At 67.1% G+C, this 230,686-nt stretch carries 151 protein-coding genes, 4 tRNA genes and 2 pseudogenes (1 of these 157 running past the window's edge); 96 read left to right on the top strand and 61 right to left on the bottom strand.

Going from position 1 to position 230,686, the window contains the following annotated elements; translation table 11 throughout:
• The first annotated feature begins 154 nt into the window (after positions 1-154).
• Positions 155-535 (top strand): phage holin family protein, encoded by a 381-nt coding sequence (locus ACIA75_RS01060; protein ID WP_397098549.1) that lies wholly within the window; start codon positions 155-157, stop codon positions 533-535.
• Between the two features lie 4 nt (positions 536-539).
• Here the strand turns inward: ACIA75_RS01060 and ACIA75_RS01055 are convergent, their stop codons facing one another.
• Positions 540-1,412: a 1,4-dihydroxy-2-naphthoate polyprenyltransferase gene (locus ACIA75_RS01055; RefSeq protein ID WP_397098547.1), complete on the bottom strand. Its 873-nt coding sequence runs from the start codon at positions 1,410-1,412 to the stop codon at positions 540-542.
• 205 nt (positions 1,413-1,617) lie between these two features.
• On the opposite strand from ACIA75_RS01055, the gene ACIA75_RS01050 reads away from it, so the two are divergent.
• Positions 1,618-1,902, top strand: coding sequence for a hypothetical protein (locus ACIA75_RS01050; protein WP_397098545.1), 285 nt, complete (start codon positions 1,618-1,620; stop codon positions 1,900-1,902).
• A gap of 8 nt (positions 1,903-1,910) precedes the next feature.
• Here the strand turns inward: ACIA75_RS01050 and menE are convergent, their stop codons facing one another.
• The 3 genes from menE to ACIA75_RS01035 form a co-directional block, all read right to left on the bottom strand.
• Positions 1,911-3,074 (bottom strand): o-succinylbenzoate--CoA ligase, encoded by a 1,164-nt coding sequence (gene menE, locus ACIA75_RS01045; RefSeq protein ID WP_397098543.1) that lies wholly within the window; start codon positions 3,072-3,074, stop codon positions 1,911-1,913.
• Between the two features lie 294 nt (positions 3,075-3,368).
• Positions 3,369-3,752, bottom strand: coding sequence for a VOC family protein (locus ACIA75_RS01040; RefSeq protein WP_397098541.1), 384 nt, complete (start codon positions 3,750-3,752; stop codon positions 3,369-3,371).
• Between the two features lie 39 nt (positions 3,753-3,791).
• Positions 3,792-4,685 carry a 1,4-dihydroxy-2-naphthoyl-CoA synthase gene (locus tag ACIA75_RS01035; RefSeq protein ID WP_397098539.1) on the bottom strand — a complete coding sequence of 298 codons (894 nt, stop codon included), beginning with the start codon at positions 4,683-4,685 and terminating at the stop codon, positions 3,792-3,794.
• A gap of 106 nt (positions 4,686-4,791) precedes the next feature.
• On the opposite strand from ACIA75_RS01035, the gene ACIA75_RS01030 reads away from it, so the two are divergent.
• The 5 genes from ACIA75_RS01030 to ACIA75_RS01010 all read left to right on the top strand — a co-directional run bounded on the left by ACIA75_RS01030 (position 4,792) and on the right by ACIA75_RS01010 (position 9,534).
• Positions 4,792-5,523 carry a PaaI family thioesterase gene (locus tag ACIA75_RS01030; protein WP_397098537.1) on the top strand — a complete coding sequence of 244 codons (732 nt, stop codon included), beginning with the start codon at positions 4,792-4,794 and terminating at the stop codon, positions 5,521-5,523.
• Between the two features lie 308 nt (positions 5,524-5,831).
• A complete protein-coding gene (locus tag ACIA75_RS01025) occupies positions 5,832-6,278 on the top strand; it encodes a DUF6918 family protein (RefSeq protein ID WP_397098535.1) in 447 nt (148 codons plus the stop codon).
• Between the two features lie 204 nt (positions 6,279-6,482).
• The gene (gene menD, locus ACIA75_RS01020) at positions 6,483-8,114 is read left to right on the top strand and encodes a 2-succinyl-5-enolpyruvyl-6-hydroxy-3-cyclohexene-1-carboxylic-acid synthase (protein WP_397098533.1); all 1,632 of its coding nucleotides are present in this window, start codon (positions 6,483-6,485) and stop codon (positions 8,112-8,114) included.
• 86 nt (positions 8,115-8,200) lie between these two features.
• Positions 8,201-8,785, top strand: coding sequence for a TIGR03086 family metal-binding protein (locus ACIA75_RS01015; protein ID WP_397098531.1), 585 nt, complete (start codon positions 8,201-8,203; stop codon positions 8,783-8,785).
• Between the two features lie 68 nt (positions 8,786-8,853).
• Complete coding sequence (locus tag ACIA75_RS01010; protein ID WP_397098529.1) at positions 8,854-9,534, top strand: GAP family protein; 681 nt, start codon at positions 8,854-8,856, stop codon at positions 9,532-9,534.
• A 31-nt stretch (positions 9,535-9,565) separates the two neighbouring features.
• On the opposite strand, the gene ACIA75_RS01005 is transcribed toward ACIA75_RS01010, so the two are convergent.
• Positions 9,566-10,186 carry a TetR/AcrR family transcriptional regulator gene (locus ACIA75_RS01005; protein ID WP_397098527.1) on the bottom strand — a complete coding sequence of 207 codons (621 nt, stop codon included), beginning with the start codon at positions 10,184-10,186 and terminating at the stop codon, positions 9,566-9,568.
• A gap of 81 nt (positions 10,187-10,267) precedes the next feature.
• Here ACIA75_RS01005 and ACIA75_RS01000 point away from each other — a divergent pair, with 81 nt between their 5' ends.
• Positions 10,268-11,311 (top strand): aldo/keto reductase, encoded by a 1,044-nt coding sequence (locus ACIA75_RS01000; RefSeq protein WP_397098525.1) that lies wholly within the window; start codon positions 10,268-10,270, stop codon positions 11,309-11,311.
• Here the strand turns inward: ACIA75_RS01000 and ACIA75_RS00995 are convergent.
• The 4 genes from ACIA75_RS00995 to ACIA75_RS00980 form a co-directional block, all read right to left on the bottom strand.
• Positions 11,305-15,558 (bottom strand): molybdopterin-dependent oxidoreductase, encoded by a 4,254-nt coding sequence (locus ACIA75_RS00995; RefSeq protein WP_397098523.1) that lies wholly within the window; start codon positions 15,556-15,558, stop codon positions 11,305-11,307. The two genes, ACIA75_RS01000 and ACIA75_RS00995, sit on opposite strands and share 7 nt — an antisense overlap.
• A 112-nt stretch (positions 15,559-15,670) precedes the next feature.
• Positions 15,671-16,378: a demethylmenaquinone methyltransferase gene (locus ACIA75_RS00990; RefSeq protein ID WP_397098521.1), complete on the bottom strand. Its 708-nt coding sequence runs from the start codon at positions 16,376-16,378 to the stop codon at positions 15,671-15,673.
• 42 nt (positions 16,379-16,420) lie between these two features.
• Positions 16,421-17,563 (bottom strand): glycosyltransferase family 4 protein, encoded by a 1,143-nt coding sequence (locus ACIA75_RS00985; RefSeq protein WP_397098519.1) that lies wholly within the window; start codon positions 17,561-17,563, stop codon positions 16,421-16,423.
• A gap of 4 nt (positions 17,564-17,567) precedes the next feature.
• Positions 17,568-18,089, bottom strand: a complete 522-nt coding sequence (locus ACIA75_RS00980; RefSeq protein WP_397100821.1) for a DUF3592 domain-containing protein — start codon at positions 18,087-18,089, stop codon at positions 17,568-17,570.
• A 300-nt stretch (positions 18,090-18,389) separates the two neighbouring features.
• Between ACIA75_RS00980 and ACIA75_RS00975 the strand changes: the two genes are divergently transcribed.
• Positions 18,390-18,896, top strand: coding sequence for a DUF2505 domain-containing protein (locus ACIA75_RS00975; protein ID WP_397098517.1), 507 nt, complete (start codon positions 18,390-18,392; stop codon positions 18,894-18,896).
• Between the two features lie 310 nt (positions 18,897-19,206).
• On the opposite strand, the gene ACIA75_RS00970 is transcribed toward ACIA75_RS00975, so the two are convergent.
• From ACIA75_RS00970 to ACIA75_RS00960, 3 genes are read right to left on the bottom strand one after another with little or no spacing between them, the layout of a single operon-like run.
• On the bottom strand, positions 19,207-19,659 hold the full coding sequence (locus tag ACIA75_RS00970; RefSeq protein WP_397100819.1) for a VOC family protein: 453 nt from the start codon (positions 19,657-19,659) through the stop codon (positions 19,207-19,209).
• Positions 19,660-19,677: 18 nt separating this feature from the next.
• Positions 19,678-20,130, bottom strand: a complete 453-nt coding sequence (locus ACIA75_RS00965; RefSeq protein WP_397098515.1) for a helix-turn-helix transcriptional regulator — start codon at positions 20,128-20,130, stop codon at positions 19,678-19,680.
• 6 nt (positions 20,131-20,136) lie between these two features.
• A complete protein-coding gene (locus tag ACIA75_RS00960) occupies positions 20,137-21,408 on the bottom strand; it encodes a geranylgeranyl reductase family protein (RefSeq protein ID WP_397098513.1) in 1,272 nt (423 codons plus the stop codon).
• Positions 21,409-21,616: 208 nt separating this feature from the next.
• Here ACIA75_RS00960 and ACIA75_RS00955 point away from each other — a divergent pair, with 208 nt between their 5' ends.
• Both ACIA75_RS00955 and htpX read left to right on the top strand, forming a co-directional pair.
• Positions 21,617-22,639, top strand: a complete 1,023-nt coding sequence (locus ACIA75_RS00955; RefSeq protein WP_397098511.1) for a polyprenyl synthetase family protein — start codon at positions 21,617-21,619, stop codon at positions 22,637-22,639.
• Between the two features lie 124 nt (positions 22,640-22,763).
• A complete protein-coding gene (gene htpX, locus ACIA75_RS00950) occupies positions 22,764-23,642 on the top strand; it encodes a zinc metalloprotease HtpX (protein WP_397098509.1) in 879 nt (292 codons plus the stop codon).
• Here htpX and ACIA75_RS00945 read toward each other — a convergent pair.
• The gene (locus tag ACIA75_RS00945) at positions 23,633-24,124 is read right to left on the bottom strand and encodes a YajQ family cyclic di-GMP-binding protein (protein ID WP_397098507.1); all 492 of its coding nucleotides are present in this window, start codon (positions 24,122-24,124) and stop codon (positions 23,633-23,635) included. The two genes, htpX and ACIA75_RS00945, sit on opposite strands and share 10 nt — an antisense overlap.
• Before the next feature lie 307 nt (positions 24,125-24,431).
• On the opposite strand from ACIA75_RS00945, the gene ACIA75_RS00940 reads away from it, so the two are divergent.
• From ACIA75_RS00940 to ACIA75_RS00870, 15 genes are all read left to right on the top strand, one after another.
• Positions 24,432-24,514, top strand: a tRNA-Tyr gene (locus tag ACIA75_RS00940).
• A 187-nt stretch (positions 24,515-24,701) separates the two neighbouring features.
• A tRNA-Thr gene (locus ACIA75_RS00935) sits at positions 24,702-24,774 on the top strand.
• A 69-nt stretch (positions 24,775-24,843) separates the two neighbouring features.
• A tRNA-Met gene (locus ACIA75_RS00930) sits at positions 24,844-24,916 on the top strand.
• A gap of 44 nt (positions 24,917-24,960) precedes the next feature.
• Positions 24,961-25,131 (top strand): 50S ribosomal protein L33, encoded by a 171-nt coding sequence (gene rpmG / locus ACIA75_RS00925; RefSeq protein ID WP_011211653.1) that lies wholly within the window; start codon positions 24,961-24,963, stop codon positions 25,129-25,131.
• Between the two features lie 429 nt (positions 25,132-25,560).
• A complete protein-coding gene (locus ACIA75_RS00920; RefSeq protein WP_397100818.1) occupies positions 25,561-26,583 on the top strand; it encodes a fused (3R)-hydroxyacyl-ACP dehydratase subunits HadA/HadB in 1,023 nt (340 codons plus the stop codon).
• A 279-nt stretch (positions 26,584-26,862) separates the two neighbouring features.
• Positions 26,863-26,935 (top strand) — tRNA-Trp (locus tag ACIA75_RS00915).
• 31 nt (positions 26,936-26,966) lie between these two features.
• On the top strand, positions 26,967-27,359 hold the full coding sequence (gene secE / locus ACIA75_RS00910; RefSeq protein ID WP_397098505.1) for a preprotein translocase subunit SecE: 393 nt from the start codon (positions 26,967-26,969) through the stop codon (positions 27,357-27,359).
• Between the two features lie 119 nt (positions 27,360-27,478).
• Positions 27,479-28,255: a transcription termination/antitermination protein NusG gene (gene nusG, locus ACIA75_RS00905; protein ID WP_397098503.1), complete on the top strand. Its 777-nt coding sequence runs from the start codon at positions 27,479-27,481 to the stop codon at positions 28,253-28,255.
• An 86-nt stretch (positions 28,256-28,341) separates the two neighbouring features.
• Positions 28,342-28,776: a 50S ribosomal protein L11 gene (gene rplK / locus ACIA75_RS00900; RefSeq protein ID WP_328388715.1), complete on the top strand. Its 435-nt coding sequence runs from the start codon at positions 28,342-28,344 to the stop codon at positions 28,774-28,776.
• Positions 28,777-28,858: 82 nt separating this feature from the next.
• Complete coding sequence (gene rplA, locus ACIA75_RS00895; RefSeq protein WP_397098501.1) at positions 28,859-29,578, top strand: 50S ribosomal protein L1; 720 nt, start codon at positions 28,859-28,861, stop codon at positions 29,576-29,578.
• A 411-nt stretch (positions 29,579-29,989) separates the two neighbouring features.
• Positions 29,990-30,529, top strand: coding sequence for a 50S ribosomal protein L10 (gene rplJ / locus ACIA75_RS00890; protein WP_397098499.1), 540 nt, complete (start codon positions 29,990-29,992; stop codon positions 30,527-30,529).
• 75 nt (positions 30,530-30,604) lie between these two features.
• Positions 30,605-30,985, top strand: a complete 381-nt coding sequence (gene rplL, locus ACIA75_RS00885) for a 50S ribosomal protein L7/L12 (RefSeq protein WP_397098496.1) — start codon at positions 30,605-30,607, stop codon at positions 30,983-30,985.
• A gap of 309 nt (positions 30,986-31,294) precedes the next feature.
• A complete protein-coding gene (locus ACIA75_RS00880; RefSeq protein ID WP_397098494.1) occupies positions 31,295-32,383 on the top strand; it encodes an ABC transporter ATP-binding protein in 1,089 nt (362 codons plus the stop codon).
• A gap of 545 nt (positions 32,384-32,928) precedes the next feature.
• Entirely contained in the window at positions 32,929-36,453 is a 3,525-nt protein-coding gene (locus tag ACIA75_RS00875; RefSeq protein ID WP_397098492.1) for a DNA-directed RNA polymerase subunit beta, read from the top strand.
• A 109-nt stretch (positions 36,454-36,562) separates the two neighbouring features.
• Positions 36,563-40,516 (top strand): DNA-directed RNA polymerase subunit beta', encoded by a 3,954-nt coding sequence (locus ACIA75_RS00870; protein ID WP_397098490.1) that lies wholly within the window; start codon positions 36,563-36,565, stop codon positions 40,514-40,516.
• A 192-nt stretch (positions 40,517-40,708) separates the two neighbouring features.
• Here ACIA75_RS00870 and ACIA75_RS00865 read toward each other — a convergent pair whose 3' ends face one another.
• On the bottom strand, positions 40,709-41,293 hold the full coding sequence (locus ACIA75_RS00865; RefSeq protein WP_397098488.1) for a TetR/AcrR family transcriptional regulator C-terminal domain-containing protein: 585 nt from the start codon (positions 41,291-41,293) through the stop codon (positions 40,709-40,711).
• Positions 41,294-41,325: 32 nt separating this feature from the next.
• Here ACIA75_RS00865 and ACIA75_RS00860 point away from each other — a divergent pair, with 32 nt between their 5' ends.
• Positions 41,326-41,754, top strand: coding sequence for a hypothetical protein (locus ACIA75_RS00860; RefSeq protein WP_397098486.1), 429 nt, complete (start codon positions 41,326-41,328; stop codon positions 41,752-41,754).
• Positions 41,755-41,814: 60 nt separating this feature from the next.
• Here ACIA75_RS00860 and ACIA75_RS00855 read toward each other — a convergent pair whose 3' ends face one another.
• On the bottom strand, positions 41,815-42,687 hold the full coding sequence (locus tag ACIA75_RS00855; protein ID WP_397098484.1) for a formate/nitrite transporter family protein: 873 nt from the start codon (positions 42,685-42,687) through the stop codon (positions 41,815-41,817).
• 251 nt (positions 42,688-42,938) lie between these two features.
• On the opposite strand from ACIA75_RS00855, the gene cynS reads away from it, so the two are divergent.
• The 3 genes and pseudogenes from cynS to ACIA75_RS00840 all read left to right on the top strand — a co-directional run bounded on the left by cynS (position 42,939) and on the right by ACIA75_RS00840 (position 44,256).
• Complete coding sequence (gene cynS, locus ACIA75_RS00850) at positions 42,939-43,388, top strand: cyanase (RefSeq protein ID WP_397098482.1); 450 nt, start codon at positions 42,939-42,941, stop codon at positions 43,386-43,388.
• Between the two features lie 66 nt (positions 43,389-43,454).
• Positions 43,455-43,787, top strand: coding sequence for an ArsR/SmtB family transcription factor (locus ACIA75_RS00845; RefSeq protein WP_397098480.1), 333 nt, complete (start codon positions 43,455-43,457; stop codon positions 43,785-43,787).
• Positions 43,784-44,256 (top strand): annotated as a pseudogene (locus ACIA75_RS00840) (SRPBCC family protein). The gene ACIA75_RS00845 and the pseudogene ACIA75_RS00840 overlap by 4 nt, the downstream one beginning before the upstream one ends.
• A gap of 145 nt (positions 44,257-44,401) precedes the next feature.
• On the opposite strand, the gene ACIA75_RS00835 reads toward ACIA75_RS00840, so the two are convergent.
• Positions 44,402-45,412: an aldo/keto reductase gene (locus ACIA75_RS00835; protein WP_397098478.1), complete on the bottom strand. Its 1,011-nt coding sequence runs from the start codon at positions 45,410-45,412 to the stop codon at positions 44,402-44,404.
• Between the two features lie 101 nt (positions 45,413-45,513).
• Here ACIA75_RS00835 and ACIA75_RS00830 point away from each other — a divergent pair, with 101 nt between their 5' ends.
• A complete protein-coding gene (locus ACIA75_RS00830; RefSeq protein WP_397098476.1) occupies positions 45,514-46,419 on the top strand; it encodes a helix-turn-helix transcriptional regulator in 906 nt (301 codons plus the stop codon).
• Between the two features lie 249 nt (positions 46,420-46,668).
• Here ACIA75_RS00830 and ACIA75_RS00825 read toward each other — a convergent pair whose 3' ends face one another.
• The 4 genes from ACIA75_RS00825 to ACIA75_RS00810 all read right to left on the bottom strand — a co-directional run bounded on the left by ACIA75_RS00825 (position 46,669) and on the right by ACIA75_RS00810 (position 49,542).
• A complete protein-coding gene (locus tag ACIA75_RS00825; RefSeq protein WP_397098474.1) occupies positions 46,669-47,685 on the bottom strand; it encodes an aldo/keto reductase in 1,017 nt (338 codons plus the stop codon).
• A 13-nt stretch (positions 47,686-47,698) separates the two neighbouring features.
• On the bottom strand, positions 47,699-48,130 hold the full coding sequence (locus ACIA75_RS00820) for a MerR family transcriptional regulator (protein ID WP_397098472.1): 432 nt from the start codon (positions 48,128-48,130) through the stop codon (positions 47,699-47,701).
• A 130-nt stretch (positions 48,131-48,260) separates the two neighbouring features.
• Entirely contained in the window at positions 48,261-49,241 is a 981-nt protein-coding gene (locus ACIA75_RS00815; RefSeq protein ID WP_397098470.1) for a pirin family protein, read from the bottom strand.
• Positions 49,234-49,542, bottom strand: coding sequence for a GNAT family N-acetyltransferase (locus tag ACIA75_RS00810; protein ID WP_397098468.1), 309 nt, complete (start codon positions 49,540-49,542; stop codon positions 49,234-49,236). Before ACIA75_RS00810 ends, ACIA75_RS00815 begins: the two co-directional genes overlap by 8 nt.
• A 357-nt stretch (positions 49,543-49,899) precedes the next feature.
• On the opposite strand from ACIA75_RS00810, the gene ACIA75_RS00805 reads away from it, so the two are divergent.
• Positions 49,900-50,100, top strand: a complete 201-nt coding sequence (locus ACIA75_RS00805) for a hypothetical protein (protein ID WP_397098467.1) — start codon at positions 49,900-49,902, stop codon at positions 50,098-50,100.
• A gap of 131 nt (positions 50,101-50,231) precedes the next feature.
• Here the strand turns inward: ACIA75_RS00805 and ACIA75_RS00800 are convergent, their stop codons facing one another.
• On the bottom strand, positions 50,232-50,723 hold the full coding sequence (locus ACIA75_RS00800) for a SixA phosphatase family protein (protein ID WP_397098464.1): 492 nt from the start codon (positions 50,721-50,723) through the stop codon (positions 50,232-50,234).
• 175 nt (positions 50,724-50,898) lie between these two features.
• Here ACIA75_RS00800 and ACIA75_RS00795 point away from each other — a divergent pair, with 175 nt between their 5' ends.
• Positions 50,899-52,572, top strand: coding sequence for a 4Fe-4S binding protein (locus tag ACIA75_RS00795; RefSeq protein ID WP_397098462.1), 1,674 nt, complete (start codon positions 50,899-50,901; stop codon positions 52,570-52,572).
• 95 nt (positions 52,573-52,667) lie between these two features.
• On the opposite strand, the gene ACIA75_RS00790 is transcribed toward ACIA75_RS00795, so the two are convergent.
• Complete coding sequence (locus tag ACIA75_RS00790) at positions 52,668-53,438, bottom strand: acyl-[acyl-carrier-protein] thioesterase (protein WP_397098460.1); 771 nt, start codon at positions 53,436-53,438, stop codon at positions 52,668-52,670.
• 224 nt (positions 53,439-53,662) lie between these two features.
• Between ACIA75_RS00790 and ACIA75_RS00785 the strand changes: the two genes are divergently transcribed.
• The 10 genes from ACIA75_RS00785 to ACIA75_RS00740 all read left to right on the top strand — a co-directional run bounded on the left by ACIA75_RS00785 (position 53,663) and on the right by ACIA75_RS00740 (position 62,422).
• Positions 53,663-54,637, top strand: a complete 975-nt coding sequence (locus tag ACIA75_RS00785; RefSeq protein WP_397098458.1) for an NADPH:quinone oxidoreductase family protein — start codon at positions 53,663-53,665, stop codon at positions 54,635-54,637.
• 78 nt (positions 54,638-54,715) lie between these two features.
• Positions 54,716-55,246, top strand: a complete 531-nt coding sequence (locus ACIA75_RS00780) for a DUF3558 domain-containing protein (RefSeq protein WP_397098456.1) — start codon at positions 54,716-54,718, stop codon at positions 55,244-55,246.
• 4 nt (positions 55,247-55,250) lie between these two features.
• Positions 55,251-55,814, top strand: a complete 564-nt coding sequence (locus ACIA75_RS00775) for a DUF3558 domain-containing protein (protein WP_397098454.1) — start codon at positions 55,251-55,253, stop codon at positions 55,812-55,814.
• Positions 55,815-56,423: 609 nt separating this feature from the next.
• Complete coding sequence (gene rpsL / locus ACIA75_RS00770) at positions 56,424-56,798, top strand: 30S ribosomal protein S12 (RefSeq protein WP_014353064.1); 375 nt, start codon at positions 56,424-56,426, stop codon at positions 56,796-56,798.
• A gap of 1 nt (position 56,799) precedes the next feature.
• Positions 56,800-57,270: a 30S ribosomal protein S7 gene (gene rpsG / locus ACIA75_RS00765; protein WP_030525248.1), complete on the top strand. Its 471-nt coding sequence runs from the start codon at positions 56,800-56,802 to the stop codon at positions 57,268-57,270.
• Positions 57,271-57,395: 125 nt separating this feature from the next.
• Positions 57,396-59,498: an elongation factor G gene (fusA, locus tag ACIA75_RS00760; protein WP_397098451.1), complete on the top strand. Its 2,103-nt coding sequence runs from the start codon at positions 57,396-57,398 to the stop codon at positions 59,496-59,498.
• Positions 59,499-59,634: 136 nt separating this feature from the next.
• On the top strand, positions 59,635-60,825 hold the full coding sequence (tuf, locus tag ACIA75_RS00755) for an elongation factor Tu (RefSeq protein WP_397098449.1): 1,191 nt from the start codon (positions 59,635-59,637) through the stop codon (positions 60,823-60,825).
• A gap of 162 nt (positions 60,826-60,987) precedes the next feature.
• Positions 60,988-61,485 carry an LppP/LprE family lipoprotein gene (locus ACIA75_RS00750; protein ID WP_397098447.1) on the top strand — a complete coding sequence of 166 codons (498 nt, stop codon included), beginning with the start codon at positions 60,988-60,990 and terminating at the stop codon, positions 61,483-61,485.
• Positions 61,486-61,516: 31 nt separating this feature from the next.
• Positions 61,517-61,924: a PIN domain-containing protein gene (locus ACIA75_RS00745; protein ID WP_397098445.1), complete on the top strand. Its 408-nt coding sequence runs from the start codon at positions 61,517-61,519 to the stop codon at positions 61,922-61,924.
• 315 nt (positions 61,925-62,239) lie between these two features.
• Positions 62,240-62,422 (top strand): hypothetical protein, encoded by a 183-nt coding sequence (locus tag ACIA75_RS00740; RefSeq protein ID WP_397098443.1) that lies wholly within the window; start codon positions 62,240-62,242, stop codon positions 62,420-62,422.
• Between the two features lie 113 nt (positions 62,423-62,535).
• Here the strand turns inward: ACIA75_RS00740 and ACIA75_RS00735 are convergent, their stop codons facing one another.
• Positions 62,536-62,691, bottom strand: coding sequence for a hypothetical protein (locus ACIA75_RS00735; protein ID WP_397098441.1), 156 nt, complete (start codon positions 62,689-62,691; stop codon positions 62,536-62,538).
• 156 nt (positions 62,692-62,847) lie between these two features.
• Between ACIA75_RS00735 and ACIA75_RS00730 the strand changes: the two genes are divergently transcribed.
• Positions 62,848-63,426: a TetR/AcrR family transcriptional regulator gene (locus tag ACIA75_RS00730; RefSeq protein ID WP_397098439.1), complete on the top strand. Its 579-nt coding sequence runs from the start codon at positions 62,848-62,850 to the stop codon at positions 63,424-63,426.
• Positions 63,427-63,593: 167 nt separating this feature from the next.
• On the opposite strand, the gene ACIA75_RS00725 is transcribed toward ACIA75_RS00730, so the two are convergent.
• Both ACIA75_RS00725 and ACIA75_RS00720 read right to left on the bottom strand, forming a co-directional pair.
• Positions 63,594-65,705: a hypothetical protein gene (locus ACIA75_RS00725; protein ID WP_397098437.1), complete on the bottom strand. Its 2,112-nt coding sequence runs from the start codon at positions 65,703-65,705 to the stop codon at positions 63,594-63,596.
• Positions 65,706-66,111: 406 nt separating this feature from the next.
• Positions 66,112-66,468 carry an SPW repeat protein gene (locus ACIA75_RS00720; RefSeq protein ID WP_397098436.1) on the bottom strand — a complete coding sequence of 119 codons (357 nt, stop codon included), beginning with the start codon at positions 66,466-66,468 and terminating at the stop codon, positions 66,112-66,114.
• Between the two features lie 220 nt (positions 66,469-66,688).
• Here ACIA75_RS00720 and ACIA75_RS00715 point away from each other — a divergent pair, with 220 nt between their 5' ends.
• Together ACIA75_RS00715 and ACIA75_RS00710 are read left to right on the top strand one after the other, a co-directional pair.
• A complete protein-coding gene (locus ACIA75_RS00715; protein WP_397098435.1) occupies positions 66,689-67,888 on the top strand; it encodes an NAD(P)/FAD-dependent oxidoreductase in 1,200 nt (399 codons plus the stop codon).
• Positions 67,889-67,898: 10 nt separating this feature from the next.
• Positions 67,899-68,657 (top strand): glutamate racemase, encoded by a 759-nt coding sequence (locus ACIA75_RS00710; RefSeq protein ID WP_397098433.1) that lies wholly within the window; start codon positions 67,899-67,901, stop codon positions 68,655-68,657.
• Positions 68,658-68,989: 332 nt separating this feature from the next.
• Here ACIA75_RS00710 and ACIA75_RS00705 read toward each other — a convergent pair whose 3' ends face one another.
• A complete protein-coding gene (locus tag ACIA75_RS00705) occupies positions 68,990-70,045 on the bottom strand; it encodes a 2Fe-2S iron-sulfur cluster-binding protein (protein WP_397098431.1) in 1,056 nt (351 codons plus the stop codon).
• A 67-nt stretch (positions 70,046-70,112) separates the two neighbouring features.
• Positions 70,113-70,748, bottom strand: coding sequence for a mycofactocin system transcriptional regulator MftR2 (gene mftR2 / locus ACIA75_RS00700; protein WP_397098429.1), 636 nt, complete (start codon positions 70,746-70,748; stop codon positions 70,113-70,115).
• Between the two features lie 343 nt (positions 70,749-71,091).
• Between mftR2 and mftA the strand changes: the two genes are divergently transcribed.
• The 4 genes from mftA to mftG all read left to right on the top strand — a co-directional run bounded on the left by mftA (position 71,092) and on the right by mftG (position 75,780).
• Positions 71,092-71,190 carry a mycofactocin precursor MftA gene (gene mftA / locus ACIA75_RS00695; RefSeq protein WP_397100815.1) on the top strand — a complete coding sequence of 33 codons (99 nt, stop codon included), beginning with the start codon at positions 71,092-71,094 and terminating at the stop codon, positions 71,188-71,190.
• A gap of 11 nt (positions 71,191-71,201) precedes the next feature.
• The gene (gene mftC / locus ACIA75_RS00690) at positions 71,202-72,707 is read left to right on the top strand and encodes a mycofactocin radical SAM maturase (protein WP_397100813.1); all 1,506 of its coding nucleotides are present in this window, start codon (positions 71,202-71,204) and stop codon (positions 72,705-72,707) included.
• A 194-nt stretch (positions 72,708-72,901) separates the two neighbouring features.
• Positions 72,902-74,302 (top strand): mycofactocin biosynthesis glycosyltransferase MftF, encoded by a 1,401-nt coding sequence (mftF, locus tag ACIA75_RS00685; protein ID WP_397098427.1) that lies wholly within the window; start codon positions 72,902-72,904, stop codon positions 74,300-74,302.
• A gap of 14 nt (positions 74,303-74,316) precedes the next feature.
• Complete coding sequence (gene mftG / locus ACIA75_RS00680) at positions 74,317-75,780, top strand: mycofactocin system GMC family oxidoreductase MftG (RefSeq protein ID WP_397098425.1); 1,464 nt, start codon at positions 74,317-74,319, stop codon at positions 75,778-75,780.
• A 599-nt stretch (positions 75,781-76,379) separates the two neighbouring features.
• On the opposite strand, the gene ACIA75_RS00675 is transcribed toward mftG, so the two are convergent.
• From ACIA75_RS00675 to ACIA75_RS00665, 3 genes are read right to left on the bottom strand one after another with little or no spacing between them, the layout of a single operon-like run.
• Positions 76,380-77,222, bottom strand: coding sequence for a carbohydrate ABC transporter permease (locus ACIA75_RS00675; protein WP_397098423.1), 843 nt, complete (start codon positions 77,220-77,222; stop codon positions 76,380-76,382).
• On the bottom strand, positions 77,222-78,172 hold the full coding sequence (locus ACIA75_RS00670; protein ID WP_397098421.1) for a carbohydrate ABC transporter permease: 951 nt from the start codon (positions 78,170-78,172) through the stop codon (positions 77,222-77,224). Before ACIA75_RS00670 ends, ACIA75_RS00675 begins: the two co-directional genes overlap by 1 nt.
• Complete coding sequence (locus tag ACIA75_RS00665; protein ID WP_397098419.1) at positions 78,169-79,491, bottom strand: ABC transporter substrate-binding protein; 1,323 nt, start codon at positions 79,489-79,491, stop codon at positions 78,169-78,171. Before ACIA75_RS00665 ends, ACIA75_RS00670 begins: the two co-directional genes overlap by 4 nt.
• A 258-nt stretch (positions 79,492-79,749) precedes the next feature.
• On the opposite strand from ACIA75_RS00665, the gene ACIA75_RS00660 reads away from it, so the two are divergent.
• Both ACIA75_RS00660 and ACIA75_RS00655 read left to right on the top strand, forming a co-directional pair.
• Positions 79,750-80,193 (top strand): MarR family winged helix-turn-helix transcriptional regulator, encoded by a 444-nt coding sequence (locus tag ACIA75_RS00660; RefSeq protein ID WP_397098417.1) that lies wholly within the window; start codon positions 79,750-79,752, stop codon positions 80,191-80,193.
• A gap of 8 nt (positions 80,194-80,201) precedes the next feature.
• On the top strand, positions 80,202-80,627 hold the full coding sequence (locus tag ACIA75_RS00655) for an organic hydroperoxide resistance protein (protein WP_397098415.1): 426 nt from the start codon (positions 80,202-80,204) through the stop codon (positions 80,625-80,627).
• Positions 80,628-80,738: 111 nt separating this feature from the next.
• On the opposite strand, the gene ACIA75_RS00650 is transcribed toward ACIA75_RS00655, so the two are convergent.
• Positions 80,739-82,181, bottom strand: a complete 1,443-nt coding sequence (locus ACIA75_RS00650) for an ATP-binding protein (protein WP_397098413.1) — start codon at positions 82,179-82,181, stop codon at positions 80,739-80,741.
• A 164-nt stretch (positions 82,182-82,345) separates the two neighbouring features.
• Positions 82,346-83,278, bottom strand: coding sequence for an oxygenase MpaB family protein (locus ACIA75_RS00645; protein WP_397098411.1), 933 nt, complete (start codon positions 83,276-83,278; stop codon positions 82,346-82,348).
• 274 nt (positions 83,279-83,552) lie between these two features.
• Here ACIA75_RS00645 and ACIA75_RS00640 point away from each other — a divergent pair, with 274 nt between their 5' ends.
• From ACIA75_RS00640 to ACIA75_RS00590, 11 genes are read left to right on the top strand one after another with little or no spacing between them, the layout of a single operon-like run.
• Positions 83,553-83,777 carry a hypothetical protein gene (locus tag ACIA75_RS00640; protein WP_397098409.1) on the top strand — a complete coding sequence of 75 codons (225 nt, stop codon included), beginning with the start codon at positions 83,553-83,555 and terminating at the stop codon, positions 83,775-83,777.
• The gene (locus ACIA75_RS00635; protein ID WP_397098407.1) at positions 83,777-83,992 is read left to right on the top strand and encodes a hypothetical protein; all 216 of its coding nucleotides are present in this window, start codon (positions 83,777-83,779) and stop codon (positions 83,990-83,992) included. Before ACIA75_RS00640 ends, ACIA75_RS00635 begins: the two co-directional genes overlap by 1 nt.
• Entirely contained in the window at positions 83,989-84,846 is an 858-nt protein-coding gene (locus ACIA75_RS00630; RefSeq protein WP_397098405.1) for an MlaE family ABC transporter permease, read from the top strand. Before ACIA75_RS00635 ends, ACIA75_RS00630 begins: the two co-directional genes overlap by 4 nt.
• A gap of 1 nt (position 84,847) precedes the next feature.
• Positions 84,848-85,711: an ABC transporter permease gene (locus ACIA75_RS00625; RefSeq protein WP_397098403.1), complete on the top strand. Its 864-nt coding sequence runs from the start codon at positions 84,848-84,850 to the stop codon at positions 85,709-85,711.
• A gap of 7 nt (positions 85,712-85,718) precedes the next feature.
• Entirely contained in the window at positions 85,719-87,185 is a 1,467-nt protein-coding gene (locus tag ACIA75_RS00620) for an MCE family protein (RefSeq protein ID WP_397098401.1), read from the top strand.
• On the top strand, positions 87,185-88,207 hold the full coding sequence (locus tag ACIA75_RS00615; RefSeq protein ID WP_397098399.1) for an MCE family protein: 1,023 nt from the start codon (positions 87,185-87,187) through the stop codon (positions 88,205-88,207). Before ACIA75_RS00620 ends, ACIA75_RS00615 begins: the two co-directional genes overlap by 1 nt.
• Positions 88,207-89,217, top strand: coding sequence for an MCE family protein (locus ACIA75_RS00610; protein WP_397098397.1), 1,011 nt, complete (start codon positions 88,207-88,209; stop codon positions 89,215-89,217). The genes ACIA75_RS00615 and ACIA75_RS00610 overlap by 1 nt, the downstream gene beginning before the upstream one ends.
• Positions 89,214-90,314, top strand: coding sequence for an MCE family protein (locus ACIA75_RS00605; protein WP_397098395.1), 1,101 nt, complete (start codon positions 89,214-89,216; stop codon positions 90,312-90,314). The genes ACIA75_RS00610 and ACIA75_RS00605 overlap by 4 nt, the downstream gene beginning before the upstream one ends.
• 14 nt (positions 90,315-90,328) lie before the next feature.
• Entirely contained in the window at positions 90,329-91,438 is a 1,110-nt protein-coding gene (locus tag ACIA75_RS00600) for an MCE family protein (RefSeq protein ID WP_397098393.1), read from the top strand.
• On the top strand, positions 91,435-92,616 hold the full coding sequence (locus ACIA75_RS00595) for an MCE family protein (protein WP_397098391.1): 1,182 nt from the start codon (positions 91,435-91,437) through the stop codon (positions 92,614-92,616). Before ACIA75_RS00600 ends, ACIA75_RS00595 begins: the two co-directional genes overlap by 4 nt.
• A 12-nt stretch (positions 92,617-92,628) precedes the next feature.
• Positions 92,629-93,501 (top strand): hypothetical protein, encoded by an 873-nt coding sequence (locus tag ACIA75_RS00590; RefSeq protein WP_397098389.1) that lies wholly within the window; start codon positions 92,629-92,631, stop codon positions 93,499-93,501.
• 20 nt (positions 93,502-93,521) lie between these two features.
• Here ACIA75_RS00590 and ACIA75_RS00585 read toward each other — a convergent pair whose 3' ends face one another.
• Positions 93,522-94,829, bottom strand: coding sequence for a TetR/AcrR family transcriptional regulator (locus tag ACIA75_RS00585; protein ID WP_397098387.1), 1,308 nt, complete (start codon positions 94,827-94,829; stop codon positions 93,522-93,524).
• Between the two features lie 199 nt (positions 94,830-95,028).
• On the opposite strand from ACIA75_RS00585, the gene ACIA75_RS00580 reads away from it, so the two are divergent.
• From ACIA75_RS00580 to ACIA75_RS00565, 4 genes are all read left to right on the top strand, one after another.
• On the top strand, positions 95,029-96,216 hold the full coding sequence (locus tag ACIA75_RS00580; protein WP_397098385.1) for a Rieske 2Fe-2S domain-containing protein: 1,188 nt from the start codon (positions 95,029-95,031) through the stop codon (positions 96,214-96,216).
• Between the two features lie 61 nt (positions 96,217-96,277).
• A complete protein-coding gene (locus ACIA75_RS00575; protein WP_397098383.1) occupies positions 96,278-97,456 on the top strand; it encodes an acyl-CoA dehydrogenase family protein in 1,179 nt (392 codons plus the stop codon).
• Between the two features lie 38 nt (positions 97,457-97,494).
• Entirely contained in the window at positions 97,495-98,400 is a 906-nt protein-coding gene (gene bphC, locus ACIA75_RS00570) for a biphenyl-2,3-diol 1,2-dioxygenase (RefSeq protein ID WP_397098381.1), read from the top strand.
• Positions 98,401-98,583: 183 nt separating this feature from the next.
• A complete protein-coding gene (locus tag ACIA75_RS00565) occupies positions 98,584-99,420 on the top strand; it encodes an IclR family transcriptional regulator (RefSeq protein ID WP_397098379.1) in 837 nt (278 codons plus the stop codon).
• A 42-nt stretch (positions 99,421-99,462) separates the two neighbouring features.
• Here ACIA75_RS00565 and ACIA75_RS00560 read toward each other — a convergent pair whose 3' ends face one another.
• Positions 99,463-100,254, bottom strand: coding sequence for an SDR family NAD(P)-dependent oxidoreductase (locus ACIA75_RS00560; protein WP_397098376.1), 792 nt, complete (start codon positions 100,252-100,254; stop codon positions 99,463-99,465).
• A gap of 24 nt (positions 100,255-100,278) precedes the next feature.
• A complete protein-coding gene (locus ACIA75_RS00555; RefSeq protein WP_397100811.1) occupies positions 100,279-100,896 on the bottom strand; it encodes a PadR family transcriptional regulator in 618 nt (205 codons plus the stop codon).
• Positions 100,897-101,146: 250 nt separating this feature from the next.
• Here ACIA75_RS00555 and ACIA75_RS00550 point away from each other — a divergent pair, with 250 nt between their 5' ends.
• From ACIA75_RS00550 to ACIA75_RS00535, 4 genes are all read left to right on the top strand, one after another.
• The gene (locus tag ACIA75_RS00550) at positions 101,147-102,679 is read left to right on the top strand and encodes an FAD-binding protein (protein ID WP_397098374.1); all 1,533 of its coding nucleotides are present in this window, start codon (positions 101,147-101,149) and stop codon (positions 102,677-102,679) included.
• Between the two features lie 28 nt (positions 102,680-102,707).
• A complete protein-coding gene (locus ACIA75_RS00545; protein ID WP_397098372.1) occupies positions 102,708-103,079 on the top strand; it encodes a nuclear transport factor 2 family protein in 372 nt (123 codons plus the stop codon).
• Positions 103,080-103,120: 41 nt separating this feature from the next.
• The gene (locus ACIA75_RS00540) at positions 103,121-103,378 is read left to right on the top strand and encodes a hypothetical protein (protein WP_397098370.1); all 258 of its coding nucleotides are present in this window, start codon (positions 103,121-103,123) and stop codon (positions 103,376-103,378) included.
• 99 nt (positions 103,379-103,477) lie between these two features.
• Positions 103,478-104,341: an alpha/beta fold hydrolase gene (locus ACIA75_RS00535; protein WP_397098368.1), complete on the top strand. Its 864-nt coding sequence runs from the start codon at positions 103,478-103,480 to the stop codon at positions 104,339-104,341.
• Between the two features lie 36 nt (positions 104,342-104,377).
• Here the strand turns inward: ACIA75_RS00535 and ACIA75_RS00530 are convergent, their stop codons facing one another.
• The 14 genes from ACIA75_RS00530 to ACIA75_RS00465 all read right to left on the bottom strand — a co-directional run bounded on the left by ACIA75_RS00530 (position 104,378) and on the right by ACIA75_RS00465 (position 118,978).
• Positions 104,378-105,205 carry a mycofactocin-coupled SDR family oxidoreductase gene (locus tag ACIA75_RS00530; RefSeq protein ID WP_397098365.1) on the bottom strand — a complete coding sequence of 276 codons (828 nt, stop codon included), beginning with the start codon at positions 105,203-105,205 and terminating at the stop codon, positions 104,378-104,380.
• 1 nt (position 105,206) lies between these two features.
• Entirely contained in the window at positions 105,207-106,004 is a 798-nt protein-coding gene (locus tag ACIA75_RS00525) for a mycofactocin-coupled SDR family oxidoreductase (RefSeq protein ID WP_397098362.1), read from the bottom strand.
• 153 nt (positions 106,005-106,157) lie between these two features.
• Positions 106,158-106,535, bottom strand: a complete 378-nt coding sequence (locus tag ACIA75_RS00520) for a VOC family protein (RefSeq protein WP_397098360.1) — start codon at positions 106,533-106,535, stop codon at positions 106,158-106,160.
• A 39-nt stretch (positions 106,536-106,574) separates the two neighbouring features.
• Positions 106,575-106,835: a Txe/YoeB family addiction module toxin gene (locus tag ACIA75_RS00515; RefSeq protein WP_397098358.1), complete on the bottom strand. Its 261-nt coding sequence runs from the start codon at positions 106,833-106,835 to the stop codon at positions 106,575-106,577.
• Complete coding sequence (locus ACIA75_RS00510; protein ID WP_397098355.1) at positions 106,832-107,116, bottom strand: type II toxin-antitoxin system Phd/YefM family antitoxin; 285 nt, start codon at positions 107,114-107,116, stop codon at positions 106,832-106,834. The genes ACIA75_RS00515 and ACIA75_RS00510 overlap by 4 nt, the downstream gene beginning before the upstream one ends.
• Positions 107,117-107,338: 222 nt before the next feature.
• Positions 107,339-108,220, bottom strand: a complete 882-nt coding sequence (locus tag ACIA75_RS00505; RefSeq protein ID WP_397098353.1) for an alpha/beta fold hydrolase — start codon at positions 108,218-108,220, stop codon at positions 107,339-107,341.
• Between the two features lie 201 nt (positions 108,221-108,421).
• Positions 108,422-108,997 (bottom strand): histidine phosphatase family protein, encoded by a 576-nt coding sequence (locus tag ACIA75_RS00500; protein ID WP_397098351.1) that lies wholly within the window; start codon positions 108,995-108,997, stop codon positions 108,422-108,424.
• A gap of 255 nt (positions 108,998-109,252) precedes the next feature.
• The gene (locus ACIA75_RS00495) at positions 109,253-110,293 is read right to left on the bottom strand and encodes an NAD(P)-dependent alcohol dehydrogenase (protein ID WP_397098349.1); all 1,041 of its coding nucleotides are present in this window, start codon (positions 110,291-110,293) and stop codon (positions 109,253-109,255) included.
• A 259-nt stretch (positions 110,294-110,552) separates the two neighbouring features.
• The gene (locus tag ACIA75_RS00490; protein WP_397098347.1) at positions 110,553-112,496 is read right to left on the bottom strand and encodes an acetoacetate--CoA ligase; all 1,944 of its coding nucleotides are present in this window, start codon (positions 112,494-112,496) and stop codon (positions 110,553-110,555) included.
• 59 nt (positions 112,497-112,555) lie between these two features.
• A complete protein-coding gene (locus ACIA75_RS00485; protein WP_397098345.1) occupies positions 112,556-113,386 on the bottom strand; it encodes an HpcH/HpaI aldolase/citrate lyase family protein in 831 nt (276 codons plus the stop codon).
• Between the two features lie 64 nt (positions 113,387-113,450).
• Complete coding sequence (locus ACIA75_RS00480) at positions 113,451-113,981, bottom strand: MaoC family dehydratase (protein WP_397098343.1); 531 nt, start codon at positions 113,979-113,981, stop codon at positions 113,451-113,453.
• Positions 113,978-115,138, bottom strand: a complete 1,161-nt coding sequence (locus ACIA75_RS00475; protein WP_397098341.1) for an acyl-CoA dehydrogenase family protein — start codon at positions 115,136-115,138, stop codon at positions 113,978-113,980. The genes ACIA75_RS00480 and ACIA75_RS00475 overlap by 4 nt, the downstream gene beginning before the upstream one ends.
• A 34-nt stretch (positions 115,139-115,172) precedes the next feature.
• A complete protein-coding gene (locus ACIA75_RS00470) occupies positions 115,173-117,353 on the bottom strand; it encodes a biotin carboxylase N-terminal domain-containing protein (RefSeq protein WP_397100808.1) in 2,181 nt (726 codons plus the stop codon).
• A 5-nt stretch (positions 117,354-117,358) separates the two neighbouring features.
• Positions 117,359-118,978: a carboxyl transferase domain-containing protein gene (locus tag ACIA75_RS00465; protein ID WP_397098339.1), complete on the bottom strand. Its 1,620-nt coding sequence runs from the start codon at positions 118,976-118,978 to the stop codon at positions 117,359-117,361.
• Between the two features lie 94 nt (positions 118,979-119,072).
• Between ACIA75_RS00465 and ACIA75_RS00460 the strand changes: the two genes are divergently transcribed.
• From ACIA75_RS00460 to ACIA75_RS00435, 6 genes are all read left to right on the top strand, one after another.
• The gene (locus ACIA75_RS00460; RefSeq protein WP_397098337.1) at positions 119,073-119,681 is read left to right on the top strand and encodes a TetR/AcrR family transcriptional regulator; all 609 of its coding nucleotides are present in this window, start codon (positions 119,073-119,075) and stop codon (positions 119,679-119,681) included.
• Positions 119,682-119,857: 176 nt separating this feature from the next.
• Complete coding sequence (locus ACIA75_RS00455; protein ID WP_397098335.1) at positions 119,858-120,811, top strand: DUF5996 family protein; 954 nt, start codon at positions 119,858-119,860, stop codon at positions 120,809-120,811.
• Between the two features lie 13 nt (positions 120,812-120,824).
• Positions 120,825-121,286, top strand: a complete 462-nt coding sequence (locus ACIA75_RS00450) for a VOC family protein (protein WP_397098333.1) — start codon at positions 120,825-120,827, stop codon at positions 121,284-121,286.
• Positions 121,287-121,806: 520 nt separating this feature from the next.
• Positions 121,807-122,136, top strand: a complete 330-nt coding sequence (locus ACIA75_RS00445) for an ArsR/SmtB family transcription factor (RefSeq protein WP_397098331.1) — start codon at positions 121,807-121,809, stop codon at positions 122,134-122,136.
• On the top strand, positions 122,136-122,978 hold the full coding sequence (locus ACIA75_RS00440) for a cation transporter (RefSeq protein ID WP_397098328.1): 843 nt from the start codon (positions 122,136-122,138) through the stop codon (positions 122,976-122,978). The genes ACIA75_RS00445 and ACIA75_RS00440 overlap by 1 nt, the downstream gene beginning before the upstream one ends.
• A 65-nt stretch (positions 122,979-123,043) precedes the next feature.
• Complete coding sequence (locus ACIA75_RS00435) at positions 123,044-123,592, top strand: DUF402 domain-containing protein (protein WP_397098326.1); 549 nt, start codon at positions 123,044-123,046, stop codon at positions 123,590-123,592.
• Positions 123,593-123,685: 93 nt separating this feature from the next.
• Here the strand turns inward: ACIA75_RS00435 and ACIA75_RS00430 are convergent, their stop codons facing one another.
• Complete coding sequence (locus ACIA75_RS00430; RefSeq protein ID WP_397098324.1) at positions 123,686-124,267, bottom strand: TetR/AcrR family transcriptional regulator; 582 nt, start codon at positions 124,265-124,267, stop codon at positions 123,686-123,688.
• A 108-nt stretch (positions 124,268-124,375) separates the two neighbouring features.
• Here ACIA75_RS00430 and ACIA75_RS00425 point away from each other — a divergent pair, with 108 nt between their 5' ends.
• Positions 124,376-125,296, top strand: coding sequence for a TIGR03564 family F420-dependent LLM class oxidoreductase (locus ACIA75_RS00425; protein ID WP_397098322.1), 921 nt, complete (start codon positions 124,376-124,378; stop codon positions 125,294-125,296).
• 60 nt (positions 125,297-125,356) lie between these two features.
• Here the strand turns inward: ACIA75_RS00425 and ACIA75_RS00420 are convergent, their stop codons facing one another.
• Both ACIA75_RS00420 and ACIA75_RS00415 read right to left on the bottom strand, forming a co-directional pair.
• A complete protein-coding gene (locus tag ACIA75_RS00420; protein ID WP_397098320.1) occupies positions 125,357-126,007 on the bottom strand; it encodes a GNAT family N-acetyltransferase in 651 nt (216 codons plus the stop codon).
• Positions 126,008-126,131: 124 nt separating this feature from the next.
• On the bottom strand, positions 126,132-126,605 hold the full coding sequence (locus ACIA75_RS00415) for a YbaB/EbfC family nucleoid-associated protein (RefSeq protein WP_397098318.1): 474 nt from the start codon (positions 126,603-126,605) through the stop codon (positions 126,132-126,134).
• 251 nt (positions 126,606-126,856) lie between these two features.
• On the opposite strand from ACIA75_RS00415, the gene ACIA75_RS00410 reads away from it, so the two are divergent.
• Genes ACIA75_RS00410 through ACIA75_RS00395 form a run of 4 tightly spaced genes read left to right on the top strand, consistent with a single transcriptional unit; the run spans position 126,857 to position 132,132 of the window.
• Complete coding sequence (locus ACIA75_RS00410; RefSeq protein WP_397098316.1) at positions 126,857-127,951, top strand: hypothetical protein; 1,095 nt, start codon at positions 126,857-126,859, stop codon at positions 127,949-127,951.
• A 17-nt stretch (positions 127,952-127,968) separates the two neighbouring features.
• Positions 127,969-128,439, top strand: coding sequence for a YbaB/EbfC family nucleoid-associated protein (locus tag ACIA75_RS00405; protein WP_397098314.1), 471 nt, complete (start codon positions 127,969-127,971; stop codon positions 128,437-128,439).
• Positions 128,440-128,468: 29 nt separating this feature from the next.
• Positions 128,469-131,819 (top strand): hypothetical protein, encoded by a 3,351-nt coding sequence (locus ACIA75_RS00400; protein WP_397098312.1) that lies wholly within the window; start codon positions 128,469-128,471, stop codon positions 131,817-131,819.
• A gap of 34 nt (positions 131,820-131,853) precedes the next feature.
• Complete coding sequence (locus ACIA75_RS00395) at positions 131,854-132,132, top strand: hypothetical protein (protein ID WP_397098310.1); 279 nt, start codon at positions 131,854-131,856, stop codon at positions 132,130-132,132.
• A 162-nt stretch (positions 132,133-132,294) separates the two neighbouring features.
• On the opposite strand, the gene ACIA75_RS00390 is transcribed toward ACIA75_RS00395, so the two are convergent.
• Positions 132,295-132,786, bottom strand: a complete 492-nt coding sequence (locus ACIA75_RS00390; RefSeq protein WP_397098308.1) for a 2'-5' RNA ligase family protein — start codon at positions 132,784-132,786, stop codon at positions 132,295-132,297.
• Positions 132,787-133,201: 415 nt separating this feature from the next.
• On the opposite strand from ACIA75_RS00390, the gene ACIA75_RS00385 reads away from it, so the two are divergent.
• On the top strand, positions 133,202-134,491 hold the full coding sequence (locus ACIA75_RS00385) for a hypothetical protein (protein ID WP_397098306.1): 1,290 nt from the start codon (positions 133,202-133,204) through the stop codon (positions 134,489-134,491).
• On the opposite strand, the gene ACIA75_RS00380 is transcribed toward ACIA75_RS00385, so the two are convergent.
• Positions 134,488-135,390, bottom strand: a complete 903-nt coding sequence (locus ACIA75_RS00380) for a phosphotransferase enzyme family protein (protein WP_397098304.1) — start codon at positions 135,388-135,390, stop codon at positions 134,488-134,490. The genes ACIA75_RS00385 and ACIA75_RS00380 overlap by 4 nt on opposite strands.
• Before the next feature lie 247 nt (positions 135,391-135,637).
• On the opposite strand from ACIA75_RS00380, the gene ACIA75_RS00375 reads away from it, so the two are divergent.
• The 5 genes from ACIA75_RS00375 to ACIA75_RS00355 all read left to right on the top strand — a co-directional run bounded on the left by ACIA75_RS00375 (position 135,638) and on the right by ACIA75_RS00355 (position 137,916).
• Positions 135,638-135,838, top strand: a complete 201-nt coding sequence (locus tag ACIA75_RS00375) for a hypothetical protein (RefSeq protein WP_397098302.1) — start codon at positions 135,638-135,640, stop codon at positions 135,836-135,838.
• Between the two features lie 20 nt (positions 135,839-135,858).
• A complete protein-coding gene (locus ACIA75_RS00370) occupies positions 135,859-136,128 on the top strand; it encodes a hypothetical protein (protein WP_397098300.1) in 270 nt (89 codons plus the stop codon).
• Positions 136,129-136,288: 160 nt separating this feature from the next.
• Positions 136,289-136,558 (top strand): hypothetical protein, encoded by a 270-nt coding sequence (locus ACIA75_RS00365; RefSeq protein WP_397098297.1) that lies wholly within the window; start codon positions 136,289-136,291, stop codon positions 136,556-136,558.
• Entirely contained in the window at positions 136,555-136,947 is a 393-nt protein-coding gene (locus ACIA75_RS00360; RefSeq protein WP_397098295.1) for a type II toxin-antitoxin system VapC family toxin, read from the top strand. The genes ACIA75_RS00365 and ACIA75_RS00360 overlap by 4 nt, the downstream gene beginning before the upstream one ends.
• Before the next feature lie 162 nt (positions 136,948-137,109).
• Positions 137,110-137,916 (top strand): SAM-dependent methyltransferase, encoded by an 807-nt coding sequence (locus ACIA75_RS00355; RefSeq protein WP_397098293.1) that lies wholly within the window; start codon positions 137,110-137,112, stop codon positions 137,914-137,916.
• Positions 137,917-138,065: 149 nt separating this feature from the next.
• Here ACIA75_RS00355 and ACIA75_RS00350 read toward each other — a convergent pair.
• From ACIA75_RS00350 to ACIA75_RS00340, 3 genes and pseudogenes are all read right to left on the bottom strand, one after another.
• Positions 138,066-138,954, bottom strand: a pseudogene (locus ACIA75_RS00350) (D-arabinono-1,4-lactone oxidase).
• Positions 138,955-139,104: 150 nt separating this feature from the next.
• Positions 139,105-139,500, bottom strand: a complete 396-nt coding sequence (locus tag ACIA75_RS00345; RefSeq protein ID WP_397098291.1) for a MerR family transcriptional regulator — start codon at positions 139,498-139,500, stop codon at positions 139,105-139,107.
• 505 nt (positions 139,501-140,005) lie between these two features.
• The gene (locus tag ACIA75_RS00340; RefSeq protein ID WP_397098289.1) at positions 140,006-140,926 is read right to left on the bottom strand and encodes an ATP-grasp domain-containing protein; all 921 of its coding nucleotides are present in this window, start codon (positions 140,924-140,926) and stop codon (positions 140,006-140,008) included.
• Between the two features lie 299 nt (positions 140,927-141,225).
• On the opposite strand from ACIA75_RS00340, the gene ACIA75_RS00335 reads away from it, so the two are divergent.
• Entirely contained in the window at positions 141,226-141,630 is a 405-nt protein-coding gene (locus ACIA75_RS00335; RefSeq protein ID WP_397098287.1) for a hypothetical protein, read from the top strand.
• A 98-nt stretch (positions 141,631-141,728) separates the two neighbouring features.
• Here the strand turns inward: ACIA75_RS00335 and ACIA75_RS00330 are convergent, their stop codons facing one another.
• Both ACIA75_RS00330 and ACIA75_RS00325 read right to left on the bottom strand, forming a co-directional pair.
• Complete coding sequence (locus ACIA75_RS00330; RefSeq protein WP_397098285.1) at positions 141,729-143,108, bottom strand: MFS transporter; 1,380 nt, start codon at positions 143,106-143,108, stop codon at positions 141,729-141,731.
• 223 nt (positions 143,109-143,331) lie between these two features.
• Positions 143,332-143,679 (bottom strand): DoxX family protein, encoded by a 348-nt coding sequence (locus ACIA75_RS00325; protein ID WP_397098283.1) that lies wholly within the window; start codon positions 143,677-143,679, stop codon positions 143,332-143,334.
• A 152-nt stretch (positions 143,680-143,831) separates the two neighbouring features.
• On the opposite strand from ACIA75_RS00325, the gene ACIA75_RS00320 reads away from it, so the two are divergent.
• The 5 genes from ACIA75_RS00320 (at position 143,832) to ACIA75_RS00300 (ending at position 227,060) form a co-directional block, all read left to right on the top strand.
• Positions 143,832-144,257 (top strand): PPOX class F420-dependent oxidoreductase, encoded by a 426-nt coding sequence (locus ACIA75_RS00320; protein WP_397098281.1) that lies wholly within the window; start codon positions 143,832-143,834, stop codon positions 144,255-144,257.
• A 194-nt stretch (positions 144,258-144,451) separates the two neighbouring features.
• On the top strand, positions 144,452-145,210 hold the full coding sequence (gene cobM, locus ACIA75_RS00315) for a precorrin-4 C(11)-methyltransferase (protein ID WP_397098279.1): 759 nt from the start codon (positions 144,452-144,454) through the stop codon (positions 145,208-145,210).
• Positions 145,211-145,570: 360 nt separating this feature from the next.
• Positions 145,571-208,864, top strand: coding sequence for a non-ribosomal peptide synthase/polyketide synthase (locus tag ACIA75_RS00310; RefSeq protein ID WP_397098277.1), 63,294 nt, complete (start codon positions 145,571-145,573; stop codon positions 208,862-208,864).
• 318 nt (positions 208,865-209,182) lie between these two features.
• A complete protein-coding gene (locus ACIA75_RS00305; RefSeq protein ID WP_397098274.1) occupies positions 209,183-226,240 on the top strand; it encodes an amino acid adenylation domain-containing protein in 17,058 nt (5,685 codons plus the stop codon).
• A 244-nt stretch (positions 226,241-226,484) separates the two neighbouring features.
• Positions 226,485-227,060 (top strand): Uma2 family endonuclease, encoded by a 576-nt coding sequence (locus ACIA75_RS00300; RefSeq protein WP_397098272.1) that lies wholly within the window; start codon positions 226,485-226,487, stop codon positions 227,058-227,060.
• Between the two features lie 40 nt (positions 227,061-227,100).
• Here ACIA75_RS00300 and ACIA75_RS00295 read toward each other — a convergent pair whose 3' ends face one another.
• Entirely contained in the window at positions 227,101-228,192 is a 1,092-nt protein-coding gene (locus ACIA75_RS00295) for an endonuclease/exonuclease/phosphatase family protein (protein WP_397098270.1), read from the bottom strand.
• Between ACIA75_RS00295 and ACIA75_RS00290 the strand changes: the two genes are divergently transcribed.
• Positions 228,186-228,722, top strand: a complete 537-nt coding sequence (locus ACIA75_RS00290) for a potassium channel family protein (protein ID WP_397098268.1) — start codon at positions 228,186-228,188, stop codon at positions 228,720-228,722. The two genes, ACIA75_RS00295 and ACIA75_RS00290, sit on opposite strands and share 7 nt — an antisense overlap.
• Positions 228,723-228,731: 9 nt before the next feature.
• The gene (locus ACIA75_RS00285; protein WP_397098266.1) at positions 228,732-229,598 is read left to right on the top strand and encodes an Fpg/Nei family DNA glycosylase; all 867 of its coding nucleotides are present in this window, start codon (positions 228,732-228,734) and stop codon (positions 229,596-229,598) included.
• Positions 229,599-229,606: 8 nt separating this feature from the next.
• On the opposite strand, the gene ACIA75_RS00280 is transcribed toward ACIA75_RS00285, so the two are convergent.
• Positions 229,607-230,686, bottom strand: partial view of a carboxylesterase/lipase family protein gene (locus ACIA75_RS00280; protein ID WP_397098264.1) — the 3' portion only. Its footprint extends 663 nt past the window's final position; the window shows 1,080 of its 1,743 coding nt (coding positions 664-1,743); the start codon falls outside the window, past its right edge — the gene reads right to left on this strand; its stop codon occupies positions 229,607-229,609.

Below are 230,686 nucleotides of genomic sequence, written 5' to 3'. Positions count from 1 at the left end.
GGCCCTTGGAGGTTTTGGCCCGGCCCTGCCGTCCGTCCTCGAAGCGCATGCGGCGCAGCCGCGAGTCTCGAGGGCGGACGGTAGGGCCCAAGGGGGCCAAAACCCCGCGCGCCGAAGGCGCGCAATAAACAGAGCGCTGTGTTTAGCATGGGGGATGCAGCTTGTGCTCCGGTTGATCGGCACGGCCTTCGCCATCTGGCTGGCCGCGCTATGGGTCGGCAAAATCGAGATCATATCCCCGCCCGATCAGGGCAACGGCGCGAAAATCATTGTCCTGCTCGCGGTGGCGGTGGTGTTCACGGTGGTGAACGCCTTCGTCAAACCGTTCGTGAAATTGCTGTCACTGCCCTTGGTGATCCTGACCCTCGGTCTGTTCCTGCTGGTGATCAACGCGTTGATGCTGTGGCTCACGGCATGGATCACCGAGGCCACCGATTACGGCCTGCGGATCGACGGGTTCTGGGCGGCGCTGCTGGGTGCCATCATCATCACGGTGGTGAACTGGGCCATCGGGATTCTGCTGCCGGACGACTGAGGGGTTACGCGCCGAACCCGAGCGCTACCGCGGTGAGCGCGGACCAAGCCAGCATGGCCAGGCCCGAATCGCGGAGCGCCGGGATCAACTCCAGTCCGCCCCGGTCCGCCCGGACCGGGGCGTTCGCGCGCACGGCCAGCGGTACGGCCAGCAGGCCCGCCAGCGCCCACGGGGTGCGGGCGACAAGGATCAGGGTCATCACGAACGGGGCGGCCAGGAGCGCCAGATGCAGGGTGCGGGTGCGGGTATCGCCGAGTTTGACGGCCAGGGTCGTTTTGCCGGATTCGGTGTCGGTCGGGATATCGCGCAGGTTGTTCGCTACCAAAACCGCGCTGGAGAACGAGCCGACCCCGACGGCCAGCGCGAGGCCCGCCCAATCGATCCGCCCGGCCTGGACGAACTGGGTGCCGAGTACCGCCACCAGACCGAAGAACACGAATACCGCGATCTCGCCGAACCCGCGGTAACCGTACGGTTTGCTCCCGCCGGTGTAGAACCAGGCGCCGGCGAGGCAGACCGCGCCGACCAGGATCAGCCACCAGGCCGACAGCGCCGCGAGTATCAGGCCCAGTACCGCGCCGAGGGCGAGGCTCGCCACCGCCGCGCCGCGCACCGCGGCGGGCGCGGCCAGACCGGAACCGACCAGCCGCAGCGGGCCGACGCGTTCGTCGTCGGTACCGCGGATACCGTCGGAATAGTCGTTGGCGTAGTTGACGCCGATGATGAGCGATATCGAAACACCCAACGCCAGCAGCGCTTTCCACCAGACCGCGCCGTCGATGGCGGCCGCGGCACCGGTACCGGCGAGGACGGGGGCGATCGCGTTCGGCAGAGTGCGGGGCCGGGCGCCCTCGATCCATTGTGCTGCGGTAGCCATCCCCGCAGCCTAATGGGCGCGACCGGACGAAGCCCGTTCGCGCAGCGCGCTCGCCCGGAGCGCCCCGGTCCGTATGACCGTTACTTGCCTGATCCGTCTACTTGCCTGATCCGTCCAGCAAGGGCATTCTCGACATCAGTTGGACTGATCTTCCACTCGGCGGGTAGTCGCCCGGCGAGGCCGATACGGAGGAGAGGAGCCCACAATGGCCCAGAACAAGCTTTCCAGGACGGTGGAACCCGGCACCTTCGACGCGGTGTCCGAGGCCGACCGCGCTGAACAGGAAGCACCGGCCTACCCCGACGACGCCCCGTACACCGATATCGATCCGCGTTCGGTCCCGGAGGATATGCCGGTTCCGGAGGGCGCCGTGTCGTCCCCGAGCACGCGGGATGTGTGGCACGCCGACCCGGCCGATATCGCCGAACAGTCCATCCCGGTGCCGCTGGAGGACGACTACGACGGCGCCTACGGCGACGAAGAGCCCTGAGCCCGAGATCAGGAAGCCGAGCCGGCGAGCAGGTGCTTGCGTAGTTCCGCGCGGTCGGGTTTACCCGGCCCCAGCAGCGGGATCTCGTCGACGAGGGTGAGTTCGCGGGGCGCGGCGACGGCGTCCAGTTCGGCCAGCACATGGTCACGGAGTTCGTCCAGCGTCGGGGTCGCGCCCGCTGCGGGGACCACGGCGACGGCGACCCGCTGCCCGAGGCGTTCGTCCGGCAGTCCGAGCACGACGCACTCGGATACCGCGGGATGGGTCGCGAGCACCGCCTCCACTACCTGCGGGATCACCAGCAGGCCGCCGGTGCTGATCGCCTCGTCGAGCCGGCCCTGCACGCGCAGTACGCCATCGGTGAACTCACCCGCGTCGTCGGTGCGGAACCAGCCCGGTTCGGCGAAGGCGGGGTGGTCGGGCATATTCCGGTACCCGGCCGCCAGCATGGCGCCGCCGAGCAGGATCCGGCCGCTGTCGATCCGCACCCGGGCGCCGCTCAGCGGGACCCCGTCGTAGACGCAGCCGCCGCAGGTTTCGCTCATCCCGTAGGTCCGTACGACGTTGATGCCGGCGTCGCGGGCCCGCTCGTAGAGCGGCAGCGGCGTCGCGGCACCACCGATCAGCACCGCATCCAGTTCGGCCAGCGCGGCGGACGCGGCGGGCGCTTCGAGTACTTTGACCAGCTGGGTCGGCACCAGCGAGGTGTACCGGCGGTCCCCGCGCATGCCCGCGATCGCGCCGGTGAGCGCCTCGGGCAGGAAACCGCCGGAGACATCGACCACCGTCGGTTCGGTCCCCGCGAGCAACGAGCGCAACAGCACCTGCAGACCGGCTATGTGATGTGTCGGCAGCGCGAGAAGCCAGCTGCCCGGCCCGCCCAGTCGTTCGTGCGTGGCATCGCCGCTGGCGCGTAACGCGGCGGCGGTGAGCATGGCGCCCTTGGGCACGCCGGTGGTACCGGAGGTGGTGACGACCAGCGCGATATCGTCGGAGATCGGGTCACCGGGAGCGAGCGCGTCGCCCAGGCGGCGGGCTTCGCGGCGATCGCTGGTCGGGACCGGCAGCCAGGCCGCCGAACCGCTCCCGTCGAGAACCTGCCGCAGATGCGGCAGGACGTCGCTGACTCCGCTGCCGGTGGGTATGGGCAGGGTACGCAGGGTTTTCGTCACGGCCGCGCCTTGTCCCCGGCGGACCGGAACACCAGGGTGCGCTCGCTGTACTCGCTCACGGCAGCGATGGTGTCACGGCCGCGGGACCCGGTACAGCAGGGGTCGGCGCTGCCGGGACGGGATGCCGGAGCCGGATGGTCGGATGGGGCTGGGCCAGACATGGAACTGCGATTCACTCGTCGGACGGTACGAAGGGGTCGCACCGGGCGTCGGTGATCGGGCGGCCATCCGATCGTATCGTCGCCCGGCGGACCCGGCGTTGGCAACCCGGGAGAAACCGGTACCGGATCCCGGTCAGCGGTTATCGCGCCGTAGCGGATGGTCGTCCGGCACTTCTACCAGCACGATCGGCACACCGTCTGGATCTTTCAACCACATTTCGATCAGACCCCACGGTTCGGTCACGGGTGCGCGGTCGATCGCCACGCCGTTGAGCGCCAGCTCGACGGCGACAGCGCCGACATCACGCACCTGCAACCAGAGGGCGCCCGCGAATCCCGCCGGATCGGCCTCCGAACTGCCGTGTCCGGCCACCTCGATCAGCGACTGCCCGGCGAAGAACACAGTTCCGCCCGGGTACTCCCGGAAAACGGCCAAACCCAGGGAGTCCCGGTAGAACGCCAGGGTGGTCGCGTAGTCGCGGGGGCGCAGGATTATCCGGCTGCTGAGGATGTCCATCACCCGCGAGTTTAGGCGGTGGTGAGCGGTGCCGGAAACTCAGAAGTACCAGGGGTAAGGGGACCAGTCGGGGGCTCGCTTCTCGAGGAAGGAGTCGCGGCCTTCGATGGCTTCGTCGGTCATGTAGGCCATGCGGGTGGCTTCGCCGGCGAAGAGTTGCTGGCCCACCAGGCCGTCGTCGGCGAGGTTGAAGGCGTATTTGAGCATGCGCTGGGCCTGGGGGGATTTGCCGTTGATCGCCGCCGACCATTCCAGGGCGACATTCTCGAGTTCCGCGTGGTCGACGACCTCGTTCACCGCGCCCATGGCGTGCATTTGCTCGGCGGTGTAGGTGCGGCCGAGGAAGAAGATCTCGCGGGCGAATTTCTGGCCGACCAGTTTGGCCAGGTAGGCGCTGCCGTAGCCGCCGTCGAAACTGCCGACGTCGGCGTCGGTTTGTTTGAACCGGGCGTGTTCGCGGCTGGCCAGGGTCAGGTCGCAGACCACGTGCAGGCTGTGGCCGCCACCGGCCGCCCAGCCGTTGACCAGGGCTATCACGACTTTGGGCATGAACCGGATGAGCCGCTGGACCTCCAGGATGTGCAGCCGGCCGGCACGGGCCTTGTCGACAGTGTCGGCGGTATCCCCGCTGGCGTACTGGTACCCGCTGCGGCCGCGGATCCGCTGGTCGCCGCCCGAGCAGAAGGCCCAGCCGCCGTCCTTGGGGCTGGGTCCGTTTCCGGTGAGCAGGACCGCGCCGACGTCGCCGGTGGTACGGGCATGGTCGAGGACCGCATAGAGTTCGTCGACCGTATGCGGCCGGAAGGCGTTGCGCACGTCCGGACGGTCGAAGGCGATCCGGACCGTGCCCTGCTCGATATGCCGGTGGTAGGTGATATCGGTCAGGTTTTCGAACCCGGCCACGTCGCGCCACAGCGTCGGATTGAAGGTCATGGGGGTGATTACATCAGGCGCGCCGGAGGCCGTGGTGCTCCGTTGACTTCACCACATCTCGGCCGAATTCTTTGGACGCCGTAAAATTCGGAGCTACCGTGCCTATATGAGCGAGCAGACCCAACCGACGATCGATGACAGCCTCGTCGACGAGGATCGCCTCGCGCAGCAGCTGCCGGCGCCCGCTGCCGAGAGGGCGGTTTCGCGGACCTCGGCCGCGCAGGCGGCGGACGACTACGAGCGGCACGGCGGGTGGCCGAAGATCACCCCGGCGCAGGTCGGACCCGAATTCGGCGAGTTCGTGGCGGCCATGCGCACGCTGCAGGACCTGGCGGTGTCGGCGGATGCCCCGGATGAGGTCTTCCGGGAGGCCCGCGACCGGGCGAACGCCCTGATCGATCTACTCGAACCGTTCCGGGCCCCGGAAGCGCAGGGACCGGCCGGCCGCGCCGTCGAACTGCCCGGGCGTGGCAGTCTGCTCCTGCTGCCCTGGCGCCTGGTTTCGGCCGGCCCCGACGGCATCGTGATGAAGGGTGTATTCCGCCGGTACCACCTCGGCGGGAATTCCGCCGCGCACGGCGGTGTACTGCCCCTGCTGTTCGACGACCTCTTCGGGATGACCGTGCACTATGCCGGCCGCCCGATCAGCCGGACTGCCTTCCTTCATGTGAACTACCGGAAGGTCACACCGCTGGACACCCCGCTGACCGTGCGCGGCCGGGTCGAGCGGGTCGAGGGCCGGAAGACGTTCATCAGCGCCGAACTGGTCGACGAGGAAGGGACCGTTCTCGCCGACAGCGAAGGCCTGATGGTCCAGCTCCTGCCCTGGCAGCCGTAATTTTGGCGCGCCTCCGGCGCGCGGGGTTCCGGCCCCCTTGGGCCCTGCGTTCAGCCCTCGAGACTCGCGCCTGCGGCGCATGCGCTTCGAGGGCTGAACGCAGGGCCGGGCCGAAACCTTTAAGGGCCTCGTAAGACTCGGCACCGCCGCTGGGCACGTCAGGTTCGATCGGGGTTATCGGACCCTCGACGGTATCGCTGGACTCGGTGCATTCCTGGATCGGTGTGCGGGCCGAAATGCGTTCGTGTGGATGGTGCGTATAGTTGCGTTGCCCGTCCATACGAGTACTGATCCGGAGGATCCTTAAATTGGTTGCAGCACTGTCTGAATCACTGCTTGACGAGGCGACTCGCCCGGCCTTCCTCGCCGACGCCGTCCAGGTCCTGGATGCCGAGGTCTCCGATAAAGGTGGTGCCTCCGGTCTGGCCGTGAAGGGTGGGTACGCGGCGGTGAAGAAGATCAGCCCGTCCATCGTGCCCGATGCCCTGGAATCGCTGGCGCCCAAACTGCTCGAGCAGTTGGAACCGTACTGGGGCGAATACCAGGCCGGTGCCAATGGAAGCTTCGGCGAACTGCTCGCTTCGAAGGGTGACGAGGTGGCCGAGTCGCTGCTGACCGTCACCGATGCGCGGGCCGCGGCCTCCAGCCGTCCTGCCCTGCAGAAGGTGTACAACTCGATGCGTTCCTCGGCCAAGAAGAACGTCATCGAGGCGCTGCCCCGGGTCGGCGATCTGGTGCAGAAGTACGCCGGATAACGGTTTTTCGGCACGGATTCCGTCGCGCCGAGGCGCGGCACGTGGGGGGCCTCGACGACGAGGTCCCCAACGGGGGAGTTCTACGGGCCCGGATATCGGGTCGCGGGGGTTGCGCCGCCGGTCGGGTGATATCCGCGCGACCTGCACTCATGGTGTGAGCAGGGTGACGCAGACGCGGCGGCCGGGGTCTGACAGGCTGGAGGCGTGAATCCGTCAACAGCGCAAGCGCGGGTGGTCGTCGACGAACTCGCCCGCGGTGGGGTTCGGGACGTGGTGTTGTGTCCCGGTTCGCGCAATGCCCCGCTGGCTTTCGCCCTGCAGGCCGCCGACGCGGCCGGTCAGCTCCGGCTGCATATGCGCATCGACGAGCGGACGGCTGGATTCCTGGCGGTCGGCCTGGCCATCGCCTCGGGCGCGCCGGTGCCGGTGGTGATGACCTCGGGCACGGCGGTCGCCAATCTGGGGCCCGCGGTTCTGGAAGCGAACTACGCGCGGGTGCCACTGATCGTGCTGAGCGCCAACCGCCCCTACGAGATGCTCGGTACCGGCGCGAACCAGACCGTCGAACAGCTCGGACTGTTCGGTAGCCAGGTCCGGGCCACCATCAGCCTCGGTCTCGCCGAAGCCGAACCGGCCGCCGAATATCCCCGGCAGAACAGTGTGTGGCGTTCCGCGGTGTGCCGGGTACTGGCCGCCGCGCGCGGGACCCGCTCGGGCAACGCCGGCCCGGTACATTTCGATATCCCGCTGCGTGAACCGCTGGTGCCCGAGGCGGGCGGTGCGGAGTTCACCCCGGCCGGTCGCGGCGTGGACCTGCCCTGGACGGCGACCCAGTACGCCACGCTCGATGTTCCGCTCGATATCGACCTCACCCCGGATACCGTGGTGATCTCCGGACACGGCGCCGGCCTGCGTCCCGAACTGGCGGCTCTGCCGACCGTTGCCGAACCCACGGCGCCGGTGCACGGCCCGCCGCTGCATCCACTGGCATTGTCACTGCTGAAACCGCGGCAGGCGATCATCACCGGTCGTCCCACCCTGCACCGGCAGGTGTCGAAGGTGCTGGCCGATCCCGAGGTTACGGTGTACGCCCTGACCACCGGGCCCCGCTGGCCCGATGTGTCGGGCAATGTGGTCGGTACCGGGACCCGGGCGGTCACCAGCGGTGCGCCCACCGCGCAGTGGCTGGCACGCTGCCGCGAACTGGATCTGCGGGCGCGCACCGTGGTCCGCGAAGAACTGACCCGCCATCCCAAACCCACCGGCCTGCATGTGGCCGCGGTGATCATGGACGCGTTGCGCGAGGGCGACCAGTTGCTGCTGGGGGCGTCGAATCCGGTCCGTGATGCCGCGCTCGTCTCGGCGCCGAAACCGGGTGTGCGGGTCCTGTCCAACCGAGGTGTGGCGGGTATCGACGGCACCGTGTCGTCCGCGGTCGGCGCCGCGCTGCACCACCCCGGGCGCACCATCGCGCTGATCGGTGACCTCACCTTCCTGCACGACGCGTCCGGTCTGCTGATCGGCCGCGGTGAACCCCGTCCCGAAGACCTCACCATCGTGGTCGCCAACGACGACGGTGGCGGTATCTTCGAACTCCTCGAACAGGGCGACCCGCAGTACGCGGGTGTTTTCGAGCGTGTTTTCGGTACTCCGCACGGGATGGATCTCTCCGCGTTGTGCGCGGCGTACCGGATTCCGCACCGGCAGGTCGGGTCGGCTGAACTGGCTGCCGAACTCGCGGGGCCGGCCGGCGGGTTCCGGGTGCTCGAGGTGCTCACCGATCGCACGGGTCTGCGCGAGCTCCATGCCGCGGTGCGCACCAAGATCAACGCGTAGGGTTGCCGTCCCGTAGGTCCACGGCGCGATGAATTCGCACCGGTCGTCTCGTCTCGACTACAGCAGCCCTGGATCGAGGAGACCTCATGCACCCCGAATTCGACCTGTCGCCCGCCGCGGATGCGATGGCCGATATCGTCGCCGCGATCGACGACACGCAACTCGATGCGCCCACTCCCGCCCGTATCCCCGTGCGTGCCCTGCTCGACCATGTGAGCGGTTTGGCGGAGGCGTTCCGCGCGGCCGCCGGCAAGGAGTCGCTGGGGGCGACCGCCGCCCCCGAGTTCGGCTCCGGCGCAACGCTCGACTCCGAGTGGCGTGTCACGGTCCCGGCCCGGCTCCGGGCGTTGTCGCGGGCCTGGCGGGAGCCCGAAGCCTGGACGGGGGATACCGAAGCCGGTGGCGTCGCGATGCCGGCCGGAGTGACGGCCCGGGTTGCCCTGGACGAGCTGGTCATTCACGCGTGGGACCTGGCGCGGGCGACCGGGCAGGAACTGAAAGTGAACGATTCGGATCTGGCCGTGCTCCTGGACTTTCTGAAGGACACCCCGCCGGAGGGCACGCCCGGCCTCTTCGGGCCGAGCGTGCCGATGGGGCCGGCGGCCCCGGCGTTGCACCGGGTACTCGGGTTCACCGGCCGCGATCCGTTCTGGATTCCCTCCGCGCGGTGAACCGGCCGGTGTAGGACTCCGGCGGCGGGTGGGCTGTGCCCGGCGGCACCGATTAGGCTGGCGGCGTCATGGTCGCCCTCCTGTTCGCTCTCGCCGGGTTCGCGTTCATCGATTCGCTCGACCTGCTGCTGGTGGGGGTCACCGCGGCGATCGTGGTGGACAGCAGGCTCGGCCGGAAGTCGCCGGTTCCCGGTGGGGTGAGTTTCATCGCCGGGGTTTTCGCGGTTACCACGGCATTCGGACTGCTGGCCGTGCTGGGGATCGACTTTCTCACCGATCTCGTCGATTTCGAATTGACCCCTACCATCCATGCCTGGGGCGCATTGGGTTTCGGTCTCGCGCTTCTCGTCGTCGCTTGCCTGCCTCCCGGCGCGCAGGCCGAACCACCGCCGTGGACCGCGACCTTCCGGCGCCGCCCGTGGTTGCTCGGCGTCCTCGGGATAGCCATCGGGCTGGCCCAGGCGCCGACCGCGATCCCGTATCTGGCAGGCCTGGCGATGATTTCGGCGCAGAATCCGCTACCGACGCTGTGGCCGCTGATCATCGTCGCGTACTGCGCACTCGCGCTGGTGCCCCCGCTGGTTGTTCTCGCCCTGGCCACCCGCCGCTCGCGGGCGGCTCAGCGGTTCTATCGAAAGGTACTGCGCGCGGTCACCAGGTACGGCCCGGTGTCGGTGCGTATCGTCTTCGTACTGCTGGGGATCGGCCTGCTCGCCGATGGCGCACTCCACTCCGAGCATCTCTGGTGAAGGCCCGGCCCGCTGGTGGCCGGGGACGCTGTCACGTTGCGGTGCGGACGAAAATACCGGCCGCGGCGGCGCTCGCGGCGGCCTCGGCCGCGACCCGGACGGCCCGGTCGTCTATCGGGTCGCCGCTGGCCAGCAGGCGGTAGTACAGCGGCCCCGATACGGCGGTGAGCACAACGCGGGGGTCCGTGCCGGGTGGTGCCTCGCCCCGGGTGACGGCGTCGGTGATGCAGGGCGACCATTCGGTGAGCCGGACATCGTAGAACCGGTGCAGTGCTTCGGCGGCGGCGTCGTCGCAGGTGGCCGCGGCTATCACGGCACGGAATAGCCGGCCTTGCCGGGGATCGGCGAGGGTCTTCGCCACCAAGCGGGCGTTGGCCTCGAGGTCGCCGCGCAGCGAACCGGTGTCCGCGCGCGGCAGCGACTGTTCGGCCATGTCGAGGAGCAGATCGGTGATCAGGCCGGTCGGGGTGCGCCAGCGGCGATAGACGGTTGTTTTGCCGACTTCGGCCCGGGCGGCGACCTCCGCGAGGTCGAGCCGGGCGAATCCGTGTTCGGCGAGTAGATCGCCCGCGACCCGGAGCACTGCCGCGCGTACGCGGGCGGTGCGGCCGCCGGGGCGGACGGATCCGGGGACCGTCTCTTCAGCAGTCATAACGGGACTCCAGTTTCATTTGTGTCCGATGAGGTGTATGTTCGAGTCACTAACGAAACTCTAGACCCTTTAGGAGTCGAGATGGAATACCGTCGACTGGGAGCCTCCGGCTTGCTCGTACCCGCGCTGAGCTTCGGTGCCGGCACCTTCGGTGGCCGCGGGGAACTCTTCGGCGCGTGGGGCGATACCGATGTCGATCAGGCCCGCCGGCTGGTGGATATCAGCCTGGACGCCGGCGTCACGATGTTCGACACCGCCGATGTCTATTCCGACGGCGCCTCCGAAGAAGTGCTCGGCGCCGCCATCCGCGGCCGGCGCGACCGGCTCCTGCTGTCCACCAAGGCGAGCCTGCCCACCGGACCCCGCCCGTTCGATGCGGGGTCGGGCCGGTCCCGGCTGATCGGGGCCGTGGAAGCCTCCCTGAGCCGGCTCGGTGTCGAGCACATCGATCTGTTCCAGTTACACGCGTTCGACGCCCGGACCCCGGTCGACGAGGTACTCCATGCGCTCGACGACCTGGTCCGGGCCGGCAAGATCCGGTATCTCGGCGCCTCCAATTTCGCCGGCTGGCAGCTGATGAAATCGCTGGCCGCCGCCGACCGGCACGGTCTGACGCGCTATATCGCCCACCAGGTGTACTACTCACTGGCCGGGCGCGACTACGAATGGGAACTGATGCCGCTGGGGCTCGCCGAAGGCGTGGGCGCGGTGGTCTGGAGCCCGCTGGGCTGGGGCCGGCTGACCGGCAAGATCCGGCGCGGGCAACCGCTGCCCGCCGGGAGCCGGTTGCACCGGACCGCCGAGGCGGGTCCCCCGGTGGACCAGGAACATCTCTACAACGTCGTGGACGCGCTGGACGAAATCGCCGCCGAGACGGGCCGGACCGTGCCCCAGATAGCGCTGAACTGGCTGCTCTCGCGCCCGACCGTGAGCACCGTCATCGTCGGTGCCCGCAACGAGGAGCAGCTGCGCCAGAATCTCGGTGCCGTCGGCTGGGAGCTCAGCGCCGGCCAGATCGCCCGGCTGGACGCCGCGAGCGCGCTCACGCCGCCCTATCCCTACTACCCGTACTACCGGCTGCCCGATTTCACCCGGCTGAACCCGCCTGCCGTGGCGGTTCAGTAGACGTCGCGGACATAGCGTTTCTCGGCCACCAGCTGCTTCTTGAAGGCCAGTGCGCCGTCCTCGTCGAGTTTGCCGTGGATCCGGGCGATGCGCAGCAGGGCGTCGTCCACATCCTTGGCCATCCGGGCGGCATCACCACAGACGTAGAAATGTGCGCCGTCGCGCAGCCACGACCACAGCTCCGCGCCGTGTTCGATCATGCGGTGCTGCACGTAGACCCGCTCCCGCTGATCACGGGAGAAGGCCAGGTCCAGCCGGGAGAGATGCCCGGACCGGAACATATCCTCGAGTTCGGTGCGGTAGTAGAAGTTCTGCGCCGCGTGCTGGTCGCCGAAGAACAGCCAGTTCCGCCCGGTGGCGCCCAGCGCGCGGCGCTCGTGCAGGAAACCACGGAACGGTGCGATACCGGTTCCGGGGCCGACCATGATCATCGGCACCGCCGGATCCAGCGGCGGCCGGAAATGCGGCGCGCGCTGCAGGAAGATCGGGATCGGTGCGGCGGTCGCGCGATCGGCGAGGAATGTGGAGCACACACCACCGCGCCGGGCCGCCGAACCCGCGGCCCGCGGATCGCCGTACCGGACGATCCCCACGGTCAGCTCGACCTGGTCGGGAGTGACCAGCGGACTGGAAGAGATCGAGTACTGGCGCGGTTGCAGCTTTTTCAGGACATCGAGCCATTCCACCAGGTCGGCCCGGACGGGGAAATCACGCAGCACGTCCACCAGTTGGCGGTCCCAGAGGTATCCGGCCAGTTCATTGCGATTGTCGCGGCGCAGCAGTTTCGCCAGCCGGTTGCTCGGATTGTGTTCGGCCACGAATTCCAGCAGATCCCGGGAGACCTTGGCAATGTCGTAGTGCGTCCGCAGGGCTTGTTCCAAGGGCAGTTCGGTGCCGCCCGCGGTGACCGTCCGGCCGGCGTCCAATCCGGTCGCGCCGAGAAATTCGGTGACCAGCGACGGACAGTTCGCCGGCCACACCCCGAGCGAATCGCCCACCTCGTAGCGGGCGGCCAGCCCCTCGAGGTCGAAGGCGATACGCCGGACTTCCTTGGCGGCGTCCGGTGTCGTCAGCACCTCGTTGCGGGCCAGCGGAGCCGGAACCGGCGCGGACCGGGTGAACGGCGCCGGCGCTGTACGGTGCGCCTGCGCGGGCGCGCTGCGCTCCAGAACGCTCGTCGCCGTGCCGCCACCGGACGGCAATCCGATACCCGCGCCCGGGACGTCACCGCGGCGACCCGCGCCCGGATCACCGGTACGACCCGGGGCGGCCCCCTCACCAAAGCTTGTCCCCGACTCACCGCCGGAGTCACCGGTGAGGACCGCGATCACCGTGTCCAGCCAGTCCGAACCGGGTTCGGCGAAATCGGGCTCGCAGTCCAGCCGCGGCAGCAGCCGGGTGGCGCCGCGTTCGGCGAACGTCCTGTCCAACCGCCGGCCGTGCCCGCAGAAATCGTCGTAGGACGAGTCCCCCATCGCGAACACCGCGAAGCGCACCGCGGTGAGCCGGATAGCGCTCTCGTCGAGCCGGGACCAGAAATCGGCGCCGTTGTCCGGTGGTCCGCCGTCCCCGAACGTACTGCTGATCACCAGAACATCGCCGGTCAGTGCCGCGAGCTCACAAGAATCCATATCGACGAGCCGGGGCCGGAAACCGGATTCGGTCAGCCGCTGGGCCACGGTGGCGGCGAACTCCTCGGCATTGCCGGTCTGCGACGCCCACAGCACCGTCACCACCGGATCCGGCTCCGCCGCAGCGGTGTCGGCCGGTGCCGCCGAAGCCGCGGGCTCGATGCGCGAATACATGCCCGCCAGCAAGCCGTCCACCCACAGCCGGCTCTGCGTCGACAGGGGCGCCGATGCGGGGAGCACCGGTTGTCCGGCCACCGGCAGAGTCTGCAGGGCCGCGAGGTAGCCGCCCAGGTAGATCCGTTCGGTTTCGCTCAGGGTGGGGGTGGCGGCCGCGTCCAATCCGAGGGTCGCGGCCAGCGGATGGACCCCGGCCGCGGTGTCCACGGATTCCGGCCGGGCGCCGGACGATTCCGGGGTCTGCGTGCGGACCACCGGGGCCACCCGCCGCAGCGCTACCGCGCAGGCCTTGAACTCCGGTTGCAGGGAATCGGCGTCGACCGCGTCATTCGTGACGGCGTTGATCGTCAGGTATTCGCCCTGTTCGTCGTTCCAATGGAACGGGGCGAAACAACCGCCGGGGCGCACCCGGTCGCTGATCCGGACGGGCAGCACCGCGCGACCCCGGCGCGAGGCGATCTCGACCTGATCGCCCGGGGCCAGCCCGAGGTCGCGCGCGTCATCGGGATGTACCTCGGCGAACGGTTCGCGGTTCAGCTTGTTGAGCTTGTCGATCCGCCCGGTCTTCGTCATCGAATGCCACTGATGCTGCAGGCGGCCGGTATTGAGCAGGAATGGGTAGTCGTCGTCCGGCATTTCGGCCGGCAGCATATGCGGACGCGGCCAGAACACCGCCCGGCGGCTCGGGGTGGGGAACGCCAGACGCGGCCGGCGGCCGTCGTCATCGACGAACAGGGTCTGGCTCACCCCGTCGTTCAGATAGCGAATCGGGTTGCGGCGCCGATCGGTATCGGGGCACGGCCACTGCGCGGGGCCCTCCCGCAGCATGTCGTAGCTCATCCCGCGCAGGTCGTAGCCGGTGGCCGGATTGGCGAACTGCCGAAGTTCGTCGAACACCTCGGCGCTGGAAGCGAAATCGAATCCGGGAAACCCCATGGCGGTAGCTACCTGGGCGATCAGCTGCCAATCCGGGCAGGCTGCACCGGCCGGCTCGACCGAACTACGCAGCAGCGTGACATTGCGTTCGGAGTTCACCATCGTCGCGTCCGCCTCGGCCCACAGGGTGGCCGGCAGCAGGAGATCCGCGTACGTGTTGGTGGCGGTCTCGGTGTAGGTGTCCTGGGCGATCACCAGTTCGGCGGCCTCCAGGCCCGCGATCACCGTTTTCCGGTTCGCCACCGTGGCAACTGGATTGGTGCAGATGATCCACGCTGCCTTGATCGTGCCGGCCGCCATCTCGCGGAACATCTCCACCGTGCCGGTGCCGGCCTCGGTGCGCAGCGTCCCCGGCGGGAGATCCCACGCGGTTTCCACGAATGTCCGGTCGGCGGGGGAGAGCACACTGCGCTGGCCGGGCAACCCGGGGCCCATGTACCCTATCTCCCGGCCGCCCATGGCATTCGGCTGCCCTGTCAGGGAGAACGGCCCGCTCCCCGGGCGGCAGATGGCTCCGGTGGCCAGGTGCAGATTGCACAGGGCGTTCGTGTTCCAGGTGCCGTGGGTGGACTGGTTCAGGCCCATCGTCCACAGGCTCATCCATTCACCCGCCGCGCCGATCCACTGCGCGGCCGTGCGGATATCCTCCTCGGCCAGGCCGGTGATGGCGGCGACCCGATCCGGGGTGTAGTCGGCGAGGAATTCCGGCATCGAGGCCCAGCCCTCGGTGTGCTCGGCGATGAACTCGTCGTCGATATCGCCGGCCTCGACCAGCAGCTGCAGCAGTCCGTTGAGCAGCGCGAGGTCGGTGCCCGGCGCGATCTGCAGGAAAAGGTCCGCGCGGGCGGCGGTATCGGTGCGCCGGGGATCGACCACGATCAGCTTCGCGCCGGATTTGAGCCGGTCGGCCATCCGCAGGAAGAGGATCGGATGGCAGTCGGCCATATTCGCGCCGATAACGAAGAACAGGTCCGCGTGGTCGATATCGTCATACGAACCGGGTGGCCCGTCGGCCCCCAACGACTGCTTGTAACCGGTGCCGGCGCTGGCCATGCACAGCCGGGAGTTGGCCTCCATATGCACCGTCCGCAGGTGTCCCTTGGCGAGTTTGGTCGCCAGGTACTGGGCCTCCAGCGACATCTGCCCGGACACATACAGCGCGATCGCGTCGGGGCCGTGTTCGTCGAGGATGGCGCGCAACCGGCCGGCGGCTTCGCGTACGGCCTCGTCCACCCCGACCGGCTGCGGTTCGACCCCGCGCTCGGGCCGGCGGTAGGCGGTGGTCATCCGGCCGGGCGCCCGGGTCAGCTCGAGATGGGTGGCGCCCTTGGTACACAGCCGCCCGGCGTTGGCCGGATGCAATTTGTCGCCGGCGACCTTGGCGATCACGGGCACGCCGGAGGCATCCGCCCTGGTCGTGACCTCGATCCCGCAGCCCACACCGCAGTAGGAGCACGCCGTCCTGGTCGCACCCGGCTGCGAGCTGTTGCATGCCTCGGACATGTCTCCGATGGTGCCCGCGACCGGTTTCCTCGGGTTTGCCCGATGTTATCGGCGCATCACATTCCACTTCACCGGCGAAAATCACAGCTGTGAGGAAAGTGAACCCGGGCGGTCAGCTACCGAGTTTGTATCCCCGATGCAGGGCGACCACCCCGCCGGTCAGGTTCCGCCATTTCACCCCGGACCATCCCGCGTCCGCGACCCGGCGGCTGAGCCGGCGCTGGTTCGGCCAGTCCCGGATGGATTCGGCCAGGTAGACGTAGGCGTCGGGATTGCTGCTGACCACCCGGGCGATCATCGGCAGCGCCTTCATCAGGAACGTCATGTAGACGGTTTTGAAGACCGGGATGACCGGGGTGGAGAATTCGCAGATCACCAGCCGTCCGCCGGGCTTGGTGACGCGCAGCATTTCCCGCAACGCGAGGTCGGTATCGGCGATATTGCGCAGCGCGAACGAGATCGTCACTGCGTCGAAGGAGTTGTCGGCGAAGGGTAGCGCCGTGGCGTCGCCGGCGACCATGGGCAGCCCGCGGAAACGTCCCGCCGCCAGCATGCCCTGCGAGAAATCGGTGGCCACGCACCAGGCGCCCGTTTTGCCCAGTTCCACGGTGGATACGCCGGTTCCGGCGCCCAGGTCGAGTATCTGCTCGCCCGGCCGGGGGGCGAGGGCCTTGCGGGTCAGCCACCGCCAGTAGCGGTCCTGCCCGCCGGTGAGCACGGTATTGGTGAGATCGTATCGTCGCGCCACCCCGTCGAACATCGAAGCGACCTCGTGCGGTTGCTTGTCCAGCGAGGCCCGAACCGATTGCGTATTCGCCACAGCCCGACCCTACTCGGCGCCCCGGGGGCGTGAGCGAGCCGTTCAGGCCGAACGCGACAACCGGTATTCGGTGCCGATCACCTCGGCGTAGTGCCCCATGAGTTCGGTGCACAGGGCCGGCCAGGTGCGGTGCAGCACCGATTTCCGGGCGGCCGCGGCGAATCGGGCGCGCAGCTCGGGATCGCGCAGGGCAGCAACGGTGCTGGGCAGTAGTTCGGTGAACTCCTCGACCGGCAGCAGGTAGCCGTTGCGGCAGGGGGAGACGAGATCGCGCGGTCCGCCGGCGTCGGGCCCGATCACCGGAACACCGCTGGCCAGCGCCTCCTGCACACCTTGGCAGAAAGTTTCGTGTTCGCCGGGATGCACCATCACATCCAAGCTGGCGTAGGCCTGCGCGAGTTCGTCACCACCGAGTTCACCGGTGAAGATCGCGCCCGGCAGCAGTCCGGCGAGTTTCTGCCGTTCCGGCCCGTCGCCGACGATCACCAGTTGAACGGCCGGGTCATCGGCCAGGACCGCGAGCCGGTCCACGTGTTTCTCCGGCGCGAGCCGGCCCACGAACCCGACCACCAGCCGGTCGGTGCCGCCGAGCCACTGCTGCCGCAACCGCGGCCGCCGGGCCGCCGGTGTGAACCGCACCGCGTCGACCCCGCGGGCCCACCGGTGGACCCGCGGTATCCCGTGCCGGGCCAGATTCTCCGCCGCCGCGCTCGACGGCGCGAGGGTGCGGGCCGCTCCTTCGTGGATCCGCCGGGTCCAGCCCCAGGCCGCGCGACTGGCCAGGCCCAGGCCGTAGCTCTTGGCGAACCCGGCCACATCGGTCTGGTACACCGCGACCGTGGGCAGGTCCAGCCGCAGCGCGGCGGCCAGGCCACCGGCGCCCAGCAGGAAAGGGGAGGCCAGGTGCACCACATCGGCGTCGAAATCGCCGAGGATCCCGACCATCCCCGGCTGCGGCAGGCCGACGGGCAGTGAGCTGATCTTCGGCACCATCACCGCGGGAACCCGGTGCACCGGGAATCTGCCGTGGTGCCGGGGCGCGGGCGGCCGGCCGCGCAGCGTATCGGGCGCGATGACGAGTGCCTCGTGTCCGTGCTGGTCCAGGTGATCCAGCACCCGCAGGACCGAGTTCACGACGCCGTTCATATTCGGGAGAAACGACTCCGCAACGATGGCTACGCGCACCCGCTCAGTCTGCGGGGCCGGGGTCTCCCGGTACGCGTCGCCGATATGACACCGGATCGAAGATCCGGCGAACACTCATCGAACCGGTTTCCGCACGCAACAGCAGCCACAGGACCGGCAGCGTCAGCGCCCAGACGGTCGCCAGCACGGACAGCGCCGGTGGGATCGCGACCCGCACATCCCGGCCGGCCACCCGGACGAGGTCGGGATCGGCGCGGTTGTATTCGACGTTGATCCGTTCCCCGGCTGTCAGGTTGGTCGGATAGAGCACGCCGACCTTGGGATTGTGGGTCACCCCGTCCGGAGTGACATACATCACCGCGGATCGCAACCGGCCGGCGGACAGCACCTCACCCGTTGTTTCGCCCTTGTCCGATTCGATCAGGTAATCGTTGCGCCAGGCCGCGAGAACCAGCAGCACCACCAGCACGCTCACCGAAACGGCGGCGATGAGGACACCGACACGGATCCGCCGCAGGCGTTCGGCCCGCGCCGGGGGGGCCGGGGGTTCGGCGGGTTCGGTCACGGGCGGTTCGTCCAGTTCCTGTACCGGATCGGGCGGCTCGGCCACTTCTGCCTGGTCGGGCACGCTACCTCCTCCGGATTTCGAGACGCCGCCGCGGCGGGGCGCCGAGGGCGGACATATGCCGGGCGCCGTCACTTCGACGGACGCCCCCGGACCGCTCGCCGCGGAGGCGGCCGGCACGCGGCATCGCATCAGCCTAATAGGCGCTGTCGGACGCGCCCATTCGTAACCCACCGGGCGGCCGCGGATGGCTGCTCGCGAAGGCAGCGGCCGGTTCGGGGTCGACTACTGTGGGCGCTCATGGCCCGTAAATTCGGCTTCACGCTGTCCTATCCGATCCCGGTGGCCGAACTCCACGCTGCGCTCACCGGGGAAGAACTATGGCGCGATCGCTTCGCCGGTGCGCAGACAGCCACCCTCGACCTGTCCCATCCGGGCGGTCCGGGCACCATCCGGCTCGCGATGAGCGAGAAGATCCGGCCGGACAAGATCCCCGGCATCGTCCGCAAGGTACTCAAAAGCGATCTCGTCGTCACCCGCGTGGACAACTGGCAATCACTGACCGGCGATACCGCCGAGGGAACTTTCGAGGGCACCTCGTCGGCCATCTCCTCGGAAATGACCGGAACCTTTCACCTCCGGCCCGCCGGCGACGGTTCGGAACTGGTGGTGTCGGGTTCGGTCAAAGTCAAGGTCCCGCTGGTCGGCGGTGCCATCGAACCCCTGGCCGAGCAGTTGCAGCGGCGCGTCGTGGAAAGCGAACGCAAATTCGTCCTGAAATGGTTCGAAGAACGAGCCAGCGCCTGACACCTTCCCCGGGGCCGTGGATATCCGCGCCCCGGGGACCCTACCGGCCTCCAGGCATACCCGCCGAGGTCGAGCTGTTCGGGAAGCCTGAACGCCGACGCCTCCGAACCCGAGCGGGAACCTGGAGTTTCCCGGTCAGCTCCGAACCTGACGAGCCCAGCGGCGGTGCCGAGTTCAGCGAGGCCCTTGGAGGTTTTGGCCCGGCCCTGCGGTCAGTCCTCGAAGCGCATGCGGCGTAGCCGCGAGTCTCGAGGGCTGACCGCAGGGCCGGGCCAAAACCCCGCGCGCGCCAGCGCGCCGAAAACACAGCTCAGAGTTCTTCGCAGGGCGCGTCCATCGCGGCGGAGGGGTCGAATTCCGTCGGCTCGACCATCACGAGCCAGTTCCCGGAATTGTCCCGGAACACCGCCTCCACGCCGTAGGGCCGTTCCGACGGCGGCTGGACGAAATCCACACCCTTGGCGGTGAGTTCCCGGTAGGCCTTGCGGCAGTCCGTGGTGGTGAGTCCCAGGGATCCGTGGGTGCCGCTGGCCAGTGAGCGGCGGATGGCGTCGGCGAGGTTCTCGTCCAGGGGCGGGCCGGGCACCATCAGGGTCACCGCCAGTTCCGGATGGTCCGGGTGGGCGACGGTGACCCAGCGGAAACCGTTGTCGCCCATCTGCACATCGGCCGTCTCCACGAAACCGAGGGTGTCGACGTACCATTTCTTCGCCTCGGTCTGATCGGTTACATATACCGTGACCAGCGAAATGTTGGTGATGATCGGAGTCATGCTGCGAGATTAGGCGTGCGGCGGGCCGTCCGGCTTCTCCGAAATTGCGGTATCTGGCCGGCGGTCGGACAACCCGTGCATGAACACATAACACCCGGGGATACGCGGCGCGCCGTCGGCGAATTTCGCCTGATACTCCGACGGCGCCACGCCCACCAGTTCGGTGAATTTCCGGGAGAACGAGCCCAGGCTGGTGTAGCCGACCAGCAGGCAGACCTCGGTCACCGTCGTATTGGTGGCCCGCAGCAGGTCCTGCGCCCGCTCGATCCGCCGCTCGGCCAGATATACCGCGGGTGTCCGGCCGTAGGTCGCCGCGAAACAGCGCAGGAAATGGTATTTAGAAACCCCTGCGGCCGCGGCCATACCGTCCAGGTCCAGCGGTTGCGCGTACTCACGGTCGATGAAATCGCGCGCCCGGCGCAGATGCGGGAGCAGATCCTGCGGCACCGGCCGGCCCGTCATCGGGTGCTATCCGAACGGGGCGAGCTCGTCGAAACGCATCGAGGCGCGCCCGGCGGTGCGCCAGGCGCGGGCCGTCAGATCCACATCCTCGTCGGTGACCAGATTCCCCATCACCCGGACGGCGGTGCGCTGCAACAACTTCGAGCGCATAACCGGCGGGCCGCCCATCGGCACCATCCGCGGATGGGTGGCCAGTCCGGCGATCCGCCGGGCCACCGAATAGGTGCGGCCATATTTCGCGCGCAGCAGATCCGGCCACAACCGTGTGAGATCGGGTTCGTCCAGCAGCCCGGCGAGCATATGCCCGCCTTCCAGCCCGTAGTCGATACCCTCGCCGTTCAGCGGATTGACACAGCCCGCGGCATCGCCGACCAGCGCCCAGTTGCGGCCCGCGATACCCGAGACGGCGCCGCCCATCGGCAGCAGCGCCGAGGACACCGCGCGCAGCGTCCCGGTGAACTCCCATTCGTCGCGGCGCAGGGTGGTGTAGTGCTCCAGCAGCGGTTTCAACGAGATATGCGAGGGCCGCCGCTCGGTCGCCAGTGATCCGACGCCGATATTCACCTCACCGTTGGCGAGCGGGAAAACCCAGCCGTAACCGGGCACCAGCTCACCTTCGGCGTTGCGCAGTTCCAGATGCGAGGTGATCCATTGGTCGTCACTGCGACCGGAGGCGATATAGGCGCGCGCGGCCACCCCGTAGGCGTACTTCCGGTGCCAGGTGCGGCCCAGGAGCTTGCCGACGGGAGAACGGACGCCGTCGGCCACGATCAGCGTTTCGCAACGGATTTCGGAGACCGATTCGCCCGCCCGCACCGTTACCCCGGTGACGCGTTCACCGTCGCGGACGACCTCGGCAACTTTGACGCCGTCGAACATTCGCGCACCGGATTTCACGGCGGTCTCGCGCAGTTTGTCGTCCAATTCGGTGCGCGGTATCGCACTGCCGTAGGTGGGGAACGATCCGGCCGGCCAGGGCAGCAGGGCCTCCCGGCCGAACCCGGTCATCCGCAAACCGTGGTTGACGGTATGCGCACGGACCCATTCGCCCAGGCCCAGATGTTCCAGTTCGGCGGTGGCGCGGGGCGTCAAACCGTCACCACAGGTCTTGTCCCGCGGAAACACGGCGGAGTCGAGCAGCAGCACATCGCGGCCCGCCCGCGCGGCCCAGGCCGCGGCCGCCGAACCCGCCGGGCCCGCACCTACTACCAGCACCTGCGCATGTGCGGGCAGCGCGCCCCGGTCGCTGTCGGCTGGTGTGGCTTCGGGTGCACCCATGCGGTCAATAGTTACAGGCCGTTGTTCGTGATGTCGATGGCGGTACGGTGCACAGCATGAGCGAGTCAGGCCCGGAGGTGGTAGCGCAGCGTGACCACGCAGGGCCCTCGCTCATGCTCATTCAATACAGTGATGGTGTTCATGGGCGTTCGGGCATGGACACGCTAGGTTCATCACCGTGGGGTCGGACGCGTCCTTGGGAGAAGGTATGAGCACATCTGCTGTGAGCGAAGCCGGCACGGTGGTGGCGGGGGTGGACCTCGGAGACGCCGCCCTCGCCGCGACAGTGCGCAACGGCCTCGATCGAGTGGAGGAGTTACTGGTCGAGGAACTGTCGGCGGGTGCCTCCTTCCTGCAGGAAGCAGCGCTGCATCTGGCCAAGGCCGGTGGTAAACGGTTCCGTCCGCTGTTCACCGTCCTGACCGGTCAGCTCGGCCCGCGGCCCGACGACCCGGATCTGCTCACCGCCGGCACCGTTGTCGAGCTGGTCCACCTGGCGACTCTCTACCACGACGACGTCATGGACGAGGCCACCATGCGGCGCGGCGCACCGAGCGTGAACTCGCGCTGGGGCAACAGTGTGGCGATTCTGGCCGGCGATTATCTGTTCGCCCATGCCTCCCGTCTCACCTCCACGCTCGGGCCCGACGCGGTGCGTATCATCGCCGAAACGTTCGCCGAACTGGTCACCGGCCAGATGCGCGAGACGATGGGGGCTCGCCAAGAGGGCGACCCGGTCGCGCACTACTTGAAGGTGGTCTGGGAAAAGACCGGTTCACTGATCGCGGCCGCGGGCCGTTTCGGCGGCACGTTCTCCGGTGCCGGTCCGGAGCATGTGGAGCGGCTCGCCCGCCTCGGCGATGTGGTGGGCACTGCCTTCCAGATCTCCGACGACATCATCGATATCTCCTCGGTCTCGGCGCAGTCCGGCAAAACGCCGGGTACCGACCTCCGCGAAGGGGTCCACACGCTGCCGGTCCTCTACGCCCTCCGCGACGAAGGTCCGGACGGCGACCGTCTGCGCACGCTCCTGGACCATCCGCTCGCCACGGATGCGGAAGTCGCCGAAGCGCTCGAACTGCTCGGCCGGTCCCCGGGCATGACGCAGGCCAAGGAGAAACTACGCGAGTACGCCGATATCGCCCACGCGGAGCTGAAAGCTCTCCCCGCGGGTCCGGCGAACGACGCCCTGGTACGCCTGGTCCAGTACACGATCGAACGCGTGGGCTGAACTTCAGGCGCCGCCGGCGGCGGCATGGATCCAGGAACTCCTGTGTGGGTCCCGGTCGTTGTTCCGGTATAGCGGTTCTGGCCGAAATCCGCGCGTCTGGGCGCGCCACGAACACAGGAGTGCTATGCACGGGCACGGGTTTGCGAATGGGTTGAAAACGTTCGGGCTCATGGTCGGTCTTTCCGCGCTCATCGTGTTGGCGGGCGCCGCTTTCCGGAATACCACCATTCTGGTGATCGCGGTGCTACTGGCTGTGGCGATGAACGGTTATGCGTATTTCAACAGCGATAAACTCGCGCTGAAGGCGATGCGGGCGCAGCCGGTCAGCGAGATCGAGGCACCCGTTATCTATCGCATCGTGCGCGAATTGGCGACAACCGCTCGGCAACCTGTACCGCGGCTCTACATAAGTCCTACGAATGCGCCGAACGCGTTCGCCACCGGGCGTAGTCCGCGCCATGCGGCAGTGTGCTGTACCAGCGGCATTCTCCAGATTCTGGACGAACGGGAACTGCGGGCCGTGCTCGGGCACGAACTATCGCACGTCTACAACCGGGATATTCTGATCTCCTCGATTGCCGGCGCCATGGCCGCGGTGATATCCGGGCTCGCGAACTTCGCGTATTTCGCAGCCGCTTTCGGCGGTAACCGGGGCGGTTCCGGTCCGAATCTCATCGGGGTCCTGCTGGTGTCGCTGCTGGGGCCCATTGCCGCGGGGTTGATCAAACTGGCCGTTTCGCGATCGCGGGAATATCAGGCCGACGAGTCGGGTGCCGAATTGACCGGTGATCCGCTCGCGCTGGCGTCCGCCTTGCGGAAGCTGGAGCGCGGGGTGCAGGCGGCGCCGCTGCCGCCCGAACCCCGGCTCACCGCGCAATCGCATTTGATGATCGCCAATCCGTTCCGTCCGGGCGATCGGATGGCCCGGATGTTCTCGACACATCCGCCGATGGCCGAGCGGATCGCGCGACTGGAACAAATGGCCGGGCGGGATCAGCGATAGTTCACGAACTGCAGCGCGATATCGAAATCCTCGCCTTTGAGCAGAGATATGACGGCCTGCAAATCGTCTCGTTTTTTGCTGCTCACACGCAGTTCGTCGCCCTGGATCTGGGCTTTGACCCCCTTGGGGCCTTCGTCGCGGATCTTCTTGGAGATCTTCTTGGCATGTTCGGAGTCGATCCCCTGCACCAGTGTGCCGGTGATCTTGTAAGTCTTACCCGAGGCGACCGGGTCACCGGCGTCGAATGCTTTGAGGGAGATATCCCGGCGGATCAGTTTCTCCTTGAAAACGTCGAGCGCGGCCTTGACCCGCTCCTCGGATTCGGCGGTGAGCACCACTTTGTCCTCGCCGGACCATTCGATGCCGGCGCCCGTTCCCCGGAAGTCGTAGCGCGTGCCCAGTTCCTTCTCGGCCTGGTGCAGCGCGTTGTCGACTTCCTGCCGTTCGACCTTGCTGACGATATCGAATGATGAATCGGCCACACTGCGCTCCTGTTCGCTGTTCGGTAACCCTGAGTGCCTACGCAAGCTACCCCGTTTGCGGCGTAGCGCTGAGCCGCCATGTCGATGCCGCCCGGCCGAGCCGGTACATGGGCGACATGGGCGCGCCCGGGTGGATGGACGGATCTCGGTCTACCGAGCCGATATGACGCGGCCGCCGGCCGGGCCGGCAGGGTTGACACCAGCTGTTCGTGCGATCTGGCCAGCCGGTTTGCATTCCGGGTGCGGGTTCGTTGTATCCTGCTCACCGCACTCGGAAAGCGGCCGGAAGGTCGGGAGTGCGGTACGAGGCAGGTTGCCCGAGCGGCCAATGGGAGCAGACTGTAAATCTGTCGGTGAAAGCCTACGTAGGTTCGAATCCTACACCTGCCACTACGAACCCCCGCCGGTGAAAGCCGACGGGGGTTCTGCCGTATCGGGAGCATTCCGCCTGGGTAATGCGAGCCGGAAAACCAGCTCTGACCACCCGGTTTGGTGCTCTCGGCGAAGGGTGTGTACTCTCGTTCAAGTCTTCGAGGCAACGGGTGCGGGTTATCCGGTTCCGCTGCGGAGAAGTCGTGCCCCCTTAGCTCAGTCGGCAGAGCGTTTCCATGGTAAGGAAAAGGTCAACGGTTCGATTCCGTTAGGGGGCTCGCCGGATTGCCGGTGGTGTCCGACTCGGCACTCCAAGCCGCGACGTCGCCGTTGCAGATGGTACGTAAGGCGGTGTAGCTCAGTCGGTAGAGCAAACGACTCATAATCGTTGTGTCGCCGGTTCAAGTCCGGCCATCGCTACCCATACTGATTGACCCTCTGGTTGACCGGAAAGAAGGCATATCGTGGCCGCGAAGTCCACCGATGTCCGGCCAAAGATCACCTTGGCCTGCGAGCAGTGCAAGCATCGCAACTACATCACCAAGAAGAACCGGCGCAACGACCCGGATCGGCTGGAACTGAAGAAGTTCTGCCCGAACTGCGGCACGCACCGGGCGCATCGCGAATCTCGCTGATCACCGCGTGCGGTCGCCACTTCCTCGGTCGTGGTGGCCCGCGGTAGAGCAGTCGGCTGATGCCTGGTCCACGCTCAGGGTGGACCAGGCGGCCATCCGTCGGCTCCGTGCCGCCGGGGGCGGTGCCGATCCGGCTCGCTACGGTTATGGTTCTCTTATGGGCGGCTCGGCCGCTCATTCGCGGTCGGCGATAGGCCGCGGTATTGATCGGGCGGTTGCGCGGTCTCCCTCTCGGCTACGCCGGTTACCACTTTCTGGGCTGACGCTCAGCCGCCATACAGCATGGGTGAGTCAGGCCCGGAGGCGGCAGCGAAGCGTCACCACGCAGGGCTCTCGCGCATGCTCAATCGACGCAGACTCCGTGCTGCGGGGTCAGATAGGTACAGTCCTCCCGTGACAACGAACACCGGAACAGACGAAGTGGTCGAGATGGAAGCGGAGTTCGATCCCGCCGCCCACGCGGCCGCCATGGTCGGTCACCACTATCGTGTGGACGATTACTACGAGGTCGGCCGCGAGAAGGTGCGTGAGTACGCCCGCGCCGTCCAGGACAGCCACCCGGTGCACTGGGACGAAGATATCGCGCTGGAATTCGGCTACGACGGTCTGGTCGCCCCGCTGACGTTCATCTCCCTCATCGGCATCCTGGCGCAGCGCAAACTCTTCGAAACGGTCGTCACCGGTTATGATCTGAGCCAGATCATGCAGACCGACCAGATCCTGGAATTCCACCGGCCGATCGTGGTCGGCGACCGGTTGACCTGTGATGTCTTTCTGCATTCGTTCCGGCAGGCCTTCGGTGGCGACATCATCGTCACCAAGAACATCGTCACCGATCAGCACGACGAGCTGGTTCTCACCACCTACACGACGCTGGTCGGCCGCAGCGGCGGCGATATCGATCCCAATCTCAACGAGGCCGTCCGCAAGGTTCTTATGCACGGCATGGACTCCTCCCTCCCCGATCACACGCCACGGTCGCATCCCGCGCCGCCGGCTCCGGCCGCGAGCAAGGTCCCGGCGACCCGTTTCGCGCGCTCGTTCGACGACGTCTCCGTGGGGGACGAACTGCCCACGCGGGTCGTCCGCCTCACTCGCGGTGATCTGGTGAACTACGCCGGTGTCTCCGGTGACGCCAACCCCATCCACTGGAGCGACGAAGTCGTGAAACTCGTGGATCTGGACACCTGCGTCGCGCACGGCATGCTCTCGATGGGCCTGGGTGGCGGGTTCGTGACGTCGTGGCTGGGCGATCCGGGCGCGGTGCAGGAGTACAACGTCCGATTCACCAGTCCGGTGTTCGTGAGCGCTACCGAACCGGCCGAGGTCGAATTCAGCGGCAAGATCAAGTCTGTCGATCCGGAGACCAGGACCGCGGTGATCGCGATTGTCGCGAAGTCCGGTGGTCGCAAGATCTTCGGCCGGGCGACAGCGACCGTCCGGTTGTCCTGACCTGGACGAGTGGCCCTGATTGGCTTCTGTCGCCGACCGTGCCGTACACTCGGGATTCTGGGGTCACCAGCCGATGCGCGCTGCTCTGCAAGGCTGGTTCCAGGCGGGGTTCTCGAGTATCGGCCACACCGGCTGAGTAGGCTCGAGTCGAGCCGGAAGGTTCGGTCCCGCCGACGGGGCCGGCGTCTGCCGGAGCGGCGCGCGTGTTGTGTGACACCAGCGCCGACAATTGAATATCGCAGTGTGGCTGGATGGCACGAGAGTGCTGGGTCCAGCCGAAGGGGCGTAGCTCAAATGGCAGAGCAGCGGTCTCCAAAACCGCAGGTTGCAGGTTCAAGTCCTGTCGCCCCTGCCCTCGATGCCGGCGATGAGAGAGGATCGATGTGACCGACGAGCGGGACACTCGCCGCGGCGGAAACAGCGCCGACGACGGTGATGACACCGCCGCCGCACAGCGGCCGAGCGGAAAGCGCTCCGCTCGGCGGAGCCGGTCCGGCGCGTCGGATACCGGTTCGATCGCGACCATCGATCGGCCGGCACGTAAGGCCGAGCCGAAGTCCGGCGGAGCCGAGCGGGGCCGGTCACGGAATCCGTTCAAACGTTTGTTCAAGTTCCTGCGTGAGGTGATCGCGGAACTGCGGAAGGTTATCTGGCCCAACCGGAAGCAGATGGTCACCTATACGACCGTTGTGCTGGTGTTCGTGATCTTCATGGTCGCGTTCATCAGCGGGTTGGATCTGGCGTTCATCAAGGGTGTCGACTGGTTGTTCGGTTAGCCAGGCGATATCGGCGCCGGTAACCCGATCCGCGCCGTGGGCCGGACGCCAGATGCGTGCGCCGCGCCCGAACCCGGCACGCAGAGGATGCACGTGACGACACAGGAAGCGAGTGCCCAGTGAGCACCCCGGAGAACGACACCACCGACGAGTTCCCGGTCGACGATCAGGCGGCCGAGGAGGCTGCTGTATCTGTCGAGGAGCCGGCGTCCGATGCCGAGCCCGAGGCTGCCGACGAGGCCGCGCCCGCATCCGTCGAAGCGGAAGAAGCCGATCCGGTCGAGCAGATGAAGGCCGTCCTGCGGCGCGCTCCCGGCGACTGGTATGTCATCCACTCCTACGCCGGTTACGAGAACAAGGTGAAGACCAATCTCGAGACCCGTGTGCAGAACCTGGATCTGGAGGAGTACATCTTCCAGGTGGAGGTGCCCACCGAAGAGGTCACCGAGATCAAGAACGGCCAGCGCAAGAGCGTCAACCGCAAGGTGCTGCCGGGCTACATCCTGGTGCGGATGGATCTGAACGACGAGTCCTGGGGCGCGGTGCGTAACACCCCCGGTGTCACCGGGTTCGTCGGCGCGACCTCGCGCCCCTCCCCGCTGACCATCAATGAAGTGGTGAAATTCCTGGTCCCGGCTTCGCAGCAGAAGAAGGCGGCCGCACCGGCCGCCGCCAGCGCGACCCCGGAGACCGGCGGCGAGACCCCGGCCAAGCCCACCATCGAGGTCGATTTCGAGATCGGCGAATCGGTGACGGTGATGGACGGCCCGTTCGCGACGCTGCCCGCGACCATCTCCGAGGTCAATGCCGAGCAGCAGAAGCTGAAGGTGCTGGTCTCGATCTTCGGTCGGGAAACGCCGGTCGAGCTGGAATTCACCAAGGTCGCCAAGATCTAGCGGCGGCGCCTGTGCCTCCCGGGGCCGCCGTGTCCCGGGCCGGACCTTGCAGAGCGCAAGGAACACCACACAACTAGGAAAGAAAGATGCCCCCCAAGAAGAAGAAGCTCGCCGGGATCATCAAGCTTCAGATCCAGGCCGGCGCGGCGAATCCGGCTCCGCCGGTCGGCCCGGCGCTCGGTCAGCACGGCGTCAACATCATGGAGTTCTGCAAGGCGTACAACGCCGCGACCGAGTCGCAGCGCGGGAACGTCGTGCCGGTCGAGATCTCGGTGTACGAGGATCGGTCCTTCGACTTCAAGCTGAAGACACCGCCCGCTGCCCGGCTGCTGCTGAAGGCTGCCGGTGTGCAGAAGGGTTCGCCCGAGCCGCATCGCAACAAGGTCGCCACGGTGACCATGGATCAGGTGCGCGAGATCGCGAAGACCAAGCAGGAAGATCTGAACGCCAACGATATCGATCAGGCGGCCAAGATCATTGCCGGGACCGCGCGCTCGATGGGAATCACCGTCGAAGGCTGAGGGCCCGGTTTGATCCCGCTTTCGGTGGGAGGGCCGGCCAGGCCCGATAACCACGGCTGAACCGAGACAAGGACAGAGAATTATGGCAAAACGAAGCAAGGCGTATCTCGCCGCGGCCGAGAAGGTCGATCGCACCAAGCTCTACTCCCCGCTGGCCGCCGCGCGGCTCGCCAAGGAGACCTCCACCACCAAGACCGATGCGACCGTCGAGGTTGCCGTCCGGCTCGGCGTGGATCCCCGTAAGGCCGACCAGATGGTCCGCGGCACGGTGAACCTGCCGCACGGCACCGGTAAAACCGCCCGCGTCATCGTGTTCGCGGCCGGTGAGAAGGCCGCCGAGGCCGAGGCCGCCGGTGCGGATGCCGTCGGCGCCGAGGATCTGATCGAGCGGATCCAGGGCGGCTGGCTGGACTTCGACGCCGCGATCGCCACCCCCGACCAGATGGCCAAGGTCGGCCGGATCGCGCGTGTCCTGGGCCCGCGCGGACTGATGCCGAACCCGAAGACCGGCACGGTCACCACCGATGTCACCAAGGCGGTCAACGACATCAAGGGCGGCAAGATCAACTTCCGGGTCGACAAGCAGGCCAACCTGCACTTCGTCATCGGTAAGGCGTCGTTCGACGACAGCAAGCTGGTGGAGAACTACGGCGCCGCGCTGGACGAGATCCTGCGCGCCAAGCCGTCGACCGCCAAGGGGCGTTACGTCAAGAAGGTGACGGTTTCGACGAACACCGGACCGGGCATCCCGGTGGACCCGAACCGCACCCGCAACCTCCTCGAAGAGGACGCGACCGCGTAAGGCGCTCGGCAGATACATCGCTGGCGGTGGGAACGGATTCCGTTCCCACCGCCAGCGTTGTTTTCGAAACCGCGCCGTCACGGCAGGTCGGCAGTCGGTCGGATAGGCCGTTTTGCCAGGACAGGGGTCCAGCAGCTATCCTTCTCTAGGTTGTCGACTGGTTCGACACCACCCAATCTGTTCTACCGAAGACCGTAGGTCGCCGATTCCGGATGGAATCGGTCGAAGGTCCGGCGAGAGTGCCGGCGGCCCGCGCAGGGAGAGCCGAGGCTGGAAGCGAACGCGGGTAGCCCCTGCGGTCGAGATCTTCTTTCGCGCCCCGGAACGCTCTGCGTTCGGGGCGCTTGTTCTTTCGCCGGCCCCTGAATCGGTAGGGCAACACCCGAACCGACATCAGAGAGGAGGCGAAGTATGGCGAAACCCGAAAAGGTTGCCGCGGTCGCAGAGATCACCGAGCAGTTCAAGGGCTCGACGGCCGCAGTCGTCACGGAATACCGTGGCCTGTCCGTTAGTGCTCTCACCGAACTGCGTCGTGCGCTCGGTGCCGGCGCCACGTACTCCGTCGCCAAGAACACCCTGGTGAAGCGCGCTGCGGCCGAGGCCGGCGTGGAGGGCCTGGACGACCTGTTCGTCGGACCCACCGCGATCGCGTTCATCTCCGGTGAGCCGGTCGACGCCGCCAAGGCGCTGAAGGCCTTCGCCAAGGACAACAAGGCGCTCGTCATCAAGGGCGGCTACATGGACGGTGCTCCGCTGTCCGTGTCCGAGGTCGAGCGGATCGCCGATCTGGAGTCCCGCGAGGTCCTGCTGGCCAAGCTGGCCGGCGCGATGAAGGGCAATCTGGCCAAAGCCGCCGGTCTGTTCAACGCTCCCGCTTCGCAGGTGGCCCGCCTGGCCGCCGCGCTGCAGGAGAAGAAGCAGGCCGAAGGCGGCGAAGCCGCCGCGGAGTAAGACCCGCGTCCCCATTCGCGGAACGGTCGACTCCGGCTCGCCCGCACAGACATTCACTATCGAAAGGAAACAACAATGGCCAACGTTGACGAGCTGCTCGAAACCTTCGGCAGCATGACCCTGCTCGAGCTGTCGGACTTCGTCAAGAAGTTCGAGGAGAAGTTCGAGGTCACCGCCGCTGCTCCGGTCGCTGTCGCCGCCGCGGGTGCCGCCCCGGCCGCCGCTGAGGCCGCCGAAGAGCAGGACGAGTTCGACGTCATCCTCGAGGGTGCCGGCGACAAGAAGATCCAGGTCATCAAGGTGGTCCGCGAGATCGTCTCCGGCCTGGGCCTGAAGGAAGCCAAGGACCTCGTCGAGGGTGCGCCGAAGCCGATCCTGGAGAAGGTGGCCAAGGATGCCGCCGAGGCCGCCAAGGAGAAGCTGGAAGGCGCCGGCGCGAAGGTTTCGGTCAAGTAATTCCGACTGTGCCTATCGAGCGTGACCGAGGGCCCTGCGTGGTGACGCTGCGCTGCCGCATCCGGGCCTGACTCGCTCACGCTGTAGCAAGAAAAACGGGCGGCTCCCCGCGGAGCCGCCCGTTTCTTGTTCGCAGGTTAACCGCGATTCCGCCGTGTGGACGCCTCCGCCGGTGGTTACTCTTCGGTCAGGTCGGGTGTGTTATAGGCGTCGCATGAGATACAGTGACCGGACCTACTGTGACGTGACGCACCGCTACCGGGTCTGCGGTGCCGAGTGGGTGGCTCGCTGAGAAATGTGGAGGTTGGCGTGGGCGTCGAGGTCAGGACCGAGAGTGTAACCAAGTCGTTCGGTTCACAGCGGATTTGGCAGGACGTTTCTATTACCCTGCCTGCCGGTGAGGTCAGCGCGCTGCTGGGCCCGTCGGGTACCGGTAAGTCCGTATTCCTGAAGTCGTTGATCGGCCTGCTGCGGCCGGAACGCGGTTCTATTTTCATCGGTGGTACCGATATCACCACCTGCTCGAACAAGGAACTCTACGAGATCCGCAAACTGTTCGGGGTGCTCTTCCAGGACGGTGCGCTGTTCGGATCGATGAATCTCTTCGACAATGTGGCTTTCCCGCTGCGCGAGCACACCAAGAAACCCGAATCCGAGATCCGCAAGATCGTGATGGAGAAGCTGGAACTGACCGGTCTTCTCGGCGCCGAGGGCAAACTGCCCGGCGAGATCTCCGGCGGTATGCGCAAACGAGCCGGTCTGGCTCGTGCGCTGGTGCTCGATCCGCAGATCATCCTGGTCGACGAGCCCGACTCGGGCCTGGATCCGGTGCGTACTTCGTACCTCAGCCAGTTGCTCATCGACATCAACGCGCAGATCGATGCCACGATTCTGATCGTCACGCACAACATCAACCTGGCGCGTACGGTGCCCGACAACATCGGCATGCTCTTCCGCCGCCAGCTGGTCATGTTCGGTCCTCGTGAGGTCCTGCTCACCAGTGAGGAGCCGGTGGTCAAGCAGTTCCTCAACGGCCGCATGATCGGCCCCATCGGTATGTCCGAGGAGAAGGACGAAGCCCAGATGGCGCGCGAGCAGGCGATGGTCGATGCCGGCCATCATCACGGTGGTGCCGAAGAGGTGGAAGGCATCATCCCGCAGATGAAGGCGCAGCCGGGTATGCCGGTCCGGCAGGCCGTACAGCGGCGCAAGAACCGGGTCCGCGAGATCATGCACACCCTGCCGCACGCGGCGCAGGCGGCCATCCGCGAATCGCTCGATCAGAACGACGAGACGATGGTCATGTCCTACAACTCCGGGCAGCAACTCGGTGCGGGTGATCAGGGCAACGATTTCCCCGGCTCCGACTACGACACCATGCAGTACCCCAAGGTGTAACAAGATCTCGCTGGCGAGAAGCAGCGCGTCGGGTTTCCACCCGGCGCGCTGTTCGCTTTCTGCCGCCGCCGAGGTCGCTCCGACCGGGCGGATACGGGGCGAATCGGTGGTTACCGCTGATCTTGGTAGTGGGCGAGTAATCCGGCAGACCTCCAGGTCGGCACGGGCACTTGACGAGTTTCGCCGGACCAGTCACGCTATTGGAGGCAGCTCGAGTTGCCTCGGTAGTGCACGACCACCCGACGCCGAATCGGTTACCGGCGGCAGGGCCGTGGCCCGGAACGTAGCCAGCGATACGGGCCCGGCGCGTCAGCCGCGCGGCGGTTCGCCGGGGTGGTACTTTGACACCTCCGTATAGGTAGGTGTAGGTTTGGACGTTGCGCTGGCTGCCTCCTGTCCATACCTTGATCGCACTACGAAAGTCCCACCCTTCCGGTGTTGCTTCCGTTGTTTGCTGTTCGAGTCTCGTTCGGGTTGTGACCAGCGAGAATCCCAAAATGTAGCAGACAAGCGACGGTCGCGGACCACCACGCGACGCGCGTGAGGTGCTGGAAGGACGCATCTTGGCAGTCTCCACCCAGACAAGCGCCAATACGAAGCTGGGAGTTTCAGGGGGTATCCCCGGGGCTCCGTTGCGGGTGTCTTTCGCGAAGCTCCGGGAGCCGCTGGAGGTGCCCGGACTTCTCGATCTACAAACGGAATCTTTCGCCTGGCTGGTCGGCACGCCGGAATGGCGTGAGCGGGCGGCCGCTCGCGGCGACGGCGGGCTGGTCGGCGGGCTCGAGGAGGTCCTCGAAGAGCTTTCGCCGATCGAGGACTTCTCCGGTTCGATGTCCCTGTCCTTCTCCGATCCGCGCTTCGAAGAGGTCAAGGCCTCCATCGACGAGTGCAAAGACAAGGACATGACCTACGCGGCGCCGTTGTTCGTCACCGCGGAGTTCATCAACAACAACACCGGTGAGATCAAGAGCCAGACGGTTTTCATGGGAGATTTCCCGATGATGACCGATAAGGGCACCTTCATCATCAACGGCACCGAACGTGTCGTGGTGTCCCAGCTGGTGCGCTCGCCGGGCGTCTACTTCGACCAGTCGGTCGACAAGAGCACCGAAAAGGATCTGCACAGCGTCCGGGTGATCCCGAGCCGCGGCGCCTGGCTGGAGTTCGACGTCGACAAGCGCGACACCGTCGGTGTGCGGATCGACCGTAAGCGCCGTCAGCCCGTCACGGTTCTGCTCAAGGCCCTCGGCTGGACGAACGAGGAGATCGCGGAGCGGTTCGGCTTCTCCGAGATCATGATGTCCACCCTGGAGAAGGACAACACCGCCGGCCAGGACGAGGCGCTGCTCGATATCTACCGCAAACTGCGGCCGGGTGAACCGCCCACCAAGGAGTCCGCGCAGACCCTGCTGGAGAACCTGTTCTTCAAGGAGAAGCGTTACGACCTGGCCCGCGTCGGCCGGTACAAGGTCAACAAGAAGCTGGGCGTCAACGCCGGTGTCCCGGTCAAGGGCTCGGTGCTGACCAAGGACGATATCGTCGCGATCATCGAGTACCTGGTTCGCCTGCACCAGGGCGACCGGGTGATGACCGTCCCCGGTGGCGTCGAGGTTCCCGTCGGGGTCGACGATATCGATCACTTCGGCAACCGGCGTATCCGCACGGTCGGCGAGCTGATCCAGAACCAGATCCGCGTCGGCCTGTCCCGGATGGAACGTGTCGTGCGCGAGCGCATGACCACCCAGGACGTCGAGGCCATCACGCCGCAGACCCTGATCAACATCCGTCCCGTCGTGGCGGCGATCAAGGAATTCTTCGGCACCTCGCAGCTGTCGCAGTTCATGGACCAGAACAACCCGCTGTCGGGCCTGACCCACAAGCGTCGCCTGAACGCGCTGGGCCCGGGTGGTCTGTCCCGTGAGCGAGCCGGCCTCGAAGTCCGTGACGTCCACCCGTCGCACTACGGCCGCATGTGCCCCATCGAGACCCCGGAAGGCCCGAACATCGGCCTGATCGGCTCGCTGGCGGTGTACGCGCGGGTCAATCCGTTCGGTTTCATCGAAACGCCGTACCGGAAGGTCATCGACGGCCGGGTCACCGACGAGATCGTGTACCTGACCGCCGACGAGGAGGACCGGCACACCCGTGCCCAGGCCAACTCGGTGGTTCTCGCGGACGGTAGCTTCGCCGAGGATCGCATCCTCGCCCGTAAGGGCAATGAGGAGATGGAGTACGTCGGTCCGGGCGAGGTCGACTACATGGACGTCTCGCCGCGCCAGATGGTGTCGGTGGCGACCGCCATGATCCCGTTCCTCGAACACGACGACGCCAACCGTGCCCTCATGGGTGCGAACATGCAGCGTCAGGCCGTGCCGCTGATCCGTTCCGAATCGCCGCTGGTCGGCACCGGTATGGAACTGCGGGCCGCGGTCGACGCCGGCGATGTGGTCGTGAACGAGAAGCCCGGTGTGGTGGAGGAGGTCTCGGCCGACTACATCACCGTCATGCACGACGACGGCACCCGCCGCAGCTACCGGATGCGCAAGTTCGCCCGCTCCAACCAGGGCACCTGCGCCAACCAGCGGCCGATCGTGGACGAGGGTCAGCGGGTCGAATACGGCCAGGTGCTGGCCGACGGGCCGTGCACCGAGAACGGTGAGATGGCGCTCGGCAAGAACCTGCTCGTGGCGATCATGCCGTGGGAGGGCCACAACTACGAGGACGCGATCATCCTGTCGCAGCGCCTCGTCGAGGACGACGTCCTGACCTCGATCCATATCGAAGAGCACGAGATCGACGCCCGTGACACCAAGCTGGGCGCCGAGGAGATCACCCGGGACATCCCGAACGTCTCCGACGAGGTGCTGGCCGATCTGGACGAGCGGGGCATCGTGCGTATCGGCGCCGAGGTCCGCGACGGCGACATCCTGGTCGGCAAGGTGACGCCCAAGGGCGAGACCGAGCTGACCCCGGAAGAGCGGCTGCTGCGCGCGATCTTCGGTGAGAAGGCGCGCGAAGTGCGCGATACCTCGCTGAAGGTTCCGCACGGTGAGTCCGGCAAGGTCATCGGTATCCGGGTGTTCTCCCGCGAGGACGACGACGATCTGCCTCCGGGTGTGAACGAGCTGGTCCGGGTGTACGTGGCGCAGAAGCGCAAGATCCAGGACGGCGACAAGCTGGCCGGCCGGCACGGCAACAAGGGTGTTATCGGCAAGATCCTGCCGACCGAAGATATGCCGTTCATGCCGGACGGCACCCCGGTCGACATCATCCTGAACACCCACGGTGTGCCGCGTCGTATGAACATCGGCCAGATCCTGGAAACCCACCTCGGCTGGATCGGCAAGGCGGGCTGGCAGGTCGACGTCGCCACCGACGGCACCCGTCCGGAATGGGCGCAGGCGCTGCCGGAGGAGATGCTGGGCGCACCGCAGGACTCCAATATCGCGACCCCCGTCTTCGACGGTGCCCGCGAAGAGGAGCTCACCGGTCTGCTCGCGTCGACGCTGCCCAACCGCGACGGTGAGCGGATGGTCAACGACGACGGCAAGGCGACACTGTTCGACGGACGTTCCGGCGAACCGTTCCCCTACCCGGTGGCGGTCGGCTACATGTACATCCTGAAGCTGCACCACCTGGTCGACGACAAGATCCACGCCCGGTCGACCGGTCCGTACTCGATGATCACCCAGCAGCCGCTCGGTGGTAAGGCGCAGTTCGGCGGTCAGCGTTTCGGCGAAATGGAATGCTGGGCGATGCAGGCCTACGGCGCCGCCTACACCCTGCAGGAACTGCTGACCATCAAGTCCGACGACGTCGTGGGCCGCGTGAAGGTCTACGAGGCGATCGTCAAGGGCGAGAACATTCCGGAGCCGGGCATTCCGGAATCGTTCAAGGTTCTGCTCAAGGAACTTCAGTCGCTGTGCCTCAATGTCGAGGTGCTGTCGTCCGACGGCGCCGCGATCGAGATGCGCGACGGCGACGACGAGGATCTGGAGCGGGCGGCGGCCAACCTGGGCATCAACCTGTCCCGGAACGAAGCGGCCACCGTCGACGATTTGGCGAACTAGGGCGATGGCCGGGTGCCGTGACGGATTACGGCTCGGCGCCCGGCCACCGCGTTCGAACCATTAGAGAACTTTTGCTCGTATTCGACCCGAACAGGGGAAAGGAAGTTACGTGCTAGACGTCAACTTCTTCGATGAACTCCGGATCGGCCTGGCCACCGCCGAAGACATCCGCAACTGGTCTTTCGGCGAGGTGAAGAAGCCGGAGACCATCAACTACCGCACGCTCAAGCCGGAGAAGGACGGCTTGTTCTGCGAGAAGATCTTCGGTCCCACCCGGGACTGGGAGTGCTACTGCGGTAAGTACAAGCGCGTCCGCTTCAAGGGCATCATCTGTGAACGCTGCGGCGTCGAGGTGACCCGGGCGAAGGTGCGCCGTGAGCGGATGGGCCATATCGAGCTGGCCGCTCCGGTCACCCACATCTGGTATTTCAAGGGTGTGCCGAGCCGGCTCGGCTACCTGCTCGACCTGGCGCCGAAGGATCTGGAAAAGATCATCTACTTCGCCGCCTACGTCATCACCGCTGTCGACGACGAGATGCGGCACAACGAGCTGTCGACGCTCGAAGCGGAGATGGAGGTCGAGAAGAAGACCGTCACCGACCAGCGCGATGCCGACCTCGAAGCCCGGGCGCAGAAGCTCGAGGCCGATCTGGCCGAGCTGGAGGCCGAGGGCGCGAAGTCCGATGTACGCCGCAAGGTCAAGGACGGCGGCGAGCGCGAGATGAAGCAGCTCCGCGACCGCGCCCAGCGTGAGCTGGACCGGCTCGAGGAGATTTGGAACACCTTCACGAAGCTGGCTCCCAAGCAGCTGATCGTGGACGAGGTGCTCTACCGCGAGCTCATCGACCGCTACGGCGAGTACTTCACCGGCGCGATGGGCGCGGAGTCCATCCAGAAGCTGATGGAGAACTTCGATATCGAGGCCGAGGCCGAGAATCTGCGGGAGACCATCCGCAGCGGTAAGGGTCAGAAGAAGCTGCGCGCGCTCAAGCGGCTCAAGGTCGTCGCGGCGTTCCAGACCAACGGCAACTCGCCGATGGGCATGGTGCTCGACGCCGTTCCGGTGATTCCGCCGGAACTGCGGCCGATGGTCCAGCTCGACGGTGGCCGCTTCGCCACCTCCGACCTGAACGACCTGTACCGCCGCGTGATCAACCGCAACAACCGCCTCAAGCGACTGATCGACCTCGGCGCGCCCGAGATCATCGTCAACAACGAGAAGCGGATGCTGCAGGAATCCGTGGACGCGCTGTTCGACAACGGCCGTCGCGGCCGGCCGGTCACCGGTCCGGGTAACCGTCCGCTCAAGTCGCTGTCCGATCTGCTCAAGGGCAAGCAGGGCCGCTTCCGGCAGAACCTGCTCGGTAAGCGCGTCGACTACTCCGGTCGTTCGGTCATCGTCGTCGGCCCGCAGCTGAAACTGCATCAGTGTGGTCTGCCGAAGCTGATGGCGCTGGAGCTGTTCAAGCCGTTCGTGATGAAGCGGCTGGTCGACCTGAACCACGCGCAGAACATCAAATCCGCGAAGCGGATGGTGGAGCGGCAGCGGCCGCAGGTGTGGGACGTCCTCGAAGAGGTCATCGCCGAGCACCCCGTGCTGCTGAACCGTGCGCCGACGCTGCACCGCCTCGGTATCCAGGCCTTCGAGCCGCAGCTGGTCGAGGGTAAGGCCATCCAGCTGCACCCGCTGGTCTGTGAGGCGTTCAACGCCGACTTCGACGGTGACCAGATGGCCGTGCACCTGCCGCTGTCGGCGGAGGCGCAGGCCGAGGCCCGCATCCTGATGCTGTCCTCGAACAACATCCTGTCCCCGGCGTCGGGCCGGCCGCTGGCCATGCCGCGTCTGGACATGGTGACGGGTCTGTACTACCTGACCCGGGCCGAGGAAAACGCCAAGGGCGAGTACCAGCCGGCCACCGCGGACGGTCCGGAGCAGGGCGTGTACTCCTCGCCGGCCGAGGCCCAGATGGCGGTCGACCGCGGGGAACTCACCGTGCGCTCGAATATCAAGGTGCGGCTGACCGATCAGCGGCCGCCGAAGGATGTCGAAGCGGAGCTCTTCCCGGACGGCTGGCGGCGCGGCGATGCCTGGACCACCCAGACCACGCTGGGCCGGGTGCTGTTCAACGAGTTGCTGCCCGGTGACTACGCCTTCATCAACGAGCCGATGCCGAAGAAGCGGCAGGCGACGATCATCAACGATCTCGCCGAGCGGTATCCGATGATCGTGGTCGCGCAGACCGTCGACAAGCTCAAGGATTCCGGTTTCTACTGGGCCACCCGTTCGGGTGTCACCGTCTCCATGTCGGACGTGCTCGTTCCGCCGGAGAAGGCCGAGATCATGGAGCGCTACGAGGCGCAGTCCGATCAGATCGAGAAGAAGTACCAGCGTGGTGCTCTCGATCACCAGGAGCGCAACAACGCCCTGGTCAAGATCTGGCAGGAAGCGACCGAGGAAGTCGGTAAGGCGCTGCGCGCGCACTACCCGGCCGATAACCCGATCATCACGATCGTCGATTCGGGCGCCACGGGTAACTTCACCCAGACCCGTACCCTCGCCGGTATGAAGGGCCTGGTGACGAACCCGAAGGGTGAGTTCATCCCGCGGCCGATCAAGTCCTCGTTCCGTGAGGGCCTGACGGTTCTGGAGTACTTCATCAACACCCACGGCGCGCGTAAGGGTCTGGCCGACACCGCGCTGCGTACCGCCGACTCGGGTTACCTGACCCGTCGTCTGGTGGACGTCTCGCAGGACGTGATCGTGCGCGAGACCGACTGTGCCACCGAACGCGGCATCGTCGTGCATATCGCGGAGAAGCAGCCGGATGGCACGATGATCCGCGATGCGCATGTGGAGACCTCCGCCTACGCCCGGACGCTCGCGTCCGACGCGCTGGACACCGCCGGCAACGTGGTGGTGGGCAAGGGCGCCGATCTCGGCGACCCGGCCATCGAAGCGCTGCTGGAAGCCGGTATCACCGAGGTCCGGGTCCGCTCCGTGCTGACCTGTGGCACCGGTACCGGGGTCTGCGCGGTCTGCTACGGCCGTTCGATGGCGACCGGCAAGCTGGTCGATATCGGCGAGGCCGTCGGTATCGTCGCCGCCCAGTCCATCGGTGAGCCCGGTACTCAGCTGACCATGCGTACCTTCCACCAGGGTGGTGTCGCGGGTGATGACATCACCGGCGGTCTGCCGCGTGTGCAGGAGCTGTTCGAGGCGCGGGTGCCCAAGGGCAAGGCGCCCATCGCCGAGGTGTCGGGCCGGATCCGGCTGGAGGACGACGACCGCTTCTACAAGATCACCATCATTCCCGATGACGGTGGCGACGAAGTGGTCTACGACAAGCTGTCCAAGCGTCAGCGTCTGCGTGTCTTCAAGCACGACGACGGTTCCGAGCGTCTGCTCGCCGACGGCGACCACGTCGAGGTCGGCCAGCAGCTGCTGGAAGGCGCGGCGGATCCGCACGAGGTGCTGCGCGTGATGGGCCCCCGGCAGGTGCAGATCCACCTGGTCCACGAGGTCCAGGAGGTCTACCGCTCGCAGGGTGTGTCGATCCACGACAAGCACATCGAGGTCATCGTTCGCCAGATGCTGCGCCGGGTGACGATCATCGACTCGGGCGCCACCGAGTTCCTGCCCGGATCGCTCACCGAGCGTTCCGAGTTCGAGGCGTCCAACCGTCGTGTCGTCGCCGAGGGCAACGAGCCCGCGGCCGGCCGTCCGGTGCTGATGGGTATCACCAAGGCGTCGCTGGCCACCGATTCGTGGCTGTCGGCGGCGTCCTTCCAGGAGACCACCCGAGTCCTGACGGATGCGGCCATCAACTGCCGCTCCGACAGGCTCATCGGCCTCAAGGAGAACGTGATCATCGGTAAGCTGATCCCGGCCGGTACCGGTATCAACCGGTACCGCAACATCCAGGTTCAGCCGACCGAAGAGGCTCGTGCCGCGGCGTACGCGGTGCCGTCCTACGACGACACCTACTACAGCCCGGAGGGCTTCGGTGCTTCCACCGGTGCCGCGGTCCCGCTGGACGACTACGGTTTCAGCGACTACCGGTAGTCATCTCTTTCGGTAACAGCATTCGGCCCCGCACCGTTGAGGTGCGGGGCCGAAGTGCGTTTACGTCGATCGGCGAAGAGCCGTGGACGGGGATAACTGGTTCCATACCGCGCGCTTGGACTCAGTTATGGGATTGGACGGCTGACGGGTTGTGGACGCGTCGATGCCGTAGTGGTGTGAGCTCGAAAGCCGCTACGCCGTTTCGCCGACCGGCAGGTGAAGCTGCAGGCCGTCGAGGAGGGTCGCGAGACCGAATTCGAAGCTGCTGTCCGGTCCTTCGTTGTACGCCGTGCCTGCCGCTGTGTCGATGCGGGTCCGCAGGTGTGGGTACTTCCGGGCTATCTCGGCTGCGGCGGTGAGGGTTTCGTTCAGTTCAGCTTGGGGGTCGCCGCCCTTCTTGGAGAGGCGCCGCCTCAGCGAGATGTTCGCCGCCGCGCCCACGGCATTACCCAGGACGAACATGAAGACCGTGGCCGCGGCGCGGTCGGCTTGGTCGGCGGTGAAGCCGGCGTTGTCGTAGATGGTGAGGACGTGGTCGTCGTGGCGTGATTTGTTCTCGCCGTACAGGAGATACGACGCTTGCGCCTGGACGAGCCATGGGTGGCGGCTCATCATCGTGTACATGCCGGTGGCCATTGTTTCGGCTGCCGTGCGCCAGTCGAGGCTGTCGAGGTCGGGTAGTTCTATCTCGGCCCAGACCGCGTCGGTGGCGAGGCGGAGGAGATTGTCCTTGTTCTGGACGTGCCAGTACATCGCGGTGGTAGCGTTCGTCAGCATGCCGCTGGTGCGGAACCTACGGTGCGGCGGCCATGGCGAGCGCGCAGAACGAACTGGCGCGCCAGGGCGTGCGCACGACCGCGCTGAGCGAGAACGGAATGCGGTTCGACGCGAGTGGGCACGAATGGGCCGCGCCCGCCGGTATCGCTACCGTGCTGCTGGCCGTTGCCGGAGTGAATCTGGCGGGCGCCGGGTGGGCGGCGACACTGGACCTGATCGTGTTCGCCCTGGTGCTGATCGGCAACGGCGTCATCGTCTACAGCAATGCCACAGCCGCGAAATCGGTGCGCGTGGCATTTCACCGCAAGAGCGATCCGGAGTTGATGCGGGTGGATGTGCCGGCCCTGCTGAAAGCGGCCGAAGCCGGGTTCCCCGGGTGGACCTGGACCCTGCAGAAATTCCGCAATGTGGTGGTGTTCGGGGCCGCGGCGCTCGGAATTGTGGTCGTGCTCTTCGGGTGATCGGTCCGGTCCGTACCATGATCGGCCCGCTCCGTATCCGGAGCGGGCCGATCGGTGTTCTCAGGATCGCGCGGCAGTCTCGGCCGGTGCGTCTTCCGATTCTGTGTCGGACTCCGCGGTCACCGGCCGGGGCCGGGGGCTTCCGGTGCGGGCATGCGTCGCGTAGAGCGTCAGGCCGACGAAAGCCAGGCCGCCCACGAGATTTCCGATGACTGTCGGGATCTCGTTCCAGATCAGGTAATCACCGATGGAGAAATCGCCGCCCAGGAGCAGGCCGGATGGAAACAGGAACATATTCACGATGGAATGTTCGAAACCCATGTAGAAGAACAACATGATCGGCATCCACATGGCGATCACCTTGCCGGATACCGCGGTCGACATCATCGCCGCGACCACTCCGGTGGATACCATCCAATTGCAGAGCACGCCGCGAATGAAAAGGGTGAGCATTCCGGCGGCACCGTGGTCGGCATAGCCCACAGTGCGGGAGACACCGATTTCGCCGAGTTTCTGACCCACCTCGTTGGGATCCATCGAGAAACCCATGGTCACAATGATCGCCATCATGACCGCGACGGTGAACGCCCCCGCGAAATTGCCGACGAAAACGAGGGTCCAGTTACGCAGGACCGCACGCCAATTCACGCCCGGCCGCTTATCGAGCCAGGCCAGTGGGACAAGGGTGAAGACCCCGGTCAGCAGATCGAAGCCCAGCAGGTACAGCAGGCAGAATCCGACCGGGAACAGCACCGCGCCGAGTAGTGCCTCACCTGTCTGCACCGTGATCGTGACGGCGAACGCGGCGGCGAGCGCCAGAATGGCGCCCGCCATATAGGCGCGGATCACCGTATCGCGGGTGGACATGAATGCTTTCGCTTCGCCGGCGTCGATCATTTTGCCGACGAAAGCCGTCGGCTCGAGGTACGACATGACACGTCCTTCGCTCGTAGTGCTCGTAGGCGCAGTGTGCGGTGCCGAGATTTCCCGGTCGTATCGAGCGGGGCGCGCCGGTGTTACCGGGCGCTCACCGGAACGGCCGGTGCCGCATGCTGTTCGGTATCCGTGTTTCTCCATGACCCCGGCTCGGATGTTTCGGCGACGTGAACAGTGCGATACCGGTTCGTCCGGCCGCACTTCACGGTGGGACGCTTTCGATATTTCCGACGATGGCAGGAGTTTGTATGGAACCGATCATGAGCAAAAGCGCGGCCGCCGATCTCGTTGTCGCGGCGCGTATCCGGCGCGGGTTTTCCTGGGCCGATATCGCCGAGGCGCTCGGCGCTCCGCTGGTGTGGACCACTGCCGCGTTGCTCGGGCAGCACCCGATGACGGCGGAACAGGCGCGGCGGGTATGCGATCTACTCGGGCTGGACGAGGCGGTGGCGGAGAGCCTGAGTCTGCAGCCCGCCCGCGGTGCCGATCCGTCGCTCATGAGTGATCCGACGATCTATCGATTCGTGGAAGCGATCTCCGTGTACGGCCCCGCACTCAAAGAGTTGATCCACGAGGAGTTCGGGGACGGAATCATGAGCGCTATCAACTTCAAGGTCGATTTCGCGCGGCGGCCGGATCCGGACGGCGACCGGGTGGTCATCACCTTCGACGGGAAGTTCCTCGACTACCGCTGGTGACGGCTGCGCGAAATTTTCGCGGTGTCCTGTTGACATCGTGAACCGCTGACCCATCTACTGAACTAGATGGTTCAGTATGAGTTCTTGGACGCCTCCTTCGGGGCGCTCGCGGACCCCACCCGACGGGGCATCCTCGAGCGGCTCGGCCGTGGCCCCGCCACCGTCAGTGAACTGGCCGACGACTTCTCGATGACCCTCACCGGTATCAAGAAGCACATCCAGCTGCTCGAGGACGCCGGAATGGTGATCACCGAGAAGCGGGGCCGGGTGCGGTACTGCCGGATCGGCGCCGATGTTTTCGAACGGGAGGTGGCCTGGATGCAGGGCTACCGGCGGATGCTGGAAGCACGCATGGACCGTCTCGGCGAATTCCTGCAACGAACGGAGCACGAGAAATGAGCACTACCACCGAAGAAGTCGTCGTCACCCCCGCCGCGGACCGCGAAATCCGCGTGGAGCGTGTCTTCAACGCCGCCCGCGAACGGGTGTGGGACGCCTACACCCGCTCGAACAGCTCACCCAATGGTGGGGGCGGGGCAACCGGGTCGATGTCGAGCGCTGGGAGTTCCGGGTGGGCGGGCACTGGCGATTCGTCGAACGCTCCGACGGCGACAGTCACGGTTTCGAGGGCCGGATTCGCGAAATCGTGCCCCAGGAGCGGATTGTGCAGTCCTTCGAATGGGACGGAATGCCCGCCCACGTCGCCATCGACGCGGCCACCTTCGAGGACCTCGGCGACGGGCGCACCCGGGTGGTCACCGTCAGTCAGTTCCACACCCCGGAAGAGCGCGACGGCATGCTGCAGTCCGGGATGGCCGAAGGGCTGAACGCCAGCTACCGGGCGCTGGACGCCCTCCTGGCGAAGTAACCGGCGGACGGTCCGCCTCTCGGCTCACGTCGGAGCCGAGAGGCGCACTGTGCGTGGATCCCGAGCCAACCGGTAGCGCACGTGGCGCCCCGCAACCGCCGCTACCGGCCCTTTTTCACTCACCATATGAAGACTGCGAACTCGTTCACCGTTCGCTGTCCAACGTGGCCATCATCGGCTCCGGGTAGCGGCTGCCGTTCACCGCGGCGGCCGGTACGGCCGCGCCGATCGCCTCCTGTTCGGCCGGGGTGAGCGACACCGCCGCGGCGGCGATCGACTCGGCCCAGCGTTGCGCACTGCGGGTGCCGATGAGCGGGACGATATCCTCGCCGCGGCTCAGCACCCAGGCGATCGCGAGTTGCGCGGTGGTGATGCCCTTCTCCGTGGCCAGCCCGGCCAGGGTGTCGACAAGTTTCAGATTGGCGGCAAGATTCTCGCCTTGGAAACGGGGAATGCCCGCACGAGAATCGGCAAGCACCGCACCGTCGCGCCCGCGCAGCGAATCACTGAGCAGTCCGCGGCTGAGCACACCGTAGGCGGTGATTCCGATACCGAGTTCGCGGCAGGTGGGCAGGATTTCCGCTTCGATTCCGCGGGAGAACAGCGAGTACTCGATCTGCAGGTCGGTGATCGGATGCACCGCGGCCGCCCGGCGCAGAGTTTCGGCGCCCACCTCGGACAGCCCGATATGACGGACGTAGCCCGCCTCGATCATTTCGGCGATGGCGCCGACAGTGTCCTCGATCGGCACCGTGGGGTCGAGGCGCGCCGGGCGATAGATATCGATGTAGTCCACCCCGAGCCGCCGCAGGCTGTAGCTCAGGAAGTTCTTCACCGCAGCCGGCCTGGTGTCCATGCCCTGCCAGCTGATATCCGGGCCGAGCATGCCACCGAACTTCACGCTGAGGGTGACCTCGTCGCGCGGCCGGACGGCGATCGCCCGCCCGACCAGCATCTCGTTGTGGCCACTGCCGTAGAAGTCGCCGGTGTCGATGAGCCCGGCGCCGGAATCCAGCGCGGAATGAATTGTGGCCACCGATTCCGTTTCGTCGGCGGGCCCGTATGCGCCCGACAGGCTCATTGCGCCGAACCCGATACCTCCGACCGTGGGCCCGGTGCGGCCCAGCCGCGAGGCCTGCATCTGTGTATTCGTCATGGACTCCACTGTGGTGAGGTGTTCGCGACGTTGGCAGAGACGCTTTATCGGGGGAGCGGCGATCCCTGGCTGCCGGCGCCGCGGTGCGCGACAGTGGAGGTATGGAACGCAGCGACCTCGCCGACTTTCTTCGCCGGCGCCGCGAACAGCTGACCCCCGCGGAGGTCGGGCTGCCGCCCGGTTCGCGTCGCCGGACCCCGGGGCTGCGGCGGGACGAGGTGGCGCAGCTCGCCGGAATCTCGACCGACTACTACACCCGGTTGGAGCAGGCCCGGGGCCCGCGGCCGTCCACCCAGGTTCTTGCCGCGCTCACCCGGGCATTGCGGTACACCGGCGACGAACGCGACCACGTGTACTTCCTGTGCGACCAGGCACCGCCGGGCGGTAGCGGACCGGACAGGCACGTGGGCCCGGGGATGATGCACGTCCTCGCGAAGCTCGACGACACCCCGGCGGCCGTGGTCACCGATCTCGGCGAAACCCTGGTGCAGAACCGGATGCACATCCTGCTGATCGGCGATCAGACCGCACTGTCGGGCCGGAACCGTTTTTTTGCCTGGCGGTGGTTCACCGATCCGACGGCCCGTGATTTCTGCCCGCCGGACGATGCGGACCGGATAACCCGCCGCCAGGTGGCCGATCTGCGCGCCACCGCGGCACGCCGGGCGAAGGACCCCGATGTGCTCGATTTCGTCGGTGCGCTGCGTGCTGCCAGCGCCGAATTCGATCGGCTCTGGAACGAACACGCTGTGCAGGTCCGGTTTTCCGATGTGAAGAGCATTGTGCATCCGGAAGTCGGCGTGATCGCTTTCGACTGCGAAACCCTGCTCACCACCAGCGCCACCCAGCGGCTGTTGATCTACCGTCCCCGGCCGGGCACCGACGCCGCGGAGAAACTGGACCTGCTCCGAGTCATCGGCACCCAGCGCTTGGGCGGAGCGGAGCCGATAACCCGTCTCCGCCCCGCCCCGGCGCCCGGTCAGCGGCGTGCCGTGCTGCCCGACTAGCTGTCGGCCACAGCGCCCGTTCATGGTCGTCCGTGCTGCCCGACTGGCATCCGCCGAGGTACCCGGTCAGCGACATACCGCGGTGGCCGGTCGGTGGCCTGCCCGGTTCAATGCCCCGCTGCGGTGCAGACTCCTCGCCCGCGGCGGTGCTGGATTGCGCGGCCCGCGGCGGTGCTGGATTGCGCGGCCCGCCGCGGTGCCCCGCGCGGCGGTTGCGGCCGGGCCCGAACCAGCCGCCTCCTTCGTGCCCTATTCGCGGCCGGCGGAGGTGAAGGACATATCCGCGTAGCGCGGGCCCGCCACCTGTTCGGCGATCGGTTCCAGCCGGGCCAGCTCGTCGGCGCTCAGCGCGACGGTCGCCGCGGCGACATTCTCGGCGAGCCGGGTGCGGCGGCGGGTGCCCGGAATCGGAACGACCGGCAGGCCGTGCTCCTGCGCCCGGGAGTGCACCCAGGCCAGTGCGACCTGTGCGGGAGTCAGCCCCCGGTCTTCGGCGATCGCATGGAGGGGCGCCAGCAGGGCGGCGTTGTGTTCCGCGTTGTCGCCGGTGAAGCGCGGCATATGGCGCCGGAAGTCGGTATCGGTCAGTTCGCCGGCACCGGCGAACGAGCCGGTGAGAAAACCCCGGCCGAGTGGGGAGTAGGGAACGAAGGTGGTACCGAGTTCGGCCGCCGCGGGCACCGCGGTGCGTTCGACGTCGCGAGAGAACAGTGACCACTCCGATTGCACCGCGGCGATCGGATGGACCGCGTGCGCGGCACGCAATTCGTCACCGGTGACCTCGGAGAGCCCGAGCGCGCGCACCTTGCCCTGCTGGACGAGTTCGGCCATCACCCCGACGGACTCCTCGATCGGCACCGCGGGATCGCGCCGGTGCATGTAGTACAGGTCGATGGTGTCGATGCCCAAGCGGCGCAGGCTGCCGTCCACGGCGCCCCGGATATAGCCCGGTGAGTTATCGATTCCGCGATAGTGCGGATCGTCGGGTTTGCGGACGATGGCAAATTTGGTGGCCAGGACGAGGTGCTCGCGATTGGCGCGGACGAAATCGGCGAGGAACTCCTCGTTGTCGCCGGAGCCGTAGATATCGGCGGTATCGAACAGTGTGACGCCGAGTTCGAGCGCGCGCTCCAGGGTCGCGCGGGATTCGGCGCGGTCGGTGGGGCCGTAGAACTCGCTCATACCCATGCAGCCCAGGCCCTGGATACCGACTCGGATTCCGGTGGAGCCCAGGGGGCCGGTCGGCAGTGTTGCGGGGGTGGTCATTCGCGATATCCCTTCACGATGCGGCGTTATCGGGTGTCAGGGCGGCGGTCTGTTCTTCGTAGATCGAGATTTTGTAGTCCAGTACCGCCACGGTCTGCTGGAGTTCGGCGATGCGGTCGAGAACCTCGGTGCGGGTCGCCCGGAACATCGCGAGCCGTTCCGGGATGGTGCTCTCACCGGCCCGGACCAGCTCCGCGTAGCGGATCATGTCGGCCACCGACATGCCGGTCGTGCGCAACCGGGTGATCAGGGTCAGCCAGTCCAGGTCCCGGTCGCTGAACCGGCGTTTGCCGGTGTGGTCGCGACCGATATGGGAGAGCAGGCCGATGCGCTCGTACCAGCGCAGCGTGTCCTGGCTCAGCCCGCAGTGCCGGGCGGCCGCGCTGATCGTATGCCGGGGGACATCCCGTCCGGGCTCGTCCCGATTCGGTGCGGATAGGCTCACGGGTCTACCTTCCTGCCGAATTGTATTGCGCCACAAAATATTCTGCGTGGCGCACCGAAGTTCTCTCGTCGAACACCGATAACGCTAGCCACCTGGAGTGGACTCCAGGCAAACGGCGATCAGGAAATATTCATCCGTGCGGTCGCCGGCTGCGCGGCTTCAGCCGGCCACCGGGCAACGGCGGCGCCGGAATCCGCTGCTCCGGCGGATGGCCCTCGATATCACCGAAACGGTCGGTATCGCGCTGTTCCCAGGCTGCGCGGGCGGCGGCGATCTCGGCGTGATCCCGGGCCACGAAGTTCCACCACATCACCAGTTCTTCCGCCAGCGGCTCCCCGCCGATGAGTGCGAACCGGGCGCCGGTCGCGGTATTCAGGTCCACCGCGGTGCGACCGGTGCCCAGATACAGCAGCGGGCCGGGGCTCAGTTCGACTCCGGCCACGGTTACCGCGCCGGCGACCACCAGGACCGCGTACTCGAACTCGGGGTTCACCGGCAGTGTCGTCGTGGTGGCGGGGTCGACGACGATATCCGCGCCCACCAGGGGTGTGTAGATCATCGCCGGTGAGGTGACGCCGGCCAGCGTTCCCATCAGCACCGTGGCGCGTAGGCCCGGTGCGCGGTGGACCGGCAGCTCCCGGTGCTGTTCGAAATGCGGGGCGATGTCCCGGTGATCGTCGGGTAGCGCGACCCACAGCTGGAGTCCGCGACCGGCGGGGGCGTCGGGCACGGTGTATTCCGAATGCGCGATACCGCGACCGGAGGTCATCAGATTGAGCTGCCCCGGTTCGATCCGCACATCCGAGTGGACCGAATCCCGATGCCTGATCATGCCTTCGAAGGGCCAGGTGACGGTCTGCAGGCCGATATGCGGATGGGGATCGATATCGGGTGGAGCGCCGGTCACCGTCACAGTCGGTGCGCCGAAGTAGTCGAGGAAGCACCAGGCCCCCACGGTCGGCAGATCCCGCTGGGGCAGGGTGCGTTCGACATAGGTTCCGCGCACCCCGCCCAGCGGGACCTCACGCGCGGGATACAGCTCGGTTACCGGACCTGCTCCGGTAACCGGTTCACACAGTGTTTCGGCCGGAAAAGGGTCGAGATCACTCACCGTCGACGCTCACCACATGCGCGGAATACTCGGGATGCCGCTCCAGGTAGCTCCGGATGAACGGGCATTCGGGCCGGATCTTGTGCTCCCGTTCGATGGTGTCGCGGATCGCGAAGCCGGCCAGTTTGCTGCCCAGGCCCTTACCCTCGAAAGCCGAGTCGACTTCGGTGTGGGTGAATACCGTTTCGGAGCCGCGTTCGGTGTACTCGGCGAATCCGGCCAGATCGCCGCCGTAGAACACCTCGTAGCGGTTCTTCTCCGCATTGCGGGCGACTGTGCTCTGTTCGGTTGCTTCAGCCATCTCCAGCACTTCCTCTCGGTCGGGTACCTGTGCCGGCTGCGCCGGCCCGCCGAGCGCCAGCGTACTCAGCCTGCCCGGCCCGGCCGCCGTCCACCGAACGGCAGCCGGCCAGGAGTGCTGTCCGTATCTCGCGTGCCCCACCGCACGAGCGAGTCAGGCCCGGAGGCGGTAGCGAAGCGTGACCACGTAGGGGCCTCGCTCGTGCGCAATGGGCAGGGCACGAGCGAGTCAGGCCCGGAGGCGGTAGGGCGATACCTTCGCGTGCGCTACGGCCTACGCGTCAGGATGGTGACCGATCGCCGCCCTTGCTCGCGCGCATTCACACCGCGGCCGGTTCCGGGCACGTAACCTGGGACCATGGCGAAGGAAATCGACCGGGTCCGGGCGCGTTCGGCGTGGGCCACGGTCAAAGAGAGCCCGGTGATCACCGCGATCGCGGTGGCGCCGATCGTCGTGGTGTTCGGGCTGGTCTGGTGGCTGATCGGCGGCTGGGCGGCGTTCCTACTGCTGGTGCTGCTCGGCGCCGGAGCCGTTTTCGGCGGCAAACTGCTGCGCTGAATTGCTGCCGATCCGCTGCGCTGGGTCACCGCGAATCGCTGCGCTGAGCGGCTGCGGAACCGGTGGCCGGGCGGCTCCCGCTTGCGGCATCGTTGTGCGGAACCTGCTGTCTCGGGTGGGCCGGGTTTTGCTCAGCGGGGGATGTGGAAGGTGACCAGCTCGCCGGTGCCGGGACGCACCTCGTCCCAAGCGTGCGCGAAGCGCAGTACCGCCAGCGCCGAGGTCGGGAATTTGCGGCTGAGTCGTAGTGCGTCCTCGGTGTCGTGCTCGGCTGCCAGGTCCCAGGCCGTCCACGGCATGCCCGGAGCGTGCCCGATCACCAGCATTGTCGGCAACGCCGGATCGGCCGCCTGGATCAGTTCGATCAGATCGTCGGACTCCGCCCCGTAGATACCGGCGTCGAACTCGACCGGGGCAGTGATACCGGTGGCGGTGAGTGTCTCCCGGGTGCGGGTCGCGGTGGAACAGCGGACCGCGTCGACGGGTGGCTGGGTGGCGCGCAGCCAGTCCCCGGCCAGGGCGGCTTCCCGCAGGCCACGCGGCGCGAGTGGGCGTTCGTGGTCCCCTACTCCCGGCGGATACGCCGACTTCCCGTGCCGCATCAAGATCAGAGTTCGGATCATGGGACCACCGTAAGCACCCTCCGTGCGGAGACGCATAACACACTCGAGGCAAACTGAAAGCGGAGTCACAATGGAGGTGGGCCGGCGATCCCGGTCCACGCGCCATCGTCTCGCCCTGCTGACCGCGACCCGGAAGGCACCAGCCCGCACATAAGTCTCGAGGATCTGCACAAATATGGCCTACGTAATCACGCAGCGTTGTTGTAACGATGCCAGCTGCGTTTCCGAGTGCCCGGTCGACTGCATCCGCCCGACTCCGGACCAGCCGGAATTCGCCACGACCGAAATGCTCTACATCGACCCCGACACGTGCATCGACTGCGGCGCGTGTGTCGACGCGTGCCCGGTGGAGGCCATCTTCTCCGAGGACGATCTGTCCGCGTCGCTGGCCCGCTTCCGGGATATCAACGCCGCCTGGTTCGAGCGGCATCCCCTGGAATCCAACCTGGACCCCATCTCCACCCCGGTGCGACCGCCCAAGGAACTGGGTACGCTCCGCGTCGCCATCATCGGTGCCGGCCCGGCGGCCGCCTACGCGGCCGATGAGTTGCTGCGCCGATGCGACGTCCAGGTGGAGATGTTCGACCGGCTGCCCACGCCGTGGGGTCTGGTCCGCGCGGGTGTGGCTCCCGACCATCCCGGCACCAAAACGGTGGCGGGTATGTTCGAATCGGCCTTCCGCCGCGACACCTTGCAGTACTACCTCAACGTCGAGGTCGGTAAGCACATCAGCCACGAGGAACTGCTGGCCCACCATCACGCGGTTCTCTACGCGGTGGGTGCGTCCTCGGATCGGCGGATGGGGGTTCCCGGGGAGGATCTGCCCGGTAGCCACTCCGCGACCGAGTTCGTGGCCTGGTACAACGGTCATCCCGACTACGCCGACCGCACCTTCGACCTGTCGGGGGAGCGGGCGATCATCGTCGGTAACGGCAATGTCGCCCTCGATGTGGCCCGGGTACTGACCGTGCATCCGGACGAACTGGCGAAAACCGATATCGCCGATCATGCCTTGGCCGCGCTGCGCGACAGCAAGATCCGGGAAGTGGTCGTGCTGGGCCGGCGCGGACCGCTGCAGGCCGCTTACACGTCGCCGGAGTTCCTGGCGCTGGCGCATCTGTCCGGGGTCGACGTGATCATCGACCCGGCTGAATTGGAACTCGATCCGACCTCGCAGGCGCTGCTGGATGATCCGGATGTCGAACCGTCGCTGAAGTTGAAGTACACCCTGGCCGAGGAATTCGCCGCGAAACCGCCCACCGAGGGCAATAAGCGGATCGTCTTCAAGTATCTGGCCTCGCCCACCGAGGTGACCGGAACGGACAAGGTCGAGGGGCTGGAGGTCGCCCACAACGAGCTGGTCGATATCGACGGTGTCCTCAATGCCCGGGCCACCGACCGCACCGGAACCTACGAAGCGTCGCTGGTGTTGCGCTCGATCGGGTATCGCGGTGAGCCGGTGCCGGACCTGCCGTTCGACGAGAAGCGCGCGGTGGTGCCGAACGAGCACGGGCGGGTGACCGGCCCCGACGGCGCACCACTGAACGGTGTGTACGTCAGCGGCTGGATCAAGCGGGGGCCGCGTGGCGTGATCGGCTCGAACCGGGTCGATTCCGAGGAAACGGTCGAAGCGCTGATCGCGGACTTCATGTCGGGCAAGCTCGTCGCGCCCACCGGCGACCGGGACGCCCTTCGTGCCCTGGTGCAGGAACGCCAGCCGGATCTGGTGGACCGGATCGGCTGGAAGGCAATCGATCAGGCAGAACGGGGCGCCGGAAAGGAATCGGGGCGTCCACGGGTCAAGTTCACCACCCGCCCCGATTTGCTGCAGGCAGCCAAGGGAGAGTGAATCGTCCGCGCCTCGGCGGTCGTACGCGACGATCGCCGAGGCGCCCGGCCATTGCGCCGAGTCCAGCGAGGCCGCGCGCCGGAGGCGCGCCGAAATTACAGCGGCGAAATCCGGACCACGGTCGTGGTGATCCCGTCCACGACGAACCAGAGTCGCAGGGTCGGTCGGCTGTGTGTACGGTCGCCCGGTTCGTACCGGCTGCGGACACTGATGTGCTGGCGGGCCAGTACCGGCGCCACGTATTCGATCACGGCGCGATGCGGTCCGCTCACCAGCTTCGGATAGTCCACCAGGTACTGCTCCACGGCCTGCCAGTAGCAGGCGTTGTTCACATGGTTGAACTGGTCGATATCGGTCGCTCGCACGGGAAACAGCAGATCGGTATCGGATTCCGGCGGGGTCGGGTCGGTGAGCCACGGCCGCCACCGCAGCCGTTGCTCGCTCGTGGTCTGGGCGAGGTACGCCAGACCCGCGTCACTGATCCGGGCCGGCATATTGTTCGACTCGTTGATGTTGATCCAGAAACCCTCGGTCTCGATCAGCCCGCCACGGTCGCTGGTGATCCGGACCCGCATATTCGCCCAGCGGGTGGACATACTCGAACACCACCGCCGCAGCTGCACGTGGTCGGGCCACAGCACCGGCCGGATCACATCGACTACGGTGCGGCGGATGATCCAGCTGGGGTCGCTCTGCTCCAGAATGGTCTGCTGCAGATGTTCCCAGGCGATGTCCTGGAGGTAGCGGGCGATACCGTCGAGACGCACGCGGTTGTACGGATCCACGTCGCCGGCCCGCACCGGCCACGCCGAAACGAACCCCATGCCCTCCTGGGGTAGCGGGGCGAGTGGCTGATCGAGTGACACTTGTGCTCCTCGCGCGGCGGGTCGGGCCGCGGTACAACTTCTGAGTTTCCTGTGAGAAGACTTTACGGTGACCCGCGGAACCAGGGACGGGTGGTGCTGGGATACGCGCGCCGGGTATGGACTTACGCCGGGTGTGCCCGATAGTTTGATGTGGACGGGTGGATTGATACATATAAACCGTTTCGTCTCTATACGTGACGGTGAGCGAACAGAGAGGTCGGCATATGCGCGCAGCTCAGGTCAGCAAACTCGAGGGGCCGGAAGCGATCGAGATCGTCGACATCCCGGAACCGGCGCCGCTGCCCGGTGGCGTCGTCATCGACGTGCACGCGGCCGGTGTCGCCTTCCCGGACGTTCTGATGACCCGCGGCCTCTACCAGATGAAGCCCGCGATGCCGTTCGTCGTGGGCGGCGAGGTTGCGGGAGTGGTCCGGGAAGCGCCCGAAGGGGCGCATGTGAAACCGGGTGACCGGGTCTGCGCCCTGACCATGCTGGGTAATGCCATGGCCGAAGTGGCCACGGTCCCCGCCGAGATGGTTTTCACGCTGCCGGACAACATTTCCTTCGAAGAAGGCGCCGGCATCCTGTTCAACGACCTCACCGTGCATTTCTGCCTGCGCAATCGCGGCCGGCTCACAGCGGGCGAATCGGTGCTCGTGCACGGCGCCGCGGGCGGGATCGGCACCTCGACCCTGCGGATGGCGGCCGCGCTCGGTGCCGGGCGGGTGATCGCGGTGGTGAGCACCGAGGAAAAGGCCGAGGTCGCGCATGCCCACGGCGCCACCGATGTGGTGCTCACCGATGGCTGGGCGGCCCGGGTCAAGGAACTCACCGACGGCCGCGGCGTGGATATCGTGCTCGACCCGGTGGGCGGCGACCGCTTCACCGACAGCATCCGCTCGCTGGCGCGGGGCGGCCGCCTGCTGGTGGTGGGCTTCACCGGCGGTGATATCCCCACGGTCAAAGTGAATCGGCTGCTGTTGAAGAACGTCGAGGTGGTCGGTGCCGGCTGGGGCGAGTGGGTGCTGTCGCATCCCGGCTATCTGGCGGAGCAGTGGGCCGAGGTGGAGCCCTTGTTCGCGGCCGGGAAGATCGCGCCGCCGCAGCCGGTGCTGTTCCCGCTGGAGCAGGCCGCGCAGGCCGTGGCGTCGCTGGAAAACCGTGCGGCGACAGGCAAGGTCGTGGTCGCCCTCCGCTGAGCGGAGTCGCCGGTGGTTCGATCCGCCGGCGACCTGCGCCGCCTTCGGGCACGCTGTTTCGTCGGTATTGTTCACGTCATGCGGATCAGGTCGGCGATAGTCCTCGGGTTAACCGCGGCATTTGCTCTGACGGGGTGTGGTTCCGACGCAGGCTCCGAAGAAGCCGAAGGCCCCCGGGGGCCCGCCCCGAAGGTGGCCGCACTCGGTCCGTTCGTGGGGGAATGCGGGCATGTGACCGATGACGAGGTGCGGGATGTCGGAGGGCTGGGCCAGATCACGGGGTCGTTCAAGAACGCGGTCGGCTGCAATTGGCAATCCGGTGGGCTCAGTGGTGCGTCGATAACGTTCGCGTCGTACCGGGGCAGTCCGCTGGAGCGGGAGAAGGCCTGGGTCACCACCCACGGCCGGCCGCCCGAACCGATCACCGTGGGCGGGCGTACCGGTTTCGCGGCGCTGGATCCCCGCGGCCGCATCTGCGATCTGGCGGTGCAACTCGACGACGACTTCTTCGAATGGTCGACCTCGTTCGGCAGCTACAGCGATATCGGCGGGAATCCCTGCGATCGCAGCCGGGCACTCGCCGAACTGACCATCGAGCGGCTGGAGTGAGGCGATGACCTTCCGTGAACGAGTGACCGGTGGCCGCCGGATCCGCACGGTGGCCGCGTCGGCGGCGGTGCTGCTGACGGCCGCGTTCGGCGCCGGCTGCGGTAGTACGGTCGAGGGGACGCCGGTACCGGTCGGGGGCGGCGAGACGGTGGACACCGCGCAGATCGACAAACTGCTGCGCGAATGTGATGTGGTCACCGATCAGCAGATCATCGACGCGCTCGGCGGTAACACCTACATCAGCGATTCCTTCTTCGGCGCGGTATGTATGTGGGATATCGGCGGCGGTTCCGGGATGCTCACGCTGAACTGGTACGAGAACGGATCGCTGCGCAACGAACAGGCGACCAACGACAAACTCGGCTACACCAGCACGAAGACCACGGTGCAGGGCACGATCGCGCTGGAGATCCGCCGGCCCGGCGACCCGAATTCGTGCGGTATGACCGCCAGTGCCGCCGACTCCGGCGTGATCGGCTGGTGGGTGAATTCGTCCCCGGGCGGCGGCGCTGACCCGTGCGCGGCAGCGAAGAAACTCCTGGAACTCACTCTCAATATCGCGCGCTGATCGAATCCCTGCACTCCACCACCGAACCCACCCCTCAGCAATAGCCCCGCAGGACCCGGATGCCGGCACCACCACGGGCCCGCATGCTGCAGTCCCACGTTTCTGTACATGCGGTGGGTCGCATGCGGTGGTTCGGGGCCCGTCTCGGATCTGGACTGACGGAGCGGGGGAGCGAAGCGGAGGAGCGGAGGAGGGAAGATTCGAGACACGAGGGGGCCCCGAACCCGCGCCGCCGGAGGCGGCGCCGAAAACACAGCAACCTTCGCGGACGGCGCCACCTCGCACCTTCGCGGTCCGGTTCGCCTCACCGGATGACCGAGTCCGAGGCCGCGCGCAGCGAACACACCCATATCACACCCCACCCCTGTTTTGACCCCTCTTGCTACGTCCGAGTACAGTGGACGGCTGTGCCCGGAAGGATGCGGGCAAGTTCGAGCGCAGACGTAGGCCAGCGAGAGCGGCTGACGATTCCAGCGTGCCTGTAAATCGGGCCCTGAACTGCGCGCGACACGCCCGACCTCGGGACGCGAGAAACGTGGTTGGACGTGCGGGTGAAAGCTCGATGAACAGACCTGACACCGCCAGAACCGATTAAAGGAAAGCCGGTCTATGCCAACCATCAACCAGCTGGTCCGTAAGGGTCGTCGCGACAAGGTCGCCAAGACCAAGACCGCGGCCCTCAAGGGGAGCCCGCAGCGGCGTGGCGTGTGCACCCGCGTGTACACCACCACCCCGAAGAAGCCGAACTCCGCGCTCCGCAAGGTCGCGCGTGTTCGCCTGACCAGCGCGGTCGAGGTCACGGCCTACATCCCCGGCGAAGGTCACAACCTGCAGGAGCACTCGATGGTGCTCGTCCGCGGCGGTCGTGTGAAGGACCTCCCCGGTGTGCGTTACAAGATCATTCGCGGCTCTCTCGACACGCAGGGCGTGAAGAACCGCAAGCAGGCCCGCAGCCGTTACGGCGCCAAGAAGGAGAAGAGCTGATATGCCGCGCAAGGGCCCCGCACCCAAGCGTCCGCTGATCAACGACCCGGTCTACGGGTCGCCGCTGGTGACGCAGCTGGTCAACAAGATCCTGCTCGACGGCAAGAAGTCCACCGCCGAGCGCATCGTCTACGGTGCGCTCGAGCAGGCGCGTGAGAAGACGGGCACCGATCCGGTGGTCACTCTCAAGCGTGCGCTGGACAACGTCAAGCCGGCGCTCGAAGTGAAGCCCCGTCGCGTCGGTGGCGCCACCTACCAGGTGCCGGTCGAGGTTCGTCCGGGTCGCTCCAACACCCTCGCGCTGCGCTGGCTGGTCAACTACTCGCGGGCGCGCCGTGAGAAGACCATGATCGAGCGCCTGGCCAACGAACTGCTCGACGCCAGCAACGGCCTCGGTGCTTCGGTCAAGCGTCGCGAGGACACCCACAAGATGGCCGAGTCCAACCGGGCCTTCGCGCACTACCGCTGGTGATGTCTGTCCGGCCCATCGCTCCAGGGTCGGGAGGCTTACGGAAGCACCGCTTCCGCATTGACAGATATGACGGCCACACGGTCGTCGGCGAAAATCCCAACTAGCTACGAGCGGGGAAGATTTCCGTGGCACAGGACGTGCTCACCGACCTGAACAAGGTCCGCAACATCGGCATCATGGCCCACATCGATGCGGGCAAGACCACTACGACCGAACGCATCCTCTTCTACACCGGTGTGAACTACAAGATCGGCGAAACCCATGACGGGGCGTCGACCACCGACTGGATGGAGCAGGAGCAGGAGCGTGGCATCACCATCACCTCCGCGGCGGTGACCTGCTTCTGGAACCAGAATCAGATCAACATCATCGACACCCCGGGTCACGTCGACTTCACCGTCGAGGTGGAGCGCAGCCTGCGTGTGCTCGATGGCGCCGTCGCCGTCTTCGACGGCAAAGAGGGCGTGGAGCCGCAGTCCGAGCAGGTGTGGCGGCAGGCGGACAAGTACGACGTGCCCCGGATCTGCTTCGTCAACAAGATGGACAAGCTCGGTGCGGATTTCTACTTCACCGTGCAGACCATCAAGGACCGTCTGGGTGCCAAGCCGCTGGTCATCCAGCTGCCCATCGGCGCCGAGGACACCTTCGAGGGCATCGTCGACCTGGTCGAGATGAAGGCCAAGGTCTGGACCGGCGAGACCAAGCTGGGCGAGAAGTACGAAGTCCAGGACATCCCGGCCGATCTGGTCGAGAAGGCCGAGCAGTACCGCCAGGAGCTGCTCGAGACCGTCGCCGAGTCCGACGAAGCGCTGCTGGACAAGTTCTTCGGTGGCGAGGAGCTCTCGATCGACGAGGTCAAGGGCGCTATCCGCAAGATGACGGTCAACTCGGAGCTCTACCCGGTGCTGTGCGGTTCCGCGTTCAAGAACAAGGGCGTGCAGCCCATGCTCGACGCGGTCGTCGACTACCTGCCTTCGCCGCTGGACGTCGAGTCGGTGCAGGGGCATGCGCCCAGCAGCGAGGAAGAGGTCCTCACCCGTAAGCCGAGCGCCGAAGAGCCGTTCGCGGCGCTGGCGTTCAAGATCGCGGTGCACCCGTTCTTCGGCAAACTGACCTACGTCCGCGTGTACTCGGGCAAGGTCGATTCCGGCGCCCAGGTCATCAACGCGACCAAGGGCAAGAAGGAGCGTCTGGGCAAGCTGTTCCAGATGCACTCCAACAAGGAGAACCCGGTACCTCAGGTCAGCGCCGGCCATATCTACGCGGTCATCGGCCTGAAGGACACCACCACCGGTGACACCCTGTGCGATCCGAACAACCAGATCGTGCTGGAGTCCATGACCTTCCCGGACCCGGTCATCGAGGTCTCCATCGAGCCCAAGACCAAGTCCGACCAGGAGAAGCTGGGCACCGCGATCCAGAAGCTCGCCGAGGAGGATCCGACCTTCACGGTGAAGCTGGATCAGGAGACCGGCCAGACCGTCATCGGCGGTATGGGCGAGCTGCACCTGGACATCCTGGTCGACCGGATGAAGCGCGAATTCAAGGTCGAGGCGAACGTCGGCAAGCCGCAGGTGGCCTACCGCGAGACCATCACCAAGAAGGTCGAGAAGCTCGAATTCACCCATAAGAAGCAGACGGGTGGTTCGGGTCAGTTCGCGAAGGTGATCATCGCGCTGGAGCCGTTCATCGGCGAGGACGGTGCCACCTACGAATTCGAGAACAAGGTCTCCGGTGGCCGGGTGCCGAGGGAATACATCCCCTCGGTCGACGCGGGCGCACAGGACGCCATGCAGTACGGTGTGCTCGCCGGTTACCCGCTGGTCAACCTGAAGGTAATCCTGCTCGACGGTGCGTATCACGACGTCGACTCCTCGGAGATGGCGTTCAAGATCGCCGGCTCGCAGGCCCTCAAGGAAGCGGCCCGTAAGGCCGGTCCGGTGATCCTCGAACCGCTGATGGCGGTCGAGGTCACCACGCCCGAGGAATACATGGGCGATGTGATCGGCGACCTGAACTCCCGCCGTGGCCAGATCCAGGCCATGGAGGAACGCAGTGGTGCCCGTGTCGTCAAGGCGCTGGTTCCGCTCTCGGAGATGTTCGGCTACATCGGTGACCTGCGGTCGAAGACCCAGGGCCGGGCGAACTACTCCATGGTGTTCGATTCGTACGCGGAGGTTCCGGCCAACGTGTCGAAGGAGATCATCGCCAAGGCGACCGGCGAGTAAGTACCCCTCCGGGGCAGGTAGCTCGCCTGCCCCGGATCTCCCGGGAGTTTGTTCACCCGTTAGTTCCCCGCGTACGTGGGGATGACCCCCGCACTGCTGCAACTGCAAGCACCAACAAGTCCAGGAGGACCACACAGTGGCGAAGGCGAAGTTCGAGCGGACAAAGCCGCACGTCAACATCGGCACCATCGGTCACGTCGACCACGGCAAGACCACGCTGACCGCAGCGATCACCAAGGTGCTGGCGGAGAAGTACCCGGATCTGAACGAGAGCTTTGCCTTCGATCAGATCGATAAGGCGCCGGAGGAGAAGGCTCGTGGTATCACGATCAACATCTCCCACGTCGAATACCAGACCGAGAAGCGCCACTACGCGCACGTCGACGCCCCCGGTCACGCCGACTACATCAAGAACATGATCACCGGTGCGGCGCAGATGGACGGCGCCATCCTGGTGGTGGCCGCCACCGACGGCCCGATGCCGCAGACCCGTGAGCACGTGCTGCTCGCCCGCCAGGTCGGTGTGCCCTACATCCTGGTCGCGCTGAACAAGTCGGACATGGTCGACGACGAGGAAATCCTCGAGCTCGTCGAGATGGAGGTCCGCGAGCTGCTGGCTTCGCAGGAGTTCGACGAGGATGCCCCCGTCGTGCGTGTTTCCGGCCTGAAGGCGCTGGAGGGCGACGAGAAGTGGAGCGAGTCGATCGTCGAGCTGATGAACGCGGTCGACGAGTCGATCCCGGATCCGGTGCGTGAGACCGATCTGCCGTTCCTGATGCCGATCGAGGACGTCTTCACCATCACCGGTCGTGGCACCGTGGTCACCGGTCGTGTCGAGCGCGGCACGATCAGCCTGAACGCGGAGGTCGAGATCGTCGGCATCCGTCCGGAGAAGACCAAGACCACCATCACCGGTATCGAGATGTTCCGCAAGATGCTGGACAGCGCTGAGGCCGGTGACAATGCCGGTCTGCTGATCCGTGGTATCAAGCGTGAGGATGTGGAGCGCGGCCAGGTCGTGGTCAAGCCGGGCACCACCACCCCGCATACCGAGTTCGAGGGACAGGCCTACATCCTGTCGAAGGATGAGGGTGGCCGCCACACCCCGTTCTTCAACAACTACCGTCCGCAGTTCTACTTCCGTACGACTGACGTGACGGGCGTTGTGACCCTGCCCGAGGGCACCGAGATGGTTATGCCCGGCGACAACACCGAGATGTCGGTCGTGCTGATCCAGCCGGTCGCCATGGACGAGGGTCTGCGCTTCGCGATCCGCGAGGGTGGCCGCACCGTCGGCGCCGGTCGGGTTACGAAGATCCTGAAGTGATTCTCTGAATCGCTGAGAACGGCGTCGCTCCGAAAGGAGCGGCGCCGTTCTCATCTCACCAACCGCACGAAATCGGCGTGAGCACGTGGGTGGCCGTGATAACGCTCGAACTTCTCAGCCGATGTCGAAGGTGTCCGTGTCGATCGAAGGAGCTTGCTCTTGATGCGTAAGGCTGCTGCGGCCCTGTCACTCGCTTTCGCCGCCACGGCGGCCGGTGCCGGCACCATCGGTGCCACGCCGGAAATCCCCGTCACCTCCGAACCGTGCCCGGCTGTCCCTGCCGACCGGGTGGACGGTGCCGTCAGCCGGCTGCCGCAAGCTTTCCCGGGCGTCCCGTGGGACGTGACGGGAAGCGGTTCGTCCATCGACTGCACACTGAACTGGGTGCAGGTCGACCCGAATGGAGCAACCGGCAGCTCACCCAGACATATCCTGCTCTTCGACCACTTCAAATACGGGAGCACAGCGACCGAGGATCCCGAGGCATTCGTCACTGTCGCCGGCAGCGACGCTCCAGGGCAGATCACCATCACGTTCAGGTGGCTGAACCCCGGCGACCCCAACGCGAACCCCACAGGCCGGGCCGATGTGCGTTACGAGCTCTTCCCGCAGTCACCGCCCGGGCCGATCGATCCGATTCCGCCTGAGGTGACCGGCTGACGAACGCCCAGCTCGTCAGGTCGAACGATCCATGGAGACGAATCGTCGGTGCCGGTCGGGTTACAAAGGTGTTCTGATCGCCTACGAGCGCGGAACGATCGACCGCGCAGCCTATGACGACGACGATCTGTCGATAGCGGCAGTGACCGTCGTGGAGTTTCGGGTCGGGATCGAACTGGCCGACACTGCTGAGCGAGCGGTCCAACGCTCCCGTCGACTCGCGTTGCTGCTTGCCGACCTCGACATTCTCGAGTACACCGAAGCCACAGCCACTCGTCATGCCCAGCTCCTGGCCCAGGTGCGCCGATCGGGTAGGCCCCGCGGCGCACACGATCTGATCATCGCCGCGCATGCTGCGGAAACCGGCCGTACTGTCGTTTCACTCGATACGAAGGCGAAGTTCGGTGATCTCGAAGGCGTCACAGCGATAACGCCTTGATGCCGGGACGGGCGTGCGCCGAGTCCGGCCTTTCAGCGGCATGCTGCCGGAGGTGCGGATTAGTGTTGTGTCATGAAAATAGGTCGTATATCGATCATTTGCGTAATCGCGCTCGCATCAATATTCGCAGCTGCCGGCACGGCCGCTGCGGCCACGACTACTCCCTTTCGGGTCGGTCCCCAACTCATCCTGAGTTTCGGCGCGCCCAGTGGATCCGATTGCGTTGTCACAGTCGGGGAACAGTCCGGCGTGGTTGTTGTCTCGGGCGGCGTTCACCTTCCGCAACCGTCTGTGTCCGGCCGGGGGTGGGGCTGTTTGAACTCTGCGCCGGTGCACTGGTTCAACCTGTCCACCGGGGTCGGTGGCACCGCGCAGACGTCCGATGGTCTCTTCGGGCGGCCGGCCGAGGCGACACTGCACACCGGTGTGGGGCAGGTTGCCATCGTTGTCAACGGCTCCGGCTACACGCCTGGATTCACCACGGTCTTCGTGCCCTAGGGTTCGGTGCCGGTTGCTTTCTCGACCGGCCATCGTGGTTCCCGAGTCGGTGACAGAATCTTCGACCGTCTCGGAGACTACGAGCTGCGGTCCTCCGGGGCGTTCACCGCTGGTCAGGGCTGGATGTTTGCCAAGTCCTGTAGGAGGCCGGGGTGCTGGGGTTTCCAGCCGAGGGTCTGCTGGGTGTGGGTGCTGGACGCGGGCTGGTCGGTGGCGAAGACGGGGCCCAGGGGGCCGTAGGTTTCCGGCGGCACCGATTCGACCGGCACGCCGAGCCGGCCAAGTGGATGACACCGTCGGCCCGAGCGGCGCCGGTGCGGAGGGTGTCGAGATCGGCGAGAGTTCCGCGGAGCGGTTCGGCACCGGCCTGTTCGGCGGCCCGCGCCGAGGTGTCGGAGCGGACGAGCGCGAGGACGGTGTGACCCATGGGTCGATGGGAGCCGGGAGCACGCGAACGCCTTGTCGTGGCTGCCGTCGACCTGTTCACCGAGCAAGGATACGACGCCACCACGGTCGCGCAGATCGCCGAGCGTGCCGGGGTCACCAAGAGCACCTTCTTCCGGTACTTCCCCGATAAGCGGGAACTGCTGGTGGCCGGGCAAGAGACGCTGAGCCGGCTGTTGACCGAGGGCATCGCGGAAGCACCCGATAAGGCAGGCCCGCTCGAAGCGGTCGCAGCCGGTCTCGAACGGGCCTCGACCTCGCTGGGCCCGGCGAGTCGTGAGCTCGCGCCCCGCCTGAAGGCGGCCGTCGCCGCAAGCAGCGAACTCCGGGAGCGTGACGCCCTCAAGAGCGTCGGCCTCGCGGCCGCGATGACCACCGCGCTGGTCGCGCGTGGTGTGCCCGCCGTGACCGCGGCGCTCGCGAGCGAATTGGGCGTCCTCGCCTTCAAACGCGGGTACGCCGAATGGGCCGAGGGCGATCGAGCCGGTGACGACGACCTCGCCGGGTATGTCCTGACGGCCTTGAACGAACTGCGCGCGGCGAGCGCCTCGCTGGGCTGACCGGACGACCTCATCGGCTGTCCGCGCGCCGGGCGGTGCGCGCTGCCGATATCCGCGCACGTGGTTCGACAGCGCCCCACCGGTTTCGGTCGTGGACGGCAGGAACCGGCAAGCCGGCGGACCGCAGCGCCGCTGTCCGGGTCGAGCGGCGGCGCTGCGAGCCGGCGTCAGGATTCGCGGGCGGCCTGGAGGAGGGCGTTGGCGAATTTCACCATCTGGGCGGGGCCGCCGTACCAGGCGGAGATGGCCGAGAGGACCGCGGAGCGGGCGTCGCGGGCGGCCCGGGCGACCTCGGCCGCCGACACCTCACCGGCCTCGGCCTGGCCGGCCAGAATTTCGAGATCATCGCTTGCGGTGAGCAAACGCATGATGAGGTGGATGTCGATATCGGCGCCTTCCTCGCTGCGACCGTGCCGGGATGTGGTGTCGGCCGGCGCGGTCGGCCGCCCGGTTCCGGACAGGGCGGAGACGAGCTCTGTCGCGGCCGGCTCCGACTGGGCGGGCAGCGGTGCCGTCGATGCCTCGGCGGCCTCGCGGGCGCGCCGGGATCGGCGCGTTTCCAGCGGCGGACGGGAATCGTCCGAGCCGGTGTGCGTATCCGGCGCGGTACTACCGGGCTCCTCGTCGGGGACCAGCGTCAGCGGCGAACCACCGCCGCGACGGGATAGGACCTGCGCTTCGGGGGTGTCTTCCGGGTCCGGGACGCTCGGTTCGGTGAGCCGGGGGGCCGCGGCGGGTTCCTGCTCCGAATCGAGGATCCGGGACAGTATTTCGGCGACCGGAGCCGCGGAATCCTCGTCGGAACCGTGGCTGTGCACCGGCTCCGGGTCCAGCAGGCGGTCCAGTATCGGGGTGCTGTCCGCCGGTGGCGCGAGACGCTGCGGGAGCCCGGTACCGGTCGTCCGGGTGTCGGTATCGGCGTCGTCGTCCACCAGGGCGGCAGCGCGCGATGCGGCGGAATCCGCTTCTCGTGCGTCGGAACCGGAGAGGTTGCCGCTATCCGGGTTGTATCGCGATGCGGACCGCGGTAGCCGGCGGGCAGGCAGGTCCGCCGGGCGGGCGCTGTCGGAGCTGTCGAGGCCGGCCGGCGTCCGAACCGGCTCCGCCGAATCGAATCCCGTGGTGGCGCCGGATGCCTCCCGGGGGCCGGAGTTGTCCTCGTTGCCGAGAGGGGCGCGCCGCGCTGCGGAGCGGGGCAACCGGCGGGCGGGCAGCGGTGCGGCGGAATCTTCTTCGCCGCTGGGTGTGGACGTATGCGCCTGCGGCGCGCGGGTGGGCAGGGCTACCGCCGATGGCTCGGACGGGCCGGGATCCTCGGCCGGGCTCGGCAATTCGTAGGGGTCGGCGGCACTCGTGGCGGGATCATCCGTTCGTTCGGGGAGGTGCTGGTCTTCGAACGGATTGAACTGGTCGGCGGTTTCGGGCGGTTCGGTCAGATCCAGTTTCCGGCGGCGGCCACCGCTTTCCAGGGGATGCGGGACCGCTTCCTCGCCGATCGAACTGAGCCAGCTGGGCAATGCGCCGGTATCGGCGGACGAGGTGCCGAGCGATTCGGATTCGCTGGGTAACGAGTGATAGGTGCCCGGGTCACCGGGCGCGGGCAGCGAGTGTGCCGAGCCGTGGGTTTCGGCCTGGTCCGCGGTCGGCAGCTGGGTGGTTGCGGCGCCGGAGAGCTGGGCGAGGCTGCCGGACTGGGAGTTCCCGGACGGAACCGTCAGCTCACCGGAGGACGGATCCGCCTGGTACGTACCGGGCATGGGGATCCGCGGCGAGGACGACAACGCGGGCCCCGGGGCGCCGGATGGAGAAATACGGGGCATCGCCGCGGAATCGGCCTGCCCGGGCGCCCGGTGCGGCAGGTCCCGACCGGTGGCCCGGCTGGGCAGGGCTGTTGTTTCGGCTCCGTCGTCGGGCAGGTACGGGGGGTCGTCGGCCAGGGGTGTGGTGAAACGGGAATTCGGTTCGTGATCAGCGGGGCCCGCCGGTGCGTCACCGATGACGCCGGAGGTGTTCCAGGCCGCGAACGGGTCGAGAGCCGCTGAACCACCGGTGTCCTGCGGGTTCTGCTGCTGGTTGGATGGTGGTGCGGGGGTCCACGTGTAGCCCCGATCCGGGACGGATTCGGGTAGGTTCGTGGCGCCGTTCGATCCCTCCGCCGAATCGAATCCGTTCGATCCGAAGCCGGCGAAGCCCCTCGACTCGGAGTCCCACTGTCCGTGCCCGTACTCCTCCCGGCGGGCGCGGCGTTCGTCTCCGAGGCTGGCGTTTTCGGCATTCATGCGCTCATTCTTACCCACCCGGGTGGGCTTCGTTCTAGTGCGCGAAGCTCCCCACCACCCCGGAAAGCGCCATGGGTGATCAGGATTACATCGATGCCGAGGTTGCCGCGCACGCGCCGAGGTCGCAACGGTATCCGGACGCGGCTCGTTGACGTGCCAGGACGGTGCGATGTCGGTACCCGCGGGGACCCGGATCAGCTGTTGCCGGAATCCGCACGCGAGTTTGCTGGGACGGCGCCCTCTTCCCCGCGGTGTCGATGGCGCAATTGTGCCGAAGGCTACCGAGGGGTGAGTGCGCCGTAAGTGTGTGCCGGCTGGAGTAGAGGTGCGGTGGCGCGCACGGCCGAAATGTGGTCGCACGAGGACCGCCCGCCGGGTTCGTCCGGTGGGTGGTCCGATGCGGCGGTCAGTGGTGCGGTGCCGCCCGGTGCATACGTCCCGCAACGGCCGGCAGCGCCGCGACCGCAAGCACCACGGTCACGAGCCCGACGACCCACGACGTCCACGCGGCGCCGTTGTACGAGGTGTAGTCCATGACCCAGGGCGCGAGGAACAGCAGCGCGCCGAACAGACCCATGGCGTAATCCGTGGACGCCATCGCCGGCCGGTACATCTGGGCGAGCCCGGTGAGCGCGATGAGCACTCCGAGAATGATCATCGTCCACACTGCCCGATCATTGGTCGCTACCCAGATCGGGGAGAGGGCGGTGAACGCTCCGAGTACCACGGCCAGGAAATCCTGGGTCCGGCTTTCGGTGAACATAATGGCCTCCTGAGACTGGAAACAGGTCCGTGGACAGGGCCTGACCTCGGTATAGCGTTCCGCGGGCAGCCGGTCGATATCGCAACGGACACGATTGCGCGGCGAAACGATGCGCGTCGGGGCGCTTCCGCCGCCGGGCCGCGCAAGTTAGGGTGGGCTACACAGTTTTCTATAACCTGTTTCAGGCGCGGCGCGAGCGGGCCGCGGGAGGGAGTTCGGTATGTCCGCGCCGATCGTGATAGCCGGTGCCGGCCTGGCCGGGCTGCGCACCGCCGAAGAATTGCGCCGGGCCGGGTACGCCGGGGAACTGGTCGTGCTCGGGGACGAGGTCCACGCGCCCTACGACCGTCCGCCGCTGTCGAAACAGTTCGTCCGCGGCGAAATCGAGGCGACCCCGCTGCGGCCCGAGGAGTTCTACGGAGAGAAAGAGATCGATCTCCGCCTGAACACCGCGGCGGCCGGTGTGGACACCACGGCCAAGAAGGTGCTGCTGGCCGATGGTTCGGCAGTGGAATACGAACACCTCGTGATCGCCACCGGTTTGACGCCCCGCCGGCTGCCCGGCACCGAGGACGTCACCGGCGTCCATGTGCTGCGGAGTCACGACGATGCCGTAGCGATCCGCGAGGGTGCGCGCACGGCCGAGCAGGCGCTGATCATCGGTGCCGGTTTCATCGGCTGCGAACTCGCTGCCAGCCTGCGCGCGGAAGGTTTGTCCGTGGTGCTGGTGGAACCGCAGCCCGCCCCGCTGGCCGGGGTGCTGGGTGCGGAGGTCGGCGAGCTGGTCGCGCGTCTGCATCGCGCCGAAGGGGTCGATCTGCGGTGTGGTGTCGGAGTCGACACCCTGCTGGCCGATCCGGCGGGCCGGGTGCGGGGCGCGCTGCTCGCCGACGGTGCGGAGGTTCCGGCGCAGCTGGTGGTCGCCGGTATCGGGTCCCGTCCGGTCACCGATTGGCTGGTGGATTCCGGGATCGAACTGGCCGAGCCCGCGGCCGGCGGCGGGGTGTTCGCCGACGAGGTCGGCCGGACCAGCGCGCCCGGGGTCTGGGCGGTGGGCGATGTGGCGGCCTGGCGGACACCCACCGGGGAGCATCGCCGGATCGAACACTGGACCAATGCGGGCGAACAGGCCAAACTGCTGACCTGTGCGCTGCTGGGCGTCGAGGCGCCGAGCGTGCCCCAGGTGCCGTATTTCTGGAGCGACCAGTACGAGCTCAAGCTCCAGGCGCTCGGCACGCCGCGAGCCTCCGACGAGATCCGGATCCTCGCCGACGACGGCCGTAAATTCCTCGCCTACTACATCCGTGAGGGCCGGCTGGCCGGTGTGGTCGGTGCCGGGATGACCGGTCAGGTGATGAAGATGCGGGCCAAGATCGCCGCGGCCGCCCCCGTGGAGGAACTGCTCGGCGCCACTCAATAACCTGTTCGATGTGATCGTCGCGCTCATCGATTCGGGTTTCGGGCTGCTGCCCACCGCGGCGTGGCTGCGCAAGCTGCGCCCCGACGTGGATCTGCTGTTGCAGTTGGACCCCGACGGTGCACCCTGGGGCCCGAAACCACAGGATTGGGTCGTCGACAGGGTGGTTTCGGCCGCTCGCACAGCGCGGGACCTGGGGGCCGAGGTTGTGGTCCTGCCGTGTAACACCGCCAGCGTCACCGCCCTCGAGCAGGTCCGCGAGGACCTGGGCCCGCAGGTGCCGGTGGTGGGCACCGTTCCGGCGATCAAGCCGGCGGCCGCGGTCTGCCGGTCGGTCGCGGTGTGGGCGACCGCGGCGACCACCGCGAGCCCGTACCAGGCCGGCCTGATCGCCCGTTTCGGCGGCGCCGCGACCGTGACGGGTGTCGCCTGCCACGGCTTGGCGGAGGCCGTGGATCGCGGCGATATGACCGCGGTCCGCGCGTCGGTCGCCGATGCGGCCGCCCGCACACCCGCCGACGCCGAGGGCGTCGTGCTGGGCTGCACCCACTACCCCCTGGTGTTGGATACGATCGTCGCGGCACTCCCGGAAGGCATCCGGTTGTTCGACAGCGCCCAAGCGGTCGCCGCTCAAACGGTCCGGCGAATGGACGAGCTGAGCAGCCCGGGCAGTGGAAACGGTACGGTCAGCGTCTACCTCAGCGGCCGCCCGGGCGAACTACCCGCCGGTGCCGCGGCCTACGAGCCCGGTCGCCTTCTCGGCGCGGGCTAGGAGCACTACAGCCACGCCGGAGTACCAGGCCGAGTCCGACCGGCTCACGTGTGGCCGGTTACGACACGGTGCCCCGTCGGTGGGAACGGCACGGTCAGCTATTCCAGCGATCGTCCGGGGTGAACTACCGTTCGGTGCCGCCGCCCACGAACCCGGCCGGCTTCTCCCCGTGGGTCGATGAGATCGAGCGGCCTCCGCCCCTTCACCCGATGGCCGGCCTCGAGACCGGGGTCAGCAGTTCCGGCTTGCGCCGCCGGAGGTGCCGCCAGAGACACACCGCAGTGAGGACCAGGGTTTTCATGGCCCCACTCGAGGCGAGGAGCCTCAAAGTTTCAGAATTGGATGCGCAGGTGGTCGGTGACGGGCCGCGCCTGGCAGCCCAGGATGTAACCGCTCTCGATGTCCTCGGGGTCGAGGATTTCGGAGTTCTCCATTTCGACCTTGCCCTCCAGCACCGTGCAGGCGCAGGATCCGCATTCACCTTCCTGGCAGGAGTACGGCACGTCGATGCCCTTGTCGAGCATGATGTCGACCAGGGTCTGTTTCCGGGGCCAGCTGAGGTTGTGGACTTCACCGTCCAGTTCCACCTCCACGGTGGCCGCGTCCGCGGCTTCCTCGTCGGAGATCTCGGTGGGGGCGGTTAGCGCGAAGGGGTCGCCGGCCAGCGAGTTGAAGATCTCGGCGTGGGTGCGGTTACGCGGGACGTCGAGCTGGGCGAGGGCGTCGTGGACCCCGTCCATGAACGGCTTCGGCCCGCACATGAAGGCGGCGTGGCCGGTGTAGGGCCGGAACAGTTCGGCCAGTGCGGCGACGGTCGGCAGGCCTTGGACCGTTTCCAGCCAGTGGATCACGACGAGCCGCTGCGGGTTCTTCTCCGCCAGTTCACGCAGCTCCGCGGCGAAGATGACGGATTCGGGGTCGCGGTTCGCGTAGAACAGCACGATTCGGCCGGTGCCGCGGTCGAGCGCGGATTTGAGAATCGACATCACCGGGGTGATACCGCTGCCGGCCGCGCACAGCAACAGATCGTCGTCGAGATCCTTGGGGGTGAACACGCCGGAGGGCGGTAGCACCTCGAGTTCGTCGCCCGGCTTCACGTTGTCGCAGAGCCAGTTGGAGCCGTAGCCGTCCTTGGTCCGTTTGACCGTGACCTTGGGCAGGTCGTCGGTGAACGGGGAGCTGGCCAGCGAATAGCAGCGGGCCACCGAACCGGTGCGGTCGCTGGGGATGCGCAAGGTGAGGAACTGGCCGGGCTGGTAGGCGAACTTTTCCCGTGCTTGCTCCGGGACCTCGAAGACCAGCGAGCTCGCGTCGGTGGTTTCCGCGATGACCTGGGCGACCCGCAATACGACGGATCGCGAGCCATGGGGCACTTCGACGGTGGTCATCTCGTCCTCTCGACACCTGGTAGCCGACGGCATCCAGCCTACGGCAAAACTAGAACGTGTTTCAATTTTAGCCTATATCGGCCGCCTGTTGGCGAGCCAGCTGTCCCTCCAGCCCGGCCACCAGTACGCCGATCCCGAAATCGTAGGAATATTTGCCGCGCAGATCGGGCAGGTGTTCCATTGCGCGGGCAACTCGCTCCGGCATCACCACATCGGGTGGCGTATCGAGATTGCGCGGGTTCACCCGGCGGCGGCCGAACAGGTAGGTGTGGATGGTCGCGTAACCGGCCAGCACATCGCGGTCCGCGAAACCCGCCTCGTAGAGGATCTCCATGATCGCGGCGATCAGATCGAGTTGTTTACCGAGCATCTGCTCGATGAGCACATCGCCCAGTCCCGGGTGGCGGCGCAGCCGCTCGTCGATCTGCGCGAGCAGGTCGACGAGGCGGTCCTGCCACGATCCCGCTTCCGGTGGTGGTTTACGCACTCCGGCGAGCGCTGCCGTGGCGACCAGGTCGAGGAGTTCCCGCTTGTCCGCCACGTAGTAGTAGGGCGCCATGGGGGAGACGCCGAGCTCGCGCGAGAGCCGCCGCATGGATAGCTTTTCCACCCCATCGGCCCGCACGACCCGAAGTGCCGCCTCGACGATCTCGGTCTCGGAGAGGGTACTTCCGTTGCCGGCCCCGCCCCCGCTCGTCTGCATTCGCACGACTCCCATTGCCACCTCTACATGCTGGGCGGCACGCGCCCGTCACGTTCTGTTCAGCTGCTTCGACACCGCAGTCTAGAGGTCGCGTCGGGGCGCGGACGTCGACATTACTCGAAAACTGTTCCATTTTGTCAGTGGATGACGATATGGTGTGACTGCGATCGCATCCGGCGATCGCAGCGCCGGCACTGTGTCACGGCCCACCGGCGGCACTCCGATGTGGTGCCGCCCGATCCGAGCCGTGGCAGCCCCCGGCCGGCGCAGGCGCCAATCAGTGGAGGTAGCCATGGCGGACAACCGTTCCTTCGGACCGGCCGAAACCGATCACCGCGGACCGATCGGCACAGTCGAGAACCGCGCGAGCGAGGACGCTCCCGTCGTCGAGGAATCTCTGATCGAAGAGGTGTCCATCGACGGTATGTGCGGCGTCTACTGATCGGGCCGGAGATGCTCGATCTGGAAACCCGCTGGCAGTTGCATCCCCGCGTGGCACTGCGCCCGGAACCTTTCGGTGCGCTGCTGTATCACTTCGGGACCCGCAAACTGTCCTTCCTGAAGAATCCGCGGATCGTCGAGATCGTGCGTTCCCTGCCCGGGCACACCTCGGCCCGCGCGGCCATCCGGGCCGCCGGAATCGGGGATTCCGCCGCCGATCCGTACGTGAAGGCCCTGGCGAATCTGGCCGAATCGGACATGATCCAGCGGGCACCGGAAACGGCCGTGCTCACCGAGCCCGCGCCGTTCACCGGTGTCGGCCCCGCCGACCCGGCGGTCCGGCTGGTGGATCGCTTCGAATCCGGGCTGGCCGCTCCGATTTGCCTCACCTGGGAACTCACCTACGCGTGCAACCTCTCGTGCGTGCACTGCCTGTCCTCCTCGGGCCGGCGGGATCCGAACGAACTCAGCACCGAGCAGTGCAAGGCACTGATCGACGAGTTCCAGAAGATGCAGGTGTTCTACGTGAACATCGGCGGTGGTGAACCCACGGTGCGCCCGGACTTCTGGGAGCTCGTGGATTACGCGACCGCGCACCAGGTGGGAGTGAAGTTCTCGACGAACGGTGTGCGCATCACGCCGGAGGTCGCGCAGCGGCTCGCCGCCAGCGACTATGTCGACGTCCAGATCTCACTGGACGGTGCCGATGCCGAGGTCAACGACGCGGTCCGCGGCGCCGGTTCCTACGATACGGCGATCCGGGCGCTGGAAAACCTGGCGAACGCCGGCTTCAAGGACGCGAAGTTGTCCGTGGTGGCCACCCGGCACAATATCGACCAGCTCGATCAGTTCAAGGAGATCGCCGACCGGTACGGCGCCACCCTGCGGCTCACCCGGCTGCGTCCCTCGGGCCGCGGCGCGGACGTCTGGGACGAACTGCATCCGCTGCCGGAACAGCAGCGCACCCTCTACGACTGGCTGGTGCGCAACGGCGAGGGTGTGCTCACGGGAGATTCGTTCTTCCACCTCTCCGCCTACGGTGAGGCCCTGCCGGGGCTGAACATGTGCGGGGCGGGACGAGTGGTCTGCCTGGTCGATCCGCTCGGTGACGTCTACGCCTGCCCGTTCGCGATTCACGACCGGTTCCATGCCGGAAATGTCCTCACCGACGGCGGTTTCGCCACCGTGTGGCGGGATTCGGAGCTGTTCAACGAGTTGCGCGAGCCCAGCGACGGCGGTGCGTGTACGAAATGCGCGCATTACGACTCCTGCCGTGGCGGCTGCATGGCGGCGAAGTTCTTCACCGGGCTGCCCGCCGACGGACCCGACCCGGAATGCGTTCAGGGTTACGGGGAAGCGGCACTGGCCGACGCCGGGCGGATCATCCCGCGCCCGGCCGTGGACCATTCGCGCAAGACCACCTCGCGGCGGTCGCGTTCCACCGGTCCCGTGCCGCTGACGTTGCTGCCCCCGGCGAAGCGTCCGGCACGCGCGTGTGACGAGAGTCCGCTCGTGTGAGAAATGTTGTGTGACACCGCCCCGGGCAGCGATAGCCGAATCGTTGCCCGGGGTGGTTCGTCATACCCGCGCTACTACCCCGGTGACCTATCTCATGGCTCTGTCCACCCTCTTTCCAGGAATTTCTCGGGAACGAAACACTTTTTCCCGGACTGCTGATGTCTCGTAACGAATCGGCAGTTACCATCCGTGGAATGCGCCATGATCGCCTGCCCGACGGATTCGGGGTGCGGATCGACCCACGGGTACGCGCATACTCGGGGGGACGCATCCTGATCGGTGGCTCACCCGCTCGTTTGCTGCGCCTCGCGCCGGAGGCCGCGGAGATGATCGGTGACGGCTACCTCGAAGTGAACAGTCCGCAATCCGCGGTGGTAGCCAGACGGCTACTGGATTCCGGTGTGGCCAACCCCCGGCCGCAGCTGCTGCCGTCGCCGGAGGATGTGACGGTCATCATCCCGCTGCACAACAATCCCGACGGACTCGATCGTCTCCTGGCCACCCTGCGCCAGCACACGGTTATCGTCGTCGACGACGGGTCCGACGAGCCGGTGCGGGTGGCCGACGAACACGGCCGCCGCGGCCAGGTGAAGGTGTTGCGCCACGACCAGCGGCGTGGTCCGGCCGCGGCGCGCAATACCGGCCTGCGTGCCGCGTCGACACAGTTCGTGGCCTTCCTGGACTCCGATGTGGTGCCGCGCAGCGGCTGGCTCGAGGTGATGCTGGGACATTTCAGCGATCCGCAGGTGGCGCTGGTCGCGCCCCGGATCGTCGCGCTGGACCCGGAATCCACCACTCTCGCCCGTTACGAACACACCCGCTCCTCCCTGGACCTGGGCCGGCGGGAATCCGCGGTGCGCTCCGGCGGGGTGGTCTCGTATGTGCCGAGCGCGGCGCTGCTGGTGCGCCGCGAAGTGCTCGAATCCGAGGGTGGGTTCGACGAAAGTATGCAGGTCGCCGAGGATGTGGATCTGTGCTGGCGGCTCGAACACGCGGGCTGGCGGCTGCGCTACGAACCGGCCGCGCATGTGGCGCACGACCATCGGGTCTCGTTCCGCGAGTGGTTCCGTCGCAAACTGTTCTACGGCACCGGCGCCGCGCCACTGAGCCGGCGGCACGCCGGGAAGGTGTCTCCGCTACAGATCCCCAAGTGGACGGCACTGGCCGCGCTGTTCCTGGCGACCCGCACCCGCTGGGGCCTATTGGCCGCGGTCCTGACCCTGCTGGTGCCGCTGCGCCGGTTGCGGATCGCGTTCGCGGGTGTGGACAACCCGACCGGTGTCGCCGCGATCTATGTGGCCCGGGGTTTCTTCGCGGGGCTGTGGCGGCTGTCCTCGGCCATGTTCCGCCATTATTGGCCGATAACCCTGGCCGCGATGATTTTCTCGCGCCGGATCCGGCAGACCGCGTTGACGCTCGCGCTCGCCGAGGGGGCCGTCGACTGGTACACCCATCGCGAGCCCGGTGGACTGGACCCGCTGCGCTATATCGCGTTCCGGCGCATCGACGATATCGGTTACGGCACCGGTCTGTGGCTGGGCGCGTGGCGGGCGGGCAGCCCGGCCGCGTTGAGACCGACCGCTCCGCCGCGGTAGCCGGAGCGGACACCATGGTGGACACCCTGATCATCGGTGGCGGCAGTGCCGGTTCGGTGCTGGCCGCGCGGCTGAGCGAGGATCCCGGACATACCGTCCGACTCGTGGAAGCCGGCGACCACCGGCCGTCGCCGGCCGATTTCCCACCGGAACTCGCCGACAGCGCCGCGCTGCCCCTGGACGACCGGGCGCCCTGGCTGTGGCGGTACCCCGTGGCGCTCACCCCGGACCGGCCCGGTCATATCGTGCGTGGCCGCGGTATCGGCGGCTCGGGTTCGGTGAACGGCTGCTACTTCATTCGTGCCGCGGCCCGGGATTTCGCGGCCTGGAGCCGGGAGGCGGGCACCCCGGCCTGGGATTTCGGGGATGTGCTGCCGTACCTGCGGTCGCTGGAGAACGACGAGGACTTCGGCGACCACGCCGGGCACAGCCGAACCGGGCCGGTTCCCGTGCGCCGGGTCGCCCGGCCCACCCGTCTGGCCGAGGAATTTGCCGCCACCTGCCTGGATCTCGGGTTCGGCGAGGTGCCCGACTGGAATGCGATGCCCGGCGGTCCGGAATCGGGCGTCGGGCCGGTGCCGTGCACGATCGGGCCGCCGGATGCCGCCGGGCGGCACGGGCGGATCGGTCCCGCAACGGCTTACCTGTTGCCCGCCTTGTCCCGCCCGAATCTGATCGTGCGCGGCGACACCCTGGTGACCCGCCTGCGATTCGACGGTACCCGGGTGGTCGGGGCCGACTGCCTGTCCGGCGGGCAGCTGGAGACGATCCGGGCGGATCGGGTGGTGCTGTGCGCGGGCGCGATCGAATCCGCCGCGCTGCTCCTGCGCTCCGGTATCGGCCCCGCCGACCACCTTGCGGCGCTGGGGATACCGCTGGTCGCCCCGGCGCCAGTCGGTCGATGGACCACCGATCACCCGGAAATCGGAATCGAGTACCGGCACCCGGCCCCCGCGGGTGGCGCGGTGCCGTTGGAATACATCCTGCAGTTCGACGATATCGAGATCCGGCCTTACACCGTCGCCTTCACTCCCGGGGTGCACCGGATGGGCGTCACGCTGATGCGGCCGACCAGTTCGGGCCGGCTCCGGCTGACCTCCCCGGATCCGCTCGCTCCGCCGCTGATCGAACAGGACTATCTCGCGACGGGTTCCGATCGGGCCCGGTTGCGCGCGGCGGTGGGGCTGGCCGGCAAGGTTCTGGATGTGATGTCGGCGCAGTGGTCCGATGGGGCGGCGGAGGGGGAGATCTCGGACCGTTGGCTGCACGAGCGGCTCGGTACCTCCCAGCATCTGGCGGGTACCTGCCGGATGGGCAGGTCGGACGATCCCCGGGCGGTGGTGGACGAACGGTGCCGGGTCCACGGGGTGGAGGGGGTGTCGGTGGTCGATCTGTCGGTGGTGCCGGTACCGCTGAGCCGGGGCCCGCACGCCACGGTGGTGCTGCTGGCCGAACGGGCGACGGCGGACCTGCGCTGAGCCGATCGGCCGGAGCGGCTGGGGCCCAGATCGTTTCGTGATGACCGGTCTGTTATTCGATACATCGACCGGCTATTGTCGCGCTAACGGCGGGGCCGGTCGTTCCCGGACGCACCCCACCGCCAGTTCTACCCGGGTGGCGCAGCCGGTTCCGCTACGGTACTTTCCTCCGGTGCGGTACGCCGGTCGGGTACGCCGCCGCCCGGGATCCGACGCTCCGGGTGCACCCTCCGACGCCGGCCGCGAACCGTCCGCCCACAGGTGTGGCCGCTGTTTTCCGGCCCACCTCTGTAGCCTGCGCCGGGTCAACCGGTGTGGTAGGTGAGCTGTATCGGTCGGGGATACAGCTCACCGGGGTGGGTCGGCGAAATACCAAGTGGCGCCACGCAATATTGCATCCCCATTTTCGACACCCCGGCCCGATCTCCCGGGTAATCCGGCTCGGAGCAAGTACTCTGGTCCTTCGGGAGGCCCGCCGCGGCAACGCGATCCGGCCCCCGGGAATCCGCACCCGGCGCCGAACACCGGGGAAGGTACGGCGCCGGTGCGGAAGGTCCCAGCGAACTCCCCGCGACCGCGTAGTCCGCCGGTTCTCCCTGCTATCGCCCGCCGAAGCCGGACATGGCGATACCCCGGAGGAACGCCTTCTGAGCGAAGGCGTAGACGATCACCAGCGGTAGCAGGATCAGCGTGGATGCGGCCATCAGCACCGGCCAGTCGGAGACGTACTGCCCCTGCATCTGCACCAGGCCGAGGGTGACGGTGGAGATGTCTTCGCGCTGGATCATCACCAAGGGCCACAGGAAGTCGTTCCACACCGTGACCCAGGTGAGCACCGCGAGCACCATCACCGCCGGTCTGGCGTTGGGCAGGAGCACCCGCCAGTAGATCTGCCACGGTGAACAGCCGTCGAGAACCGCGGCTTCTTCGAGCTCGGCGGGGAGCGTGCGGAAGAACTGCCGCATCAGGTAGGTGCCGAACGCATTGCCGAACAGGCCGGGCACGATCAGTGCCCAGGGCGTATCCGTCCAGCCCAGAATTCGGATGAGCACGAACTGCGGGACAACGGTCACCGTGAGCGGGACCATGAGCGTGGCCAGGTAGGCCACGAACAGCACATCCCGGCCGGGGAAACGCAGCCGGGCGAACGCGTATCCGGCCAGCGAGCAGAAGAAGACCTGACCGGCCGTGATGCAGCCGGCATAGACCACTGTGTTGAGGAACATCCGGCCGAACGGGATCAGCTCGAAGACGGTGCCGTAGTTGGACCACTGGGGATCCCGCGGGAGCAGGGTCGGCGTGGTGACCTCGGATTGCTTCTTCACCGAACCGGCCAGCGCCCACAGGATGGGGAGCAGAGCGCACCAGGCCATCGCGATGAGCGCCAGGTAGAGCGCGGCGGCCCGGAGCACGCCGCGGTTGTTCCAACGTGTGGCCGCCATCAGTCCTCCGTCGATTTCCGTCGGGTGAACCACATTTGCGCGACGGTCAGCGCCAGCAGGACCACGAAGATCAGCCAGGCGATGGCGGACGCGTAGCCGGCGTCACCGAATGCGAAGGCATTCTGGAAGATCATGATGCCGAAGACGTAGGTCCCCGTCTCCGGTCCACCGTGGCCGCCGGTGAGCACGTAGACCTGGTCGAATGCCTGTACCGAGTTGATGATCGAAATCACGAGGACGAAGGCCAGCGCACCCCGGATCAGGGGCACGGTGACGGAGACGAATCGCCGTATGGCCCCGGCCCCGTCGATTTTGGCCGCGTCGTACAGGTCCTCCGGTACGCCCTGCATCGCGGCCAGCAGGACGACCGTGGCGAACGGGACACTTTTCCAGGTGCTGACCAGGCACAGCGACACCATCGCCCACTCCGGGTCGACCAACCAGGGGATGGGCCCGATTCCGAGCCGGCCGAGGATCGTATTGAGCGGCCCGTTGTTGGTGTCGAAGACGAAACGCCAGATCACCGCCATCACCACACTCGACACGGCCAGCGGCAGGAACATGACGGTCCGGAAGAAACCGATTCCCTTGATCCGCCGGTTCAAGGCCGCGGCGACGACGAGGCTTATCGCCACGGTCGGGATCAGGGTGCCGAGGGTGAAGACGATCGTGTTCCGCAAGGCAATGGCGAACAGCGGGTCTCCGGTGAGCAGCCGGTGGAAGTTGTCGAGTCCGGTGAACCGGATCGGGCCGAACAGATCCCACTCCTGAAAGCTCAGGTAGAACGAGAAACCCAAGGGAAACAGCAGGAACACTGCCACCGCCAGGAGGTTCGGTGCGATGAACAGCCGCGCCGCCCGGGCCTGCCGTACGGCCAGGACCGAGGGTCGTGCGGTGGCGGGTTCCGGGACGGAAGCCTGCTCGATGACGGTTTTCTCGGTGGCGGTCATTGGTTACGCAGCACCTCGTCGGCCTCGGGAGCGAGTTGATTCTTCAGCGATGTCGCCGGCCGGGCACCTCGGAGCACCGGGCCGACATAGCGGTCCATCAGGGCATCGATACGCGCCCATTCCGCGCTGACGGGTAAGGGTGCGGAGCGGGCCGGTCCGCCGGTGAGGATTTCCAGGTTCCGGATATCGGTGTGCGCCGCGGCGAAACCGCGCGAGTTCACGGCGGGTTTCCAGACCGGCACGAATAGGCCGGTTTCCGCGATGACCGCCTGACCGATCGGTCCGCACGCGAACTTCAGGAACTCCCACGCTTGCTCTTTCCTGGGACTGGCGGCGGATATAGCGAGGCCTGTTGTGCCGATATTCGACCGTGCCCCAGTGCTTTCCGGACCGAACGGCAGCGCCGTAACGTCGAAATCCAGATCATCGGCATCGGAGAAGGTGCGGTACCGCCAGTGCCCGCCCATGGCCATTGCGGCTTTTCCCTGGGCGAACTGGTCCATGGTCGAGATCGACTGCACATCCGCCGGTGTAGGCGCTACACCGTACCGATTGGCCAGATCCGCGTAGAACTGGACGCCTTCGATGAAGGCATCGTCGGAGAAGGCCGAACGATCCGGGACGGTTCGCGGGCTCGCCCAGTCGGCGCCGTTGTTGATGGCGAACAAACCCGCGGAATAGTAGGGCACCCACGTGTCGACGAAACCCCACTGCACAACCCTGCCCGACCGGTCACGTTCGGTGAGAGCGCGGCCGATATCGAGGAATTCGGCGAAGCTCCACGCGTCGCTCCACCGGCCGGGAGCCGGCACGCCGGCCTTGCCGAACAGCTTCCTGTTGTAGAACAGGAAATTTCCCGACCATTGCTCCGGGAGCGCGTACTGCCCGCCCTTGAAGGTGAACGTGTCGTACAGTGCCGCGACACTTCCCGCCTGCAGTTCGGTAGCGAAAGCCGGATCACCGTCGAGCAGGGTGGTCAGATCCAGCAAGACGCCCCGGTCGGCGAGACCGGCATAGGTTTGTTCCCACGCCATCAACACGTCGGGACATTTACCGCCCGCGCAAAAAGTCAGCATCTGCTGCATGGGGTCGGGTCCGGACAGTACGGTGCGAACCCGGATATCCGGATATCTCCGGGCGAACTCGTCGATCACCCGCCGACGCCCGTCGACCTCCTCGGGATTGGCCTGGAAGAAGAACGTCAGCGCATCGTCGTTGTTGCCGCATCCGCCCAGCGCCGGAAGCGCCAGCGATGCGCCGAGGCCCCCGGCGGCGCGCAGAAAACCGCGACGCCCCACCGGTACTGTCCGCTCATCCACGCCGCAATCACCTCGTGCCTGCGTCGAGCGCGCTCACGCAGAATCGTCCGGATCTGGACCGTGAATCTTGTCCCGAATGCCGGTCCGCCCGTCTGAGCAGCGCCGCTTCGGTACTCGCAGATTGTCCAACGCCGCCCCGCGAATCGACTCGAGCGACTCACCTGGTTCCGCAGCTTTGCTGCACGGGCTGTGGAATTCTCAGATAGATTGTGCACAACTAAATTGCACAAATCTAAATTGTGTGGCACCATCTTCGATGTGGAGAAGGACCTGCTCTTGGACTCGCAAGTCTGCTTCGCGCTGTACTCGGCGGCGCGGGTCGCGTCGAATGCATACCGGGATGGGCTCGGGGAGCTCGGCCTGACCTACACCCAATACGTCACGCTGCTCGCCCTCTGGGAGGACGACGGACTCACCGTGTCGGCGCTCGGCAAACGACTACGGCTCGACAGTGGGACATTGTCACCGCTGCTGCGCCGCCTGCACACGCTGGGCGTCGTGGAGAAGCGGCGCGACACCGCCGACGAGCGATCGGTCACCATCCACCTCACCGACGCAGGCCGGCGCCTGCAACCGCGGGTGGCCGCGGTGCAGCGCCGGGTCCAGCAGCAATTCGAAATCTCGCCCGAAGAAGCCGTTCTGCTGCGTGATCTCGCCACGCGGTTCTGCGATTCACAAATCCGGAAAGACCACCAGGAATGAGGAATACGATGCCCGAAATCGTCTACACCGCAGAAGCCATCTCCACCGGCGCCGGCCGCAACGGCCGCACCCGCACCGCCGACGGCCGGATCGACCTGCAACTGGCCATGCCGAAGGAGATGGGCGGCAACGGCGACGGCGCCAACCCGGAACAGTTGTTCGCGGCCGGATATGCCGCATGCTTCCACTCCGCGCTGCAACTGATCGCCCGGACGAAGAAGGTCGAACTCGGCGACTCGAGCGTCGGTGCCCGGGTCGGTATCGGTCCCAACGGCAGCGGCGGTTTCGGCCTGGCCGTCACCCTCGAGGTCGTCATCCCGACCCTCGAGCGCGCCGCCGCTCAGGAGCTCGCCGATGCCGCACACGCCGTGTGCCCGTACTCGAATGCGGTGCGCGGCAATATCGATGTCGATATCCTCGTCACCGACGACTGAAGCAAAACCCGAGATCGGGTGTACGCACTCGGCCTCGGTGAAACGCCTTGCAGCTGGGTGGACATTCCGGAAAGCTCCAGTCCCGGCGTCCACCCAGGTGCTCGGCGCCTTTCATTGCCAGGCGGACAGCATGTCGTCCGGTCCCCATACCAGGTCGATGCCTGCGGATTCCAGTCCTGGTCCGACTCCGGCCCTGGTGGCGGCGATCAAATGGGTTTCGCCGGGCGTATAGCCGGGAACCTGCACCGCGGATCTTCGCAGAGCGGTGAGGTCGTGCTCGTCGAACGGACTGCCCAGCCATTTGACAGAGCCTACGAAGAAGACCTGTTTCGCAACCGGCGCACGGTCAGCGCCCACAAGGTCGACCTCAGGATCGAACCGGCGATTCCACCAGCCGCCCACCGCTTCGACTTCCGGCCAGGACAGGTTTCCGGCGAGGGCTGCGAGCTCCAGTGATTCGCGAACCATCGGCTCGATCGCTCGACCCCGCCACGTGGTCCAACGCCGCTGAACCACACGGAATGCGCCCTGCGGCCGTCCGCGGCGGGAAAGATCCTGTGCGGCGCGCAGGATCGCCAGGTACAGCCGGAGATTACTGTCTGCCACCCGGTACAGCGCAGGTTTTCCGGGGCGGGTCGACAACGGCTCGTCCATCGCGAGCACTCGTTTGTCCGCGGTGAGACGCCGGAGGATCGGGGAGAGGCTCCCTGATGCGATGGGACCTGCGCGTCCTCCCGCGCTCGCCGCGATATTCGCATGAGTGCGGTCGCCACCGCCGACCGATTCGAGCACGCGAAGCGTTTGATCCGGTGTCGGAAATTCAGCCAGTAGCGCAGATTCCGGCACGCTGAACAACGGTGCGGCCGGATCGGCACATTCTCGTTCCAGGAATTCCAGCGGTGCGGTGCCGGGCGGCCAGCTCCGCAGAATCCCGGGGAGCCCGCCGGTGATCAGATGCGCGTCGAGCGCGTCCGCCGCGCCGAGTCCTGTCGTTGCCGCGACCTCGGCGGGGTTGAGTGGTCCGAGTACCAGGTTGTCCGCTCGACCGAAGAACGGCTGGTCGTAGGCGGTGAGGCGCTCCATCATGTGCAGGTCGCTGCCGAGCAGCAACAGCAGTACAGGCCGTCGGGACAGTAGCCGGTCCCATGCTGTCTGCAGGACTCCGTCGAAGGTCGTGTCCTGCTCTGCCAGCCATGGCACTTCATCGAAGACGACCACCGAGGGCGTGTCCGGGAGCAGAGCCGCCAATGCTCGGAACGCATCCGCCCAGGAACTGGCTTGATCGGGCACGAGCGTTGCATCGCTGAGCAGCGATGATTCCCGGATCTCGCGGAGGAACACTGGCAGGGACTCGTTCGGGGCGGCGCCCTTGGTGGCTGTGAAGTAGACATAAGGCACTGCGGCGCGGTCACAGAACTCCTGAACCAGCCGGGATTTGCCGACCTGGCGTCGGCCGCGGATCGCCACGGCGAGTCCGGTAGCAGAGTCGGTAACTCGGCGTAACCGGGTGTCGAGCACCGCCAGCTCGTTGTCTCGGCCGATGAACCCGATCATGACCCTCCAATCGCCCGGCATTTACGTAGACTCTTTCTATATAGATAGTATCTACGTAGATGCTGGCTACCAAGTGTCACTGGAGGTAGGCGGGCCGATCCTCGGGGCTCGGCGTTCCGTGAACGGCCCGTAAGCCGCCGCGGTGAGGGTCGCCGGGGAGTGCTTCAGATGAGCTGCTTCTGTTTCTTGATGCGGCGGCGGACGTCGGCCATGAGGGTGTGGGTGCCGCCGTGGCGGAGGAAGCGGGGGATGAAGCGGTTGACGAAACCTACGAAGAGGAAGAGGTTTTCGAAGCGGCGCTGGTCGGCGGCCGTCCATTCGACCTGCATCTGTTCGCGGAAATAGGGGGCGAGGAAACCGATGGTGAGGAAGCGCAGCAGGCCGCGGAACGGGATGCGCAGGTACCAGTGGATCATGCGCAGGTTCAGTAGGTCGTCGAGGTAGGAGCGGACGAAATCGTCGAGAACCGCCTGCTCGCAGGCCTTGTTCCAGTATTCGTCGAATTCGGCCCGGGTGGCCGGCCACATATCCTCGGTGACCTGCAGCGTGGTGCCCAGTGACGACGAGGATCGGTAGAAGGCTTCGTTCTGTTCCGGGCTCATCTTGCCCGCGAGCAGCTGGTAGGTGTCCTCGAAGCCGATATAGAGGCAGGCCGCGACCCACAGCTGCAGGTTGCGGTCGAAGGCGTTGTATTTGACCGGGGCGCCCGGTTCGGAGCGCACCTGGCGGTGGGCGACGTTCACCGCTTCGCGGAAGGCCTTCTTCTCCTCGTCGTTGCCGAGGATGGCAACGGCCAGGTACTGGGTGGTGGTGCGGGCGCGTTTCCAGGGGCGCTTCATCAGCGAGCCCGATTCCACCTTGCTCTCGGCGACGCCGTATCCGACGCCTGGGTTCGCCATCTGCATGATGACGTTCGCCGCGGCACCGGCGAACTGCCAGAAGTCGAGGGCGTCGGTGAGTTGCAGGGGGCGTTTGGTGAAGGGGCGGTGGGTGGTGCTGATCCGGATGCGCGTCCGCTCGGTGGTCAGCGGCAACTGATTTCCCGCGGGTGTGCCGTGCGGGCTGATGGTTTGCCAGGAGTGTGCTGCGGCGGTCATGAGTGTCCTTCCCCAGGGATCCGGTGTGTACTAAGTTACTCCAAATTCTTCCAACAGTCACTGGGTATCAAGGAACAGTCGCTAACTTATGCACACTTGATCTTGTTGGGAAATCTACCTAGAACAGGTGTCAAGCGGTAATCGTCGAGCATCGAACTTCCTGAAAACCTTCCACACGATCGTGAATCGTGCGTAACATACCGCTCCGACCGACCGTCTCAGACGTTCCCCGGCGGGGAGGGCGCGTAGCGGCCGGACAAGGAAGGAGCGCAGCATGCTCAAACGGCTGGATCGACTGTTCAGCTATGAGATGAAGGTGTCGGAGTTCCTCGGCACCCTCATCATCCTCGGGATTCCCTATGGGCTCATCGGAATCGTCTGGACGCTCACCCATACCTCGCATCTGCGTGAGATGCACGGCCTGGACGTGATCATCTCGTTCCTGGGTTCGATCGTGTGCTGGCCGGTGCTCACCTTCTCGAACGTGGCGATGACCTGATGATGGCGCTGGTATGGCTCATCGACATCGTGGTGATCGTCGTCAAGATCCTCGGTGGACGGACGACGGTGAATCCGATTCTGCGCTTCGGCCTGTGGCTGGCCCTGCTGTGCGTGCTCGCCGCCGGTATCGCGGTGGTGGGCGCCGGGCTGATGCTGCTGCAGCAATACCTCAGCGGTGACCTCGACACGACCGGACTGGAACTGCCGTGGTGACCGCCGGAAAGTCCGAACCGGAGCCGCGTACCGACCTCGAACAGGCGGTCGACGATCTCAAAGGACTCTGGCAACGCCATCCCCAGCGTTCTCTGGAAACCCTCGGACGGCAGGTGACGCTGGGCCGGGAGGCCGTGGTCGAGACGGTGAAAGCCATCGCCGCGCGCCGGTTCCCATTCGCGGAGTTCGCGAAACAGTGCGGGTTCATGGCCAATGTGTCGGCCGCACCGACCATTTTCGTCGCCATGCCGATCGCGGTCGTGGTGTCGATCCAGATCGGTGCGCTGGTCAACCAGGTCGGTGCCACCACGTTCATCGGGGCGGTCGCCGGACTGGGCATCATCCGGCAGGGCGCACCACTGGTGACCTCGCTGATGATCGCGGGCGCGGTCGGGTCGGCCATCTGCGCCGACCTCGGCTCCCGGACGATCCGGGAAGAGATCGACGCGATGATGGTGATGGGGGTCAACCCCGTTCGGAGACTCGTGGCACCGCGGCTGGTGGCGGCCGTGGTGGTGAGCATGCTGCTGTGCGGGTTCATCGTTTTCGTCGGTTTCGCGACGGCCTACATGTTCAATGTCTATGCCCAGTCGGGCACACCGGGCTCTTTCATCAATTCGTTCGCCTCGTTCGCGGTGGCCAACGATATGGCGGTGGCCCTGGTCAAATCGGCGGTGTTCGGCGTGCTGACGGCGATCATCGCCTGCGATATCGGACTGCATGCCAAGGGCGGTCCGGGCGGGGTGGCGAATGCGGTGAACTCGGCGGTGGTTTCGTCGGCGCTGATGCTGTTCGCCACCAACATCATCATCACCCAGGTGTACAACACCGTCTTCCCGACGAAGGTGATCTGACGTGGGCTCTCCGTACACACCTCCCGCGCTGAAACCGGTCCGGCTGGTCGCCTCCGCGGCGGCGGTGCCCATGGATGCCAACCGCCGACTGGGTCACCAGGGCATCACCTTTGTCCAGGCGTTGGTCGCGATCCCGTTCGTGATCAGGCATTACCGCAAGGAAGTGCTACGCCTGACGGCCGACGTCGGCTGGGGCAACGGGTCGTTGATCGTGGGTGGCGGCACCGTCGGCGTGGTGATCATTCTGTGCGGGTTCGGCGGGATCACGGTGGGGATGGAGGCGTTCAGCGCGCTGAATCTGCTCACCATGGGCCCGCTCACGGGGGCGATTTCCGGGTTCGCCACCACCCGCGAGTTAGCGCCGATTCTTGCCACTCTCGCCTTCGCGATCCAAGCTGGCTGCCGATTCACCGCGCAACTGGGGTCCATGCGGATCGCCGAGGAGATCGACGCGCTGGAATCCATCGCGATCCGGCCGCTGCCATATCTGGTGACCACCCGGATGATCGCGGCCACCCTGACCATCATCCCGCTGTACAGCGTGGGACTGGCGGTGGCATATCTGGCCACCAAGCTCTCGGTGCTCCTGCTGGGCGGTACCTCCGCGGGCACCTACGACCACTACTTCTTCCAGTTCCTCATCGGCCCCGACCTGTTCTTCTCGCTGCTGAAGGTCGTGGTGTTCGTGCTGCTCGCCACGTTCATCCAGTGCTACTACGGTTTCTTCGCCTCAGGCGGGCCGGAAGGTGTCGGGGTGGCGGCCGGGCAAGCGATCAAGATGGTGATCGTGGTCATGGTGTTCGCGAATCTGTTCTTGACACTGGCCATCTGGGGAATCGACCCCGGTTTCCGGATTTCGGGGTGAGGCGTCGATGATCATCGATCACAGCGGCCGGGGGCCGCGCCCGTGGCACATGTCCGTCGCAGGCCTGGTGATGCTGACCGTCCTGGCGGTGCTGCTGGGGCTGCTCGGGCTGCGGTACACGGGGCGTTTCGAGGATGCCGTCCCGGTGCGGGCGGTGCTCACCAGCACCGGTGACGGTTTGCCGGAGCGCGCCGATGTGAAGTTCCGGGGCATGGTCGTGGGGGCGGTCTCCGCCGTGGACGTGGTGGCGGCCGGGAAACGGCAGCAGGTCCGGATCGATCTGGATGCGCGTATCGCGCCGACCATTCCGGATAATGTCACCGCCCGGGTCGTACCGAACAACCTTTTCGGTGTCACGGGTATCGAACTCGTGGACAACGGTGTCACCCCCGGGCGCCTGTCCGCGGGCGCCGAGATCGCCGAGGACACCAGCGCGGGCACCGTCCAGTTGCAGACCACGCTGACCGTGCTGCGTGATGTGCTGGACAAGATCCAGCCGGAGAAACTCGGCCGGGTCCTCGCCACATTCTCCGAAGCCCTCGATCCGGGGGCGCGGGCACCCGGATCGACGATCGAGCGACTGGACACCTGGGTCACCGAGGTACGACGTATCGAGGGTGTGGGGGACCTGCTGGGTGATCTGGGCCGCGCAACGACCGCGCTGAGCCAGTCGGCGCCGGAGCTGGTGGGCGTGCTGTCGGAGTCGGTGACCACCGCGCGCACCCTCACCGAACGGCGCGAGAACCTCATCACCATGCTCGCCAATGCCAGTGGGACGGTGGATTCGGTGAACAGCCTGTTCGCCCGGAATCCGGACGCGGCCAAGGAACTGGTGCCCGGACTGGACAGCCTGTTCGGCTCGCTGGCACAGGACCCGGAAGCCATCCCGACCGCCATCGCCAACCTCAACACCGCACTCGGGAAACTGTCCGGGGCGTTCGGCTGGGGCCCGAAGCGGCAGATGCGGTGGAGCCTGGACGTATCGTTCACGCCGTTCCAGCAGTACACGGCGAAGGACTGCCCCCGCTACGGCGAGATGGCCGGTCCGCGCTGCGGCGGTGCCTCGGTCCCGCAGACCGCTCCACCACAGCAGTATCCGCCGAATCTGCTGCCCGGCTGGCTCGACAGCGCGGGGCCGAAACCGCAGGTGCCGGCGCTGCCCGCGCCGATACAGGCACCCGCGCTCCCGCAGATCCCGGGGATCCCGGCACTGCCCGGTCTGCCGGCCATCCCGGGTATCACGGTGCCGCTGTTCCCCGGCGCCGCACCTGCTCCGGCACCCGCGGGGCAACCGGCGCCGCCGGGTCACGCCGCGCCGGCGGCCGCACCGGCCGGTGCACCGATCGCCCAGCTGCGCGGGCACGCCGCCGTCGCCGCGCTCCTCGGGCGGCAGCCCACCACGGCCGAATTACTGCTGCTCACACCGGTGCTGGCGGGCGGCACGGTCGATGTCTACTCGGAGGGGGCCGCCTGATGCGATTGGCGCGGACAATTGCCGGTTTCAGTATTTTCGCGGTGATCGCGATCGTGCTGACCGTCACCATCTGGTCCACTCTGCAGCGGTCGGTGCCGGGGGAGACCGAGACCTACTCGGCGACCTTCACCGACGTGATGGGGGTCCGGGTCGGTGACGATGTGCGGATGGCCGGGGTGCGCGTCGGCCGGGTCGATTCGATCGACTTCGAATCGGATTACAAGGCCCGGCTGGTGCTGCGGATCGAACAGCGGCAGCGGCTCACCGACACCACGAAAGCGCTGGTGCGGTACCAGAACCTGATCGGCCAGCGGTATATCGCGCTGCTGCCGGGTGCGGAGAAAGGTGTGGAGGTCGCGCCGGGTTCGCATATTCCGGTGGAACGCACCGAACCCTCGTTCGACGTCTCGGCGCTGCTGTCCGGGTTCGAACCACTGTTCAATGTGCTCCAGCCGGATCAGGTCAATTCGCTGTCGGACACCTTGATCCAGGCATTACAGGGTGACGGGGTCTCCCTGAGCGCACTGATCACCCAGGCCGCCGAACTGGCGAATACCTTCGGGCAGCGCGACGAGATCCTGGGCGCGGTGATCACCAACCTCAGCAGTGTGATCGCCGGGCTGGCCAACCGCAGCCAGGAGCTGGAAACACTGATCACCCAAACCAGAGGCCTGATGGACGCGCTGTATGCCGAGGGCGAAACCCTGAAGAGTTCGGTGGATACCGTGGCTCGGTCCACCGATTCACTGACCAACCTGATCAGCACGGTCAAACCGGATATTGTGCTGGCGCAGAACGAGGCGACCACCGCGGTGGAACTGCTGCTGGTCAACGGCGCCGCACTCGACCAGGCGGCGATCGAACTGCCGAACGTGCTCAACGGACTTGCCCGGTTCACCGGCTACGGCGCCTACGGCAATGCCTATATCTGCAGCCTGGACGTTTCGCTGTGGGGTGTGCTGCTGCCGCCCGGTCTCTTCTCGCAGATCGGTGGCGATTCGCATTCGGAGGTGTGCCGCTGATGGCGAGGTTACGACTGCCCTTCGCGAAGAACCGTTTCCTGTGGCAGGGCCTGCTCGCCGCGGCGGCGGTGGCGGTACTGCTGATCGGGTCCAGTGTGCTGTCGCAGCTGCGGCTCACCGATAAGACGGTGACCGCGGAATTCGCGCAGGCCGCGGGTATGCGGCCGGGGGCGACGGTGGATGTGTCCGGTATCGAGGTCGGCGAGGTGCGTGCGGTGCGGCTGGCCGGGGACAAGGTCGAGGTGGTGATGAAGATCAGCCGGGACATCCGGCTGGCCACCGACGCTCGGGCCGCGATCAAGATGTCGACAATTCTCGGCCGGCTGCATATCGAACTGGTCCCGGGTGCGGGCGAGGAATCGGCGGACAACCGGATCCCGCTGGCCAATACCGCTGTGCCGTACAACTTGGCGAAAGTCATCCAGGATCCGAAGTACAAATCCTCGTTCGAGCGGATCGAGCGGATCGACCCGGGCAAACTGCGTCAGGCACTGGATGTTTTCTCCCGCCAGATGGGTGATTCGCCGGAACTGGCGGTGACCGCGCTGGATTCGATCGGTTCCCTGGCCGCGGTGATCAACGCGCGGCGCGACGAGGTCGACACGCTGCTGCAGAGTATGGATCAGGTCTCGCAGCTGGTCGCCGATAACCAGAACAGTGTGCTGATGCTGCTCACCCGCGGTGAGGCGATCGGGAATGCGGTGGCGGCCCGCCAGGATATGTTGCGCCGGTTGCTGGACAATGTGGCCGCGCTGTCGGCGCTGCTGCGGGACATGGGGCTGGAGAACAACGGTCAGCTCGGCCCGCTGATCCATAATCTCGACACCATGACCCAGGGCCTGGAGAAGAACAAGGACAACCTGGACCGGCTGTACGAGATCATGCCGGTGACGCTGCGGCAATTCAACAATGTGCTCGGTAACGGGCCCTACGCCGATGTGTGGGCGCCCTGGCTCCTACCGGACAACTGGCTGTGCTTCGCGCAGGTCGTTCAGGGGTGTGGCAAATGAATCTGCGCAGGATCGCGCGCGTGCTCGCGGCCGGAATCGCCGGACTGTGCGCGGCCGGCTGTTCGGTACTGCCGGACAGTATCGCCGCGCTACCGGATCAGTACCTGAGCGAACATATCCGGGTCAGCGCGGATTTCGAGAATGTGGCCGGTCTCTACGCCGGGAACGAGGTCGCGGTGCTGGGTGTCCCGGTGGGGCGGGTGGAAACCGTGACCCCGCGCGGCAGCTATGTCGAGGTCACCATGGCACTCGACAAGGATGTCGCGGTACCCGCCGACGCGATGGCCGCGCTGATCTCGCCACAGCTGATCACGAACCGGCACGTGGAACTCGCGCCCGCCTACAGCGGCGACGGGCCGAAACTGACCGACGGCGCCCACATTCCGCTGGAACGTACTCGCGTACCGGTGGAATTGGACCGGATTCTGGAGAATTTCGACCAGCTCGGGGCCGCGCTGAAAGGCGATAACGAGGCCGGTCCGCTGGCCAGCCGCGTACTGTTCCCGCTCCTCGAAGGGAACGGCGATCGGTTACGCGAAACGCTCGACGATCTGTCCGCGGCCTTCGAGGTGACCTTCGCCAACAAGGACCAGATCGCCAACACCATCATCAAGCTGAACGAGATCACGCAGGTGGTCGCGCAGAACGATCAGACCGTTCGTGATTTCAGCGGCCGCCTCACCGAATTGGTGCAGCTGATGGGGGAACAGTCGCCCGGTCTGCACGCGGTGCTCGTGCAATTGAACGATTTCGTCACCAATACCTCGACACTGGTCGGCCAGAACCGCGACCAGCTCTCCGGTGCCCTGCAACGATTCGTCACCATCAGTGACCAGATGCGCGCCAACGCCCGCGGGCTGACCGAATTGGTGGATGTCGGTCCGCTGTTCTTCGAGAATCTCGCCAACGGCGTGAGTCACGAACACCAAGCCTTCCGCGTGCACGCGCTGCTGGACAAATCACTGCTGGACAACGAGATACTGTCCACCTTCTGCGAACGAATCCAGCTGCGCGCCGACGGCTGCCGTACCGGCCGGGTCCAGGATTTCGGACCCGATTTCGGGATCACCGCCGCACTCCTGGGGTTGACGCAATGAGGATGAGGAACCGGATGTATCGGAGAGTCCTTGTGGTCGTCTCCGCCGCGGTACTCGCGGTGCCCGGCTGCGGGGCGCTGACGGTCCAGAATGTGCCGATGCCCGAACCGGGAATCGGCGGGCCCGGGTACACCGTGCGGGTGCGGTTCGAGGACGCGCTCAACCTGCCCGACCGGGCGCACGTGAAAATCGGTGGTACCGATATCGGGGTGGTCACCGATATTTCCACCACCGATTTCGTCGCCGATGTGAACCTGCTGATCCGCGAGGACATTCGATTGCCCCGCGGGACCACCGCCGAATTGCGCCAGGGCACCCCGCTCGGCGATATCTTCATCGCCATGACCCTCCCTCGGGAGGATCCGAATGCGGTGCTGCTCGGCGACGGCGATGTCATCGATACCGATCACACCGGCGCCGGGGCCTCGGTGGAAGAACTGATGGTGTCGGTCTCGCTGCTGCTCAACGGTGGCGGGTTGAACCAGGCCGCGCGGATCACCGCGGAAATGGATTCGATGTTCGCCGGGCGCGCGCCACAATTGGGGCATCTGATCACCGAAATGACCCAGGTGCTGAGCGCCTTGAACGCGCGGACCGCGGATATCGACAGTGTGCTGCACGGGGTGAATGTGCTCACCGGCGAACTGGCCGCCCGTAAACAGGAATTGGGGCAGGCCGCGGACGCGTTCCCCGATCTGCTCGCCCTGGTGGCGGAGAACAACCGCGATATCACCGGCCTGATCCAGAAGATCTCGGTGACCATGTCCGCGCTGGGCGATTTCACCGATACCACCAGCCCGCAGTTCGTCAGCCTGTTCGACAGCATCCGCCGGCTCATGGGTGGTTTCACGGCGATGGGCGATAACCTGCGGCAGACGCTCGACGGATTGCACGCCCTGTATCCCTCGCTGGAACAGTCGTTCGAGGGGCCGACGCTGGCGGTCGCGGCGCGGGTGTCGTATCTGAGTATCGGCGCACTGACCGACCCGAGTAAGAGCCGGCTGCCGGACGGCACGGATGTGCCGGCGTTCATCGGCAGCCTCGCGCAGGTACTGCAGAAGATCCAGGGCCGGTTGACCAGTCCGCCGCAGCCCGTCCCGGCGCCGCAGGAGGGTCCGCGATGAACATTCCCCTGTGGAACTGGCTGGTCCGGCACCGGGTCGGCGTCGCGAATATCGGGCTCGTGGTGGTGTTGATCGTGGGCTGCGGCTATCTCGGTGCGGAGGTACTGCGGGTGAACCTGCTGCCCAACAGCACCTACCGGGTGACCGTGGAATTGAGCGGGTCCGGCGGACTGCTCGCCGATAACGATGTGAACTTCCGGGGGACCCGGGTGGGGCGGGTCGCCGACGTCCGGGTGTCCGATACCGGGATCGAAGCGGTCGCCGAAATCGATTCGGGGGTGCGGATTCCGGTCGGCGGCACGGTGGTGGTCGGACGGTTGTCCGCGGTGGGTGAGCAGTACCTGGATTTCCGGCCGGACGCGGATACCGGCCCGTATCTGCGCGACGGTGACCGGGTCGATGTGGAACGCACCAGGATCCCGGTGACCGTGCATTCGCTGCTGTCGAATATGAGCGCGATGATCAGCGGTCTCAATCCGGAACGGCTCACGGTGATCGTCGACGAACTGGACAAGGCGCTGGCCGGCGGTCCCGATCGGCTGCGCAATATGATCTCCGGGATCAGCCGGGCGATGGCGGGTCTGGAGGACTTGTTACCGCAGACCCGGCAACTCATCGAGAACCTGACCGTGATCGCCGACACCACCCAGTACGCGCAACCCGATCTCGGTACCCTCACGGGCTCCGCGAGCGCACTGTTCCAGCAGTTGACCGCTGCCGACGAAGAGGTGCGCCAACTCCTGGACCTGGCCCCCGGCCAGCTGGCCACGCTCGGCGGTTTCGTTTCCGAAACCCAGGATCCGATCACGAACTTGGTCACCAATTTTGTGGCCATCACCCGCGCGGCGAAACTGCGCCAACCCGCGATCGCGGCCCTGTTCCCGGCCCTGCGGGCCAGTACGGCGGCGCTGAACGTGCCGGTCCACGACGGGATGTTCAACACGCTGGTCGATATCTGGCCGCGGCCCACCTGCGATTACAACACCATTCCGGTCGCTCCGACCGATCCGGTCGCCGACACCCGGGTTCGTTTGTACAACTACTGCGTGACGAATGATCCGGCGCTGCAGGTGCGTGGTTCGGCCAACGCGCCCCGGCCGAATGTGCCCGACAATACTGCCGGCCCACCGCCGGGAGTCAGCGGTGATGAACTGTCCCGCCCGATTCCGGGCCGTTAGGAGAAAACGAGAATGACCGATAAGCCAGCCGGACCCGCTGCCGAAGATCCGATGAACGGCGCGAAGAGCGTTGTAGCACCGGCGGATACATCGGTGCCGGAACCGGTCGGTGCCCACTCGGACTCGACCGGCTCGGCGGCGGATTCCGTCGGGCCTGCCGCGGCAGAGCCTGCGGTAGCCGGGGCGGCGGTGTCGGCCGAGGATTCGGCGGCTGGGGAGCCGGAAGGTGAGCCGGGCCCGGCGGGGGTGTCGGACGGCCCGTCGAGTGCAGTTGCCGAGCCGTCCGTGGCAGCTGAACAGACCGTTTCGGTGCAGAAGCACGTCGGTGAGCGCGTGGTGGGTGGGTCCGACTCCGGGCCGGACCGGCGACGTGAGGGTTCGCGCCCGCGCGCCTTGCTCGCCGCGCTCGCGGTGACGGTGCTGCTGTTGGTCGCCGCGGTCGGTGTCGCGGGGTATCTGTTCGTGCAGGAGCGGGACAAGGCCGGCCTGCTGGCCGCCCACGACGAGGTCCGGCAGGCCGCCTGCCGGTACGCGCCGGTGCTGGCGAACTACGACGCGAAGAACCTGGAACCGTACTTCTCGGCGGTGCTGGCCGGCGCCACCGGCGACTGGAAGAAGGAATTCGAGACGACCACCACCGAACTGCGTGAGGCGCTCGCCGCCGGTCAGGTGGTCTCGACCGCCGGCGATATCCAGTGTGCGGTGAAATCCGCCGACCCCACCTCGGCGGAGGTGGTGGTGGTGATCGGGCAGACCATCACCAGCCTGGGTACCCAGGGGCAGCCTGCGCCCGGGCAGCTGGCCATGGTGATGCGGATGCAGAAGACCGACGGGCGCTGGCTGGTCGATCAGATGACCTCACCGCTGGCCACCCCACTGCCGTGACGGGAGACGGCCGCCCGGACTCAGTTGTCGGTGGGGCGGCCGTACAGGACGGTCTGCATCAGCAGCGTCACCCGCTCCTGTGAGGCCATCGGGACCGTGCCGAACGACCGTCCCAGGTCGACGACCAGTGCGAACGCGGCGTGGACCAGGAAACGGGCCTGCGGACCGGACAGCTCCGGCCGGACCTGGCGTACCAGCCGAGCCCATTCGTCCACGCTGAGCCGCTGCACATTGCGTAGCGCCGCGCGTTCCTCCGCGGGCACGTGCTGGAACTCGGTGTAGTACACGAAGGTCAGTGCCCGTTCGGCGAACGAACCGGCGACATACTGTTCGACCAGCGAGTCCAGTGCCTCGCGCGGGCTGTGGGCCGCTGCCACGGCGGGGCCGATGGCACTGGACACCCGTTCGGCGGCGCGGCGGAACGCGGCGGTCAGCAGATCGCTTTTCCCGCGGTAGAAGCGGTACACCGCCGAGGCTGCGGAAAGACCCGCCGCGGTGGCGATATCCTCGACGCTCACATTGGGATAGCCGCGAGCGTGGAACAGTTCGACTCCCTTGCGGAGCAAGAGTTCGTGTTTGAACGATTCCGGTATCTCCACCGGTGGTGTGGGCTCGATATCCGCCGGGGCCGGAAGGGGCGTGCCCGCCAGCGCGATGCAGGTCGAGACGAGGAGTGCGACAAGGGCTTTCGTGGGCAGCGCCGCATGGTGGTCGGCGATGCTGGTGATAACCGACAGGAGCGAGATCGAGAGGACTTTGCGGTCGGAGTTGCTCAGCTCCGGGATATACGCGGCGAGCTGATCTTCCAGTGCGTCCAGCACCACGGTCTGCTGTTCGGCCCGGATCTCCTGATCCGCGGGCTCCAGGTAGCGGCCCTCCCAGCGCACCAGCGCGACGCTGGCCCGATTGGCGACGGTCACCGTGCTCAGCGCTTCGAGGACATGCTGGAGCCGCTGCTGCGGAGGCAAGCCGGCGGCCTCGTCCGGCAGCCGCACCGATTCCGCCATCGCCTGGCCGACCCGCAGCGATTCCTCCTGGAACAGCGCGTACTTACTGGGGTAGTGCCGGTACAGCGCGGCCGAGCTGATGCCGAGCCCGCCGGCGATATCCTCCATGCTCACGCCGTGGTAGCCGAGCGAACCGAAGGCGCTGGCGGCCGCGGCCGCGATCTGAGCCCGCCGGTTCTTGGGCCGGCGCCGGACGGTGCGGGCGGTAGCGTTCTCCTCGGATTTCCGGGCGTCGGCGGCGCCGCCTGCCGAGTCGTCCTCGCGACCCCTCGCGCGCGCCGGCGGCGAGGACGGCCGGGTCCGGCGGTTGTCGACGCTCATCCCGCAATCCTAACGTCGCCCCACCAGCGACGATGCCGCGCACCCCGCTCAGCGGCCCTTTTCGTGGTCGGCCGCCGTCCCGGAGCCCGGCCGCCGGCCTCCGGCCGTTCACCGAAACCTGTCCACTGACCGGGAACAGATCCCGGGTCATTCGCCCCTGGACGCCACTATCGGGTCAGTCACACAACTCCGTTGGAACATGGAGGTTCCGATGCCGGCTCACGCATCGAACGGGCAAGCCCAGCAAGGTACGGACGAATACCGGCAGATCGAAGCCGCCGCGGCCCCGGCCCGGTTCGCGCGCGGCTGGCACTGCCTGGGTCTGGCGAAGTCCTTCCGGGACGGCCGGCCGCACGAGGTCAAGGCCTTCGGCACCACACTGGTGGTGTTCGAGTCCGAAACCGACAGCACACTGAACGTGCTCGACGGGTACTGCCGTCACCTGGGCGGCAACCTGGCCCACGGCACGGTCAAAGGCGATTCCATCGCCTGCCCCTTCCACGACTGGCGCTGGGGCGGCAACGGTAAGTGCACCGGTATCCCGTATGCGCGGCGCGTGCCTCCGCTGGCCCGGACCCGGTCCTGGCCCACGCTGGAACGTAACGGTCAGCTCTTCGTCTGGAACGATCCGCAGGGTAGTAAACCCACCGACGAGGTGACCATTCCGCAGATCGAGGGCTACGGCACCGCGGAGTGGACCGATTGGACCTGGAACACCCTGCTGGTCGAGGGGTCGCACTGCCGCGAGATCGTGGACAACGTGGTAGATATGGCCCACTTCTTCTATGTCCACTATTCCTTCCCGCGCTATTTCAAGAACGTTTTCGAAGGCCATGTGGCCACCCAGTACATGCGGTCCACCCCGCGCGGCGATATCAATGTCGGCAGCAACTACGACGATCCGAATTCCACTCTCCGCTCGGACGCCTCGTATTTCGGTCCCTCGTACATGATCGATCAGCTGTGGAGCGAGGCACAGGGCATGACAATCGAAACTGTGCTGATCAACTGCCACTACCCGGTCACCGCGAATTCGTTCGTCCTGCAGTACGGCGCCATGGTGAAGAAGCCACAGGGGATGTCCGACGCGGACGCCGATGCGATGGCCGCGCAGTTCGCCCGCGGGGTCGAGGTGGGTTTCGAACAGGATGTCGAGATCTGGAAGAACAAGGCGCCCATCGACAATCCGCTGCTCTCCGAGGAGGACGGGCCCGTCTACCAGCTGCGCCGCTGGTACCAGCAGTTCTACGTCGATGTCGGGGACATCACGGAGGATATGACGAAACGGTTCGAGTTCGAGATCGATACCGAACGGGCCGTCACCAGCTGGGAAGCCGAGGTCGCCGCCAATATCGCCCGTGGTGCCGTCCTCGACACCACCGCCTGAACAACCTACTTCGCCTCGCGCCGGATCACCGCCGTGCGTGCGTCACAAAGGAAACTCCACCATGACCAGAGTGCTCGACAATCTCGCGGCGATCGCCGATCAACTGCGGGAGCAGGGTCCGGAAGCCGAACGCCTCGGCCGGCTGCCGGATTCGACCGCGGAACTGCTGAAAACCGCCGGTCCGATCCGGCTGCTGCAGCCGAAGAAATACGGCGGGTTCGAGGCGCATCCGCGGGAATTCGCCGAATCGGTGATGGCGGCGGCCGCGCTGGACCCGGCGACCGGCTGGATCTGCGGGATCGTCGGTGTCCATCCCTGGCAGCTCGCCTTCGCCGACCCGAAGGTGCAGGAGGAGGTCTGGGGCGGTGATCACAACACCTGGATGGCCTCGCCGTACGCACCGACCGGTATTGCCCGCCCGGTGGACGGCGGCTATATCTTCAACGGCCGCTGGCAGTTCAGCTCCGGAACCGACCACTGCGACTGGATCTTCCTCGGCGCGCTGCTCGGCGACGCGCAGGGCGGTATCGCGGACCCGCCGGCCATGCTGCACATGATCCTGCCGCGGGCCGACTACGAGATCGTCGAGGATTCGTGGAATGTGGTGGGCCTGAAGGGCACCGGTTCCAAAGACATCATCGTCCGGGATGCTTTCGTGCCCTCCTACCGGGTGATGAACGGCGATCACGTGATCGACGGGACGGCGCAACGCGAGTACGGGGTCACCGAAACGCTGTACAAGATGCCGTGGTCGACGATGTTCCCGCTGGGTATCACCGCCGCGGTGATCGGGATCGCCGAGGGTGCGCTCGCCGCGCACCTGGACTACCAGCGCGACCGGGTGGGCGCGCAGGGAACAGCGGTGAAGGACGATCCGTACGTGCTGTTCGCGATCAGCGAGGCCGCCGCGGATATCAATGCCGCGCGCCAGGAACTGCTCGCCAATGTCGATCGGGTCTGGGGCATCGTCGAATCCGGCGGTGAGGTGGATTTCGCCGAGCGCGCGGCCGTCCGGCGCACCCAGGTGCGCGCGGCCTGGCGGGCGGTGATGGCGGTCGACCAGATCTTCGCCCGCTCGGGCGGTAACGCGCTGCGGATGGACAAACCGCTGCAGCGGTACTGGCGCGACTGTCATGCCGGCCTCAACCACGCCATCCACGTGCCGAGCACGGTGTATCACGCCTCGGCGCTCAGCTCGATGGGATTCGATCCGGCCGACCACCTGCGCTCGATGATCTGACCGGCCCGGATGAGACGAACGACAAGGACACAGCGACAGTGACTGATATCAAGAGCCTCGGCTACGTACAGATCCAGACCACGGATATGGAGCGCTGGCGGCAGTTCGCCTTCGAGGTGCTCGGCTTCGCGGCCGGGTCGGGACCGGATGAGAACGCCCTCTATCTGCGGATGGACGAACGGGCCGCGCGGATCGTGGTGGTGGCCGGAGAGACCGACGAGGTGGTGCGGATCGGCTGGGAGGTCCGCGACCGCGCGGCCCTGCGCCGGGTCCGGGAGTCGGTGTCGAAGGCGGGGATCGCAGTGGAATCGCTGTCCCAGGCCGAGGCCGATGCCCGCCGGGTCGAGGAGGCGATCACCTTCACCGATCCGGCCGGCGCCACGCTGGAGGTGTTCCACGGCGCGGTGCTCGACCACAGCCCGGTGGTGACCCCGTTCGGTGCCCGATTCGTCACCGGCGCACAGGGGCTGGGTCACGTGGTGCTGCCCGCGATGGATCTGAACGGTGCGTTCGATTTCTACACCGAGGTGCTCGGATTCCTGCCGCGCGGCGCCTTCCGGGTGCCGGCGCCGCCGGAATTCGGGCCGGTGCGGATCCGCTTCCTGGGGGTGAACGAACGGCATCACAGCCTGGCGTTGTGCCCGGCGCCGCACGGCGGGGCGCCGGGTTTGGTGCACATCATGGTGGAGGTGGATTCGCTGGACGCGGTGGGTCAGGCGCTGGACCGGGTGGCGAAGGACGGGTTCGCGGTGTCGTCGACACTGGGCCGGCATACCAACGACAAGATGGTGTCGTTCTACGTGCGCGCCCCCGGCGGCTGGGATATCGAATTCGGCACCGACGGGATGGCGGTCGACGAAAAGTATTACACCGCGGAGGAGATCACCGCGGACAGCTACTGGGGTCACGACTGGTCCGGTAGCGAGCCCCTCGCCGCGATGTAGAACCGCTGCGCTGGAGACGGCCCCCTGGGTCGAGCCTTTGTGCTCGACCCAGGGGGCCGTTCGTGATTTTCGGCCAATGTTCGCGATTCATGTGACAGCGACCACAACTGGATGGTACTAATCGTAATATGCCTATTCGGCATATTCGGCTGGGCATCAGCTCGTAGACCCGATGGAGGGCTCATGACTATCCAGGACGCCGCCACCCCGAGCGCTGTGCTCGACCGCGTCTCACTGGTCCTCGACGCGTTCGAAGGGCCCGGGCGGCTCACGCTCGCGCAGGTCGTGCGGCGTACCGGGCTGCCCCGCTCGTCGGTGCACCGCATTCTGGAGCGGCTCGTCCAGCTACGCTGGCTGCGTCGCGAAGGCCGGGACTACGAGCTGGGCCTGCGGCTCATGGAACTCGGCTCGCTGGCCGTGCATCAGGACCGGCTGCACCGGGCCGCCGTGCCCTTCCTGCACGAACTGCACCGCACCACGGGATACGTGGTCCATTTGGCCGTCCTCGACGGTGCGGACGTGGTGTATCTGGACAAGATCGGCGGGCGGCTGGCGGGCGCGGTACCGACCCGGGTCGGAGGTCGCCAGCCCGCGCACTGTACTGCGGTGGGCAAAGCGATCCTCGCCTATGCCGACAGCGAGCGCGGCGATGTATTCGGCGCCGGCCCGGTCCGGTCCAAAACGCGCTACTCCATCGCCACGGCCGCACAGCTGCGGGCGGAGCTGGCGAAGGTCCGCGCGCACGGTATCGCCGTCGAACGCGAGGAATCGCTGCCGGGATTCGGGTGTGTGGCGGCCCCGGTCGGGGAAATCGGGCAGGCGGTCGCCGCGGTGTCGATCTGCGGCCCGGTGGACCGGATGAGTTTCGATCACCGCCTGGCCGCGCCGGTGCGGATGACCGCACTGGGTATCTGGCGCAACGTCGAGGACGGCCGGGTCCGGGTGCACCCCACGCTGCAGCAGCCCCGGCCGCGGGGGTCCGTGCCGGTATCCCGTCCGGCGGCGCTGCAGTACGTGTGACCCGAAGCGCGACCGCTTCGGATCCACCCCGCCGCCGGCCGGTCAGTGACGAGACTGACGGCGGTCGCCGAGCTTGCGCATCAGCGCCAGCATCTTCAGGCCGGCCCCGGGCGCGATATCGGTCCCGCGGACGAGCGCACCGCGCCAGCGTGGAATCACGCGGAAGACCTGCCGGCTGTCGATCAGCGCCAGGCCCGCCCGTGCGACGGCGTCCTCGTCGAGTGGCTTCGGCCCGGCGAACAGCAGCGCGGCGCCCGGGTCGTGGGCCCGCGCGGTAACCATCCGAGTGTCGACCACATCGGGGCACAGGGCGCGGACACGGATAGGCAATCCGGCGTGCGCGAGGTCGCCCTGGAGCGAGGTGGTGTACGACAGCACGGCCGCTTTGGTCGCGGCGTACAGCGCGAGACCCGGGATCGGGCCGAGCGCGGAGAGGGACGCGACGTTCAGTACGGCTCCGCCGGCCGCACCCATCTGCCCGACCGCGGCCGCGGATCCCGCCATGACGCCGCGGATATTCACGTCGAGGATGGTCGCGACCTCCTCGTCGGAATGGGTCCAGGCGTCGCCCGCGAACAGCACACCGGCGTTGTTCACCCAGATCGCGAGTTGTCCCAGCGACGCCGCCTGCTCGGCGATCTCGCGGTGGGAGGCGATCTCGCGGACATCCTGCTGGACGCCGACCGCGCCCCGGCCGATCTCCGCCGCGGCGCGACTTACGGCCTCACCGTCTATATCGGTCAACACGACCAGGTGGCCCATGTCGGCGAGTCTGCGGGCGAAAGCCAGACCGATACCGCGGCCGGCACCGGTGACAACTGCTGTGGTGGTCATGTCAGGACGCTAGCCGTCCGCGCCTCAGCGGCGGCCCGGGTCCTCTTCTTTGACTCGCTGCTCGACCTCGCGCCAGCGACCCGGGGTGGGGTGCGGATAGTCGGCCTGGTCGTCGTGTTCGGCCGCCACCAGCGCGGATTCGGCCGCGTCGATATCGTCGATCAGCTGCTGGGCGAGGTCGCGTTCGGAGGCGTAGTATCGCTCGGCCCACTGCAGGACGATCTGCGAGTACGCCCAGCCGGGCTCGGATTTCGCGGCCGCGGCGTCGACGGCGGCGCTGCGTTCCAGGCGTTCGGCGTCGGCGATATGGTCGCGCAGGATCTCCTTGAGCCGGTCCGGTGAGCTCAGATGCCCGAACATGACCCGCAGCATCACATGATGCTTCAGCATCGGCGGGTCCACCGGTGCGCTGTTGGTCCAGGCGGTGACGGCGGCCCGCCCGGCCGGGGTGATCCGGTAGAGGCGGCGCCCGCGCATGGCGTTGTCGGCGTCCACCCGCGAATGCGCGAAACCGTGCTGTTCGAGCTTCTTCAGCTCCGAGTAGATCTGGCTGTAGGACGGACTCCAATAGAAGTAGCGGATACTCCAGTCCGCCCACTTCTTCAGATCGTATCCGGAGATCTCCTCCTCGTAGGAGAGCATGGCGAGCACCGCCCAGCTGGTAGGCGGCAGTTTGATCTGCGCCTCGTCGGGTTCGCTCGTCGTCACCCGCCGAATGCTATCAGCGGTCATATTCCGGTCCGGCATATGACTAGCACCCCGAACAGTGCGACAGGCCGTTCACTCGACCCCGGGTGGTCTCCCGGTCACCGGGAGGAGCGTTCGACGGGCCCGGGATCCGGGCCTACCGTCGGCCTCGGCACGAGCCGGTGGCGCGAGAAGGCGGTGGACTATGGACTTCGACGACGAAGTGGATGTGCTGGTGGCGGGTTCCGGCGGTGGCCTGGCCGGCGCCTACACCGCGGCGCGGGAAGGGCTTTCGGTCGCGGTGGTGGAAGCCACCGGCAAATTCGGTGGAACCACCGCGTATTCGGGCGGCGGCGGGATGTGGTTCCCGTGCAACCCGGTGCTGGAGCGGGCCGGGACCGATGACACCCTCGAGGACGCGCTGACCTATTTCCGTGCCGTGGTCGGCGACCGCACCCCACGCGAACTCCAGGAAACCTATGTACGCGGTGGTCGTGACCTCATCGCATATCTCGAGAGCGACGACCATTTCGAGTTCCAGATGTTTCCGTGGCCCGACTATTTCGGCACCGCGCCGAAAGCGCGGCTCGACGGGCAGCGTCATATCGTGCCCGTCCCGCTGCCCGCGGCCGAACTCGGGGAGCTGCGCGAACACCTGCGCGGACCGCTGGACACCGACCGGCTGGGTGCCGCGCCGCCGGAGACGCTGATCGGCGGGCAGGCGCTGATCGGCCGCTTCCTGCGCGCACTGGCCGGCTATCCGGAGGTCCGCCTGCACCGGAATGCCGCGCTGGTGGAGTTGATCGTCGAGGACGGTGCCGTGATCGGCGCGCGGATCGAACGGCCGTCCGGAACGGTCGCGATCCGGGCCCGGCGCGGGGTGGTCCTGGCCGCGGGCGGTTTCGAGGGCAACGAGGAGATGCGCCGTCGATACGGGGTGCCGGGCGACGCCCGCGACACTATGGGACCGCCCGGAAACCAGGGCCGGGCCCATCAGGCGGGTATCACCGCGGGAGCCGATACGGATCTCATGGATCAGGCGTGGTGGTCGCCGGGGCTCACCCATCCGGACGGACGATCGGCCTTCGCCCTGTGGTTCACCGGCGGGATCTTCGTCGACCAGGACGGCCGCCGGTTCGTCAACGAATCCGCACCCTACGACCGCCTCGGCCGGGCGGCGATCGAGCGGCTGCGCGACGGCACCCTGACCCTGCCGTACTGGATGATCTACGACGACCGCGCCGGCGCCGTCCCGCCGGTGCAGGCCACCAATGTCTCGATGGTCGAATCCGAGAAGTACGAAGCCGCCGGGCTATGGCATACCGCCGACACCCTCGAAGAGCTGGCGTCGGCTCTCGGCATCCCGGCCGCGAACCTGGTCGCCACCGTGGAGCGTTACAACGCGATGGTCGCGGCGGGCGCCGATACCGATTTCGGCCGGGGCGACGAAGCCTACGATCGCGCGTTCTCCCAGGGTGAGTTGCCGCTGGTACCGATCGACCGCCCCCCGTTCCACGCCGCGGCATTCGGCCTGTCCGATCTCGGCACCAAGGGCGGGTTGCGGACCGATACCGCTGCCCGCGTCCTCGGCAGCGACGGGGCACCGATTCCCGGACTGTATGCCGCGGGTAACACCATGGCCGCGGTCAGCGGCACCGCCTATCCCGGCGGTGGTAACCCCATCGGCGCCTCGATGCTGTTCAGTCACCTCGCCGTCCGCGACATGCTCGCCCGGTAACGCCCTCCTCGCAGAACAGGAACACACGATGCCGGAACCGGAACAGATCCGCGCTGCCGTGCGCCGCTACCTCGACGCCGTGGCCACCGGAACGGCGGCCGATATCGCCGCTCTGTACGACGAGAACGCCACCCTGGAAGACCCCGTCGGCACCCCCGCGCACACCGGGCGCGCGGCCATCGAGAAGTTCTACGGAAATCTCGAATCATCCCGTCGCACTACCGAACTGGTCACCCTGCGGGTGAGCGGCGACCACGCCGCATTCGGATTCCGGGTGATCACCGATACCGGGGAACAGACGATCACCGTCGAACCCATCGACGTGATGACCTTCGACGACCAAGCGCGGATCACGAGTATGCGTGCATTCTGGTCCGCGGAGGACATCAGCTTCGGCTGAGTACCCGGCTATCTCGCGGCCTGGCCGACGAAGGAGTGATCGTGCAGCCCATACAGTGCGCCACCTGCGGTAACCGAGTGCTGGTGGAAAAATTCAGCCCCAGCCACACCAGCATCCAATGGCTCGACGATGCCGAATCCGCCTGCCCCGAATTCGCCCGGCGGGCGGCGCTCGGCGAGCCCAGCAAGTGGATCCCGACCTGCGCGGCACTGCGTGATTCGATCGAGCGGGCCGTCGCCGACGGTGAACTGCCCACCGACGAACACCGCCGGGAACCCGTTCCGGGCCGCCTCGGCTGAACCCGGGTCCGAGCGACCACTCATCGGGAACACCCGGGCAGCGGTCGTCATGGAACTGGCAACGTGGCACGGAGAAGTACGCCGATATGGAGGTTCACGATGACATCGGATTCCGGTTCCGCGCACGAGCTGCGGGAAGTACGTACCGACGCCGGGGTGCTGCGATATTACGAGGCCGGCTCCGGTTCGCCGCTGTTGCTGCTGCACGGTTCCGGGCCCGGGGTCACCGGGTGGCGTAACTTCCGCGGCAATATCGATGTCTTCGCCGAACGATTCCGCTGCCTGATCCTGGAGTTCCCCGGGTTCGGCGTGAGCGACGATTTCGGTGGTCACCCCATGATCACCGCCCTGGATTCGGTGGTCCGGTTCGTGGACGCGCTCGGTCTCGAACGGGTCGATATCGTGGGAAACTCGATGGGCGGCGGAGTAGCGCTCAACTACGCGATCGCCCACCCGGACCGGGTCGGCAAGATTGTGACCATCGGCGGGATCGGCAAGAACCTCTTCAGCCCGGGGCCGGGGGAGGGTATCCGGCTGCTCCAGGAATTCACCGAGAACCCCACCAGGGACAAGCTCGTCGCGTGGCTGCATTCGATGGTGTACGACCCGGCCCTGGTCACCGAGGAGATGATCGAGGAACGCTGGGCCCAGGCCACCGATCCGGCCACGCTCGACAGCGCCCGCCGCATGTACAGCAAGGCCGCGTTCACCGCGATGGTCCGGGCGATGGAGGCCGCGGACACGCCACCGCCGTGGGCGATGCTGCACAAGGTGAAGGCGCCGACCCTGGTGACCTGGGGTCGCGATGACCGGGTGAGTCCGCTCGATATGGCGCTGGTGCCGATGCGCACGATTCCGCGGGCCGAACTGCACGTGTTCCCGGATTGCGGTCACTGGGCGATGATCGAGCAGAAGGCCGCGTTCGAATCCGCGGTACTGGCCTTCCTCACCCGCAAGGGCTGATCGGAAAGGGGAGGCGGTGCTGCCGCCTCCCCTTCGTCAGCGCTGGGTGCTGCCGGCGTCCACCGGCAGGGTCACCGCGGTGATGTAGCGGGCCTCATCGGAGGCCAGGAACAGGGCCGCGTTCGCGATATCGACCGGTTCGACCCACGGAATCGCCAGCATGTTCATGGTTCGCGCGGCCTCGGCGAATTCCTCGCGCGTGGGATGTTCACGATCCGGCCGGAAGGATCGGCGCACCATATCGTTCTGGATCATCGGCGTGTCCACATTGGTCGGATGTACCGAGTTCACCCGGATTCCGTGCGGTGCCAGCTCCTGTGCCAGCGAGCGCATCAGGCCGACCACACCGTGTTTGGCGGCCGTGTAGTGAGCCACGCCGACGAGGCCGCGCAGCCCCGCGATCGAACTGGTCAGGACCATCGATCCGCTACCGCGGGCGATCAGATGCGGGGCGGTCGCTTTGCAGGTCTGCCACACGCCGGTGAGGTTGACGTCCAACATCGTCCGCCACTGCTCTTCGGTCAGCTGGAGAGCGGGCGCACTGGAGGTGATCCCCGCGGTCGCGCACACCACGTCCACACCGCCGAGTTCGTTCACCGCCGCGTCGGTCGCCTCTCGCATCGCCGCGCCGTCCCGGACATCGACAATGGCGGAAACTATTTTCGCCCCGGTCTTTTCGACTGCGCGGACAGTCTGCTCGAGATCGTCCGGGGTCGCCGGCGGGATGATTACCGTATCCACCGGCCCGCAGATATCGAACGCGACAATATCGGCGCCCTCTTCGGCCAGCCGTATCGCCTGCGCCCGTCCGATTCCCCGCGCTGCCCCGGTGACCAGCGCGACCTTGCCCGAAACCCGTCCCATTTCACACCTTCTGAGTAAGCCCGGCGTCCACGACGAGTTCGATTCCGGTGACATACCGGGACTCGTCGGACGCGAGGAACAACACGGCATTGCTGATATCCACCGGCTCCACCCAGGGCACCGGCAGGATGGTCCGTTCCGCGAGTACGCGCGCCGCGTCCTCCCGGGTCGGATCAGGCAGGTCGGGCCGCAATTTCGCGTAGACCCGCTCGTTCAGGATCATCGGCGTCGCCACCGACCCCGGATGCACGGTATTGACCCGGATCCCCCGCGGCCCCAATTCGTTCGCCAGGGTCCGGGCCAGGCCGACCACCGCGTGCTTACTCGCCGAATAGTGCGCGGCCGCCGCCCCACCCTTGACGCCGTTCGTGGAGCCGACGATCACGATCGAACCGCCCGCACCCAGATGCGCGGCCCCGGCTCGCACGGTATGCCAGACCCCGGTCAGATTGATATCGAGGGCCCGCTGCCACGACTCGTCGGACAGTTCCCAGGACGGCCCCAGATCCGCGTAGACCCCGGCATTGGCGACGACGATATCGAGCCGTCCCAGCTGCACCACCCCCGTGTTCACGGCTTCTTCCAGGGACAGCGGGTCGCGGATATCGGCTAAGGCGGTGACGCACCGCCGCCCGCAACTCTCGACCTCCCCGGCCACGACGGCCAATGCGTCCGCGGTCTCCGCGAGGTCGAGCGCGATGACATCGGCGCCTTCTTCGGCCAGCCGGCGACAGTGCGCACGCCCCATCCCACCTGCCGCCCCCGTTACTACCGCCACCCGGTCCTGCAGCCGCTTCATCGCGCGCCTCCGGCCACTACTGGATTCATGCGGCCGACGCTAGGACCGCCCTATCTCCGGTAACCGTGCTCCTCCCGGTGAACGGGCGGGCGGACGACGTACTTCCCGGTCAGCGGGAGGCGGCCGCGCATCGGACCCGTAGGAATTGCCAACCTACGCGCCCAGATCCGGCGGGACTGTGAGGCAGAAGGGATGCCCGGAAGGGTCGAGGAGGACCCGCCAGCGATCGGGTGCGGGCTGAACATCTGCTTTGACCGCGCCGCACTCGATCGCCGCGGCCTCGGCGGTATCCAGGTCAGTGACGAAGAGATCGAGATGCATCTGCTTGGGCACCTGGTTGCCGGGCCAGTCCGGCGGCCGGTGGTCCGCCACGTGCTGGATCGTCAGCATCACTCCCTGACCCTGGAGCACAATCAACTCTTCGGATTCATACCGGACTTCGAGATCCAGCAACACCCGATAGAACTGCCCGAGCTGGTGCGGATCCCTGCTGTCGAGTGAAATCGCACCGAATCTTGCTACCGCGGTCATAGCTTCCCCGTTCGCGCAGCCCGGTCCCGCACCGGGGGCCTACTCATAGCGGTGGCGACACGACAGAACGTGTATCACGTCGCTCTCGACCCGATACACCAGCCGGTGCTCCTGGGCAATCCGCCGTGACCACCATCCGGCAAGATTGTGTTTCAGTGGTTCCGGCTTCCCGATCCCATCGGCCTGGCCATTGGCAACGATATCGTCGAACAGCCGGTTGATCTTGCGTGCCGCCGACCGGTCGTTGGCCACCGTCCACACATAATCGCTCCACGCGTCGCTATAGAACTGCAGCTTCACGCCACTCCCGTCGAAGCATCGTCATCGGGTACATCCAGGCGCTCACCGGGGACGAATCCACCCGCCGCGAACTCTTCCAGCCCACGCTGCAGATGCCTAGCGTTAGCGGGGGTGCCGAGCAGATGCGCGGTCTCCTTCAGCGCCTCGTACTCACGGAGTGAGACTACGATGGCAGGTTCATGACCAGCGCGTGTGACAACGATCTCCTCCAGGTCATCGGTAGCCGTGTCGAGCACCTTGGCGAGGGTCGCGCGAGCTTCGGTGTAAGAGATCTGCCTCATAGCCTCAATGTACAGCATTCCTGTACAGATGCGCTCTGGTGCTGGAAGTAGTTCTGGAGTCTTTCGGGCGGCCACTCGGTCTGCTGGATATCTACCCAACTGGCCGGCCTCGACGAACCACGGTTCGATATCCAGCACCGGGCTTGTACCCGCCGTTGCTGCACTGCGAGGATTACTGCTGAATCGGCATGGGTCCAGGCCCCGATTCCTTTGGTGCAGTGATCAATTCCGGATTTTGTCATGGATTTCGGCGAACTCCAGGAAGCGCGGGATCACATCCTCCTGGTTCGCCCACAGGAGGTCGTGCCCGATACCTGGGTAGATCTCCACGTCTGCCGACGGGATATGTTTCCGGGCGCGGGCCGCCCCGAGTTCGGGGTCGTTGACGACCGTTTCGGCACCGAACAGCACCAGTACCGGCGCAGTGATGGCCGCCAGCTCCTCGTCGGTGAGCACTCGATCCCACGGCATCCCGGTTCGGAACTTCAAGCTCGCCATTACCATCGCGAACTCGTCCTCGGTGAGCTGAGCACGAGGTGTCAGCCACGCGTTGAGCTTGCGCATGCGTTCGGGTGTCGGCCGCATACCTGCGAGGAGGAACCTGAGCAACAGGCGCCAGCTCGGCCTGGCGAAGGTTGCACCGCCGGGCTCGAACATGGTGAGACTCGCCAGACGGTCGGAGTGATAGACCCCGACCATGATGGCCATCCAAGCGCCCAGGGAATTCCCGGCCAAATGGACTCGGTCCACGCCGAGCCCGTCCAGCGTCTCGATAACCCACTTCGCGACATCGGCGCCGTCGCGCACGGGCGCAGTCTGTACACAGCGCCCCGGCCACCCGATGACATCCGGTGTGTACACCACGCGCTCACGCGCGAAATCCTCGATGAACCGTTGCCACACCAAACCGTTGCCCGAAGTGCCCGGGAGCAGTAGGACCGGTTCGCCCTTCCCGGTTCCGGACTTACGCACCCGTGTAGTCCCGAAGGATGTTTCGACGTCGAGGTCGGTCGAGGGTACCGGCCATTGCTGCGCCCAGGCGTCGTAGATCCGCAGAAAGTTGGTCTTCGCTTCGTCGCTGGTGAATCGGCCGATCTTCGGCATGAACCCTCCTAAGTTGGTGCAGTGATACTGCCATTGATAGTACATATACTACGAATGGAAGTACTTTGATTCCAAGGAGGGGGAGTGCGGTGCATGATGGGCGAGTATCAACTCATGCCCGGATCGACCATCCGCGTGCAGGATCTCGCTGACCGTCGACGGTCGAGTGCCGCATCAGTTCCGGGCTGTGCGGTGTGGTGTTCACAGAGTGCACAGGCCGGGGCCGGTCACACGGACGTGGCGGTCGCTGAACACGAGCCGGTATACCGCGGGCATCGGCATCGCCCGGTGGAAGGCTGCGTCGATGCCGGGGCAGCCGAAACCGACCAGTGCTCTGGCTATGAATGTGCCGTGACTGCCGATGATTACAGGGGGGCCGGCCGCCCGGGCGATCGTTGCATTCAGGGCATCGACGGCGCGTTCGGTGAGTTCGTTCAGGCTTTCCGCACCGGAACGTGCCCACCACGGGCGGGCCCAGCTTTGCTCATACCGGCGGGCGTAGTCGGGAGTAGGTTCGATTCCGGAATCCCACTCGCGTAGCCGTTGGTCGGTGCGGATCGTCTGGTTGCACCGTTGCGCGGTCGGTTCGATGGTCTGCAACGCGCGCAGGTACGGGCTGGAAAAGATCGCCCGAGGTTCGGTTTCGACGAGTTCATCGCTGAGCATCATTGCTTGTGTTTCTCCCAGCCTCGACAGTGGCCGGTGGTAGTCGCCGGGACCGTTCGGAGTGGGAGAAACGGACTGGGCATGCCGCACCAGGGCGACCGAATACGTCATCTATCCAGTGTTTCAGCGATCAAGGCCCGGCTTCCGCAGCACAGGTCATACCTATTTCCACCGGTCCGACAACCTCTGTACCCCGGACAGGGTTTGCTGCGTAGTCGTCGGCCATTCGCTCGTAGTCGGCGACGCTCGGCCGCTTACATCCAGTGCTTTCTGTCGCCCTGTGGTCCTTTTTCGCACTCACGGTCTTATCTCTCCTCTCCGGGGCGCTGGTGGGTAAGGCCTCCGGGCCAATGGGTCGGTTCGGAGCTACGGGACGATGACCGCGCGGCCGCGGAGGGTTCCGGCGGCGAGGCGGCGGTAGGCCTCCGTGGCGTCGTCCAGGGAGAAGCGTTCGACGGCGATCTCGAGGACCCCGGCGTGGGCCAGGTCGATGAGTTCGATGAGTTCGGCGCGGGCGCCCCAGTAGGGGGAGGTCGCGGTGGCTTCGTAGGGACTGAAGCCGAAGCCGACCCGGGCGGCTGATTTACCGTCGCCGATCCCGACGATGGTGACATCGGAGTCCACGCCGGCGACGGCCATGGCGGTATCGATGGTCGGTTGGTAGCCGACGAAGTCGAGGACGAGGCTCGCGCCGGCCGGGCCGGTGATCTTGCGGACGTTCTCGGCGGCGTTCGCATCGGAGAGGACGGCCTCATGGGCGCCTACCGAGCGCGCGAAATCGAGTTTCTCGTCGTTGACGTCCAGGGCGATGACCCGGGTGGAGGACAGGTGGCGCAGCAGCTGGATCGCGACGTGACCGAGGCCGCCGCTGCCGATCACCACGGTCGTGGAACCCGCGCGGAGTTTGTCCAGGGAGCGTTTGATCGCGTGATAGGGGGTGAGTCCGGCATCGGTGAGCGGCACCGTCGACACCGGGTCGAGGTCACCGATCGGGACCAGGTGGCGGGGCGAATCGACGATCAGGTATTCGGCGATGGCGCCCGGAGAGCCGAGCCCGGGCGGGAGGATGCCCAGCTCGGCCGCCCGGGAACAGTAGTTCTCCTGACCCTGTGCGCAGAACCAGCAGTTTCCGCAGCCCCACGGGCCGTAGACCACGACGTTCGTGCCGATATCGATACCCCGGACACCGGCGCCGACGGCCGCGACCTGTCCGGCGCCCTCGTGCCCGAGAGTGAGCGGAAGTTCGATGCCGAACATTTCCGGTGGGTTGTTCATGACGTAGTCGTCGGAATGGCACACACCGGCCGCGGTGACCCGGAGTAATACCTCACCGGGGCCGGGTTCGGGTGTGGGGATTTCGCGAACCTCGGGTTCAGCACCGACGGTCACGTACTGCAGAGCCTTCATGAGCGCCTGTCCTCTCTTGGGCCGAGCGACTGGGTGCGTGCGGGTCGAGCGATCGTGCCGGTCGAGCGACCTTGCTGATGAAACGGCCTTGCCGAGGAAACCGCGGTGCTGAGGACACCGCTGTGACCAGGCTAGTTCGCGCAGCACGTGGACAGGCGGATTTTGCGCACCACGCAGTTTCGACGTGATCGTCGCCCTGCCCGGCGGGCGGATCCGCCGAACCGCGACGGTCGTGGACCGCGCCGGGTCGGGTGTCGAGTCAGCGGCGGCCGGGTGGACGGATGCCGGTATACCAGTCGAGCAGGGCGGGGTCGTCGACGGCGCTGCGTTCCACCACCCGCTCCGGGTCCGCCCCTTGGAAAAGGCGTTTGATCGGGACCTCGAGCTTCTTGCCGGTCCGCGTGTGCGGTACCGCGGGCGCTTCCAGGATCTCGTCGGGCACGTGGCGCGGTGAGACCTCGTTGCGGATGACCTCCTTGATCCGGTCGCGGAGGACGTCGGTGAGTTCCGCGCCCGGTGCCAGGACCACGAACAGCGGCATCCAGTAGCCACCGTCGGGCTGTTCCGCGCCGATGACCAGGGCCTCGGCGATCTCCGGTAGCCGTTCCACCACCTGGTAGATATCGGCGCTGCCCATCCGGATGCCGTGCCGGTTGAGGGTGGAATCGGAGCGGCCGTGGACCACCACGCTGCCGTGGCCGGTCAGGGTTATCCAGTCGCCGTGCCGCCATACGCCGGGGTAGGTGTCGAAGTAGGCGTCGTGGTAGCGGGTGCCGTCGGGGTCGCGCCAGAAGTAGATCGGCATGGAAGGCAGGGGCGCCGTGACCACCAGTTCGCCGACCTCGTCCTGCACCGGCTGCCCGGCCTCGTCGTAGGCTTCCAGCGCGACCCCCAGGTACGGCGCCGAGAGTTCCCCGGGCCAGACCGGGACCGTGCGCACCCCACCGGCGAACGCCGAGACCACATCGGTGCCGCCGCTGATGGAGGCGACCGGAACGCCACCCGCGTTCTCGTGCAGCCACAGTGAGGAGGCGGGTGGTAGCGAGGAGCCGGTGATGCCGATGAGTCGCAGGGCGGACAGGTCGTGGTCGGTCGCGGGGACGGACCCCGCTTTCATGCAGCCCAGGACGTAGCCCGGGCTGGTACCGAGCACGGTGGTGCCGGTGCGGGCGGCGATCTCCCAGAGGGTGTCCGGCCGCGGATGGGCGGGGCTGCCGTCGTAGCAGACGATGGTCGCGCCGGTGAGCAGACCGGCGATCTGGAAGTTCCACATCATCCAGCTCGGGCTGGTGTACCAGAGGAAGGTGTCGTCGAGTCCGATATCCGTTTGCAGGGCAACGGCTTTGAGGTGTTCGAGGACGACTCCGCCGTGCCCGTGCACGATACCCTTGGGCAGTCCGGTGGTGCCGGAGGAGAACACGATCCACAGGGGATGGGCGAAATCGACCGTTTCGGTCTCGGGCACGGTGTGCCCGGCCGGGTCGGCGGCCACCGTCCACGGAGTGCTGTCGGGGATCTCGACGCCCAGCCGGGAGATCACGATGGTGGCGCGCAACGTGTCCAGACCGGCGCGCAACGCGGCGATATCCGCGCTTTTGTCGTGCGCTTTGCCGCCGTAGCGGTAGCCGTCGGCGGTGACGAGCACGGTGGGTTCCAGCTGGCCCAGCCGGTCCAGGGCCGCCTTGGCCGAATAGTCCTGACCGCAGGCGCTCCACACGGCGCCGACCGCCGCGGTACCGAGGAAAGCGATGACGGTTTCGGTGATATTCGGCAGATAGCCGATCACCCGGTCGCCGGGGCGGACACCGAGCTCGCGCAGTGAACCGGCGAACGCGGCGACCCCGGCGAGGAGGTCCGCCCAGGACGTTTCGGTGACCTCCGCGGTGTCCTCGGTGACCTGCAATATCGCCGGCCGGTCCGTGCGGGCCTGCGCGATCACCCGGTCCACATAGTTCAGGGTGGTGCCGGGAAACCACTGTGCGCCCGGCATATCCGAGGAGGGCAGCACGTCGCCCGCGACCGGTCCGAGTTCGAAGTAGTCCCACAGCGCCGACCAGAAATCGGCCGCGTTGTCCACCGACCAGCGCCACAGGGTGTGGTAGTCCGGCAGCTCGGCATCTGAGCGCGTCTCGACGAAACGCGCGAAATCGGTGACCCGGGCGTCGGCGATATCCCGTTCGCTCGGGACCCACTGTGGTTCCACCGCGGCAACCTCCTGTGTGTAGCGGTGATTATCGGTCGTCGGCACGCGCGTGGGTCGACTCAGCTGAGGGTTCCTGCTCGCTGGAGGATCTGTTCGGCGTGGCGCAGGAGCGGCGCGTCCACCATCCGGCCTTCGTAGGTGAAGACGCCCCGGTGGTTCGGCGCGGCGGCGAGTACTCCCTGAGCCCAGTCGATCTCGTCCTGCGCCGGGGCGTAGGCCGCGCGGATCACCGGGATCTGGCTGGGATGGATGGCGACCTTGATTTCGAAGCCGACGGCCACCGCGTCTTCGGCCTCGGCACGCAACCCGTCCAGGTCGCGGATGTTCAGATACACCATGTCCAGGGCGAGTCGCCGGTGGGCTTTGGCGGCGAGCAGTCCGGTGCTGCGCAGGTGTAACGCCACATCGCGGTAGCTTCCGTCCGGACGCCGGGTTCCGGTGCCGCCCATGGCGGCGACCAAGTCCTCCACCCCGCACATCACGCCGAGAGTGTTGGGGGCGGCGGCGATCCGCTCGATCGCCAGGGCGCCCACGGGAGACTCGATCAGCGCGAAGACGTCGTAGCCGGTGAGACCCGTGACCTGTTCGGCGGATTCGGTTTTCGGCAGCATGACCAGCCGGTAATCCGTGCCGCGCAGGGCCTGCAGATCGAGATCGTGGTCGGGTGTACCGGCCGGATTGACCCGCACGACCGTGGTGGCCGGGTCGAGCGGGGTTTCGGTGAGCGCTTTGCGGGCGGCCGGTTTGTCGCCGGGGGCGACGCCGTCCTCCAGATCGAGGATCACCACGTCCGCGGCGTCGGCGGCCTTGCGGTAGCGCTCGGGGCGGTCGGCCGGGCAGAACAACCAGGCCGGGCCGGCGGGCTGCCATTCGTTGTGGGGAGTAGTCACTTGAGTTACCTCCTGCGGGCCGGATCGCTGCCGGCGAGTGTGCGTGCCCCGGCCGGTGCGGACGTCACGCCTGTTCCGCCGGACGCAGCCGGATCATGGCGTGCCGGACAGCGATACCCACGATGGTGCCGTGCTGGTTGCGTGCCACATGCCGGAAAGTGACGACGCCCTGACCGGGCCGGCTCTTGGATTCGCGCTTGTTCAGGACGACGGTTTCGACATAGATGGTGTCGCCGTGGAACAGCGGCGCCGGAAACTTCACCTCGTCGAATCCGAGGTTGGCGACCGTGGTGCCCTGGGTGAGGTGCGCGACCGCCAGGCCGATCATGGTGCCCAGGGTGAACAGCGAGTTCACCAGCCGCTCGTGGAAGGGTTCCTGGGCGTCGCTGTAGGCCTTGTCGATGTGCAGGCCCTGGTTGTTCATGGTCAGGGTGCTGAACAGGACATTGTCGGTTTCGGTCATGGTGCGGCCGGGCCGGTGCTCGTAGAGCACGCCGGTTTCCAGTTCCTCGAACCACAGGCCCGACTGTACGACCCTTCTCAGGCCGGTGGTGTCGTGCTCGACCTCTTTGGTGATCTTGTTCTCGCCGCTCACAGTCCGAGCTCCCGTCCGATCAGCATGAGTTGTACTTCCGTGGTGCCCTCGCCGATTTCGAGGATCTTGCTGTCCCGGTAGTGCCGGGCCACGGGGTATTCGTTCATGAACCCGTAGCCGCCGAAAATCTGGGTGGCGTCGCGGGCATTGTCCATCGCGGCCTCGCTCGCCACGAGTTTGGCGATGGCAGCCTGCTTCTTGAACGGTTTCCCGGCCAGCATCAGGGCGGCGGCGTCGTAGTAGGCAGTGCGGGCGGTATGCGCGCGGGCCTCCATCCGGGCGATCTTGAAGGCGATCGCCTGATTGCTGCCGATCGTCCGGCCGAAGGCCTCGCGTTCCCCGGCATAGCGCACGCATTCGTCCACACAACCCTGGGCCGCGCCCACCGACAGCGCGGCGATGGCGATGCGGCCTTCGTCGAGGATGCGCAGGAAGTTGGCGTAACCGCGGCCGCGCTCACCGAGCAGGTTCTCCTTCGGCACTCGCACATCGGTGAAGCTCAGCGGGTGGGTGTCCGAGGCATTCCAGCCGACCTTGTTGTAGGCGGGTTCGGCAACGAAACCGGGAGTGCCGGCGGGCACGATGATGGTCGAGATCTCCTTCTTACCGCCGGACTCCCCGGTCACCGCGGTCACCGTCACCAGCGCGGTGATATCGGTTCCGGAGTTGGTGATGAATTGTTTGCTGCCGTGGATGACCCAGCTGTCGCCGTCCTCGATCGCGGTGGTGCGGGTCCCGCCGGCATCGCTGCCCGCGCCCGGCTCGGTGAGCCCGAACGCACCCAGGTTCTCCCCACTCGCGAGCCGGGGCAGCCATTCGGTTTTCTGCTTCTCGTCGCCGAACCGGTAGATCGGCATGGCACCGAGCGACACCCCGGCTTCCAGCGTGATCGCGACACTCTGGTCGACCTTGCCGAGCTCCTCGAGCGCCAGGCAGAGCGCGAAATAGTCGCCGCCCATCCCGCCGTATTCCTCGGGGAACGGCAGACCGAACAGGCCCATCCGCGCCATGCCCGCGACGACTTCGTACGGGAAGCTGTGCTCGGCATCGTGTTTCGCCGCCACGGGGGCGACCACCTGGTTCGCGAAGTCCCGGACGGTCAGCGCGAGGTCGCGGTAGTGCTCGGGCAGGGTGCCGGTGGAGAGGAAATCGCTCACCTGTGCCTCTTCTCGGGGTAGTGGGTTCGCCGCGTCATCGCGGGGTGGGTTCGGCAGCGGGCATGGATTCGCCGGCTTCGGGATTTGCCGGAGCAGGCGGGGCCGGGTCGGGTACCGCTGCTGGGTCGGCCGCCGGGTTGCCCGCTGCCGGGGTGGGTGTCGTGGAGTCGGATGCCGCCGGGTCGGCCGCCGGTTCGGGATGGACCCGGGCGAGGACTTCGTCCAGCCGCACCGAGGCACCCGGGGCCACCGAGATCTCGACGGTGCCGGCGAGCGGTGCGGTGAGCGAATGCTCCATCTTCATTGCTTCGACCACCAGAATCGGTTCGCCCGCGGATACCGAGGCGCCGTTTGTCGCGGTCACGGCGAGGACGGTTCCGGGCATCGGGCTGCGGATCTCGGCGTCGTGCACGGCCGCGGCGTCGGCGCGAGCGGGTTCTTCCGCCAGTTCCCGCACCATCGCGACCCCAGATGGCCCGGCGACCCACAGTTGGCCGCCGGATTCCGCGACCCGGTAATCGCGCCGGAGACCGTCGAGAGTGAGGGTCACCGTCCGGACCGAACCGCCGGGCTCCGCGGCCGCGGCCGCTCGGCCCAGTTCGGCTGTGACCGATACAGGTTCCTCGTCCTCTACGCGAAGATCGGCTGAGTCCGGAGTGCCGCTGAGGTAGACGTGCACGGTCCGGTCACCCCCGGACAACCGGATCCGGGTCGGTGCGGGCGCGCCGACCCGCCACCCGGTGGGGAAGGCCCACGGATCGGCCGGAGCGTCCGGCCAGCGCAGCAACCAGCGGTACACGGCAGCGGCGGCGAAAACATCATCGGCGACCGGCTCCGGCACGAACTCGCCGGCCCGCCGGTCCAGCAGCGCGGTATCCAGCCGGCCCGCCGCGACATCCGGGTCGGCCAGCAGGAAACGCAGGAAATCGGTATTCGTCCGGACTCCCAGCACCGAGGTATCGGCGAGGGCCCGGTCCAGCGCGGCCAGCGCGGCGGCGCGGTCGGGGCCGTGCGCGATAACCTTCGCGAGCATCGGGTCATAGTTGCTGCCGACCACCGTGCCCACCGCGAGCCCGGAGTCCACCCGGACCCCCGTCCCGCCCGGTTCCACCAGGTCCAGGACCGTACCGCCAGTCGGCAGGAAATCCCGGGCCGGGTCTTCGGCGTACACGCGCGCCTCGACGGCGTGGCCGTGCAGCCGGATATCGTCTTGCGCCACCCGGAACCGTTGTCCCGCGGCGATCCGGATCTGGGATTCGACCAGGTCGAATCCGGTGATCATCTCGGTGACCGGATGCTCGACCTGCAGGCGGGTGTTCATCTCCATGAAGAAGAATTCGTCCGGCCGGTCGGCGGAGACGATGAACTCCACCGTCCCCGCCCCCACATAGTCCACGCTGCGCGCGGTGGCGCAGGCGGCGGCGCCGATACGGGCGCGGGTCGCGGCGTCCAGCAGGGGAGAAGGTGCTTCCTCGATCACCTTCTGATGCCGGCGCTGCAGACTGCATTCCCGTTCGCCCAGATGCAGCACGGTGCCGTGGGTATCGGCCAGGATCTGCACCTCGATATGCCGCGGCCGGGTGACGAACCGCTCCAGGAACAGGGTGTCGTCGCCGAAGGACGCGGCGGCCTCCCGGCGGGCGCTGACCAAGGCGGCGGGCAGGTCCGCGGGGTCGTCGACCCGGCGCATTCCCTTGCCCCCGCCGCCCGCGGAGGGCTTCACGAGTACCGGATAACCGACTTCGGCGGCCGCTTCGATCAGCGCCGCGTCGGTGAGACCGGGTTCGGCGATCCCCGGCACCACCGGTACACCCGAGGCCGCCACGGTGGTCTTCGCGGTGATCTTGTCGCCCATGATCTCGATCGCGGCGGCCGGCGGCCCCAGGAACACGATCCCGGCCTCGGCCAGCGCAGCGGCGAAAGCGGCGTTCTCGGAAAGGAATCCGTAACCGGGATGGACCGCCCCGGCACCGGTGCGACGGGCGGCATCGACGACCTTCGCGATATCCAGGTAGCTCTCCCGAGCCGCCGCGGGGCCGAGCCGCACGGCCGTATCGGCTTCGCGCACATGCCGGGCGCCCGCGTCCGCGTCGCTGTAGACCGCTACCGATCGCAGCCCCATGGTGCGCAGGGTGCGGATAACGCGCACGGCGATCTCGCCGCGATTGGCTACCAGTACGGTGTCGAACGGGAGGGGATGATTCGAGTTCAGCACGGTGGTCACATCCTGAAGACGCCGTAGGAGACCGGTTCCAGTGGTGCCTGCGCACACACCGAGAGAGCCAGTCCGAGCACGGTCCGGGTATCGGCGGGATCGATGACCCCGTCGTCCCAGAGCCGGGCCGTCGAATAATAGGGGTTGCCCTGGGCCTCGTACTGGCGGCGGATCGGCTCCTTGAACGCCTCTTGATCGGCATCGCTCCACGGCTGACCGTTGCCGTCGAGCTGATCACCGCGCACGGTGGCCAGTACCGAGGCCGCCTGTTCGCCGCCCATCACCGAGATCCGGGCATTCGGCCACATCCACAGGAATCGTGGCGAGTAGGCCCGCCCGCACATCGAATAGTTCCCGGCGCCGTAGGACCCGCCGATCACCACGGTCAGTTTGGGAACCCGCGCACACGCCACCGCGGTCACCATCTTCGCGCCGTGCTTGGCGATCCCGGAGGCCTCGTAATCGCGCCCGACCATGAACCCGGTGATGTTCTGCAGGAACAGCAGCGGGATCTCCCGTTTATCGCACAATTCGATGAAATGCGCGCCCTTCATGGCGGATTCGCCGAACAGCACACCGTTGTTGGCGACGATTCCCACCGGGTGCCCGTGGATATGCGCGAACCCGGTGACCAGGGTGGTCCCGTACTCGGCCTTGAATTCGTGGAACCCCGGCTCGCCGGTGCTGTCCGCGTCGACAATCCGGTGGATGACTTCGTGCACGTCGTAGGGGGTGCGCAGATCGACCGGGACCACGTCGTACAGGTCCCCGGTTGCCGCGGCAGGTTCGCGGGCGGTCCGGATCTGCCACGCAGGTTCCGGGCGCGGTCCGAGGGTGCCGATGATGCGGCGGACGGTACGCAGCGCGTCCCGGTCGTCGTCGGCCAGATGGTCGGTGACCCCGGAGGTGCGTGAATGCAGGGCACCGCCGCCGAGCTCCTCGGCGGTCACCACTTCACCGGTCGCGGCCTTCACCAGCGGTGGCCCGCCGAGGAAGATCGTGCCCTGATCCCGCACGATCACCGCCTCGTCGCTCATCGCCGGAACGTAGGCGCCGCCCGCGGTGCACGACCCCATGACCGCCGCGATCTGCGCGATACCCCGCGCGCTCATGGTGGCCTGGTTGTAGAAGATCCGGCCGAAGTGTTCCCGGTCGGGGAACACGTCGTCCTGTTCGGGCAGGTAGGCGCCACCGGAATCGACGAGGTAGACGCACGGCAGGTTGTTGTGCAGCGCCACTTCCTGGGCGCGCAGATGTTTCTTGACCGTGATCGGGTAATAGGTGCCGCCCTTGACCGTGGCGTCGTTGGCGACGATCACGCATTCGCGACCGGCCACCCGCCCGATGCCGGTGATGATGCCGGCGCCGGGGGATTCGTCGCCGTACATTCCGTCGGCGGCGAGCGGGGAGAGTTCCAGGAACGGGCTGCCCGGATCGAGTAGCTGGTCCACCCGGTCTCGGGGCAGTAACTTGCCCCGGGCGATATGGCGCTGCCGGGCCTTCTCCGGACCGCCGCGCGCGGTCTCGGCGAGGCGGTGGCGCAACTCGTCGACCAAGGCCAGATTGGCGGCCCGGTTATCGGTGTCCGGCCGAGTGGCCGGTGTGGGGCTCGCGGTGCGGGTCATCACAGGAACCTGCCATCTGAGTTAGTCGCTGATAACTGGAATTGAGGTTAATCTTGACTAACCGAGTTGTCCAGAGCAAGGGAAGGGAGCGTGGGTGACCAGCTTCGATTCTGCCACCCCCACGCGCCGCGAACTGTTGAAACAGCAGCGCCGCGACCAGTTGCTCGCCGCCGGTGCCCGGCTCATCGCCGAACGCGGCTACCTCGGCATGCGGCTCGACGACCTGGGTGCCGCGGTCGGCATCAGCGGCCCCGCGGTGTACCGGCACTTCCCCAACAAGGAAGCACTACTGGTCGAACTTCTGGTCGGCATCAGCCGCCGCCTGCTCGACGGCGGCACCGCGGTCGCCGCCGAGGCCGCCGGCCCCGCCGAAGCGCTGGCCGGCCTGGTCGACTTCCACCTCGACTTCGCCCTCGGCGAACCCGAACTCATCCGCATCCAGGACCGCGACCTCGACAATGTCCCGCTCCCGGCCCGCCGCGAGATCCGGCGCACCCAGCGCCGCTACGTGGAGATCTGGGTGCAGGTGCTGTGCGGACTGACCCCCGGGCTGGACGAGGGCACCGCCCGGGTCCAGGCCCATGCAGTGTTCGGCCTGCTCAACTCCACCCCGCACAGCGCCGGCCCGGCCCGTGGCCGCACCCGATCGGTGCTGCGCTCGATGGCCCTGACTGCCTTGACCGCCGAGCCGGCCGGGGAGTGAGCTGAGGCGAGACGGTGGCTTGGCTGCCGCTGGGGGCCGTACGATTGGCGAGAGCCATTCCTGACCGTCCTGACGTACATCATGAGGTCGGCGAGCCCCGAGGCCGACCTGAACCTTGGTACCGCCGGTGCTCGCTGAGGCGAATCCGGCTACCGGTGACCCGGAAGGATGATCACGTGACCATCCAGCGCACCACCGCATGGCCCGCTCTGCAGGTCGCTGACTGGACCGAGACCCGCGACACCCTGCACATGTGGGCCCAGATCGTCGGCAAACTGCGCCTCGCCCATGCCCCGCTGCTCAATCACTGGTGGCAGGTCACCCTGTACGTCAGCCCCCGGGGGCTGACCACGGGCACCGTTCCGTACGCCCAGGGTGCATTCGATATCGAGTTCGACTTCGTCGACCACCAGTTGCGGATCCGCAACTCCGACGGCGCCGGTGAACGGATCGCGCTCGAACCCATGACGGTGGCCGAGTTCTACGAGCAGACCATGCGGGCGCTGGGCGCACTCGGCGTCGAGACGACCATCCGGGCCCGCCCGAACGAGGTCGAGCCCGCCATTCCGTTCGCCGAGGATCACCAGCACGCCTCCTACGACTCGCAGGCCGCCTATTTGTTCTGGCGGCAGCTGCTACATGCCGACCGGGTCATCGGCCGGTTCCGCTCGCACTTCGTGGGCAAGGTCAGCCCTGTGCACTTCTTCTGGGGCGCGATGGACCTGGCTTGCACCCGTTTCTCCGGACGATCTGCGCCACCACACCCCGGCGGCGCCCCGAACTGCGGTGACTGGGTCATGGTCGAAGGCTATTCCCGTGAACTGTCGAGCTGCGGATTCTGGCCGGGTGGTGGAGAAGAAGGCGCGTTCTACGCCTACGCCTATCCCGAACCACATGGCTTTGCCGGCCATCCGGTCGGTCCCGAAGGCGCCTATTACAGCGTGGAGAACGGTCAGTTCTTGTTGCCTTACGAATCCGTGCGCACCGCCTCTGACCCCGACGCAGCGCTGACCCGGTTCCTGCACGACACCTATGACGCCGCGGCAGAGCACGGCCACTGGGACCGCGCGAGCCTCGAAGACGATCCCAACCGCTGGGAGAACCCGACGCGGAGGGGTACCCACAACTAGGAGGACACGAATAATGGCCGGTCACAACGCCCTTCCCGCCCCGGACCACGGACTCCTCGTCACCCACTTTCTGACTGTGCGCGATATCGCTACCGCGCGCGATTTCTACGCGGATATTTTCGGCGGCGAAGTGGTGCTGGCGGAGAACCCCGCGATCGTCAAGGTCGCCAACAGCTGGATCATCATGAACCCGGGCGGCGGCCCCACCCCGGACAAGCCCGGCATCACGCTCCGGCCGCCCGAGCCGGGCGATCCGGTGTCGGCGTTCCTCAACATCAGGGTGGCCGATATCGCCACATTCCATGCTGACGCGATCGCCAAAGGTGCCGAATTCGTGACCGAACCGATCGACCGCAAAGCCGAGGTCCGGTGCTATCTGCGGGACCCCGACGGCTACCTGATCGAGGTCGGCCAGGCGACCGGCATGCTCGAGGGAATCTTCGCGGACCCACCGGCCGGTGAAACGACGGGTTGAGGCCGTTGGAAATAGCGACCGGCACAGTCCTGAAGGCCATGCGATCAGGTACTTTCGGCCCTGCGCTCGGTGGCACGTTTTCCGCGGTGTTCGCCTGCCGGATTGCGACGGCAGCGGCAGGTAGGTGTTCGAGCGCCGCCATTTCCAGCGAGTAGGGAACCACGGCGGACAGAATCGCGACGGTCGCGCCCACCGCGAGGATCTGCGGCTGGAACATGGTGGCGCCGTTGCTCGCGGCCCCGGCGGGGAACCACAGGCAGGCGGCGACGGGTACCCCGTCGTCCGTATACCCCTGCACGGCCCCACGCGACCGACCCGTGTGATCACCTCCGCCACCCGCCGCGGCATCCGCGGACACCCGCTCATCGCCGCCGGCCTGCAGGCCGTCACCGCGGCCGCCGACGAGCTGAGACGCCGATAGCTCGCCACTGCCGGGTTGGCGCTTCCGGTCCGACCGGCGGATCCCGCAGGTGAAAGTTCATAGTTTTCTGAATACAGATACTGATGTACTGTTCTCGGTATGGAGACTGCTGTTCACACCGACGCGCTGGCCCGGTTCGGGCACGCGCTGTCGGACCCCACGCGGACCCGCATCCTGCTGAGTCTGCGGCAGGCGCCGGGGTATCCCTCGGAGCTGGCCGATCAGATCGGAGTGACCCGGCAGATCCTGTCCAACCATCTCGCGTGCCTGCGCGGCTGTGGGCTGGTGGTCGCGGTGCCGGAGGGCCGGCGCAGCCGCTACGAACTCGCCGATGCCCGGATCGCAGCCGCGCTGGCGGATCTGCTCGGTCTGGTGCTGGCGGTGGACCCGGCGTGCTGCCCGGACGCCGAGGTCGAGGGCTGCTGCTGATGTCGGCGCCGCTCGGCCTGCCCGCTCTACCGACCGCAGTCGCCGTCGGTCCCGGGCCGGAACGAAAAGCGTTGCTGGCGCGCCGGATCCGCTGGTTCGTTGCCGCGACCATCACCTACAACGTCATCGAGGCGATCATCGCGCTCACCGAAGGCGCCCGGGTCTCCTCGACCGCGTTGATCGGGTTCGGGCTGGACTCGGTGATCGAGGTGTCCTCCGCGGCGGCGGTCGCGTGGCAGTTCGCCGGCCGTGACCCCGAAGCCCGGGAGAAGATCGCGCTGCGGGTGATCGCGTTCTCCTTCTTCGCACTCGCACTGTATGTCGCCGCGGATTCGGTCCGGGCGCTGACCGGGCTCGGCGGAGCCCGGCATTCGACGATCGGGATCGCCTTGGCGGCGGCGAGCCTGATGATCATGCCGGTGCTCTCGGCGGCGCAGCGCCGCGCAGGCCGTGAGCTCGGCTCCGCGTCCGCGGTCGCCGATTCGAAGCAGACGCTGCTGTGCACCTACCTGTCGGCGGTGCTGTTGGCCGGGTTGTTGCTCAACAGTCTGTTCGGGTGGTCGTGGGCCGACCCGATCGCCGCGCTGGTCATCGCCGCCATCGCGGTGAAAGAGGGTCTCAACGCCTGGCGCGGCGACACCTGTTGCCCCGCACCGACCGCCCCGAACGCATCGGTTCCGGTCCACGATGCCGTGCGCCCCGAAGCAGCACACGACGGTCCTGGCCGGCGCGACCGGTCGATCGGGCCGCCAGAACAATCGTGCGATGACAGCTGCCAAGACTGCCCGCCACCGAAGCCCCTCCGCATTCCTGGCCGCCCACCCCGATTCCGAGCCCGCTGACAGCGATTGGTGAATATTTTGCTGTCGCCCCCGGCTGGCCATCCGAGCGAGATAGCGTGGCAACCATGCCCAGGTTCGTGGTCGGGTCGACGGTGCAGCGGCGCGAAGTCCTGCACGGCGAGGTGTGGATGACGATGCCGGTGCAGGTCGTCGCGGACGACGACGATGTACTGGCCGTTTGGTTCGAAGACGGGACCCCGTTCACGTTTCCGTCGCATCCGTACGGGAAGCATCCCTGGTCGGATCAGGACCGCTGGATCGGCAGCAGTGTGCTGCAACTGTATCGGCCCGCTGACGCCTATTCGGTGTGGGCGTTCTTCCAGCACGGCCGGTTCGATCACTGGTACATCAACTTCGAAAAGCCATACCGCCGTGGCGACGATTGGTTCGACACCGACGATCACGGACTCGATATCGTTGTCCGGGACGGCGTATGGCAGTGGAAGGACCGCGACGATGTCGCGGAACAGGTTGCCTGTGGTCGGCTCACGCAGGCGGAGGCCGATGCGGTGTGGCGCGAGGCCGAGCACGTCGCGTCCGCATTGGATCACGGTCGGTGCTGGTGGGTTCCGCGGTGGCAGGACTGGAAGCCCGGCTCCCCTGCGCACCGGTAGCCGAAATACGGGCACTGTGGCAGATGGTCCGGGTGGTGATGTGCTTCCATTGGGCCACTGGGCTCGACCGGTGACCCATGCGGGTACTGTCGGTCAGTCGCTGGTGGTGCTGCGGAGGAGACCTTCTGCGACGAGGGCTATCAGTGTGTCTGCGCGTGGCGCCGGCTCGGGGAGGGATTCGGTTGCCAGGGCGATGCCGTTGGTGAGTTGCAGAACATCGTCGACGGTAACGCTTGTGCTCACCGAGCCTTCTCGTTGGGCGCGAGTGAGGAGTTGCTGGGCGGCGTCCCGGATCATGGTGTGCGGTGAGAACTCCGGATCGGATGCGTAACCGGCGAGAGCTGGTCCGAGCGCTCGGGTGGTAGCCGCGTGCGCCACTACCTCGCGAAGCCAAGCCAGTAATGCCGTGCCGGCGTTCGGTTCGGTGCGCAGTTCCTTCGCTCGGGTGCACAAGGTCGCGACTCGGTCGCGGAGCACGGCTTCGAGGAGTTGGGCACGGCTGGGGAAGTGCCGGTGCAAGGTGGCCGACCCGACTCCGGCGCGCCGGGCGATCTCCTCGAGGGATGCTTCGGCACCGGCTTCGGCGATCACGGCGCCGGCGGCGGCCACCAGCCTGTCCTTGTTGCGGCGCGCATCCGCCCGCTGCCGGCCTGGCGAGTTCGGGCTTGCTCCCATCGGTTCGACACCTTCTTGCTAAGTGGGGTGGTCACCCCGTATCGTACTCGAACATAAGTGGGGTGATCACCCCATTTATGTGTAGTCATCCGACACGGGAGATGAAGAATGCAGATCGGATTGGCGGTCGGGGATGTCCGCGGTCCCGCGACGCTGGCGGCTGTCGTGGACCAGGTACAGGTGGCAGCCGACTCCGGTTTCGCCACCGCTTGGGCGAGTCAGGCGCTCGGTGGGGATGCGCTGACTGCTCTTGCAGTAGCCGGCGCCGGCGCCGATATCGCGGTGGGCACGGCCGTGGTGCCCGTTCCGCAGCGGCATCCGATGATGTTGGCAGGGCAGGCGCTGACGGTGCAGGCCGCGGTGGCAGGGCGCCTGACCGTGGGCGTGGGCGTGGGTGTCGGTGCGATGGTGTCGGGGATGTTCGGACTGTCCACCGACCGGCCCGTGCAGCGCATGCGCGAGTATCTGACGGTGCTCGGCCCGCTGCTGCGCCGGGAAACAGTCGACTACCACGGGGAGATGCTCACAGCGGTGGGTGCGGTAATGGTCCCTGGCGATGTACCGGCCCCATCGGTGCTTCTCGCTGCAATGGGGCCCCGTATGGTCCGAATGGCAGGCGAACTCTCCGACGGAACCGTGACCTGGATGACAGGCCCGAAAGCCCTCGCCGACCACATCGTTCCGGTCATCACCGAGGCCGCGGCCGATGCCGGCAAGGCGTCCCCGCGAATCGTCGCCGGCCTGCCCGTATGCGTCACCGATGCGGTCGGCGACGTCCGCGCTCGGATCGCCGAACAGTTCGCGCTCGCCGCGCAGGTGCCCGAATACCGCGCAACACTTGACCGAGAAGGAGTCGCCGGGCCACAGGATGTCGCGATCGTCGGCAACGATATCGAAGTGGCACGCGCACTCGCCCGATTCCGGGACGCTGGAGTCACCGAATTCATGGCCGCCCCCTACGGAACCGCCGAAGAACAGAACCGCACTATAGAACTCCTCGCCGAGCTGGTCCGTACGACGGAGAAGTAAGTCAGGAGCTGAGCATCACTCACCCTCGAGCCGGGCTCTGCAGCGAACCAGTTCGACCTGTCAGCCGATGAGGGCGACTTCCTGCTTCAGCCTGACGCTGAGTTGGGTACCGAGTTCGCGGAAGCCCAGGGCGAAGGCGACTCGTTTGGACTGCGTAGCGCGGGCCCGCCACTGGGGGAGCAGCCCAGCATCCAGGGCGTGCGCCACTGCCGCTGAACCCGTTAGTCGTGCCAAGCCCCGCCCCCGGTACTCGGGAGCTGTCAGCACACTCATGTGGGCGGTCCGGCTCGGCCAGGTGCGATATCCGGCGGCAGCGACCACTTCGTCACAGATCCGGATCGTGAAGGCCGGGGAGGTTATCTCGCGGAGCCCGCTTTCCTCCGTTTGGTGCTCACCCGCCAGATTCTCGAGCCGATGTAGGTCAGAGTGCTCGGCGGGTAGCCGATCGACCTGCACCGCGCCCGGCGGGGCCGCCCGGAAGTCGCGTCCGTCGATGTAGGCCAGTGTGGCCGGTCCCAGAACTTCTTCCAGGGGGAGGGCCCGGCCGAGCAATTCGGGGTCGACGAGGTCTTCGACGGACAACTTTGCGACAGCACCGCGAATCGCTGCTGCCGCGGTCGGGTTGGGTGCGGTCACGATGGCTCGCCCTTGCAGCACAATGAAGCCGGCCCAGCCCGGCGGGCAGATCTTCGCTCGGGGTGAGATCGTCACATTCACGAGGTCAGATGACGAGAACGAAACCGGCGCTGCGGCGAGCCCTTCCCAGAGCGCGTGGGCTCTTGTCAGCACCGGGTTCGTTGGCATGGTTCATTCTGCTCACCCGGACATTCACCGCTCACTCTTTGCCGGGATCGCACTTCCTGGTCCGGTCGGTGTCGGGCGCGGTGCGGGTGGCTGCCTCGACGACTTCCCGGATGCCGCGCAGACTCGGTGCGCCCGGTAGTAGATCGGGAAGGTCCGGTAGCTCCTCGGCGAGCTCGGTGATCGGCGAGACGATCACCGCCAACTGCTCTCGCGCCGCATCGGCCGCGGCGCGGGCGGCCTCGGTGATGGATCGGGCGAGGTGTGCCGGTGGACCGGCTCGGAACGCCTCGGCCGCCAACCGGACATCGACAACGACCCCGTACGCGTCGACGGTGACCTCGGCGAGCTGATCCGACGACCATGCCGACGATCGGGCTTGTGACAACCGTTCGTGAACGCCCGGGATGTCCGCGCGTTGTTGATCCAGGCCATCCAGCAACGCGCCGACGAGCCGCTTCAGCTGGGCGGTCGCCTCGGTCAACTCGTCCAGACTCAGATCGTCCATCTGTGGCTTCCCCCGAGTGTTCGCCTCATAGCTGTCGGTGTGCGCCGCATCGACTATACGAGGTCCAATGCGCATATGCCTCTCGTTCGAGGGCGGCAAGCACACATGCCGGGACTTCTATCCCCGATTATGGGAAGGTATGAGCACTGGACATGCTCGACGTGAGGAACCGAGGTAGGGGCTTATGAGGTCAGTCGGTAGTCATCGGCGTGACAATGGCCGCGGTATGACCGTACCCACCGGTGGCGTTCATGAGTCGCGTATTTTCCCTTGATTCCGACGAGCTAGCCGGCCAGAGTCCCACGATTTCCGGGGCGGCGGAGGAGTTGGCTGCGGCGCTGCACAATCTGGAAACCGCGCTCGGGACCGAGGGGCAGTGCTGGGGAAACGACGAGCCCGGGAAGGCTTTCGAGCAGACCTACGATCCCGACGCGAAGCAGACCGTGGCGAATCTGCGGAACCTGGTCGGAACATTGCGGTCGAGCGGTCGATCGTTGAAAGATATCGGCGACCGATTCAACAGTATCGATACCGATGCTGGTTACCGGGTCCGAGAACACGAATCGCAGTCCGAAACAGCCGCGTTCACCCCGGCGGGTTCGCCGGGGAGTGATTACCCCGCGTCGCGACCCGGCACCGGGTCGCCGCTGTCCGGTGCCGATTCGCAGTCGCCGGATGGGATGGCGCCGGACTCGGAATCCTGGGTCGGCGGTGAGCAGGGGCAGCGCGGCTCGCGACCACCGGCTGCCGATGACACCGCCGGGAACGGTCCCGGCTCCGGAGCCGGTGTGCCCTCCGGGCCTTCCGGGGAGCCGCCGCAGTCGCCCTCGGCGCGCGACTCCTCGTCGACGGCCGGAGCCACCGAGGCCGGAGCCGGTCTCGGCACCGGGGATCCGCCGCCCGGGGCCGCCGTCGCGCCGACGGCACAGATGATGCCGTCGGCCTCGCTCGGCAACGCGACCGCGGGTGCGGAAACGGCTGGTCCTGCGTCCAGCCCTCCGTGGGCTCGGCCCGCCGAGCCCACGGGCCCGGGCGGGCAATCGCCTGGCTCGCAGGCCGGTCAGCCGTCGGGAAGTGCACCTGGCGCCCGCTCACCGGCGCAGCCCCCGGTGTCCGGTGCGAAACAGCAACGCCGAGAACGGAAGAAGGACAACAAACAGCAGGAGCGTCGCCCCGAAGTTGCCGCCTCCGACAATGCAGACCGGCCACCCGCCGTTCCTGCCCCGCCCGTAGACCCAACACGGCTGTCGGGCGGGTCGCGGAAGCACACGACGCCCTGGTCGAAACCGGAACCCGCGGAGCCGGCAGAGACTCCGCGGGCCGATGGGCCGAGAATCGGTCACTGACGAAAGGAGGAGTCCACATGGATCGATCGAGTTCCGAAGAGCCGCGTTCGGCTCACTCCGAATTGACACGGCTCGTCGATACGCTGCTGGACGGGTTCGGCGAGCAGTCGGCGGATCTTCCGGACGTCGCGGCGCGGCTTGCGGCAGCGCGCTCGTCGGCTTCGTCTTCCGATCGTCTGGTGGAAGTGACGGTCGACGCGTACGGAACTGTGCTGGAAGTGCGGTTGTCTCCCCAGGCATTCCAGGCGAATTCGCCCGAGCGGCTGGCCGGATCCGTCACCGAGGCGGCCCGGTCCGCCGCGCTGGCGGCGCAGCGGCGACGAGCCGAGATCGTCGAGCCCGTCGCGGGTGTCGCCGGTGATCTGGATCTGCCCGACCTGTTTCCGGGTGCGCCGAGTCTGCGGGGAATCCGGGACATGACCGAATCGGCCGAGCCCGGAAACGCCGAACCGGGGCGCACTGTCCCTGAGTGCAGGCCCGGCGGATGAATGGCTCGCCGAATGCGCCCTGGTAAGCGATGACGCTCGAAATTCCCAAGGAGATTCCCTCCTGGGTGGTCGCCGTGGTGGCCGGTCCGTGGCCGGAGGGGGATGAGGACGCGTTGCGCCGGCTGGGCGCGGCGTGGAAGGAAATCGGCGATGCGATCACCACGGTGTCGCAGCTGACGGGCGACGCTCGGACAAAGGCCTTGGCGGCGATCGAGGGGGAGACCGGGGAGGCGCTCGATAAACACGGCATCGACCTCGACGGCGATCTGGAACACGCGGCAAACGCCTGCTACGGGCTGTCGGAACAGTGTATGCACAACGCGCTGTCCACCGAGTACAGCAAGTACGTGATCGTCGGGTGCCTGGTGGCGCTGGTCCTCCAGTTGGGCGTAGATGCGTTCGTTCCGGGTGTGGGGCAGGTGCACAGCGCGGCCGCGACGGCGGCGACCCGGTTGACGGTGCGGGCCGCGGTCCGTGAACTGATCGCCCGTCTGGGGACAGAGGGCGCGCGTGCGGCTGCGTCACGGTTGGTGCGCGTGATCGCGTTCAAGGGCGTGACATTGGGCGCGATCCAGGGTGGCGCTATTCCCCTCGTCGCACAGGCGGTGCAGATGTCGGGTCCGGAGAATTACCGCACGGAGATCGACTGGGGTGACGTCGGCTTGGGGGTCGTCTCCGGCGCCGCCGCCGGTGCCGCGGGTGAGTTCTTCGGTGTGCGGACGATGATCGGATTGGAGCGTCGCTTCGCGAACAACGCCACTTCCACGGTGCGGAACAAGCTCACTCAGGTCGGGGTTCGGTTCGCGGGTGCCGGAGTCGGCGGTGTTGCGGGTGCGGTGGCCGGGGTCGTGTCGGTGGTGCCGTTCACCGGCCAGTTGGACATGGGGTGGGACCACCTGTTGCCCGGCTTGGTCGGTGGTGTACTGGGGTCGATGCCACATGCACTGCGCGGACCGGCGGGCCCTGCGATCGGGGCGCCGGTCGGCGGTTCCAAGGGGCCCGCCGGTGAAGGACCGGGTGCGGGAGGCAGGGTAACCGCTTCGCCCGGTGATGACGGGCCGCCGCCTTCTCTGCCTCCCGGGGACGAGGGCGTTGCCGTCGACCGGCCGGGCACGGGCCGGGACGAGGGAGCGCCCGGCGGGCGTAACGACGATCCCTCCGTCACCGCGGCGCAGCCCCGGGGCGAGGGGGACCCGCCCGTCGCGTCGCGAGCGGAGGGGGATGGTCGGGCCGAGGGCGAGGCGCGTCCGGAGACCGCGGCCCGACCCGAAGCGCAGCCGCGGCCGGATACCGAGGTGCGGCCGCGTGCGGAGACCGAGGAGACAGGGGGCCCTCGAACTGAGGAAGGTTCGGCCTCCCGCGAGGAACCCGGCACGGACACAACGGCTCCCGGGCGTCGGGACGAGCCGGTGCCGATGCGAACCGAGGACGAGACGCAACCCGAGAGCGTGGCGCAACCCGAGAACGAGAGGGGTGCGTCGCGTCCGGAGAGTGTGGCGCGGCCCGAGGATGAAGGGAGATCCGACAGTGGGACGCGGCCGGAAACTGTGGTGCGTCCCGAGAGCGAAGGGGACCCAGGAAGTGGGGCGCGTCCGGAGACTGTGGTGCGCCCCGAGAGCGAGCCGCGAGCGGAGACCGAGACGCGATCGGAGGACGGGGTTCGGCCGCGTCCGAACGAAGAAGCAGAAGGGACAGGGAGCCGTCGAACCGACGAGGAGGCCACCACCTCGCGTGGCGAAGACGACACGGCTACACCCATTCCTGCACGCGAGAACGAGGTAGTCCCGCCGCGCGGTCGTGAAAGCGAGGCGACTCCGCCGCGTGCCCGTGAGAGTGAGGCGGCCCCGCCGCGTGGTCGCGATCGTGAGGCCACTTCGCCGCGTGGTCGCGAGGGCGAGCGGACTCCGCCGCGTGCCCGCGACGGCGAGGCGGCCCCGCCGCGTGGTCGTGCGGGCGAGATCACGGCACCTCGTGGCCGAGAAGCGGAAGCTGCAGCGGCGGGCCGTGGTCTCGATGAACCGGCCGCGCGCAATGAGGCGGAGGGAGCGACGACCCCGCGCGAAGCGGACCGTGCGACGGCCCCCCGCGAGGCGGAGGAGGCGACGACCCCCCGCGAAGCGGACGAGGCATCGGGTCGTCGTGCTGCGGACGAAGAAGAAGCCGCTCGTCGTGCTGCGGAGGAAGAAGAAGCAGCACGGCGGGAGGAGGAAGATGATCCGCCCACCGTGCCCACCCGGCGATTGAGCGACGAGGAAGCGGCCCGGATGGCGGCGGGCGAGGAGCCAGGGGCACTGCGAGTCGAAGGTGATTGGACGCAGCGAGAATTCATCCCACCGCTGGAAGGCGTCGGCCAACGCGCGTACACGAAAGATCAAATTGTCGAGATGTGGGAGAACAAAATCGGCCGGAGTATGACTCCGAATGAGATCAGGACACTCGAGCTGGGATGCGTCGGTATTTCGAGTACGTTTGCCGGCCACCCACTGCATCCACCGAACAACCTGATGTTCAGCGATCCTGTCTCCTACCCCCATCAGTTCGAATACGAGAAAATACTCGCGCCGCTGGACCGTTTGAACAGTGATATGAACAATGCGCGGACTTCACTGCGCGAAGTGCGTGAGGCCCTGCGAATAGCGGAGGAGGAACATGGCCTCAACCCGTTGTCTTCCGAGGTCCGCGAGCTGAGAAAGTCGGTGAAAGCCTGGGAGGCGCATGTAGATCAGATCCAGGAGTCGGCGCGTGAAGCGGCAGCGAAGCTGTCGGGAGATCTCTCCATGCTGAAATTTAATCGCGAAATGGCAATGCTGGACCACGGCTTGAACTCTCAAGAACTGGCGCAGAATTACAAGCAGCGTTTCGAAGATATCCTGCATCGCGGGCCAGCGACGCGAGAAGAATTTCTGCAGATGGTGGCGGAGGATTTGAAACTGTCACAGCTGAGAAACGTGGAGCAGTACTTGCCGAGCGGTAAACCCTCCGAGTGGGATGTCGTCATGTTCGCGAAGCACTTCTATTCCGGGCAGGAACACGTCCACGATGCTGCCGGGAATCCGCTCTACCACAACGGCTGGCCGGTCACTCGGGCTACCGACCCGAATCCTGACCTGTTCAGGCCCGATCCGGAAACCGGTCAGGTCGATATGTCGGGCGATCTGTGCTGCCCGAAGGGTCCCGGCATGGGAAACTTCGATTTCGGCCTGTATCTCGAGGATATTGATGCCTGGATCAATGCGAATCATATGGAGTATCCGGACCCGGTGCGGCGGGCAAAGGATCCGATGAAAGCATTTGTGCAGGACAGTATGGGCTTCCATTTCTACGGAGGCTATTATGACAGTGCGGTGATAGGCCTCGCCTTCCGGCGTATCGTACCGTGACAATTAATGCTCTGCGACATGTGGCGAGGTGGAAATGAATTTCGAAGAATATTTGGACGGCCCCGTGACGCTGTTCGGCGTCGCCGAGAATTCGATGAACGGTGCGATGCTCCTCTGCGGCGCGCGCTCGGTCGTCTATATCGACGGACTGCGGGAATGGGACGCCGCCGACGTGACGAAGATGTTCGAGCTGTCCGGCACGTTGGTCACTGAGGGTGATGACGACGAGCTCCATACCGCCGACGGCGCGGTCGGGCACGGTATCGGTCGGCACTATGTGGTGAAAGAGGCCAGCTGGGAACGGCTTTCCTGAGTTACCGAGACTCGCCTTACCGGGTGATGAGGGGGACGCGTGAAACGACCTGCCAAGAGTACGAGCGTTGCCGTCGTCCCAGGAAGACCAGCAGTGCTTCCGTGACTTCCACATCTATCCTCTGAATCGTCTCGTTTGCCCTATCGACCGCCTGCAGGGCGCTCAGCGCTGGTGCGCCATCGAGTTCGCATAGGCAATGCTGATGTGCGGAGGGTGCGGTTTCGGATGTCCGAGCTGCAGCTCGGGGCACGCGGATAATGTTGCTGAGCGCAAAGTGTCCCGAAGGTGGTGCACCGCGTGAGCAGGTGAGACGTTGAGTGATACGGCGCTGGGGACGACGCTCAGTTGATCAATTCCGAGTTCGAACGCCGATTCGCCTCGGCATGCTCGAATTGCGGAGGATATTGTCGAATCGAGTTGATCAGTCGAGATTTCACCTACCGGGGCGATCCTATCGATTGTGAGATGCAAACTGTCCGGTGGTGTCGGATCGTAGAACGGGAAGTCAATCGAATCCTGACAGTGCTTCACCAAGGATCGCAGTTCCGGCGACGCCTCGAACGTCAGGAACCAGTAGTAGCCGAGCGGGCCGAGCGGGCGTTTCCAATGATTCCTGAGCCGCACGCTGCCTCTTTCGCTCGTCGGGTCATTCATCGGCACCCCTGCGCATGCTGACATTTTCGCTTACCCGTCGGCCCCGCCAAGCTCAGTTCTGGCTGCTTGCCATCTTCCCGCTCCACGACTGCGGCGCTCGGAGGGGCGTGGAGAGCCGAACACTGAAAACCATTCGCAGGCCGCAGGTTCGAATCGAGATCTGCGATGGGGCGATGCGATACGATCCGTCTTGGTGGGCGAGGTGTGGGGTTGTGGCTCCTCGTGGGCTCAGGTTTCCTCCGGCGGTGGGCGAAAGGGGTTCTTGTGCAGTGCTCGTGCCGACCTTTCGTTCCATTCGATCAGGGTGTAGCGGGTACTGGTTTTCGATGGCTTCGTTCCAAGCGCTGGTGTCGTGATGGCATTCGGTGATGAGCTCAGGGCTGCGCGACGTGGGCGTGGGTGGTCGTATGGCCGGGTGATCTGGGCATTGAGGGAGGAAGCGCAACGCCAAGGCGTCGGGATAATGACCGATCGGAGCCTGATGACGGCGTTGTCGCGGTGGGAGAACAACCGCAACACGCCGGATCAGTTCTACCGCCGGCTACTCGGAGTTGTGCTCGGGCTGCCCATCGCTGAAGATTTCGCTGTTCGAACGAGCACGTATGAGCAGGATGTCGATCGCGCGATCGAGGCCCTGGATGTTTTGACTCGATGGGATCACGAGGAAAGACCGGTCTTCACCTCGGCAGTCGGCCTCGTAGAGACCGATCGAGTGATCTCGGGATATCTGTTCGCGCGATCCCACGCGGTCGATGATTCGACTCCTGCGCCTACCTCGGTGGCAGGGCAACAGGATTCCGTTGCCGGCCGGATCCGAGTCGCAGTTTCGGCCTTGATGAGCGTTGATTTCGACCAGGGCGGTGGCCGTGTCCGGACCGCGCTGATGCATTACTTTCAGAACAGTGTCATCCCCGAACTCCGCGCCGAGCGCGTGGGTGACCGGCGGCGGGCGGTGTACGGGGCCGGGGCCGAGGTGGCGCAACTGCTGGGATGGTCGGCCTACGATGCTGGACACCAGCCGGTCGCGGCACGATACTTCACGCTCGGTCTCCGACTGGCTGATGAGGCGTCGGACCAGTTGATGGGCGCACGATTGTTGGCCAACTTGTCGCACCAGTACAACTCCATCGGCAATTATCCTCAGGCGCTGACCATGGCCCGCGCCGCGCAGGCAGCCCTTCGCGGTCGTGGCACAGCGAGTGTGGAAACCCTGTGCGTGATGATGGAAGCCCGTGCACTGGCCAACCTGCGCGATGAGCGGGCCGCTTCGCAGGCCATCGGCCACGCGGAGCGCTTGTTCGATCGTCGTAGCGATGACGAGCCGGATTGGATCGGTTATTACGATGCCGCCGAACTCTCCGGCGATATCGCCCATGCGTTCCGCGACCTGGGTGTCGCAACACGGAGTCGTGAATATACGCAGCGTGCGTTGACACCCACGACACCGCGGCGGACACGTGCGTTCATCCAGCTCGTGGATGCCGGCAGTGCCCTGAAATGCGGCGATATCGAAGAAGCTGCGTCCTTGGCGACAGGTGCGCTCGGCAGCGGAGGTGGACTGCAGTCGCAGCGGTACCTGCGCTACTTACAGGGGTTCTGCCGCAGCGTCCCGGATCTCCGGCATCCGGCCATGGCTGAGTTCACCGACATCGTCAGTGCTCGCTATCCGAAGCTACTACGGCCTGGAGAGGCACGTCGTGCCTAGAATCCGCTCCAATTTTCGGTGAATCCGTGGCGAAGAGTACGCATTCTTTTGCTGTATTCATCCGCAATCGCATCCGTATGGCCGACGTTCTGTGCCAGCCATGTGACCATGCGCAACTGCATGACCGAACAGACCGTGGCGAATCCGTCCCATCGCATGAGGTCGTATCCGTATTCTGCGGCGAACCGGGCGTAGGCGGGCGCGGGAAGCATCCCCATTGCGGCCTCGGTGGCAGTTTTCGCGAGATCCCATTCGTGATGGGCCAGGTTCACGGCCTCGAAATCGATGAGGCCCCCGGTCCCGGACGGTGAAACGATCACGTTCTTGATATGAGCGTCACCATGATTGACTCCGGCCGGCAGCACATAGGTCAGATCGTCCAGTTGAGACTCCAGCCGCTTTGTCTCCTCCACGAGAAACTCCTTGTCTCGTTCGGGGATCGGTGCGCAATGGATTCGGTGCTCTACTCGGGCAAGAGGGTGGAGCACCGGAATCTCGATGCCCTTGGGCGCCGGAAGTCGGTGGAGTCTGCCGAGGAGTGCCGCGGTGACCGATGCCTCGTCGCCTGTGGCGGTGCGTCCTGGCAGGTAATGCCAGAAAGTCACCGGGTGACCACCAGTTTCGATCGGTTGTTCGCGGCCGATATCGAATACGCGCGCCGCAGGTACTTCCTCGTCGGCCAGCCACTCGGCCACCGCGATCTCTTTGAGCGCGTCGGCCCGGTAACTCGAGTCGCGCGCTATTCGTACGACGATCGCCGGTCCGGGCAGGTGATACAGGATGTTCTGGCCGAGCCGCAGGAACTGAAGGTCGTCCGCCGGTAACCCAACCTGGCGACAGGCCGTTCTGGCGATCGCTTCCATTACTTCAGGGACGAAGTCCTGGGAGCGATCGGGCACAACTCCAGGTTAGCGGCCGGCGTTTCTGCCACGGTGGGAGCCGGTTCGGTCGCCCGCTGCCAAGGGATGCCAACTTCCGCCGCACTCGTCCGATCGGTTTCATCGAAGTATGCCCCACGTCGAACATTCCCCACGGTCGGTATGCGCGCCAACTATGCGCCACGAGATACCTGCTCTGCCCGTCAGGGCCCCGCACAATCTGGCCATGGCCGCCGCGGTCCGGCTCTGGCAGGCGGGGAGAAAATGGGTGACTGACGACCCCGTGATTCTGCAGCGGCTGGCCGACGGGCTCCGGTCGTTACCCGCTGGCTATCCGGCCACCCATTGCCGGTCCGAGGACCCGATCCGCGGATACGCGCATGCCCATCAAGTGATGGACGTCCACGCCGGGCATCGCTGCCCCCGCTACGAGGCGGCAGCAGCCTATGCGTCGGAGACGCGCCGGTGACTATGTCGAGGAGAGCGGTCGTGCTCTGCCGGACAGATTGCGGTAGCAGCGGGGATGTCGAGCGCCTGTCGCAGGCTCACGACTTCCGGGTGGTGTACACGGTCTACACGGACACCGGGCCGGAGCTCGCCGCGAGAATCGCCGTACAGCACGTGCTCGACCACGGTGCCGAGGTAGTGGTGGTCCCGTACCTGAGCGATCAGGAGGTACGGGAGACGCGCGCGTGGCAGGCGATCATGTGGTTCGCGGACCTGGTGACCGCGACGGGGGTCCTCGAATGCGGATCGTGAATCCGGACTGGATGTGTTGGTTGCCCGAGCAGGTTCATCTGGTGCTGAAACGATCTTCCGGGGCAGGTGAACGGGTACTGGTCGGCGTGCCCACCACCCTCCTTTGCATGCTAAGCTGTGCATGAACTACTGCATGTAATTGTCTGGTGGAGGCTGCACAATGGCGACTGTTCAGGTGCGCGATGTCCCGGATGAAGTTGCCGCGGTGATCGCGGAGAAAGCTAGTGCTGAGCACAAGTCAGTGTCGGCGTATCTGCGGGACCTGATGGCCGCCGACGTGCGGCGGGAGCTGCAGCGGCGGGCTATTGCCGCATGGGATGAGGAATTGGCGCAGACCCAGCAGCGGCTCGGTATCACCGGCCGGGCGGCGGTCTCCGGAGCCGAAGCGGTACGGGAAGTCCGGGATGGTTACGACCGGGGCGAAGAGTGATCGTTGTCGATGCGTCGGTCTGGGTCGATCTGCTGCGCGGTGTGCTGCCACCGGGCTATGGGGAGCGGATCCGCATCGCGGGGTGTGTGGCACCGCCGCATGTGGACTTCGAGGTCGGCTCCGCGCTCATCCGGTTGGCGCGTCGCGGCGAACTGGAGTTCGATCAGGCGCGCGCCTTGATCGCCGCGTTCAGCACCCACCCGGTGGAGCGGATCCGTGAGCCGGGTGATTCGGTTGCCGCGGTGGGCTTGATCGATAACGCCACCTACGCGGACGCCTGGTATATCGCGCTGGCCCAGCGTCTCGCCTATCCGCTGATGACCTTGGACGACGGTATGCGAAAAGCCGCCCGGATCCACGGGGTGGAAGTTATGGGTGCGTCCGGCTGACTGTGGTTCTGCGGCCGTGGTGAGTGATCCCGGCTGAACTCGGTCCGGCCGGGGTGAGAGTGGCCGCATCGGTTCACGATTCGTACAACATGCTGCCCGCGCTGGGATCGGCGATATTGTCGATGGTGTTGTTCTGCTGATGATCTCGGATCGGAGCGTGGTATGTCAGGGAGCCCGTTGGACCTGCGGACCGATAAGCCGCACAGTGCACGGATATACGACTATCTGCTCGGCGGCAAGGACAACTATCCGGCCGACCAGGAAGCGGCGGCCAAGGTGGAGCAGGCTGTTCCGAACGCCCGCAGGGTCGCTCGGGCCAACCGGGAATTCATGCATCGCGCCGCGCGATTCGCGGCGCTGGAGGGGATCGGCCAATTCCTCGATATCGGCACGGGGATTCCGACCGAACCGAATCTGCACCAGGTGGTACAGGAGGTGAATCCGGCCGCGCGGGTGGTATATGTGGACAACGATCCGCTGGTCCTCGCCCATGCGCGGGCACTCATGACCGGCACCGCGGAAGGGCGCACCAGCTATATCAGCGCCGACCTCACCGATCCGGATTCGATTCTGTCCGCGCCCGCGCTGACCGAAACACTCGACCCGGACATACCGACCGCGTTGAGCCTCATCGCGATTGCCCACTTCGTTGCGGGTGACGCAATCTACGACGCTGTGGGCGCCCTTTTGGCATCGCTGGCACCGGGCAGCTACCTGTCGATGACGCATCTCACCGCGGAGATCGACCCGGAAGGTGTCGCGGGTACCGTCGCGACCTACACCCAGAGCGGAATCGAGATGCAGCCCCGCAGTCGAACCGAGGTCGAGCGATTCTTCACCGGCCTGGAATTGGTCGAACCGGGAATCGTGCCCCTGCACCGCTGGCGGCCGAGGATGGAACAACCCGCCGCCCACGACCACACTCTGCCGCTGTACGCGGCCGTCGGCCGCAAGCCGCCGGGTCGGTAGCGCGTTCGTCGATGAGACGGTGCATCATCCGAGAAGTCTTTGCTGTGCCTACCATGATGTCGGGGCAGTCGCGTTGCAGACCGATTGACCGTGCCGCCCCGGCATCAGCAGGAAGACGTCATGTCCGGGTGACACCCAAGCCCTGCGCTCTATGCCGGTGCGTCCTCGATGAGATGGAGCCGCCGGGCAAGGTCGGAGACGAACACCCGCTGTGGGTCGGCTTCGTCGCGGGTCCGGCGCCATTCGTCGAGCCGCGGGTACATGGCTCGGATCATCTGCGGAGTCGTGCGTGAGTCCTTCGCGAAGTAGAGGCGTCCACCCGCGTCGAGAACTCGCTGGTCGAGGTCGTTGCAGAAGTCTGCCAGTCCCGGGGCCACGGCGAAGTCGAGGCTGAGCATGAATCCGGGGTGCGGCCACGACAGTGGCGCGAGGTTGCTCGGTCCCATGCGTTTGAACACGTTGAGGAACGAGCGGTGGCCGGAGTGGGCGATCGCCCGGACCGTTTCGGCCAGTTGTTGTTCGGCGCCGAACGGCATCGAGAACTGGTACTGGAGGAATCCACGCCGGCCGTAGGCCCGGTTCCATTCCCCCAGCATGTCCAGTGGGTGATAGAACTGCGTCAAGTTCTGGATCCTGCCGCGCGCCCGCTTCGGATACACCCGGTAGGCGGCTTCGGCGGCGACGCGGACGGTGAGGTTGTTGACCATTCCGCTCGGGAACACATCCGGCACCGTGAACAGCTGCGGTGCGTCGAATCGCAGCGGGTCCCGGCGCTGTTTTGCCGGTCTCGGGATCTATGTGGTGGATCCGATCGAGGGCTGTCATATCGACGACGACACCGCCGCCGTTCTGCGCCGGATCACCGTAGCTGCGCCCGAGTCCTCGCGCGATCACTCCGCGCGGACCGGCCTCCTTCACTGCCTTGGCCACCGTGTCGATATCGGCTGTCGACACCACATGTGCCACTGACGGCGCGGTGCGGCCCCACCCCGCCAGTTGTCGCTGCTCGATCACCGATCCCCCATGCACTGAAGTCATTCCGTCACCGTAGCGCGGTAGCTCTGACTCGACGCGGTCGTATGGGAACGGCGCCCACTCTCGTGAGCTGCGCGGACAACGTGGCGTGCCGCTAAGCCATATCTTGTCTCGGCCCACACGCCCGGTTGTCATCGATCCGGCAGGGACGGGTCAGTCCTGCTGGGTGAGTCCGGCGTTGATTTCGAGGGCTTCGGCGAGTTGGTCTTCGAGGATGATGATCCGGCACGCGGCTTCCAAGGGGGTGCCCGAATCCATGAGTTCGCGGGCGCGGGCGGCGATCCGCAGCTGGTATCGGGAGTAGCGGCGGTGCCCGCCGGGCGAGCGTTGCGGGGTGATCAGTTTCGCGTCGTCCAGACTGCGCAGGAACGCTTGGGTGGTGCCGAGCAGGTCGGCGGCCCGGCCCATGGTGTAGGCGGGGTAGTCGTCATCGTCGAACTTCTCGTTCGCGGTCGTGGGTTCAGAAATCGTGCAGCCTCCATACGCCGAAGTGCCCCGGCGCCAAAGGCGCCGGGGCACTGAAAGGGGAATTACTTCGTCTTCCGACATGTAACCGAAAAGTCGGAGATCACCCCAACCACATAACTTCGCGGGTGACCCGACGGGCAACGCCTCCCTTCTCCTCACGGTGTTACTGCCTCTTTCCGTGCAACTTCACTTGCTTCCCGAGGGGCGGTCGGACCGTTGTTCCTGCTGGTCCCGCGACCGCGCCCGTCGGTCTTGCCATTCACGGGCAGTTCGTCATCTCCCGTGCCTTCTGGATACTTCCTTCGCTTCCAACAACACAGAAACTACCTCACCTTGCGGGGAATGTCTACTGTCACCGCTACAGAATTTTTCCCGTGGCCGACCAGGGTTGCGGTGGAAGTCTCGAGCACTGTCGAGCGGCTGCACAGTCCATCCGTCCGGGGTTTCTTGCTGTCTATGGCTCAGATCTGCGATACGGCTGCTTCACCGGTATTCATGAGCCGTATATCCACGCCGGTGGTCAGCAAGATCTGAATGTGGTTCCCTGTCCCGGACAGTCAGGCCGACGGAGACCGTCGCGGTGCCCTCACAACTGGCGGCGCAGGGCCGGGGTATCCGCAGAGCGCTGGTGGTCCGGTGCATCGAGTAGCGCCCTGATGATCGGTGTGGGGTCGATACCCGCAGGCAGGTCGGATACCTGTCCGTCGCCGACCTCCACCACCCGCCAGACACTGTCCTCGCGCAACGCGAGATCGGTTGTGATGAAACGGGCGTCCAGTTGCGCGACGCATGTGGCGACGTGGTCCAACAGCGGCGCCGGATATTCCTCGGGGGTATCGGGATGCGCACCGATCAGCAGTGGCTCACCGTCCAGCCACCACACCCTTGCCTCTGCGGCCCGCTGACCGTCGGAGGCGAAGGATTCGAAAGCCCGGAGCACGATGCCACCCGCGAGATAGTTGTCCTGTTCGGCGACGAATGCGGCCACAACGCGGTGCAGGAGGGCGATGTCGGCGCGGTCCGGGATGAAGCAGGCGGTGTCCCAGGCGTGCTTGGCCGATTTGACGTAGTCCTTGACGATTTTCGGTCCGTCACCGAGCGGAGCTGCCAGGGCGGCCAGTGTCGCTGTAGCCGGCACTCGGCCCGGGGGACCGGCCAGCCACCGGCTGGCCGGCGTCACGTGTGCGAAAGTTTCGTACCAGCCGGGCAGTTCATGCGCTATCCGATAGGACTCGGGCCCGATCACCAGTGGTGTTCCGCGGGCCGCGAGGGCGTCGGACAGCGCCGAGTACGCGGGCGAGGGGATCATCCAGCCGCGATACCAGGCCGGGCCGCGGTCGCGGGGAACATTCCGAACCGCCGCCGCGGCATCGCCGGCCAACAGCAGATCATGGTCGATCAACCCCACGCCGCCGTCCAGTTCGCGAGCGATCGCGGTCTCGGCAGCGAAATGGGGATCGGTACGCCGCTGGTTGAGCGGATCAGCGCACGACAGGATGGTGGCCATCGGTACATGTTCCCCGGGCCACCGGTACGGGGAAACCGAATTCTGCGCGGAGACCGGGCAGGCGGTCGAGTCACACCCACCGGCGGATCCGGTCTTTCGCCGGAGCCGACCGGGGTTGGATGGCTGGTCTGCTCGTGGCGCGGGTCCGCGGCGCCGGCAGTTCGTAATGGAGATGACACTGTGGTGTATCTGGAGAACGGTTTCGGGATGGGCTGAGGGCCGTCGATCGGAGGGAGATCCGGTTCCCGCAATAGGCTGGCCGGATGTACGTTCCGTGTTCGGTCTTCCGGCGCACGCCCTTGGAACGTGCGGACCAGCGGCTGGCGTGGGACCGGGCCGATCAATGGTTCTTCGCCGCCGGTGCTTGCCATCTCTTGGCGTACGCGTTTCTCGAAGTGCACCCTGATGGATGGGCACCGGTGGGACTCTGGCCGAAGGGCGGTGCCGATCCCGGTCACGTCTACGTCACCGACGGCACATGGGCTTTCGATCATTGTGGTTGGACTCCGGAAGCCGAGCTGCTCGATATTTCCCGGAAAGCGGAGCCGCACGCTGACTTTGAGCGGCGGATGCTGAACATGGGTCTGGACGAGCTCTGCGCCCGGCACTGGCATCGCACTCGTGCTGAATTCGCTGCCGACCCGTGGCGTCGGGCACATGACTATCTGGAACGACTCTCAGATCCCCGCTGGGCGCGCCGGTGAGTGTCCAGGACAAGGGGAAGGCGCTGGCAGCATTGTGGTGTGGCCGTGCGGGTGGAGCTGAAATCGCTGGAGTTGCCGTGGCGCCCCTGTTCCTCCATTCAGAGCGTGGTCGACGCAGATGTGTCGCGGGCCGCGTCGGCCCGGTCGATATCGGCCAGGTCGAAGCCCTTGGTTTCCCGGGCTACCAGGACCGCGACCGCGGTGACCGCGGCGGCGGCTGCCAGGTAGATGGCGATCGGGACCGGGGAGTCGAAGGTGTCCAGGAGTTTGACCGCTATCACCGGGGCCAGGGAACCCGCGACGATCGAGGTGACCTGGTAGCCGAGGGATACGCCGGAGTAGCGCATCCGGGTGGGGAACATTTCCGCCATGATCGCGGGCTGGGGTGCGTACATGAAGCCGTGGGCGATCAGGCCGAGGATGATCGCCGCGGTGATGATCCAGCCGTTGCCGGTGTCCATCATCGGGAAGGCGATGAAACCCCACAGGCCCGCGCCGATAGTGCCCGCCAGATAGACCGGGCGCCGGCCGACGCGGTCGGTGAGCGCGCCGACCAGCGGGATAACCGCGAAATGGACGGCGTGTGCGGCCAGCAGCCACCACAGGATGTCGTCGGTCGCCATATCGTGCTGGACCTTCAGATACGTGATGGTGAAGGTGACGACCAGGTAGTACATGATGTTCTCGCCGAAGCGCAGGCCCATGGCGGTGAAGACGCCCCGCGGATACCGCTTCAGGACCTCGATCGCGCTGAAGGATGAGGTCCGTACCTGTTCGGCTTCCTTCTGTGCGGCGGTGAAGATCGGCGCGTCGGTCACCTTGGTGCGGATGTAGTAGCCGATCAGAACCACCACGGCCGACAGCCAGAACGCGATCCGCCAGCCCCAGGACAGGAAATCGTCGTCGGACAGGACGGTGGTGAGAACCAGCAGGACGATCGTGGCCAGCAGGTTTCCGCCGGGGACACCGGACTGCGGCCAGCTCGCCCAGAAACCGCGACTCTTGTTCGGGCTGTGCTCGGCGACCAGCAGCACCGCGCCGCCCCATTCGCCACCGACCGCGAAACCCTGCAGGAAACGCAGTACGACCAGGAGGGCCGGCGCCAGGTAGCCGATCTGGCCGTAGGTGGGCAGGCAGCCCATCAGGAAGGTGGCCGCGCCCACCAGGATCAAGCTGAACTGCAGGAGTCGCTTGCGGCCGTACTTGTCACCGAAATGGCCGAAGACGATCCCGCCCAGTGGCCGGGCAGCGAAACCGACCGCATAAGTAAGGAAGGCTTTCAGGATCGCGTCGAGTTCGCTGTCGGACTCCGGAAAGAAAATCTTGCTGAAGACCAGCGTCGCGGCCGTGCCGTACAGGAAGAACTCGTACCACTCCACCACGGTCCCGGCCATGGACGCCGCCACCACCCGCCGCAGACCGCCCCTATCGGGTGGTGAACTCTCGTCGGCTTGTTTCGTCCCGTCCACCACGCTCATTGCCAACTCCTCACACGCGCTGCCCCGCAAACCGGGATAGGGGCCATTCGGAGTATCGCCCGGATGCGGTCGCGGTATCGGCGATTCGGCCGGGTTGGTTCGAGCGCTGCCCGATCAGCGGGAACAGTTGTCCACGGTGATCAACAACCGGTGTGCGCGGATCCCGGTCGCTTGTCCGCCGGGAACATCCGGCGCCTCGCTGCGGCCCGGCCGGTCCGCGGGATTACCGGGCCAGTTGCAGGACCAGGGTCGCGGCCACCGGGATCAGGTACAGCAGCGGGAATACCGCGGTGTTGTACGAGCGGGCGCGCAGGGCGGTCGCGGTGGCGCCCAGGAAATAGAGGATGAGGCCGATGGCCGCGGCGACACCGAGCGGCGGGATTGCGAACCCGGCGATCAACCCCAGCGCTCCGGCCGACTTGGCCAGGGCCAGCCAGTTCCACCACGACCGTGGCACGCCGTACCGTTCGAGCGGTTCGACGACGAACTGCTGTTTCGAGAACAGCGAGTAGCCCGAGAATCCGACCCATACCGCGGTCAGGGTTCCGGCGATGTAATAAGCGACGTTCATCTCACACCATTTCTCTGCGACCGGCCTATCCGGGCCGGTACCTGGTCGACGACGTAAGCCGTCCGGGTGTGACATCGCCGTGGGATCGGGTTCGGCCGGACGCGCCGCGAGGCTTACCCGGTCTGTGACCGGCCCGACCTAGGGTGATCCGCATGGCCTCACTTTCCGATCCCACGGTGCGCGAATTCCTCGGTTACGGAACACGTACCGCCAAGGTGGCTTTCACCGCCGGCGACGGGCGCCCGGTGGTGACCCCGGTCTGGTTCCTGCTCGACGGCGACGAAATCGTGTTCAACACGGGCAAGAACACGGCGAAGGGGAAGGCGCTGCAGCGCGACCCCCGGATCGCGCTGGTGGTGGATCTCGAGGAGCCGCCGTACGCCGCGGTACAGATCCAGGGCACGGTGACCCTGTCCGAGGATCCGGCCGAACTGCTGCGGACGGCGACCGCGATCGGCGGCCGCTATATGGGTACGGCCCGCGCCGACGAGTTCGGCCGCCGCAACGGCGTCCCCGGTGAGCTCCTGGTCCGGGTGCGGCCGACCAAGGTTGTCGCTTTCTTCGACGCCGTCGGCTGAACCAGGGCCGGAAGCAGTCAGACGACGTTCGACGGCACGGGCGGGCAGGGCCCGGTCGCCGCCGGACCCCGTACGTCCGGGATCCGGCGCCGAACCGGGCCGTATCCGGTATCTCGAGCTCGCTTCCGGCCGCAGGTCGCGGGCAGGCGGGCGGGCCCGCGGTCCGGCGTTGCCGCGGTCCTATGCTCGACCCCATGACCGTGCACTTCATCGGGGCGGGCCCCGGCGCCGCCGATCTGCTGACCGTGCGCGCCGTGGAACTCCTGCGGCGGTGCCCGGTGTGCCTGTACCCGGGGACCTACCTGGATCCCGAGGTGCTGGCCCACTGTGCGCCCGGTACCGAAATGATCGATACGCAGCGGCTCGACCTCGACGAGATCACCGGGCATCTGGTGCGTGCGGCGGCGGCCGGCCGGGAGGTGGCCCGGCTGTGCTCCGGCGATCCGTCCTTGTATTCCGCTCTCACCGAGCAGACGCGCCGGCTCGACGCGGCCGGTGTGCCGTGGGATGTCACCCCGGGTGTACCCGCGTATGCCGCCGCGGCGGCGCTGCTGGGCACGGAGCTGACCGTTCCCGAGGTCGCGCAGTCGGTGGTGCTGACCCGGATGCAGGCCCGATCGACGGTGATGCCGTCGTCCGAGGCGCTGTCCGGGTTCGCCCGGACCCGCGCGACGCTGGCCTTGCATCTGGCGGTCACCCGAACCCGGGAGCTGGCGGCGGAGCTGGCCGAGTACTACGGGGCCGACTGTCCGGTCGCGGTGGTGTATCGCGCCAGCCAGCCGGATCAGGTGGTGTTGCGCGGGACCCTCGCCGGGATCGCCGAACGGGTCGAGGCGGCGGGGCTGCGGCAGGCGGCGGTGATCCTGGTCGGCCGGGCGCTCGACCCGGGCGCGGCCTGTGCGCAATCACACCTTTACGACCCGGCCCGTGACCGGGCACACCTGACCGGATAAGTACAGCAAGAGCGCCCGTGGTGGGCCCGGCCCGGAGAACCGGGCGACTCCCGCACGGCTCCGGCCTGCGCGGGCGGAACGCGGTTGGTGTCGCGCCGGTCCGACGGTAGATTGGGTCGGTGGTCAGGAGTCGGCACGCGGGTGCGGGTACACGGTGTCCTTCGGCACCGTACGTGCCGAGTGGTACCGGGCGTCCGATGTAACATCTTCGGCCCGATAAACGGATACTTCCGATGGACATTTCTGCCTGATCGAACGAGAAGTGGGCCTGGAACAGCGGACGTCGTGCTACCGGCGGTGCGCGTCGCGTCCAGGTGGTGACGGGAAGCGCACGTGTGCGCTCCGGAAGCGAGGTTACGGTTGGACCGGCTGGACAACGGCGGAAACGGTACGAACAGTGGTTCGGCAACCGCCGACGGGGACTTGTTCCCCCTGTCGCCTGCACAGCTGGGTATCTGGTACGCGCAGCATGTCGACCCACAGGTGCCAGTCAATATCGCCCAGTACGTCGAACTGCGCGGTGAGCTCGACGTCGACACTCTGACCCGGGCCAGTTTGGACGCTTCCCACGAGCTGGGTTCGGGCCTGTTGCGCATCGTCGAACGCGACGGGGAACCGCTGCAGTTCATCGATCACAGCATCGAGGACGAAGTCCGCTACGTGGACCTGCGGGATGCCGCCGATCCCGCCGCCGCCGCCGGGGAATGGATGCGTGCCGAATACGGCCGTCCCCTGGATCTGACCGCCGATCGCCTGATACGCGCCGCCGCCCTGCGCCTGGGTGAGAACCACTGGTACTGGTATGTGCGGGCCCACCACATCGTCGTCGACGGCTACGGCGCGATGAACATGATGAACCGGATCGCCGAGCTGTACACGGCGTACCGGGCGGGCGTGGAACCCACTCCGTCCAAGGCGGCGCAGCTGCGCACCTTGTACGAGCAGGAGATCGCCTACCGCGACAGCACCCGCTTCCACACCGATAAAGCGCACTGGGCGGAACGGGTCGCGGGACTCGAGGAGGGCACCAGCCTGGCCGGGCGTTCGGCCGCCCCGGCCGCCCGTAACGGGGTCGTGGCCGGGCCGCTCACCGACGAGCTGAACGCTTCGCTCGAGGATGCGGTGCGGCGCTACGAATCCTCGCCCGCGCAGGAACTGATCGCCGCGTTCGCCGCCTACCTCGCCCAATGGAACGGTGCCGAGGATGTCATCCTCAGTCTGCCGGTCACCGCGCGCACCACCGCGCTCATGCGTCGTTCCGGCGGTGTTTCGTCGAATATCGTCCCGCTGCGGCTGCACGTCGGCGCCGAAACCACGATCGCCGATCTGCGTCACCAGGTTCAGCTGGAGGTTTCCGGGGCGCTGCGGCATCAGCGTTACCGGCACGAGGACATCCGCCGCGACGCCGCCGGTGGCGGCGTGGTGACCACGGAATTCTTCGGACCGTGGGTCAACATCATGCTGTTCCAGGACGAACTGCGGCTCGGCGAGAGCGTCGGCAGCCTGCATGTGCTGTCCACCGGCAGTATCGAGGACCTGGGCGTCAACTTCTATCAGTCGGTCGGCGGCACCCGCAGCCATATCGACTTCGAGACCAACCCCAACCTCTACACCGACGAAGAGGCCATCCGGCACCACACCCGGTTCCTCGAATTCTTCGACCGGTTCCTGGCCGCCGACGCTGCCGAGCCGGTCTGGCAGCTCGCGATCACCACCGCCGCCGAACGCACCGCGACCCTCGAGACCTGGAACGACGCGGCGCACGAAGTCCCGGACACCACGTTGCCCGCGCTGCTGGACGCCCAGATCGCCCGTACCCCGGGCAATCTCGCGGTCGAATACGAGGGGACAGGTCTGTCCTACGCCGAATTCGGCGCGCGGGTCAATCGGCTGGCCCGGTATCTGATCGCCGACGGTGTGGGTCCGGAATCGCTGGTGGCCCTCGGTATGCGCCGGTCACTCGACCTGGTCGTGGCGATGCACGCGGTGCTGCGCGCGGGCGGTGCCTATGTGCCGATCGACCCGGACCATCCGGCCGAACGCACCGACTACATCCTGGAGAGCGCGGCACCGGTCTGCGTGCTGACGGTCACCGCGGACGCGGGCGACCTGCCCGAATCGGTCCGGGCGATCGCCGTCGACACCCTGGACACCGCCGGATACTCCGACGCGCCGATCACCGATGCCGACCGGCTCGCCCCGCTGCGGCCGGACAACACCGCATACGTCATCTACACCTCGGGTTCCACCGGCCGCCCCAAGGGCGTCGTGGTGAGCCATCACGCCATCGTCAACCAGCAGCTGTGGATGCTGGAAACCTACGGGTTCACCGCGGACGACGTCTATCTGCAGAAGACCGCCACCACCTTCGACGTCTCGCTGTGGGGCTACTTCCTGCCGCTGATGTCGGGTGCCACCCTGATCGTCGCGACTCCGGACGGCCACCGTGACCCCGTCTATGTCGCCGAGACCATCGCCCGGCACGGGGTGACCGCCACCGATTTCGTGCCTTCCATGCTGACGGTGTTCGCCGCCTACGCCGACGCCGAGCAGATCGCGTCGTTGCGTGCGATATTCGTGATCGGCGAGGCACTGCCGGCGGAAACGGTCGCGGCGACGAAGGCGATCTCCGGCGCCGGACTGCACAACCTGTACGGCCCCACCGAAGCCGCGGTGTCGGTGACCTATTGGGAGGCCACCACCGCGGATACCGTCTCGGTGCCGATCGGTGTGCCGGAGTGGAATGTCGGGGTCCAGGTACTCGACGCCCGCCTGCGCCCGGCGGCCATCGGCGCGCCGGGTGAGCTGTATCTGTCGGGCCGCCAGCTGGCTCGCGGTTATCGGGGCCGCCCGGACCTGAGCGCCGACCGTTTCGTCGCCGATCCGTCCGGTGCGCCCGGGGATCGGATGTACCGCACCGGCGACCTCGTGCGCTGGCGTGCCGACGGGGTGCTCGAGTACATCGGCCGGACCGACTTCCAGGTGAAGTTCCGCGGTCAGCGCATCGAACTCGGCGAGATCGAAACCGATCTGCTCGCCCATCCGGCGGTGAGTCAGGCCGTGGTCCTGGTGGTCGACACCGCCACCGGTCAGCAGCTGGCCGCCTATGTAGTACCCGCTCCCGGGCAGACCGTGGAACCGGTCGAGCTCAGCCGGTTCCTCGGGGAGAAGCTGCCGTCCTATATGGTCCCGGCCGCGATCGTGGTTCTGGACGCACTCCCGCTCAACACCAGCGGCAAACTGGATCGCAGGGCGCTACCGGAACCCGTGTTCAGCGCCGGCGCCGCCGGTTTCCGTGCACCGCGGACCCAGGCCGAGCAGATCGTGGCCGCGATCTTCGCCGATATCCTGGGCCAGGAGCTGGTCGGTGCCGACGACAACTTCTTCGATCTGGGCGGCAACTCGCTGGTCGCGACCCAGGTCGTCGCGCGGATCAGCGCGGCATTCGGGGTCCGCGTCGGAGTACGGGCGCTGTTCGAAACGCCGACCGTGGCCGGTCTGGCGGCGCGTATCGATAATTCCGCGTCGAGCGAGTCCCGGCCGCCGCTGGTGGCCCGGGCGCTGCCCGAACGGGTGCCGCTGTCGCCGGCGCAGCAGCGGATGTGGTTCATCAACCAGTTCGACCCGACCGCGCCGATCTACAACCTGCCGTTCGTGATCCGGATGCACGGCGAGGTCGATCTGGCCGCTCTGCGGGCGGCGCTCACCGATGTGCTGGAGCGGCAGCAGTCGCTGCGTACGGTGTTCCCCGAGTCCCATGACGGCGGCTACCAGCGGGTACTGCCCATGGAGGAAGCCGATCTCGGGGTAACGGTCGAGCCGATCGAAGCCGCCGACCTGCCCGGCGTCCTGACCGCGTTCGCCTCCATCGGTTTCGATGTGAGCCAAGAATTGCCGATCCGGGTCCGGATCTTCGAGGTGCATGGGGGCCGGTCGAACGGAACCGCCGAGTACGCGGTCGCCTTCGTGGTGCACCACATCTCGGTGGACGGCTTCTCCTTCGGTCCGCTGGCCCGGGATATGGCGGCGGCTTATATCGCCCGGTCCCAGGATGCGGAGCCCACGTGGGCGCCGCTGCCGGTGCAGTACCTGGATTACACGGTCTGGCAGCGGGAACTGCTCGGCGTCGAATCCGATCCCGCCTCGATGGCGGCTCAGCAGATCGGGTATTGGCGCAGTGCCCTGGCCGGGCTGCCCGACCAGCTCGAATTGCCCGCCGATCGGGTGCGCCCGCCGGAGCAGAGCTTCCGCGGTGCCCGCGTCGAGTTCCGGATCGACGCCGAGTTGCATCAGCGGCTGGGCGAACTGGCCCGCGCGCAGGGCGTCAGCCTGTTCATGGTGCTGCACGCGTCCCTGGCGGTATTGCTGGCCCGGTTGTCCGGGACCGGCGATATCGCGGTCGGTACCCCCGTGGCGGGTCGCGGCGAGCAGTCGCTCGACGATCTGATCGGTATGTTCGTCAACACGCTGGTGCTGCGCACCGCGGTGGACGGCGGTGAACGGTTCACCGAGATCCTGGCGCACACCCGGGAAACCGATCTGGCGGCGTTCGCGCATTCGGATGTGCCGTTCGAGCAACTGGTCGAGGTGCTGAACCCGACGCGGTCGCAGGCGCGGCATCCGCTGTTCCAGGTGATGCTGTCGTTCCAGGAAATGGCGCATGCGACCGTCGAATTGCCGGGGTTGCAGGTAACGGCCGAAGAGCTCGAGGTCGATATCGCCAAATTCGATCTGCAGTGGACGGTGACCGAGGATCGGTCCGGCGACGGTGCCGCGCTCGGTATTTCGGTGATCACGTCCTATGCCGTCGATCTGTTCGATGCCGCGACCGTCGACGAGTTCAACCGGCGATTCCTGCGAATTCTGGACAGTGTCGTCAACTACCCGGATACGGCGGTCGGCGATATCGATTTGTTCGAGGATGCCGAACGCGCGCGGATTCTGCGGAAGTGGAACGCGACCGAGATGCCGACCGACCGGTCGGCGACCCTGATTTCGCCGTTCCTCGAACAGGTTTCGCGTACCCCGGATGCCGTCGCCGTCGTCTCCGAGGAGACGAGTCTGACCTACGCCGAGTTCGCCGGCCGGGTGCACCGGCTGGCCCGGTATCTCATTTCGCGCGGGGTGGGCCCGGAAACGCTGGTGGCGCTGGGGATGCGCCGATCGGTCGACCTGCTGGCAGGTATCTACGCCGTGAGCGCGGCGGGTGGCGCGTATGTGCCGCTGGACCCGGATCATCCGGCCGAACGGATCGAATACATCCTGGACACCGCGGCGCCGCTCTGTGTCCTGACCACCGACGATGAGATGAGCGTCGGACAGGTGCCGCGGGTGCGGATCGATACCCTGGACCTCTCCGGGTACGCCACGGACCCGATCACCGATGCCGAGCGCCGCGGTCCGGTGCTGCCGGATGCGGTGGCCTATGTGATCTTCACGTCGGGGTCCACCGGGCGGCCCAAGGGCGTCGTGGTGTCCCATCGGGCGATCGCCAACCAGCTGGCCTGGATGCGCGACGAATACCAGGTGGGTCCCGGTGATATCTACCTGCAGAAGACGGCGACCACGTTCGATGTCTCGCTCTGGGGATACTTCCTGCCGCTGGCGGCCGGTGCGCAACTGTTGCTGGCCGGGCCGGACGGTCACCGCGACCCGCAGTATCTGTCGGAGCTGATCGACCGGTACCAGGTGACGCTCACCGACTTCGTACCGTCCATGCTCAGCGTCTTCGCCGCCTACGCCGATTCCCTCGACTTGGCCTCGCTGCGTGCGGTTTTCGTCATCGGTGAGGCATTGCCGCCGGAAACTGTCACCGCATTCGCCGCCGTCAGTGATGCGCGGCTGTACAACGTGTACGGCCCCACCGAGGCCGCGGTATCCATCACGCATCACGAGGTCACCGCGGCCGACACCGAGGTGGTGCCGATCGGTGTGCCGGAATGGAATTCCCGGGTCTACGTGCTGGACACCCGGCTGTGCCCGGTGCCGATCGGGGTGGTCGGTGAGCTCTACCTGGCCGGCGTCCAGCTGGCTCGGGGCTATCAGGGCCGGGTGGATCTGACCTCGGACCGGTTCGTCGCCGACCCCTTCGACAGCGACGGCGGCCGGATGTACCGCACCGGCGACCTGGTCCGGTGGCTGCCGGACGGTGAACTGGTGTACCTGGGCCGCGCCGACTTCCAGGTGAAGTTCCGTGGCCAGCGGATCGAACTCGGCGAAATCGAGACCGCGCTCCTGGAATTCGAGACCGTCGGACAGGCCGTCGCGGTGGTCCGCACGGACGGGCTCACCGGTGATCACCTGGTTGCTTATGTGGTGCCGGCGCCGGCAACCACGATCGATTCCAACCAGCTCCGCAATCATCTGTACGGCCGGCTGCCCGCGTATATGGTGCCGTCGGCAACGGTCGTGCTCGAAGCCTTCCCGCTGAACTCGAGCGGCAAACTCGATCGACGGGCCCTGCCCGCACCGAAGGTGATCGCCCGGGAGTTCCAGGCGCCGACCACACCGGTGGAAGAGATCGTGGCGGAGACCTTCGCCGAGGTCCTCGGGCTCCCGCGGGAGCAGCCGGTCGGACTCGACGACGATTTCTTCGAACTCGGCGGCAACTCGCTGATCGCCACCCAGGTCGCCGCCCGGCTCGGCGCCGCACTGGACACCCGCGTGCCCGTGCGCACCCTGTTCGAAGCATCCACCGTGATCGCGCTGGCGGCGCGGATCGAATCCCATGCCGGTGAAGGCGCCCGCCAGGCTCTGGTGGCGCGGAGCCGGGAGGACGATATCCCGCTGTCGCTGGCCCAGCAGCGGATGTGGTTCCTCAACCGCTACGACGCCGAATCGGCCGTCAACAATATCCCGGTCGCCATCCGGATGTCCGGTGAACTCGATGTGGCCGCGCTGCAGGTGGCGATCATCGATGTGATCGACCGGCACGAATCCCTGCGCACCGTGTTCCCGGAGACCGGGCATACGCCGGTTCAGGTGATTCTGGATGCGGCGCAGGTGGTTCCGGATCTGACACCGTTCCGGATCCGCGAGGACAAACTCATCGATCATCTGATCGATCTGGCTACCATGGCATTCGATGTCACCAGCGAAGTGCCGCTGCACGCCCGGCTCTTCGAGATCAGCGACAACGAGTACGTCCTCGGCATGGTGGTGCACCATATCTCCGCCGACGGCTGGTCGATGGGACCGCTGGCGCGGGATGTGATGGTCGCCTACGCGGCGCGCGTCAGCTGGGAATCGCCGGCCTGGGCGAATCTTCCGGTGCAGTATGCGGATTACGCCCTGTGGCAGCGCGAGGTCCTGGGTTCGGAGGACGATCCGGAATCGCTGATCTCCGGTCAGATCCGGTACTGGAAGCAGGAACTGGCCGGACTCCCCGACGAATTGGCGCTGCCGGCGGACCGTCCACGGCCCGCGGTGTCGTCCTTTGCCGGCGGCATCCATTCGTTCGTGATCGATCCGGAAACGCGCCGCCGGCTGGTGGAACTCGGCCGCCGGCACAATGCGTCACCGTTCATGGTGGTGCACAGTGTGCTGGCCGCCTTGCTGGCTCGGCTGACGGGCGAATCCGATATCGCCGTCGGCACCCCGGTCGCCGGTCGCGGTGATGCCGCGCTGGAAAACCTGGTCGGCATGTTCGTCAACACCCTGGTGCTGCGGACCCAGGTCCGGGGCGATATGAGTTTCGCCGAACTGCTGGCCGTGGTGCGCAATGCGGATCTGCAAGCTTTCGCGCACGCCGATGTGCCGTTCGAACGGCTGGTCGAGGTGTTGAACCCGGTCCGGTCACAGGCCCGGCACCCGCTGTTCCAGGTGGCATTGTCGTTCGAGAACCTGCCGGATCGGCATTTCGAACTGCCGGAACTGTGGGTGGCGCCGGTCGAATTCGAGACCGGGCTGGAGAAGTTCGACCTGTCGCTCAATTTCCGGGGTATGGGCGAGAGCGCGGATTCCGGGATGCTGGGCGAGCTGTCCTTTGCCCGCGATCTGTTCGATCCGGAGACGGCGGCGTTGTTCACCGATCGGTTCCTGCGGCTGCTGTCGGTGGTGGCCGCTGATCCGGACGTGCTGCTGGGCGATCTGGAACTTCTCGAGCCGGGGGAACGCCGGGAGATCCTGTCCCGTTCGGGTGGTCCGGCGGTGCCGGCGCGGACGTTGCCGGAGTTGCTGGCGGATGCGGTGGCGGTCGATCCGGCGGCGCCGGCGGTGGTGTTCGAGGGTGTTCGCTTCTCCTATGGGGAGTTCGACGAGCGGTCGAACCGGTTGGCGCGGGTGTTGATCGCGCGTGGTCTGGGTGCCGAGGATCTGGTGGCGGTGGCGGTGCCGCGGTCGGCGGATTCGGTGCTGGCCGAGTGGGCGGTGACGAAGTCGGGTGCGGCGTTCCTGCCGATCGATCCGACGTATCCGGCGGATCGTATTGCGCATATGCTGTCCGATTCCGGTGCGCCGGTGGGTATTACGGTGTCCTCGGAGGTCGCGGGGCTGCCGGATTCGGTGGACTGGCTGGTGCTCGACGAGCTGGATCTCGATGGGTTTGCGGCCGGTCCGGTGACAGATGTGGATCGTGTGCGGCCGTTGACCGCGGCGAATACCGCCTATGTCATCTACACCTCGGGTTCCACAGGTCTGCCCAAGGGCGTGGTGCTCAGTCACGCCGGCTTGGCGAACTTCAGTGCCGAACAGGTCGAGCGCTACCGGCTGACTCCGCAATCGAAAGCCTTGGCTTTCGCCTCCCCCTCGTTCGATGCCTCGATTCTGGAACTGCTGCTGGCCGTGGGTTCCGCCGGTGCGCTGGTAGTCGTGCCGACGGGTACCTATGGCGGGGCGGAGCTGGGTGAGCTGATCGCCCGCGAGGGTGTGACGGTCGGTTTGATCACGCCGTCGGTGCTGGCGTCGCTGGATCCCGCCGACCTGGCGGGTATGGAAGTCATCATCGCCGGTGGTGAAGCCATCTCGGCGGACCTGGTCGCGAAATGGTCGGCCACACCCGAGATCGGGCGGCCCGCGGGAGCGGTCGAGCGGCGGTTCCACAATGCGTACGGCCCGACCGAGGCGACCATCGCCACCAACATCAGTGAGCGGTTGCTGCCGGGCGACCCGGTCACCATCGGTGGTCCGGTCCGGGGCATGCGGGCGCTGGTGCTCGATGATCGGCTCCAGCCGGTGCCCGAGGGTGTGGCCGGTGAGTTGTATGTCGGTGGTATCCAGCTGGCGCGTGGTTATCACGCTCGGGCCGGTTTGACGGCCGGGCGTTTCGTTGCCGATCCGTTCGGTGAATCGGGGGCGCGGCTCTATCGAACCGGTGACGTGGTGCGCTGGCGTCGCGATCCGGCCGGTGACCCGGTGGTGGAGTATGTGGGCCGCAACGATTTCCAGGTGAAGGTGCGTGGTTTCCGCATCGAGCTGGGGGAGATCGACGCGGCGCTCACCGCGCACGAGACGGTGGACTTCGCCGTCACGACCGGGCACCGGAACGCCGCGGGCGCGGACGCGCTGGTGTCGTATGTGGTGGCGGCACCGGGTCGTTCGGTCGACGTGGCGGCGGTGCGTGAGTTCGCCGGGCAGCGGTTGCCGTCGTACATGGTGCCGTCGTCGATCATGGTGCTCGACGAGATCCCGCTGACCCCGGCCGGCAAACTGGACCGCCGGGCGCTGCCCGAACCGGTATTCGAGACCCGTGAATTCCGTGCGCCGTCGACCCTGATCGAAGAGATCGTGGCGGGGATCTACGCCGAGGTCCTCGGGGTGCGGCGGGTCGGCGCGGACGATGATTTCTTTGCCGTCGGTGGTAACTCGCTGCTCGCCACCCAGGTCGCGGCCCGGCTCGGTGCCGCACTGGACGCCCCCGTTCCGGTGCGGGCGCTGTTCGAGGCGCCCACCGTCGCCGGTTTGGCCGTGCGGGTGGAACAGCAGGCCGGATCCGGTGGCCGGGTGGCGCTGGTGCCGCAGCCGCGCCCGACCCGGGTCACGGAGTCGGGAGAGGTCTACGAGGCGGCGCCGTTGTCGCCGGCGCAGCAGCGGATGTGGTTCCTGAACCGCTTCGATCAGCAGTCCGCGGCGTACAACATCACGCTGGCGATCCGGTTGTCGGGTGCGCTCGATCTCGACGCGCTGCGGGCGGCCGTTGCCGATCTGGTGGGCCGGCACGAAGTACTGCGCACGGTGTACCCGGAGACGGAGTCGGGTCCGGTGCAGGTGGTGCTGCCCGTCGGCGACGCCACCCCGGACCTCCGGGTGCGTTCGGTCGCCGCCGCCGAGCTGTTCGCCGCGGTGTCGGGGCTGGCGCCGGCCGGTTTCGATGTGACGGCCGAGGTGCCGCTGCGGGTGGCGCTGTTCCAGGTGGACGGACCGGCCGGCACCGCGGATACCACCGTCGTGCCGGGGGAGTTCGTGCTGGCGATGGTGGTGCACCATATCGCGGCGGACGGTTCGTCGGTGAGCCCGTTGACGCGGGATCTGATGACCGCGTACGCGGCGCGGGCCGCGGGCACGGTGCCGGGCTGGGTGGCGCTGCCGGTGCAGTATGCCGACTACGCGTTGTGGCAGCGGGCGCTGCTGGGCGACGAATCCGATCCGGAGTCGTTGGCGGCCGAGCAGATCGGGTACTGGGAGTCGGCGCTGGCCGGGATCCCGGATCAGCTGGATCTGCCGGCGGATCGGCCGCGTCCGGCGGTGCAGTCGTATGCGGGCGGCCGGGTCGAGGTGCGGGTCGACGCCCGGACCCATGCCGGGCTGCAGCGGGTGGCGCAGCAGCAGGGCGCCACGCTGTTCATGGTGATGCACACGGCGTTCGCGGTGCTGCTGTCGCGCTTGTCGGGCAGTGACGACATCACGATCGGCACGCCGGTGGCGGGTCGCGGTGAGCGGGCGCTCGACGATCTGGTCGGCATGTTCGTGAACACCCTGGTGTTCCGGACCCAGGTGGACCGCGGGGAGGCGTTCACCGATTTGCTGGCCCGCCAGCGGCAGGTGGACATCGGTGCGTTCGCGCACGCCGATGTGCCGTTCGAGCGACTCGTCGAGGTGCTCAACCCGGTCCGGTCGCAGGCCCGGCACCCGCTGTTCCAGGTGGGATTCGCCTTCCAGAACATGGACCGGTCGCGGCTGGAGCTGCCGGGATTGACGGTGTCCGGTCTCGATATCGACACCGCGGTCTCGCAGTTCGATCTGCACGCGTTCATCGAAGACAACTACGACACCGCCGGAGACCCCGCGGGGGTGTCGGGGTTCCTCACCTACGCGACCGATCTGTTCGACCACGCCACCGTGCAGGGGTTCGTCGACCGGTTCACCCGACTGCTGGGGGAGGTCGTCGCTGATCCGTCGATCCCGGTGGGGGATCTGGAAATCTTGGAGCCGGCCGAGCGGGCGCGGGTCCTGACCGAGTGGAACGCGACCGGGCACGCGGTGCCGGAAACGCTGCTGCTCGACGGTTTCACCCGGGCGGTCGCCGAGTTCCCGGATCGGGTGGCGGTAGTCGCCGACGGTGTCGAGGTCACGTACGCGGAGCTGGATGTGCGGGTCAACCGCCTGGCTCGGCGCCTGATCGCGCAGGGTGTGGGGCCGGAATCGCTGGTCGGGCTGCTGGTATCGCGGTCACTGGATTTCGTGGTCGGCACCTATGCCGTGATGGCCGCGGGCGGCGCCTATGTGCCGCTGGATCCGGCGCATCCGGCCGAGCGGATCGGCTACATTCTGGATGCCGCGGCACCGGTGTGTGTGCTGACCACTGTCGACGATGCCGCGACTGTTCCCCAGGGGACAGGTGTGCCGGTACTGGTCCTGGACGTCCTCGACGTCAGCAAGTACGACGCGTCGACTGTCACCGACGCCGATCGGGTGGCGCCGCTGCGGACGGAGAACACGGCGTATGTGATCTTCACGTCCGGGTCGACGGGCCGGCCCAAGGGTGTGGCGGTGTCGCATGCGGCGATCTGCAACCAGATCCGCTGGATCGCCGGCGAATACGGGATCTCGCGGGATGATGTGGTGTTGTTCAAGACACCCGCGACCTTCGACGTTTCGCTGTGGGAGTTGTTCGCGCCGTTGACCGTCGGTGCGCGGATGGTGGTCGCCGAACCGGACGGTCATCGTGATCCGCAGTATCTGGCGTCGGTGATCGCCGAACAGGGCGTGACGGCGACCTCGTTCGTGCCGTCGATGCTGTCGGTCTTCGCGGAGAGCGTTGCCGCCGACCCGGGTGCGCTGTCATCGCTGCGGATGCTGTTCGTGGCGGGTGAAGCGTTCACCGGCGATGTCGTCGCGGCGGTACGGCGGGTGACCGATGTGGCGCTGTACAACCTGTACGGCCCGACCGAGTTCGCCGTGCACGCCACCCATGCCGCTGTCCGCGAGGGCGTCTCGGGCGCGGTCCCGATCGGTGGACCCGTGTGGAATGCGCGGGTGTACGTGCTGGATTCGCGGATGCGGCCGGTTCCGGCCGGTGTCGCGGGTGAGCTGTATCTGGCCGGCGCCCAGGTGGCGCGCGGGTATGTGGACCGTCCGGACCTGAGCGCGGATCGGTTCGTCGCGGACCCGTTCGGTACGGGTGACCGCATGTACCGCACCGGTGACGTCGTGCGCTGGACGGCCGATGGCGAACTGGTGTACGTGGGCCGGTCCGATTTCCAGGTGAAGGTGCGTGGTCAGCGCATCGAACTGGGCGAGATCGAGACGGCGCTGACCGAGCACGATGCGGTGGCGCGTGCGGTGGTGGTGGCCAAGTCGGATCCGGCCATGGGCGACCGGCTCGTGGGCTACGTGGTGCCGGTGCGCGACGCGATCCTGGACACCGACGACCTGCGTGCCCATCTCGGGCAACGGTTGCCGGTTTACATGGTGCCGTCGGCGTTCGTGGTGCTGGCCGAGTTCCCGCTCAACGCCTCCGGGAAGCTGGATCGTAAAGCCCTGCCGGAGCCGGTGTTCGAGTCGCGGGAATTCCGCGAGCCGTCCACTCCGATCGAGCAGATCGTGGCCGGGGTGTTCGCCGATGTGCTCGGTGTGAGCCGAGTGGGTGCGGATGACGATTTCTTCGCGCTGGGTGGTAACTCGCTGATCGCGACCCAGGTTTCGGCGCGCGTGGGCCAGGCACTGGACACGCAGGTGCCGGTGCGGGCGCTCTTCGAGGCGTCGACGGTGGCCGCGCTGGCCGCGCGCATCCAAGAGCAGGCCGGGTCGGGCGCGCGTAAGGCGCTGGTGGCCGGTCCGCGGCCGGAGCGGGTGCCGCTGTCATCGGCGCAGCGCCGGATGTGGTTCCTGAACCGGTTCGACGGCGATTCGGCCGCCTACAACCTGCCGTTCGCGATCCGCCTCTCGGGTGCGCTCGATCTCGGCGCGCTGCGGGCGGCGGTCGCCGACGTCGTCGCGCGGCACGAGGTGCTGCGGACGGTGTACCCGGAGACCGAGTCCGGCCCGGTGCAGGTCGTGCTGCCGGCGGGGCAGACGGTTCCGGAGCTCGAGCTGCGCACGGTGCCGGAGGCGGATGTCCTTGCGGCCGTGTCGGAGCTGGCGTCGGCCGGTTTCGATGTGACGGCCGATGTGCCGCTGCGGGTGGCACTGTTCGAAATCGACGGCGCGGCAGACGAATACGTGCTGGCGATGGTGGTGCATCACATTTCCGGTGACGGTTCCTCGGCGGTGCCGCTGACCCGCGATGTGATGATCGCGTACTCCGCGCGGACCGCCGGTGAGGCGCCGGGCTGGGCGCCGTTGCCGGTGCAGTACGCCGACTACGCGCTGTGGCAGCGGGAGCTGCTCGGCGATGAGAGCGATCCGGCTTCGCTGGCGGCGAAGCAGATCGCCTACTGGGAGTCGGCGCTGGCCGGGATCCCGGATCAGCTGGATCTGCCGGCCGATCGGCCGCGCCCGGCAATGCAGTCGTTCGCCGGTAGCCGGGTCGAGGTCCGGATCGATGCGGAGATCCATGCCGGGCTGCAGCGATTGGCGCAGCAGCAGGGTGCCACGTTGTTCATGGCGGTGCACACGGCGTTCTCGGTGTTGCTGGCCCGGTTGTCGGGTAGTGACGACATCACTGTCGGTACGCCGATCGCGGGCCGTGGTGAGCAGGTTCTGGACGATCTGATCGGTATGTTCGTGAACACGCTGGTGTTCCGGACCCAGCTCGATCGCGGGGAGTCGTTCACCGATCTGCTGGCGCGACAGCGGGAAGTGGATATCGCGGCGTTCGCGCATGCGGATGTGCCGTTCGAGCGGCTCGTAGAGGTGCTGAACCCGGTTCGTTCTACCGCGCGGCACCCGCTGTTCCAGGTCGGGTTCTCGTTCCAGAACCTGGCGCAGGTCGGCCTGGAGTTGCCGGGGTTGACGGTGTCGGGTGTGGAGGTCGATACCGGGATCTCCCAGTTCGACCTGCATCTGATCGTCGGTGACAGCTACGACTCCTCGGGTGCGCCGACAGGTCTGAGTGGCATCCTGACTTACGCCACCGCGCTGTTCGATCGGGCGACTGTCGAGGTGGTCGCGGACCGGTTCGTGCGGTTGCTCGGGGAGATCGTCGCGGCGCCGGAGACCGTGGTCGGTGAGCTGGATATCCTGGCTCCGGCCGAGCGTGCCGCGCTGGCCGAGCGGAATTCGACTGCTCGTGAGTTGGATTCGGCGCAGACGTTGGTGTCGCTGCTGGATGCCACTGTGGCCGCCGGGCCGGATGATGTGGCGTTGGTGGCTGCTGATGGATCCCGGGTGTCTTATGCGGAGTTGGGTGCGCGGGTCAATGGTTTGGCCCGGTTCCTGATTGCGGAGGGTGTCGGTCCGGAGGTTCGGGTCGGGTTGGCGTTGCGGCGGTCGGTGGATCTGGTTGTCGCGATGTATGCGGTGTCTGTGGCCGGTGGTGTGTATGTGCCGATCGATCCGGATCAGGCCGCGGAGCGTAGCGGCTACATTCTCGAGACCGCGGCGCCGGTGTGTGTGCTGACGAATGCCGAGACCGGGTTTGCTACCGAGAGCGCACCGGTGGTGGTGCTCGACGATCTCGACCTGAGCGGCTTCGACTCCGCACCGGTTTCCGAAGCCGAGCGCAGCATGCCGCTGCGGGCGTCGAATACTGCGTATGTGATCTTCACGTCCGGTTCGACGGGCCGGCCGAAGGGTGTGGCAGTCCCGCACTCGGCGATCGTGAACCAGTTGCGTTACATCACTACCGAATTCGCGTTGGATGCTTCGGATGCGATTCTGCTGAAGACGGCGGCGACGTTCGATCTGTCGGTGTGGGAGTTCTGGACCGCCGCCGTCTGTGGTGGCCGGATGGTCATCGCCTCGGCGGAGGGGCATCGGGATCCCGCCTATCTCAACAGCGTGATGGGTCGCGAGGCGGTCACCACGTTGACGGTGGTGCCGTCGATGCTGGACGCCCTGCTGAGCGACGACGAGGGTCTTCCTGCCTCGCTGCGGCGGGTGCTGGCCATCGGCGAGGCATTGCCCGCGGCGACGGCGCAGCGGTTGCTCGCCGATCACCCGGGTATCGGGTTGTTCAACCTCTACGGTCCGACCGAGGCGGCGGTGTCGATCACCACCCATCGGGCCACGGCCGCGGATGTGGTATCCGTTCCTATCGGTGCGCCGCAATGGAATTCGCGGGTGTATGTGCTCGATGCGCGTCTGCAGCCGGTGCCCGATGGTGTGTCGGGTGAGTTGTATCTGGCTGGTGTGCAGTTGGCGCACGGGTATTTCGGCCGGGCCGATCTGAGTGCGGATCGGTTTGTGGCGGATCCGTTCGTTGCGGGTGAGCGGATGTATCGTACGGGTGACCTGGTTGCTTGGAACGGTGCCGGTGAGCTGGAGTATCGGGGTCGTACCGATTTCCAGGTGAAGATTCGTGGTTTCCGGATCGAGCTGGGTGAGATCGAAGCGGCTTTGCTGGCCTTGCCCGAGGTCGGTCAGGCCGCGGTGGTGGCGAAGTCGGATCCGCGGACCGGTGACCGTCTGGTCGGGTACCTCGTGCCCGCCACGGGTGCGCGTCCGGCCGAGGATTCCGGTGCTGCTGTTGCCGGTGACGCCGGCATCGGTGTGGATTTCGCTCGGATTCAGGCGGAGCTGGGCCGGCAATTGCCGTCCTACATGGTTCCGGCGGCATTCGTCGAACTCGATGCTCTGCCGTTGAATGTCAACGGCAAGCTGGATCGTAAAGCTCTGCCGGAGCCTGTTTTCGAGGCAACCGTGTTCCGCGCGCCGTCGACACCGATCGAAGAGATCGTGGCGGGGATTTTCGGTGAGGTCCTGAGTGCCGACCGGGTCGGCGCGGATGACGACTTCTTCGCGCTGGGTGGTAACTCGCTGGTCGCCACCCAGGTTGCGGCCCGGCTGAGCAAGGTGCTGGATACGACGGTGCCGGTGCGCGCGGTGTTCGAGGCTCCCACCGTCGCCGGTCTGGCTGTCCGGGTGGAGCAGCATGCGGGTTCGGGCGGCCGGGCGCCGCTGGTGCCGCAGCCGCGGCCGACGCGGGTGACCGATTCGGGTGAAGTCCAGGATGCGGCGCCGTTGTCGCTGGCGCAGCAGCGGATGTGGTTCCTGAACCGGTTCGACGGTGAGTCGGCGGCGTACAACATTCCGTTGGCGATCCGTTTGTCCGGTGCACTGGATGTGGATGCGTTGCGGGCGGCGGTGGCCGACGTGGTGGCGCGGCACGAGGTGCTCCGGACGGTGTATCCGGAGACCGATTCCGGTCCGGTGCAGGTGGTGCTGCCGGTGGGGCAGGGGGTGCCGCAGCTCGAGGTGCGGACGGTCGCCGCCGCGGATGTTGTTGCGGCCGTAGGTGAGTTGGCGTCGTCCGGTTTCGATGTGACGGCCGAGGTGCCGCTGCGGGTGGCACTGTTCCGGGTGGACGATTCGAACGAAGCCGCGGGCACCGCACATGACGCCGGTGCGACCGGCGAGTTCGTGCTGGCGATGGTGGTGCACCACATTTCCGGTGACGGTTCGTCGGTGGGTCCGTTGACGCGTGACCTGATGACCGCGTACGTCGCGCGGGCCGCGGGTGAGGCGCCGGGCTGGGCGCCGTTGCCGGTGCAGTACGCCGACTTCGCGCTGTGGCAGCGGGAGCTGCTCGGCGACGAGAACGATTCGCGGTCGCTGGCCGCCGGGCAGCTCGCCTACTGGGAGTCGGCGCTGGCCGGTGTGCCGGATCAGTTGGATCTGCCCGCCGATCGGCCGCGACCGGCGGTGCAGTCGTTCGCCGGTGGCCGGGTAGAGGTCGGGATCGACGCCGAGCTGCACGCGGGCTTGCTACGGGTGGCGCAGGAGCAGGGCGCGACCTTGTTCATGGTGGTGCATTCGGCGCTGGCCGTGCTGCTGGCGCGGTTGTCCGGTAGTGATGACATCACTGTCGGCACGCCGGTCGCGGGTCGTGCCGAACAGGCCCTCGACGGCTTGATCGGTATGTTCGTGAACACGCTGGTGTTCCGGACCCAGCTCGACCGTGGCGAGTCGTTCGCCGATCTGCTGACGCGGCAGCGTCAGGTGGATATCCAGGCGTTCGCGAACGCGGATGTGCCGTTCGAGCGCCTGGTCGAGGTGCTGAATCCGGCGCGGTCGCAGGCACGGCACCCGCTGTTCCAGGTCGGGTTCACCTTCCAGAACCTGGCGCAGGCCGGTCTGGAACTGCCCGGGCTCACGGTCTCGGGTGTGGAGGTCGATACCGAGATCTCCCAGTTCGACCTGAATCTGATCGTCGGCGACAGCTACGACTCCGCGGGTACCCCGCAAGGTGTCGCGGGCCATCTGACCTACGCCACGGCATTGTTCGACCGGGCCACGGCACAAGATTTTGTGCAGCGGTTCATCCGGTTGCTGGGTGAGATCGTCGCCGATCCGGCGCTGCCGGTCGGGGATCTCGATATTCTCGCGCCCGTCGAACGCACCCGCGTACTGGCGGACTGGAACGCGACCGAGCACGTCCTGGCGGAGCGGTTGCTGCTGGACGGGTTCGAGCGGACGGCGGCGGCACACCCGGATCGGGTGGCGGTGTCGTTCGAGGGGATGAGTCTGTCCTACGGGGAGTTCTCCGCTGAGGTGAACCGGCTGGCGCGTGTGTTGATCGCGCAGGGCGTGGGGCCGGAGTCGCTGGTCGGTTTGGTGATGTCGCGGTCGCTGGATCTGGTGGTCGGCATGTATGCCGTCATCACCGCCGGCGGTGCGTATGTGCCGCTGGATCCGGCGCATCCGGCGGAGCGGATCGGCTACATCCTGGATACCGCGGCACCGGTATGCGTGCTGACCACTACGGCGGACGCGGCTGCTGTTCCCGAGGGGACAGGTCTGCCCGTACTGGCGCTGGACGCTATGGAGGGGTCCGGGTACGCCGACTCCCAGGTGACCGATGCCGATCGGCTGGCTCCGGTTCGGCCCGATAACACCGCGTATGTGATTTTCACGTCCGGCTCGACCGGTCGCCCGAAGGGTGTGGCGGTGCCGCATTCGGCGATCGCGAACCAGGTGGCCTGGATGCTGGCGGAGTACCCGATGGGTGCCGGCGATACCTACTTGCAGAAGACGGCGACCACGTTCGATGTGTCGCTGTGGGGTTACTTCCTGCCCCTGGCCGCCGGTGCGCGGCTCGTCGTGGCAACGCCGGATGGTCATCGCGACCCGGCGTATCTCGCGCGGGTGATCGCCGAACAGCGGGTGACGGTGACCGACTTCGTGCCGTCGATGTTGACGGTGTTCGCCGCGCAGACGCCGGCGGGTTCGATTCCGTCGCTCGAGCATGTGTTCGTGATCGGTGAGGCGCTGCCGCCCGAGACCGTCGCGGCGATGCGCGGTATTTCCGATGCCGCGGTGCACAATTTGTACGGCCCGACCGAGGCCGCCGTATCGATCACCTATTGGCAGGCCACCGGTACCGAGACCGGCAGCGTCCCGATCGGTGTCCCGCAGTGGAATTCGCGCGTGTACGTACTGGATTCGCGGTTGCGTCCGGTACCCGCGGGGGTGACCGGTGAGCTGTATCTGGCCGGTGATCAGCTGGCGCGCGGGTATGTGACGCGTCCGGATCTGTCCGCGGACCGGTTCGTGGCGAATCCGTTCGACGCGGACGCGCGGATGTATCGCACCGGCGACCTGGTGCGCTGGGCGCAGGTGGACGGCCGGCCGGTCCTGGAATACCTGGGCCGCACCGATTTCCAGGTGAAGTTCCGCGGACAGCGGATCGAACTCGGTGAGATCGAGTCGGCGTTGCTGGCCCAGCCGCAGGTGAGCCAGGCGGTGGTCACCGTCGCGGGCTCGGATCTGGGTGAGCAGCTGGTCGCGTATGTGGTGCCGGCGCCGGGAGCCGAGATCGTTTCCGGTGCGCTGCTGGATTCCGTCCGGGATGTCCTTCCCACCTACATGGTTCCGGCCGCGGTGGTAGAGCTGGACGCTTTCCCGTTGAACACGTCCGGGAAACTGGATCGTAAAGCGCTGCCGGAGCCGGTATTCGGGACCCGTGAGTTCCGGGCGCCGTCGACGCCGATCGAGGAGATCGTCGCGGGTGTGTTCGCCGATGTCCTCGGTGTGGACCGGGTCGGCGCGGATGACGACTTCTTCGCTCTGGGCGGTAACTCCCTGGTCGCGACGCAGGTCGCGGCGCGGGTGGGGCAGGCGCTGGATACCGATGTGCCGGTGCGGGTGTTGTTCGAGGCAACTACCGTCACCGCTCTTGCCGCGCGGATCGAGACGCATTCCGTACCCGGTGGGCGTAGGGCGCTGGTACCGCAGCCACGTGCGGAGCGGATCCTGGCCTCGGGTGAGATCGTGGAGGCTGCGCCGTTGTCGCTGGCGCAGCAGCGGATGTGGTTCCTCAACCGTTTCGATCAGCAGTCGGTCGCATACAACATTCCGCTGGCCATCCGGCTGACGGGTGAGCTGGATGTGGACGCGCTGCGGGCGGCGGTGGCCGATCTCGTGGCGCGGCACGAGGTGTTGCGGACGGTGTATCCGGAGACCGAGTCGGGTCCGGTGCAGGTGGTGCTGCCGGTCGAGCAGGCCGCGCCCCGGATGGAAATGCGCTCGGTCGCCGCCGGGGATGTGGTTTCCGCGGTTTCGGAGCTGGCGGCAGCCGTTTTCGATGTGACGGCAGAAGTGCCCCTGCGGGTGGCCCTGTTCCACGTCGAAGGCGATACCGCCGGGGCCGGCGATACGTTCGGCGCGGCCGGGCGTGTTCGCGGTGACTTCGTGCTGGCGATGGTGGTGCACCACATCACGGGTGACGGTTCGTCGTCCGGGCCGTTGGTTCGCGACGTGATGACTGCCTATGCCGCGCGCACCGCCGGTGAGGTGCCGGGCTGGGCCCCCTTGCCCGTGCAGTACGCGGACTACAGCATCTGGCAGCGGGAGCTGCTGGGGGACGAAGCCGATCCGGCGTCGATGGCGGCCGCGCAGATCGGCTACTGGCAGACGGCGCTGGCGGATCTGCCGGAACAGCTGGACCTGCCCGCGGATCGGCCCCGGCCGGCGGCGCGGTCGTCTGTGGGTGGCCGGGTTCCGATCGAGATAGACGCCGAACTGCACGCGGCATTGAACACGGTGGCGCGTGCGGAGGGCGCGACGTTGTTCATGATGGTGCACACGGCGTTCGCGGTCCTGCTGGCCCGGCTGTCGGGTACCGATGATATTGCGATCGGCACGCCGGTGGCCGGTCGTGGTGAGCGGGCACTGGACGATCTGATCGGTATGTTCGTGAACACACTGGTGTTCCGGACCGAGGTCGATCGCGGGGAGTCGTTCGCGGAACTGCTGAACCGGCAGCGGCAGGTCGATATCCAGGCCTTCGCGCATGCGGATGTGCCCTTCGAGCGACTGGTCGAGGTGCTGAACCCGGTTCGCTCGCAGGCGCGGCATCCGTTGTTCCAGGTCGGACTGGCATTCCAGAATCTGGTGCAGTCGAGCCTGGAATTGCCGGGGTTGACGGTGTCGGGGATGGATATCGATACCGGGATCTCCCAGTTCGACCTGAACCTGGTCGTCGCGGACGAGTACACGGACAGCGGTGCCCCGGCCGGTATCCGTGCCGTGCTCACCTACGCCGCGGATCTGTTCGATCATGCGTCGGCGGAAGGGTTCGCGGATCGGTTCGTGCGCTTGCTGGCCGAGATCGCGGCCGATCCGTCGGTGGCTGTGGGCGACCTGGAGATCCTCGACCCGGCCGAGCGGGCGCGGGTGCTCACCGAGTGGAACGCGACCGATTTCGCGGTGGACACGGAGCTGCTGCTGGACGGTTACGCGCGGGCGGTAGCGGCATATCCGGATCGCATGGCGGTATCGTTCGAGGATCAGCGGCTGACCTACCGTGAATTCGATGCCCGGGTGAACAGTCTTGCCCGGCTGCTGATTTCGCAGGGTGTGGGACCGGAGTCGCTGGTCGGGCTCGTCGTGCGACGCTCGGTGGACCTGGTCGTCGGCATGTATGCGATCGTGACCGCGGGCGGGGCCTACGTGCCGGTGGACCCGGATCATCCGGCCGAGCGGATCGGCTACCTTCTGGATGCCGCGGCACCGGTATGCGTATTGACCACCGCCGATGACGCCGCGGCTGTTCCCGAGGGGACAGGTCTGCCCGTGCTGGTGCTGGACGCACTCGACACGAGTGATTTCGATACCGCGCCGGTGACCGATGCGGAGCGGGTGGCTCCGGTGCGACCGGAGAACACGGCGTATGTGATTTTCACATCGGGTTCGACGGGGCGGCCGAAGGGCGTGGCGGTATCGCACGCCGCGATCGCCAACACCTTGGTGTGGTCGATCGAGCAGTACGGCCTGGGCGCCGAGGACAGTCTGCTGCAGAAGACCGCGGTGACGTTCGACGCCTCGGTCTGGGAGTTCTTCCTGCCCCTGCAGGTCGGTGCGCGGCTGGTGGTGGCCGAGCCGGACGGTCATCTCGACCCGGACTACATGGTGCGGACCGTCATCGCGGAGCGGGTGACCGTGGTGCAGTTCGTTCCCTCGGTGCTGGCATTGGTTGCTGTCGATGAGCGGTTGGCCGGATACACCGGTTTGCGGCATGTGTTCGCCGGCGGTGAAGCGCTACCGGTCGAATTGGGTCGCCGGGTGCGGGAGCTGACCGGTGCCCGGGTGCACAATGTGTACGGCCCGACCGAGACGGCGGTGGATGCGACATTCCATGAGGTGACGGCCGCCGATATGGCCTCGGTGCCGATCGGTGTTCCGGTATTCAACACCCGGGCGTATGTCCTCGACTCGCGGTTGCATCCGGTGCCCGCGGGGGTCACCGGTGAGCTGTACCTGTCGGGTGCGCAAGTGGCGCGTGGTTATGCGGGGCGCCCGGGGTTGACGACCGAACGGTTCGTCGCCGATCCGTTCGGGTCGGGTGGCCGGATGTATCGCACCGGCGACCTGGTCTCCCGGCGGCCGGATGGAGAGCTCGAGTATCGGGGCCGGGCGGACTTCCAGGTGAAGCTGCGGGGGCAGCGGATCGAGCTCGGCGAGATCGAATCCGCGCTGCAGGCGCGGCCTCGGGTCGGCCGGGCCGTCGTCTCGGTAGTGACTTCCGCACTCGGCGAGCAGTTGGTCGCGTATGTGGTGCCGGCAGCCGGTGCGCGGATCGACTCCGGTGAACTGCTCGATGACGTGCGCACGGTGCTGCCGGGGTATATGGTGCCGGCCGCGGTGGTTGTGCTGGACGCACTGCCGTTGAACGCTTCCGGGAAGCTGGATCGCAAGGCATTGCCGGAGCCCGAGTTCGCTGCCCGGGGCTTCCGGGCGCCGTCCACTCCGGTCGAGGAGATCGTGGCCGGGGTGTTCGCCGAGGTACTCGGAGCGGACCGGGTCGGCGCCGACGACGAGTTCTTCGCACTCGGTGGTAACTCGCTGATCGCGACGCAGGTGGCGGCGCGGCTGGGCAAGGCGCTGGATACCACCGTGCCGGTGCGGGCATTGTTCGAGGCCTCCACGGTGGCCGGCCTGGCTGTCCGGGTGGAGCAGCATGCCGGGATCGGCGGACGTGCCCCGCTGGTGCCGCAGCCGCGTCCGGCAGTGGCGTTGCCTTCGGGTGAGGTCGTGGAGCGGGCGCCGCTGTCGCTGGCGCAGCAGCGGATGTGGTTCCTGAACCGCTTCGACAATCGTTCGGCGGTCAACAATATTCCGCTGGCTGTCAAACTCACCGGTGCGCTGGATCTCGCTGCGCTGCGGGCGGCCGTCGTCGATATGGTGCAACGACACGAGGTGCTGCGCACGGTCTACCCGGATATCGACGGAGTCGGCATCCAGAAGGTGTTGCCGATCGGCGAGGTGGATTTCGATCTCACCCCCGAACCCATCTCCGCATCGGGCCTGGACGCCCGGATCCTGGAGTTGGCAGGTGCGTTGTTCGATGTCACGATCGAACTGCCGTTCCGGGTGACATTGTTGCGTCTGGACGAGAACGCCCACGTCGTGGTGTTCGTCGCGCACCACATCAGTAGCGACGGGTTCTCGGTCCGCCCGCTGCTGCGAGATCTCGTAGTCGCGTACACCAATCGCTGCAGTGGCATGGCACCCGACTGGGAACCGCTGGCCGTTCAGTACGCCGATTACGCGCTGTGGCAGCGCACGGTGCTCGGTTCCGAAGATGATCCGGAATCCGTTGTCGCCGAGCAGATCGCCTACTGGAGCGAACGGTTGCGGGATCTGCCGGACCGGCTGGAACTGCCAGCCGACCGTCCGCACCCCGAGATCGCCTCCAATGTAGGCGCGGCGCATGATTTCGCCGTCGACGCGACCCTGCGCGCGGCCCTGGAGGATCTGGCCCGCGCGCATGGCACCACGTTGTTCATGGTGATGCATGCGGCGCTGGCAACCTGGGCGATGCGGATGTCCGGCAGCGCCGATATCGCCATCGGAAGCCCGATCGCCGGCCGCGGTGAGCAGGCGTTGGACGATCTGATCGGGATGTTCGTCAACACCCTTGTGTTGCGTACCGAAGTGGCCCAAGACGCAGCGTTCACCGAGCTCTTGGCCGAAGTCCAGCGTATCGACCTGGAGGCATTCGGAAATGCCGAAGTGCCGTTCGAGCGGCTGGTCGACATCCTGAATCCGCGCCGTTCGCAGGCGCATCACCCGCTGTTCCAGCTGGCGCTGACGTTCGAGGCCGCGTCGGTGGCCGAGACGCGGGCTGTTTCCCTGCCGGGGCTCGATCTCGAGGTTGTGGAATTCGATCCCGGTCTGGCGAAATTCGATCTGCAACTGAGCGTCGGCACGGGGGCGACCACCGACAGTGGCCTGCTCATGCAGTGGTCGTACGCCACCGACCTGTTCGACGCGGAGACCGTGGCCGGATTCGCCGATCGACTGGTGCGGATCCTGCGCGCGGTCGTCACGGATCCGGATATCGCGATCGGCGATATCGATCTGCTCGCCGAACCCGAGCGTGCGGACGTGGTGCGGCACTGGACGGGTACCCGTCCCGACGCCGCCCCCGGTGTATTCAGTGTCGACGGACGGCCGGTCGATCTGCCCGGGACAGCTACTCTGGCAAGTCTTTTCGAGGCAGTCGTCGGTGAGTACCCGCGGCGGACGGCGGCGAAGTTCGGCGATGAGCAACTCACCTACGCCGAGCTGGATCGCCGGGCCAATGTGCTTGCCCGGCGGCTGATCGCCGAGGGTGCCGGACCGGAAAGCCTTGTCGCGGTGCTGCTGCCGCGTTCGCTGGATCTGATCGTCGCCCTGCTCGCGGTGATCAAATCGGGTGCCGGTTATGTTCCGGTGGACCCGGATTCACCGGCAGAACGGCTCACCTACATTCTCGACGACGCACGTCCGGCGACCGTGGTACTGGACTCCTCGATGTGGGTGGAACTTCCATCCGGTGTCTCGCGGGTGGCGGTCGACGGTTACGCGGTGGAGACCGGTGATATCGAGGACGCCGACGACGGCCCGGTCACCGATGCCGATCGTCTCGCGCCGTTGCGGCCGGACAACACCGCCTATGTCATCTACACGTCAGGTTCCACGGGACGCCCGAAGGGTGTTGCGGTGGCGCATCGGAATGTGGTGCGTCTGTTCGCCAATACCGAGCAGGAATTCGGTTTCGGGCCCGACGATGTGTGGACGTTGTTCCACTCCTATGCCTTCGACTTCTCGGTCTGGGAACTGTGGGGGCCGCTGCTGTTCGGTGGCACGTTGGTGGTCGTCGACTACTACGTCTCGCGGTCGCCGGAGCAGTTCCTCGAGTTGTTGCGTGCCGAGCGGGTGACGGTGCTGAACCAGACGCCCTCGGCGTTCTATCAGCTGGCCGAGGCGGATCGGGCCGCGGGTCCGGAGGCGGGTGCGCTCGCGCTGCGGTACGTGGTGTTCGGTGGTGAGGCGCTGGAGTTGCGCCGGCTCGCGGATTGGGTCGAGCGGCACGGTGACGGCACGGTCGGGCGTACCCAGGTGGTTGATGGCCGGGAGACCGCGTCGCCGTTGCTGGTGAATATGTACGGCATCACCGAGACCACGGTGCACGTGTCCTACCGGGCACTCGATGCGGCCACCATCGCCGGTGCGGCCGGTAGCGTGGTGGGTCGTGCGCTGGGTGGACTGAAGGTCTATGTACTGGACCAGCGTCTGCGGCCGGCGCCGGTCGGGGTGCCGGGTGAACTATATGTCTCCGGTGTGCAGCTGGCCCGCGGATACCTGGGCCGCGCGGACCTGACCGTGTCGCGCTTCGTGGCCGATCCGCTGGGTGAACCCGGTGCGCGCCTGTACCGTTCCGGTGACGTCGCCCGCTGGAACCGCTTCGGCGAACTCGAATACCTGGGTCGTGCCGATGATCAGGTGAAAGTGCGTGGTTTCCGGATCGAGCTGGGTGAGATCGAGGCCGCGGTGCTGGCGCAGCCGGGTGTCGCGCAGGCCGCGGTGATCGTCCGGGAGGACAATCCGGGGGATCACCGGATCGTCGGCTACGTGGTGCCCGAGCCCGGGATCGAATTCGATCAGGACATCGTGCGCGACGGTACGGCCGGGCGGTTGCCCAGCTACATGGTTCCGTCTGCTTTTGTTGTGCTGGATCGGATTCCGTTGACGATCAACGGGAAGCTGGATCGCCGGGCGTTGCCCGCTCCGGTGTTCGAGGCGGCGGGTTCGCGGGCGGTGTCGACGCCGATCGAGGAGATCGTGGCCGGTGTCTTCGCCGAGTTGCTCGGTGTGTCGGGTATCGGTGCCGATGATGATTTCTTCGCTCTGGGTGGTAACTCGCTGATCGCGACCCAGGTGGTCGCCCGGATCGGTGCCGCGCTGGACACCACTGTGCCGGTGCGGATGTTGTTCGAGGATTCGACTGTGGCCGCGTTGGCGGCGCGGGTGGAGCAGCAGGCCGGCACCGGCGGGCGCCCCGTTCTCACGGCTCGTTCCCGTCCGGAGCGGCCGTCGCTGGCGCAGGCTCAGCAACGTATGTGGTTCCTCAACCGGTTCGAGCCGGGATCCGCGTTCGACAACATTCCGGTGGTGCTGCGGCTGAGCGGGACGGTCGATATCGCGGCGCTGGCCCTTGCCGTGGCCGATCTGATGGCCCGGCACGAACCCCTGCGCACGGTGTACCCGTCCTACGACGGTGTGGGCTACCAGCAGGTGCTGCCGCCGCACGAGGCCGTTCTGGATATGGAGACGGTCGAATCCCGCCCGGACGCGATATCCGGCTCCGAGATCGATCACGAACTCCGGGCATCGATAGCCGAGTTCGTCGGCAACGGTTTCGATCTGACCCGGGAACTCCCGCTCCGGTTGCGGGTATACCGCCTGTCCGATGACGATCACCTGCTGGCCGCGGTGGTGCACCATATAGCGGCCGACGGCTTCTCGTTGCGGTCGCTGACCCGTGACCTGATGATCGCCTACGCTGCCCGGTCGATGGGCGCGGCCCCCCAGTGGGAGCCGCTGGCCGTGCAATACATCGACTACGCGATGTGGCAGCGCGAGATGCTGGGGTCCGTCGATGATCAGTCGTCGCTGGTCTCTCAGCAGTTGGATTTCTGGCGGGCGGAACTGGCCGACCTGCCCGAGGTACTTCCGTTGTCGAGCCGGGAACGTCCGGCGGTTCTCTCGGGGCGTGCCGCGATGTACCGGTTCTCGCTGCCGGGTGAGCTGATCGAACAGTTGAACCGCGTCGCGCACGCGCAGGGCGTCACGTTGTTCATGCTCGTGCACAGCGCGTACGCGGCGATGCTCGCCCGGTCCAGCGCGACCACCGATATCGCTGTCGGCACGCCGATCGCGGGCCGTGGTGATCGGTTGCTCGACGATCTGGTCGGTATGTTCGTCAACACGCTTGTGTTGCGGACCGAGGTCGATTCCGGCACGTCGTTCAGTGATCTGCTCGCCCAGGTGCGGGATCGTGCCCTGCAGGCGTTCACCCATGCCGATGTGCCGTTCGAGCAGATTGTCGAAACCCTCAACCCGGTACGGTCCCAGTCGCATCAACCGCTCTTCCAGGTGCTGCTGACCTTCCAGAACCTCGGTGAGATCCGGCTGGAACTGCCCGGCCTCACCGTGGCGGACGTGGGATTCGAATTCCCCGTGACGAACTACGATCTGACACTGACGCTGAGCGAGACACCGCAGAACGACCCCGGTATGGAGGCCGAGTTCGTTTACGCCACGGATCTGTTCGATGCGGAGACGGTGGCCGGTTTCGCCGATCGGTTCCTGCGCATTCTGCGTGCCGCCGTGGCGGATACGGACGTCGTGGTCGGGGATATCGATGTGCTCGACGAGGCGGAGCGGTCGAATGTGCTGCGGAACTGGGTGAGCACGCGCGCCGATGCCGGTGCGGGGGTGTTCGCCCTGGATGGCGCTCCGATCGAGGGTCCGGAAACTGCCACTCTGGCAAGTCTTTTCGATACTGTCGTGAGCGAGCACGCGCAGCGGACCGCGGTGAAGTTCGGTAGTGAGCTGCTCACTTACGCCGAGTTGGATCGCCGGGCGAATGTGCTGGCGCGGCGGTTGATCGCCGCGGGTGCGGGTCCGGAATCACTGGTAGCGGTATTGCTTCCGCGGTCACTGGACCTGGTAGTGGTGCTGCTGGCGGTGATCAAGTCCGGTGCCGGTTACGTGCCGGTGGACCCGGATTCGCCGGCGGACCGGATCGCTTATGTACTCGCCGATGCCCGGCCGGAAGCCGTAGTGCTGGATGCCACCGTGACGGTGGAACTCCCCGCGGGCCTGCCGCAGGTACTGCTGGACGGCGCCGATGGCGAGTTCAGTGATGCGCCGGTCACCGATGCCGATCGTCTCGCGCCGTTGCGGGCGGACAACACCGCGTATGTCATCTACACGTCAGGTTCCACGGGACGCCCGAAGGGTGTTGCGGTGGCGCATCGGAATGTGGTGCGGCTGTTCGCCAATACCGAGCAGGAATTCGGTTTCGGGCCCGACGATGTGTGGACGTTGTTCCACTCCTATGCCTTCGACTTCTCGGTCTGGGAACTGTGGGGGCCGCTGCTGTTCGGCGGCACGTCGGTGGTGGTGGACTACTTCACGACCCGGTCGCCGGAGCAGTTCCTGGAGCTGCTGCGCACCGAGCGGGTCACCGTCCTGAACCAGACCCCGTCGGCGTTCTACCAGCTGGCCGAAGCCGACCGGACCGCGAACCCCGAGGCGGATGCGCTCGCATTGCGGTATGTGATCTTCGGTGGTGAAGCGCTGGAGTTGCGGCGGCTCTCCGACTGGATCGAGCGGCACGGTGACGGCACCGCCGGCCACCGCCGGCCGGTCGATGGCCGGGAGACCGCGTCGCCGCTGCTGGTGAACATGTACGGCATCACCGAGACCACGGTGCACGTGTCTTATCGGGCCTTGAACGCGGCTGTTGTCGCGGAGGCCGCGGGTAGTGTCATCGGTCGCGGGCTGGCCGGGCTGCAGACCTACGTGCTGGACGACCGGTTGCGGCCGGTTCCGGTGGGTGTGCCGGGTGAGTTGTATGTATCGGGTGGGCAACTCTCGCGCGGTTATCTGGGGCGGCCGGATCTTTCGGCGGCGCGTTTCGTGGCCGATCCGTTCGGTGCGCCGGGTGCCCGTCTGTATCGGTCGGGTGACGTTGCCCGCTGGAACCGTTCCGGTGAACTCGAGTATCTCGGTCGTTCCGATGATCAGGTGAAGATCCGTGGTTTCCGGATCGAGCTGGGTGAGATCGAGGCCGCCGTGCTGGCGCAGTCCGGTGTCGCGCAGGCTGCGGTGATCGTCCGGGAGGACGTACCCGGCGATCAGCGAATTGTCGGCTATGTGGTTGCCGAGTCCGGGGCTGCGCCTGATCTGGGGGCGATCCGTGACGGTGCGGCGCAGCGGTTGCCCAGCTACATGGTTCCGTCTGCTTTTGTTGTGCTGGATCGGATTCCGTTGACGATCAACGGGAAGCTGGATCGCCGGGCGTTGCCCGCTCCGGTGTTCGAGGCGGCGGGTTCGCGGGCGGTGTCGACGCCGATCGAGGAGATCGTGGCCGGTGTCTTCGCCGAGTTGCTCGGTGTGTCGGGTATCGGTGCCGATGATGATTTCTTCGCTCTGGGTGGTAACTCGCTGATCGCGACCCAGGTGGTCGCCCGGATCGGTGCCGCGCTGGACACCACTGTGCCGGTGCGGATGCTGTTCGAGGATTCGACTGTGGCCGCGTTGGCGGCGCGGGTGGAGCAGCAGGCCGGCACCGGCGGGCGCCAGGCCTTGGTGGCCGGTCCGCGGCCGGACCTGATCCCGTTGTCGTTTGCGCAGCAGCGGATGTGGTTCCTCAACCAGTACGACACCTCGTCAGTGGCCTACAACCTGCCGACGGCGATCCGGCTGACGGGTGATCTGGACGTCTCGGCACTGCGGTGGGCGGTATCCGATGTGGTGCTCCGGCACGAGTCGCTGCGCACCTTCTATCCGGAAGCCGACGGGATCCCGGTGCAGGTGATAGTGCCGCCCGAAGATGTGGATCTGGCGCTGGGACCGGTCACCGTGACGGCGGCCGAAATGATCACCGAGGTCACCGAATTCGTGGCGGCCGGTTTCGATGTAGCCCGTACCGTCCCGCTGCGGATCCGGCTGTTCGAGATCGCGCCCGACGACCATGTGCTCGTCGTGGTCGTGCACCATATCGCCGGCGACGGATTCTCGATGACACCGCTGGTGCGTGACGTGATGATCGCGTACACAGCGCGTGTATTCGATGACGGCCCCATGTGGGCGCCGTTGCCGGTCCAATACGCCGACTATGCCCTGTGGCAGCGTCGGGTGCTGGGGACCGAGGACGATCCCGAGTCGGTGATGGCGCGGCAGGTCGCGTTCTGGCAGGAAACGCTGGCGGACCTGCCGGACGAGCTGGTACTGCCCACCGATCGGCCACGGCCGGCCGCGGCTTCGTTCCAGGGCGCCACGGTGCGGGCGGAGATCGGCGCCGAGCTGGTCCGTCAGCTCGACGCGCTGGCCCGCGCCCGGGGCGCGTCGATGTTCATGGTGTTGCACGCCGGTTTGGCGGCGTTGCTGGCGCGGTTGTCCGGTAGCGACGATATTGCGATCGGTACGCCGATCGCGGGTCGTGGTGAGCGGGCGCTCGACGATCTGGTCGGGATGTTCGTCAACACCCTGGTGCTCCGTACGGTGGTCGATTCGGGTGAGACCTTCGCCGATCTGCTGGATCGGGCGAAGCATGCCGATCTGGACGCGTTCGGGCACGCGGATGTGCCGTTCGAACGTCTGGTGGATCTGTTGTCGCCGGAGCGTTCGCAGGCCCGCAACCCGCTGTTCCAGGTGGCGCTGTCGTTCCAGAACAATGAGCAGCCGGCGCTGGAGCTGGCGGGGCTCGAAGTGTCGGGTGTGGAACTCGCCGACGATGTGGCGCGTTTCGATCTTCAGTTCACCTTGGGTGAGAACGCCGCGGGTGGAATGGTTCTGAACCTGAACTACGCCACGGAACTGTTCGACGAAGCGACCGCGCACACGATGATCACCCGGTTCCAGCGGCTGCTGGCGGCGGTTGCCGCCGACCCGGATGTGGTGCTGGGCGCGGTCGAGATCCTGGATGAGACCGAACGGGCCGCGGCGCTGTCCCGGACGGGTGGGCCGGCGGTGCCGGCGGGCACGTTGCCGGAGTTGCTGGCTACCGCGGCGGCGGTGGATCCGGCGGCGCCGGCGGTGGTGTTCGACGGTGTCCGGCACTCTTACGGGGAATTCGACGAGCGGTCGAACCGTCTGGCTCGGGTGCTGATCAGTGACGGGTTGGGCGCCGAGGATCTGGTGGCTGTGGCGGTGCCGCGGTCGGCGGATTCGGTGCTGGCCGAGTGGGCGGTGACCAAGTCGGGTGCGGCGTTCCTGCCGATCGACCCGACCTATCCTGAAGACCGGATCGTGCATATGCTCACCGATTCGGGTGCGCCCGTGGGCATCACCGTGTCCTCGGTGCGCGGTGATCTGCCGGATTCGGTGGACTGGCTGGTCCTCGACGAGTTGGATCTGGACCGCTACTCGGCCGAGCCGGTGACCGACGCCGACCGGGTGCGGCCGTTGACTCCGGCGAATACCGCATATGTCATCTACACCTCGGGCTCCACCGGGCTACCCAAGGGCGTGGTCGTCAGCCATGCGGGCTTGGCGAACTTCAGTGCGGAACAGGTCGAGCGGTACCAGCTGACTCCGGCGTCGCGGGCGCTGGCGTTCGCGTCGCCGTCGTTCGACGCGTCGATCCTGGAGTTGCTACTGGCTGTCGGTTCGGCGGGTGCGCTGGTTGTGGTGCCGACCGGTACCTACGGTGGCGCCGAGCTGGGCGAGCTGATCGCTCGCGAAGGTGTGACGGTCGGTCTGATCACACCGTCGGTGCTGGCATCGCTGGATGCCGCGGATCTCGCGGCTATGGAAGTGATCATCGCCGGTGGCGAGGCGATTTCGGCCGACCTGGTCGGCAAGTGGTCCACCACGCATCAGGACGGGCTCGAACGCCGGTTCCACAATGCCTACGGTCCGACCGAAGCGACCATCGCGACCAACATCAGCCGGCAGTTGCTTCCGGGCGACCCGATCACCATCGGTGGGCCGGTGCGGGGTATGCGCACCCTGGTGCTCGACGACCGGTTGAATCCGGTGCCCGAGGGTGTGGCCGGGGAGCTGTATGTCGGTGGTGTGCAGCTGGCGCGTGGTTACCATGCCCGGCCGGGTCTCACCGCCGGCCGCTTTGTCGCCGACCCCCACGGTGCACCGGGTGCCCGCCTGTACCGCACCGGTGATGTGGTGCGGTGGCGTCGTGACGCCGCGGGCGATCCCGCGGTGGAGTATGTGGGTCGTAACGATTTCCAGGTGAAGGTGCGTGGTTTCCGTATCGAGCTCGGTGAGATCGATGCCGCGCTCACCGCGCACGACACCGTTGATTTCGCGGTGACCACGGGCCACGAGAATTCCGCGGGCGTGGTCTCGCTCGTGTCGTATGTGGTTGCCGCGTCGGGTCATACGGTTGATACCGGCGAGGTTCGTGAGTATGTCGGGCAGCGGTTGCCGGAGTACATGGTGCCGTTGTCGATCACGGTGCTCGATGCGATCCCGCTGACCCCGGCAGGCAAGCTGGACCGCAGGGCATTGCCGGAACCCGTCTTCGAGGTGCGCGAATTCCGGGCGCCGTCGACGCCGACCGAGAATGTGGTGGCCGGTGTGCTCGCCGAGGTCCTCGGTGTGGAGCGGGTCGGCGTGGAGGACGACTTCTTCGCGCTCGGCGGTAACTCGCTGCTCGCGACCCAGGCCGTCGCGCGGCTGGGTGCGGCGCTGAACACCCAGGTGCCGGTCCGGACACTGTTCGAGGCTTCCGCTGTCGGCGCGCTGGCGGCCCGTCTCGAAGAGCAGGCCGGTTCCGGTGGGCGTCCGCCGCTGGTACCGCAGTCGCGGCCCACGCGGGTGTTGCCGTCCGGTGAGGTCGTGACACGGATCCCGCTATCGCTGGCGCAGCAGCGGATGTGGTTCCTGGACTGGTTCGACGGCGGTGCGGCCGCCTACAACATCCCGATGGTGATCCGGTTGTCCGGGAAGCTCGATGTGCCGGCCCTGCGGCAGGCGGTCGGAGATCTGGTCGCCCGGCACGAGGTGCTGCGAACGGTGTATCCGGAGACCGAATCCGGGCCGGCGCAGGTGGTGCTGCCGGCCACGGGTGCGGTACCGGAGCTGGAGATCCGTACGGTGGCCGCGGACGAGATTCCGGCGGTGCTGGCTGAGCTTGCGGCGATGTCGTTCGATGTCGCTGCCCGGGTCCCGGTTCAGGTGACCTTGTTGCGGATCGACGGTGCGGCAGACGAATTCGTGCTGGCCGCGGTGGTGCATCATATTTCTGGTGATGGTTCGTCCATGACGCCATTGACGCGGGATCTGATGACCGCGTATTCGGCGCGGGCTGCCGGACGGGCGCCGGAGTGGGAGCCGCTGCCGGTGCAGTACGCCGATTTCGCCATCTGGCAGCGGAACCTGCTGGGCGAGAGCACTGATCCGTCGTCGTTGGCCTATGCGCAGCTCGCGTACTGGCGGTCGGCACTGGCAGATCTGCCCGAGCAGCTGGATCTGCCGACGGACCGGCCGCGGCCGGCCACGCAGTCGTATGCCGGTGGACGGGTCGAGGTGCATATCGATGCGCGGCTGCATCGGGCGCTGGCCGATATCGCCCGCAACCAGGGCGCGACCTTGTTCATGGTGCTGCATACCGCGTTTGCGGTGTTGCTGGCCCGGTTGTCGGGTACCGGCGATATCGCGATCGGTACCCCGGTCGCAGGTCGCGGCGAAGCCGCCCTCGACGATGTGATCGGCATGTTCGTCAACACACTGGTATTCCGGACCGAGCTCGACGGTGGGGAATCGTTCACCGAGCTGCTGGCACGCCAGCGCGAAGCCGATATCACGGCCCTCGCGCATGCCGATGTGCCGTTCGAACAGCTGGTGGAAGCGTTGAACCCGGTGCGGTCGACGGCGCGGAATCCGCTGTACCAAGTGGGCTTCGCCTTGCAGAACCTGGCGCAGACCAGCCTGGAACTTCCCGATCTCTCGGTATCCGGAATGGATACCGGCGCCGAGATCGCCCAGGAAGACCTGAGCTTGATCCTCAGCGATAGTTACGACACGACGGGTGCTCCGGCGGGGTTGACCGGTTATATGACCTACGCCACCGCGCTGTTCGACCAGGCGACGGTCGCCGGGTTTGCGGATCGGTTGGTGCGCGTGCTGGCCGGGGTGGCCGCTGATCCCGGGATCGCGGTCGGTGAGATCGAGTTGCTCGATGCGGCCGAACGTGAACTGGTGCTGCACCGGTGGAATGCCACCGAGCAGGCGATCGAACCCGGTCTGTTGCTGGACCGGTTCACCCGGATGGTGTCGGAGAATCCGGACCGGGTGGCACTCACTCTCGACGAAACCAACCTGTCCTATGCGGAATTCGCGAGCCGGGTGCACCGGCTGGCGCGGTGGCTGCGCGGCGCCGGGGTGGGGACGGAAACCTTTGTGGCCCTGGGGATGCGCCGGTCGTTCGACCTGCTCACCGCCGCGTATGCGGTGGTGGCGGCCGGCGGTGCGTATGTGCCGATGGACCCGGACCAGCCCGTGGACCGGCTCGACTACATTATCGATACCGCGCGCCCGGTCTGCGTGCTCACCTCGGGCGAAGACCTCGATCCGGGGATCGATGGGCAGGTGCGTATCGATCGATTGGATCTCTCCGGTTTCGCCGATACCCCGCTCACCGATGCTGATCGGCTGCGGCCGCTGCGCCCGGACAATACCGCTTACGCGATTTTCACCTCGGGCTCCACTGGCCGCCCGAAGGGTGTGGCGGTCTCGCATCGGGCTGTGGTCAACTACCTGCAGACCGCCCGCGCACGGTATCTGGTCGGCGCCGACGATGTGCTGCTGCAGCGCACGCTGGCAACATTCGACCCGGCTGTGGTGGAGTTCTTCCTCCCATTGCAGGTCGGCGCTCGTCTGGTCATTGCGCGTTCGGAGGGGCATCGCGACGCCGAGTACCTGACCGGCCTGATCGCCGGCGAAGGCATTACGTATGTAGAGTTCGTACCTTCGATGCTCTCGGTTTTCCTTTCCGAATCCGAGCCGGAAACATGGGCCGGGCTGCGCACTATCGTCCTCGGTGGGGAACTGCTCTCCAGCGATATCGTGCAGCGGTTGCGGGAGCGCACCGCAGGCCGCCTGTTCAATACGTATGGGCCGACCGAGACCACGATCGATGTCATTGCCTGCGAGGTGACCGATGCCGAAACCGGAGCTGTGCCCATCGGTGTTCCGGGTCTCAATACCCAGGCCTACGTCCTCGACAACCGGTTACGGCCTGTACCGGCGGGTATTCCCGGCGAGCTCTATATCAGTGGTGCGCAGCTGGCGCACGGCTACCTGGCTCGCCCCGATCTGACCGCCACGAGTTTTGTCGCGAATCCATTGCGCGCCGGCGAGCGGATGTATCGCACCGGCGATATGGCCCGGTGGACTTCCGCAGGGCAGCTGGAGTACCTGGGCCGCAGTGATTTCCAGGTGAAGCTGCACGGCCAGCGGATCGAGCCCGGGGAAATCGAGGCCGCGCTCACCGAACGGGATACCGTGGCACAGGCGCTGGTTGTGCTGCGTCATACCCGGGCCGGCGATCAGTTGGTGGGGTATCTGGTACCGGCTGCCGGCGCGACAATCGACACCGACGCACTGCGTACTCAGCTGTACGATCGGCTGCCGTCGTATATGGTGCCGGCGGCTTTCGTCGAGCTGGATGAGTTCCCGCTGAATGCCTCGGGCAAACTGGACCGTAAGGCGTTGCCGGAGCCGGTGTTCGAGGTGGCGGGATTCCGGGCACCCTCGACCCGGCTCGAGGAGACCGTGGCGGAGATATTCGCCGAGGTTCTCGGAGTCGAGCGGGTCGGCACGGACGATGATTTCTTCGGTCTCGGCGGCGACAGTATTATCTCCATTCAGTTGGTATCGCGGGCCAAGGCGCGTGGTGTGGTGTTCACCCCGCGGCAGGTGTTCGAGCAGCGCACTGTGTCCGGACTCGCTTCGGTTGCCGAGTTCGCGGAATCGGCGGATGACGCAAGCCGGACCCTGGCCGAATTGCCAGGTGCCGGGGTCGGCCGGATGCCGCTCACGCCGGTGGTGCGGACCATGGTCGAGCGCTACGGCTCATTCGGGCGTTTCCATCAATTGTCGACACTGAACCTGCCGGTAGGGGTTACCCGCGCGACTATTGCCGCGGTGCTGGAGCCAGTGCTCGATCGGCACGATATGTTGCGGTCGCGGTTGTCCCTGGTGGATGGCGAGTGGGTTGTGGAAACATCCGAGCCCGGGTCGGTCGCGGTGGATACGCTCATCGACCACACCGTCTTCGACAGTGCCGCCGACGATGAACAACTGCAGGAAACAGCAACCGCTGCTGTCGATTCCGCGTTGGATCGGCTGGATCCCCACGACGGCATGATGCTGCGGTTCGTCTGGTTGGAACCGGATACCGCCGATCGGGCGGGCTATTTGATTGTCGTCGCGCATCACTTGGTGGTCGACGGCGTGTCGTGGCGCATTCTGATCCCCGACTTCGTGCTGTCGGCCGGTGCGCACAGCGCCGGACAGGAACCGGAACTGTCGAAGCCGACCACATCCATGCGGACCTGGGCGCACGCGCTCGCCGAGCAGGCGGACAGTGACGAGCGAATGGCCGAACTGGAGTACTGGCGGACGGTCGTCGATACCGTCGATCCATTACTGACCGATCGCGGTCGGGACCCGGAGGTCGATACCGCCGGAGTGGTCGATACCTATTCGGTGCGGGTATCGCCCGAGGTCACCCAGGCTCTCCTCACCACCGTGCCGGCTTTGTTCCACGGTGGGGTCAACGACGGTTTGCTCACCGCGCTGGTACTGGCCACCAATACCTGGCGGGCGCGGCGGGTGCACGCGGCAGGGATTGATGATCCACTGCTGATCCAGCTGGAGGGCCACGGTCGTGAGGAAACGGTCGTGCCCGGTGCCGATCTATCGCATACCGTCGGCTGGTTCACCACGGTCTTCCCGGTGCGGTTCGCCCTGGCCGGTATCGATATCGAGGATGCGCTCGCCGGTGGTTCATCGATGGGAGCGGCACTCAAGGCGGTGAAGGAACAGCTCCTCGCGGTGCCGGACAAGGGTATCGGCTACGGCCTGCTGAGCGAGATGAATCACCGGACCGCGGGCGAGTTGCCGGTCGAACCGCCCGGCCAGGTGAGTTTCAACTATCTGGGCCGGTCTACCGGGGCAAGTGAGATCTCCACCGAGATGCGTGATTTCGGCTGGCTGCCGGCGAACGATCTGGCGGTGAATGCGGCCTTCGACGCGGATATGCCAGTGCTGACGCTGCTGGATATCAATGCCGTGGTCGCCGAGGATATGTTCACCGCACGTATCGGGTACCCGTCCACCCTGCTCAGCGCCGAGGAAGTGCACGAGTTCGGCGAGTTGTTGGTACGTGCGCTGGAAGCTGTTGCCCAACATGCTAATTCCGCGGGTGCCGGTGGGTTTACCCCCTCCGATTTCGGTATGGTGGCCCTCTCCCAATCCGATATCGACGCGATCGAACATCGATTCCCGATGCCGGTTGCCGATATCTGGCCGCTGTCCTCGCTGCAAGCCGGCATGCTGTTCCATGCCCAGGTCGCCGCGACCTCGGTGGATGTGTATGCCGGCCAAGTAGTGTTGACACTGGCCGGCCGGGTGGACAGCGATCGGTTGCGGGGGGCGGCGCAGGCACTGCTGGACCGGCACGAAAACCTGCGCGCTGCCTTCGTCCTCGACCGCGACGGCAACGCCGTCCAGGTGGTTCTGAAGGATGTGCCGGTCGACTGGACCGAGTACGACCGCAGCAGCACCGGCACCGCCGCCGATCTGATCGAGGCGGACCTGATTCGGCGGTTCGATCTCGCCACGCCGCCGCTGCTGCGCTTCACGCTGATCAAGACCGGTGCCGATACCTGGCAGTTCGTGGTATCGAACCATCACATTCTGCTCGACGGCTGGTCGATGCCGCTGATCATGCAGGATCTGCTGACGCTGTACGCCTTGCATGCCGACGCCACCGGTCTGCCGGCGGTCCGTTCCTATCGAAACTTCCTGCAATGGCTGGACCGGCAGGATCGGCAGGTTTCGCTGCAGACCTGGCGGTCCGCGCTGGCCGAGGTCGACGAACCCACGCTGCTCGCTCGCCCCGGAGTGGGCGGCTCCGCACACGAGATCACCGCGCTGGCGAGTGAATACGTGTTCGAGGTGGATGCCGAAGCCACCGCTCGAATCACCGCGCTGGCCGCCGAACTCGGCGTCACCGCGAATACGGTGCTGCAGGTGGCGTGGGGAGTGCTGCTCGGCAAGCTGACCGGCCGCGACGATGTGCTGTTCGGCGCCACCGTCTCCGGCCGGCCGCCGGAGCTGCCCGGCGTGGAATCGATGGTCGGGTTGTTCATCAACACCATCCCGGTCCGGGTGCGGTTCGAGCCCGGCGAATCCGCGCGGGCGCTGCTGGCCCGGGTCCAGGCCGAACAGGCCGACCTGCTGGACCACCATCACGTGGGCCTCGCCGATATCCATGCGGCGGCCGGGATGGCGGCACTGTTCGACACCCTGCTGGTGTTCGAGTCGTATCCGGTGGATGCCGAGGGTATCCAGGCGCAGGCCGCCGATATCGACGGTATGGCGGTGACCGGTCTCGAGGGCGTCGAAGGTACGCACTATCCGCTCACCCTGGTCGCATCGCTGGGCAGCACGCTGCGGATCCGTGCCACCTACCTGCGGGATATGCTCGACGACGCCGGAGTACGGCGGATCGCCGACCGGCTGGTCCGGCTGCTGTCCGGGTTGGTCGCCGATCCGTCCACCGCCCTCGGTGAGATCGATCTGCTCGATGCGGCCGAACGCGAACTGGTGCTGCATCGCTGGAACGCGACCGAGCACGTCGTGGACGCGCAGTTGCTGACGACCGGTTTCGCCGAGGCGGTCATCGCGTATCCGGATCGGGTCGCGGTGGCGTTCGAGGGCGCCGAACTGACCTACGCGGAGTTCGCCGGCCGGGTCAACCGCCTTGCGCGGCTGCTGATTTCCGAAGGTGTGGGGCCGGAATCGCTGGTCGGTCTGGCGCTGCGGCGTTCGGTGGATCTGGTGGTCGGCATGTACGCGGTCGTCGCCGCCGGTGGTGCGTATGTGCCGGTGGATCCGGATCATCCGGCCGAGCGGACCGGGTACGTGCTCGAGACCGCGCAGCCGGTCTGTGTGCTGACCAGTACCGATGACGCGGATGCGGTGCCGGAGGGGACAGGTGTGCCTGTTCTGGTGCTGGATACCCTCGATACGAGTGGTTTCGATGCCGCGCCGGTGACCGATGCGGATCGGATCGCACCGTTGCGTGCGGAGAACACCGCGTATGTGATTTTCACGTCGGGTTCGACGGGTCGTCCGAAGGGTGTGGCGGTGTCGCATGCGGCGATCGTCAACCGTTTGGTGTGGATGCAGGCCGAGTACGGTCTCGAGTCCGCGGATGTGGTGTTGCAGAAGACGCCGTCGACGTTCGATGTGTCGGTGTGGGAGTTCTTCTGGCCCTTGCAGGTGGGTGCGCGGTTGGTGGTGGCCAAGCCTGATGGTCATCGGGATCCGGCGTATCTGGCCGAGGTGATCGATGCCGAGGGTGTGACGGTGGCGCACTTCGTGCCGTCGATGCTGACGGTGTTCGTGGCCGCTCTGGCCGCGGAGGCGGAGGCCGGACGGTGCGGTTCGCTGCGGGCGGTGTTCTCCTCGGGTGAGGCGTTGGCGCCGAAACCGGCGCACCAGCTGCGTGAGCTGACCGGTGCCGCGGTGCACAACCTGTACGGCCCGACCGAGGCCGCGGTCGACGTCACCTACCACGAGGTGACCGATGCCGATACCGCGGTGGTGCCGATCGGTGCGCCGGTGTTCAACACCCGTGTCTATGTGCTCGACGCCCGGCTGCGCCCGGTGCCGGTGGGTGTCGCGGGTGAGCTGTATCTGTCGGGTGTCCAGCTGGCCCGTGGTTATGTGGCGCGGCCGGATCTGAGCGCGGACCGGTTCGTCGCCGATCCGTTCGAGAGCAGTGCACGGATGTACCGCACGGGTGACCTCGTGCGCTGGACCGCCGACGGTGAGCTGGAGTACCTGGGCCGCACCGACTTCCAGGTGAAATTGCGTGGTCTGCGTATCGAGCTGGGCGAGATCGAGGCCGCCCTGCTGGCGCAGCCACAGGTGAGCCAAGCCGTCGTAACGGTCGCGGCCTCGCAGCTCGGTGAGCAACTGGTCGCCTATGTGGTGCCCGCATCGGGTGCGCGGATCGACTCCGCGGAATTGCTCGACGCGGCGCGCCAGGTGCTGCCCACCTATATGGTGCCGGCGACCCTGCTGGAACTGGACGAGTTCCCGCTGAACCCGTCCGGCAAGCTGGATCGCAAGGCGCTGCCGCAGCCGCAGTTCGAAGCGCGGGAGTTCCGGGCGCCCTCCACCCCGATCGAGGAGATCGTGGCCGGTATCTACGCCGATGTGCTCGGTGTGGACCAGGTCGGCGCGGACGACGACTTCTTCTCCCTGGGCGGTAACTCGCTGATCGCGACCCAGGTCGCCGCTCGCGTCGGACGGGCGCTGGATATCGATGTCCCGGTGCGCGTCCTGTTCGAGGCGCCCACGGTGGCCGCCCTGGCCGTGCGCGCGGAGTCGCAGTCCGGTGCCGGTGGCCGGGTGGCCCTGGTCCCGCAGCCGCGTCCGACCCAGGAACTGGCATCCGGTGCGATCGTGGAACGGGTGCCGCTGTCGCTGGCCCAGCAGCGGATGTGGTTCCTGAGCCGGTTCGACCCGGATTCGTTCGTGGACAACATCCCGGTCGCGGTCCGGCTGTCCGGTGAGCTCGACACTGCCGCGCTACAGGCCGCGGTCGCCGATGTCCTGGTGCGGCACGAATCGCTGCGGACCTTCTACCCGGAGGTCGGCGGGACCCCGTACCAGCAGGTGCTGCCGGCGGCCGAGGTGGTGCCCGAGCTGGCGCCCATCGAGGTCGCGGCGGACGATCTGCCCGCCCGGCTCGCGGAACTGGTGCTGGCCGGATTTGATGTGACCACGAGCGTGCCGTTCCGGGCTCGGCTGTTCCGGGTGAGTGCGTCCGAGCATGTGCTCGGCTTCGTCGTCCATCACATCTCCGGCGACGGTTTCTCGATGGCGCCGCTGCTGCGCGATGTGGTGACCGCGTATGTGGCGCGTACCGCGGGCGAGGCCCCAGGCTGGGCGCCACTGGAGGTGCAGTACGCCGATTTCGCGCTGTGGCAGCGGCAAGTGCTGGGTTCGGAGGATGACCCCGAATCCGTTATGGCCCAACAGGTTTCGTACTGGTCTCAGGAGCTGGCCGGGCTACCGGATCAGCTGGACCTGCCGGCCGACCGGCCGCGGCCCGCGATCGCCTCGGGCCGGGGCGCGGCCCATACCTTCGCGATCGACGCCGAAACCCACGCCGGGCTGGCCGAACTGGCGCGGACCGAGGGCGCGACCCTGTTCATGGCCGTGCACGCGGCGTTCGCGGTACTGCTGTCGCGATTGTCCGGGGAAGCCGATATCGCGATCGGCACTCCGATCGCGGGCCGCGGTGAACGCGCGCTCGACGATCTGATCGGTATGTTCGTCAACACTCTGGTGCTGCGGACACCGGTCGATACCGGCGCCGGGTTCACCCAACTGCTGGGCGAGGTGCGCGGTAGCGATATCGCCGCGTTCGGGCACGCCGATCTGCCGTTCGAGCGTCTGGTGGAGATCCTCAACCCGGTGCGGTCGCAGGCGCGGCATCCGCTGTTCCAGGTGATGCTGTCGCTGCAGAACACCCCGCCGGTGCATACGGAACTGCCCGGGCTCGGCGTCAGCGCGGTCGATATGCCGCTGGAGACCGCGAAATTCGATCTCCAGCTGGATCTGAGCGAACGGACCGGCGCCGCCGGGATCGACGCGACCTTCACCTACGCGACCGACCTGTTCGATCGCGAAACGGTCGCGCAGTTCGCCCAGCGGTTCGTCCGGTTGCTGAAAGCCGTGGTCAAGACGCCGGAGCGCCCGCTGGGTGACCTTCCGCTGCTGGACGCGCTGGAGGCGTCGACGGTATTGCGCGGCGGGTACGGAGCGGAGGCCGCCGTCGATCCGGCCGCGACGCTGGCCGGTCTGTTCGCCGACCAGGTCGCGTATACGCCGGAAGCGCCCGCGGTGGCATTCGAGGGGACAGGTCTGTCCTATGCCGAGTTCTCCGCGCGGGTGAACCGCCTGGCCCGGCACCTGATCTCGCTGGGCGCCGGACCGGATGTACCGGTGGCACTGGGTATGCGGCGCTCGCTGGATCTGGTTGTGGCGATGTACGCGGTCGTCACGGCCGGCGGTGCGTATGTGCCGCTGGATCCGGAGCAGCCGGCCGACCGTACGGATTTCATCCTGGCCACCGCGCAGCCGCTCTGCGTATTGACCAGTGCGGCCGACGGGTTCACTACGGCAGACCGGCCGGTCGTGGTGGTCGACGAGATCGACCTCTCCGGCTACGCCGATACCGCCGTCACCGATGCCGAGCGGGTCGCGCCGTTGCGGTCGTCGAATACGGCCTACGTCATCTTCACCTCCGGTTCGACGGGCCGCCCGAAGGGTGTGGCGGTCTCCCACGCGGCGATTGTGAATCGCCTGGTGTGGATGCAGTCCGAGTACGGTTTGCAGCCTTCGGATGTGGTGCTGCAGAAGACGCCGTCGACGTTCGATGTGTCGGTGTGGGAGTTCTTCTGGCCGTTGCAGATCGGTGCGCGGTTGGTGGTGGCCAAGCCGGACGGTCATCGCGACCCGGCCTACCTGGCCGAGGTCATCGATGCCGAGCAGGTCACGGTGGCCCACTTCGTACCGTCGATGCTGACGGTATTCGTGGCTGCGCTGCCGGGTGAGACCGGTGCGCGGACGTGTGCGTCGCTGCGCCTGGTGTTCTCTTCCGGTGAGGCGTTGCCCGCGAAGCCTGCGCAGCGTTTGCGCGAGCTGACCGGTACCGCGGTGCACAACCTGTACGGCCCGACCGAGGCCGCGGTCGACGTGACCTATCACGAAGTCTCCGATGCGGATACGACGACAGTGCCGATCGGTGCCCCGGTGTTCAACACTCGGGTGTACGTGCTGGACGGCCGGTTGCGGCCGGTGCCGGTGGGTGTCGCAGGTGAGCTCTATCTGTCGGGCGTGCAGTTGGCGCGCGGTTATGTGGCGCGGCCGGACCTGTCGGCGGACCGGTTCATCGCCGATCCGTTCGAGGTCGCCGAGCGGATGTACCGCACCGGCGACGTGGTGCGCTGGAACTCCAGCGGTGAGCTCGAATACCTGGGCCGTTCCGATTTCCAGGTGAAGCTGCGTGGTCTGCGGATCGAACTCGGCGAGATCGAAACCGCTCTGACCGAGGCCGACGAGGTCGCGCAGGCTGTGGTGGTGTTGCGCGGCGATGCCCGGACCGGGGATCAGCTCGTCGGCTATGTGGTGCCGGCCGCCGGTGCCGTGGTCGACACCGATGCGCTGCGTAGCGCACTGTCCGGTCGCCTGCCGTCCTATATGGTGCCCGCCGCGTTCGTCGTGCTCGACGCGTTCCCGCTGAACGCCAGCGGCAAACTCGATCGCCGGGCACTGCCCGAACCGGTCTTCGCGGCCCGGGCCTTCCGGGCCCCGTCCACCCCGATCGAGGAGATCGTGGCGAATACGTTCGCCGAGGTCCTCGGTGTGGAGCGGGTCGGCGCGGACGACGACTTCTTCGATCTGGGCGGTAACTCCCTGATCGGTATGCAGGTCGCGGCCCGGATCGGCGCCGCGCTCGGCACCCAGGTGCCGGTGCGGGCACTGTTCGAGGCGCCGGCCGTCGCCGCGCTCGCCGTCCGGGTGGAACAGTTCGGCGCCCAGGCCCGGCCGCCGCTCGTGGCCGGACCGCGCCCGGACCAGGTGCCGCTGTCCTATGCGCAGCAGCGGATGTGGTTCCTGAACCAGTACGACACCTCTTCGGCGGCCTACAACCTGCCGATGGCGATCCGTCTCACCGGTGACCTGGACGTGCCGGCATTGCGCGCGGCCATGGGCGATGTGGTGGCCCGGCACGAATCACTGCGGACCCGCTATCCGGAATCGGGTGGCCGGCCGGTACAGCTGATCCTGCCCGCCGACCAGGTGGCGCCGGATCTGGATCCGGTGGAGGTCCGGGCGGACGACGTGACGGCGCAGGTCGTCGAGTTCGCGTCGGCCGGTTTCGACGTGGCCGCGGCCGTGCCCGTGCGGGTCCGTCTCTTCGCCGTCGCGCCCGGGGAATTCGTACTGGTCGTGGTGCTGCACCACATCTCCGGTGACGGTTTCTCGCTGGCGCCACTGGCGCGTGACGTGATGACCGCGTACGCGGCGCGGGCCCAGGGCGAACTGCCGGGCTGGGATCCGCTGCCTGTCCAGTACGCCGACTACACCCTGTGGCAGCGGCAGGTACTGGGTGCCGAGGACGATCCCGAGACCGCGATGGCGCGGCAGATCGCGTTCTGGCAGCAGACTCTCGCCGATCTGCCCGATGAGCTCGTGCTGCCGGCCGACCGGCCGCGGCCCGCGGTGGCGTCCATGCGCGGCGCGACGGTGCGCGGTGAGCTGAGCGCCGAACTGGTGCGGAACCTGAACGCGGTGGCCCGCACCCGCGGCGCGTCGATGTTCATGGTGCTGCACGCCGGTCTGGCGGCGTTGCTCGCGCGGCTGTCCGGTAGCGATGACATCGCGATCGGTACGCCGATCGCGGGTCGTGGTGAGCAGGCACTCGACGATCTGGTCGGCATGTTCGTCAACACCCTGGTGCTGCGTACCGCGGTCGGTTCGGGCGACTCGTTCGCCGATCTGGTGGACCGGACCCGCCGGGCGGATCTGGACGCCTTCGGCCATGCCGATGTGCCGTTCGAACGGCTGGTGGATCTCCTGTCACCGGAGCGCTCGCAGGCTCGCAACCCGCTGTTCCAGGTGGTGCTGTCGTTCCAGAACCAGGAGCAGGCGGTCCTGGAACTGGCCGGACTGACCGTCGCCGGCCTGGAACTCGCCGACGATGCGGCCCGCTTCGACCTCCAGTTCACTCTGGCCGAAGACCGTTCGGGCGGTATGGAACTGGTGGTGAACTACGCCACCGAACTGTTCGACGAATCCACTGTCCACACGATGATCACGCGGTTCCAGCGATTGCTTTCCGCTGTCGCCGCCGACCCGGATGTGGTGCTGGGTGACCTCGAGATCGTCGAGCCGGGTGAACGCCGCGAACTGCTGTCCCGCACCGGGGGTCCGGCGGTTGCGGCGCGGACGTTGCCGGAGTTGCTGGCCGATGCGGTGACGGTGGATCCGGCCGCGCCGGCGGTGGTGTTCGAAGGTACTCGCTACCCCTATGGGGAGTTCGACGAGCGGTCGAACCGCCTGGCACGCGTGCTGATCGAGCGTTGCCTGGGTGCCGAGGACGTGGTGGCCGTGGCGGTGCCGCGGTCGGCGGATTCGGTGCTGGCCGAGTGGGCGGTGACGAAGTCGGGTGCGGCGTTCCTGCCGATCGACCCGAGCTATCCGGAAGACCGGATCGCGCATATGCTCACCGATTCCGGTGCACCCGCAGGTATTACGGTGTCCTCGGTGCGTGCCGATCTGCCGGATTCGGTGGACTGGCTGGTGCTCGACGAGCTCGCGCTCGATGGGTACTCGGCCGAGTCGATCACCGATGCCGACCGGGTCTGGCCGTTGATTCCGGAAAGTGCCGCGTATGTCATCTACACCTCGGGTTCGACCGGTGTGCCGAAGGGTGTGGTCGTCAGCCATGCCGGTCTGGCGAACTTCAGTGCCGAGCAGGTCGAGCGGTACCAGCTGACCCCGGCTTCGCGGGCGCTGGCGTTCGCGTCGCCGTCGTTCGACGCTTCGATTCTGGAGCTGCTGCTGGCGGTGGGTTCGGCGGGTGCTCTGGTGGTGGTGCCGACGGGTACCTATGGCGGGGCGGAGCTGGGTGAGCTGATCGCCCGCGAGGGTGTGACGGTCGGTTTGATCACGCCGTCGGTGCTGGCGTCGCTGGATCCGGCGGATCTGGCGGGTATGGAAGTCATCATCGCCGGTGGTGAAGCGATTTCTGCCGACCTGGTCGCGAAATGGTCGACCACGTCGGCAGGTGAGGTCGAGCGGCGGTTCCACAATGCCTACGGTCCGACCGAGGCCACCGTCGCCACGAATATCAGTGGGCAGTTGCGTGCGGGCGACCGGGTCGTCATCGGTGGCCCGGTGCGGGGCATGCGGGCGCTGGTGCTCGACGATCGGCTCCAGCCGGTGCCCGAGGGTGTGGCCGGTGAGTTGTATGTCGGTGGTGTCCAGCTGGCGCGTGGCTATCATGCCCGGGCCGGTTTGACGGCCGGGCGTTTCGTTGCCGATCCGTTCGGTGAATCGGGGGCGCGGCTCTATCGAACCGGTGACGTGGTGCGCTGGCGTCGCGATCCGGCCGGTGACCCGGTGGTGGAGTATGTGGGCCGCAACGATTTCCAGGTGAAGGTGCGTGGTTTCCGCATCGAGCTGGGGGAGATCGACGCGGCGCTGACCGCGCACGAGACGGTGGACTTCGCCGTCACGACGGGTTACAAGAATGCCGCGGGTGCGGTATCTCTGGTGTCGTACGTCGTGGCGTCCCCCGGCGTCGCGGTGGATGTCACGGCCGTGACCGGGTACGTCGCCGAGCGGTTGCCCGACTACATGGTGCCGGCGGCCGTTATGGTCATCGATCGGATCCCGCTGACCCCCGCCGGCAAGCTGGACCGGAAAGCGCTGCCCGAGCCGGTCTTCCAGGCGCGTACCGCCTTCCGCGGCCCGCGCACACCGGTCGAGCAGATCATCGCCGAGGTGTTCGCCGAGGTACTGGGCGTGGACCGGGTGGGTGTAGACGATTCGTTCTTCGCCCTCGGCGGCGACAGTATCGTCTCCATTCAGCTGGTGTCCCGGGCGAAGGCACGAGGTGTGGTGTTCACACCGCGGCACGTTTTCGAACAGCGGACGGTGGCCCGACTGGCCTCGATTGCCGAATCCGCGGACGCCGGCACTCCGGTGGATACTCTCGTCGAACTGCCGGGTGGTGGCATCGGCACAATGCCGCCGACGCCGATCGTGCGGTTCATGGCCGAACGGCCCGGGGCCGTCGGCCGGTTCCACCAGCTCATGACCCTGGACCTCCCGATCGGCATCGACCGGGCGACAATCGCCGCCGTGGTGGCCCCGGTCGTCGACCGGCACGATATGTTGCGCTCGCGGCTGTACTTCGCCGACGGCGATCTGATCGTGGAAACCGCCGAACCGGGCAGTGTCGATGTGGACGCGCTGATCGACCACACCGTGTTCGACGGCACCGTCACCAGTGACGAGGTGTCCGTGATCGCCACGGCAGCAGTCGATTCGGCGCTGGATCGGCTCGATCCCGCCGAGGGCGCGGTCGTCCGGTTCGTCTGGCTGGAACCCGATACCGCGGACCGGTCCGGCCATCTGGTGGTCGTCGTGCACCACCTCGCGGTCGACGGTGTGTCCTGGCGTGTGCTGGTACCCGATTTCGTGCTGTCCGCCGTCGCGCGCAGTGCCGGCCAGATCCCGGAACTGCCGGCTCCGGTCACCTCCATGCGCACCTGGGCGCACGCCCTCGAACGGAATGCCTACAGCCCGGAGCGGCTCGCGGAACTGGAGTACTGGCGCACCGTCGCGGGTACGCCCGATCCGCTGCTCACCGAGCGCGGGCTGGATCCGTCCGTGGACACTGCCGGATCCGTCGAGGTACACGCGGTGCGGGTGTCGCCGGAGGTCACCCAGGCTCTGCTCACCACCGTGCCGGCGTTGTTCCACGGTGGGGTGAACGACGGTCTGCTCACAGCACTGATGCTGGCGACTGCCGCCTGGCGGGCGCGCCGGGTGCCCGGCACGCCCCTGGACGATCCACTGCTGATCCGGCTCGAGGGCCACGGTCGTGAGGAAGAGATCGTGCCCGGGGCCGACCTGTCCCGCACGATCGGCTGGTTCACCGCGCTCTTCCCGGTCCGGTTCGATCCGGCCGGTATCGATGTCGACGCCGCCTTCACCGGCGGGCCGGAACTCGGCGCCGCGCTCAAGCTGGTGAAGGAACAGTTGCTCGCGGTGCCCGACAAGGGCGTCGGCTACGGTCTGTTGCGCTATATGAACCGCGAGACCGCCGCGGAACTCCCGGAACAGATCCCGGGCCAGGTGAACTTCAACTATCTGGGCCGCGTCGGCGCCGGGGAGATCCCCGACGAGATGCACGGTTTCGGCTGGCTCCCGTCGGCCGATGTCGGCGTGGATGTCGGCTACGACCCGGATATGCCCGCCATGGCACTGTTCGATATCAACGCCATCGTGGCCGGCGATACGCTGACCGCGCGGATCGGCTACCCGAGCACCCTGTTGTCGGCGGACGAGGCCCGCGAATTCGGTGACCTGTGGGTCGAAGCTCTGGAAGCTGTTGCCCGCCATGCCGCTTCCGCGGACGCGGGCGGTCGCACGCCGTCCGATTTCCCGCTGGTCGCGCTGACCCAGCGGGATATCGAGAGCGTCGAGCAGCGGTTCCCGATGCCGGTCGCCGATATGTGGCCGCTGTCGTCTCTGCAGGCCGGCATGCTGTTCCACGCGCAACTCGCCGCCACCTCGGTGGACGTGTACACCGCGCAGGCGGTCCTCACCCTCACCGGCCGGGCGGACGCCGACCGGCTGCGGGCGGCCGCGCAGGCCCTGGTGGACCGCTACGAGAACCTGCGGACGGTGTTCGTCACCGACCGCGCGGGCGGCTCGGTCCAGGTCGTCCTCGACGACGTGCCGGTCGACTGGACCGAGTACGACCGCAGCGCCACCGGCAGTGCCGATGATCTGATCGAGGCCGACCGGCTCCGGCGCTTCGACCTCACCGAACCGCGGCTGATCAGGTTCACGCTGATCAAGACCGCACCGGACACTTGGCAGTTCGTGGTGTCGAACCATCACATTGTGCTCGACGGCTGGTCGATGCCGCTGCTCATGCGGGATCTGCTCGCGCTGTACGCCGTGCGCGCCGACCGCGCGGCCTTGCCCGCGGCCCGTTCCTACCGGCACTTCCTGGACTGGGTGGGCCGGCAGGACCACGACGCGTCGCTGGCCGCGTGGGATTCCGCGCTGGACGGGGTCACCGAACCGACCCTGCTCACCCGGCCGGACGCCAACGGTGCCGCGGCCCACGAGATCGAGTCGCTGTCCGGCGAGTACGCCTTCGAACTGGACACCGCGGCTACCGCGCGGATCGTCGCGCTGGCCGCCGAACTCGGTATCACCGCGAACACCGTGCTGCAGGTGGCGTGGGCGATCCTGCTCGGCCGGATCACCAGCCGCGACGATGTGATCTTCGGTGCGACCGTCTCCGGTCGTCCGCCGCAGCTGACCGGTGTGGAGACCATGGTCGGGTTGTTCATCAACACGATTCCGGTGCGGGTGCGGTTCGATCAGTCCGAACCCGCGCGGAACCTGCTGGTCCGCACCCAGGGCGAGCAGGCCGATCTGCTGGACCACCACTACGTGGGTCTGGCCGATATCCAGGCCGCGGCCGGGCTGGCGTCGCTGTTCGACACCCTGCTGGTGTTCGAGTCGTATCCGGTGGACGTCGAGGGCATCCAGGCCCAGGCCACCGATATCGACGGGATGGCGGTGACCGGGCTGACCTCGGTCGACGCCACCCACTACCCGCTGAGCCTGATCGCCGCGCTGGGCAGCACCCTGCGGATCCGCGCCGGCTATCTGCGCGAGATGTTCGACGAGGCCGGTGTCCGGCGCATCGCCGACCAGCTGGTGCGGGTACTCACCGCCCTCACCACCGCACCGGATCGGCCGCTCGGCGAGATCGAGTTGCTCGACGACGCCGAGCGGGAACTCGTCCTGCGCCGGTGGAACGACACGGTCCATCCGGTGGACGCCACGGCGACACTGACCTCGATGTTCGACGCACAGCTCGCCCGGACCCCGGACGCGCCAGCGCTGACCTTCGACGCGGAGACGCTGTCCTACGCCGAGTTCGCGACCCGGGTGAACCTGCTGGCCCGGTGGCTGATCGACCGGGGCGTCGGCCCGGAATCCCTGGTGGCGCTGGGGATACGGCGGTCCATCGATCTGGTGGTCGGTATGTACGCGGTCACCGTCGCCGGTGGCGCCTATGTCCCGCTGGATCCGGATCATCCGGCCGAGCGGACGGAATACATCCTGGCCACCGCGGACCCGGTCTGCGTGCTGACCTCCGGGGACGATCTGCCGACCGATACCGCTCAGGTGCGTATCGACAAATTGGAACTCTCCGGTTACCCCGATACCGCGATCACGGATGCGGATCGGGTGGCGCCGTTGCGGCCGGAGAACACCGCGTATGTGATTTTCACGTCGGGTTCGACGGGTCGTCCGAAGGGTGTGGCGGTGTCGCATGCGGCGATCGTCAACCGTTTGGTGTGGATGCAGGCCGAGTACGGTCTCGAGTCCGCGGATGTGGTGTTGCAGAAGACGCCGTCGACGTTCGATGTGTCGGTGTGGGAGTTCTTCTGGCCCTTGCAGGTGGGTGCGCGGTTGGTGGTGGCCAAGCCTGATGGTCATCGGGATCCGGCGTATCTGGCCGAGGTGATCGATGCCGAGGGTGTGACGGTGGCGCACTTCGTGCCGTCCATGCTCACCGTCTTCGTGGCGGCCCTGCCCGGCGAGGCGGGCGTGCGGCCGTGTGCCTCGCTGCGGTCGGTCTTCACCTCCGGTGAGGCACTGCCCGGGAAACCCGCGCAGCGGTTGCGGGAGCTGACCGGTACCGCGGTGCACAACCTGTACGGCCCGACCGAGGCCGCCGTCGACGTCACGTACCACGAAGTGACGGACGCGGATACGGCGACGGTGCCGATCGGCGCCCCGGTGTTCAACACCGAGGTGTACGTGCTCGACGACCGGTTGCGGCCGGTGCCGGTGGGGATCGCCGGTGAGCTCTACCTGGCCGGTACGCAGTTGGCGCGTGGCTATGTGGCGCGGCCGGACCTGAGTGCGGATCGGTTCGTGGCCAGCCCGTTCGGCACCGGCGAGCGGATGTACCGCACCGGCGATGTCGTGCGCTGGAACGCCACCGCCGAACTCGAATACCTCGGCCGCACCGACTTCCAGGTGAAGCTGCGCGGGCTGCGGATCGAACTCGGCGAGATCGAGACCGCGCTGACCGATATCGACGAGGTCGGTCAGGCCGTGGTCGTGCTGCGTGGTGATCCGCGCACCGGTGATCAGCTCGTGGGCTATCTGGTGCCCACCGCGGGCGCCCTCCTGGATCTCGAGGATGTGCGCGAGGACCTGTCCGGCCGGTTGCCCTCGTACATGGTGCCCGCCGCGTTCGTGGTGCTCGACGAGCTGCCCCTCAATGCTTCCGGGAAGCTCGATCGGAAGGCGCTGCCCGCGCCGGTCATCGAAGCGCGGGAGTTCCGGGCGCCGGCCACCCCGATCGAGGAGATCGTGGCCGGTATCTACGCCGAGGTCCTCGGGGTGGAGCGGGTCGGCGTGGACGACGACTTCTTCGCCCTCGGCGGTAACTCGCTGAGCGCCACCCGGGTGGCGGCGCGGCTGTCCGCGGCGCTGGACACCGACGTCGCCGTCCGGGAGCTGTTCGAGGCCTCCACGGTGGCCGCGCTGGCGGCGCGGGCCGAAACCCATACGGGTGGTGGCGGCCGGGTGCCGCTGGTGCCGCAGCCGCGGCCGGCCCAGACCCTGCCCTCGGGTGAGGTCGTCGAGCGGGTGCCGCTGTCGCTGGCGCAGCAGCGGATGTGGTTCCTGAACCGGTTCGATCCGGAATCGGCCGCGGACAACCTGCCCATCGCGGTGCGGTTGTCGGGTCTGCTGGACCGGCAGGCCCTGCAGATCGCCATCGCCGATGTGCTGGCGCGGCACGAGTCGCTGCGCACGTACTACCCGGAGGTCGACGGGACCCCCTATCAGCAGGTGGTGCCGACCGCGACGGTGATCCCGGACCTGACCCCGGTGGACGTCACGGAAGCGGACCTGTTCGCCCGAGTGGCCGAATTCGTCTCCGCCGGTTTCGATGTCACCACGGCTGTGCCGTTCCGGGTCCGGCTGTTCGAGGTGGACCCGACCGAGCATGTGCTGGTGGTCGTGGTGCACCACATCTCCGCCGACGGTTTCTCCATGGGACCGCTGGCCCGCGATGTGATCACCGCCTACAGCGCCCGGATGGAGGGCGGCGAGCCGGGCTGGACCCCGCTCGAGGTGCAGTACGCCGATTACGCCCTGTGGCAGCGGCAGGTGCTGGGTTCGGAAGACGATCCGCAGTCGGTGATCGCCGCGCAGATCGCCTACTGGTCCGCGGAACTGGCGGGCATTCCCGAGCAGCTGGACCTCCCGGCCGATCGGCCGCGGCCCGCCGTGGCCTCCGGCCGGGGCGACTCCTTGACCTTCGAGATCGACGATGCGGTGCACGCCCGGCTGGTCGAGCTGGCCCGCGCGCGCGGCGTGACCTTCTTCATGGTCGTCCATGCCGCGTTCGCGGTGCTGCTCTCGCGGTTGTCGGGCGAATCCGACATCGTGGTCGGCACACCGGTCGCCGGGCGTGGTGAACGCGCGCTCGACGATGTCATCGGCATGTTCGTCAACACCCTCGCCCTGCGCACGCCGGTCGAGCCCGGCACCGGTTTCGTCGAACTGCTCGATACCGTGCGCGGTAGCGATGTGGCCGCGTTCGGTCACGCGGATCTGCCCTTCGAGCGACTGGTCGAGGTGCTGGACCCGGTCCGTTCGCAGGGCCGTCATCCGCTGTTCCAGGTGATGCTGTCGCTGCAGAACAACAATCCGCAGGTGCGCGGTGAGCTGCCCGGGCTGGCGATCACCGGTATCGAATCGCCCATCGAGACGGCGAAGATGGATCTGTATCTGGAGCTCGCCGAACAGTTCGGCGCGGCCGAGCCGGGTGCGGCGTCTACGGCTTCCGGGGTGACCGCGAAGTTCATCTACGCGACGGATCTGTTCGACCGGGCCACGGTGGCCGGGTTCGCCGACCGGTTCGTCCGGTTGCTCGGCGAGATCGTCGCCGATCCGTCGGTGCCGGTCGGAGATGCACAGATCCTGGCGCCGGCCGAGCGGTCCCGGGTGCTGGCCGAGTGGAATGCCACCGAGCACGTCCTGCCGGAGCGGTTGCTGCTGGACGGGTTCGTCGAGATGGCGGCGGCGTACCCGGATCGGGTGGCGGTGTCGTTCGAGGGGACGAGTCTGTCCTACGGGGAGTTCTCCGCTCGGGTGAACCGGCTGGCGCGGTTGCTGATCGCGCAGGGCGTCGGGCCGGAGTCGCTGGTCGGGCTGCTGGTGTCGCGGTCGGTGGACCTGGTCGTCGGCATGTACGCGGTAGTGGCCGCGGGCGGTGCGTACGTGCCGTTGGATCCGGCGCATCCGGCGGAGCGGATCGGCTACATCCTGGATACCGCGGCACCGGTGTGCCTGCTGTCGACCACCGCGGATGCGACGGCTGTGGGCGCCGAACCGGTGGGTGACGAGGCCCGCGGGGACGCCGCTGTTGCCGGCGCCGTGGTGGGAGTCATCGCGGGTGTGCCGGTGCTGGCACTGGACGTCCTGGACACGAGTGGTTTCGATGCCGCGCCGATCGTCGACGCGGATCGTCTCGCGCCGGTTCGGCCGTCGAATACGGCCTACGTGATCTTCACCTCGGGCTCGACCGGACGTCCGAAGGGTGTGGCGGTGCCGCATTCGGCGATCGCGAACCAGGTGGCGTGGATGCTGGCGCAGTACCCGATGGGTGCGGACGATGTGTACCTGCAGAAGACCGCGACCACCTTCGACGTGTCGCTGTGGGGTTATTTCATGCCCCTGGCCGCGGGTGCGCGGCTCGTCGTGGCCACGCCGGACGGCCACCGGGACCCGTCGTACCTGGCCGGGGTGATCGCCGAACAGCAGGTCACGGTCACCGACTTCGTGCCGTCGATGTTGACGGTGTTCGCCGCGCACACCGAGGCCGGGTCGATCCCGAGCCTCGAGCATGTGTTCGTCATCGGTGAGGCGCTGCCGCCGGAAACCGTCACCGCGATGCACGCGGTCTCGGATGCGGCGATACACAACTTGTACGGTCCGACCGAGGCGGCGGTGTCGATCACCTACTGGCAGGCCACCGGTGCGGAGGCCGGGAGTGTGCCGATCGGTGTGCCGCAATGGAATTCGCGCGTGTATGTGCTGGATTCGCGGCTGAACCCGGTGCCCGAGGGTGTGACGGGTGAGTTGTATCTGGCCGGTGATCAGCTGGCGCGCGGGTATGTGACGCGTCCGGATCTGTCGGCGGATCGGTTCGTGGCGAGTCCGTTCGATGCGGGCACGCGGATGTACCGCACGGGCGACTTGGTGCGGTGGGCGCAGGTGGACGGCCGGCCGGTGCTGGAGTACTTGGGCCGCACCGATTTCCAGGTGAAGTTCCGTGGTCAGCGGATCGAGCTCGGTGAGATCGAGTCGGCGTTCCTGGCGCAACCGCTGGTCAGTCAGGCCGCGGTCATCGTGTCCGCTTCTCAGCTGGGTGAGCAGTTGGTGGCGTATGTGGTGCCGGCTCCGGGTGCGGAGGTGGTGACCACCGAGCTGCTGGAGGCCGTGCGTGCGGTACTGCCGACCTACATGGTCCCGGCCGCGGTGGTCGAACTCGCTGCCTTCCCGCTGAACACGTCCGGGAAGCTGGACCGTAAAGCCCTGCCGGAGCCGGTGTTCCAGGTGCGGGAGTTCCGGGCGCCGTCGACTCCGGTCGAGGAGATCGTGGCCGGCGTGTTCGCCGAGGTGCTCGGGATCGAGCGGGTGGGTTCCGACGACGACTTCTTCGCGCTCGGCGGTAACTCACTGATCGCGACCCAGGTCGCCGTTCGACTGGGCGCGGCACTGGACACCCAGGTTCCGGTGCGGATGCTGTTCGAATCGCCCACGGTGGCCGCGCTGGCCGCGCAGGCGGAATCGCAGTTCGGCTCCGGTGCCCGCACGCGACTGGTACCGCAGCCGCGTCCGGAACAGACGTTGCTGTCGGGTGAGACCGTCGCCGCCGCGCCGCTGTCGCTGGCACAGCAGCGGATGTGGTTCCTCAACCGGTTCGACAATCGGTCCTCGGCCTACAGCGTGCCGATGGCCGTCCGGCTGACCGGTGCGCTGGATGTGGCCGCGCTGGGTGCGGCCGTCGGGGATCTGGTGAGCCGGCACGAGGTGCTGCGCACCGTGTACCCCGAGACCGAGTCCGGTCCGGTGCAGGTGGTACTCCCGGTATCCCGCGCGGTACCGGAGCTGGAAGTGCGCACCGTTGCCACCGAGGATCTGCAATCGGCCGTGCTGGAACTGGTGTCGACCGTTTTCGATGTCACCACCGATGTGCCGTTGCGCGTGGCACTGTTCCGGGTCGCCGAGACCACGGACGAGTACGTGCTGGCCATGGTGGTGCACCACATCTCGGGTGACGGCTCCTCGGTGGGCCCGCTGACCCGTGACCTGATGACGGCCTACGCCGCCCGCGCCGCGGGAGAGACCCCGGTGTGGGCGCCGCTGCCGGTGCAGTACGCCGACTACAGCATCTGGCAGCGCGAGCTGCTGGGCGACGAGGCCGATCCGGAGTCGCTGGCGCACCGGCAGGTCAGGTACTGGCAGGAGACCCTGGCCGAGCTGCCCGATCAGCTGGATCTGCCCGCCGACCGGCCACGTCCGGCGGTGCAGGGCTATCGCGGCGGCCGGGTCGAGGTGCATATCGATGCCGAGACCCACCGGGCGCTGGTCGGGCTGGGCCGCGACCACAACGCGACCCTGTTCATGGTTGTGCACTCCGCGTTCGCCGCGCTGCTGTCGCGGCTGGCCGGCGTGGACGATATCGCCATCGGTACCCCGGTCGCGGGTCGTGGCGAAGCCGCGCTCGACGATCTGATCGGCATGTTCGTCAACACCGTGGTGTTCCGCACCCGGCTGGAGCGCGGCGAACCGTTCACCGGCCTGCTGGCCCGCCAGCGGGAGATCGATATCCAGGCCTTCGCACACGCCGATGTGCCGTTCGAACGTCTGGTGGAGGTGCTGAACCCGGTCCGGTCGACCGCCCGGCATCCGCTGTTCCAGGTGGGTCTGTCGTTCCAGAACCTCGGGCAGGCCGCCTTGGAGCTGCCGGGGCTGCGGGTCTCGGGTGTCGATATCGACACCGAGGTCTCCCAGTTCGATCTGCACCTGATCGTCGGCGACGCCTACGACGAGGCCGGCGCCCCGAACGGTATCGGCGGTTACCTGACCTATGCCGACGACCTCTTCGACCACAGCACCGCACAGGGCTTCGTGGATCGTTTCCTGCGCTTGCTGACGGCGATCGTCGCCGATCCGGAAACCCCGGTGGGCGATCTGGAACTGCTGGCCGCCGCGGAACACGACGCGCTGATCACCGACCGGAACGCCACCGCGCAGCCGGTGGATACCGCGGCCACGCTGGTCTCGCTGCTGGATGCCACGGTGGCGGCGAATCGGCGGGCGACCGCGCTGGTCACCGACGACGGCACGCAGCTCACCTACGAAGAGCTCGATTCGCGGGTCAACCGCCTGGCGCGGCAGCTGATATCGCTGGGTGTCGGTCCGGAGGATCGGGTCGTGCTGGCGTTCCGCCGCTCGGTGGACCTGATCGTGGCCATGTACGCGGTCGCGAAATCCGGTGGCACGTACGTTCCCGTAGACCCGGATCAGCCGGCCGAACGTACCGGCTACATCCTCGATACCGCGGCACCGGTATGCGTGCTCACGAACAGCGAGGCGGATTTCGACACCGCTCTCGCGCCCGTGGTCTCGCTGGACGAACTGGACCTGTCCGAACTCGACGCGAGCCCGATCACCGACGCCGACCGGCGCGCCCCGCTGCGGCCCGCGCACACCGCGTACGTGATCTTCACGTCCGGTTCCACCGGACGCCCGAAGGGCGTGGCGGTGTCGCATGCCGCGATTGCCAACCAGTTGCAGTACGTACGAGTCGAATTCGGTCTCGACGGCGCCGACGCCGTCCTGCTCAAGACGGCCGCCACCTTCGACCTGTCGGTCTGGGAGTTCTGGTCGGCCGCGGTCTGCGGTGGCCGCCTGGTCATCGCCGCACCGGACGGCCACCGCGATCCCGCGTATCTGAACGAGCTGATGCGCCGGGAGTGGGTCACCACGCTGCATGTGGTGCCGTCCATGCTGGACGCGCTGCTGGCCGCCGACCTGCCGGATTCGCTGTGGCGGGTCATGGCCATCGGCGAGGCGCTTCCGGGTGCGACCGCACAGCGGCTGCTCGCCGAGCACCCGCGCGTCGAGCTGTACAACCTGTACGGACCCACCGAGGCCGCGGTCTCCGTCACCACCCATCGGGTCACCCCGGCGGACCAGGTGTCGGTGCCGATCGGTGCTCCGCAGTGGAACAGCCGGGTGTACGTGCTGGATTCGCGGCTGCGCCCGGTTCCCGACGGTGTCGCGGGTGAGCTGTACCTGGCCGGTGCTCAGCTGGCCCGCGGTTATTTCGGCCGCACCGATCTGACCGCCGACCGGTTCATCGCCGACCCGTTCGTTCCGGGCGAGCGCATGTACCGCACCGGTGACCTGGTGCTCTGGAACGATCAGGGCGAACTCGTGTATCGGGGCCGCACCGACTTCCAGGTCAAGATCCGCGGGTTCCGTATCGAACTCGGTGAGATCGAGGCCGCGCTGCTGGCACTGCCGGAGATCGCGCAGACGGCGGTGCTGGCGGTATCCCATCCGCGCACCGGAGACCGGCTCGTCGGATACCTGGTGCCGTCGGGTGCGGACGTGGACGTCGCCCGGGTGCAGGCCGAGTTGGCGGCGCAGCTGCCGTCCTACATGGTGCCCTCGGCGTTCGTCGTGCTGGATGCGCTGCCGTTGAACATCAACGGCAAACTCGATCGGAAGGCACTGCCGGAACCGGAACTCGAGGCTTCGGTGTTCCGGGCGCCGGCCACACCGATCGAGGAGATCGTCGCCGGTGTGTTCGCCGAGGTACTCGGAGTGGACCGGGTCGGCGCCGACGATGATTTCTTCGCCCTGGGTGGTAACTCGCTGATCGCGACGCAGGTCGCGGCCCGGCTGGGTAAGGCGCTGGACACCACGGTGCCGGTGCGGGTGCTGTTCGAGGCCCCCACGGTCGCCGGTCTGGCTGTCCGGGTGGAGCAGCAGGCCGGTGCGGGCGGGCGTGCCGCGCTGGTGCCGCAGCCGCGTCCGGAGCGGGTGCTGGTGTCCGGTGAGACCGCCGTGGCTGCGCCGTTGTCGCTGGCGCAGCAGCGGATGTGGTTCCTGAACCGGTTCGACGGTGAGTCGGCGGCGTACAACATTCCGTTGGCGATCCGTTTGTCCGGTGCGCTGGATGTGGATGCGTTGCGGGCGGCGGTGGCCGACGTGGTGGCGCGGCACGAGGTGTTGCGGACGGTGTATCCGGAGACCGAGTCGGAACCGGTGCAGGTGGTACTGCCGGTCGGGCAGGGTGTGCCGGAGTTGCATGTGCGGACCGTGGCGTCCGATGAACTGCTGCCGGCGGTGACGGAGCTGGCCTCGGCCGGTTTCGATGTGACAGCCGAAGTGCCGCTGCGGATGGTGCTGCTGCGCGTGGACGACGCGGACGCCGAGTTCGTCCTCGCGATGGTGGTGCACCATATCGCCGGTGACGGTTCCTCGCTGGCGCCGCTGACCCGGGATCTGATGACCGCGTACGTGGCACGGACCACCGGTGCGGCGCCGAGCTGGGCGCCGCTGCCGGTGCAGTACGCGGATTACAGCATCTGGCAGCGGGAGCTGCTGGGCGACGAAGCCGACCCGGAATCGCTCGCGGCGAAGCAGGTCGAATACTGGCGGTCGGCGTTGGCCGGGGTGCCGGACCAGCTGGACCTGCCGTCGGATCGGCCGCGTCCCGCCGTACAGTCCTATGCCGGTGGGCGGGTCCCGGTCGTGATCGATGCGGCGACGCACGCCGGGTTGCAGCGGGTGGCGCAGCAGCAGGGCGCGACCCTCTTCATGGTGGTCCACTCGGCGCTGGCGGTGCTGCTGGCCCGGCTGTCCGGCACCGATGACATCACCATCGGTACGCCGATGGCGGGTCGTGGTGAGCAGGCGCTCGACGATCTGATCGGTATGTTCGTGAATACCCTGGTGTTCCGGACCGAGGTCGAACGCGGGGAGTCGTTCGCGGATCTGCTGGCGCGGCAGCGGGAAGTGGATATCGCGGCGTTCGCGCATGCGGATGTGCCGTTCGAGCGCCTGGTGGAGGTGCTGAACCCGGTCCGTTCGCAGGCCCGGCACCCGCTGTTCCAGGTCGGGTTCTCGTTCCAGAACCTGGCGCAGTCGAGTCTGGAACTGCCCGGGTTGACGGTATCGGGTGTGGCCGTCGATACCGCGGTCTCGCAGTTCGACCTGCACCTGATCGTCGGCGACAGCTACGACAGCGCCGGCGTGCCGAACGGGGTGAGCGGTGAGCTGACCTACGCCACGGATCTGTTCGATCACGCGACCGCGCAGGAGTTCGTGGTCCGGTTGAGCCGCTTGCTGGCCGAGATCGTCGCCGATCCGTCGGTGGCGGTCGGGGATCTCGATATCCTCGCTGCCGCCGAACGTACGGTGCTGGCGGATCGGAATTCGACTGTCCACGAGTTGGATTCGGCCGCAACGCTGGTGTCGCTGCTGGATGCCACTGTGGCCGCCGGCCTGGATGATGTGGCGTTGGTCGCTGCTGATGGATCCCAGGTGTCTTATGCGGAGTTGGGTGCGCGGGTCAATGGTTTGGCCCGGTTCCTGATCGCGGAGGGTGTCGGTCCGGAGGTTCGGGTCGGGTTGGCGTTGCGGCGGTCGGTGGATCTGGTTGTCGCGATGTATGCGGTGTCTGTGGCCGGTGGTGTGTATGTGCCGATCGATCCGGATCAGGCCGCGGAGCGTAGCGAGTACATCCTGGAGACCGCGGCGCCGGTGTGCGTGCTGACGAATATCGAGACCGGGTTCGGTTCGGCCGGCACCGGCGAGGCACGGACGGCTGCGCCGATCGTGGTGCTCGACGAGCTGGATCTCACCGGATTCGGTACCACGCTGGTGGCCGATGCCGAGCGCGTCGCGCCGTTGCGGGCGTCGAATACCGCGTATGTGATCTTCACGTCCGGTTCGACGGGCCGGCCGAAGGGTGTGGCAGTCCCGCACTCGGCAATCGTGAACCAGTTGCGTTACATCACTACCGAATTCGCGTTGGACGCTTCGGATGCGATTCTGCTGAAGACGGCGGCGACGTTCGATCTGTCGGTGTGGGAGTTCTGGACCGCCGCCGTCTGTGGTGGCCGGATGGTCATCGCGTCGGCGGAGGGCCATCGGGATCCGGCCTACCTCAACGCGTTGATGGGCCGTGCGGCGGTCACCACGTTGACGGTGGTGCCGTCGATGCTGGATGCGCTGCTCACCTCGGGTGCGGGTCCGTCGGATTCGTTGCGGCGGGTGCTGGCTATCGGTGAGGCGTTGCCCGCGGCGACGGCGCAGCGGATGCTGTCGGATCATCCGGCGATCGAGTTGTCGAACCTGTACGGTCCGACCGAGGCCGCCGTGTCGATCACCACCCATCGGGTCACGGCCGCGGATGTGGTATCCGTTCCTATCGGTGTGCCGCAGTGGAATTCGCGGGTGTATGTGCTGGATTCGCGTCTGCAGCCGGTGCCCGATGGTGTGTCGGGTGAGTTGTATCTGGCTGGTGTGCAGTTGGCGCACGGGTATTTCGGCCGGGCCGATCTGAGTGCGGATCGGTTTGTGGCGGATCCGTTCGTTGCCGGTGAGCGGATGTATCGTACGGGTGACCTGGTCGCTTGGAACGGTGCTGGTGAGCTGGAGTATCGGGGTCGTACCGATTTCCAGGTGAAGATTCGTGGTTTCCGGATCGAGCTGGGTGAGATCGAAGCGGCTTTGCTGGCGTCGCCCGAGGTCGGTCAGGCCGCGGTGGTGGCGAAGTCGGATCCGCGGACCGGTGACCGTCTGGTGGCCTATGTGGTCGCCGCCGGCTCGGCCCCGGTGGATACGGCCGGTATCCAAGCCGAGCTGGGGCAGCGGTTGCCGTCGTACATGGTTCCCGCGGCGTTCGTCGAACTCGACGCACTGCCGTTGAATGTGAACGGGAAGCTCGACCGGAAGGCTCTGCCGGAGCCGGTGTTCGAGGCGACCGCGTTCCGGGCGCCGTCGACCCCGATCGAGGAGATCGTGGCGGGTATCTTCGCCGAGGTCCTCGGTGTCGACCGGGTCGGTGCGGATGACGACTTCTTCGCCTTGGGCGGTAACTCGCTGGTGGCGACGCAGGTCGCGGCCCGGTTGGGTGCGGCACTGGATGCGACGGTGCCCGTGCGGACCCTGTTCGAAGCCTCCACGGTCGCCGGTTTGGCGGTGCGGGCGGAACAGCATGCGGGCTCGGGCGGCCGGGCGGCGCTGGTGCCGCAGCCGCGGCCGGCCCGGGTGCCGTTGTCGCTGGCTCAGCAGCGGATGTGGCTGATCAACCAGTTCGATCCGAGCTCGGCCGGTTACAACATCCCGCTGGCCATCCGGCTCACAGGCGCACTCGATGTCGCGGCGATGCAAGCCGCCGTCACCGATGTGCTGGAGCGGCACGAATCGCTGCGCACCCGGTACCCGGCGGACTCCGACGGACTCCCGTACCAGGAGATCTTGCCCGCCGCGCAGGTGCTGCCCGGTGGGCTGGGTGTCGAGTCGGCGGAGGATCCGGTGGCCCGGATCGGGGCCCTGATGTCGGCCGGTTTCGATGCCACCCAGGAGGTACCGGTCCGGGCGCTGCTGCTCGCCACCGGACCCGAGGAGCATGTGCTGGCGTTCGTCGCGCACCACATCGCTGCCGACGGTTCGTCCCTGGCGCCGCTGGCCCGGGATCTGGTGACCGCCTACCTGTCCCGCGCCGCCGGCGAGGCACCGGGATGGTCGCCGCTGCCGGTGCAGTACGCGGATTACGCCCTCTGGCAGCACACCGTGATCGGTGACGAGAGCGACGGGGATTCCGTCGCCGCCGAGCAGCTCGCGTACTGGCGCAAACAACTCGACGGGATCACCGACGATGTCCAGTTGCCGCTGGACCGGCCGCGGCCGCAGGTGCCGTCGATGCGCGGCGGAGTCACCGAATTCGGCGTCGCCGCCGAGGTGCACCGGTTGCTGGACGAATCCGCGCGGGCGCGGGGTGTCACCCTGTTCATGGTGATGCACGCCGCGGTGGCGGTCCTGCTGTCCCGGTTGACCGGCACGAACGATATCGCCGTCGGAACCCCGGTGGCGGGTCGTGGTGAGCGGGAACTCGACGACCTCGTCGGCATGTTCGTCAACACCCTGACACTGCGGACGCAGATCGACCCGGCCATGACGTTCGCCGAGCTGCTCGACCACGCGCGGGAAACCGATCTGTCGGCCTTCGCCAATGCCGATATCCCGTTCGAGCGAGTGGTGGAAGCGGTGCTGCCCGACCGGGCGAACGCGCAGAATCCGCTGTTCGATGTCCTGGTGTTGTTCCAGAACACCGAGCAGGCCGTGATGGATCTTCCCGGCCTGACCGTGCAGGGCCTGGACGGGGGCACGCTGGCGGCGAAGACCGATCTGATGATCGGTATCGATCCGCAGCGCGACGCCGACGGCGGCTACGGGCAACTGTGGTCGGTGTTCAACTACGCCACCGACCTGTTCGACGAATCGACCGTGCAGTCGTTCGGTCGCCGGTTCGAACGCATCCTCACCGCGGTGGCCGCCGACCCGCAGATCCGCATCGCCGATATCGACATCCTCGATGCCGCCGAACGCGAGCGGATGGCGGCGCCCGCCCAGCAGGCGGCCCATTCCGCCACCTCGGGCACCGCGCTGCCGCAGCTGCTGCGCGCCTCGGTCGAGGACGACCCGGAGGCCCCCGCTCTGGTGTGGGGCGAGGAGGAGATCACCTATCAGGAATTGGACGCGCGGTCGTCGCGGCTGGCGCGGGTGCTGATCGCGCGCGGTCAGGGGCCGGGGACCGGTGTGGTGGTCCGGCTCGACCGCGGGATCGATGCGGCGGTCGCCACCTGGGCGGTGCTGAAGGCCGGTGCGGCGGTGGTGTCCGCCACAGAAACCGACGCCGCCACGGCCGCGGGGATCACGGTCGGCGCCGGTATCGCCGCGGGTGCGGCGCCGGGCACGCCGGCGGTGGACTGGCTGGTGCTCGACGATCCGTCGCTCGCCGGCGAGATCACCGCGCAGTCGCCGCGCCCGGTCACCTATGCCGACCGGGGCCGTCCGTTGCGCGGCGGCGATACGGCCTATGTGGCGGCCGGCGGTGCGCAAATCTCCTACGACGAGCTGGCGGCCGTCGTGAGCCGCGTGCACAGCGACACCGAGCTGACCTACGAATCCCGTACCTTCCGGCACGGACCGGCCGACAGCCTCGGCGCCGTGGTGGAGATCGTGGCAGCCGGTGCGGCCGGGGCGGCGGTGGTGCTGATCCCGGAGGTGAGCACCGAGGCGCTCGCCGACGAATGGGTCACCCACCTGTGGGCCGGGCCCGCACGTCTGGCGGACCTGGACCCGGAGGCCCTGGAGGACCTGCTCGCGATCGTTCTCGATGAGGACGGGCAGCTGCCCGATGGCTGGTCGGAGATCGAGCATGTGCTGGATCTGTCCGAGCCCGCGGAGTGACGCCTCCGGCGGCAGCTTCGGGTCGGTGGGCCCCGGCTCGCGTGCGCCCGGCGTGATCGACGCCGGGCGCACGCGAGCCCATCGGGGGTGGCTGGGCCTGCGCAGGTAACGACCGGGCTACGGCAGACAATGTAATGATGGAAGACTGCGAGTGCCGCAGCGGTCGAACATGCCCGGGCGCGGCACGGCCGCTGTGCCCGGGCGATGCGCACACCGTACGTGGTCGCCCTGCGCGCAGTAAGGAAACACCAGGTGAGGTAGGTTGATGGGCTCTGTTGTCGGTGACCGGAGGGACCATCTCCAGGAAGTGATGCGAGGATGACCCGAACGGCACGCACCCGGCCCACCCGCGCCCGGCGCCCCCGGTTCACCAGCTTGCCCCAACTCATGGCCGCGGCCGTTGAGACCAATCCCACCGGTATCGCCCTCCGCGGCGCCTACGCCAACGGCGAGCCCGGTCAGCTCACCTACGCGGAGCTGGACGAACGCTCCAACCGGCTGGCCCGGCTGCTCATCGCGCAGGGGGCCGGTCCGGAAAACCTGGTTGCGGTCGCCATCCCGCGCTCGATCGATTCGGTGGCCGCCGTGTGGGCGGTGGCGAAAACCGGTGCCGGATATGTGCCGGTGGATGTCACCTACCCCATCGACCGCATCACCCATATGGTCACCGATTCCGGCGTCGTCTTCGGCCTGACGGTGGCCGATACCGTCGATGAACTGCCGGACGAGGTGGAGTGGCTCGCGGTCGACAGCCCCGAAACCGCCCCTCTGATCGCGGAGTACCCGGCCGAACCGGTGTCCTTCGACGAGCGGCTGCGCCCGCTGCGCGCCGAGCACCCGGCCTACATCACCTACACCTCGGGGTCGACCGGCAAGCCGAAGGGCGTGGTGGTCACCCAGGCCGGACTGGCCGGGTTCTGCGCCGAACAGACCGAACGATTCCTGGTGGATGCCACCGCCCAGGTCCTGCACATCATCTCGCCGTCCTTCGACGTCGCGGTCCTGGAACTGTTGATGACGGTCGGTGCCGCGGCCACCATGGTGGTCGTTCCGCCCACCGTGTACGGCGGTGAGGAACTGGCCGCGTTGGTGCGGCGCGAGCGGGTGACCCATATCGTCATCACCCCCTCCGCCCTGTCCTCGACCGATCCGGCCGGCCTGGACGACGTGCGGGTGGTGGTCGTCGCCGGCGAGGCCTGCCCGCCGGAATTGGTGCGGCGGTGGGCCGGGACGCTGGTGGACGGTCAGCCGCGGAAATTCTTCAACGGGTACGGGCCCACCGAGGCCACCATCCTGGCCAATATCAGCGGGCCGCTGGAACCGGACGAACCGGTCGATATCGGCCCGCCGGTGCGCAATGTCACCGAATACATCCTCGACGACCAGCTGCAGCCCCTGCCCACGGGCGTCACGGGTGAGCTCTACCTCGCCGGTGGGCAGCTGGCCCGCGGCTACCACAACCGCCGCGGCCTCACCGCCGAGCGGTTCGTGGCCAACCCGTTCGGCGACAACGGTTCCCGGCTCTACCGCACCGGCGATCTGGCGCGCTGGCGCGCGAACGGTTCGGTGGAATACCTGGGCCGCAACGATTTCCAGGTGAAAATCCGCGGTTTCCGGATCGAACTGGGCGAGATCGACGCGGTGCTGACCGAGCACGAGTCGGTGGATTTCGCCGTCACCATCGGGCACGAGCCCCCCAGCGGCGCCACCCTGCTGGCCACCTACGTGCATGCGGCGAGCGGGGCCGTGGTCGATACCGATGAGCTGATCGCCCTGGCCGAGAGCCGGCTGCCCGCGTACATGGTGCCGGCGGTCATCACTGTGCTCGACGAGATCCCGCTGACCCCGGTCGGGAAGCTGGATCGCCGCGCGCTGCCCGAACCACATCTGCACACCACCGAATACCGGGAGCCGGAGACCCCGCTGGAGAAGCAGGTCGCCGCCGTGTTCACCGAGCTGCTGCGTCCCCCGGACCCGGTCGGCGCCGACGACAATTTCTTCGAGCTCGGCGGTAACTCGCTGATCGCGACCCAGGTGGTGGCCCGGCTGGGCGCGCTGGTGGACGCGCGGATTCCCGCCCGGATCCTCTTCGAGGCCGCGACGGTGGCCGGGCTCGCCGAAAAACTCGGCGAACTCGGCGGAACCGGTGCCGAGCATCGGGCGCTCATCGCGCGCCCGCGTCCGGAGCGGGTGCCGCTGTCGCTGGCACAGCAGCGGATGTGGTTCCTGAACCGGTTCGACGAGCAATCCGCCGCCTACAGCATCCCGATCGCCGTGCGCTTGTCGGGCGACCTGAATGTGGCCGCCCTGCGCGCGGCGATCGGCGATCTGGTCGATCGGCACGAGGTGCTGCGAACCTACTACCCGGAGACCGACCAGGGACCGGTGCAGGTGGTGCTGCCGCTCGGCCGGTCGGTGGTCGAATTGGGGTCCCGGGTGGTGGCGCCGGAGGGTGTCGAGTCCGCGCTGATCGATATGCTGTCGCGGACTTTCGATGTCACCGACGAGGTGCCGCTGCGGGTCGAACTGTTCGAGATCGACGGTGCGACCGACGAATACGTGCTGGCGATGGTGGTCTACCACATCTCCGCCGACGGCGCCTCGGTAGGACCGCTGACCCGGGACCTGATGACCGCCTACGCGGCCCGGGCCGCGGGCTCGGCACCGGCCTGGGAACCGCTGCCGGTGCAATACGCGGATTTCGCGATCTGGCAACGGGAAGTGCTGGGCGACGAATCCGATCCGGAATCGCTGGTGCACAAGCAGGTCGAATACTGGCGGGCAGCGCTGGCGGATCTGCCGGATCAATTGGAGCTGCCGGCGGATCGGCCGCGCCCGGCGGTGCAGTCGTACACGGGTGGCCGGATCGAGGTCCAGGTCGACGCCCGGACCCATGCGGCGCTGCTGGATCTGGCGCGCGATGCGAACGCGACCCCGTTCATGGTGATCCAATCCGCGTTCGCGGTCCTGCTGTCCCGGCTGTCCGGATCCGATGACATCCCGATCGGTACGCCGATCGCGGGTCGTGGTGAGCAGGCGCTGGATGATCTGATCGGTATGTTCGTGAACACGCTGGTGTTCCGGACGCAGATCGATCGCGGGGAGTCGTTCACGGATCTGCTGGCGCGGCAGCGTGAGGTCGATATCGCGGCGTTCGCGCATGCGGATGTGCCGTTCGAGCGTTTGGTGGAGGTGCTGAACCCGATCCGTTCGACGGCGCGGCATCCGCTGTTCCAGGTGGGTTTGTCGTTCCAGAACCTGGGGCAGGTGAATCTGGAGCTGCCCGGCCTGACGGTGTCGGGTGTGGGGCTCGATACCGAGTTGTCGCAGTTCGACCTGCATTTGATTGTCGGTGACGCCTACGACGAGTCGGGGGCGCCGCTGGGTCTGGGCGGGTTCCTGACGTACGCGACCGCGTTGTTCGATCGGGCGACCGCGCAGGGGTTCGTGGACCGGTTCGTGCGGTTGCTCGGGGAGATCGTCGCGGCGCCGGAGACTGTGGTCGGTGAGCTGGATATCTTCGCTCCGGCCGAACGTGCCGCGCTGACCGAGCGGAATTCGACTGCTCGTGAGCTGGATTCGGCGCAGACATTGGTGTCGCTGCTGGATGCTTCGGTGGCGGCGAGCCCGGATGCGGTGGCGTTGGTCGCCGCTGACGGGACTCAGGTGACTTACGCGGAGTTGGGTGCGCGGGTCAATGGTTTGGCCCGGTTCCTGATCGCGGAGGGGGTAGGCCCGGAAACGCGGGTCGGGCTGGCGCTGCGGAGGTCGGTGGACCTGGTTGTCGCGATGTACGCGGTGACTGTGGCCGGTGGTGTGTATGTGCCGATCGATCCGGATCAGGCGGCGGAGCGTAGCGGCTACATTCTCGAGACTGCGGCGCCGGTGTGTGTGCTGACGAATGCCGAGACCGGTTTCGCGCCTTCCGGTACCGGGGCCGGAGGGGGGTCCGATACCGGCACCGCCGAGGCCGGTTCCGATGTCGGAGAAGCGCCGGTGGTGGTGCTCGACGATCTGGACCTCGAGGCGTTCGACAGCACGCCGGTTTCCGATGCCGAGCGGGTGTCACCGTTGCGCGCGTCAAATACCGCGTATGTGATCTTCACGTCCGGTTCGACGGGCCGGCCGAAGGGTGTGGCAGTCCCGCACTCGGCGATCGTGAACCAGTTGCGTTACATCACTACCGAATTCGCGTTGGATGCTTCGGATGCGATTCTGCTGAAGACGGCGGCGACGTTCGATCTGTCGGTGTGGGAGTTCTGGACCGCGGCGGTGTCGGGTGGCCGGATGGTCATCGCCTCGGCGGAGGGGCATCGGGATCCCGCCTATCTCAACAGCGTGATGGGTCGCGAGGCGGTCACCACGTTGACGGTGGTGCCGTCGATGCTGGACGCGCTGCTCTCCACGGGCGAGGGTCTATCGGATTCGTTGCGGCGGGTGCTGGCTATCGGCGAGGCGTTGCCCGCGGCGACGGCGCAGCGGATATTCGCCGATCATCCGGCAATCGAGCTGTTCAACTTGTACGGTCCGACCGAGGCCGCCGTATCGGTGACGACCCATCGGGTGACCGAAGCCGATCGGGCCTCGGTGCCGATCGGTGTGCCGCAGTGGAACTCGCGGGTGTACGTCCTGGATTCGCGCTTGCAGCCGGTGCCCGATGGTGTGTCGGGTGAGTTGTATCTGGCTGGTGTGCAGTTGGCGCACGGGTATTTCGGTCGCCCGGATCTGAGCGCTGACAAGTTCGTGGCGGATCCGTTCACGCCCGGTGCGCGGATGTACCGCACGGGTGACCTGGTTGCCTGGACCCGTGCCGGTGAACTGGAGTATCGGGGCCGTACCGATTTCCAGGTCAAGATCCGGGGTTTCCGGATCGAACTCGGTGAGATCGAAGCGGCCCTGCTGGCGTTGCCCGAGATCGGCCAGGCCGCGGTGGTGGCGAAGGCCGATCCGCGGACCGGTGACCGGTTGGTCGGGTACCTGGTTCCCGCTGCGGTCGGTGTCGATGCCGGTCCGGTCGATGACTCGGTTGCTGGTGCCGATGGTGCCGATGGTGGTACCGGTGTGGATTTTGCCCGGATTCAGGCGGAGCTGGGTCTGCGGTTGCCGTCGTACATGGTTCCGGCGGCGTTCGTGGAGCTCGATGCGCTGCCGTTGAATGTCAACGGCAAGCTGGATCGTAAAGCTCTGCCGGAACCCGTTTTCGAGGCGACCGAGTTCCGGGCGCCGTCGACCCCGATCGAAGAGATCGTCGCGAGAATTTTCGCGGAGGTCCTCGGTGTCGACCGGGTCGGTGCGGACGACGATTTCTTCGCGCTGGGTGGTAACTCCCTGGTGGGGACCCAGGTGGCCGCCCGGTTGAGCAAGGCGCTGGATACGACCGTTCCGGTGCGCGCGCTGTTCGAGGCCACCACGGTTGCCGGTTTGGCGGTCCGGGTGGAGCAGCATGCCGGGTCGGGCGGCCGGGCGGCGTTGGTGCCGCAGCCGCGGCCGACGCGGGTGACCGATTCGGGTGAGGTCCAGGATGCGGTGCCGTTGTCGCTGGCGCAGCAGCGGATGTGGTTCCTGAACCGGTTCGATGCGCGGTCGGTGGCGTACAACATTCCGTTGGCGATCCGGTTGTCCGGTGCGCTGGATGTGGACGCGCTGCGGGCGGCGGTGGCCGATCTGGTGGCGCGGCACGAGGTGCTCCGGACGGTGTATCCGGAGACCGATTCCGGTCCGGTACAGGTGATTCTGCCGGTGGGGCAGGGGGTGCCGCAGCTCGACGTGCGGACCGTGACGGCCGGTGAGGTTGTCGCGGCCGTAGGTGAGTTGGCGTCGTCCGGTTTCGACGTGACGGCCGAGGTGCCGCTGCGGGTGGCGCTGTTCACCAGCGGCCGGAGTGAATTCGTGCTGGCCATGGTCGTGCACCACATTGCCGCCGACGGTTCCTCTGTCGCTCCGCTGACCCGGGATCTGATGACCGCGTATGCGGCCCGCACCATGGGCGAAGCGCCCGCATGGGCGGGATTGCCGGTGCAGTACGCGGACTTCAGCATTTGGCAGCGGGAGCTGCTCGGTGACGAATCCGATCCGGAATCGCTGGCGGCCGAACAGATCGGGTACTGGAAATCGGCGCTGGCCGGGGTACCCGATCAGTTGGATCTGCCCGCCGACCGGCCGCGACCGGCGGTGCAGTCGTTTGTGGGTGGCCGGGTGGAGCTCGGTATCGACGCCGAGGTCCACGCCGGGTTACTGCGGGTGGCGCAGGAGCACGGTGCCACGTTGTTCATGGTGGCGCATACCGCGTTCGCGGTACTGCTGGCGCGGTTGTCGGGCAGCGATGACATCACTGTCGGTACGCCGGTCGCGGGTCGTGGTGAGCAGGCTCTCGATGACTTGATCGGTATGTTCGTGAACACGCTGGTGTTCCGCACGCAGCTCGATCGCGGAGAGTCGTTCGCCGATCTGCTGGCGCGGCAGCGTCAGGTGGACATCGAGGCGTTCGCGAACGCGGATGTGCCGTTCGAGCGCCTGGTCGAGGTGCTGAATCCGGCGCGGTCGCAGGCGCGGCATCCGTTGTTCCAGGTCGGGTTCACGTTCCAGAATGTGGCGCAGTCGAGTTTGGAGCTGCCCGGGCTGACGGTGTCGGGTCTCGGTATCGACACCGAGATCTCGCAGTTCGATCTGAACCTGATCGTCGGTGACAGCTACGACGAAACCGGTGCACCGCAGGGTCTGGCGGGCTTCCTGACCTATGCCACGGATCTGTTCGATCAGGCGACGGTGCAGGGCTTTGCTGATCGGTTCGTCCGGTTGCTCGGTGAGATCGTCGCGAATCCATCGCTGCCGGTGGGGGATCTGGAAATCCTCGCGCCGGTCGAGCGGACCCAGGTGCTCGAGCAGTGGAATGCGACGGGGTATCCGTTCGTCCCGCGGCTGCTGCTGGAAGGGTTCGACCGTGCGGTGATCGCCTTCCCGGAGCGGGTGGCGGTGTCCTTCGAGGGTGCCGAGCTCACCTATGCGGAGTTCGGTGCCCGGGTGAACCGGCTGGCGCGGTTGTTGATCGCGCAGGGCGTGGGTCCGGAGTCGCTGGTCGGCTTGGTGATGTCGCGGTCGCTGGACCTGGTGGTCGGGATGTATGCGGTGGTGGCCGCGGGTGGTGCGTACGTGCCGTTGGATCCGGCGCATCCGGCGGAGCGGATCGGCTACATCCTGGATACCGCGGCACCGGCGTGCCTGCTGTCGACCACCGTGGATGCGCAGACCGTCGGTGTGGAACCGGCGGTCCCGGCCGGCTCCACGGTGGGTGTGCTGGCGGGTGTCCCGGTGCTGGCGGTGGATGACATCGACACCAGCGGTTTCGATAGCGCGCCGGTGACCGATGCCGACCGGGTGGCGCCCGTGCGTCCGTCGAATACGGCGTATGTGATCTTCACGTCCGGTTCGACGGGCCGGCCGAAGGGTGTGGCGGTACCGCATTCGGCGATCGCGAACCAGGTGGCGTGGATGCTGTCGCAGTATCCGATGGGTGCGTCGGATGTGTATCTGCAGAAGACGGCGACGACGTTCGATGTGTCGCTGTGGGGTTACTTCCTGCCGCTGGCCGCGGGCGCTCGTCTGGTGGTGGCGACCGCGGACGGACACCGTGACCCGGCGTACTTGGCGCGGGTGATCGCTGACCAGCGGGTGACGGTCACCGACTTCGTGCCGTCGATGCTGACGGTGTTCGCGGCGCATACCGAGGCCGGTTCCATCCCGAGCTTGCGGCATGTGTTCGTGATCGGCGAAGCACTGCCACCGGAGACGGTGACGGCGATGCACGCGGTCTCCGCTGCAGCGGTGCACAACCTGTACGGTCCGACCGAGGCGGCGGTGTCGATCACCTACTGGCAGGCCACCGGCGCGGAAGCCGGGAGTGTGCCGATCGGTGTGCCGCAATGGAATTCGCGCGTCTATGTGCTCGACCGCCGGTTGCGGCCGGTGCCCGAGGGAGTCGTCGGTGAGCTGTATCTGGCCGGTGATCAGTTGGCGCGCGGGTATGTGACGCGTCCGGATCTGTCGGCGGATCGGTTCGTGGCGAGTCCGTTCGATGCCGGCCGGCGGATGTATCGAACGGGCGACCTCGTGCGGTGGCGGCAGATCGAGTCGGCGTCGGCGCCGGTGCTCGAGTATCTGGGTCGTACCGATTTCCAGGTGAAGTTCCGTGGACAGCGGATCGAGCTCGGCGAGATCGAGTCGGCGTTCCTGGCGCAACCGCAGGTCAGCCAGGCCGCGGTGACAGTATCCAAGTCCCAGCTGGGTGAGCAGCTGGTGGCGTATGTGGTGCCGGCTCCGGGTGCGCAGGTGGTGTCCGCCGAGCTGCTGGAGGCTGTGCGTGCGGTCCTGCCGATCTACATGGTCCCGGCCGCGGTCGTGGAACTCGACGCCTTCCCGCTGAACACATCCGGGAAGCTGGACCGTAAAGCGTTGCCGGAGCCTACGTTCGAGTCCCGGGAGTTCCGGGCTCCGTCGACTCCCATCGAAGAGATCGTGGCGGGTGTGTTCGCCGATGTTCTCGGCGTCGAGCGGGTGGGTGCCGACGACGACTTCTTCGCGCTCGGCGGTAATTCGCTGATCGCGACCCAGGTCGCGGCGCGGATCGGTGCCGCGCTGGAGGCCCAGGTGCCGGTGCGGACGCTGTTCGAAGCCTCCACCGTGTCGGCGCTGGCAGCCGCGGCGGAGACCGCGACCGGTCGTGCGGGTCTGCCGGTACTGGCGCCGCGGCCGCGTCCGGAGCGGGTGCCGTTGTCGCTGGCGCAGCAGCGCATGTGGTTCCTCAACCAGTTCGATACCGAATCGATCGCCTACAACATTCCGGTCGCGGTCCGCCTGACCGGCGACCTCGATGTCGCCGCCCTGCGCGCGGCCGTCAACGATGTGATCGCTCGCCACGAAACCTTGCGCACCGTCTACCCGGCCCATGACGGGCGGCCGTACCAGAAGGTGCTGCCGGTCGGACAGGCCCTGCGGGACCTCACCCCGGTGCCGGTGCCGGCCGCGGAATTGCCCGCGCGAGTCGCGGAAGCGGTCACGGCCGGTTTCGACGTGACGACCGAAATCCCGTTGCGGGCAGCGCTGTTCCACTCGGCCGCCGATGAATACGTCCTCGTTGTCGTGGTGCACCACATCAGCACGGACGGCTGGTCGATCGGACCGCTGACCCGCGATGTGATGGCCGCCTACGCCGCCCGCTCCGCCGGCACAGTGCCCGGCTGGGCGCCGCTGCCGGTGCAGTACGCCGACTACAGCATCTGGCAGCGGGAGGTCCTCGGCTCGGAAGACGATCCGGACAGCCTGGTCAGCGCGCAAGTGCGGTATTGGCGACAGGCACTGGCCGGATTGCCGGACGAACTGAACCTGCCCGGTGACCGGCCGCGGCCCACCGCGCAATCGTTTGCCGGTGGCACCGTGCCCTTCCCGATCGACTCCCGGCTGCACGAGGGTGTGACCCGGCTGGCCGCCGAACACAACGCCACGGTGTTCATGGTCGTACACGCGGCGCTGGCGCTGCTGCTGGCGCGGTTGTCGGGTACCGACGATGTGGCCGTCGGGACCCCGATCGCGGGTCGCGGTGAGGCCGAACTCGACGATGTGGTCGGCATGTTCGTCAACACGCTGGTGCTGCGGTCGCATGTCCGGGGCGAGCTGAGTTTCTCCGATTTCCTCGCGGCCACGAAAGAAGCCGACCTCCAGGCGTTCGCGCATGCCGATGTGCCGTTCGAACGCCTGGTGGAACTCGTCGATGTCGAGCGTTCCACGGCCCGGCATCCGCTGTTCCAGGTGGCGCTGTCGTTCGAGAATCTGCCGCCCGCCGGATTCGAACTGCCCGGGTTGCGGGTCGCCGCTGTCGAATTCGATGCCGACACCGCCAAATTCGATCTCTCCCTGCGTGTCGTCGAAACCGGAGCAGGGATGGCAGCGGAATTCTCGTTCGCCCGTGACCTCTTCGACGAGGACACCGTCCGCGTCTTCGCGCGCCGCTTCGTGCATCTGCTGGACGCCCTCGTCCGGACCCCCGACGCGCCCATCGGTGATCTGCCGATCATCGACGATTCCGAATATCGCCTGCTCACCCATATCCATGGTGATGAGGTGATGGCGACCGGTCTGCTGCCGGAGATCCTCCACTACGGTGTCCGGACGAACCCCGGCGGTGTGGCGGTCCGGTACCGCGGCCGGTCGGTGACCTATCGCGAGCTGGACGCGGAGTCCTCCCGGCTGGCCCGGGTGCTGATCGGCCGCGGTGTCGGACCGGAAAGCATTGTGGCACTGTCCTTCCCGCGTTCCTACGATATGGTTCTGGCGTTCTGGGCGGTGACCAAGGCCGGCGGTGCGCACCTGCCGGTGGATCCCAACTATCCGGCCGACCGGATGCGGCATATGCTCTCCGACTCCGGTGCGGTACTGGGAGTCACCAGCAGCGAGTTCGTCGACCGCCTGCCGGGCGATACGCCGTGGCTGCGGCTGGACGATCCGGCCCTGCAGGCGGAGGTCGCGGCACAACCGGACCACCGGGTCACCGACGCCGAGCGGACCGCGCCGCTGATGATGTGGCACCCGGCCTATGTCATCTACACCTCCGGCTCCACCGGTCTCCCGAAGGGCGTCGTGGTGACGCATGCGGGTATCGGCGGTCTCGCCGATGTGGCGGCCGATCTGTACCGGCTGGAGTCGCGGCACCGGTTCCTGCACATCTGCTCGCCGAGTTTCGATCCGTCGGTACTGGAATGGGTGTGCACGAGTTATGTCGGCGCCACCCTGGTGGTGGTGCCGGGCGAGATCATCGGCGGACCGGACCTGGCCGAACTGCTGCGGTCCGAAGAAGTGACCCATACGATCATCACCCCGGCGGTGCTCGGCACCATGGACCCGGCGAACCTGGACGCGCTGGAAGTGGTGTCCGTCGGCGGCGATGTGACCACACCGGAACTGCTGGCCAAATGGGAACCGGGACGCGAGTACTTCAACGGCTACGGTCCCACCGAGACCACGATCATTTCCTCGTACGCGCGGCTCTTCCCCGGTGAACACGTCACCATCGGCGACCCGGTGCACGGGATATCGGCCCTGGTCCTGGACTCGCGATTGAATCCGGTACCGCCGGGTGTGGCGGGTGAGCTGTATCTGTCCGGTGGCGCGCTGGCGCGCGGTTACCACAACCGGCCAGGTCTGACCGCCGACCGTTTCGTGGCCAACCCGTTCAGTTTCGAGGGTTCGCGCATGTACCGCACCGGCGATGTGGTGCGGTGGTACGCGACGCCGGGACTGCGGGCAGGGAACGAGGCATTGCCCACGGTGCGCTGGGAACTGGACTATGTCGGCCGGTCCGACTTCCAGGTCAAGATCCGGGGTTTCCGAGTCGAATTGGGTGAGATCGACACCGCCCTGGCCGCACACCCGGATATCGAATACGCGGTGACCCTCGGCCGGGAAACCGCCGCGGGCGCGACGATTCTGGTGTCGTATGTGCTCCCGGCCCAGGGCCGGAGCGTGGACACCGGTGCGGTGACCGAGTTCGTATCCGCCGGGTTGCCCGCGCATATGGTGCCGTCGGCGATCGTGGTCCTGGACGAGATTCCGCTCACGCCGGTGGGCAAACTGGACCGTAGGGCGCTCCCGGAACCGGTGCTGGAGGCACAGTCCTACCGCGCCCCGGTGGGTGAGGCCGAAACCGTGATCGCCGAGGTCTTCGCCGATGTGCTCGGTACCGGGCGGATCGGTGTCGACGATTCGTTCTTCGCCCTCGGCGGTGACAGTATTCTGTCGATCCAGCTGGTCTCCCGGGCCAAGGCCCGCGGAGTGGTCTTCACCCCGCGCGATGTGTTCGAGCGGCGGACCGTGGCCGGGCTGGCCGAGATCGCCACCCTCGGCGTCGCAACCGAACAGCGTCTCGCGGAACTGCCCGGCGGCGGGGTCGGCACCATGCCGGTGCTGCCGGTCATGTCCCAGATCCTGCGCGGCGGCGCGTCGTACCAGCGGTTCTCCCAGCCGATGATGTTGCGCCTACCGGCCGATATCGATCGCGAGACCCTGGTCGCGACCCTGTCCGCGGTATTCGATCACCACGACGCGTTGCGCTCCCGGCTGGTGGTGCCGGCCGACGGTGCGCCGGAGTTCGAGGCGCTGGCCCCCGGTGCCATCGATATCGACGCGCTCGTGCACCGGGTGGACCTCGACGACGCGATCGACGAGGCCGAACTCACCCGCGTCGCGTCCGCCGAGTTCGATGCCGCGCTGGGGCGCCTGGACCCGGCCCGCGCTGTGATGGCGCAGTTCGTCTGGTTCGCCTTCGGCGGTGAACGGCGCGATGTGCTGGCCTTCGTGGCGCATCACTTCGTGGTCGACGGTGTGTCGTGGCGCATTGTCATCCCGGACCTGGCGCTGGCGTGGTCGCAGCTCGCGGCCGGTCAGCCGGTGGTGTTGCCGCCGGTCGGCACCTCGCTGCGCCGCTGGGCGCACGGACTGGCCGAGGCCGCCGGTGACCCCGGACGAGTCGCGGAACTGCCGTATTGGCGCACGATCGCCGCCACCCCGGACCCACTGCTCGGCGCCCGGGCGTTCGATCCGGCGATCGACACCAACGCCACCGTCGAACAGTTCCGGGTATCGCTGCCCACCGAGATCACCGAGGCGGTGCTGACCACCGTCGGCGCCCGGTACCACGGCGGTCCCAACGATGCCCTGCTGGCCGCGCTCACGCTGGCCCTGGCCCGGCTGCGTGGTGGTGATCCGTCGGCCGCGGCGCTGATCAAACTGGAAGGCCACGGCCGGGAAGAGACCGTGGTGCCCGGCGCCGACCTGTCCCGCACCGTCGGCTGGTTCACGGCCGTGCATCCGGTGCGCCTGGAATTGCCGGGCATCGACCTGGACGAGGCGTTCGCGGGCGGCCCGGCCATGGGCGCGGTGGTGAAAGCGGTGAAGGAACAGCTGTTCGCGATCCCGGACAAGGGACTCGGCTACGGCCTGCTGCGCTACCTGAACGCCGAAACCGGTGACGCGCTACCGGAACTGGTGCCGGGGCAGATCAGCTTCAACTATCTCGGCCGCGTCTCCGCCGGCGAGATCCCCGCCGAAATGGCCGAACTCGGCTGGCTGCCGACCGGCGATCTCGGCCCGATCGACGCCGAATCGGACCGCGATATGCCCGCCAACGCGGTGCTCGATATCAACGCCATCGTCGATACCGGCGCCGACGGTCCGGTATTGACCGCGTCCTTCTCCTACCCGAGCGGACTGCTCACCGAGGCGACAGCGCGGGAATTCGCGGACCTGTGGATCGCCGCGCTCACCGCGCTCGCCGACCATGTCCGCCGGCCGGACGCGGGCGGTTTCACTCCGTCCGATATGTCGCTGGTCCGGGTTTCGCAGCGCGATATCGAGCGCTGGGAGGGCGGCTACCCGGCGATGTCGGAGGTGTGGCCGCTGTCGCCGCTGCAGGCCGGGTTGCTGTTCCACGCCCAGTTCGTGGGTGAGGGACACGACGTCTACACCATGCAGTCGTCGGTCACCCTGGCCGGCGTGGTGGACCCGGTCCGCCTGCGGCGCGCCGCCGAGACCATGATCGGCCGGTATCCGAATCTGCGGACCGCGTTCGTCGCCGATACCGACGGCCAATGGGTACAGATCGTGCTCGACTCCGTATCGGTGCCGTGGCGCGATGTCGACCTGCGTGATCTGCCGGAGCCGGAACGGGCCGGAGCGCTGGATCGGCTGCTGGCCGCGGACCAGGCCGACCATTTCGATATGTCGGCCCCGCCGCTGATCCGGTTCCACCTCGTCCGGCTGACCGAGGACACCTGGCAGCTGGCGATCACCACCCACCACATCCTGCTCGACGGCTGGTCCATGCCGCTGCTTATGCGGGAACTTCTGGTGCTGTACGCGGTGCGCGGCGATACGTCCGTGCTGCCGCGGGTGGTCTCGTACCGGAACTTCCTGTCCTGGCTGGCCGGGCGTGATCACGCAGCCTCCGTCCGGGCGTGGCGCGAGGCGCTCGACGGTTTCACCGAGCCCGCCCTGCTGGCGCCCGAGCCGGTGGCGCCGGAAAGCTACGAGATGGGCACCTTCGTCGCCGAGATCGACAAGGACCGCACGGCGCAACTCACCGCGCGCGCCGCCGATCTCGGGATCACGATGAACACCCTGCTGCAGGCGGCGTGGGGTGTGCTGCTCGGCTGGGTCACCGGACGTGACGATGTGGTGTTCGGTGCCACGGTGTCCGGCCGTCCGGCCGAACTTCCCGGCGTCGAGTCCATGGTCGGCCTGTTCATCAACACCCTGCCGGTGCGGGTCCAGGTGGATCACCGGGCGACCACCAGCGATCTGCTCACCGGATTGCAGCGCGAACAAGCCGCCCTGCTGGAGCACCACTACCTGGGGCTGACCGATATCCAGCAGGCCGCCGGAGCCGCGGTGCAGTTCGACAGCCTGTTCGTGTTCGAGTCCTATCCCACCGATGCCGCCACCGTCGCCGCAACCAGCGATATCGACGGTATGTCCATCGTCGGTGTGGGCACGCGCGACAACAGCCACTACCCGATGACCCTCGTGGTGACGGCCGAGGGCACTGTCCGGATCATGCTGAAGTACCTGACCAGCCGGTTCGACGCCGCGGCTGTCGAAACGCTCGCCGCGCGACTGGTGCGGGTGATCGACCACCTGGTCGACGCACCGGACCTGCCGGTGGGGGATGCGCAGTTCCTGACCCCGGCCGAACATGCGGAACTGGGCTCGCGCTCCGGTGGCCCGGCGGTACCGGCGCGGACATTGCCGGACCTGCTGGCCGCTGCCGTGGCGGTGGATCCGGCGGCGCCGGCGGTGGTGTTCAAGGGCGTCCGGCACTACTACGGCGAATTCGACCAGCGATCGAACCGGTTGGCGCGGGTGCTGATCGAGCGCGGACTGGGTGCTGAGGATCTGGTCGCCGTGGCGGTGCCGCGGTCGGCGGATTCGGTGCTCGCCGAATGGGCGGTGACCCGATCCGGTGCGGCGTTCCTGCCGATCGACCCGACCTATCCGGCGGATCGGATCGAGCATATGCTCACCGATTCCGGTGCGCCGGTGGGTATTACGGTGTCGTCGGTGCGGGCCGATCTGCCGGATTCGGTGGATTGGCTGGTACTCGACGAGCTGGACCTCGCCGGGTATTCGGCCGGGCCGATCACCGATGCGGATCGCGTGCGGCCGTTGACGCCGGCGAATACCGCGTATGTCATCTACACCTCCGGTTCGACCGGTGTGCCCAAGGGCGTGGTGGTCAGCCACGCCGGTCTGGCGAACTTCAGTGCGGAGCAGGTCGAGCGGTACGGCCTCGATACGACAACGCGGGCGCTGGCGTTCGCGTCGCCGAGCTTCGATGCGTCGATTCTGGAGTTGTTGCTGGCGGTGGGGTCGGCGGGTGCGCTGGTGGTGGTGCCGACGGGCAACTACGGTGGCGCCGAGCTGGGCGAACTCATCTCCAGTGCCGGTGTGACGGTCGGTTTGATCACGCCCTCGGTGCTGGCGTCGCTGGATCCGGCGGACCTGGCGGGTATGCAGGTCATCATCGCGGGCGGTGAGGCGATTTCGGCGGACCTGGTCGCGAAATGGTCCACCACACCCGAGGTCGAGTGGTCCGCGGGTGCGGTCGAGCGGCGGCTGCACAATGCGTACGGTCCGACCGAGGCGACCATCGCCACGAATATCAGTGGTGTGCTGCGTTCCGGTGATCCGGTGACGATCGGCGGTCCGGTGCGCGGTATGCGCGCGCTGGTGCTGGACGACCGGTTGAACCCGGTGCCCGAGGGTGTGGCCGGTGAACTGTATGTCGGTGGTATCCAGCTGGCGCGTGGTTACCACGCTCGGTTCGGTCTGACCGCGGAGCGTTTCGTCGCCGATCCGTTCGGCGAACCGGGCGCCCGGTTGTATCGCACGGGCGACGTGGTGCGCTGGCGGCGTGACGCCGCGGGTGATCCCGCGGTGGAGTATGTGGGCCGCAACGACTTCCAGGTGAAAGTCCGTGGTTTCCGCATCGAACCGGGCGAGATCGACGCCACGCTGACCTCGCACGACAGTGTCGATTTCGCGGTCACCCTCGGCCACGAGAGTGCGGCGGGCGCGGCCGTGCTGGTGTCGTATGTGGTTGCCACGCAGGGCTTCTCGATCGATGTGGCGGAGTTGCGCGAGTATGCCGGGCAACGGTTGCCGTCGTACATGGTGCCGTCGTCGATCATGGTGCTCGACGAAATCCCGCTGACCCCGGCGGGCAAACTGGACCGCCGGGCGCTGCCGGTGCCGGTGTTCGCCGCCGACGCCCACTTCCGCGCGCCCCGCTCCCCGCTGGAGCACACCATCGCCGAGATCTTCGCCGAGGCGCTGGGTGTGGACCGGGTCGGGATCGACGACTCGTTCTTCGCGCTCGGCGGTAACTCGCTGCTCGCGACGAAGGTCGCTGCCCGGCTCGGTGCGGAGACCGGGGTCGATATCAGTGTGCAGTGGTTGTTCACCGACGCGACCGTGGGCGGCCTCGCCGCCCGGCTCGCCGCACCGGCCGACGCGGAGGCGCTGGCCGAGGCGGCACTGCAGGTGGTCCTGCCCATCCGGGACACCGGTGACAAGACCCCGATTTTCGCCATCCACGCCCGAGACGGACTGGCCTGGACTTTCGCCGGGCTGACCGGGCTGCTGCCGGCGGATCAGCCGATCTACGGTCTGCAGTCGCCGGCGTATTCCGAAACCGATTATGCCCCGGCCTCACTGACGGAGATCGCGGCCCGCTACCTGGCCGAGATCCGGCGCATTCAGCCGGTCGGCCCGTACCGCCTGCTCGGCTGGTCGCTGGGCGGGGTGCTGGCCCATGCCGTCGCCACCGAACTGCAGGAGGCGGGCGAACAGGTCGAGATGCTGGCAATGCTGGACAGCCATCCGGCCGTCGATCCCGGCATCTTCGAGTCCGCGGTCCGCGCGGCGCTGGTGGAACAGGGGATCGTCACCGAGGAAACGGGCCGGGGTGTCGGCGAACTCGGTGACGCGGAACTGGACCGACTGCACGAGTTGATCCCCCCGGAGCTGCTGCGCTTGCCGGTGGACCGGCTCCGCGGTGTCTACCGGACCGCGGTGCGCTCCGCGGAACTGATCGCCGACCACCAGCCCCGGGTGTACCAGGGTGTCGTCGACTTCTTCCGTGCCGACGTCCCGGTCCCCGGCGCACAACAGGCCGGTCCTACGGCGGACGACTGGCGGCCGTATGTGTCCGGCGATATCGCCGAGTACGCGGTACCGGCGACGCACGACGATATGACCACGGTGGAAGCTTTCGCCGTGATCGCGCCACTGTTGGCGGACCGGCTCGGTGAAACCTCCGGCGGACAGGACTGAACCCGGTACAACAGATACGAGTCGCCGGCTGCACAGCCGCGGCCGGCGCAGTGGTCAGGCAGGTGTCCGCACCGCCTGACCACACTGGGCACGGGCCGAGCGGTGGGCTCGGCCCGACGTTCCCGGGTCGGGGTTCCGGGTAAGCCCGGCTGTCTTTCCCGTCGGATGGTCGCGAATCCACAGGATAGAATCCATAGAGCATCCGCGGACATACGCGGTCCCGTATCAGGCTGGAGGTGGTCCGATGGCAATGCCCGCCCCTGGACTTGACGGGTGGACTGCGGCCGATCTCGACAACATGCCGGAAGACGGCTTGCGATACGAGGTATTGAATGGTCAGCTCGTCGTGAACGCTGCTCCCAAGCCCCGCCACCAATGGCTCATCCAGCACCTACTTCTGGCTCTGCGCGATGCGGTTCCCGCGGGCTGGGTTGTTCTCGAAGGGGTCGGTGTACTGATCGGTGACGACGAGCCGATCCCCGACTTGATCGTGGCCGAGGGGCCGATCTCGTGGGACGAGCGGGGGATACCGGTGGAACAGGTGCGCCTGGCTGTCGAAGTGGTCTCCAAGTCCACGACGCTGGCGGACCGGATGACCAAACCCGTGGTCTACGCCGCCGCCGGAATCCCGCACTACTGGCGGTTCGAGATCAACTCGTTCAAAGGCCGGCTACCGGGCGAGGAGCTGCCGGTCCTGTTCGCCCACACACTGGGCTCCGAGCAGGTCTACGAACAGACCCACCGGGTGGCCGCCGGTGATTCGGCGACCCTGCACGGCCCTTTCGAGATCACCGTCGACCCGGCGGCCCTGCTTCCCTGACCGTCGATCTCGAACAGCTGATGCCTGCGGCCCGAGTAGTTCATCGGTACTCATCGCCCGCGTGGTTCAGGCGAATACGAGCTGTCAGGGCGCGGTGGTCCGCACCGGGCAGGTCGACCGTCTCCACCGCGACCGCGCGACCCCCGGCAACGAGTATGTGATCGATACCCACCACGGCCGGCCACCACTTATCGGTGGGATAGGTGACCAGGTGGCCGGCACCGGCCTGGACCGCCGCGTCGTCGAAGCGACCGGACAGCATGGCCCGGAACTGCGAATGATCGTAGGTCGCGTTGAAATCGCCACCGGCGATCGCCGGGCGGTTCGCCGCCGACCGCTCCAGAATCGCGCGCAGCCGGGCCAATTCGTCGGCCCACACGTGCGTGCCGTATACCGGGGGAACCGGATGGAAGGCGAATATCGTGACCGGTCCCGCGCCCGGGACGGTTGCCGTGGCCGACAGCTGGTTCAGCACGTATCCGTCGTACTCGACGGTGTCCGACAGCGGGTAGCGGCTCCAGATCCCGGTACCGGCCGCGGTCCTGCCTGGGGAGAGATACCGGTGGGGCAGCAACTGGTCGAGTCCCGCCCGGCCGAGATCGCCGATGGCCGCCCGGGTGAGTTCGTTGACGGTGAGCACCTCGATCTCGCGGCCGCGCACCTGGTCGACCAGCGCCCGCGGATCCACCCCGTCGAACAGCAGATTGGCCTGCATGACTCGGATCGTGGGGCCGTTCTCGTCGCCCGAGTGACCGATGTACAGCGGCGCTTGGGTCCATACCGCCGCGGCTGTGACAATGACCGCGACGCCCACACTGCTCCAGCGCTGGAGGGCCAGAAAGGCCGCCAGTCCGACGAGCGCGCCGCTCATCAGGTACGGCGCAACCGATGCCGCCAGGACCGGGATGCGCGACCCCGACCAGCTGAAATGCAACGCGACCCCGGCCACTCCCGTCAGCGTGGCGATCCACGGGAGCAGGTCCACGCCGATCCGGACGAACTTCGATATCACCCGCGCAGCCAACCACAGCCGGTCGATCCGGCGGCGCCGGACGATCCGGTGAATCGCTGCGGTCTCCGGCGCGCCCGCCCGGCGGATCCGGAATTCCGGCCGATCATGACGGGATGGCATCTCGACGGATCAGTGGCCGGGCGCATCTGTGGCGCAACGCGGGCACTGTGGTGTTCGCTCTGCTGTTCTACTACTTTGTTCCGCTCGGGTTCGATTTTCCCGGTTACTGGCCGCTGCGCGTGGTGACGGTGGTGGCGTTCACCGCCGGCGTGGCCGGGTTGGCATGGCTCGCGTACCGCCGGCTCGGTCAATTCCTGATCGCGAGCCGGGACACCGGGCACCGGGTCGACGGTCTGCTCTTCCTGGTCTCCCTGGTGGTGGTGTTCTTCGCCCTCTTCTACTACGTACTCGAGCTGCGCGACCCCGGGCAGTTCACCGAGATGCGGACCCGCAGCGACGCCCTGTACTACACCGTCGCGACCCTGGGCACCGTCGGATTCGGCGATATCCACGCCGCCGGGCAGGCGGCCCGGATCGCCACCACCGTGCAGATGGCATTCGATCTGGTGTTCATCGGAACCCTGGTCACGGTGATGAGTACCGGTATCACGCGGCGTTTGGACGCCGCGGATGTCACCGGCCCCCGGTAGCCTGATCCCGTGCCCGAACTACCGGAAGTGGAGGCGCTGGCGCAGTTCCTGCGGGAGCATGCGGTCGGTGCGGTGGTGGGGCGTATCGATGTGGCGGCATTGAGCGCGATAAAAACCTTCGACCCACCGGTGACGGCGCTGTCCGGCCGGGATGTCACGGGCGCCGGGCGGTGGGGAAAATTCCTCGGGATGGACTGCGGCGGGCTGTGGCTGATCACCCATCTGTCCCGGGCGGGATGGTTGCGCTGGGCCGACAATCCGAGTGTGAGCCCGCCGAAACCCGGTCGTGGGCCCTTGGCATTGCGGGTGCATTTCTTCACTCCCGAGGGGGCCACCCCGGCCTTCGACCTCACCGAGGCCGGTACCAAGAAACGGCTGGCGGTCTATATCGTGCACGACCCGGCGGAAGTGCCGGGGATCGCCCGGCTGGGGCCGGATGCGCTCGCGGTGACCGAGGCGGAGTTCGCCACGCTCCTGGCCGCGGCTTCGGGCCGGATCAAGAACGTGCTGGTCGATCAGACGGTGCTCGCCGGTATCGGCAACGCCTACTCCGACGAGATCCTGCACACCGCCCGGATCTCCCCGTTCGCGACCGCGAAGACCCTGCCGGCGGCGAAGGTGTCAGCGCTCTACGAAGCCCTGCGCACCGTCCTGCTGGACGCTGTCACCCGGTCGATGGGCCAGGACGCGGCGCGGCTCAAGGGCGAGAAACGTTCCGGTATGCGGGTGCACGGCCGGACCGGGCTGCCCTGCCCGGTGTGTGGGGACACGGTCCGGGAGGTCGCGTTCACGGACCGGTCGTTCCAGTACTGCCCGACCTGCCAGACCGGCGGTAAGGTCCTCGCCGACCGCCGGATGTCGCGGCTGCTGAAATAGGCTGCCGGTCAGCCGGCGGTTTCCGGTCCGGCGTTGCCGGGCTCGGCTTTCCGCTCGGCGTCGGCGGCGGATTCCTCGGCGCTGCCGGCGAGTTTCTGCAGCACCGTGGCCGTAATTTCGGTGCCGCGCCCCTCGGCATTCTCGGGACTGATCTTCCCCAGCAGTGAGCCGTCCTCTTCGGACTCACCCTCGTGCGACTCGGCGGGCGGTATGGCAGTCGCGCCGCGGGCGGCGCCGGCCGGCACCAGTTGAGGTGCGCGCACACCCGCCCACAGCTTGCGCTGTGCACTGTCGGGATCGGTGTCCACCCGGCCGGGATCGTCGATGATGAGCGTGGCGCGGTCCGCTTCGGAGTATCGCGGCCACACGGGCAACGGTTCGCCGGTGCGGGCGAAATTCAGCCAGTTGTCCTGGAACTGGCGGGTCACCGCGAGCAGACCGCGGCGGCTACCGCCGACCGTCAGGGCCCGGCTCCACGGTTCGTACACGGCACCGAAGGTGGGGATCAGATCGGTGGCGTGTGTCGCACCCAGCTTGTACAGCTGCAACAGCCGGGGCGCGAAATCGTAGCGGTAGGCGTAGGTGGGGGCGTGGCGGCTGTGCCCCTCCATCACCTCGAGCGAAGGCCGCCAGAAGAAGTAGTCGCCACCCGCGCGAATGGCCGCCGCTTCGCCCGGAAAGCCGGGGTAGGTGTAGAACACTCGCGGATAGCGGTCCGGTCCGGCCACCGAGAGCGCGCGTTTGAGGCGTTCGGGGCGGGTGGGCAGCGTATCGGTGAACCGGTTGAACAGGGCGCCCTCGTTACGGCAGGTGCCGATGATGAGCGGAACCGGGTGCGAGTGGCCCTCGGCGAACGCGTCGATCGGGGTGCGCGGCAGCAGATCTCCGTCGGCCACCGGCGCGGCCGGGAAGAAACCCGGATACTCCGCCATGGTCGCGTTCGACGCCCGGTTGAAGGCGCGCCGGATATCATGCGGATCCACTTCGCGCAGTGCACGGTTCGCGTTCTGCGGGGCGATACCGAGTTGGTCGAGAACGCGGCGGGCGAAGGTGCCGGCTTCGGCCACCGTCAGACCCCAGTCCGCGGG

Origin of the sequence: Nocardia sp. NPDC051750, from assembly GCF_044453135.1 — a bacterium.
In the GTDB taxonomy this organism is placed as follows: domain Bacteria; phylum Actinomycetota; class Actinomycetes; order Mycobacteriales; family Mycobacteriaceae; genus Nocardia.
The sequence above is the reverse complement of the archived record's forward strand: the minus strand, read 5'-3'. Positions and strand labels throughout refer to the sequence as shown.

Coding starts and splice junctions, on each gene's coding strand:
- rpsL (WP_014353064.1), top strand. CDS start 56,424: ATGCCAACCATCAACCAGCTGGTCCGTAAGGGTCGTCGCGACAAGGTC.
- ACIA75_RS00510 (WP_397098355.1), bottom strand. CDS start 107,116: ATGAGGCAGATCTCTTACACCGAAGCTCGCGCGACCCTCGCCAAGGTG.
- mftF (WP_397098427.1), top strand. CDS start 72,902: ATGCGCCATGATCGCCTGCCCGACGGATTCGGGGTGCGGATCGACCCA.
- ACIA75_RS00860 (WP_397098486.1), top strand. CDS start 41,326: ATGGCGAGCGCGCAGAACGAACTGGCGCGCCAGGGCGTGCGCACGACC.
- ACIA75_RS00410 (WP_397098316.1), top strand. CDS start 126,857: ATGAGTCGCGTATTTTCCCTTGATTCCGACGAGCTAGCCGGCCAGAGT.
- ACIA75_RS00810 (WP_397098468.1), bottom strand. CDS start 49,542: ATGGCTGAAGCAACCGAACAGAGCACAGTCGCCCGCAATGCGGAGAAG.
- ACIA75_RS00920 (WP_397100818.1), top strand. CDS start 25,561: ATGGAAGCGGAGTTCGATCCCGCCGCCCACGCGGCCGCCATGGTCGGT.
- ACIA75_RS00670 (WP_397098421.1), bottom strand. CDS start 78,172: ATGACCGCCACCGAGAAAACCGTCATCGAGCAGGCTTCCGTCCCGGAA.
- ACIA75_RS00440 (WP_397098328.1), top strand. CDS start 122,136: ATGTCGGCGCCGCTCGGCCTGCCCGCTCTACCGACCGCAGTCGCCGTC.
- ACIA75_RS00855 (WP_397098484.1), bottom strand. CDS start 42,687: ATGTCGTACCTCGAGCCGACGGCTTTCGTCGGCAAAATGATCGACGCC.
- ACIA75_RS01050 (WP_397098545.1), top strand. CDS start 1,618: ATGGCCCAGAACAAGCTTTCCAGGACGGTGGAACCCGGCACCTTCGAC.
- ACIA75_RS00745 (WP_397098445.1), top strand. CDS start 61,517: ATGGAGACGAATCGTCGGTGCCGGTCGGGTTACAAAGGTGTTCTGATC.
- ACIA75_RS00325 (WP_397098283.1), bottom strand. CDS start 143,679: ATGAACGTCGCTTATTACATCGCCGGAACCCTGACCGCGGTATGGGTC.
- mftG (WP_397098425.1), top strand. CDS start 74,317: ATGGTGGACACCCTGATCATCGGTGGCGGCAGTGCCGGTTCGGTGCTG.
- ACIA75_RS00780 (WP_397098456.1), top strand. CDS start 54,716: ATGCGGATCAGGTCGGCGATAGTCCTCGGGTTAACCGCGGCATTTGCT.
- ACIA75_RS00635 (WP_397098407.1), top strand. CDS start 83,777: ATGATGGCGCTGGTATGGCTCATCGACATCGTGGTGATCGTCGTCAAG.
- ACIA75_RS00505 (WP_397098353.1), bottom strand. CDS start 108,220: ATGCCGAAGATCGGCCGATTCACCAGCGACGAAGCGAAGACCAACTTT.
- ACIA75_RS00955 (WP_397098511.1), top strand. CDS start 21,617: ATGAGCACATCTGCTGTGAGCGAAGCCGGCACGGTGGTGGCGGGGGTG.
- ACIA75_RS00640 (WP_397098409.1), top strand. CDS start 83,553: ATGCTCAAACGGCTGGATCGACTGTTCAGCTATGAGATGAAGGTGTCG.
- ACIA75_RS00445 (WP_397098331.1), top strand. CDS start 121,807: ATGGAGACTGCTGTTCACACCGACGCGCTGGCCCGGTTCGGGCACGCG.
- mftR2 (WP_397098429.1), bottom strand. CDS start 70,748: ATGCAGACGAGCGGGGGCGGGGCCGGCAACGGAAGTACCCTCTCCGAG.
- cynS (WP_397098482.1), top strand. CDS start 42,939: ATGGAACCGATCATGAGCAAAAGCGCGGCCGCCGATCTCGTTGTCGCG.
- ACIA75_RS00610 (WP_397098397.1), top strand. CDS start 88,207: ATGGCGAGGTTACGACTGCCCTTCGCGAAGAACCGTTTCCTGTGGCAG.
- ACIA75_RS00530 (WP_397098365.1), bottom strand. CDS start 105,205: ATGGGACGGGTTTCGGGCAAGGTCGCGCTGGTCACCGGGGCAGCGCGG.
- ACIA75_RS00290 (WP_397098268.1), top strand. CDS start 228,186: ATGGCATCTCGACGGATCAGTGGCCGGGCGCATCTGTGGCGCAACGCG.
- ACIA75_RS00845 (WP_397098480.1), top strand. CDS start 43,455: ATGGTTCAGTATGAGTTCTTGGACGCCTCCTTCGGGGCGCTCGCGGAC.
- htpX (WP_397098509.1), top strand. CDS start 22,764: ATGCACGGGCACGGGTTTGCGAATGGGTTGAAAACGTTCGGGCTCATG.
- ACIA75_RS00430 (WP_397098324.1), bottom strand. CDS start 124,267: ATGGGAGCAAGCCCGAACTCGCCAGGCCGGCAGCGGGCGGATGCGCGC.
- ACIA75_RS00580 (WP_397098385.1), top strand. CDS start 95,029: ATGGAGGTTCCGATGCCGGCTCACGCATCGAACGGGCAAGCCCAGCAA.
- ACIA75_RS01035 (WP_397098539.1), bottom strand. CDS start 4,685: ATGACCTTCAATCCGACGCTGTGGCGCGACGTGGCCGGGTTCGAAAAC.
- ACIA75_RS00600 (WP_397098393.1), top strand. CDS start 90,329: ATGTATCGGAGAGTCCTTGTGGTCGTCTCCGCCGCGGTACTCGCGGTG.
- rplJ (WP_397098499.1), top strand. CDS start 29,990: ATGGCGAAACCCGAAAAGGTTGCCGCGGTCGCAGAGATCACCGAGCAG.
- ACIA75_RS00320 (WP_397098281.1), top strand. CDS start 143,832: ATGGCCTCACTTTCCGATCCCACGGTGCGCGAATTCCTCGGTTACGGA.
- ACIA75_RS00395 (WP_397098310.1), top strand. CDS start 131,854: ATGAATTTCGAAGAATATTTGGACGGCCCCGTGACGCTGTTCGGCGTC.
- ACIA75_RS00560 (WP_397098376.1), bottom strand. CDS start 100,254: ATGACCACCACAGCAGTTGTCACCGGTGCCGGCCGCGGTATCGGTCTG.
- ACIA75_RS00590 (WP_397098389.1), top strand. CDS start 92,629: ATGACCGATAAGCCAGCCGGACCCGCTGCCGAAGATCCGATGAACGGC.
- ACIA75_RS01060 (WP_397098549.1), top strand. CDS start 155: ATGCAGCTTGTGCTCCGGTTGATCGGCACGGCCTTCGCCATCTGGCTG.
- ACIA75_RS00550 (WP_397098374.1), top strand. CDS start 101,147: ATGGACTTCGACGACGAAGTGGATGTGCTGGTGGCGGGTTCCGGCGGT.
- ACIA75_RS00330 (WP_397098285.1), bottom strand. CDS start 143,108: ATGAGCGTGGTGGACGGGACGAAACAAGCCGACGAGAGTTCACCACCC.
- ACIA75_RS00340 (WP_397098289.1), bottom strand. CDS start 140,926: ATGGCCACCATCCTGTCGTGCGCTGATCCGCTCAACCAGCGGCGTACC.
- ACIA75_RS00300 (WP_397098272.1), top strand. CDS start 226,485: ATGGCAATGCCCGCCCCTGGACTTGACGGGTGGACTGCGGCCGATCTC.
- ACIA75_RS00830 (WP_397098476.1), top strand. CDS start 45,514: ATGGAACGCAGCGACCTCGCCGACTTTCTTCGCCGGCGCCGCGAACAG.
- ACIA75_RS00675 (WP_397098423.1), bottom strand. CDS start 77,222: ATGGCGGCCACACGTTGGAACAACCGCGGCGTGCTCCGGGCCGCCGCG.
- ACIA75_RS00555 (WP_397100811.1), bottom strand. CDS start 100,896: ATGCTCTCCTACGAGGAGGAGATCTCCGGATACGATCTGAAGAAGTGG.
- ACIA75_RS00655 (WP_397098415.1), top strand. CDS start 80,202: ATGCCCGAAATCGTCTACACCGCAGAAGCCATCTCCACCGGCGCCGGC.
- ACIA75_RS00715 (WP_397098435.1), top strand. CDS start 66,689: ATGTCCGCGCCGATCGTGATAGCCGGTGCCGGCCTGGCCGGGCTGCGC.
- ACIA75_RS01030 (WP_397098537.1), top strand. CDS start 4,792: ATGAGCGAGCAGACCCAACCGACGATCGATGACAGCCTCGTCGACGAG.
- mftC (WP_397100813.1), top strand. CDS start 71,202: ATGCTCGATCTGGAAACCCGCTGGCAGTTGCATCCCCGCGTGGCACTG.
- ACIA75_RS00355 (WP_397098293.1), top strand. CDS start 137,110: ATGTCAGGGAGCCCGTTGGACCTGCGGACCGATAAGCCGCACAGTGCA.
- ACIA75_RS00865 (WP_397098488.1), bottom strand. CDS start 41,293: ATGCTGACGAACGCTACCACCGCGATGTACTGGCACGTCCAGAACAAG.
- ACIA75_RS00525 (WP_397098362.1), bottom strand. CDS start 106,004: ATGAAGCGGCTGCAGGACCGGGTGGCGGTAGTAACGGGGGCGGCAGGT.
- ACIA75_RS00415 (WP_397098318.1), bottom strand. CDS start 126,605: ATGGACGATCTGAGTCTGGACGAGTTGACCGAGGCGACCGCCCAGCTG.
- ACIA75_RS00495 (WP_397098349.1), bottom strand. CDS start 110,293: ATGAAGGCTCTGCAGTACGTGACCGTCGGTGCTGAACCCGAGGTTCGC.
- ACIA75_RS01055 (WP_397098547.1), bottom strand. CDS start 1,412: ATGGCTACCGCAGCACAATGGATCGAGGGCGCCCGGCCCCGCACTCTG.
- ACIA75_RS00785 (WP_397098458.1), top strand. CDS start 53,663: ATGCGCGCAGCTCAGGTCAGCAAACTCGAGGGGCCGGAAGCGATCGAG.
- rplL (WP_397098496.1), top strand. CDS start 30,605: ATGGCCAACGTTGACGAGCTGCTCGAAACCTTCGGCAGCATGACCCTG.
- ACIA75_RS00465 (WP_397098339.1), bottom strand. CDS start 118,978: ATGACCCGCACCGCGAGCCCCACACCGGCCACTCGGCCGGACACCGAT.
- ACIA75_RS00995 (WP_397098523.1), bottom strand. CDS start 15,558: ATGTCCGAGGCATGCAACAGCTCGCAGCCGGGTGCGACCAGGACGGCG.
- ACIA75_RS01015 (WP_397098531.1), top strand. CDS start 8,201: ATGCACCCCGAATTCGACCTGTCGCCCGCCGCGGATGCGATGGCCGAT.
- ACIA75_RS00825 (WP_397098474.1), bottom strand. CDS start 47,685: ATGACCACCCCCGCAACACTGCCGACCGGCCCCCTGGGCTCCACCGGA.
- ACIA75_RS00645 (WP_397098411.1), bottom strand. CDS start 83,278: ATGACCGCCGCAGCACACTCCTGGCAAACCATCAGCCCGCACGGCACA.
- ACIA75_RS00520 (WP_397098360.1), bottom strand. CDS start 106,535: ATGACCGCGGTAGCAAGATTCGGTGCGATTTCACTCGACAGCAGGGAT.
- ACIA75_RS00450 (WP_397098333.1), top strand. CDS start 120,825: ATGGCCGGTCACAACGCCCTTCCCGCCCCGGACCACGGACTCCTCGTC.
- ACIA75_RS00605 (WP_397098395.1), top strand. CDS start 89,214: ATGAATCTGCGCAGGATCGCGCGCGTGCTCGCGGCCGGAATCGCCGGA.
- ACIA75_RS00305 (WP_397098274.1), top strand. CDS start 209,183: ATGACCCGAACGGCACGCACCCGGCCCACCCGCGCCCGGCGCCCCCGG.
- ACIA75_RS00405 (WP_397098314.1), top strand. CDS start 127,969: ATGGATCGATCGAGTTCCGAAGAGCCGCGTTCGGCTCACTCCGAATTG.
- ACIA75_RS00800 (WP_397098464.1), bottom strand. CDS start 50,723: ATGATCCGAACTCTGATCTTGATGCGGCACGGGAAGTCGGCGTATCCG.
- ACIA75_RS00795 (WP_397098462.1), top strand. CDS start 50,899: ATGGCCTACGTAATCACGCAGCGTTGTTGTAACGATGCCAGCTGCGTT.
- ACIA75_RS00960 (WP_397098513.1), bottom strand. CDS start 21,408: ATGGGTGCACCCGAAGCCACACCAGCCGACAGCGACCGGGGCGCGCTG.
- ACIA75_RS00650 (WP_397098413.1), bottom strand. CDS start 82,181: ATGATCGGGTTCATCGGCCGAGACAACGAGCTGGCGGTGCTCGACACC.
- ACIA75_RS00295 (WP_397098270.1), bottom strand. CDS start 228,192: ATGCCATCCCGTCATGATCGGCCGGAATTCCGGATCCGCCGGGCGGGC.
- rplK (WP_328388715.1), top strand. CDS start 28,342: ATGCCCCCCAAGAAGAAGAAGCTCGCCGGGATCATCAAGCTTCAGATC.
- ACIA75_RS00620 (WP_397098401.1), top strand. CDS start 85,719: ATGATCATCGATCACAGCGGCCGGGGGCCGCGCCCGTGGCACATGTCC.
- rpsG (WP_030525248.1), top strand. CDS start 56,800: ATGCCGCGCAAGGGCCCCGCACCCAAGCGTCCGCTGATCAACGACCCG.
- ACIA75_RS00705 (WP_397098431.1), bottom strand. CDS start 70,045: ATGACCACCGTCGAAGTGCCCCATGGCTCGCGATCCGTCGTATTGCGG.
- ACIA75_RS01040 (WP_397098541.1), bottom strand. CDS start 3,752: ATGGACATCCTCAGCAGCCGGATAATCCTGCGCCCCCGCGACTACGCG.
- ACIA75_RS00575 (WP_397098383.1), top strand. CDS start 96,278: ATGACCAGAGTGCTCGACAATCTCGCGGCGATCGCCGATCAACTGCGG.
- ACIA75_RS00835 (WP_397098478.1), bottom strand. CDS start 45,412: ATGACGAATACACAGATGCAGGCCTCGCGGCTGGGCCGCACCGGGCCC.
- ACIA75_RS00805 (WP_397098467.1), top strand. CDS start 49,900: ATGGCGAAGGAAATCGACCGGGTCCGGGCGCGTTCGGCGTGGGCCACG.
- ACIA75_RS00545 (WP_397098372.1), top strand. CDS start 102,708: ATGCCGGAACCGGAACAGATCCGCGCTGCCGTGCGCCGCTACCTCGAC.
- ACIA75_RS00435 (WP_397098326.1), top strand. CDS start 123,044: ATGCCCAGGTTCGTGGTCGGGTCGACGGTGCAGCGGCGCGAAGTCCTG.
- rplA (WP_397098501.1), top strand. CDS start 28,859: ATGGCAAAACGAAGCAAGGCGTATCTCGCCGCGGCCGAGAAGGTCGAT.
- ACIA75_RS00390 (WP_397098308.1), bottom strand. CDS start 132,786: ATGAATGACCCGACGAGCGAAAGAGGCAGCGTGCGGCTCAGGAATCAT.
- ACIA75_RS00775 (WP_397098454.1), top strand. CDS start 55,251: ATGACCTTCCGTGAACGAGTGACCGGTGGCCGCCGGATCCGCACGGTG.
- ACIA75_RS00565 (WP_397098379.1), top strand. CDS start 98,584: ATGACTATCCAGGACGCCGCCACCCCGAGCGCTGTGCTCGACCGCGTC.
- ACIA75_RS01000 (WP_397098525.1), top strand. CDS start 10,268: ATGGAATACCGTCGACTGGGAGCCTCCGGCTTGCTCGTACCCGCGCTG.
- ACIA75_RS00965 (WP_397098515.1), bottom strand. CDS start 20,130: ATGACGGGCCGGCCGGTGCCGCAGGATCTGCTCCCGCATCTGCGCCGG.
- ACIA75_RS00365 (WP_397098297.1), top strand. CDS start 136,289: ATGGCGACTGTTCAGGTGCGCGATGTCCCGGATGAAGTTGCCGCGGTG.
- ACIA75_RS01010 (WP_397098529.1), top strand. CDS start 8,854: ATGGTCGCCCTCCTGTTCGCTCTCGCCGGGTTCGCGTTCATCGATTCG.
- cobM (WP_397098279.1), top strand. CDS start 144,452: ATGACCGTGCACTTCATCGGGGCGGGCCCCGGCGCCGCCGATCTGCTG.
- ACIA75_RS00615 (WP_397098399.1), top strand. CDS start 87,185: ATGCGATTGGCGCGGACAATTGCCGGTTTCAGTATTTTCGCGGTGATC.
- ACIA75_RS00725 (WP_397098437.1), bottom strand. CDS start 65,705: ATGAATGCCGAAAACGCCAGCCTCGGAGACGAACGCCGCGCCCGCCGG.
- ACIA75_RS00585 (WP_397098387.1), bottom strand. CDS start 94,829: ATGAGCGTCGACAACCGCCGGACCCGGCCGTCCTCGCCGCCGGCGCGC.
- ACIA75_RS00400 (WP_397098312.1), top strand. CDS start 128,469: ATGACGCTCGAAATTCCCAAGGAGATTCCCTCCTGGGTGGTCGCCGTG.
- ACIA75_RS00720 (WP_397098436.1), bottom strand. CDS start 66,468: ATGTTCACCGAAAGCCGGACCCAGGATTTCCTGGCCGTGGTACTCGGA.
- ACIA75_RS00975 (WP_397098517.1), top strand. CDS start 18,390: ATGGCCCGTAAATTCGGCTTCACGCTGTCCTATCCGATCCCGGTGGCC.
- ACIA75_RS00595 (WP_397098391.1), top strand. CDS start 91,435: ATGAACATTCCCCTGTGGAACTGGCTGGTCCGGCACCGGGTCGGCGTC.
- ACIA75_RS00535 (WP_397098368.1), top strand. CDS start 103,478: ATGACATCGGATTCCGGTTCCGCGCACGAGCTGCGGGAAGTACGTACC.
- ACIA75_RS00425 (WP_397098322.1), top strand. CDS start 124,376: ATGCAGATCGGATTGGCGGTCGGGGATGTCCGCGGTCCCGCGACGCTG.
- ACIA75_RS00730 (WP_397098439.1), top strand. CDS start 62,848: ATGGGTCGATGGGAGCCGGGAGCACGCGAACGCCTTGTCGTGGCTGCC.
- ACIA75_RS00500 (WP_397098351.1), bottom strand. CDS start 108,997: ATGACGTATTCGGTCGCCCTGGTGCGGCATGCCCAGTCCGTTTCTCCC.
- ACIA75_RS01005 (WP_397098527.1), bottom strand. CDS start 10,186: ATGACTGCTGAAGAGACGGTCCCCGGATCCGTCCGCCCCGGCGGCCGC.
- ACIA75_RS00345 (WP_397098291.1), bottom strand. CDS start 139,500: ATGTCGGAAGACGAAGTAATTCCCCTTTCAGTGCCCCGGCGCCTTTGG.
- ACIA75_RS00750 (WP_397098447.1), top strand. CDS start 60,988: ATGCGTAAGGCTGCTGCGGCCCTGTCACTCGCTTTCGCCGCCACGGCG.